This window comes from Halostagnicola bangensis, assembly GCF_054653435.1.
Genome location: NZ_BAAIGG010000002.1, coordinates 1,236,324 through 1,462,108 on the forward strand (window position 1 = coordinate 1,236,324; position 225,785 = coordinate 1,462,108).

Genomic DNA, 225,785 nt, shown 5'->3' on the forward strand with positions numbered 1-225,785 from the left:
TCGATGGCAGGATTGGCGTACCGTATCGTGCTGTCGACCGTGATCGTGATAATCCCATCACGAGCACGTTGTGCGATCGTCTCGAAGTGCAGTTCGGGATCTGGAATCGGCGGTGGCACTACTGGGGATCCAACAGCGAGACGTTTGTGTGTTTCCCGGCAATACGAGGAATCCTCCTTGAAAACGGGCGGGTGAGGCGAGTGTCAGCAAATGTATCACGTATCATAGAGTCAGTTGTAAGTCATTTCCGGTTATTCGCCAGATCGGGGTGGCGAATGACCGGTAAACAGTTACAACCGACCCCATCAGCGCTCAAGCGAGCGTCCCGTCTTCAGCGCTCGAGCGAATCGAGGTACCGACTTTCGGCGGGACGCCGAGAACCGGCGAGTCGGTGCAGCCATCGGTAGCAGTCGTCGGCGACGAGCCACCACTGTCGGCTCTGGTATCGTTTCCGGATCGATTCCCCGATCCCCACGTCCGGGCCGCGAAAGCAGACGATCAGCGACCACATCGTACAGGCTGCAAACGCGCCGAACGCCGAGAACGTCATATCGAGGGTCAGGAACGTTAGCGAGTAGACACCGCCGATCACCATCGACGGCACGCTCGTCGCTCGCGGAACGCGTGCGGCCGCGTCCCGAAGTGTCGGAGCCAGAAAGACGACAGACAGGAGACTCCCGGCGAGAAAGACGAAGTCTTGCCAGGCCATTATTCGTCCACCTCAGTGGAAATCGTGGTGTCATCTGTGTCAGCCATACAGATGACTAGAACGGCCGGAAGAAAACGTTCGAATCGGCTATGACGTTAGGTCCGTCCACAGCTGCTGGTGCTAGATTGATACAGCCGCACCGAACCAGTCCGGCTTCGATAGAGTCGCGAATCGACGACCGTTCGGCCGGGGGTAGAGGTATGAGAGCGATTCGTGAGACGAAATACCAGACATCGTGTATGACCACGAAGCTTATATATGTCTCCCAAAATCTTCCCGGTATGTCTACACAATCGGACGGACTGCTCGAGAACGTTCCAGTGGTACAGGGCGGGATTTACGGAGCGGTTGCGTTCGCCGTCGGCTACCTCGTTTCCTTTCTCCTCCTCGAGACGGACCTCGAGTTCGACTCCGACGGAATTGCCGAGCTTGCCTCGGAGAACGCGTTCGAGGCCGCCGGGATGTTGTTCTTCAACACCCACTTCGTCGATATCGAAGTGAACGTCATCGGACTGGACACCACGACGACGATGTTCGCGCAGGCAGAAACGGGACTTCCCGAATTCGTCTATCATATCGTCCCCATCCTGGTTCTCATCGTGGCAGGCTATCTCGTCGGACGAGGGGCACTCGGAGCGGGCGCATCGATCGAGGACGGCGTCAAGGTCGGTGCGACGGTTGTCGTCGGATACCTGCCGCTCGCAGCGACGAGTGCGTACGTCTTCGCCGTCAACGGATCGTTCGGTAGCGCGGAGCCGGAGACGGCGACCGCAATCTTGCTCGCAGGATTGATCTTTCCGCTCGTGTTCGGCGCAATCGGCGGGATCATCTCCTCGCAGTGAGACGAGAGCAGGAATCGACAGCGAGCGGATAGCACGAAGATAGTTCAACAATTTTATACAGGTCTACTGACTTGCCAGTCGTATGTCAGTACAAGATGAGGTAGATGGATTACCGCTCAAACAGGGTGCAATCGTCGGTGCTGGAACCTTCGTCGTGGGATATATCGCGACGTTCGTGCTCGCGACGATCGATAGCGAGATCGAACTCGGCGAGGAAGAAAGCACGTTCGAGATGATCGGCCTGCTGTTCTACAACGCCCAGTTCGTCGATATGGAACTCTCAGGTCTCAACGGCACAGAGACGTTCAATATCCTCTCGGAAGAGTCGACGCAGATACCGGAACTCGTCTTCAATCTGGTTCCGATTGTACTTCTCGTCGCCGGCGGGTACGTTCTCGCGACGCGCGTCCTCGAGACCCGCCAGGCGAACGAAGGAGGGGCCAAACTCGGCGCATCGATCGTCGTCGGCTACCTTCCGCTCGCGTTCCTCGGAACGATCCTGTTCGAAGAAACCGCCGAGGGCGGACTGTTCGGCGGATCGGTTACGCTCGCACCCGAAACCCTGCCCGCAATCGTCCTCGCCGGGATACTCTTACCGCTGGCGTTCGGTGCAATCGGCGGCTATCTGGCACAACGGTAGCGGCGACGAAAGCGACGCCAAGAGCGAAAACCGGGAGAAATACGGGCTCTCGAGTCGAAAACTGTCCCAATGGATTCAGGGCGTGTCGTCTCGATCGGGACCGCAGCCGAACAGGGAGCCCCCATCGAGTCCCGCGAACGGGTCGAAGCGGTCGCGGACGCAGGGATAAGGGGAGACAGATACTTCGACGACGAGGGAACGTTCGGCGACCGCGACGGCAGCGACCTCACGCTCATCGAGCGGGAAGCGCTCGAGGCCGTCGAAGACGACTACGATATCGCGATCGAACAGGGTGCACATCGCCGGAACGTAACGACGACGGGCGTCGCCCTGAATCACCTCGTCAACGAGGAGTTTCGTATCGGCGATGTCGTTTGTCTGGGCGTCGAACTCTGCGAACCGTGTTCGTTCCTCGAGGGCCACCTCGAGAAACGAGGGGTTCGCGACGCGCTGGTTCACCGGGGCGGATTGCGGGCTCGAATACTCGAGGGCGGTACTATCGAAGTTGGAAGCGCCGTTGCTGTCGACCCGTAAGTGAGGACCGAAACGATTTACAGCAAGCCGATCGCCAGCGCTCCGACGGCGAGTACGACCACTACGACGAAAATCGTCCATTTCCACGCGAAGATGCGTTTCCAGATCGATGTCTCGGCATCGAGCTGTTCGGCTGTCTGGCGGATGTTTGTCGTTGAGCGGTCCGCCGTCGACGGCGCGCGTGCCCGCTTGAGATTCGGACAGGCGTGGTCTTCCGGCCGGCGATGGCTTGTACAAAACTCCCTGCCGCAGTACTTGCACGAATAGGGCATATTCATCCCGTCGCCACAGCGGGTGCAATCGGGCATGGGTCGATATAAACAGTACACCTATTTCGATCGTTCGGCTCGGCGGAAACGGGTAACATATCGTCTAAAAGAGTGAACACTCGAGTAGTACAAACGCCGAATCCTTCGGGAAAGAGAAAAACACATAGCGATTCGGTCTGTAGGTCGCGGATATGAACGAGTCCGGCGTAGAGGTGCTGATGGATCAGGAAACGATCGCCCAGCGCGTCGAGTCGGGAGCCGCTCCCGAGTGGGTCAACGCCCACTTCGAGAGCTTTACCGACGGCATTCTGGGCGATCGAAACGGGAGTCCGTTCCCCTGTTACTTCGGCGTCGAATCCGTCGAGAAGGGCCAGCCCCTCTACACCTGCGTCTCGTCGATGACCGACAGCGAGGCGCTCTTCTCACTGGGTAAAACCCTCCTCGAGTACTTCGAGGTGTACGAAGACCACAGCGAACAGGCCTCGCTCGTGACGTTCTTTCGACCGCCCGAACGAGAACTGACTGAGTCGGAGTACCACGACGCGCTGTGGCACGTTTTGCAGGTGCTCCACGCACACGACCCAGAGCCGTGGCCGGCGGACATCCCGACGGATCCCGACGGCGAATACTGGGAGTTCTGTTTCGGCGGCGAGCCGATGTTTCCCACCTGCCGCGCACCCTTCTACGACACCCGGAAGAGCCGCTACTGTCCAGTCGGGCTCGAGATCACGTTTCAGCCACGGTCGCTGTTCGACGGTATCACCGCCGACACCGAGGCCGGTCAGCGGGCGCGGGATGTTATCCAGGAGCGGATCGAGGACTACGACGGCGTCTGTCCCCACGCCGATCTGGGCGACTGGGGCGTCGAGGGCGACCGCGAGTGGCCCCAGTACATGCTCAGCTCGGACGACTCACAGGCACCCGACACCTGCCCGATGAACGTCTCTCGACAACACCCGAAAGGCCCCCTCGTCATCGGCGACTGAAGACCGCTTCTCCGCCATCGTGAGTCAGGGTAGCCCACCGCTACGCTTTCGGTGATACGCCCTCGAGTCAAGAGTAATGGCACGACTCGTGGAACTCGAGGCGAACGGCCCGCGAAAACTTGACGCAGACGACATCGACGAGGAAAAAGGCGACGTTGCGATCTGCCAGTGTGGGCTCTCGGACTCGTTTCCGTTCTGCGACGGAAGCCACCGGCAGACGGAAGACGAAGCCGCGGACGAGTGCTACGTCTACGACGACGACGGCTCTCGAAAGCTGGTCGAACGGGTCATCTGCGACAACGACCCAGCGTAGGAACCGGTCGAAGAGCATCCCGACCGGCGACGAACCCGAATCTCGAAAATCGGTACGCTATGACTGGGAACGGGTAGCTATCGGAGAATATCAGAACACTTTCTCACCCTCGGTGAGGATGATGCCGTTGTGAGTCTCTCTGCTGGTGAATCTCCCGATGGCCGTCGAAGCTGGATCGTGGCGTTCACCGGCGCGATAGCGATGATATTCACGTTCGGAACGGCGTTTTCCTACGGCGTGTTCTTGACGCCGTTCAGCGAGACGTTCGGCATCGACCCGGTGGCGCTCTCGACCGTTTTCGCGATCATGCTCTTTACGTTCTACATCGGTGCCGGGGTCGTCGGCGTCTTCGCCGCACACGTTCCGTCCCGCACGATACTGCTCGTCTGTGCCGTAATTTCGGGACTGGTCGCTCCATCACTGTACGTCGTCGACGGCTACGCTGGACTGGTCATCGTCTTCGGCCTGGTGGGTCTCTCGCTCGGAACGGTGTTCGTCGTGCTCGCGTCGATCATTCCTCGCTGGTTCGAGTCATACCGCGGCGCTGCGACGGGTCTCATTTTCACCGGCAACGGGCTCGGGCTGTTCATCCTGCCTCCCGCCTGGCAGTACGCAATCGATTACGGAGGCCCTCGAGAGGGGTTTCTCCTCATCATGTCGATCACCGCGGCCGCGTTCTTCGTCGCTGGCCTCACGTGTCGACGGCCCGAGTGGGCCGACCGATCGACCGCCTCGGCCGGAGAGATCCTCGAGTGGCTGGGCGAATTGGCCAAAACCCGAGCGTTTCGACTGTTGTTCGTCGGAATGGGGCTTTCCTTCGCGTGGTACCAACTACTCACGGCCTACGCGATCGATCTGTTCACGCATCGCGGGCTGTCCGCTGCCGGTGCCTCGCTCGCGTTCGGGTTCGTGGGCGGATTCAGCATCATCTCGCGGATCGGGGGCGGGTTCGTCGCCGACAAAGCGGGATTCAGACGGACGTTCCTCGCGTCGCTGGCCAGCGCAGCGATCGGTGCGGCGCTGTTGCTCGTCCCCGAGTCCGCGGCCATGGTGGTGGCGATTTTCTTCCTCGGAATCGGCCTTGGCGGCTCCGCGACGCTTTACATTCCCGTGTTGATGCAGACGTACAGTCGAACCAAAGACACCGCAGTCATCGGAATCTTTAACGTGGGGATCGGGACGTTCTCGCTCGCGGTTCCGCCGATCGGAACCGCGACCGTCGCCTACACCGGCTCCTACACGATAGTCGTCCTGCTCACCGTCGTCGCGCTGATCGGGGCGATCTGGGCCGTCGCCGTCGGATCCCAGGCTTCCTGAGCGGGGGGAGGATCCGACGCACGAATGAACTGAACTCTCTAGAGATAGATAGATTCTCGAGAACGGTCGACTACCAGGTCTCGATCCGCCCGGAACGAACGTCCTCTACACAGCCTTCACAGTCCGGATGGTCCGCATCGAAACACGCAGGGCGATACTCGTCGTCTAGCTTCGCCGCCCGCTGTTCGGCGTAGCGCCGACAGACGATTTTCGCCCGACCGGCCTCGTCGGTCGGCAGTTCGCGGGCGTGTTTGGCCCCCTCGTAGGCCTTGCGAGCCTCCTCGAGTTGCTCGTCGGTCGATCGGCGCAACCCTTCGTACTGCTCACCCGCCTGCTGGAGTGTCGTGCGAACGAATCGCTCGAGGCGTCGCCTGTCTGGCATGGCTTCGATGATGGTTCGAGAGCCGGCCACATAGGTTCGTCGCCGGAGGATGGTTGGAACGGGGACGGCCAATAGGCGGGTCGATAGGTCTATCCCGCGGATACGAGCGTGGACGGTGAGTGCTCTCCCAGGTGGGCGACTAAACGCCGCTTGGACGCCGGTCAACCCTCAGTGATCACTTTCGCTCCGGTGGCGGCAGTTTAAATAGTATTGGGCACGAACTGCGGTATGCCTCCCATTGATACACAGGAGGAGGCGAGAAACCATGAGCGACCTACGACAACACGCCGAAGACATACACGACCAGTTTTCAGACCATCTCGACGTCACGGTCGACGACGTCGAGGAGCGCCTGACGACCCTCGTCGACGAGTACAAAGTCCCGATCGACGAAGGCCGTCGGAGCGTCACGAACCACTACCTCGAGGAGGCGGGCCTCGAGCGCGAAGATATCTCCAGTGGCGGCAGTGAGGCCGTCAACGTCGAGGACATCGACGAAGAAGAGCAGTGGGTCGACATCACCGCAAAGGTCATCGAGCTCTGGGACCCCCGAAGCGACTCCGTCGCCCAGGTGGGCCTGCTCGGCGATCCGACGGGAACGATCAAGTTCACCAAGTGGGCGAAATCCGACCTCCCGGCACTCGAGGAAGGCGGCGTCTACGAACTCAGAAACGTCGTCACCGACGAGTACCAGGGCCGGTACTCGGTCAAACTCAACAGCACGACCGTCGTCGAGGAACTCGAGGACGACATCGAGGTCGGCGACGATACCTCCGAAATCGAAGGCGCGCTCGTCGACATGCAAAGCGGCAGTGGCCTAATCAAGCGCTGTCCGAAAGAAGACTGTACGCGGGTCCTCCAGAACGGCCGCTGTAACGAACACGGCGAGGTCGAAGGCGAGTTCGACCTCCGCATCAAAGGCGTCGTCGACGACGGCATCGACGCCCACGAGGTCATTTTCGACGCCGAGGCGACCGAATCGCTGACCGGGATCAGCCTCGAGGAGGGCAAGGAGATGGCGATGGACGCCCTCGACACGACGGTGGTCGCCGACGAAATCCGCGAGAAGATCATCGGGACGTACTACCGCATCGAGGGGCCGACCTTCGGCCGATACGTTCTTGCGGACGATGTCGAGGAACTCGACGGACCGGTCGATGCCGAACAGCTGCTGATCAAAGCGAGGTCGATGTAACATGTCTCAGGCAGAACTCACCCGCGAAGTCGCGCGTCGCGTCTTCGCCTCCGAATTCAACGACTCGACGTACACCTTCAAAGAAAGCGATGACGAACGCGCGCCCAACTACGCGTTGCTCCCGACGGGAGACCGCGCGAACCGCGCGTTCATCGTCGGCACGCTCACCGAAACCGAAGACGTCGGCGACGAGAGCGAGTACTGGCGCGGCCGCGTCGTTGATCCGACGGGGACCTTTTTCGTCTACGCCGGCCAGTACCAGCCAGAAGCCGCCGCGGTCCTCCGGGACACGGAGCCGCCGGCCTACGTGGCGATCGTCGGCAAGCCCCGAACGTACGAGACCGAAGACGGGAGCGTCAACGTCTCCGTTCGGCCCGAATCGATCTCGATCGTCGACGACGCGATCCGCAACCGCTGGGTCGTCGAAACCGCCGAACGGACCGTCGAGCGAATCGAGGCCTTCGAGGAGTGGGAAGCCGAACAGGAGGCCCCCGAGAGCGGTTCGACGGCGCCCGGCAACGAGTACGCCCAGATGGCCCGCGAACGGTATGACTCGCCGGTCGAGAACTATCGACGGGACGTGATCCAGGCCCTAGAGAGTCTCGAGGATCTCGAGACGCCGGCCTGAATCGGCCGCTACCGACACGGTTACACATATTTTTGTGCGTTCTCCACCGAGAGGAGCTCTACCCACCTATAACTGGCAGTTACCACGCCGAGCGTGTCTGACAAATCGTTAAGTGAATCGAAGACAGAAACGGTACCAATGGGCAACAAGAACAAGACGATCTCGTTCCGGGTGAACGAGGACGCGTTCAAAGCGCTACAGGATATCGCCGAAGAGCGCGACATCTCGTTGTCCGCCGTGTTTCGCGATTACGTCGATTTGCTGGTCGAACACGACGGACAGGTCGAGGTCGTTCCCGAGTCGGAACTCGCCAGCCGGAAGAGCGACGACGGCGACGAACCGACCTATCCGCCGACCGTCGAGGTTCCCAAGAGCTTCGTCCGCGAACACGAACGCTTAGAGCTCGAGGCCGAACACCTCCGGGAGCAACTCGAGGAGCACAAATCGTACGTCTCCGAGCTTCGGAGTCGCCTCGAAGGGGAAGAAGACGAGGTGTTGTTGCTCGACGACCTCGACGAGGACGACGAGCAGTATCCGCTGCGGTAACCGCCTCTCTCGTCAGTTGTCGAACCAGTTTATCGCGCCAGATCGTCTTTGACTCGCCGAATCTCGTCTCGTTTTTCGCCGTGGCCGTCAACTCGAGCGAGTCCTTCGGCGGCCTCGAGCGTTCGGATCCCGTTGTCGAGAAAGGAGAGGACGTCGCCGGAGTAGGCATAGACCATGTAGTCGTCGCTCATCACGTCGACGATGGCGTCGGGGCCCAGTCCCTGCGCGCGCAATTCGAGCAGGTATCGGATGAACTTCCGCTCCGGACAGCCACAGTATGGGTTGTTGTCGCAGTTACAGTCCAGAAAGTCGCCCGCGAAATCGAGCACCCGCTCTCTCGTCGCGTCGTCTAGCTTCTCGAGGCCTTTTCCCTGAAAGAGCATGTCGAGTGTCGCTCCCTTGAACGCTCCTTTCGGGATGTTCGTCTCGAGCTGGGAGCTCAACTGGCGGTGATTCTTGACGTAGATTTTGTCGGTGATGGCCACGCGTTGGTCGACGATACGCGAGCGAGCGCCAAAAACGGCTCGGAAGCGGGTTCGCTCGAGAGGGCGCTACTCACTGACACGGCGTCCCCTAGAGCGTAACGTATTTCAGGTACTCCGCGATTACATAGAAGTGCACGCGTGTCCGGGTTGGGGTAGTGGACTATCCTTCAGCCTTGTGGAGGCTGAGACGCGGGTTCAATTCTCGCACCTGGACCTTTTCGCGACGACAATACGGAGGAGCGGAACGGCTGATCGAGAATTGAATCAGGGAGTGAAACGACCGTGGTTCAATTCTCGCACCTGGACCTTTTCGCGACGACAATACGGAGGAGCGGAACGGCTGATCGAGAATTGAATCAGGGAGTGAAACGACCGTGGTTCAATTCTCGCACCTGGACCTTTTCGCGACGACAATACGGAGGAGTGAAAACGCCGAAACTCGTGCAGTTCTCAAGACTCTCGATCGAGTTCCGTCTCGAGCAATTGCAATAAAAGGTGGACTGAGAGCGAAGGTGACGACTATCAGTCGTCGGCGGGAACGGGCGTTCTCGAGCCTACGGTGGTCGATCGCGTCCGGTAGAGCATGCTGGCGAGGCCGATGCCAGCGACACCGAGGATGAGGTAGATGACGAATCCGGTCGCATAGCCCGAGACGCCCTGTACGTCGACGAAGAGGCCGAGTATCGGCGGGACGACGAACCCGCCGAAACCGCCGATGCCGCCGACGAGTCCGGACGCGCCGCCGACCGCTTCGGGAACATACTTCGGCAGGAGCTGGTAGATCGCGGCGCTGGCGATTCCGAGGCCCGCGCCGAGTACGATCGTAGCGATGATCGCGGTGATCGGGTCGCGAGTGACGACGAGGACGAGCGTCGAGAGCGAGATGACGCCGAAACTCGCGATGGTGGTTTCTTCACCGCCGCACCTATCGCTGAGAGCACCGCCACCGGCGCGAAAGAGCGCCGAGAGGAGCGTGAAGGTGAGCGCGGTAATGACTCCCGCCGTCTGGACGTCGAACCCGTGGAGGTTCGCCCAGTAGGAGGGGTACCAGACCGTCAGCGCGAGGTAGCCGCCGAACGAGACGAAAAACAGCGACGTGAGCATCCACGACCGGCGGATGGTCGCCGCTTTGCGGATCGACGCCATCGCGTCGCCGCTGGGAAACAGTTCCTGTCCGGCCTCCTCGGCGCGCGACTTCGCTTCGTCCTCGTCGAGCCCCTGCTTACGGTACTGGAAGTACGGCGCGTCGACGGCGAAGATCACGAAGACGATCGTGCCGACGAGGAGGAAAGCGAACCACGCGGCGTAGGTTCCCGTCAGCCCGAACGCGAGCAGGGCGAACGGAGAAACGATGGTGAACAGACCCGGTGAAGTGGTTCCGAGTCCCGCGAATACCGCGAGCATCGTCCCGCGGCGATCAGCCTTGTACCAGTAGGAGGTGTCGACGATCCCGACGGAGAACGCCGCGATTCCACAGCCGCTCAACGACCCGAAGAAGAAAATAAGCGGATAGTGCATCATTGTCAGGCCGTCCGGATACGCCGTCAGGAGAATCACCAGCAATCCGCCCATTCCAATGACGGACAACCCAAGAAGGATGGCGAACGGCTTCTTCGCACCGACGTCCTCGACCCACGCGCCGAAGGGGATTCGAAGCAGCGAACCGGTTAACTGCGGTGCGGCGACGAGCAATCCGAGCAACAGTCCCGAAAGTCCGAGCACTTCCTCGAACTCGGTTGCGACCGGCCCGTAGACGACGACGCCGGCGAATCCGACGAAATACCCGAACGTCGAAACCGCGACCGCCTGTCGAGGACTACCGCGAATGTCCGAACCGCCGACAGTCGACTCCTGCTGTACTTGCTCGCTCATTCGTCGTCAGTAGGTGCGACGGAACGTTCACGTCGATCCGATCGATGTGGTCCTCGGTTCGACGCCGCTCGAGAGAACGCCGTTGCGAGAGCCACGGTCACAGAGCACCACCAGTTTCGACGGTTCGGTTCAAACCTACGTACTGATTCATGGAAACGGAAAACACACGAAAGTACTAAACGATGATCGTTTACATTTTACAAACTTTTTCCGTGCACAGAAGTGGTTCCGCCAGTCTGAAAATGGATGGTGACAATATAAGGTTGTAATAGTTCTGTGAGAGGTGTTTGATCGGACGAGTGTCCACAGTCATCCGTGCTATTTGGTACCGATAATGAAAATTCGAACGCCCAATCCCTAAACAGCGGTTGCGAACGCCAGCAGGCCCCTGACCAGTCTTCCGGTCGAACTTCGAGAAGAGATCCTCACCGATCGGGACATCACTATGTCACTCGAAATTACGAATTCCACGAGCGACGCGATAGACTGGCAGCAGCCGAAGCGGACCGGGACGTACTCGTTACGCTTACCGTCCCGCCCGACGGATCGATCGGCGAAGCACGACAGTCCATCGAAACCGACTACGCCGAAGCGACACAACTCGACGAGCGGTCGTTTCCGAAACCGCTCGTCGAAGCTCTCGAGGAAGCCAAACGATTGCTCAACGAGTACGACGAACTACCGGAAAACGGACTCGCCGTCTACCGGCAGGCGGCTCGGGACGCGCTCGAGTCGTTTTTCGACGAGATTCGAGCGGACGGGGACGGCGTCGCCTACGGGGTCGACGAGGTCGACGACACCCTCGAGTACGACGCGGTCGAAATGGTACTCCTTTCGACGGCGGTGGACGGACAGCGACTCCAGACGTTCGGCGACCGAGCGGTGGATCAGGGCGGCGAAACCGTGGTCATCCTCGACGACTTCCCGGCGGAGAGCGGTTCGCCGACGCGTTCGACGGCGTCGGAGCGCTCCTGCGATTTCCGATCGAGTGAGTTCAATCCGAAACCGGCGATTGTGGCGAGCGGTTCACTTCGCCGCTTTTCTGGACGATGTCCAGTGCGGTCATCATATCGGTTCTCGAGATGAGTCCGACGAGGTCGCCGTCTTCGTCAATCTCGTCGGTTCTCGCCTCGTCGAGAACGGTATCGTCGAACCCGTCGTCATCGTAGACGCTCTCCTCGTGGATCGAATCTTCCGGTCGATTCATCGATCGAGATTCTCGTCCTTCGACGACGAGCAAGCGGCCGATTCGTTCCGACTGCATCCGCTCGAGTGCGGTCATCGCGTCGGAGTCGGCCGTGATCGTCTGGAGGTCGGTCGTCATCACGTCCGAAACGGTAAACGCGTCGCGTTCGACGGGCTTGACCTCCTGTGCGTCCGAAAGGGTGACGAGGCCGACGAGATAGCCGTTATCGAGCACCGGATATCCCGTGTGACGTTCGGAAAACATCCGCTGAATGAGCTCCTCGACGCTGGTATCGGGATCGACCGTGTGAAGGTCTCGAGCGGGCGTCATAATGTCGCTAACCGTGACGTCCTGAAACGCGGCTTTCATCGTTACCTGCTGGGATTCGCCCGAGGCGGCGATGTAGATGAAAAACGCAACACCGATGAGAATCGGGTTAAACGGCGGAATCAGTCCGAAGAGCCCCATCATAAGCGCGAAGAATTTTCCGACCGTCGCAGCCTGCTGAGTCGCTTTCGCGTACGGTTTGCTCCGGGCGAGCAGGGCCCGAAGAACTCGACCGCCGTCCATCGGAAACGCCGGGAGCATATTGAATGCGGCGAGCGCGATGTTGAGGACCGCGAGGTACCCGAAGACGAACCGAGCGCCGTCCAGGGTCTCCGGTGTGAGGAGAAAGAGGGCGTAGGACCCGACACCGACCAGAATAGAGACGATGGGGCCCGCGATAGCGATGTTGAGTTCCTGTTTCCAATCTTCGGGCATTTCCGAGAGGGCGGCGATCCCACCCAACAACCAGAGCGTAATCGAATCGATGGGAAATCCGTACCGCTGTGCGGTAAGCGAGTGCCCGAGTTCGTGCAAGACGACACCGACGAATAGCCCGATGGCCGCTGCGAAACCGAGTATCCACGGCATCATCCCGCTCGTTATCGTCGCAGTATCGATTCCCGCGCCGAGCATATCGTTCAGGAGATCTGCGACCAGTTCGATCTGGAACCCGATTAGATACGCAAACAGGGGAAGGACCAACAAAAACGTCAGATCGAGCTTGATAGGAATGCCAAACAGCGATCCGATCCGGAAACTCTTCCACATACCCTCTTATATCGGTGGAAGACCCTTAAACACGCCGACGGTTGACGGGTTTGTGGTTCATCGTCGATACGAAACTCCTCGACATATACTCGAAGGTTACGTGTTGAAATAAAGTGTGTAGATTTCTATATAGTTCTACGGGTTTTTGCGATACCGATCGAGTAATCGCATGCAGAACGAAGCACATTGCCAGGGGAGTTTCTTTGAGTTTATACCATGTTCCATTCAGTACCTCGAGGCCACGGCAAACGAGAGAGGCTTACAGACGAGTAGTAAATACGTACGGAGAACGTCCAGTACACGAGTATTACTCACTTCCTCCCGAGAATGTCTTCGTTCTGTATCTATGTCATTTCCCACCAATACATATAACCACATCATTATTTATTATCCAGTATATATCCACACCACCATAGATTTATACCAGAGTTCGTGGATGATGTTTCCATACTGATGAAAGCCCAGCTCACCACCACGACGAACGCCGACCGAACCCCGCTCCCAACCGAACTCAACTCGTCGCAGGCAAAGCTCGTGTACCTGTACCTCGAAACGACCGGCGGCGCGACGGTCGGAGAACTCAGTGAAACGCTGTCCATGAAGAAAATGGCGACGCTGAGCGTGATGAACTCCCTTTCGACTCAGGGACTGGTCGAAAAAGTCGACGACGAATACATCCCCAGCAACTGAGTCTCGCTTCGTCTCGAGTCAAGACCTTCCCCGACGAGTAGAGCCGTTTTCCAGGTTCCATAACCAGACTCACCGACTCGAGCACACCGTAATTCGAGTATGCTCGAAGAAGACACTCGGAGCTCTATCGACCGACACAGTTTGTGCGAAACCGTTCGGCGACGGGAAGTTGGGGCGTCTAACAATGTGAACAGCCCACACTGCGACGGCGACGGCTTCGAAGCCTTTATCCGCACGGTAGCACTCCGTTTTTGTAAGTAACTACAGCCATGTCAGAGAAACCCGCCTCTATGTACCGGGAGATCAGTAAACCGGCCTACACGCGCCGGGAGTATATTACTGGTATTCCGGGTTCGAAGGTCGCACAGCACAAGATGGGAGACGTCGCAGCCGATCCCGAAGAGTATCCGGTTCAGATCAGCCTGATCACCGAAGAGGAGTGCCAGATCCGCCACGGATCGCTCGAGGCCTCTCGACTGTCGGCGAACCGCCACATGCTGAAAAGCGCCGGCGAGCACCAGTACAAGATGATTCTGCGCAAGTTCCCCCACCACGTCATCCGGGAGAACAAGCAGGCAACCGGTGCCGGTGCAGACCGTGTTTCCGACGGAATGCGCCAGTCGTTCGGCAAAATCGTCGGAACGGCAGCCCGAATCCAGCAGGGCGAACGCATCTTCACGATCTGGTGTGACGTCGAGGACGCCGAGTTCGCAAAGGACGCGCTTCGACGCTCCTACAACAAGATCTCGCCACCATGTCGCGTCGTCGTCGAGCGTGGCGAGGAAGAACTGATCGCGTAACGCCCGAATTTTCGCGTTTCGACTCGACAACGGAGAGCGACGGCTCCAGTTTCCGTGTGTCGGCCAGGCGGGACCCGGTGTTCGTCGGCCCACTCCGAACGACGACGACAAATACTCTACTGTTTTTTGTCTCGCCGCCTCATACCCGAGTATGATCGACCTCGCGGTCGCGAACAATCAGGAGACGTTCCAGCGGATGGGTGATCCGCTCGAGGAACGGGGAATTCGAGCGCACCACGTGCCCGTCCGCGAGCGGACGGTACCGATCGGAGCCGACGCCCCGTGGTCTGCAGACGAGTACGACGTGGGGTTCGTCTATCCCGGCCGACTGATGGAAGGCGGCGTCGCGGATGCGCTGTTGGAGATCCCGTGGCTAAACGACCACTCGAGCGTGTTGACATCGCGAAACAAAGGGGAGGTATTGGCCAGGCTCGAGCGAGCCGATATCCCCGTTCCGGATTCGGTGTACGTCTCGAACGAAGTCGGCGAGTCAGAACTCGCGTCGGTCTTCGAGCGATTCGAACCGCCGGTGGTCGTCAAGCCGAACTCGACGACGCGGGGGGCCGGCGTCGCAAAAGCTCACGACCTCGATTCGTTTCTCGGAATCTGCGATTACCTCTCGCTGGTCCACGATTATCGAGCAACCGGCGACCAGTCGTTTCTCGTCCAGGAGTATCTTCCCGAAGCGGTCGACTACCGGGTCATGATTCTCGAGGGCGAGTGCGTCGGGGCGGTCGAGCGGACGCTCCCCGAGAACGCCATTGCACACGGTCAGTGGAAGCACAACGTCCATCGCGGAGCGACGGCGACCGGCGTCGATCTCCCGGAGTCGCTTCGGGAACTCGCCGAGTCGGTCGCCCGAACGCTCGAGATTCCGTTTCTCGGTGTCGACCTGCTCGCAAGCGGTGACCGCGTCGTCGTCAACGAAACGAACGCGCGCCCGACGATCGACGACGAAACAAAATACGAAGCGGGATTTTACGATCGACTCGCCGAGGCGATACGCTCGCGGGCGAGCAACAATACGGAAAAGCTCTAAACGAGAGTCCGGCGACTGGTTCGACGGCGAGCGAAATCGATCCGAACGGAACGCGAGGGTGATCGGCTTCGTGACGGTGGTTATTCGAGGCTAATATCCGATGACTTCTCGGCCGATTCGAAGACGACCTCGAGGATACCGTTGTTGTACGTCGCCTCGGCGGTGTGTTCGTTGACGGGCTGTGAAAGCGAGACGCGTTCGTCGTACTGTCGGTGCTGGCTCTGTGCGGATATCGTGAGTGACTTGCCGTCACACTCGAGATCGATGTTTTCCTTTTCGACACCCGGGAGGTCGGCGATAACGCGGAGTTCGTCGTCGGTTTCGTGAATGTCGACGTGGGTATCCGATCCAAAGCCGTTGTCGACGGAACTAGAGGATTCGAAATCGACATCCGCACCGTTCATCATTTCGTTCATCATTCGCTCAATCTCACGAAAGAGGTCATCGAAGGGTTCGTCGCGATCATCTCGGCGCATGGAACACTCTAGTAGGGCACGTGGCAAAAACTTTCTGTCGGTCCGAATCGTTCCGAACGCTTGAGATCGAGTTAGAAACCGATACCCATCTGCTCGTTCGTCGTCGCGATGCTGTCCTCGGCGTCGCTCGCGCCGAGTACCGCACGGATCGCGTCGACGTTTTCGGGGACGACGTCCGATTCCTGGTGAATTCCCTGGAAGAGGTAGCAATCTCGGCCGACAGTCGAGATGGATTCCTCCCAGATGCAGTTCTCCCAGAGGTCTCCGCGCGGTCGCCCGACGTCGTGTGCGTACTCTTTTAACTTGCCGCTGCCGTCGATCGACATCGTCTCGGGAATGAGAAACAGGCGTGATTCGTCGGCGAGCAGTTCGCGGACCTCGGCCGCCTCGACGTCCGACTCGAGCGTGAGGTTCAAACTGTGCATGTGCATCAGCGTCGCCGGGACCTTCATGCCGAGCGTGTCGATGTCGAGATCCGGAAAGATCGTCTCGACATCGGGTCCGTGGTGGGACGGAATCGTGACCGGGTTCGGGAGGATATCGTTGATCGGGCCTCGAGTTGTCTGGCCGGGATCGCCGCCGCGTCTGACCAGCGTTGCGCGGACCTTCTCGACGCCGTAGGCCTCTCGAAGCGGAGCGATGACTCGCGAAAGTCCCGTCGTGTTACAGGAGACGACTCGGACGTGGTCCGCGTCGACGGCGTTGGAAAAGTTCGAGCGCGCATTGAAGCTTACATCTGCGATTTCGGCATCCTCACCGCCCTGATAGAGCGCGGGCGTGTCGTACTCCTCGTAGAGCGCCTTGTTTTCGGCACCGATCCCCGACGGCGTCGCATCGACGACGACGTCCGCTTTCTCGACGAGGTTCTCGACCGGGCCGGCGATCTCGAGTCCTGCCTCGGCGAACTGGTCGGCCCGTTCCTCGATCGCGGCGTAGAGCGGGTAGCCCTTCTCGAGCGCGGTCTCGGCCTCGAAGTTCGGGCGCGTCTTGGCGACGCCGAGTACCTCCATGTCGGGCTGTTCCCGAACGGCGTCCGCGACGCGTTTGCCGATCGTCCCGTAGCCGTTGATCGCGACCTGTATCATGTACCCGACTCCACTGCCGAATCGGATAACCGTTTCGAGCCTTCTCCGCCGGTTTTTACTCGGGAGAGAGTTTTTACTCGAGCTATCACGTTCCCGTATCGCGCTCGAATCGGCGCTACCAGTATTCGAATGTCCACCGCCGCGAACGCCGAGAGAGCAAGACCTTTCGGCGTACTGGTCCCACCCACGGGTATGTCCGATCTTCGAGGACCCGCGGAAACGGCGATTCGACAATGTCTCGACGTGCAGGCCGAAGAGTCCTGTGCGATCGTTACCGACGAAAAGCGCGAGCCGATCGGGAACGCGCTCTATGAGGCCGCACGTGAGCGGACCGACGACGTGGCGGTCGTCCGGTACCCGCCGGGAGACACCCACGGATCGGAACCGCCCGAGCCCGTTTCGGCAGCGATGGCGGCGGCAGATGTCGTGTTGGCCCCGACGACGAAGAGTCTGAGCCACACCCGAGCGCGCACCGACGCGAACGATGCCGGCGCTCGAGTCGCGACGCTACCGGGGATCACCGAGGACGTGTTCACGGTCGGTCTGGACGCCGACTACGACTCCATCGCCGATCACTGCGAAGCCGTCCGCGAGCAGGTCGACGACGCCGAGGAGGTTCGAGTGACGACCGACGCCGGAACCGACATTACGTTCGGAATTGGCGACCGGGAGTTCCTCTCGGACACCGGCATCGTCCACGAACCGGGCGAAATGTCAAACTTACCCGCCGGCGAAGTGTTCGTCAGCCCCGAAACGGCCGACGGCACGTTCGTCGTCGACGGCACGATGATGCCCCACGGACTGCTCGAGGATGGAGAGACGCTCACGTTCGAGGTCGAAGACGGCCTCGTGACGGAGATTTCTGACGACGAGATACGGGACACGGTCGAAACCGCCGCCGAGGAAGTCGGAGACGCGGCGTACAACCTGGCGGAACTCGGCATCGGAACGAACGTCGCCGTCACCGAACTGGTCGGCTCCGTGTTGCTCGACGAGAAGGCCGGCGGCACGGTCCACATCGCCATCGGCGACGATGCGGGCATCGGTGGCGACGTCGACGCGCCGATTCATCTGGACGGCATCCTCCGCGAGCCGACGGTGTACGCCGACGGTGAGGAGGTCACGCTTCCCACGGGCGGATCACGCTAGCGAAGAGCCACGATCAGGTTCACGCACCTTTTAGGTCGCTGGCCCTTACACCGGGCTATGAGCGATATTCCCGATCGACTCCCGACGGCCTGCCCCTCGTGTTCTCCGGAACTCGAGACGGTCCACGAGGTCCTCTCGCCGGGCGGTGGCAGCATCACCGTCCGCTGTGGAGAGTGTGGCCACGTTCACAAGATCCAGCCCGAACCGGAACGCGAAGTCACCCTCGACGTCGTCGTCTCGCAGGACGGCGAGTCCTTCACCGCGAACGTCACGACCCCCGAGGACGAGACCATCGAGACCGGCGACGAGTTCATCCTCGAGACCGAGGAGGTTCTCTCGACGGTTCGCGTGACGAGCATCGAAATCGGCGAGCAACGCCGCCGAGAAGCCGCGGATGCGAAAGACGTCGAAACCGTCTGGACGCGGGAGGTGGACAACGTTTCGGTCGATATAACGGTTCACCCGCAGGACGGCTCTCACGACGACAGTGAAAGCATCACCGTCCACGTCCCCGGCGATTACGAGTTCGAAGTCGGCGAAGTCGAGACGTTCGGCGACAACGAGTTCGAAATCGACGCCTTCGTCGTCCGGAGCGACGCCAGCGGCTACCAGCGCGACCGCAACGAACTCGACGGAGACATGGTCCTCGCGAAGGACGCAAAGCGCGTCTACGCCTACGACGAGACGACGACCGCCTGGTCCGCCTGGTAGGGTCGAGGAGGCCGTCCCACTGGCACGTGGGACTTCCAGCGTCCCGACGACTTTTGCTGTGTCGGTCAGGCGACTACGGAGCGGTTCGGTGAACACGGCCGGTACGAAAAGGTACTTTTCGAGTGGCGAAAGCGTTTGAGCGCCAGCAGAGTGCTCGAGCGGGAACGATCCTCGAGGAGCAAACGCCTTCTCGAGGGTTCAGAAGTAGCCAAATAGCGTCCCGCCTAACACCAGTACCCACATGGCGACGCCGGCGACGAGCAGATCGTTCAGCCACGATTCTCGAGTCGCGCGTTTGGCCGCGCCGCCCGCGATCAGTCCCAGCGCGACGACGACCAGCATTCGCTGGGCGACGACGTCGACGGGCAGCGAGTCGACGCTCATCAGCCCGTAATCGAGCCAGATCGCCAGGATCAACGATCCCGAGGCGGCGACCGCGGCGTCGAGTCGGCGAGTGAGTCCGTGTGCAACCAAGTACGTCACGACGGGGATGCCGACGGCGATGACGGGATAGAGCATTGCGGCGATCATGTGCATTGTGAGCGCGTCGATGGTTCGCTCTAAGGCGATGCCGCCGATCCGAACGCCGAGGAACATCGCGAGGATGCTCATCGAGAGGACGAGGTGACCGGCTTCGATCCGATCGTACGCGGCCGCGAGCCGGCGACGGTCGACGTCGGTCAGACGTTCGTCGATACGGTTGGGCGTCCGCTCGCGAACGCGTTGCTGACTGGCGAGGCCAAGGGCAAACGGAACGAGCACCATCCCGAACAGATCGACGACGGTCGTCCAGCCGTCGGCGTCCGACGGACCGGAGTTGTCGAGATTGATTCGCTGAACGTCCTCCTGACTATCGACGCCGGGTAGTTCCATGAACTCGGATTCGATCTCGAGTTGTGCGCGTTCGACGCCGTCGACGCGGTGGCGGAGCGTGAACCAGTCGAAGTGTTCGGTGTGGGCCTGCATGGCCACCCACTCGTCGTCGCTGTTGGGAGCCTCGTAGAGCCGAATGTGCATTCGCTCGCCGTAGTAATCGCCGTCGTCGAGCTGGAGCGTCTCGGTCGTCCAGTGTGGGTCTTCGCCCGGCCCGGGGTCGACCCAGGCGTAGCGAGTCGTCCCTACGGCCTCGCCCCACTCGGTCCCCGTGGCGTGGTGGTGATCGTTCTCGAGGAACGCATAGGGCTCGTCCTCGGCAGCCATCTCGTCTTCGTCTATCTCTTCCCAGTCGCCGTCGGACTCTTCGGTTAGCAACTGAACGACGTCCTCGCTGTCGCCGCGAACGATGATATTGAGCGGACTTCGTTTATCGTGGTGTTCTCTGGAACTCAAGTACGGCCAGATACCGCTGTCTGCGTCCTCGAAGGAGTGGACCTCGGGTCGCGGCTGGTCTTCCTCCTCGGGAGCGATATCGCTAGTCGAAGGAGAGAACAACAGCGACGGACCGCCGAGGAACAGAAACGCGACAGCGAGCAGTACGATTCCGATAACGAGCGAACGACGCATCTATCCTGCGTTTGGCGTCGGCACACATCAATGTACTCGTCGGTCGTGTCAGCAGACCGCCCAGATGTGATCAAACGGACAGATGGACCAGCAGTCAGACGTTCGGACCGACTGTCAGCACGGGGGTGGACGCCGACCGGACGACGCGCTGGGAGACGCTCCCGACGACGTTGTTCTCGTAGTCGTCGCCGCTGGTCCCCATCACGATGAGATCGGTATCGTGCTCGTCTGCGTACTCGAGAATGCACTCGGCGGGGTGGCCGGTTTCGAGAGCCGTTTCGGTCTCGAGACCGCGCTCGGTCGCCAGCGTCGCCGCTCGATCGATCGCCTCGAGCGCGTTCTCCTCGAGATCCGTGCGCACACCCTCGACCCGGTCGTCATCGAGGACCAGAAAGGCTCGATCGTCGACGACCGAGAAGACGTGAAGCGCGGCGTTGCGCGTTTGGGCGACGTCGACGGCGTGTTCGGCGACGGTCGCACTGTGAGCGCTTCCGTCGGTAGGAAAGAGGATCGTCTCGTACATCAGGTGACTCTCTAGGGCGGGAGGAAAAAGAACTTCTCCATCCGGTTTGCTGGGATGGGTTCCTCAGCCGGTTGGGACGATCGACGACAGGGTCGAAACGGTCGCCTCAGCGTTCCGGCTTCCAGCTGAGCTGAATGTCGACGGTCTCTCGCTGGCCGCGAATCATCGACGATTGTTCGACGACGTCGATCGAGACGGAGACGTCTTCGGGCGGATGAAGCGTGACCGTCTTGTTTCCGACGCTGACGGCGACGTCTTCGCTTCCCTGTTCGAACTCCTCGGCGAGTTTGGTAAGATACGCTCCAATTTCTTGCCGTGGCATCGTCTCGTCGGCTGTCGTTCGTTGAGCCATGTCCCGTCATCAGACGGAGCCTGCAAAAGTATGGACCGCGAACAGGCCACTAACAACTGATTACGATCTCGCAAAGTGTCCGACGTGACACACCGTCGCGTGTCCCGTACGTCGTCTGTGACTCGAGGCGGAACGAGTGGGTTTTTGACCACAGGGCGGATAGCCGGCTACAATGGAGGTCGAGGACGAAGTCGCGGTCGGGATCGTCGCCCAGCGAGACAACGACCGAGCGCAGTCACTCGCGGCGCAACTTGTGGAGGCCCTCGAGAGCGACGACGTCCGCGTCGTCGTCGACGACGAAACTGGACAGACGATCGGCGAAGACTGCGTGGCAGTCGCGGAGATGAACGCGTTCGATCTGGTCGTCAGCATCGGCGGCGACGGAACGCTCCTGTTCGTCGCCCGCGAGGCCAGCGACGCGCCCATCGTCGGGGTCAACCTGGGCGAAGTCGGCTTTCTCAACGCCGTGCCCCCGGAGAACGCGGTCGAAGCGGTCACATCCCTCGTCGCCGAGCGCCGGAAGACGGGATCGGTCAGCGGCCGAGACGTGAAACGGCTCCGCGCCAGCGGCGAAGGGTGGACGCTCGAGCCGGCGCTCAACGAAGTGGTGGTTCACGGCCCGAAACGAGGGAGCGGCGGCGGGGCGACGATCGATATTCGCGTCGACGGCCAGCAGTACGCCCGAAGCCACGCCGACGGCGTCCTCGTCGCGACCCCGACGGGATCGACGGCGTACAACCTGAGCGAGGGTGGGCCGCTGGTTCGGCCGTCGGTCGGCGCCCTCGTCGTCACCCAGATGGCCGCAACCGAACCGATGCCGCCGCTGGTGATCGACAACACGAGCGAACTCACGCTCACCGTTCGCGACGCCGAGACGGCCTACGCGATCAGCGACGGCCGCAACAGACAACGACTCGAGCCGCCGACAACGGTTACGGTGACCACCGCCGACGATCCGGTGACGCTCGCGGGCCCGCCCGTGAACTTCTTCGAAGCCCTCGAGAAGCTTGGATAGCAGGGGGCATCGGGAATCTGAAAGGATAGCTACGTTTCTTCGACGAGCTGGGCGAGGTGCTCGGGCGACAATGCACCGCTCGCCGCGTTTCCGTCGGCGACGAACGTCGGCACGCCGGTGATCCGTTGTCGTGACGCTTGATCGAACCGATCCTCGAGTTCTGCCCGTAGCTCATCGTCGTCGACCGCGGCACGAATTTCGTCGGGAGGGAGGTCGACATCTTCTGCAAGGTCCGCGAGAACGGTTACGTCGCCGATGTCGCGTTCGTGCTTCCAGAGCGCGTCGAAGACGGCCCGATCGAACGCCTCCCACTGCTCGGGATACTCGTCCTGGACGTACCACGACGCCATCTGTGCCGGCAACGAGTCGACTTCGATTGCGAGTTCCTGTGCCATCTCGACGTCGTACTCGTCCTGCAGTCGCCGAACGTTCTGTTTGGCCTGTTCGAAGTAGGCGTCGTCTTTCCCGTCGTCGGCCGAGCGATCGATCGAGCCGTTGGGGTTGCGTTTGCCCCGGCGGAGGTCGAACGGATGCCACTGGATCTCGAGTGGGTCCTCGCGGCGCTCGCGATACCGCTCGAGCGAGGCCTTCCCGAGGTAACAGAACGGGCAGACGTAATCAGAGTAGACGGTCAATCGATCCGCGGTGTCGGACATACCCGTGGTAACGGCCCGCCACGGAAAAGTCGATAGCTCCCGGAACCCGCTTCGGTTGTGAGGGCGTGCTCTCTCGAGCGGGAGAACAACTCAATGGTCTGTCGGCCAGGAACGACCACACAAATCCACCAGAAGCGATCAACGCCCTATCCTTTAGAATCGGGGAGGAAAACGCGTCAATTCTCGGTCGAATCGGGACCAGCCGAATCGGGGAGACTCGAATCACTGTCGTTCGATCCATCAGCCATCGATTCAACCGATTCCTCGTCGGAATCTGCAGTCGCCTCGGGCAAGTTCGGGTCCCGCCACGGGTTTCGGCCGTACGCCGGGAGTTCGTCCTCGAGTTGGCCTTTGAGAACGCGTCGAAGCCGATTGAGGGAGGTCGTATCGAGGCCGTGCTCGGCGGCGAGGCGCTCGAACGTCGGTTCGTCCGTAATATCGTGAGCGCGGTATTGGCCGAAGAGTTCCTCCATCCGCTCGGCCGATAGCTCCGAGGCGTCGATGTCGTCCAGTCCGAAGTACGCCTGCCGGTCGAGGTCGACGACGTGGCGGATCACGACCAGCGCGACCTTCGGGATAGCGCGCTGGCTGCCGAACTCCGTCAGGTCGATTTCGTCCATCACGCCGAGCGCGAGATCTCGTTGCCACGGCGTCACCTCGAGGGCGTTACACAGCGCCTGGGTCGTCCGCAGTCGATCGAGGCGGTGGGCGCGTTCGCTGTATCCGGGCGTCGCGCCGTGTTGTTCGTCGTGGAGTCGACGAACGCGATCCGAGAGCTCCGCCTCGGGAGACTCCGCTCGACCGATAACGGTCGCACTCGGCGTGACGACGCCCCACTGGCGCACCGACGCGTCACGCTGGAGGGCCGCTCGAGAGACCGATCCCGCACCGGCGCGGCTCTCGAGGTCGCGTTGCGGGGCGTGCTCGACGGTTCCGGGTCGCTGGAGGCGCGTTCCGGAGTCGCCTTCGTGCATCTCGTTCGTGGCTCACACGTAGAGAGGGAAAAACCCTCGCTCGAATCGGCGAAAACATCACTCGAATTATACTACCGATTGACTAGTGTACGAAGCCAGGCAAACGGCTCTGCAACGCAACTGCTCGAGGAGTAACGGTCGCGAAAAGCTCTTCGTATCTTCACCTTGTGACGAGAAGCACTTAAAGGATCCGCGCTCGCTCGAGGGTAACCGGGGGCGTTCTATTGAGTGGAAGCGACACCGGGAGAGCTGGAACGGACCAGTTGCGACGAGAGCAGGGATCTCGTCGGGCCAGCAGTGCCACCCCTTCTCTCCGCGATCAATTCTCGAGTCGAACCGACACCGCCTAACCGACCACCGCGTATTTGTTCGGCGACCGAGTCCTCCCGGTATGACGCGATTCGATCCCGTCGACCCGGAGGAGCTTTCGGCCGAGAAGCGCTCGCTACTCGAGACGTTCTCGAATTCGGACGCCGAAGCCGACCACTCGCTTTCGGGGGGCACGCTGAACGTCTACCGAACGCTGGGGCGAAACGTCGACCTCCTCGAGGGATTCCGCGAGTACCTCTCGACCGTCTGGCACCAGAGCGGGCTCACCCCCCACGAGCGTGAACTCGTTATTCTGACGACGGCAGTACAGACCGAATCCGCCTACGAGTGGCACCAGCACGTCCGAGTCGCTCTTGACGAAGGAATGTCGCCCGAAACGGTACTCGCCGTTTCGCGCGGGCGCCACGACGCGCTCGAGGACGAACACGCCGCGATCGTCGAGTACGTCGAACAGTTCGTCGACAGGCAGGTCGACGACCCGACCCACGGGCGGGTCGCCACCCACTACGCCGACGAGGTGATCCTGGGCATTGGAGTGCTCGCAGGGAATTACCTTGGGCTCGCGCACGTGCTCGAGGCGCTCGAGGTCGAAACCGAACAGGAGTTCGTCGGCTGGGATCTCGAGAATTTGTAGTATTTTGTTCGATCCCCAATACGGTCCGAGTACGGGTTCCAAAGTGGTTTGGGAACACCGATATGAGTGCCGGGTTAGTATACGAAGATACGGCAGGAAGCCACATCATCATCATCGCAGTATGCACAAAGCATCTTCCTGCCTGCGTATCCCCATCTTCTGGACGACAGACTACCTCGAGACGAGCGACTGGTCGCTGACCAACTTGTAGAGCGTCTGTCTCCAAACTAACCGACTCAAGTAGAACGTTGTAGTGAAAGCTAGCCCGATACCAGATTACAGGTCGGTAGAACGTCTGGCTTTGAGAGCGGACGTCTCCTATGACTCGGTCTGTCCATCGGAGTCGGTCCCCTCCCTATTCCGTTCAACCGCCGCAATCGTCCGTCGCTGGGATTCGTCGTAGGAGTCACCGAGTGCAATCAAGAATCCGACGATGGCCGTTACGAGTGCAACTGCCCCGACTGCGACGACGGCGACCGAAAGGATCGTTCCCGAAAGGACCTGTGCCGAGGTCAGGAGCGAAACTGCGGTTACGGCCGCGATAAGCGCTAAAAGCCGGCCGATGCGACCGGAATCGAGTCCTTCGTTGGATTCGTTGTCGCTGACATCGAGTAGCTCGTTGATGATCCCGTTGTACTCGTCGTCGGTCGTGACGTTACCGAGCGAGTGGATCGAGTGAGCGACCCATAGTCCGGCAGTGAAATTGAGCAGCGCAACGAACGAGACGAGGCCCACTTGCCCAGTGATGAATAGGCCGGCAAGAATCGCATTGACGAACGCGATCGCCATGATTCCGTGAATCGCCACTGAACGAGTTCCGAAGTCTTCGAAGAACCGGAGGTGTGCAACTTTCATTAGTGGCACCTGGCATTGAATGGGGATACTACTGACTCCTTACTATGTTAACGTTCACCGAATTGTGATCGAACGGGCCATCCTACTGAACTCGATTCCTGAGATTCGTTTATCGTGTCAGTCAATCGTTATTGAGCGAACCGTCGATTGGGAATCTAGACCAGTCTGGGATCACAGTTTGAGATCACTTTGGAGCGTCGACATCGGTTGGAGATCGTTTCCAGCCAGGAACCGTGAGCCATTCCAGTGGTTAGTAGTCGGGTTGTGCCACCAGACCGATTCTGGTCTCGAAACTCAATCGACTACTCCTGCAATCGGGTTGGTAGCATTGATAGCCGCAATTGGGCGTAATTGAGACGTTCATACGAAATAGCACGTACAGGAACATCATTCTCGAGGGCTTGGACTGTTGCAATATCCAGAACAATGTGTGTCTCTCGATAATTGACACGGAGCAAATGAGGAACAGCGTTTGACGAACGGAAAGCGACTTATCTGACAGATAGTTACAGTCCGCTCTCTCTTTGGAGGGGGTGTACACCCGCTGGCAGTCAGTACAGTTACTCGCAGGTGTACACAACCGAGACCAACAAAATGGCAAACATATCAACACGTGCGATCGCGATCACGATGACACTGATGATGGCGCTGGCAGTGGTAAGCGGTGCCGGCGTTATTGCAACGGACACGAACGAAGACTTCGATGAGGACGGCGAAACCATCGAAGATGGCGAAGAAGTAGACGAAGAAGAAGCAAACGAAAGCGACGATGACGGTGTCGAGGATACGTCCGACAACGTGACGGACAGTGACGATGCGGACGCTGACGACGCCTCCGACGAGGACGACACCAACGACGCGACTGACATCGTCTTCGACAGCGACGAGTACATGAACGAAGATTGTCCTGAAGAAAGGGACATCCTCGGCGATGACGACAACGCTACCGACGATGACAGCTCCGACTCCGGCATCGAATTCGACGATGGCGATGACAGCGCCGACAACGTGACGGACAGCGACGATGCGGACGCTGACAACGCCTCTGAAGATGATGAGGGCGTTGACGATGTCACCGATAGCGACGACGAAGCTGACAACGTCTCCGAGGACGACGACGCTACCGACAACGTCACTGATAGCGACGACGCGACTGACGACGCCTCGGACAGTGACGAATACGCTGACGAAGACAGTCCTGAAGACGAGGACGATGCGAGCGATGACGATGCCACCGACTTCGACGATGACGCAACCGAAGACGATGACGCAACCGAAGACGACAGCGACGACGCGACCGCTGACGACGGTGATGTCAGCGACACCGACGAGGACGACGAAGACTGCTAGCGGCACCTGACTCCGTTTACACGGACTCCTATCGACTTTTTCGCACTACAACACCGTCTCCGCTGGGCGTCAATCACCATCTTCACTGGGCGTGAGTGACAATCGCGTAGTTGAGGGGGTGCTCGTTCTGAGTGATAATCGCGTTACCTAATGGTCAGTCTCAAGTAAGCCCTGAAGAACAACCACCTTGCATCCGTCAGAGGTGATCGGTTCGACGCGGTGTCCGAACCACTCATGAGGAGGGTACGAGTGGAGGGAGCCTGACGCTTGGTCAAGACAACCTATATTGAAAATCGACTGTATAGATTCCAGTAATTACATCGACATGTGGAAAACTATTAAGATTACGATCGGCCTACGGATCGTATGGGAGACAAAACCATAGACATCGACCGCCGCGGAGTACTCCGTGGTGTTGGTGGCGGAGCTGTCGTACTGGTTGGACTAGGAAGCGTTGGCGGAGCGAGTGCACAGGAAGCGATTACGGTGACCGCCGTCTGGACCGACGACGAGGAAGAAGACTTTCTCACCGTTGTCGACTACGTCGAGGAGGAAACCGGACTCGACATCACGTACGAGCCGCGAGACACCGAGACCATCCTGACGGAGACGTTGATAGACTACGAGACGGGGATCGCGCCGGCGGACATCGTCGTGTTGCCGACCGAAGGACGGGTTCGAAGAGACGGAGAAGCGGGCCACCTCGAGCCACTGGGCGACCTGTGGGACGAAGAAGATTTCACCACCGACCACGCGACGGTGGCGGTCGACGACGAAGTCTACGCCGCTCCGTTCGGCGGAGATATCAAACCCGGATTCTGGTATCGACCGTCGTTCTTCGACGAACACGGCCTCGAGGAGCCGGACGACTACGACGCGTTCCTCGGTCTGCTCGACGAAATAGACGGCATCGAGGGCGTTGAAGCGCCGCTTGCCTCGGGCAACGGCGACGGCTGGCCCTTGAGCGACGTGGCGGAAGCGTTCATCCTCCGACAGGACGACGGGGCTCAGCTTCAACAGGACCTCATCGAGGGCGACGCCGAGTTCACCGACGACCGCGTCGTCACCGCCTTCGAGGAACTGCAGGACCTCCTTCAACAGGGATACTTCAGCGAGGTACGGGACTTCGGCGTCCAGTACGAGTTCTTCTGGGAGAACGAGACGCCGCTTTACTTCATGGGATCGTGGACGCCGGCGTTCGGCGCGATCGAGGACCCCGAGGACCTGGATTACTTCATGCTCCCCGGCTCTGAGGCGATGGTGACGAGCATCAACTGGTTTACCGTTCCCACGTACGCGTCGAACATCGATGCGGCGAGAGAGGCCGTCGAAGCCACCATCTCGCCCGACGGTCAACAGGTCTGGACCGAACGCGGGGGCTTCGTCCCCACGGCCCTCGATGTTCCGGATGACGCCTTCGACCTCGAGGTTATGCAGGAACTTTCGGAGGAAACGGACGAGGTCGAACTTGTTCCCGACTTGGACGACGCGTTAGGCGACCCGTTCCAGGCGGAGTTCTGGTCGCAACTGCTCGGACTCTGGGCGGAACCGGACCAGGACATCGAGCCGGTCGTGGAATCACTCAATAGCGTGTTACAGGAGACTGTCGGGGATCAATAGTAACGTGGCTGCAGTTAGCGACGATGATGACGGCGACGGAAGTGGTGGCCTCGGTAGCGACGACGCTGGAAACGGCGGCGACAGCGACGGTGTGCTCGAGTCAGTCATCGTCGTCGGTCAGGAGATGCAACGAAGTAGTGCCAACGCCGTCGCCGTTGACGTTCTGTACGTATTCACGACGGCGTTTTTCGCCACGCTCGCGATTCGGGGTTTCTGGCCGGCGCTCATCGCCGCACTACCCATCGCAGTCCTGCTGTCGTTCGCCTGGATGTCATCGCGGCTGTTCTTTCTCGCAAACGTGCTCGTGATCGTCGTGACCATTGGCGCGACACGAGCAGGGTATGTGCCGTTGTAATAGTCGATTGTAACACGGTTTTAGTATTCAGCATTCGCCGTGCGATCCACGTTCAGTACAGGCGGAGGCGTTACCGCTGCGGTCGCGTCGCAAGCGCAGCACCCGCAAGCCACCATCGGGAGTGAGCGGCCTTTTTAGCGTAGGTTTTTGCGCCGAGCGGTTCCGAGCGCAGCGAGGAATCCCGAGGCGGAAAAAGGTACTTGCGCAAGCCCGACTGGACGAATGCTACAACTCACTAGCTTTGAATATTTTCCGGGGAACATACTCTCCAAACAGGAGTTTGAACATCAAAAGCGCCCAAGCTGTATAAAACACGCCAACCCGAACGACTCTTCCAGGAGTTTGCGGACTGAAGTTACTAAACGGAAGAATGATCATTGCAAGAGCGGTGATTACGATTGCTCCAACTAGCGCTAAAACAATCTTAGCCATTATTAACGCACCCTCTCTGGGATGTCTCCAACGCACAGACCTTTCGTGAGTTGTGTTCCACCAGAAGCCACCGAAACCGAAGACGGCCTGGGTGACTGCGATAGCGGCTATCAGGGCCTCTCCTTGGTAGATAGCCCCGATTGTTACCCCCGTGAAGAGCAGGCCGTATCCCAAGAGGAGCCAACGATTGTTCATATAATTAATACAACGAGCAACTCTATTATTGTTTCGACGGTAGTATGTTCGCATCCATCGGTACCGAATTGCGAGGGTCAGCTTCAGGCTCATTCTGAGCGCAGATAACGGTATTATCGACAGGTAGCGGTGAATTGCGGTTCGAAGCCGAAAAAAGGGATCAATCCGCGACGGCAGCGACCATTCCGCGCTTGTAGTACCGCTCTAGCAACAGGAATAGAATCACCGGCACGGCCATCGTCATGATCGATCCGGCGGCGATGATACCCCACTCGACCTGCACACGCCCGCGCATCAATGGGAGAGCCTGCGGTGCGAGGTAGAGTTCGGGCGAGCGCATGAACACCAGCGGGAAGAAAAAGGCGTTCCAGACCCACGTAAACTGGATGACCGCCACCGAAACGAGCGCGGGCGTTGAGAGCGGGAGAATAATCGTCCTGAAGATCTGGTATCGCGAAGCGCCGTCGATGCGTGCGGCCTCCTCGAGTTCTTCCGGGATGCCGAGCAAGTAGTTTCGCAGGAACAACACGACCCAACCGAGTCCCCAGCCGATGTGGATCAGTATCAACCCCATGTACGTGTCGAACAGACCGAACCGCTGGAGGGCGTTGTAGTTGCCCATCGCGACGAGCTCCGGTGGTGCAGCCATGATTAGCAAGATCAGGAAGAACAGCGTCGTCTTCAGCGGGAACTCGAATCGGGCAAAGGGATACGCCGCCATCACCCCGAGTAACATTACGACCAGCACAGCCGGGATCGTCACGATGAACGTGTTGCGAAGCGCCACACTCATCGGTGCGGTGGAGTGATTCCACGCCTGATAATAGTTCTCAAACGTGATGGTCATTCCTTCGATATGCCACCAGCCGCCGATAATCTCCGAGAGCGGGCGGATTGACGCCATGAACAGCCCGATGAAGGGGACGATCCAGAGGAGAGCGATGGTGATCGCGACGACATACTTGAGACCACGACGTTTCGAAGGAACGACGTTGGCGATCCGCTCTTGCCACGTGAGGTCGGCCGTTGGCGCCGTTTCCGGTATCTCCTCGAGCAACAGGTACCGTCCGCCGTCGGGTTTCGCTTCAGTGTCCGCGTCACGATCAGTCCGGGAATTAGGGGAGTTGTCTTCAACCATATGTGATCAGTTCATTCGAGCGATGTACAGCGCGAGCGGGGCAACGATGAACAGTTGAATTAACGCTACCACCATCGCCATCCCGTAGTCAATCTCCGGCCGGAACGCGGCCCGATACACCTCGATCCCCAGCACCGAGTACGCGTGGTTCGGCCCACCTGCGGCGCCTCCGGCGGCGTAGACGATGTCGAACATTCGCATCACCCAGATGATTCCCATGATGACGACCACGGCGGTCACTGGCTTGACCAGCGGCCAGATGATGTCCCAGAACCGTCGCCACGGGCCGGCACCGTCGACTTTGGCCGACTCGATCAGGGACGGATCGATAGCAGAAAGCGCCGAACTGTACAACAACATGCTGAATCCGGTATGGACCCAGATTCCGCCCGCGATGAGTGCGTAGATCGCCACCTGCGGCGACTGCGTCCAGTTGCGGACCCACTGCCCCTGATCGAGCACCCGGAGCAACTCGTTGAAGACCCCAGCCTGGGGATCGTAGATGAACATGAGGACCAGCCCGATGACTATCGGCGGGACGGTAAAGCCCGCAAAAACCATCGAACGGAGGATTCGACGCCCTTTCAAATCGGCGAACAGCAATGCCAGTGCGAGACCGAAGAACGTACTCGCAGGCACGTGCACGACGACCCAGAGGAGATTGTGGGTAAGCGCACCCATCGGATACTGAAACTCCCGTATGTTGGACCAGTGGATGATGAGTGGATCGGTAAGTGAGCGGATCCAGTTGTCCAATCCGACGAAGTCCTGCATCGTGAACGTCTCCCAAGAGTAGAAGCTCCCGATGGCCGAGTAGACGATCGGACCGACGGAGAAGATCATGAAGAGTGTCAACCCGGGAACGAGAAATACCGCGAGGGCAATCGCCTTCTCGCGGTCGATATCCAACTCTCCGACCAACTCGTGATCGTCAGTGAAGCCATCGATGTGATCTCGTAAGCTCATGATTGCGTGGCCTGTGACCTCATTTCAGCCCACCAACTCGCCGTTGTCGTCGTACAGGTAGGCGTCGTCGTCGTCGAACGTCAGGTAAACCCGGTCATCCGTCGAAACGGTCCACTCCGACACCTTTGCGTTCACGATCTGGTCGTTGACGGAAATGTTGACGAGGATGTACTCCCCCATCGGCTCGATAGTGTCTACCGTCCCTTCGATCACGTTTCCCGACGACGGTTGCGTAGTCGAAAGGGCCAGGTCCTCCGGTCGAATGCCGACTGCGACATCGCCTTGGGCGCTGTTCGCGAGCATGCTGGATGCACTCGCATCGTCCTGACCACTCGTTTCCACAACGGCTTCATCGGCGTCCATCATACCGTCCAGTTCGACGGTGCCCGCCTCGCCAAGGTCGATCGATCCGTTACGGCGGATCCCCTGGAACAGGTTCATCGGCGGCGATCCGATAAATCGAGCAACCCACGCCGTTCGGGGTCGTTTGTATAACTCCTGAGGCGGTGCAATCTGCTGAATCGTTCCCTGATTCATGACCACGACCGTATCGGCCATGCTCATCGCCTCCTCCTGATTGTGGGTCACGTAGATAGTCGTGATGTCGAGCTCGTTCTGAAGACGCTTCAACTCGATGCGCATCTCCTGGCGGAGCTTGGCGTCTAAGTTCGACAGCGGCTCGTCTAAGAGAAATACCGACGGCTCCCTGACGATAGCGCGCGCGAGCGCCACTCGTTGTCGTTGCCCACCGCTCAACGCCCCCGGTTTCTTATCGACCTGATCTTCGATGTGAAGCAGCTCCGTGATCTCCTCGACTTTCCGATCCCGATCGTCAGGCGGTATCCCGCGAACTTTCAACGGATAGCCGATGTTTTGTGCGACCGTCAAGTGTGGGTACAGTGCGTAATTCTGGAAGACCATCGCAACGTTTCGGTCGCTGGGTGACCGGCTGTTGACCCGCTCGTCACCGAAGTATATCGCGCCATCCGACGGCTGCTCGAGCCCCGCGATGAGTCGAAGTGCCGTCGTCTTGCCACAGCCCGAGGGCCCCAACATGACGAGGAACTCGCCGTCGGCAACATCCAGGTTGAGGCGATAGTTCGCGACGGTGTTTCCCCCATCGAAGTACTTGCTAACATCCTTCATGGAAACAGATGTCATGCAGTGCGAAATGACGTCGAATGACCCCATCAAACCCGCCCATACCGCCAGATTTGTTGATACGAATTTTGCCACCGGATCGAGTCAAAGAGAGATCGGTTTCGCTTCACCAATCCGACGTCGAAACGACGCCGTTCTCCGACCGCGTCGTCGACCAGTGGCAGAGAACCCGAGACGATTCGAAGCGTAGAACGGGCTCCGAAACACCATAGAATACACTGCGACTCGAATACTCGTGAGGATATCCACCTCGGATCGCGTCGTTTCGACTCCGACCGTTATTCATCTCTCAATACCTACCCCGGGGCGATACTCTATCCCGGTGATAAGGTGCCTGTCAGAAACAAGGGGCGTGAAACGTTCGAGTGCGGACTCGAGAGAAACTGTTTCCAGCGTTTCCGGAACTCGAACGTTCCATCCGTTTCGTTGAATTGAACGGCAACGGTTTGGTTTTCACTCGAGTGGAGCAGGGTTCCGGCGAAAGTCGCGTCGGATCGGGATGTCGACTCTTAGGAAAGCATACGTGCGGCTCGCGGATTTGCTCGCCGTAAAAATATGCCGCCTCCCGGATTGTGAACTCCGCCTGAGGACCTGCTCGCTCGCGGGAACGGGGACAGCTCGATCATCAGTCGAGTGCGTAACGCTCTCAAATAGAAATCGTGTAGAAACCGAATGTCGCCTCCCGGATTTGAACCACGGTCGGAGCAAAGCTCCTCCCTGATTCAAATCCGGTCGGTTGCACTTTTGTTTCTCACGGACGGTTCGCTCCGCTCACCGTCTTGTTCGTCACAAAAGTGCCGCCTCCCGGATTTGAACCGGGGACAGCTCGATCTTCAGTCGAGTGCTCTCCCAGTCTGAGCTAAGGCGGCTCGACTCACACTCCGTCGATGGTACAAAAAAGGATTTCGAATCCCGTCTGCCGTGTTACGGTTCGACATTCGATCCCATCGAGTGGTATTTCAACCCGTTAGTAGTCATTGATTGAACGCCCTCGAGAAACAGTCAATCAAGTCGCCGTCTGTCGGATTTTTAGATATTCAAGACACCCTTTTCCGGACTGGGTGGTAATATCTTGTTATGGAGGGGCTTACCACGAACCTGGAAGACGACGACCTGTCCGCAGACACAATTCTGGAGCTGTTGGCAAACCGCCGGCGTCGGTATCTTCTCTACGCACTCCGTGGGCAGGAGGACCCAATCGAACTCTCCAGGCTCGCCGAACAGGTCGCCGGCTGGGAACACAACCTCCCGCCGGACGAGGTCGCCAAAAATCAGTACAAGAGCGTCTACGTCTCGTCCGTGCAGTGCCACGTTCCGAAACTCGACGACGCGGGCGTCGTCGATCACGACGAGAGCAACCACACGGTCGTCCTCGACGATACCTTCGAGCAACTCGAGCCGTACCTTCGACTCGTGGTCAAAGACGAACCGGAAAACTCGACCCTCAACGCGGCGCTCCAGGCCGAGGCGGAAGATGGACTCATTACCCAGATTCGAGAGAACGTCGCCAAACTCAAGCACTGACTACTCACGCTACGGTCACGCTACATGTCTTTTATTTTATCATATTTGTCGCGCCATTCGCCGGAATTTGCAGATCCACCGGCCGCAAACTCCAGAGCGCTCCATCTTCAAACCTGAACTCGAACAGTTGCCACATCGAGCCCCTCCAACTGACGACGTTTTCGAGTTCGTCGGTATCCAATCCCTGCTCGAGACGACGTTGGATCGCGACCAGAGACGGCCCGTTCGGTGATCAAGCGCACGCTCAGCGACGCCGTGTGTGCCCGATCCTGGCGTATTTTCTTGGAAGGTTAGTGTCGTATAACTGATTTTATCAACCATGGAGAGAATAGACATTCTTGAATATGTTATACAGGGAGTAAATAACAGCAAGGTTGATTAGAATAATCCCTACAAATATCAGCAACTCGACTCCTATGAACGCTTGGAATGCCATGATCATAATGTTACCTCAGTATCACATAAGCGGTTCTAATTGTTCTTGATTATCCTGAACACAGTGTCCAGCGCCGTTTATTCACTCTATATAGAACGCATAGTTAGGTTACTTTTCCGACCATTGGTCTTTAGCAAAGCCTCAGCAGTCGGTTGGATAGGGGTAACGAGCCTCTCTTGGAGAATCGATCGTTGCTTATGGATTTTCTGAGCATCTTCGATCAGACGCTCTAGCAGTGGTGGCGGTGAGTAGCCAAGATGCTCTCCCAGTTCGCGGAGGATAAGCTGGGCGTACGACCGGAAGGTCTGTTCCGTCCCAAAGCCGTCTAGAGGTCGCCTCTGGTAGCCTCAACTGATACCTCCATTGTGATGGCTGTATTCGATGAGGACTCGAGCGGGTTCGAACCATGCCGAGACGTTCCTGCTCGCTACGCTGCGCGGGCTGCGGCTCGTCGGGATCGCAAATCCTTCGGATTTGCTCACCACCGACCTCGGGTTACACGGCCATCCATCCCTGCGGCTACACCCAGATGGGGGATCTCCACCCAACTGTCGGGGCACTCACTAACGTGAGCTATGACCGACCTCGAACCCATTACCGCGGAAGAAGCAGTGGAATTGTACCTCCAATCAGCAGAGGGCGAAAAGGCAGCCAGCACCGTTCAATCTCATGGGTACCGTCTTCAGCACTTCGTACGTTGGTGTGAGAAGGAGGGCCGTGAGAACCTCAACGAGTTGAGCGGACGCGACCTGCAAGCGTACCGTGTTTGGCGACGACAGGACGGTGATCTAACGACGGTATCGCTTCGCGGTCAACTTGCTACTATCCGCGCCTTTCTGAAGTTCTGTGAACGCATCGACGCAGTTCCACAGGGTCTTCACGAGAAGGTAGAACTCCCCGACGCAGGTGATGGGGATCATCGCGACACTATCCTAGATGCGGAACGTGCGGAAAAGATCCTCAAGCATCTGCGCCAGTTCCAGTATGCAAGCCGTGAGCATGCGCTCTTTCTCCTCCTCTGGCGAACGGGGATTCGTGTCGGTGCAGCCCGTGGACTCGATGTGAGCGATCTTCACCGTGAACGGGAGCGTATTGAGTTGGTCCATCGACCTGAAACCGAGACCCCGCTGAAAAACGCTCAACACGGTGAGCGGTACGTCGCACTATCCACCAACACAGTGGAGGTGCTAGGGGACTATATTGATCACACTCGTGACGAGGTGACTGATGACTACGGACGGGACCCCTTGTTCACGACTACGCAGGGACGACCCACCCTCAGTACCCTTCGTCGCACGGTCTATCGGGTGACACCCCGTCAGGGTGATTTAGGGTACCTACTTCAGATCTAATCTTGATGGGAGGGGGTGATCGTGCATCGACTCACAGAGATTCCACCCACCCGTATTGCTCGAGTGCTAGATCAGTCACGTGAGTCCAAACGGCGGAACAGACTCTCGTAATAATATTACTTGGGCGAGCGGCGACTGACAGGTATCGTTCTTCTAAGCCACGATAGACTCACTTTACTGAGTTCTCCATCCTATTTTGTCTTTTTGTACCCCCCTACATTGTCATTGTAAGTGGCAGGGGGATGAGGGCGAGACGAGGATGATCGACGTACCAGGGACCAGCAATGAGGTAACACCGTATAACTGGAGTGGGGTAGAAGAAACGATGTTTGGAGTAACAGTGGGGTGGATGGCCGAACTATCGTTGGAACAGTTAGGACCCTGGGTCAGGAAGTGTATTTGCCTGTATCCGAACGACACCTCCCTGGTGGACTGAGTAATAGCACATATTTTCACCCTACTGGTTGGTGGACCCTACAAGAACGTCCAGTCCAAGGGGAAACACCAAAGGTAGTGTAATATCCAATAAGAGTTGATCATGACTATCGAGGATCTTCTCACCCCTCGTGACGAAATTATTGAGGGGCGGTTCCAGGGTGTTCTACAAGCGCACAAGGTGGGTGACACGGCTGATCGCCTAGAGAACGATGCTGACCGTCTCTTCTCGATGACGTATCCATCAAACGCTCTCCAGATGGCGTTTGATCACGTCGATAACAAGCTCAAGGGACGAGACAGCCAAGGTGGGATTACTCTGTCTGGTCCCTATGGGGCTGGTAAATCTCACGGGCTGCTCGTGTTGTACCACATGTTCAATAGCCCCGAAATCGCTCAGAAGTGGCTTGACGAGTGGGGCATCTCCCTCGATCTTCCCGAGACTGCTCAGGCATCTGTGCTCTCTACCAGTGAGACCGACGCTGACCTCATCTGGGAGCCTATCTTTAGAGATCTGGGTCGTGAAGAGATTCTCGACGACATCAAGCGATATCCGACTACTGAACACCTCGAGCGTCTTACCGACGATGAACCAGTCGCTATCTTCTTCGACGAGATCGAGACGTGGTGGGAGTCCTTCAACGAGAGTGAGAACGAAGACCTCCTCGAACGGAACGAGTTTTTCCTCCAGAACCTCTTCGAAGTGGCGAACGACCCGCAAGAGGATCTCTTCACGTTCGTTACGCTGCTAGACAAAAGCCGTGATATCAAGCGTATCCTCGAGCGAACAGACCCATACTCGGTCGATATGAACGACACTGGAGACCGAGAGCAGATCATCCTTCATCGCCTCTTCGAGACACGGCAAGACGACATCAACAAGAAAGCGGTTCGCGATGTCATCAACGACTACATCGATCATTACGACTATCCTATCGAGATTGATGAGTCGAAGCGATACGAAAATCGGATGGTCGAGACGTATCCGTTCCATCCTGAACTTCTCGATCTCCTTGACAATATCTACGAAGCAGGACGTGAGCGGCAGAGCGTTCGGGGGGTAATGAACGTCCTTGCTGAAACGGTTCGGAGAGAGTACGAAGAGACCGACCTCATCGTCACCTGTGACATCGAACCAGGTGCGTTCCGCGGGATCAACCAGACGTTGTTCAACCGCTACGTCTCTGACAAAGAGGCTGTCGAAGATATCGACTTCGGGGACGATTTACTGCGGACGATCCTCCTCTACACGCTCGAAGAACGTGAGCAGAGAGCGTCCGTGACAGAGTGTCTACTTGGAACGTTCAAACCCGACAAAACGACTGTCGATAAGCTTCACATGTCCTTGGAGAATCTCTATGGGGTTGCTCACTACCTTGACCGAGACTCCCAGAAGGAGCACTACTACCTGACGGAGGACCCGAAGCTTACGGCTCTCGTCACTCGGGAACAAGAGCGGGCACTGGAAGACGATCGTGAGAGTATCGAAGAGACGCTCGTTGATGTCGTTCGCAACGATGTGTGGGGTGATAATGTGTATGTCTACCCCGACGAGAGCGTTCCCGACTCTAAGGAACTCACCACTGTTGTGATGCTCGATTATCTCTCCAACGGAGCACTCCGCGAGAAACTCAACGACTTCTTTGAGCCTCGGACGTACCAGAATACGGTTCTCTTCGTTACCCCAAAGAAAGCGGTTCGAGAAGAGGACGACATCATTAGCAAGGCCGCTCGCATCCTTGGAGCAGAGAACCTCCGTGGTAACGTCGACGACGGGGGTGAACTCGAGTCGATCATCCGTGACGAACGCCGAGAACTACGGAACGAACTGGAAGATCGGTACGGAAAGTGGGTCAAATGGAGCGAAGACCCGAGTGGTGACGGCGTACGGATGCGTCGGATCGACGTGGCTGCGGACACCAGCGACGTGAAGGACAAAGTCGGGCGGGACAAGACCTACGTCGGTGAAAAGATCCGCGAAGAAGTCGCTGACGCAGAGAACGGTATTCCTATCGCCTCGATGCTAAACGACTTCAGACAGTTCCGTCGCATGCCCGTTCTGCTTTCGGAGGGAGTATTCTACTCCGCTGTTCGACAGTTATTCCGTGACGAGAAAATCGTACTCGAGGGGGATCGGGCGAACTTCTACGTCCCCCACAAGGGTGATGCCCTTCCCGATCTCAACGATGATTTGACTATCCACCATCCCGATAACCTTGACGACTCGATCTTCGAAGAGGAAGAAACTGAACCTGAGTCAACACCTACTCTTACTGGTGGTGGAGTGAGCAGTGTAAGTACGGATAATAGCGGAGACAGTAGTTCCGAGGAACAGATTTTACCAGCGGGAGCCGAAGGTGAAGACGAGCCTTCGCCCGTTTCAGTTACCACTGAGACCATCAGCCTGGAAGGAAACAGTGCTCGCGTACTCAAGAGTATGGCAGAGTCGCGAGTCAACGGGGATACCGACACAGCGACCCGAGTCGATCTGAGCTACGAACTTGACGGGCTCTCGAAAGAGGACCTCATCGAGTTCCTCGAACAGCTCCCGAGTGGAGAGCACATCGACGCAACTGTGGTGGTCGAACGTGAGAACTGAGCGACTCACGAAGCTAGTCGAGGAAGACGATCCAGTTCCCGCAGTATGGGATGCGCTTTGGGATATCTGGTATCCCCCTGCGGATAGCGTCGACGATCACTACAGTCGGGAGATAGATGCAGTGAACTATGAGCGGCTGCTGTTGGACGTTTATCGGGAGTTCTTCGACGAAGTACTCCCAGACAGGTGTGTCAACAAAGCCTCGCTCAGTGTTCCTGACGGTGGCACGTTCGTCCTTATGGACGCGATGAGCGTCCGCGAGGCGGCGATGTTCGTCGACATGCTCGAGGGTGACGGATACGAACCTGAGACCCACTACTCGTTCTCGTCTGCCCCATCGGAAACGAAGTTCTACCGCGACCGAGTTGACTACTCTTCGCTCAAAAGAGACCACAAGTCCACCAGCGTCAAGAGTCAGGATCCGTCTCTCGACGGCGACGAGGAAGTCATATGGTGTCGGTATCCCGATGCACTCCTCGAGAACATACAGGAGGGCAAGACGAAGCTTTCCTCCATCGAAGAGATGTATGAGAAGACGGAGACGGCACTTCGCTCGATCCTCGATCAATTAGATACAGAACGTGTGGTGATCGGTTCGGATCACGGCTATGCACGCCTCGACGCGGGCCATACGTTCCAAATCAGCGACACGGAGAAGGCAGCCCTCCAAGAGACGTTCAGTGGGCGGTTCGAGAGTGTCGGTGACGTAACTGCGGATCAACTTATCGAGAACGGTCTCGTAGTTGAGGCAGATGGCTACTACATGCCTATCGGAAGATACACGTGGCCCGCTCGAGGCAAGTACAGTACCTTCCAGCACGGCGGTCTCAGCCTGCTGGAGTGCATCACGCCCCGTATCGAGGTGACGTTGTAACTATGAGCCAGGATCAGCAGCCCCGTCGACGACCGATCGAGATTTCATTTCCAATCGAAAAGGTAAACGAGATTGCGGAAAAGGAAGCCCATGCCAAGCGGTACTACCGTCCCGTTTATACCATGCACAAGTGGTGGGCGCGGCGACTTGGCTCTGTTTTCCGTACGATGCTCCTCTATGCACTCGCTGACGAGGAGATGGCCATCGATGGCGAGCGACAGTCGACGCTCGAGGGTGATGATGAACCACCAGAAGTTGACTGGGAGAATCCCGATGCGCTCTGGGAATACTATCTGGAAGATGTTGACTTCGACGATAAGACGGTGTTAGATCCGTTCATGGGTGGTGGAACGAGCATCGTGGAGTCACTGCGCCTGGGGTGTAATGCGATTGGCAGCGAACTGAATCCTGTTGCGTGGTTCGTTGTCAAGAAAGAAGTCGAGCCCGTCGGTTTGGACGAACTTGACGCGGCTTTTGAGGAAATTGAGAATAGCGTCGGCCAAGAGATACAGGAGTACTACCGCACGGAGTGTCCTCATTGTGAGGAGAACCATGCCGACGCGATGTACTACTTCTGGGTTGACGAACTACCGTGTCGGAACTGCGAAGAAGATGTTCCACTCTTCAAGGATTACCGACTCTCAAACGCTCGCTCCTCGAAGGACGATCACTACAACGTCGTTTGCCCCGATTGTTGGCACGTCTTCGAGACGGACGACTACCGAACAGACACTACTTGTCCCGAGTGTTCACACGAGTACGTTCCCAAGGACGCAGGCAATGTCTCTCGAGGTAATTACTCTTGTCCGCACTGTGAGCAATCTGGGATGTCGATTATCGAGAGCGTAGATCGATTTGGGAAAGCCGAAGAGTCCCTCTACGCAGTCGAGTACTACTGTCCTGAAACAGACGAGAAGGGATACAAGGCTGCGACTGAATTTGACCGTGAACTGTTTGCTGAGGCAGAAGACGAGCTAGCTGAGAAGCGTGAAAACCTCCCAATCCCGACCACTGAACGCTATCGGGGTAGTTCAGATCGTGCACGGAACCATGGTTACGAGCGATATGACCAGATGTTCAACGCACGACAGTTACTCGCCCTTTCAAAATTGTTGGAGGAGATTGATGATATTGATAATCAAAACCTCAAGGAGTTCCTCTTACTAGCTTTCTCAAGCTCACTCGCATATAATAATGAATTTTGTGAATACGATAAGCCCTACAACAAACTGACAGGGATCTACAAACGTCATACAATTACTGCCCGACATACACCTGTCGAGAACAACGTTTGGGGAACAAAATACGGACGTGGTACGTTCTCGGGTGAATTTGACAAGATGCGAGCGGGTAAAGAGTTTTGCCAAAACCCCTACGAGAAGTACGTCGAAGACGGTGAAACGAAGCAGCAAGACGGCGTCGGAAAGATCGAGGGGCACGTAACAGACGATCCTGACGAACTCGGCGATCCCGTGGAAGGGGAGGAGGATGCGACTTACAACGTTCATCTCCGCTGTGGTACGTCAGAGTACCTCCCGATCGAAGATGATAGCGTTGATGCCGTCATTACGGATCCTCCGTACTTTGACAACGTGATGTACTCCGAGACGGCGGATTTCTACTATGTATGGCTGAAGCAAGTGCTCGAGGACGAGTACGATCACTTCACAGCCGAACTCACGCCCAAGGCCAGCGAGGTGGTAAGCGATCCCGCTGGTGAGGATAGCGTCGATACGTATCGTGACGAGGAACACTTCGTTACGGGGCTGACGAACGTTTTCGACCAAGCGAACCAGAAGCTCAAGGACGACGGGATCATGGCCTTCACCTTCCACCACAAGGAGACTGAGGGGTGGAGTACGGTCCTAAAGTCCGTTCTCGATGCTGGATTCTACGTTACGGCTCTGTATCCCATCCGTGGGGAGATGCGAGGTTCTACACACATCCATGATAAGGCCAACATCGAGTACGACATGATCGTCGTCTGTCGGGACCGCGATGAAGATCCCGAAACCGTCAGTTGGCGCTCACTGGAGGACGAGATCTACTTCCGTGCCGAAGAGGAAATCAACCGACTTGAGGAAAGCGGTTCACGACTCACGCAAGGAGACATCTTCGCGGTAACGATGGGCAAATGCCTAGAAGTGTACTCGCGTCACTTCCCGAACGTCACCCACGAGGGAGAGTCAATGTCCGTCGACGAAGCGGTGGAGACAATCCGTGACATCGTAGATGAACAACTCATGGAAGAACGGGTACAGACGCTCGGCGACGAGATGGACGCACTTAGTGCCGTCTACCTCACCTACGTGCTCGGACGCGGTAATGAGATCGCCTATAACGTGCTAAACAAGGATCTCCGTCAACGCGGGGTTGACGTTTCCGAACTCGTCCACGAAGGACTTCTCGAACAAGAGGGGAACCAACTGAACGTTCGTGGTCCGATCAACCGTGCTAACAATATTGAGTCAAAACGGGATTATCTCGCGGTCGATAAGGCCCATTATCTCCGCTATCTCTATGAAAATGATCAGTTGGCACAGCAGTTCGGGAAGTGGGCCGACGAGGGCTCTATCGCTGCACTGCACCGCTTAGCCGAGATCGAGAACGACGACGAGTACACCGACATCGCGGACTACGTCGAAGAACGGACTGATACGCAACTGGACCTCGAAGATTTCGCCTAACGGTGGGACCATAGTACAGTCTATTGTACTGAACTTTATACCTGAAGAAGACACCAGATTGAGGTAAGCAAATGAGTCTCAATATCGGATTTCACGTTCACTCCGTAGATGCGGTAGAACGACATGGAACGTTCGACAATCAGATGAGCATCGTCGAGTTTCTCCGACACGTCAAACGCATGGAGAGCCTTCCGTATGACATTACAGTCCATGGGCTGGATGAGTTCCTCCGCGGTGTAGACGATCCGTGTGAAGCCTGTGAATACGTCCATGGCATCCTCCGCGACCGTGTCAATTTTCTCCTAACAGAAAATCCTCGTGTTCAGTTCGTAGTCGAGGGTCTGGAATATTGGGACGAGCCTGTCCTTCGTGATGCAGACGAAGAGATCCCCCTCAAGAGGATATTTCATGGAATTGAACAAGAAGGATCGGGATGGTACTATAGTAACATCAACGTTCAGTCGTAATCGCGCACGCGCGAGGCATGGCCGTATCAAATTATAGTTAGATGTTGAATGGGCTGTCACTTCGTCTGTAGAGTACGACCGCCCATTGCTTCTGACTATTGAATTACTGATAGTAATAAATAAATCGATATTATTACTAATCTTCAGACTGTAGTATCTGTCACGGGAATTAATTCCCATCCTCGTATCCGTCGGTCTGGAAAGGTTCTCTCCCCTCCGATGGTGCGTGGTATAAGTCATAGCTCGGTTCACAGATCATAAATACCTGAGTTGCGCATGCAGCAGTTCGTACTACCATGTCAACATGCATCAATAACACCTTCGAAACAACGGCGGAATATGACTCGACAATCAATGTTACAAAACCCTATAGATGGACACCAGACGGCACATATACGTCTCCATCCGCTTATGAAAGGGATAGGCCATCGGAACAAAAAATCGACTGTGAGGAGTGTACTGGCACGCTTACGAGCAACGACTTCGAATCATACTGTAGACAATGTGGTCTGATTCATAACCGTCGTACCTTCTGGCATACGTCTCTAAACATTGAAGCGAAACGCCGACAGTTCGACCACAATAGTGAGAAAGGAAGCGGGACATTACAAGACAAGCATGCCACTGCCGTTGAAGACTCTGTTGCAGCCACTAACTTCGATGGGGGGCAGTTGGACTCCTGGGTATATTCTCTCGATCAGTACAATGATGGTCGGGATGGACATCGCGGACGAGAAAATGACGTACAGAAACTTGATCGCGAACGTCGGTTTCTCAAGAGCCGTGCAGAAGCCTGTGCCACGTCAGTTGGCTTAACAGATAGCCAAGTTCGTGAGGTAGTTCACCTAGTTACTTCCATCAACTCGGGTGCCTTCACCTCCTACGGACCTGCACGGAAAGGGGGTGGACAAGACGCCCACATCGCTGCAGCCATCGCCTTCGTCGGTAACAAGTACATCATTGACCTTGATGATCGTGTTGAGACCCGTAACGAGTTTCAATCTCTTGTGGCCGATATGGGGCTGGTGTGTGCCAATGTTAGTGGTGCAGTTTCCCAACTGCGTAAGCAACTGAAAGGATAGTGGGCTGATCTCCTCACGCCTCTTCCAACTACAAGGACATGGGAAGGGGGTACATAAATCACATCTACAGATTTGCCACCTATCTTACGTCTCAAATACCAGTTTGTCATTTAAATACGTCACTTGTGAGTACACTATAACTGAGGCGGTGGCCCAGAGTGGGATACAGTCTACCCCACTCGATCGATGAAAACGTCTCGTCATCAGCCAACTATTAGCTGTGATTAGTTTTCTTCCATATGCCATCCCTCAATATTGATTAGAAAATGGAACTATGACCCGAGCAAATAGAGTCAGGCTTTCTGATGAAGAGTTGGCGGTGGTAAAGCAAGTACGAGGTGTGGTTTATGATGATCACTCTGTACCGATGGGTATCGTTATTAGACGAGCGTGTGAAACGTTCCTGAGCGTAGAAACTAGTAGTGAGGTGGGTTTTAAATGTCAGTGAGCACAGAAGCAACTACTGACGTTGCCACTGATATTGAAGAAAAGATTGCCGATCTTGAGTATCCATGGCAGGATATTGAAGTTCTCAAGACGCTCTACTGGGAGCAGGAAATGTCAACGCGTGATGTATCTGATAAATTGGGGACCTCACATGTGACAATCCGTGAGTGGCTCAACCGACATGACCTTGGGACGAGACAGCGAGGTGAGGCTATTGGTATGGCTCGTCAGCAGGAAGGTGTAACCCTTTACACCGACGATAAGGGGTACAAACGGTGGATTGTAACTGACCCTGACAAGCAACGGTCAGTTCGCGTCCACCAACTTCTCGCTATCAGCCACGGAGCAGAGCCTGAAAAGGTCTTTTCTGGCGGTGAGTACCATTGCCACCACAAAAATCATATGAAATGTGATAACACCCCTTCTAATATTGAACTTGTGACGGCAGAGGAACATGCTCAACTTCACTTAGCCACATCATTATAATTCGATAAGGTTGGTAAGATGCAGGCGGAATCGACTCACACGGCGGGAATTTCCCTCATAGCTCGTCTGATAGATGGTCTCTATGCTCCTTGATGGTCTCAAGGAAGTCATCCGCATCCTCCTCACTGAAATCAAACTCCCGTTCATCTACGTCGCCACGGGGATCTACGTAACTAGCAGAAAATCGATATTTCCCTTTGAGTTGATTGAATACATTGTATAGATCTTTATTCCCCATGTCCATCTGAATAAGATCAGAATATCGGGCTTGAACATCCCCGTGACGTTCAGCCTTCCACCCAATGAAAATCACGTCAATCTTCATCATCCGCTCCGCCGAATGGAACGCATTTTCCACGAATGCTCGCCATAATTTGTTCTCCTTAGCGTATTCTGCTGTCTCAATAAATTGGTCTGTCGCCTCCAGTAGCGGCTCGTAGTACGAACGGTTTTTTCTGAAGTTGAAGCTGATTATCCACCCAAACGCATCGTTCCTTGCAACTGTTACATGTCCATAATCTTCCTGCTCTTCGTCTAAAGCGACTCCCTCAAAACCCTTGATTTGATTTGCATAGATTTGGTCTCCTGCTTCTACTGATTCACCCTCTTTCAGTTGGGCCATCATCTTGACCTCTGCATCATCGTTCACCCGAACCTCAACGTCTGAATCCTCGGAACTCAGATCCTCAAATTGTGAGAGTGCAAAGGGGCTTGTCAGAAACACTTGTCCTTTCCTGAAATCCGCACGTTCAAGATCCTTCTCCTCAAGCGCATCATCAAACCAGAGTTCAAACACGTGATTTAGAAAGTTCTCAACAAACTCGTCTGAGAACTCAGGAGCATCTGACATAGTGGTTGATACATACTTCATTTTCATATCACTTTCGCCAGTCAGCAGACGTGAGAAATATGCTTAGCAGACGATGCAAGTTCGTTGAAAAGGGGAAAGAACTAGGTTGCTGGAACGCGAACATGGCTATGAGTGCTAGACAGCGAGGTGGCGCGTGCACAGCGTGGTTCGGTCATACGACGATACCCCCTGGGCAAGGGTGGTAAAATCGACTGCCGTACTGCGAATCAAGCGCGTGAAGAGGAGTAGTGGGCTCGGGCGGGTTCGAACCACCGACCTCGGCCTTGTAAAGGCCGCGTCATAACCAGCTAGACCACGAGCCCGTACGTACCCGAAACCGGCCCATGCGAATAACCTTTACTTTCTCGTCGCGCAAAGGACAGTGATGGATACGGATCGTGCGTCGAGACTCCTTCTGGTGGTCGCGCTCGCACTCGTCGTCGCCTTCGTCCTCGTTCAGGTCGGAATCCTCGCCGTTCCCTGGGCGAGCGATCACGCGACGGTGACGATCACCGACGAGAGTGGCGAGCCGCGAGCGACCGTCGACACCGAAGTTGCAGACACCTGGGAGGAGCGCTACACCGGACTCAGCGACCACGATTCGCTCGAGGGCGACGAGGGAATGTTGTTCGTCCACGAACGCGAGAGCGAGCAGACCTACGTGATGCGGGAGATGGATTTCGATATCGACATCCTCTTCGTCGACAGCGACGGGGAGATCACGACGATCCACGAAGCTCAATCGCCGGCAGGCAACGAGGACGGCGAAGACCTCGAGTATTCGGGCCAGGCGCAGTGGGTCCTCGAAGTTCGGAGCGGCTACGCCGACGAACACGGAATCGGCGTCGGCGACGATATCGACATCGAATACGAATAATCTCGAGAACGATTGAGTCCGGGTAGTTGGAGCGTTTCACGAACTGATGTTTCGATTCGTAGGTAACGCTTATTGCCGGCGGACCATTCAGCGAATTCAATGAGCAGTGTCGACTGGGAGGACGACGATCCCTTCGAGGAACAACGGGAGCAAGCCGACAGTCCCATGCGACGGTTGCTCTTTGACTTCGGCCGCCCGTACTGGTTCTCGATGACGGTCGGGCTCATCTCGAGCGTGTTCGCACGAGCGCTCGATCTGCTTCCAGCCTTGCTTCTTGCGGTCGCGATAGACTCGATCTTCGGCGAGCAGGCGTTTCACGAACAGATCCCGCTCGTCGTCCTGCCGGAGGGGTGGCTTCCGACGGGGGAGTACGAACAGTTCGTGTTCGTCGTCGCCGTAATCGCCGGCTCGTTCGCACTAGGGGCGATTTTCCACTGGCTTCGAAACTGGGGATTCAACTCCTTCTCGCAGGACGTCCAACACGACGTGCGAACCGCGACCTACGACAAAATGCAACGGCTGGATATGGAGTTCTTCGCGAACAAGCAAACCGGCGAGATGATGTCGGTCCTCTCGAACGACGTCAACCAGCTCGAGCGGTTTCTGAACGAGGGCATGAACTCGGCCACTCGGCTGATCGTGATGGTCGTCGGAATCACGTTCTTGCTGTTCTGGCTCAACCCGCAACTGGCGCTGGTCTCGTTAGCACCCGTCCCGTTGATCGCCGTCTTCACCTACGTCTTCGTCAAGAAGATCCAGCCGAAGTACGCCGCCGTCCGTTCGTCGGTCGGGAAGGTAAACTCCCGACTCGAGAACAACCTCGGCGGCATCAACGTGATCAAATCTTCGAACACGGAAGGGTACGAATCCGACCGCGTCAACGACGTTTCGCGAAAGTACTACGACACCAACTGGGGAGCCATTTGGCTGCGGATCAAGTTCTTCCCCGGACTGCAACTCATCTCGGGTATCGGGTTCGTCCTCACGTTCGTGGTCGGCGGCTACTGGGTGTTCATGGGCAGCGCACCCGGGCCGTTCACGGGGACTCTCGAGATCGGGACGTTCGTCGTGTTCATCATGTACACCCAGCAACTCGTCTGGCCGATGGCCCAGTTCGGGCAGGTCATCAACATGTACCAGCGCGCCGAGGCCTCGAGCGAGCGCATCTTCGGGCTGATGGACGAGCAGGGTCGGATCGAACGCGACGACGACGCGACCGAACTCGACGTCAGTGAGGGACGCGTCGAGTACGACCGCGTCAGCTTCAGTTACGAGGACGCCCCGGAGCAAACCGAGTCGAGCGAACGGGTTGAACAGGCCGAAGAAACCGATCGGACGCCGGACGGAGAACGTATCATCGACGACATCTCCTTCGAGGTTCCGGGCGGCGAAACGGTCGCGCTCGTCGGTCCAACGGGGGCCGGGAAATCTACCGTTCTGAAGTTGTTGCTTCGGCTCTACGATGTCGACGAGGGAGAGATTCGAATCGACGGACAGGACGTCCGCGAAGCGTCGCTCGCGAGCCTTCGCCAGTCCATGGGATACGTCGGTCAGGAGTCGTTCCTCTTCTACGGCACCGTCGAGGAGAACATCACCTACGGCACCTTCGACGCCGACCGGGAGGAGATCGTCGAGGCCGCGAAAGCCGCGGAGGCCCACGAGTTCATCCAGAACTTGCCCGAGGGCTACGACACGATGGTCGGCGAACGCGGCGTCAAACTCTCCGGCGGTCAGCGCCAACGAGTCGCCATCGCCCGCGCGGTGCTGAAAGATCCGGATATCCTCATTCTGGACGAGGCGACGAGCGACGTCGACACCGAGACGGAGATGTTGATCCAGCGATCGATCGACGAACTCACCGAAGACCGAACCACGTTCGCCATCGCACACCGCCTCTCGACGATCAAAGACGCCGACAAGATCGTCGTTCTCGAGGGCGGACAGATCATCGAACGCGGTACCCACGGGGAACTGCTCGAGAACGATGGACTGTACGCTCACCTCTGGGGCGTTCAGGCCGGCGAGATCGACGAACTCCCACAGGAGTTCATCGAACGCGCCCAGCGTCGGACCGCTCGAACGCAAGCGCAGAATACCGACGATTGAGTCCGAAGCACGAGAAGGAACTGAATCGGGCGGCAAAAACACGTTTTCGCGACGACCTCACGGAGGTCACGGCCAGCGCTGACGACTCTTATAGGCCACGACGACCCTCGAAAGCGGAAGCGGAATTCAGAACGATTCCTGTCCTTGCTGGCCCTCCTGATCCGGGCCGCCCTCGTCCTGTCGATCCTCACCCGGCGCGGGCGGCGTTCGGTCGCTGTAGTTCTTGCGCCCGATCGCTTCGTCGCCGACCATGTTCATGATCGCCTGCTCGACCTCGCCGGCGGATTCGTACTCGTCTTCGTTGAGCGGCTCGAGAATCTCTTCTAACGTCGTGGTCTCCTCGCCCATATCGAGTTCCGCGTCGCCGTGCTCTTCGAGAAGGTCGTCCTGGCTGACCGGGTACTCGCGGTCCTCGAGCTGATCGCCGAGATCGCCCAGTTCGACGCCGAGTTCGCGGTTATCGTCAGTCATACTTCGAAAATACGCCATTCATCCGGAAACCGTTTTGGCCTGCCATCGCGAACAGGAACTGACCGATCATCGCCAGTTTTGGGGAGGCGCTATACGGACGAACCGGGCGGTGCATACAAGGGCTAACCCGCCCTCGAGACGAGCATGGAACTCAGGTCGGCCACCTGGACGGACCTCACCGGCTGCGAGACGGACCTCGCGATCATCCCGGTCGGGAGCACGGAACAGCACGGCCCGCACGCACCGCTGGGAACCGATTTCATCACGGCCGAATCGGTCGCAAAGGAAGGGGTCGAGCGCTTCGACGGAGAGGTCGCCATCGCCCCGCCGATTCCGGTTGGAATCGCGGAAGAACACCGCCATTTTTCGGGAACGATGTGGGTCTCGCCGGACACGTTCCGAGCCTACGTTCGCGAGTCGACGATGAGTCTAGCGTCGCACGGCTTCGATCGAATCGTGTTCGTCAACGGCCACGGCGGCAACGTCGATGCGCTCCGGGAAGTCGCAAGCGACATCTCGCGATCCGAGGACGCCTACGCCGTTTCGTTCACCTGGTTCGAGGCCGTCGGCGAGTACGCGAGCGAGATGGGCCACGGCGGCCCCCTCGAGACGGCGTTACTATCACACATCGCACCCGAACTCGTCCGGACGGATCGACTCGAGGCGGCTCGAGCCGAAGCCGCCGAATCCTGGGGCGAATGGGTGAGCCACACAAATCTGGCTCACGACTCCGCGGAGTTCAGCGAAAACGGCGTCGTCGGCGACCCAACCCAGGGTGAGGAAAGGCTGGGTGAAGAACTGCTCGAACTCGCGGGAACGAGCCTCGCACGCCTGCTCGAGGCGATCGACGGGCGAGACGTAACGCATCCCGAACGCCGAACATCGCCATCGAGTGAGTGATCGGCACAGAGCAGATGTGAGTAATTGGTCCGGAGCGGAGAGTCAGACACTTCGATAGAGGATTAGCTCGGTTTTCGAGCGTCGGAATCGCCCGTCTCGAACAGTACTGTTACTCGTCAGTTTCGTCTTCCGCATCCTCGCCAGCGCTCTCGAGACTACCCCGGAGTGCCGGAATCGTCGACGTGAGTTCCCCGACCTGATCGCTCGCTTCGGACATATCCTCGATCGTGGACTCGACATCCGCGATTTCTTCCTCGAGATCGCCGGCGTCGTCGAAGGCGTCGGCGCGTTGGCCCATCGTGAACCATTTTTTGGCGTCACGGAGGTGGTCCTCGGCGTCACCGGCATTGAGCGCGGATTTGAGTCCGTTGAGCGCGCCGAGGACGTTGTCGGCGTCGCTCTCCCAGACGTCGTCGGCGTCGGGGAGGGCGTCCCAGGCGTCCTCGAGGGAGGCTTCGACATCGTCGCGCATTTCGGTCGCGGCTTCGCCGAACAGTTCGTCGTCGTCGAGCGAGGCTTGGCTCATGTCACCACGTTTGCGGGCCCCGGGGTTAAAAGGTAGCCCGAAAGTGAAAGTGAAAATCGGGGGAAGAAATACGGTACTGTCGAAATAGCGAGCTGGTTTCGAAACTAACGTCGTCTCCGTCGAGCGAGTTGATTTTCCGAACGGTCCCCGAACGCTCAGTGTTTGCGAACCGACTCGAGGGCCATCAGCGGATAGCCGTCTTCCATCTCCATGCGGGTCACGACCGTACAGTCCTCGTAGTCGATGACGATTTCGACCTCGAGAAATCTCCCCGTCAGTTCGGTGTAGTCCGCCGTCGACTCGGCGAGTTCGGCCTCGAGGACCTCGGTTTGAACGTCGACGGTGACGTCCCGGCAGTGCGGTTGATTTTCGATCGATTCTTCCATCGCTCGTGCGAGACTCGGTGCGCTATCGGGCGATATCGGCGTTCCGGCGAACTGATGGTAGAGTGTGCCAAACTTGATCCCGGCTTCGAAGCAGGCTTCCTCAGCGATCGTCGGTTTCGTATCGGTCGACATGTGCGAGTACTCGCACGTGGTCGGGAAGGAAATTCCGATTGGGGAAGAATGTGGCCTGATAAGGGGATTTCGACCGGTGACTCGAGCAGGCGGGTTCGTCAATAGGTGGAATTGGTTCCTGCCCACGCCGACGCAGAACCGCATGGTACTTATCGACGCTGTGTTTCACACCAAACGAATGGCACAGTCCGTCCTGCTAACGGGGGCGTCGGGGCGTGTCGGGAAGGCGGTCCTCGGCGACCTCGCCGAAGCCTACGAGTGGCGCTTGCTCGATCGTGACCCGCCGACCGACGATCTCCCGGGCGAGTTCGTCGTCGCCGATATCACCGACGACGACGCAGTTCGCGAGGCAATGGAGGGTATCGACGTCGTCGTCCACCTGGCCGGCGATCCGCGTCCGGAAGCGCCGTGGAACAGCGTCCTGACGAACAACATCGACGGAACGCGGACGGTCTACGAGGCCGCGGTCGAGACGGACGTCGAAAAGGTCGTCTTCGCCTCCTCGAACCACGCCGTCGGCGCGTACGAAACCGACGAGCGGACGCCCGATATGTACCGCCCGGACGACGAATTCCTGCTCGACGGCACGGAACTCCCCCGTCCGACCAACCTCTACGGGGTTTCGAAAGCCGCCGGCGAAACCCTCGGTCGATACTACCACGACGAACACGACCTCTCCGTCATCTCGGTTCGCATCGGCAACCTCACCCAAGGCCACCCGCCGATCGACTACGAGCGCGGCCAGGCGATGTGGCTCTCCTATCGCGACTGCGCCCACCTCTTCGATCGGTGCATTCAGGCCGACTACGACTACGAAATCGTCTACGGCATCTCGGATAACGATCGGAAGTACTACTCACTAGAGCGGGCTCGAGAGGTCCTCGACTACGAGCCACAGGACAACTCCGCCCATCACGATTAGACGGACTTGAGAAGGAAGGTGCTGACAAACGGCTAGTTTCGAACGGGAGAGCGACTCGAGAAAGAGGGCTGCTCGACGCTCAGAGCGACGATTATCTCCGACCCCGACGCAGTTTCGGTCGCGGTTTTCAGTACGTACGATCGACGCATACAGCTATGTCTCGAGAACACGAATCGACGACCATGAGCGACGACGGCGATTCCACGGACTCGTTCGATCTGTCGAATCCCGGTCGCGTACAGTTTGGCGTCACACGCGGCGAATACGACCTCGAGATCGGCGGACCCCGCGAACACCCCGATCGCGCCGACATCGCGGTCCGGCCGGCTGAGAACGGCCACTTGCTGGTTACGGTCGACGCGATGGCGGGCGACCACGCCACGGGCCACGCGGACGTCGAACTCACACTCGAGGATGCCCGGGCGTTGCAGGAGATGCTCGAGGGGACGATCCGATGGATGAGCGAGGAAGTCAAGACAGAAGAGTAGTCGACGACTCCAGACGCACTCAACCAACAGCGCAAGACGGATTCGAGCTCAGAACAGCCCTTCAACGTCGGATTCTTTCGCCGCCCTGCGCTCGACGTGGCCGGAGAGTCGGCTGTAGATGATCCCCCTGTTCTCGGCTTCGCGGGCGAAATCGTACAACAGCGAGATGAATCGACTGTCGTCGCGCCCTCGCTCGAGATCACGTACTACGTACGAACTCGCCTGCTCGAGAACCGCCTCGTCGTACCCCCACTCTTCGGCCAGCACAGGTGCCGCGATAGCGAGTGCTTCGGGTTCGAGGTCGGCCACTCGAGGAACGGATCCTTCGTGAACGAGATCGATCGGTGGTCGTCGCTCGAGGAGTTCCGGATCCGCGGCGAGGTCGGCGAGAAACGGTCGAAATTCCTCGATAGCGACGCCACGATATTGCTCTGGGAGCTCCTCGAGGTACTCGCTAGCACTTCGGGCCAGTCCGGTACATCCCTCCCAGTTCCCATTATGGGCGTGATAGACCGACGCAGTGAACTGGATCAATCCGTGGAGCAGTTGCTCGTCGTCGGTCCCGGCCTCGAGGTCGAGCCAGTGTGCTTCCCAGGCGTCGTGTGCGGCGTGGAACTCGCCGTCGTTGTAGATGGCGATCCCGGCGCGGAGTGACTCTCGCATAGTCGTCCCTGTCCGTCATTGGTTCCAGACACCGAAAACGGTACGGGACTCGAAATCCGACGACTGGCGGCCACAGACAGCGGAGAGGGGGCGTCGTCCTCGCCGGTAGGTTCACTCGAGGACGGTCGCTACGTTCGAACGAGAGCGATATGCCCGAACGGGAGCGACACGCCCGAACGAGAGAGATCACTCAGCGTCGATCTTAGAGACGATCCACAGAAGGGGGGGTACTGCCGGATATGTACCGCCTCCGGCAAGGCGGGCAGACAACTGTCGAACGCGGGAAGAGACGGTACGGCCGTCCCACCGGTTACTGGCCGCCACCGGTCAGGCGGTATTCCGTGAGAAGAGACGGTTGGGTATTACTATGAAGTCGTTTCTCGGACCGTTCGGAGAGTTCACTACGGCTAAATTCAGTTAAGCCACCATTGACGCCCTCCACACGACTACAGTCGTGGGTTTTCTCCTGTACTTCGTGTAAGAGCAGATTAGCGACACAACTCGGTTGGAAGCCTACCAACGAGGGTACGGTAGTAGAAGGCTAATCGACGCTACACCAGAACACGGGGCCAAAATCGGACACCACAGACTCCGTCTACCCGAAAAGAGCGTCACCCGGAGAAGCCGTCTTCCCACCGGAACAACCCGTTTCGCTGGATAACCTCTCCGTCGACCTCGAGCCTGGATTCCTCGCTGACGTCGGTGATCAAGTCGACGTGGACCGCGGACTCGTTGCCGGAGGCTCCCCCCGGAAGACAGGCGTCGTAGGCGCGTCCGACCGCGAGGTGGACGGTCTCGCCCATCTTTTCGTCGAAGAGAATGTTATCCGTATACCGATCGATACCGCGATTCATTCCGATTCCGAGTTCGCCAAGTCTGCGAGCTCCGTCGTCCGTCTCAAGGATATCACCGAGAACTGCTTCACCCTGCTCGGCGTCGTAATCGTCGACTTCACCCTCTGTAAACTCGAGGCGAACGTTTCGAACCGTTTCTCCCTGAAGCGTCATCGGAACGTCGAACGTCACCTCCCCCGCAGTGGCGTAGGGTGCCGTAAACACCTCTCCGCTGGGAAGGTTGTGCGAATCGTACGCGACCGACGCCGCGCTGTTGACCGCCGTTCGGTCGTCGATTCGCATCGTGAGATCAGTGCCACTCGAGACGAGTCGAACGACCTCCCCCTCATCGAGTATCGTCTTCAGGTTGCTCATCTTCTCGGCCAGGGACTCCCAGTCGCGACAGATCGCGTCGTAGGCGAACGCCCGATACTCCTCGTAGGACATGTTCGCCTGCTGTGCAAGCGACCGCGTCGGATGGACCGTCGACACCCAGCGAGTATCGAACCGTGCCTCGCGAACGTCCTGTCGTGCCTGCCTGTGGGCCTGACGCGTTTCGCCAGGCACGTCCGCAGTCGCGCTCGTGTTTCGGCCACCGCCAAGCGAGAGATAGACATCGGCGTTCTCGAACAGGGCCAGTTCATGGGCCGAATCCTCGTCGAAATCGCCGTCGTGAGCGCGGAGGTACGCACGGTCTATCTCACCTGAGCTATAGGTCGCACACAGGTTCGCGCCGCGTTCTCCCAGCTTTTCCGCGACCGCGACGGCTAGCTCGTGAGCTTCGGGGCCGACCGAAACGATGACGTCGTCCCCGGCCTCGACTCGAGCGCTCCAGTCGACCAGCACTTCGGCGTGGTCGCGTACACGTTCGTCCATACCCGTGGGTTGGCCGGGGCTCACTAAATCGTACGGATCGACTCGAGACGAATCACCGACAGAATTCGGCTGGACCGCAAAGAAGGCGATGAGCTACGCCGAAGCTGGTTCCTCGACGCCATCACCGTCGCGCGAGCGAACGATCGCGACGATAGCGTACACGAACGGCGTATCGACGACGGCGATTGCCAGTTTGAGCAGGTACTGACCGATCATCAGACCAAGCACGGCCTCGAGAGGAATAGCAACCCCCACGCCGAACAGCCGCGGTGCAATCGCGAACGCGACGGAGACGAAGATGACGGTATCGATCGCCTGACTGCTGGCCGTAGAGCCGATGTTCCGAAGCCAGAGTCGCTCGCCGTCGGTGTACTCGCGGATCCGATGGAAAACGATAACGTCCCAGTTTTGACTCACGAGATACGCGAGCAGACTTCCCGCGACGATATTCGCTGCGGGACCGAGAACGGCGGCGAACTCGCCGGCGGCGACGGGTGAGGTTTCCGACGCCGGAGCGATGATCGTCGACCAGACCAACAGGAGAACGACGAAGTTCATCGCGAACGCAACGTTGACAACGATTTGGGCCGCTTTCCGTCCATACAGTTCAGCGTAACAATCGCTCGCGAGAAACGTTAGCGCGTAGGCGAGTGCCGCGCCAGGAAGCAGGAGTTCCGCACCCGTGATCGGAATTGCAAACGGGAGTTCGAACGCGAGGATTTTCGACGCTGTCAACTGGGCCGTCACGAGCGCGGTGACGAAAAGTCCGATCAGTGCCACCTGCGCAATCGACGGGGTGGCTCGAGTCGTTGTCATGCTCGTCGGCTATCCGGTCGAGTTACCTAAACGATACTATTCAAAACGCCCGTGAGGATGCGTTCGTTCCTATCACGGTATTACCAAGGTATGAAACGGCAGCGAACAAAGAGCAGGTCGAGGGAGGGCAGAGATCATATTTCTGCTTTCTGAGCTACGTAATATCACAATATAAATAATAGACGAACATGAGATGATGCGAGCTATTTTCGAGGGTTCTCGACCTTCGAAGAACAATCATCTCCGATTCGAAAGGAATCCTATAACGTAACTGTTATACGGGTCGTGTGGTTTGGTATAATCGTAATGGCGCAAGGCAACGTTGATTTCTTCAACGACACAGGCGGCTACGGTTTCATCGAGACAGACGACGCGGACGACGACGTGTTCTTCCACATGGAAGACGTTGGCGGCCCGGACCTCGAAGAAGGCACAGACATCGAATTCGACATCGAACAAGCACCGAAAGGTCCCCGCGCAACCAACGTCACCCGCTTGTAAACGGGTCCGCGTTCAGTAGCCGGATTTTCAACTTTCATAACCCTTCTACCGTTGGGTTTATTTTTGACCGCTCGAGGAACAACGAACTCAGCAACTGGTACGGTACTCTCGAGTAACTCAATTTGAGAGACGCTACTCGAGGAACCGTTCGTTCGACTAATATCAATATTCTATATTAATCCCGGAAAGATTATTTAGTATAGGTGATTTCAGAGAAACATGATGGACGGTCGATCGACGCAGACCCGCCGTCGCTTGCTGGCGACCTGTGCCGGTGCGACGGCTGGAGTAGCTGGCCTTGCGGGTTGTACGGCTGATGATGAGAACGACGATGGCGAGAATGGAGACGATGGGAGCGGTGACGGCCCCGGTGAGTTTGACGAGGAGAACGCGGAGTACGGTGTCTGGCCGATGGCCCACTACGATGCGGCTAATACCGCAGTTGCACCGAACAGCGGCCCCGAGGGTGAACCAGAAGAAAAGTGGTCAGTGGAAGTTGATAGCAGTCCTACAGTCCCCGTGGTAGCAAACAGGACTGTTTTTGTTGGTGAGCGTGGGGGGAAATACCATGGAATAGATCTCGTAGATGGAGAGACGTTGTGGGAGCATGAGCCAAATGAGTGGGGAGATCTTCGTGGAGAAGAGAATACAATCTTTACACCTGCGGTCTCGAATACTGCAGTTTACGTATCCGGTGATGGTGTTGAAGCGTTAGAACACAGTGGGGAAAAACTCTGGACGAGTGATCACGACACACTATTTAATTTGCGAATCTACGAAGAAACAATCTACGGTCGAACAGATGAATATCTATACGGAATCGATGAAGAGACAGGAGAAGAGGTTCTCGAAATCCAAGCCTCTGATGAAATTGAAACGTTAGCTATTGATGGCGAACGAATTATTGTAGCGACTCGTAAAGGGGACGAAGATTTTCTACTCGAGGGTTATGAAAGGAGTTCAGGAGATAACCTATGGAACCAAGCGATTAACGATGTTCGTGGCGCAGAGCCGGATATTCGTATTGTTGACGGTACAATTTATACAGTGAAGGATATGGAAGTTATCTCAATTGAAATAGAATCTGGTGATGTGGAGAGCCTATATGACTTCTCAGAATCGAACACTAGACCTGCTCAACCCACAGTTTATGATGGTAGAGTATATGTACCTACAGAACTTCCCGAAGTGCCAGTTTTAAACAGTGAAACTGGAGAGCGGGTTTCTGAATGGGAGAATAGAAGATTGAAAGGAAGAACAAGCTGGAGAATGCCAATTTCTAGTGAGACACTCTACGTCTGGACACCAGGAACGGTAAATTCACCTGGTATTATTAATGCTCTGAATCCAGAAACTGGTGAGAAAAATTGGGAAATGGAATCAACGTTGACGGGACTTCCAACCGGCCCAATAGTTCTTGAAGATTCATTACTTTATGCAGATAATTCTGATAACACAATTGTGCTGTATAGATAGATGCCAATATAGTTATTTATAATATATATATATAATATTAGATATATCATCTTACTTTATACGCATATAACTATTCTGGATGGCACTCTAACTCAGTAACGCTACTTGAATTGTAATCTGGGCCAACAAAACCCCATGTTGGTGAACAATGTTCGATCCCATCATCTATAGATTCACCAGGATCCGCCACACTCGGAACCCCACCACTCCCCATCACACCACCAGGCATCATCACGATAACTTCAATCGTACTCTCGAAATCAACGGGATTGTTCGCTCCAACGGTGATTTTCTCGCCATCCTCGAGTTCCAGTTCGATCGGTCGGTGTTCACGGACGAACGACAGACGGTCGCCACTCGAGGCGTCGCCGACGGTCGCGCTCACCTCGAATCGGGCGTATTCGCCGCGTACCTCGACGTTCCAGCTGTTGAGCTGTGCGAGGTATAGCGCCGGTGGGTACGGGATAAGCGGTACGCCGGGCCATCCGACACGATTGTCCGTGTGTATCGCCATCGGGGCGTGTTCGGTTTCGCCACCTACGTCGGTGATCGTATCGTCTTCCGGACGTACCGCCGGATCCCTGTCCTCGCTGATGTTTTCTGCGGTCAAATACGTCGGCGACCCAGCGGCTTCGAACTGGGCATCCTTGAGCACCGGCGATCCCTCGATATCGTCCGGGTCGTAGTCCACGTCGGCGTTTAATGCATCCTGAGTGAATCCGAGCACGTCATCGAGTGCGTCCATGCCGCTCCCACCAGCGTCGTCAACGTGTTCGCCCATCTCGTCTAACCCGTCTTCGTAGGGCTCTGCGACGAGTTCGAGCCAGTAATAGAGTCGATCGAAGTACGCCTTTCGCACCTGGGCAATGGTCTCCGCCGCCGGCGTTTCGTAAGTTTCGCCCTCGAGTTCGTCATAGACGAAGTCGTCTTCGTATTCGTTCTTCACGTGTTCGATCGCTCGTTCGGGTGGCGTCGGCGTCTCCATCATCTCGGTTCGTTCGACCTCGAAGGGGTGTTCGTCGATGACCTCGAGGAATCCGTGGTGGGTCTCCTCGAGGTCGGATCGAACCTCCTTGATGAGAGTATCTTCTGAATCCGGTTTGAGGTCGTCCAACTCGACCGTCTCCGACGAACCGCCGTCTAGCAGTATCGCTTCCGTGTCGTCTTCGAGTGTCTCTGTCGAGGAAATCGTCTCGCCCTCGAGCGACTCGAGGCCATCGGCAAAGTCGGCGCGTACCGAACCGTTGGTCTCCGCCGTGGTCAACGCCGTGATTCCGGATTTGAATCCTTCCTCGAAATTATCTCGCCAGCCGTCATTGTCGGTGTACCCCGACTCGTAGTCGCTCTCTATCGGACGGTCCTCGACCGGGAACTCATCACGGTCGTAGTACTCGCCTTGCCGATCGAACCCGTACTCGCCATCGACGACGATATCCGCGCTGAGAGACACCGTTCGGTCGGTAGTGAACGTCTTCGTCCGTGGTGTCACGTTCTCCGTGTCGTCGGATTCCCACGTTTGAGAGCGCTCGAGATCGAGTTCGGCCGCCGCGCTAACTTCGTGAAGGGTTCGATCGCTCGAGTCGCCGTCTTCGAACGTGTCGTGATCGACGTGAATGTCCGAAACGGAATCGACGACGGTCGTGTCGTCGGATTCGGTGTAGTTGGCTCGATCATCGGGAGAATCGGCATCTGGCATGCCACCCGAAACGTGGACTGATTCGGTTTCACGCTCGAGGTCGACCTGATAGAGTTCCTCGACGATGTCCCGGACGCTCCGATCGTACTCGTCGTCTCCGGCCGGGAGGTCCCCGTCGTCGATGTCGGTTTCGGGCGCGATATTCCCCTCAGCCACCTCATCGCTCGTCCGGTCTTCCATCCACCCGACGATGTCTTGGGCTTCTTCGACGGAGTACTCCATGTACGCTGCCTGAGCGACATCCTCGAGTGGCACCTCCTCCGTTCCGTCCATCACGTCCATTTCACCGAGCCCGTCGACGAGGAGGTCGGACAGATCCGGCATATCAGGGAGCTCACCGGTTGCTTCGTCTCCGAACAGCCACTCCTGTACTTCGCCGCCGTCACAGAGCTGTTCTTCGACATCGTCAATTACCGTCCCATCTTCGACCTCCTCAGCATCGGTGCCGATGTCGGCCTCGGCCTGATCGACGAGCTGTTCGGTTCCGTCGGAACTATCGCCACCCGCGAGATCGGTGCCGATCTGCGTAGCCAGACAGATGAATCCGGGTCGCATCGTTCGGTCCGCATACGGGTCTTGCGTTCCGAAGACGTCGTTCTGGACGTCGAATATCGCGTGATTTGCCAGAACTTCAGTGTGCTTGACGTCGATTACCTCCTCAAAATCGTGCTGATCGGGTCCTCGAGTCGGTTGCATCCGATCCCAACCGGCTTTGAAGTAGGCGAACGGGTAGAGGCGAGCGCCCAGATGCTGGCCAAGACCATCCATACTCGAGCCGATCGATTCGTCGAAGAACCCGCTGTTCAGTTGGGTTTCGTACTCGGTGAGCCGGTCATTTAGCTCGAAAACTGGCGTCCCGACACTTACTGTAACTGGACGACTCTGTTCGACCTCCGTGCCTCCGTTTCGGGAAACGCGGAATTCGACCGCGTCGACCGTCGCCGCGACGGTTCCTGTCTCGACATCAGCATCGAAATGGCCGATCTCGAGATCGACCCGATCGATCGCTTCGTCCGGATCGATCGACTCGTCATCTCCGGATGATGTGACAGCGGGGATCGACACGTTCGCCGTGACATCCGACCGAACGTCGCCACCTGCGTTCGATAGTGTGTCCGTCGCTTCCAGATAAACGAGCAGTTTAACGTAGCTCTCGAACCGTTCGTCTTGGTCGTCGGCATCGGCGATCGCATCGACTTCGCTCTCTGCAGAGGAGTTGATCGGTGCCATTCCAGCCCGATAACTCGCCTCGAGAACCGCGGTCCGAAGCTCTCCCTGGGCTTGCGCCACGGCTCGATCCATCGCAATCTCCGTGTCTCGATCGGTAGTCGGGTCGGGCCGAGTCTCGAGCGTTGCAACGATCATCACGCTCGAGAGCAAGAGCAACACGGCGATTAGCGCGAAGGGAACTCGCCCGCGATCATCGAGATCTATCGAAACTGATCCGCGAGTTCGTCTACGCCCACTCATGGATCCCACGCCTGAACCGTCACGTCGATCGTCTCCGGCGAAGTGACTTCCTCGAACGTCTCCTCGAGCCGTTCGACGACGTTGTCCGCAGTTGAGTCGTTCCAGGTATGGATAATCTGCTCGCCGACTGGTCCGTTTCGCATATCTGTCGCGATCCAATCGCCAAGTCCATTGTCGGCGTCGATATCCCCCACGAGCGTTTCGTTTGCTGTCGCCGTATCAGGCGAGGTCCCGCTAATGTGGTCGTCGACAGTCACGTCCACCGAATCTGCCAGTTGTTTGTAGTTGTAGACCGTTACCGAACGTTCGGTGAGTGAAGACTCGAGGGAATATTGGGTGTTTTCGAACGGGAAATAGCCCTCGACGATCGACTCGGCGACGACGGTTGCAACGGCGTCGAACCCATCGGTGTCGGCATCGTCGATGAACGGTGTCCCAACGTCGCTCGTTTCTTCGCGTTCGAACTCACGCGCCAGTTCTTCGGGGCCGAGTTCCGGAACGCCGCTCGTAACCGTTGTGCTCGCGCTCGAGACGTCACCGGTGGAGGGTGGCTGTCGGCCAGCCGTCGCAGTTCCGTTGAGCGATGAGCCGTCGTAGGGAGCCCACGTCGCTACTGCGTAGAAGTGATGCTCGCCGCCGACGTGTGTTCCCCGAATCGAGTGATCGACGGCGTCTTCGTAGGCATCTCCGTAGGTGAAGCGCTGGCTCCCGTCGATCCGAAGATTCGCGAGTGCCGCGTCCGCGAGAAGGCCGATAGAAGAGCCATACGTTGTAACTTCGTAGACCGATTCGCGTTCCGCCGAATCGAGGTCCCCGGGAGGCTCGAAGTTCTCGCTCTCGAGCGTCGAAACGCCTGCCCCGTTCTCCTCGGTGATATCGTACAGGACGGAGCTGGTCGTCGCACTCAAACTCTGGAGAACCTGATCGGCGCGATCATCCGGTACGGGTTCATCGGAGCTGTCGAGATGAAACCCGATCAACAGCACGCTCGCACTAATCAAGAGTAACGCGAGTGTGATATCCACGACGGTACTCACGCCACGATTTGACGCACCCCTCATCAAGACCACACCTCGACTCGGAGCGTTCCAGCTCGAACTGCCGCCTGGCGATCCACCGTTACCGGAACCAACCGCTCAGCGACGCCGGCGTCCTGGGGCGGTTCGTCGGCGTTCTCGAGCGAACGTGCGTCTCCGTCGGCATCGAACTGCGCCTCGGCAATCCGCTTTGGCCCCCCGTCTGTGTGTACCTCGACGGAAACGGCCATGTTCTCCCCGTTCGGGATCGATGTCGGTTCGATTTCGCTCGCAACGTTTTGGGATTCGTCGTGAGCGTAGAACGTGGCGCTTTCCTCGAGGTCAGCCCAAACTCGATCGATGGCTGTCTCTTCCTGCGTTCGATCGCTCGTCCCCGGCAGCGTGTCGGTGACGTACACGCCGTAAATTCCGATTCCGACGATGAACGCGGAGACGGCAACGAGGGCAGCGAGTGGCTCAGTTTGGCCCCTATTCGATCGACGGAATAACATAGCCACCTCTCAGGAGAGTGTTTCGGTCACGGAGAGCGGGAGTAGCAGTGTCGTCGACGCCGTTTGTTGTCGCGCTCTTGGATAGAAACGAGCTATCGGCAACTGCTCGGGTTCGCGAGCGACTCGAAAAGCACGTCAGTAAAAGGAACCTGGCTACGGCGGTTACCAGCGAGCCACCGTTTACAGCATTATCGACGTCGCGATTCATACCGGCGTTGGTTCCGGTTTGGTACTTAAACTATAGCGCCGATCGAGATTGGCACGATCGCCGTGTCTCAGTTCAGTTCTCCGGGAATACGTGACTTGCACGCGGACTATCCCCACCGTGTGGCGTTTCTCGCGACCGTATCCGCGCGGCGTGGGTGGTCTCAGTTGCGTCGTCGATCACGATGACTTCCCCCGGATCTTCGGGCATCCGCTCCTCGAGCGTGGCGTTTACGTACGTCGGCTGAGCGCGTTCGAGCGCCTCAAGGTCGGTCCGGGACGTAAGTCGGTGAGAGACGATGATGTCGGACTGAGAGATGCCGACATCGGGGACGGAACTCGGTCGCTGGGTCGCCGAAACGAGGCTCACGCCCGGTGCTCGACCGCGCGTCAGTATCGTCTCGAGTGCCGGGGCGGCGACACCGTCGAAAAACGTGTGCGCTTCGTCGATCAGGAGCCACGGTAACCGGTCGATCGAATCGGTCACTCGAGCGCTGTACAGCGCCTCTGCAACTGCTCGACAGATCGCGTTCATCGGTGCGGAATCGATGCCAGAGACGTCGATAACAGTTACTTCGGGTCCGGCGAGGTCCGCCGGCGTGATACCATCAGTATCGAAAATACCCCAGGACGATGCGAGGCCGAGATGATTGTTCGCCGCTCGCACATCGGAACGTGGGGCATCGGCTTGCTCGATGTGATCGTGCATTTCGTCGATCGTTTCGGTTTCCTGTGCGCCACGCCAGAGTAGCCCGCCAGCGCCGCTTTCGGGACTCAGGCCAAGCAACGTACACCACGATTTTGGATCGAGCACGCCCGGATCGACGGTCGGGCTCTCGAGGACGGTTGCAGAGACAGTGTCTCTCTCAGTTGGTGCCTCAAGCGTCTCGAAAACGCCCATCGGATCGATGAGGACTGGTGAGACACCGGGTGCTCGGGAGAGTGCTTCCGCGACGACACCGAGCGTGAACGACTTTCCGTACCCGCGTTTTCCGACGATTAACATCGCGTGAGGGCCATCCAGATCGAGGTGGAGATCAGCGCCAGTACTGCCATCGAGGGCACGATAACTCCCGAGGTGGCCGACGGGGCCGTCCTCGAGGTCCGCACCTCGGCCGATTACGAAGCTCATACCGAGCGTTGACGATTTCTCCGTTATGAACTGTCGCTCTCGTGGTGCTCCGATAGCTTTTCCAGAATTCTACGAGTTTAAGTAGGAAAACGCATCCACAGACTGCATGAACCAGACCGAGCGAATCGGTCGCCGGGACTGATACGACATGATCAGGTACGTTCTCGCGGTGATTCTCGCCGTTGCGTTACTCGTGCTATCGGTTCCGGCAATCGATCTCGTTGCTGGCGTCCAAACCGAGCGACAACTCGAGGGTGACGTAAGCGATCTCGAGGACGCAACGGTTTCGCTCTTCGAGAACGAAGAGGTTTCCCACGACGGTGCGCTCGCTCCGCAGCGGACGGTCACACTCGCGTTTCCGGATGACTCGTTGACAACAGTTCCTGCTGACTATGTCCGTATCGATCGCGTTCACAACGAGACGAGCATCGTCTCCTACAGCGTCGATGGACGGAGCGAACGCCAGCAAACGATCGACGCACCGATCGTCTCCGAAGACTCAACGCAAAACGAAACGGTCGAGCTCGGCGGCAGCGGCGAGGAAACGACAGTCGTCCTCCGACTCGAGACCGATGCGGCAGGCGATCCCGTTGTTACCCTCGGTTATCCGTGACAACGGAGATCCACCGAGAGTTTAAAACCGAAGCCGAAGGAGACCGGCTCATGTCGAAGAACGCCTCACCGCCTTCCGTGCGATCTCTTTGCCCCCAGTGGGTCGCAGGCGCGTTCGGGTTGTCCGAAATCTTCTCTCGCTCGGCAGACGATTCGAGTGTCTGCTGTTGTGACGTTGAGTTCGACGAACGGACGTTACTCGTCGATGCGAACAACTGTTCGGGTGAACTCGCCAAATCGAGCGCCTGCAGACGAACCGTTATCGAAGCGCTCGAGGACCGCGAGGCGACGTCCATCCTCGTTCGCTCGAACGGACTCGAGTATCGGTATCCCGATCGTGGCGTCGCAGTGCTCGCCGCAGCGGGCCGATTCATCGAACTTGTGGGTGAACGTGACGAGCGATTGGCCGATACAGCGACCGAAGATCCGCTCGACGTAGCCGTCGAACTCGAAGGACGCATCGGCGAAATTGCCGACATCGGCGTCGAATCGGGCCTACTCGAGAGTTCGATGGGGATCGAAAACTACGACGATATCCTGACGCCGCTGGGCGGGCCGTCGATCGCACACTACTTCGTCGATCCGTCGGTAAGCGACTCCGCACAACTTCGGGACATCCGAACGCTCGAGACAGGTACTACGGCACGGATCTATTCGAGGGACGACAGCGTCCCGCTGTACGAACTCGAAGTCGTCGACCTTTCGTTAGGCGAGCAGACGAGGATCCTTCTGGAGGGGTACGAAGCGATCGCGGACGGTAACGTCGATGGCGACCGCGCTCCGTCGCGGGCTATCGAATCGGTGAGCGACGAACCGGTCGATCCGCTGTTAACCAGCGTTCTCAGAAAACACACGAGCGGTTACGGGATTCTCGAGGATCTGTTTGCGGATCCGCGAATCACCGATGTCTACGCCACGTCGCCGGTCTCGCAGAATCCAATTCGGGTCGTCGTCGACGGTGAATCGATGGCGACGAACATCTATCTGACCTCCGGCGGGTCGAAAGCGCTCGCGTCCCGCGTTCGCCGAACCAGCGGGCGTCCGTTTTCTCGCGCGGCGCCGACGGTCGATGCGACGGCTGATCTCGAGAACGGAACGGGCGTCCGCATCGCGGGCGTCACCGACCCGGTTGCGGACGGGATCGCGTTTGCCTTCCGGGAACAGGCCGACGAGACGTTCACGCTGCCGGCGCTCGTCGAAAACGGAACGATGTCCGCATCGGTGGCGGCGTTTCTCTCGGTCGCGATCGAACGCAACGCGGCAACGCTTATCGCGGGAACTCGCGGGGCCGGAAAGACGACGCTCCTCGGAACGTTGCTCTACGAACTGACGCCGGATACGAGGACAGTTGTCATCGAGGATACACCCGAACTGCCCGTCGATCCGCTCCAGTCCGTCGGTCGCGACGTGCAAGCGCTTCGAACGGGTCTGGGGGACGGGCCCGAGATATCGCCTGCTGAGGCGCTTCGAACCGCGCTTCGACTCGGCGACGGTGCACTCGTCGTCGGCGAAATCCGAGGCGAAGAAGCTCGCGTCCTGTACGAGGCGATGCGCGTCGGCGCGAACGCCAACGCGGTCCTCGGGACGATTCACGGAGACGGTGCCGCTGACGTCTACGAACGCGTCGTTTCCGACCTGAAGGTCGAACCATCCTCATTCGGTGCAACCGACCTCGTCGTAACTGTACAGAGCTATCGGACCGGTGAGGGGAAAAAGCGGCGTCTCGCCAGGATCGAGGAGGTGATCGGAAGCGGCGACGACATCCGATTCGAACCGCTGTACGCGCTCGAGGGAGAGCAGGCGACCTCGACCGGTCGGATCGGCCGCGGAGAGAGCCGACTCGTCGATCGACTAGCCGGCCCAACAGCAGCGTATGCAGACGTTCGAGCAGCGATCGAATCGCGAACGAATCTTATTTCGTCGCTGGCCAAAGACGGGAGAACGGATCCCCAGGAGGTGGCTGCGGCCTACGCGAGCCGTCATATCGCGTAGTTCAATGATGACTATTGCTACTCTCTTTGAATCGGTCGCGAAAGCGTACCCCTGGGATGTCGAGGCGAGCGACGAGCTCGCCGATTCGCTCTCGTTTATCGACTCGTCACTTCGTGCGGAGACGGTCGTCCGGGCGGGATACGGTGCTGGCCTCTGCTCGATAGGACTCCTAATTCCGCTGTTCGCTTTTCCGGTTCCGCTCCCCATTGTGGTGTTTTTCGTACTCGCAACGCCGGTGGTTGCCGTCCACGCCGTCCACTCGACTCCCCGTCTCCTCGCGGCGTTTCGCCGAACCGAAGCCCTGGGCGACACGCCGAATCTGATCGGACGTGCGGTTCTACGAATGCAAGTCCAACCGGCTCTCGAGAGTGCAGTTCGGTTTGCTGCCTCGACGGGTCGTGGTCCACTCTCGGAGAACCTGTCGGCACACATCGATCGGTCGATGGGAACGCCACGAACGGGGCTCCTGTCGTTCGCCGACGAGTGGGCCGAGTGGTTTCCGGCCCTTCGACGGTCGGCTCACCTGCTCGCGACTGCACAGGAAGCACCCGAAGCCGAACGGACCAGAACGCTCGATCGGGCGCTGTCAGCGATTCTCAACGGCACTCGCAACCAGATGGCGGATTTTACGGCCGCGATTCGCGGGCCGACAACCGGACTCTTCGCGTTCGGCATCATGCTTCCGCTCGCACTCGTCGCGCTCGTCCCGTCGGTTCCGATGGTTGGAATCCCCGTCAATATCTGGATGGTTGTCCTCCTCTACAATATCGTCTTACCGGCCGCTCTCGTGGCCGCCAGTCTCTGGTTGCTCGTCCGACGGCCGGTCGCGTTTCCGCCGCCGCGAATCGATCGCACGCACCCGGATGTCCCCGATCGGTTGTGGACTCGAGCGCTGTGTGGCGTCGGCATCGGGGCAGGGGTTTACGTCGGAACGAGCACAGTGGGCTACGCCGCACTCGCACCGATTGCTGGCCTCGGTCTCGGGACCGGGATCGGCTTGCTCGCGGTCTACGGACCCATCCTGCGTGTCCGAAACTACGTTCGAGATGTCGAAGCGTACCTTACCGATGCTCTCTATCTCGTCGGTCGGCAAGTTGCGGAAGGTGAGTCCGTCGAATCGGCGATCGCGCTCGCCGGAAAACGCGTTCCCGCCGAAACCGGCGAGGTCTTCGCACGGGCGGCCGGGCTCCAGCGACGACTACACCTCAGCGTCGAGGAAGCCTTTCTCGGCGAGTACGGCGCGCTCGAGTCGATTCCGAGCCCTCGAGCACACGGTACTGCAGCCCTGCTCGCCATCGCCAGTGACGAAGGACGACCCGCCGGGCGCGCGATCGTTTCGATGGCCGACCATCTCGAGGAACTCGAAGAACTCGAGGGCGAAACTAAACGCAACCTCGAGGAGGTGACGGGGACCCTCGATAGCACGGCCGCGTATTTCGGGCCCCTCGTCGCCGGGGCAACTGTTGGTCTGGCGAATATGATGGCCGAGATGGATCTCTCGTCGCTCGACGGTGCAACTGCATTTCCGACCGAGCAGTTGGCACTGTCGGTCGGCGTGTTCGTGCTCACGCTGTGTTTCATCTTGATCCCGCTTTCGCTGGCGCTTCGACACGGACTCGATCGCGCGCTCATCGGCTATCACGTCGGCCGAGCGCTCACAGCAGCGACGGTTGTCTACGTCTTCGCAGTCGTCGCGATCGACATCGTGTTTTGACCCGTTCGTCTTCCTCGAGAGCGAGCAACCAAATCTCGACGGCGAGTTTTGACTCCCCCTCACGTGCCGTATCGCTGGAAACTGACCGGCTGTGAGTTTAAATACGAGCAGGCGGCCACAGCCAGCATGGATCTGGAGGCACCCGCAGACGCGTGGTACGTCTGGTTCGCAGTCAGCATCGTCAGTATCGCGATGGTCGGCATCGCCCTCGGCCTTCCGACTGGACCGCCCCCAGACGCCAACGAAGCCGCGAATACCATCGAGCGAACGACCGGGGGTGCCTACGAAACGAGTTCGGCCTACGAACACGACGCCAATGAGATGAAAATCGACGGACCGACGATTTCGCTCCGGAACGAGCACGGAACTGCCCACTCGAGTCTCTCGTACGGAGCCGTCGTTCCCGTAACGGGGAACGAACGACTCGAGAACATTACGTCCGGAACGTCGTTCGAAACGGAGTACGCCGAGGAAATCTCGGATCCGAGTATCGGGGCGACCGAGGCGTTCTTCGACGACATCGAGAACGTCCGAGCGGACAATACGGGGGAGTGGATTTCAGCACCCGGGGAGATGCAGGTTCAGGCGGTCAGCACAGTCTCTCCGTCGGTCGATGTCTCGGTCGAGCCGGAGGAATGGGGACGTGGGGACACGACTCGAAGCCTGGAATTCTCCTATGAGGCGAACACGAAAACGCAAGTGCAAATCGAGACGACAGGCGTCTTCTGGGCAGAAGACGAGCCTCGTACTGAGATGCAGCTCATGGAGGCCGACGAATCCTCGAGCACGTCACGGTATGACATCTACGAGGGAGATAGCGCTCAGAATCAACTTCACTACCCGTTCGATATCGATGTCACGGTCGAGGGCAAGCACGTCTGTCAGGAGACGATTACGGAAGCAGACCACGGCGAACAGGTCGCGGTCTGCGGCGAGAACGAAGGGGATATTGACGCGACCGAAGGGATAGACTGGGTCCAGCTCGACGACGAGACGGGCAAATACCGAGTGACGCTCGTCGATTCGTGATCTAAAAAACTGATTCCTTGGGACCACGGTTTCACCGAAGTCGACTCCCGGTTATCAACTCAATCCATCAGTGAGTTCGCTATCCGCTCGAGTAGGAACCTGTTACCGGCGAATACTACGTTCTGTATCTGTGATGGGAAACGGAGTGTTCCGGCCGGCTGAACTGACTGAGCACCTATCGGGGGATCACGGTACTGAATACTCCCCGCGTTTTCGTTCGATGAGAGCCGTTCGGTTCGACGAGGGATTAGCAGCTTCATACCGCATGGTAACGCCTGCATATCTACAACGGGGTTTGTCGAGTGACTTGTCATGGTCAATCCCTCACTACCGAGGAATATCCAGAATACCTACCCATGATCAGGTTACCGTTCACTACCCCCGATCGAAACACGGTACAGATTGCGACAGTGAGTGTTATCGTGGCTGGCTGCATCGTCGCAGTCGTCGCGTTAGCAGGTGCTGGCGTGACAGCCACCGAGATGCCCAACTCACAGCAGTACGCGGCGACACCGCCGACAGAAAACGTCTCGGAGGAGGCGTACGAAGAACCGGCACCGGAGCCGGACGACCAGTACTTCGAGGCGGCTCACCCCGACGGAGACTGGGTGAGTTACGTTAACCCGCGCGATAAGTACCGAAGCCCGTACCTGGGCGACGGGTCCGGAAAAATCTGCGTCACACTGGTCAACGAAGAGGGCGAGTTCGTCGAAGGCCAGAGCATCCCCGATACGACAGTCGAAGTCCCGACTGGGGACTCCCTCGAGTGGCATACGTACGCCGATCCGTTCACGGTCGAGTACCCGCTGACCGAGAACTACGAGCGACCGCTCGACGCTGACCAGTTCGGTACATCCCCCGATCTCGCACAGGGCGACGGCTACATGGATAGCCACTGTATGGAAATTCACGGAATGCCCGAGGATGGAACGATCGAGTACGGCGAAGCCTCTCTCAGCGGCGAACACGCTGACGACGTCGAGGTTGTCGGCTACATCCAACAAGCAAACGAGGGCTGGGATACGGACGTCGACCCGATAGAAGACGCTGAATCGTACGAAGAAGCCGGCGGTGGCTGGACGTACTACCCCGACGGTTCGCACGGACAGGTCGTCGTCGTGTTGCAACTCGACGGAGCCGACGGTGGCGCGGACGAGAACGGTGGTTCGGATGCGAACGACGGCTCGGAGAACAGTTCGGACGATAGCAGTGGCGGAAACGGAAGCGATGACGCTGCTGCCGAAACGATTCCTGGACTCGGGATCCTGACCGCACTCGCCGCCCTTCTCGCCGTTTCGCTCCTGCGACTCCGGCGGTAAGTTGTTCGGCCAGTGTTTACTCGAGTGACGCGAATCTGTTTTCGAAGGCGGGAACTCGAGAGCCAAGAGTAAGCGTTAACTTCACCCCCTGTCATCGGTGACACGAGGGCCCTTAGCTCAGTCTGGTTAGAGCGCTCGGCTCATAACAAACACCGGTGGATCGCCGGGTTTGGGGGATACCGAGTGGTCGATGGTTCGAATCCGTCAGGGCCCATGAATTCTGCGACGAACGGACGTGAGGAGCGAATTCTTACTCCCTGCGGATTCGAACTAGACGACGGCGAGCGACGCGAGCCGTCGGCGTAGTTACGAATCCGTCAGGGCCCATGGAGCGAGGCAAGCAGACTGCTCGGCGGAGTCAGCACGAACACACTTGTCGTTCTACGCCGACCTTGGTATCGTTATTCGGCATGAGGGGCGACCAGTCAGGTACGAGCGCAACGACGACTACTTCGAGTGGCGTCGAGTGAACGAGTTAGCGCGGGAGAATATCGTCGACGAGTTGCAGGCCCGCGTCTCGGAGCTGACCGATCAAATTGAGGAGTATCGCAACGAATACGGCGTCGATTCACCCGCCGAGGTCGACGTCCTCGAGTTCGACGCGGAGCGGATTGACGATGTGTACGTGGAACTCAGTGATTGGGCCACCGCTATTGAGGAGCGTCGTCATCACGAACGCGCCCGGAGAAAGGCCGCCAGTTCAACGGCCCCGTCCCACAGCTGACATGGTACCGGTGAATGACGGTCGGAGCCCTGCACCGATCGACCGATCAGTGTTAGAGCGACTTCGATCCCAATTTCTCGGCAGCCGTATGTTTCAATCGGCAGAAATCGTTACAGCTGGAAAGCTACACCTTCGTGTCGACCTGTCCGACGAGTACTACCCGAACGAAGTGTCCGCTCGCCTCGAGATTCGTTGGTACCGCAACGACGATTTTAACGTTCACTATCAGGAGGAACGACAAGATAGTGCGTGGAAGTGTCGATGGGATCGGCATCCAAACGCGCACAAGTCGAGAGATCACTTCCATCTGCCGCCGGCTGCGAGTCGCAGTGACGCACAAAACGAGCAATGGCCAGCTGACCATCGCGACGTGAGTCATCTCGTCCTTGACCGCATCGAGGAGCGAATCGAAGTACTGTGGGAGCAACAATAGGAAGCGAGAGAAGACTCTGTTGAATCCCTCTTTGGCGTCGCCAACGAATGTACCGTCGCATATCTGTTGATGCCCAGCACTTCTGTTACCTGATCGAGGAAATACCCGTTGAGGGTTCTGTTGAAATCCTTAGTCGGTGATTGGTTTTAGGAGTCGTGCTGAATACATAGCGCGAATCTTGCCTTTTGGAGTGAGGAAAGAGGTCCAGGGGAGGATTTTGAGTCGCAATTATTTAACTATAAATGAGTTCGAAGTGATATATGAGATATGGGTATAGTAAAGGATTTTGCTGACATAATATACGACATTTCAAAAGCAGGTTACAGATACGCTCGGGGGAAAGTAGTGGAGCCTACGCTGGAGGTAAGGAACACTCGTGCTAATCAGATGTGGAATGACAACCGTGACATCAACACCGTAGTTTATCAGGTCTTAGTTGAGAATATTGGCCAAGAAACAGCACACAATTGTATTCCAAAGATCTACTTCTACGGTACTCGCAGGAACGCTGAGGGAGAGGTGGATTCTGAGATCACCGTAGATACCAACGTATGCTGGTCTAGAGCGGGTAATCCTTCATCTATCTCGCTTCATGGAGGTGAATCAGAATGGGTCGATGTCTTTCGACTGATTGAGGACTATACTCAGGGGGAAAATTTTGACATCCACAAGGACAGACACGTCCAATTCCCCACGGCGAAGGGTTGGGAAGAAAATGCCCCAATCCAACTTCAGCGCATAGATATTGAAACCTCAAATACTTCCAGAGAATGGACCCGTCGAGCGGTTTGGCAAACCTACTGGGAGGAAGCCACCCTCGCAGTAAGGTGTGAAGAAGCGAGTCTTCAGCAAAAACTCGACTTTGAAGATATGAATGCGAAAATGGATAATAGCCCGCTGTTTTCGGAGGATTCGTTTAGCGATTCTTTGGAATAGTGTGATTATAAATTAATAAATAAAATGCGCGAATATATACATCAAATAACTATATCAGACTGCTTTCCGTTTGCTCCGGATATGGCCATTCCTGGCGAGATGCAGAAAGAAGTCTTCGATAGAGACGAATACCGATGTCAACGGTGTGGAACCAAAAATACCCCATCTAATCTCAACGTCCATCATATCCAACCAGTAAAGGATGGAGGAGAAACTGAGCCAGAAAATCTGGTAACTCTGTGTGAAGATTGCCACGAGAGATCTCACCGGTACAACGAGGAGATGTTGGAAGAGATGCCGGATCGGAGTATAGCCGCGTTCACCTTCCGTAACGCCTCCCTCAACGACTATGTTTCTGATTTAGACAAGCATCTCAATGAGAGCGAAATCTGTATCCCTGTTCATATCCGAGAACCCCTCTACGCTGTAATTTCGGTCGAGGGCGAAGAGATGTCTCAGGCAGTGAATTGTTGGCACGTGGACTTACAGCCAGAGCAGAGAAGACGTTCGGGTATGCGACTGTCCTTCCAGCGATGTATGCCGGCACCTTGCTGAGGCACACCTGGTTAACCACAACTGGCGATTGATCAAGTGGCTTCTCGTTGGCTCTCACCTGTATGATTCGTAACCAAATCAGCAGCCGAGGGGGTCAACATGGGAGAAGTAGATAGGGAGACGACTAGAACTGGGCCGTCTGAGACCAATCTGGTCGACGAAATCTCTGGAAAGCAGTTTCGAGACTGGTATCAGGAGCGGAAATTCCGGAAAAACATCGAAAACGGAAAGCCGTATTTCAACGGGCCACCGTCGGTTCCGTCACCCCGAAAACATAGTCCAAGCCAGATACTGCAGTGCCACCGAAAAATCGCATACCGTCAACACAATGCGCCGGCAGAAAAACCAAATCCAACAGGGATCTTTTGGTTTGGGTCACGGTTCGAGGAAGATCTCGTGGTGAAATTTCTCAAAGAGACTGTTGTCAACGACCAGGAATATGTCACGAACTCGCTGTGGGTTGATTTTACTGCCCAGACGGATATCGGCGACATTCAGATCAAAGGAGAAACGGATCCAGTAATCGTGGATACAGATGGAGAACCGTTGCTTCTCACGGAAATCAAGACCAAGCAATCGGTAGAAAACGTCCGGTCGCCCAACAAGCACCATCGAGCTCAAGCGCATGCGTACATGAAAGGATTGTCCGAGAAATACGATCGGACAGTGTCGGAGGCCGTCATCCTGTACGGAAGCCGAAAAACGTTCAACGCCAAAGCGTTCCATATCGAATTCGACCCATGGTTTTGGCGCAACACGGTTCTAAATTGGGTGGAGACACACACGACGTACCGTCTCAACGAAGACCTGCCACCAGCAGCCCCGGAGTACAGTTGGGAATGTAGCTCTTGCTCTTATAGAGAGCGATGCGGACGAGGTAGTGCAAGTTACGAGGACGTAGATGCTACCGGATTGCTACCTCTGCATGAGTACCCTAAAGAGGTAGCTAAAGAGTATTTAGAGGGTCAGGAGGATGCAAAGCTCACACCAACGCTCTCAGAGCGGTATCCAGAATTAGCAGACAGATTTGGGGTACACGATTGGCGATGTGAGCGTTGCGATGAAACCTATCCAGATGATTCACTTGACTGGACTGGGAATATCTCGGAACCACCTCTTTGCCCGTCTTGCTGTGACGATGGTGTACCAGCTACGCTGAGAGGAGACTCCATCGACACTCAGAAAACAAGAGGTGATCACCTTGTCACGGAATAGTTGGCTACATCTCGACGACCTTCGGGAGAGTTGGCTGTTCCTCATCGCTGGCGAAACCGAACAATCCGGTCAGCCAGAAGATTCGCAGAGTTCTATTGGAGAGATTGAGTACTGGGAAATTGGCGTCGGGAACCCAGAGAAATTGGTCGAAACAGCGGCATTGAGTTTGGCTGGAAAACATGTCCACTCCCAAGATGACCTTCTCACTGAACTCCATAACGAACTGAGAGCATATCGCTATCAGGACACGCTGCTCGTCACACTGGATCAAGAGGTAATGCAGCGTCTTCGAACGGAGTTTGTAACATCGGAGATCAAGATGCCATCTCTTCGGGGATTCACACATGTTGATATCGAGTCACAACTGCAGACACAATTTGGACAGTCACTCGCTGACTATGGGCTCACTGAAGAGGAACGACGTCGACCGCGTGTAACGGATGACACAAAACAACAGGTCGTGAGTAACGGAACAGTAGAACGTGTATGGGAGGTATGGACGCGCATATATCGGTTAGTTCCGAGCACTGAACTCGAGGGAACACCGCTATGATCGCAGTTAACAGCCTCTCAACTACGGTATTCCTGAGTACCGTACTCGGTGAGTGGGAATGAACGAAGCAGATCCGACGTTCGTTCGCCGGAAGTTCACCATTACGGAAAGACTTGACCAAACATTACAGGAAATGGCTGCACGTCACTATCAGGGGAATGTGAGTCTCTGCCTGCGCGCAGCGATTGAAAGTCATCGGGAAACTCTCGAGGGAGATGGACAATTTGCAGCTCGTCAGGTCGCGCGACAGTTAGATACACTCCAACAGGGAATGCAGGAGCTCCGAGCTGATGTCGATAATGCCAGCGTGGAGAGGGATGAAGGTCAGAAAACAGAGCTACGCTCAGCTGTATGGGGCGTCGAGTTGACGGGGGAAATGCAAACTATAATTGATTCCTTGGACAGTTCTGGGTCGCCGTTACGGATGGGGGATCTCCTCGAGCAGACTGAACTGAATCCACCACAGCTTCAGGAAAATCTAGCACGGCTGGTTGATCTGGGGTTCGTCGTCGAGACAACTGATGGAAAGCAACGATACAGACATGCGGGCCAGGTCAATTCTCCAAAAGATCGAGAAGGATTACAATGACACAAGATATTGATATCGGCTGCCCTCGAGTACCGGATAAATACGCGAAAGAGTATCTGCAGCACGCAGCAGGGCTAAAGTTGGTATCCAGTTCCGCGAAGACGTACGAATCACATCTCAAAGGATACGTTACATTTCTTCACGACGATAATACCTCTGTCCTCGAGGCGACGTTCACAGATGTATTAGAGTTCGTCGAGAGGTGCGTCCGACTTGGAAATCGTCGATCGACGATTGAGGGAAAAGTAACGACGGTTAATGAACTGTACAAGTACATTCGACTCCGAACGGAGGAAGGTGATGATCTACAATTAGAACCCTTACGGGTAGAAAATATCGATGTAAGCCGCTACCAAACCCCAGAGCCGATTGAGCGAGAAGCACTCTCTCGGGAAGAGTTACGGCGGTTGTTCGATGCCTTTGATTCCTATCGAAATCGGCTCATGGCAGTGGTTGCAGTTGAGACTGGCCTTCGAAACTCAGATTTGCGAGAACTCAAAATCACAAATCTAAATTTTGACTCTTTACAAATTCACGTATCTGATCCGAAGGGATCGAAACCTTACGATGTCCCGATAAGCGACGAGTTGGCGTACGAGTTGAAGTTCTGGCTTCGACATCATCGAACTGGCTATGCGAGTTCAGATGCGAGTCCATATGTATTTCCGAGTCAACATGGTCTGAAATTGGAAACGAATGGTAGCTTTAATCAGATAGTTCGTGATGCAGCCGAGCAGGCTGGATTACAAGAGGTAGTCGGTGAATCACAGATTCAGCGGAATGACGGATCGATGCTGGAAAGAGATATACGACAATGGCATCGAGTGACGCCTCATACGCTCCGCCATTCGTTTATCACTCTTCTCGCGGATTCAGGTGTGGAAATATCATATAGGAAACTAGTGGCTAACCATGCGAGTGCAGAAACGACGCGCGAGTACACCCATCTAACTGAAGATCGTTTTTCGACGGTTCGGGATAGATTCGTACCTCCAAGGTAGGACTGGGAACCCTTTACAGAATTTACCGAACATCCAATTGTTTATCTCGGGTTTAGAATTTAAAGAGTTGTGAAACATCTTAAAGGCATTTCAATCAACAATTTGCAGTTTATGTATACAATATTATTTGCCCTAAATCTATGAATGAAACCCTCTTGTGCTCTATTTGCACACATATGTTGGATAGTCACGGGAGTAATGGAACTTCTAAATCTTCTAATCAAGATAATCCAACAAAATTAAGGGCTATGGCAGTGAACAGGGTTATGTCGCATAGCGAAAACTCTGTGCGACCATGCTCCAACCACCCATCTCCCTTACCAATAGCCACAGGTGTGGTCTACTTGCTGGGAGAGGCCGGGGCGCTACTACGCCCCGGAAGTGGAGTCTACGATCATGAGAATCGAAAACCCCGATAAAGACTTTCAGTTGAACGGAAATAAGCCCTACGGGCTGTATAGAATTAGCTGTGCAGAACGCCAGATTTCTGCACAAAGAGTCACCGAATACCCCTGTAAAACACCGCTAAAAGTGGGTGGGCTGTGTTGACTCGAGATTTCTCACCAACGGTTGGTAGTTCTTCAGGAGACCAAACAGAGAGTACCTCTTCCAATGTTGTCCGCCCGAGTGTGACGATTCTGGAACGGCATATCCAACTGCTTGATAAGATGGCAACCGAGAGATACGCTGGAAATCGAAGTGCATGCCTACGAGCGGCCATAGAGGATCATGCGAGATCTCTGGAGGGAGAGAACGAATTTGAGGTTAAGCAGCTTATAGCAACAGTGCAAGACCTGGAGAAGAAAGTAGACGATCTAAAGATTGCATCACAAGAAAATTTAGAAGAAAAATCAGCTGCTGAGAACTCCAGGCAAAATCACCAGCACCAAAGCAAAGATTCGGGAAGGCAGCACCAAATATATGAACTCATTCCTACCCAAGGATCGATCTCACTCAATCAGATCGCATCGCAAGTTGATGGGCCACTGGTAGAACTCGAGAGTACACTCCAGACCTTGTGTGACCGAGATATAGTCAATGAAACTAGGTCGTCGGGGCGCATCGAATACAAAATCAATATGTCTGGGGTTTCAAACAATGAGTAGGAGAAACAGCGACACCGGAGATGAGTTAGAACTAAACACAGGATCAGAACTAGCCACTGAATATCTGTATTCTGAGTGCGGGGCAACAATATGTAGAAACTCTGCAAAAACCTATCAGTCGTATTTAAGAGGATATATTGAATATTTAGATGAAATTTCGGTAGAAGTGCTCAGTGCAAAATCCCAGAATGTACGGTCGTACTTGAAAAAGCGAACTCGACAAGGTAAGCGAGAAGGAGCACTTAGGCTAGATCTGACGGTAATCAAAGGGTTGTATAAATGGATTCGATTAGAAACAGAAAAAGAAGCTCAAGTCGATTATCTTGCTCTTGAAAACATTGATATCGGACGGTTTCGGACGACTCCACCGATTGAACGGGAACCCCTAACCAAAGACGAGTTAGAGGCTCTGTATGAGGAATTGGATACTTTTCGGGATCGGCTTCTGGTCACAATTGGAGCAGAACTGGGACCACGTAATATCGATCTCCGAAAGATCAGAATTGAAGATATAGATTTCGAAAGCAAGACAATCGATCTATCAGACACAAAGACACGTGATAGATACACCCTGCCAATTAGTGATAGCTTGGCAGTAGAACTCAAACACTGGTTGACTGTGCACCGATCAACGTATCCGTATTCTGAAGATCATGATTACGTGTTCCCCTCAAGACAGGGCGGACACCTCTCCAGAACTCATCTATTGGGGATTGTTAAGAAAGCAGCTCGGAACGCAGGAATACAGGAGACTCTTGGAAAGTCACGGATGTCTGAGCGACAGAAAGATGCCCTCGGCACTGATGCAGATGTCCGAGAATGGAAAAAAGTAACAGTCCATGCACTTCGTCATACTTTCAGTCATCTAATGGAAGAAGCAGGGCTTCCGCCTGAAGTCCGACGTGACGCTCTGAATCATAACTCTACAGAAACGACTGAAAAGTATTATTCAAGTGGCGGAACAGAGTACAAAGACCTGATAAGAGAGTTGCTGCACGAGGAACAGAACAACGAAGACAGCTAATCCTCGTTCACTTTTATACTCTTTTTGCGACTTATTATCGAGTCACGGAACTTAAACACCATCTGCGGATGGGTCAGAGAACGTCTTAAAACCTCATCCGATGAATATTGGATTTAGTCGAATATAAAGAAACGAACCAGTGGGTTATTCAATTGCCCTTGGGGTAGAAATTAAACCGGCTGCAGTGCTGAGGTCAGTAGGTACAGCGCCTGTGATGACTTCTGTACTATCGCCTACTGTCTGTATATTTGTTTTTCAAGACGTATTTTGGCAGTACCCACTGAGTGACCACTACACCCCTACAAACACTCCTTCTTGGAACCGGAGTGGTCACTCAGTGACCACTCATTAGAGACCTCCCTGAAATGGCATAATTTCAGCTGGAGGCTCTATCTTAGTCGAATAATTCTGGAGGTAATACAATGACCTGCTTTGAGCAGGTTGAGGGAACGAGTGACTCTTTTGAGTCTCTCGACAGTGCAACTGAATCTTATCTGAGTGAATTGTCAAGCAGTGTTCCTGACTCTACGTTTTGGTCTCATCAAACTGCAATTATTAAGCTCGGAGAATGGGCCCAAGAATCCAATTTTTCTGCGGTTTGGTTAGAAGACCATCAGTTATGCCGATTCATTGAAGACTTGATAGAGAGCACTACTCAGGATATTACTACAATCTGTGGATATATAAATTCCTTAATAAATTTCCAGTCGCACATTCACCAAGAAGATCCCACCATTCTCAAAGCAAGATTGCTATCGAGGATGAAATCATCAGATGTAATAGGGGACAGTGAGATCGATGAACGCATTCTCGGCATCTCTACAGATGCTGACAGCCAGAATCTATCCGACCTGATTTCATCGTTGGTAACCTACCTCCGTGAGCGTCAATATGGTACTCGAGTTCACGCATATGTCGAACTCATACTTGACACATGTAGCCAACCAGGGTGTGTACGAGATCTCGAGCTTGAAGACATCAATTCGGATAACGATACAGTCGTAATCTCGATCCCAGAAACGCACCTTGTAAGCAAGGCTGGTCTTGTAACAGAGAGAGTTGCAAATATTTCTCCAGAAACTTCTGAAGTTCTTGAAGAGTTCATAGCCTATGAACGGAAAGTGCCTACAGAATTCTCTGATAGCCCATTACTGACAACCTCCCATGGGAGAGCGAGTGAATCCACGCTTCGACGGGAAGTGAAACAAGCCAGTGAGAGTGCAGAAGAATATCCTGGTGTAGCGTCACCTCTCACACGACACCAAACTAGTTGTGTCGTCCCCAGTAAAATCTGGCAGTATTCAATTTTGCAGTTCCTGGAGGGACAATGAACGAGAATATTGTCCGTCTGCTGTCGGAGATCGATGATCCTGAGACCATCGAAAAAGTGCTGAAGCAAATGGATGTGAACGATACGTCTCAAGAGAATTCTACTCGAAATAGCTTTGCTCGAGCCACCCTCTCTGATCTCTACAAGCGATTTCTCTCGCGCAGGCAGAATCGAAGCCCGTCAACGCGGGCCCAATACAAGCGAACGATTCCTCGATTCGTTGAATTCGCGGAAGACAACGACATTACGTACCCAGTAGAGATCTCTTCACCGTTGGTTGATGCGTACGTCGACTACTTACAGTCGGAATATGACTCTGACTCAACGATCCTTACGTATACAAAGAACGCACGCACATGGCTTCGGTGGCTCAGCCAACGGGAACTATGCGACGAATCAATTTACAGGATCCTCGATAAGGAGGAACTCGGTTTAACTCCAAGAGCTCGTGACGAGGTGATTCCGAAATCTGAAGCCACAGGTCTCCTTCATCGACTCCGGCGACGTCGACGAGGTTCAGATATGCATGCTCTCACAGAACTTCTCTGGAACGGTGGACCACGTATTGGTGGCGTACACTCTCTTGATGTCCCCGATTTTGATCCAGAGGGGAAAGAACTCCGCTTCCGTCATAGACCGGAAGCAGGGACGAGGCTAAAGAATGGTAACAAAAACTCGAACACGGCTGGTGATGGTGAGCGAAACATCGTGATAAAAGACGAGGTCATAAGCGCAATTCAATTGTATATCGAGACAGAACGGCCAGACGTTACTGACGAGTACGGCCGAGAACCGCTATTTGCGACAGAATACGGACGGGCATCTCGGTCGACACTTCGACGATGGCTGTACGAAGCTACGAGCTGCCGCTGGAGTCCAAGAGATGCGGATGATTGCTCGTGCGATGGTAGCTGTAATCCTGATTCGAACGTATGCCCTGAGTCATATTACCCACACGCGATCCGTCGTGGATCGATCGTCAGCCATCTCAGCGGTGGCCTCCGGCGAGAACGAGCAAGCGAGCGATTTGATGTCTCTGTGAAGGTGATCAAGAAGCACTACGACCCTCGTACAGAACAAGACCGTCTCAACGATCGACGTGAAGCAGTCAAGCAGTCATGGAATTAACTTCGAAGATGTTGTCGAAACAGATAGTATCAGTCTTATCGCATTTATAAACGGAAGGAGAGATTGTAATAAACTATTTAAAACCCGAGTCATCTCATGGCACATGAGCCATCAGACGGAAAATTTCACGTTCATTGTCTATACTGGTGAATTATTATCACCCTCCCAGAGACGTGGCGATATTCAGAAGACCTTGATTTCGGTGTCGAGCCAGTGGAGTTTGGAACTTTGTAGCCCTCTCGACTCGAACTCTCCCGTCCATCTAGTGCGGTGAACTCGAAGCGTCCAACATTGGATACACCGAAAGACACAGTATTCTGTGTTCCCATAGGTTTCTGTATGCCCAGTATCACGGTCAACGTGGACAACGACCTCAAAGCGCGAATGGAAAAGCACCCGGAGATCAACTGGAGTGAGGTCACGCGGCAGGCCATTCAGGAGAAGATCGAGGCGCTCGAAATGATGGACGAGCTCACCAGCGAGAGCGAACTCACTGAGCGAGACGTTCAGGAAATCGCCGATGAAATCAACGAACGTGGACGCAAGCGCGTCGAAGAAGAATCGGAGTAGACTCGACGAATGAAGCTGGTCATCGACGCCAACGTCGTTATCTCTGCACTCATCGCTGATTCGAAGACGCGGGAGCTCATCGTTACACTCGAACCAGATCTTTTGACGCCCGCGTTTGTCCACGACGAAGTTGAGAACTACGAAGACCTGATTGTGGAGAAGTCCGGAATGGAGCCGGACCGAGTGGCACAGTTCATCAACCTCCTGTTTCAGTACATTGAGGTCGTTCCTGCCGACGACTTCTATCCGGCTATCGAGAGGGCAGACGAAGCAATCGGAGACACCGACCCCGACGACGTGCTGTACCTCGCGTGTGCGATTGCCAGCGACGCTGCCATTTGGAGCGACGATTCTGATTTCGACGAACAGAACCTTGTCGAAACATACTCGACGGGTGACGTAATCAACTCGTTTGACACGCTATAATTGGTAGATCTGCCTCTCGGTTCGATGAGCGTGCCATCAAACTCGAAGGACAGCATTCCGCTGTACCCGACATCTGCTTATTCGCAAGATCGTGTTGCGGTGGCTCTCAAGACCCGGATAGTGGACACGAGCGACCCGATTGTGGCTTTCGAGGAACCAGGTAACTGCCATCGCGTTCTTCTCGTGATATTCCATCCGCGCGGGCAGTGTCTTGATGCCTCGCGCAACGAGGTAGCAGTCGAACGGCGAAAGCATATTCCCAAGCCCAACCCGCTGCGCGAACGCTAATTGCTCGAAAATTCGATCGTCATCGATGATAATGGCACCGCCGATAGAGTCGGAGTGCCCGTTGAGATACTTGGTGGTGCTGTGAGCGACAATGTCAGCACCCAGTTCGAGTGGGGCTTGGTAGTATGGACTCGCAAAGGTACTGTCCACGCCGAACAGAGCATCACGGCCATCGGCGATGTCGGCTATCGTTTCAATATCACACAACCTAACCAAGGGGTTCGACGGCGCTTCTGCCCAGATTAAGTCAGTGTCCGCGTGACTGCGTCGGCGACGTTGTCGGGTTCACGGGTGTCAACAAAGTCGATGTCAAAGGCGAGATGTCCTCTGAGTCCGTCTTTTCCGAGAGCACAGATTCCAGTTCGAATTTCGTGTAAGGACCTATCAGGTAGGTAGTAAAAACGAGTACGACGGCTTAGTAAGCCGATTAAGAAGTACATCGCACATCGGCATGCCATTGTAATCTCGTATAAAAGTCACTACTGATGAGAAATTGAAAACCTACCCGTTCGCTCTACATCCGATTCCCACCACTCACAGTCTGACTCATAAAAGGTAACAGTCGATACTTCCTTGTGGAGCGATCCCGTACCGGCTCATATGGCAGGTGAACAGACGGGGGGCGACGCGGACAACAATGCGGACGCGCAGCCGGTCGCTGACGTCACAGCCGAGTTATTCGAGGAGGGTGACCCACATGAACTCGGCGATTACACCGACCGATTCAAGGCTGTGGCCCACCCACTCCGGTTCGCCATCCTCTACCGATTACGTGATGTCGATGGGATGAGTGCGAAAGAGCTCTCTACACTTACCGGTCGGAGTGGGAACGCCCTCCACACGCATCTCGACTCGCTCGTGGACGCCAACCTCGTGACGAATTGGAAGCAGACCGATCCCAACAAGCATCAACCCTACTCCTATTATGCGATCAGCGGTCTCGGGGCACAACTCATCGACCTCGCAGTTGAGTCGCTCAGGCACGAACGGGATGCCCCCGAGACCTATCAGTAATAGTAACTGAAAACACACCGATTCTATTTAACTCGCTAGTAGGACCGCCTCGGATATCGGAACATAGGGATGCGCAACGAACTTTTGCTCTGCGGGCGCGACGGAGTCGCGCCCTCGGCAAAACTTCGATGAAAAGCACTTCGTCACCCCCTCAGCCGCGCCGTTGGCGCGGCTTCGAGGGGTTCCTTGGCCCGCTCGCTCACTCCGTTCGCTCGCGGTGGGTGCACACTGCTTGTCCTGTACTTACCGTTCGTTGGATAATCGTGGAGGGGGTATACGACCTGTTCGATAACACTCTCTTCCACATTAGTGGGAAATGAGACTACCCATGGGAATTCTTATTTCCCACCTCGAGACGATAATAGCGATCGGAGAGAACCATTATCTCAAAAGCTGCCTGAGGTCCATTGCAATAATCGAAACTGCTATATTATGCGGAATTACAACCAGTAGCGATTGCCAGTGGCGACCCATAGACCGCTTTGCGACGCCACCTATTTTTTAAGGATTAGGATATCTTGATGTACCATAGATGGTACGAACGAGAACGGATATCCATAGACGTGGAGGTCCTTTGATGGATCATACCAGACCAGATCCGCCTTTAACGTGTATCCTGCTTCTTCAAGCCGCTGTGCAAGCTCCGCTGAGAGCATGTTGTATGACTGATCACGATACATATCGCCAATAAAGACTGCAATGTATCCGTCGTCTTTGAGGACTCGACGGAAATTCGTGAAATAGGTCTCCATTTGCTCCAGCCATTCATCTTTACTTTGGAACTTGTCTTCCCCGAAGTTATCGAGTTTGCTCTCACGAATCTTGTCTTTGTTTCGAGTCTGCTCAACTTCGTCCATATTCCAATAAGGAACGTCAGTGAGGAGAAGATCAACAAACCCATCGTCAATCTCATCAATTAAGTCATTACAATCCCCTTGGCGGAGCGTCTGTTCAGCGAGTGGTGGCTTGCCAGCTGCTGCCCGTTCTTTATTCTCCTCTGAGAGTACTTCGTCGTAGATGTCAATCCACCGGTCGTTGATTTCGAACCCGATCGCCTCACGGAGTCCAGTCCCCTCAAAAGCGGCGAGGCTCGCACCTAATAACGTCCCTCCAACACCAGCGAACGGATCTAAGACAGTATCGCCAGCCTTGCTGAAACGCTGAATTATCTCGAGACATAGTCGTGGTGGTTTTTGTCCGCCATGTTCACTTCGAAGCTCGTGTTGAAGAGCTGGAGGATACTGTTCTGGAATTACAGACTTTGTCGCGTACTTCCACTCTCGGCCAGTAAGATCATTAACTCGATTCCGTTCGTCATAGATACCTTTGCCTTCAATGTAGGTCTGATGATCCGCTAACTCATCCGTATCGACGATGTCACCATCTTCGATCGGTAAGGCGTTCTCCTTTGATTGATCTTCATCAAACTCACCATCATCAGTTGTTAGTAAACGACTTTGCTTGTGTTCAGAACCCTCATCGGACATAGTATAGATTCAGCTTCTCCGCTGTTATAAGGTTGGGTCATGTGATAGAGTTTATAATCAGACAGACATTTATGCGATTATTTCTAATAGAGTATCAGATCATGCCTCACCTCTTTGTTTACTCTGACAATATCTTAGAAGGGGTCCGATTCATTGACAATCTTGATGAACATAGTGATTACTTGAATTTGATTGGAGAAGATCTCTCCGATCCGTCACAGCCAAAGTTTATTTTGGCTGATTCTGGTGGCAATGAGATTTCGCTGACCGTTCGCGGCGAATACGAGTGTTGGGAACTTCCACCACATGTTGATACTGCAGTCTCCTTTATTGGGCGTCCAGACGTAGTCGTTGTTGACCGGGAGGGAGAGCAGGTTATTGGCGGTGAGTTCACTGATGCAGCCCCAATTGGTAATATGATTCTACAGCGGGAAGGGCGTCAGGTGGGGTTACTTCGTGCAGGATTTCCATTAGTATACGATACGGCGTACACAGCAACGGATCGATCTGGGGGCACTGTTGATCCACGGTTCCCGATGGCGATGATTGTGTTGACGCGGCTAGCGTATTGTATGAAATACCGCCGACCTGCTTTCATCACTTTTTATAAGGAACCAGACGGAGAGCGGGCTGCATCGCAAAAGTACGACGATTATCCACCAATCCGTGAGCATGATGAAGGTAAGCGCTATTTACATAATTATTTGAGTACACAGCTCCTGCAGCATGCTCATGGAGAATACCAGCGGAAGGTGGAAGATTCTCAGCGGGATATTCTATATCAAATGACGGAGTACGTTCTGGAGAAGCCAGTAGTGAGAGGTAAGGACCGAGATCGGATTGAAAAAGACGCCGAGGGAATCGCAAACACGAGCGTACTACTCCATCAGCGTGAGGCGTTCATTGATCACATAATTGAAGTCATAAACGGACGAGAAACGCCGAATCCAGACTTTGATCTGACTCAGTTTGACTCTGAGAGTGCGTATAACTGGAATAGTTCGCCCCACAAAAGTAAGCCGTTCAACAAAGCGATCTTAGATGCCGGACTTACCCCACAAACATTTAGTTCACGTCAGAACCCATATGTGATCGATACAGACGAGATGATTGATGCTGTTACCCATCGATATCCGGCTCTTTCATCGTCATTGAACTCACTTGATCGATCCATAGAAACGGTAGTAATTACGCCGAAGTTCTTCCAAGAATCCGGATCTTCCTGTATTACCAAAGTGGATCCATACTCTGGCGTGATTGCCTCCTTTGCGGAGTGGTTAGGCCGTGATCTCAATAATAAAAAGACGCGGAACGTTGTCGCATACAGTCACTCAAAGTGTCAGAAAGATATTAGCGATGATAGTAAGCTGAGGCGCTCAATTGATGAAATGACGGACATCTCGATCGTGTCTGTTGGCGAAGACAACATTGCTGAAGAGTGGACAATCCTATGAACTCAAACGACCTTACCAGCGCAGAATACAGTGCACCAACTATCTACAGCGACGAAGCGACGCTGATCGACCTTTATCGGCGATTTGTCCGTGATCATGACTGCCATGAAGACTATTTGGCTCCATCCGGTGCGCCGTGGCCGAGTATCCGAATCTGGAACGGAGAAGCATACGATAAGGGCTATGTAAATAAAAATGATGCACGAGTCAACCTGATTATACAATCTCCGGTACCCCCGTTCAAGCTAATTATGGGGTACAGTGTTGGCCAAGAGTTTGGCCAAATGGAGACAGATTATCGAATTAAAAATCGCATCAATAAGGCCTTCTCAACAACGGAAGAAACACTCGAAGAGATCTCTGATGTCTTTGATAAGGAACGTATTGATCACTATCGTGTCTTGATGCTATCAGTTGACGAGTTCGACGATATCAAGACAAGAGCCAACAAGTTGCAACAGTCGATTAATAACTCGTTGGACCAACCCAATCGTACATTCGGCTATTTGACTTCGCCAGATGGTGATGGCAGTATCAATCGAGAACTTCGGTTCCATCAGGACTTTCCGGCTGATGAACGGACTTGGTTCAGTACACGAGTAGAATGACATCAGAAGAAACCCAAAAAAACGATGAGATTACGCCGAACAAAAAACAGGAAAAAGCAATCAAATCCTCCAGTGATCGGTTACGACTCGTAGCGGGTCCGGGGACAGGAAAAACTGAAACACTGACTCGTCGGATTGCCTATCTTATAGAAGATCGAGATGTGCCACCAGAGTCAATCATCGCGTTCACATTTACCGAGAAGGCAGCAAGTGAACTGCTCATGAGAGTTGAGCGGCAGGTGGGCTCACTAGAGACCCGGCCTTGGGTAGGTACAATTCATGCCTTTTGTCTCGAGTTGCTTGAAGAGTACAGAGAAGAGATTTTTGATGGGGACCACACTGTGCTTGCTGAAGAGGGACAACTCGTGTTCCTCTATACGAACTACAATGAACTCGGGCTTGACGATGTTCACTTCCCATTGTCAGTCGTTGCAGGACACTTTTCTAAGGCGATGGATCTTGGAGTCGAACCGACGACGTACCGTCGGTATGCAGAGAATTTCTTGGCCAAAACCCGTTCACTTCCAGAACACCGACCGGATCGCAGGACTAAGCTGGAAAACGCTGAAGATCGGGTTGCTGTTGCAACAGCCTACGAGCAGTATCATGAGCTGATGGCGGAGCGAGACACTCTTGATTATGCGACGATGATTGAGCGAGCTCTTGAACTCGTTAGTTCTCACGATCAAGTCAAGAGTGACCTAGAAACACAGTACACTCATTTATTGGTAGATGAATACCAAGATACTAACCGAACACAAGAGGCGTTGATAAAAGAGATTGTAAAATGTGAGACCGAATTATGTGTCGTTGGTGACGATGATCAGTCGATTTATCGATTCCGTGGTGCGACCGTCGATAACCTACTGGAGTTTGATTCGAGATTTGATGCGAGCGAGACGATTAAAATCGAACGCAACTATCGTTCGGATAAACGAATTATCGCCGCGAGTCAGGAACTAATCAAGAATAACGACCGTCGACTGAAAAAGGAAATTGAGCCAGATAGCGACGATTCTGGCGAAATCGGGATTATCTGTAAATCAACCCCGACGGCAGAAGTAGCAGCTGTTGTCGACCAAATCGAGACCATAATCGCTGATGGGACTGAACCGCAAGAGATCGCAATATTATTCCGAAGTGTTACACGCGATGCCGCCCCGTATAGCGATGCTCTTCGGAATCGCGGGATTCCCGTTGAGGTGACGGGAGTTGCGGACATCTTTGATGACAACTTTGTTACTGAGATACTCACCGTGATCGATTATTTGCTTAACGATGTGTCCGCGGCTGACCTGAGTGATCTGGATCTTTTGGCATTATGTGATGAAACAACCGACACATTCGCAACAGGTGAAGATCCTTCTTGTAAGCACGCTGGGTGTCATACTACAGTCGCTGCTGTGCGGGAGTTGGACTCTGAGTATAGTGCGGACTCGTTTGTTGATCCTAAACAGATCTTCTATGAGTTACTCGAGTGCTTCCCAAGTGTTCGAAATCTGATTTCCGAGTATACAGAGCGGGACGCTTCTGAACAACTCCGATATTTGGCGGGACTTTCTGATGTTCTTGACCAGATTAGCACTATCTCCGAACACACTACACTGAATTATTTGAGAAAAATCCTCTCTCTTGTTGAAGACCAAGGTGTTGAGCCCGACCTGCCGGACCGTGAGGGGGATGTCAATATCATGACCGTACATCAGGCGAAAGGATTAGAATTTGGCACTGTTGTAATACCTCGCCTTACGGAGGGTACCTTTCCGTCAACTGGGCGACCGGATCCACTCCAAATTCCTTCACAATTACGGGACGAACCAGAATATAAGGAAAGTGATGGACCGATAGCAGACGAACGTCGCCTGTTTTATGTTGCACTCACAAGAGCAGAGTCAAAAGTGATCCTTGCCACAAATAAACAGAACGACCCTTCCCGGTTCCTCCAAGAGTTACCGACCCCTGAACTCACAGAGTTAGATCCAAAGCCGGCGCTTGCTGAAGAGGACGTTCGATATACGCTTGCCCGCCGTGACAATCTTGAGTCGACAAGCTTTACACAAATATCGTATTTTGCCCAGTGCCCACTCCGGTTCGGATTGCTCTTTGATTATGGGTTCGAACGCACTGACCAGCCACAGTTTTTCTACGGAATCAGTGTACATCGGGCTCTGGAACGGTTTTTCAATGAGATTGCTGGTGAGACTACTCCAGCAAAAGACCACCTATTAGAAGCCTTGGATATAGAGTGGATTTCACGCGGTTATCAAGGAGAGACACAAGAGGGACGGTTTCGGCAAAACGCTGAAGAGATCTTGACAGCATACGTAGATGCCCACACAGAGAACTTTTCGCAGATTGAGTATGTTGAACACCCGTTCAGCATGCTGCATGATGGCATTCAAGTTGAAGGGGAAATGGATAGAGTTGATCGGTTGCCATCCGGTGAGCTTCAAATAACGGACTTCAAAGTCGGTGAGGCATCAGATCCGGGACCTTGGGAGAGATTCCAGTTACAGCTTTATGCCCTAGCCTGCGAGCAAACTCTTGATGAAACTGTCTCTGGATGTCAATTTCACTTTCTTGCTAATAACACGCAAGTTCCCGTTGAATTTGATGACGAAGTTCGTCAAGAAACAATCGACCGCTTGTCTACTGTGTTGGAGAAAATGAGAAGACGCGACTACCCGGCAAACACGGGAGATCACTGTAGCCGTTGTGATTTTAATGGCATATGCCCAGCAGTGAATAATCAATAATCGAACTATAATTGGCAATCAACAGAGAGCCCAATACTGTATCTAATATGGCCTCACTACACTATACGGATTTCATTTCACGCTTTAGTGTATTCAACATGGTTTCACTACACTTCCCATGTGATTTTTCCAGTCTCACTGCTGCTGTTCTGTTATTGTCTGCTCAGATCTTTTCCCATGTGCGATATATAATCAAGAGAGCTGATTACAATCCGAACAGTTCCACGGTCTCGTTTACCAGGTTCAGAATCCCAAGTCCGCCGCACTGATCTTCCGCTCACTCTGTACTGACGCGAACAGCACTGAAACCGTCCACGAACATCTTAAGGTCGTCTTTGATAGTCAAGACCGTCTTCAATAAGCTCCGTTACATCTAGATTCCAGTTGGAGAGTATCCTGAGATTGCGTCTAGAACATTGTCCGTAGTGCCGATCTCGGACGAAATCTTATATCCATGAACACGGAATCGAGTACACGCACCTCAACCTCACTCGTTTCCTTAAGACATGGTGTATTCATCAAAAAATACCGTTTTGATTCGCGAAAATACAGTTATTAGGGCATCAAAACTATGGATTAGCAGATAAGTGAGTCAGCCGATAGAAACTCTGAAGGGTTAGTAAGAAAAATACTAAGCCCTGATACTCGACCGGATAACGGGGGGAACACAATCACCTCAGATCAACACGGAATGAAGAACTGGGCAAAGTGGTTGCTATTCTTTAGTTCCTATGTCCCGCTGTATGTCATCATCGCGGTCGGAACCCGCACAACCAGCTTTGACTTCGTACTCTTTCAGACTCCAGTCTACAATGTTTGGGGCTACCAATTGTCTATAGTTGCCCTATTGTCACTAGTCTTCGGGGTGTTTGTTTTCGCCTTCCTCCTCATCGTGCTCCGCTTCAAGAGAAGAGAAAACGGCCAGCCAAAGAAGGTCGGGAAACCTACGGAGCGGAATGAGTTGATGATGACCTACATCCTTGTTCATGTCGTCCCCTTCGCTTTCATTGACTATACGAGCACGCTCAATCTCCTAGCCTTCATGTTCCTCTTCCTATCAATCGGGGTTATTCAAGTACGGTCGTCACATCTCCACGTAAACCCGATATTGTCGGCTCTAAAATACGACCTCTACGAAATAGAGGATGCTGATACCCGCGGTCAGTTGTTACTGGCCAAAACGTACGAAGACACAGACTTAGAACAGGCAACAATCATAGCAGTAGAAATAAGTAATAATGTCTATGTTACCACTAGTTAATGGATGTTCAGGCCAAGTTGGGCGAGGTCGTTGACCTAATTGAGGGCATCGACGACTGGGACGGCTCCTGCCATCTCATTGTCGCACGTGAAGAAGGGGACGATGAGGATAATGGTTCAACCGAGTACGTCTTCAAGCGGGCGAAGACGAAGGACGGTCTACACAATCAGTTGGGTGAGTTCGCCGAAGAGCGTATCAAGAACAAACGGGATGCACTAGAAGGAGATTCCAAAGAGGCTGTCGACTACGCTGCATCTAATATCTCTGATCAGAAAGAACTCGTTCAACACGTCTCTTCTGACGACGTACCTAAGTTCGAGCAGTATGAAAACCTCGTCGAAACGGATGATTTCACGGCAACAAACTATATTTCCGAGGACGGTGACGAACCCGAATTTCAAGTCATTGTCCTCCGAGATGGAACCGACGAACGAGTGCTAGTCTTCCAAGACATTACGAGGCGAGAAATCCTCGGAAAGGATGGGAACATCCGATTCTGGGAGCATGATGAATACTACGAAGAAGTCGAGGAAACCATCATGGAGGTTCCGAACCGGGTAGATGCGGTCTACTATGACGAGGAAATCTTCATCTTCGACCAGCGCCGCTTCGAGAAAATTTTCGACTACATGGATGAGTTTCACTCAGCTGCCGAAGACACCGTGGAGACCATCATGGACAGCGATGTCCCCGTCCACACAGGAGATGTGTTCCTTGAAGCGGTCAAATCCTATCCAAACGCCTCTCGTATGTTTTATGCGGTTCAGGAACGTGCGTTGTGGGAGCACGACGAGGTCGACATGGACATGTTCTACTACATCATCGATGAATACGACCTCTCTGTAGACATCGAGGAGCGAGATGGGGAACGAGGGCTTGTTTTGCAGGACAAACGGAACGTCTGGGAGATCATCCACCTGTATAACGACGACCACTTGAGTTCCCCGATAACCGAGGTCGCTTATCAAGTCAAAAACAAGGATCCACGTTCCGATGGGGACGGGGATGGCGACTAAAAAGTCGGAGTTTTTGTATGAGCCACCCTTGGAATTGACTCAATAGAACAACTCTCATTGTCCCACCACCGACTCTCTCCCGCGATCACCTTTGATGACGAGTTGTGATCCCGCTCTGCGTGCCCCATCGACTTCAACCAGTACTCGTAGTCATCAGACTGGTAGATGTAGTGATACTCAGCAGTAACCGATTCGCGCCTTGTATCCTGCACAAGGCTACGTATATTATCGATAGCTGGTAGGAATTCCAGCGGTCAGTCCGTATCTTTAGTGAGCGTATGTTTTACAGCAAAATACTGTCCAGAAATAGAAGTTCAAGAAGGTCAAATAAAGCTGGTTATTCGTCCAAAGATCATCTTGATACTATTCGTCTGGAAGGTATCGGCGGCGTTGTTCGAGTTTTTCTCGAGCAGACCGTTGATCGTAATGTCGCTCCAATACGTCCATCCCAACGTCCATCCGATCACTCACAATGCGTTCAGGGGTATCTGACTGGAGATGATGCGTGATGGACCCCCGACGAACGGGATGCGGGCTCAGTGCTGACGGACACTTGTGAGCATACTCTGTCGGGTGTGCTTCGCACTTGCCGATATTCCGGTCGTGTGGACACTTGTTCTCGTATACACACGGGCGCGTATACTGGTACGCGATCGTTCGTCCGCGATTGCGGCTGAGGCGACTACGCTTCGTCGCAAATAGCGGAGTTCGACCGTAGTCATCGACTACCCCTGGATGGTTGACCTCAAGCCAGTCGTCCAGGACCAGACAGACACGATCGTTCAACGCAACTAGTCGCTCGCTTTTCGAGCCGTTCTTGAGAGAGGTTCCCTCGTCTGGTCTGTGAACTAATGCCAAGTATTGATCGTCGGATCTGTAGTCCTCAACATCGATTCCGGTCGCAGCACCGATGCGAAGCCCAGTGTGCCAGAGTACTTCGAGCAGCGCGTGCTCGAGTCTTGCATAGCGATATCGCTCGAGATGGTTCAGGATCTTCTGAGCGCGATCCCTGCTGAGTAACTCGTCGCGTGCGTCATCAGCTGTGGTCGTTGGCAAGATGATTTTCTCATCGAGTCCCGCTTGTACTGCGTCGATACTCGCACAGAACCGGAGGAAGACACGCAAGGTCGCCAATTGTCCCTTCATCGACGCAGTGGCGAGTTCGTCTTCGTTCCGTCGTTTGACGCGGAACCGGTGGATATCGCGTGCGGAGAACTCGTTCAGGTTGTCAATCTCCTCGTTTTCACACCACTGTACGAACTGCCTGAGCCGATAGTCGTGCGATTGTAGTGTTGCATCCGCGAGTTTGTGTTGCCGTTCATCAAGGTACATCTGCTTGGCCGTCTCCGGGCCAAGCGGTTCGAGTTCGGTTGTCATGTCGTCTCACTCACGAAGGCAGAAGACAGCAATCTCTGAACGAGCGTGTTAGCGCTTGTCTGCTCGCCTAACAGCTAGCTGATGGCCCCGAAGATTCTGGATAATCCCCGTCAGGGCCCATGAATTCTGCGACGAACGGACGTGAGGAGCGAATTCTTACTCCCTGCGGATTCGAACTAGACGACGGCGAGCGACGCGAGCCGTCGGCGTAGTTACGAATCCGTCAGGGCCCATGGAGCGAGGCAAGCAGACTGCTCGGCGGAGTCAGCACGAACACACTTGTCGTTCTACGCCGACCTTGGTATCGTTATTCGGCATGAGGGGCGACCAGTCAGGTACGAGCGCAACGACGACTACTTCGAGTGGCGTCGAGTGAACGAGTTAGCGCGGGAGAATATCGTCGACGAGTTGCAGGCCCGCGTCTCGGAGCTGACCGATCAAATTGAGGAGTATCGCAACGAATACGGCGTCGATTCACCCGCCGAGGTCGACGTCCTCGAGTTCGACGCGGAGCGGATTGACGATGTGTACGTGGAACTCAGTGATTGGGCCACCGCTATTGAGGAGCGTCGTCATCACGAACGCGCCCGAAGAAAGGCCGCCAGTTCAACGGCTCCGTCCCACAGCTGACATGGTACCGATGAATGACGGTCGGAGCCCTGCGCCGATCGACCGATCGGTGTTAGAGCGCCTTCGATCCAAATTTATCGGCAGTCAAATGTTTCAATCGGCGGAAATCAGTACGACTGGGAAGCTACACCTCCGTGTCGACCTGTCCGACGAGTACTACCCGAACGAGGTGTCCGCTCGTCTCGAGATCCGCTGGTACCGCAACGACGATTTCAAGATCCAATATCAAGAGGAACGCCAAGTTAGTGCGTGGAAGTGCCGATGGGATCGGCATCCAAACGCGCACAACTCGAGAGATCATTGCTGACCGTTGATTCGGATCACCGTCTCGTCAAGTGCGACGTGATCCGGACTCGCATCACTGGCGGGTTGTAGATCAGCCTTCTACACCCAGTCGTGAACGGCTTTCCGTGACCGTCCGACATCGAACTTCTATAATTCAGAGACGGTATTCGAAAGTGATAATCCGGACAAATGGAGTCGAATACCTAACTCCATCAGTTCGCTCGGTATCCGCTCTCGCTCCACAAAACCCAAGTCTATCCAATCGCTACGACCGCTGAGACGAGCAATTTCAGCCATTGACCAGCCGAAATTCGCTTCGCCTCACTTTTCAGTCTTAACTAAACACGACCCCCTGTTATCGACCACAGAGCTATCCGGCTGGAGAGCCAAAATTATAGGATGGCAGACGATAAGCGCGGCCGAGACAAGCAAGCACACGACGCTGAAAGACGCCAACAAAAGCGTGAGATCGCCACAGAACTGGAGCGCGGGGACGAAATAGAGCCACCGGTGGAAGCGGAGGAACTCGCCAGTTTCGAGGCAGAACTCGAAGAGCTGACCTTCCCGGCCACGGGGACCGAGGTCGTCGCGGCGATCGGCGATCGTGAGATCGAATCGGTCGAGGGGAGCTACAGTATCGAGGAACTAGTACCGGAGACAGACGAGGAGACGTTCGACTCTTCAGCTGCCGTCCGGGTGCAGGTACAGCGGCCGACAGTTGCCGAGGCCATGAAACGGGTCGTGGAAGCCAGCAAAACGCTTCGGAATACGGATTTCAGTTGGGCACAGCGCAAGGCGTACGAGAAGACCTTCCAGGAACTCAAAGCGATCGATGTCGATGACGACGATGAAGGGATCCAGGCCATCAGCGACTGGATCATCGAGCGAATCCGCGAGAAAGAAACGCTCCCGACGTCCCGGGCGGTACGCCGAGAAGCGGCGAAGTTCTGTCGGACGAACGGATATCAGGTCCGAAACGACGAGTGGCTCGGGATATAAACCGACGACCACGAGCAATCGTTGCAATGACTGCTGTCACGCCCCAAGCGTGACCGATACGCGCCCTCGATCCAGTAACAGGATTTCTCTTGTGAGAGGCGTCTCATTCCGTCTCGGTTGGAACTGCTATGGGCTTTATTGTGTTACCAGTGAAACCACTAGCATGGCGCTCGATATAGAGGTCCCGGAACCACCAGACCTCTCGAACCGAGGAATGCCGCGCGAGTTCGAGTGGCAAGAAGAGACGCTCGGATCAGAGGATTTCTACCGCGAGGACATCGAAGACCTGCTCCAGGAAGGTGCCTGGAAGGAGGGATTCAACGAGTGGACCGAGTACACGAGTCTCGATGAAGAGCACGTTCGAATTGTCAGCGACCTCGGCCTATTCCAAGCGTTCGACTTCTACTGGGACCCAACCGAAGACCGCCTTCGCTTCGACGCCCCAATGATTTCGGACGACTGGCGGGAGCGAAACACGACCGAGTCGCTCGATTCGAGCACGGTTTCAATGATTGACAGTGAGTTAGACGATCTCGGCCGAGCGGTACACGAGGTGCTTGAGAACTACCTCGAACGGAACGACGAAGCGTCTGATTATGGTTGGGGTGAGGAAACGTACGGTAAACGCGAGGAGTGATTCCAGTCACTACAGCCTGCTCGACGGCGTCCGAGATGCAGATTTCTCTATAGTGAGCAGACTCGAGCCGAAGAACTCGCGAACAAATTCCTCGGAACAGGCTAAAGATGACAGATATTGTATCATACCCGATATAGTAGTGACTGAATCGGCAGAAAGATTTGTTCGATTTCAGATAAGATACAGATCATATAATAGAAAATATGTCTTTGGGGTTGAAAGGGAATGGCGATAGTGACGCTACTATTTGAGAGAATACGACTCGTTTACGAAATGTGAACGCCACGGCCAGGAAGACCAGTACGCTGGGAGGGTCTACAGAGTATCGCACTGACCGGCCAACGCGGGGAAGTACTGATTGAAGATCTGAAGTAGACGATAAAGTTGTCGTCGAAATCAGTGACGAGAAATCCGATGGAACGCTCGTCCACAAAATAGTTGTTAGAGTCGTTCTGCTCCGCCGAGAGGGGAAGTTCCACGATACGGATCAAATTCGAGAAGCGTTCGTAGAGAAGAGAGACGGACAAACACAACTTGTAGAAAATGGGGCCGTAGTCGTACGAATTCGGTATTGAGTGATCAGTTCGAGTCAGTTCAGGTTTCCTCGGTCGCGAGTGCTTCAGATTTTGTTACGTTGCTGATCGTGGAATCGGTTTGAAAACGTTCGATCTACTGACTCCACATCACAAATATATCTGTATAAATAATAGTATCTTATAATGGTAAGAGTGCGATTTGACTGGCCTTAATTCCAGTTACTATAATAGACAAAAGAACGATATCTCACCTACTATAGAAAATTCAGCTCCGCATGGTATTTTAACTGGTATGAAAGAACAGTCATTCCATATGTTTGGTTTGAACCTACAGCACTAGTAAGCGATCGAATTCTGACGACCAAATAGATTGTTTCTTGTGGGAATTTGTGTATACAACAGGAAGCATAAGATTCGACTGGTCACATTGCAACTCGGATCGAGTTCGGGCTCCACAACGGGTACATGTCAATAATTCCAGGCGGAGCGCATGTTTAATATGGCTTCATTACCATTGTGTATACATGTCGATTCCGATAATTGACCCGCACATGCACATGGTTTCGCGGTCGATCAACGATTACGAACGCGCCCGACTGGCCGGCATCGAATGTTGCATCGAACCGGCGTTCTGGAGCGGAACGGACAAACAACACGCCGAATCGTTTTTCGATTACTTCGAGCGGCTCATCGGCTTCGAAACCAACCGCGCCGAGCGCGCCGCCGGTATCGACCACTACGCCACCATCGGCCTCGAGCCGAAGGAAGCGAACTACCCGGAGATGGCCCAGCGGGTCCTCGACGAACTTCCGGAGTACCTCGAGCGCGAGGATGTCGTCGGCCTGGGCGAGATCGGCTTCGACCAGGGGACCGACGAGGAAGAATACGCCTTCAGAGAGCAACTCCAGATGGCCGAAGAACGCGAACTCCCGGTTATCGTTCATACGCCACACACGAACAAACCCGAAGGAACCGAACGACTCGTCGAGATCATCCGAGACGAAGGCGTCACGCAGGAACGAATCATCCTCGATCACAACACCGAAAACACCATCGACATCTCGGCTCAAACCGACTGTTGGATCGGCTTTACCCTCTACCCCGGGAAGATCACCGACGAAACCGCGATCGATATCATAGAGGAGTACGGCACCGACAAGATGTTGCTCAACAGCGCAGCCGACTGGGATCCGTCCGATCCCCTCGCCGTGCCCAAAGCCAGAGACAAGATGCTCGATCGAGGCTGGGATCGTGAGGCGGTCAAGAAGGTCGTCTTCGACAACCCCTACGAGTTTTTCGACCAGTCGCCGAACTTCACCTACGAGGCCTAATCCATGGACTTTGGCTTCTCACTCAACGCCTTCCGCCAGTACGAGTTAGACGAATCGATCGAAATCCTCGCCGAAATCGGCTACGACGGAATCGAAATCCTGCTCGACGAACCCCACCTGTTCCCGGCGAACGCCGACGACAGCGACATCGAGCACGTCCGGAACGTCCTCGCGGACAACGACGTCGCCGTCAGTAACTGCAACGCGTTCATGCTCAGCGCACTCGAGCGCTCCGAAAAGAGCAAAGCCGCCGAGTACGACCGCGAGATACAGGGCTTCCAGCACCCCTCGTTTATCGAACCCGATCCGGCTGATCGCCGCGAACGCATCGAACACACGAAAAACGCCCTCGAAACGGCCGACGCCCTGGGGGCCGACCACATCTCGATCACGCCGGGCGGACCGGTCCCGAACGGAACCTCGAGAGAAGACGCCCTGGATATGTTCGTCGAGGGGATTCGAGACGTGACAGACACCGCAGAAGACGTCGGCGTCGATGTGCTGGTCGAACCCGAACCCGATCTGTTGATCGAATCGTCCGACCAGTTTCTCGAGTTCGTCGAACGGATCGACTCGCCGCGAGTGGGCTGTAACTTCGACGCGGGACACTTCTACTGCGTCGACGAAGATCCCGTCGACCTGATCGACAAACTGGCCCCGTATTCGAACCACTACCATCTCGAAGATATCCCCGCCGACGGCACCCACGAACACACCCAACTCGGAGACGGCGGGATGGACATCGACGGCTTCCTGCAAGCCATCGAGGACAGCGAGTACGACGGATTCGTCACGATCGAACTCTACCCCTACGAAGAAACCGCACAGGAAACCGCCAGCGAGGCGATGGACTACCTCCACGAACACGGGTGGACCTGATCGAATAGTTGCGTAGCGAAACGAGAGAACCATTATTTTTCACGTGTGCTCGGCGTGAGAATTCAGTTTAAAGTATTGGTCAGCACCGGTAGATACGGATACGGATACAAGAGTTTATAATCCATAAGAGATTGTCTTTATCATGTGAGAAAGCAATATATTTTCACTTACAAAGGTACTGATGTAAATAAATGGGGTGTGTTCTAGGAGATGCGAGAAAATCAAATGCGGTTTCACGACGTGGATCGAACGATGTTTTCCAACCGAATATCTCGAGAAATGGATCTACTCGAGACGGACGACGACGACGATGTCGATTTGGCGCGATCGATTCCTCTGTTCCCATGTCACGAGTACGGAACGCAGTAACGCCAGAGTCGTCTGTTTGCAGACTGATACTGTCCTAGAGAGGGCACGAAGCGAACAGAACAATGCGCCCGACCGGTTTCAACGCGTTGTTGACGACCCCGACTAATCCAACCGTTAGAAAGCCAAACGCCGAGCCAAACGGTAGGTTATTCGTTTCGAACGGGTACTTCTCCGGCCGGAACGATCTCACAGTCAGGCATTTCGGCTAAGAGCTCTTCGGGACCGGGCGGTGAATAGACGGCCAGTAATTGGAGTGTTTCCCAGCCGGTGTTTTCGGTCCCATGTTCGACACCCTTCGGAATGTGAATCATGTCTCCCGGGCCCACATCCTGTTTGTCGCCGTCGACGGTTTGTTCACCGTTCCCGTTTATGACGTAGAGGGTTTCTTCGCTGTCCGGATGCGTGTGGAGATCGTGTCCGTTTCCCGGCTCGAGTTGAACGACGCCTGCGCTGAACCGCTCCGAGTCGTTCACTTCGGGTGTTGCCATCCACTTGAGCGTTCCCCAGTCGAATACCTGTGTCGAGACATCCTCACTGCTGATGAACGAATTGTCTGCCATTTACACACACATATGTGCCGTGCAACATCTTAATTGTATCCCACCGGTAGCGTCTGAGGAGTCCGTCAGCAAACGGGTTCTGGCGCTACATCGGTGGAACAGCCACTGATTCGGCGCGGACTCTCACTCTTCGTGGTCATCTAATCCCGTCCTGACGACAGGATGGGGCGCGTTCAAAATCACCTCCCAGACTACGTGCCGAGCGCAACTTGTTTTCAATCTCGGCTATCCGTTCCGTTGTACGTTCGAACACGATTCATAAGCTAACCCAAACATTGAATACTGTTCCCATGATTCATAGAGATGAATTATGGCGTTCACTCGAGAAAAATCCATTTCGCGACTACGGGCAACGATCGCTGATAACGAGCCGATAATCGGTGCAGGTGCCGGTACCGGTATTTCGGCAAAGTTCGCTGAGCGTGGCGGTGTCGACCTCCTGATCATCTACAACTCCGGTCGCTATCGGATGAACGGACGGGGATCACTAGCCGGGTTACTTCCCTACGGCGATGCGAACGAAATTGTCCTCGAGATGGGTCACGAAGTCATTCCGGTCGTCGAGGATACCCCGGTATTGGCCGGCGTCAACGGGACTGATCCGTTCCGCCAGATGGACGTCTTTATCGAGGATCTCAAGCGTCGGGGCTTTTCCGGAGTACAGAATTTTCCGACCGTTGGACTCTTCGAGGAAGAGAGTCGGTTCCGTCAGAACATCGAAGAAACCGGCATGGGATACGATAAGGAGGTCGACATGATTCGGGAGGCCGCAAGCCAGGGAATGCTGACGTGCCCGTACGTATTCACGACGGAACAGGCCCGCCAAATGGCCGAGGCTGGTGCCGATGTCATCGTTTCGCATATGGGACTAACGACCTCCGGTGACATCGGAGCCGAGACCTCGCTCGACCTCGACGAAGCTGCCGACCGCGTTCAGGACCACCACGACGCGGCCAGGGATATCAACGAAGACATCATCGTCATCTGCCACGGTGGCCCGATCGCCTGGCCGGACGACGCCCAATACGTGCTGGACAACACCGAAGGAGTCGCCGGCTTTTTCGGCGCCTCGAGTATCGAACGGCTCGCGACGGAGGAAGCGATTCAGGAACAGACCCGCGAATTCAAGGATATCGAGATATAGCATGGCAGTGGTCATCGTCGGAACGTTGGACACGAAAGGCGAGGAGATTGGGTTCGCTAGAAACGTCATCGAATCCCGAGGCGTCAGCGTTCACGTGATTGACGCTGGCGTAATGGGGTCCCCACAAATCGAACCGGACACGCCGGCTAGCGAAGTCGCCGACGCAGCTGGCACTACTCTCGAGCATCTTCGAGACGATGTCAACCGCGGCGAGGCGATGGAGACGATGGGCGAGGGTGCTGTCGCCGTTGTGCAGCGCCTGTACGAGGACGGTGTTCTCGACGGCGTATTCGGTCTCGGTGGATCGGGGAACACGTCGATCGGGACGACGGCAATGCGGTCGTTACCCGTCGGCGTTCCCAAACTGATGGTCTCGACGATGGCTTCGGGTGATATCGAACCCTACGTCGGTGCGACGGACGTGATGATGATGTACTCCGTTGCGGACATCGAGGGCCTCAATCAACTCTCACAGCAGGTCATCGCCAACGCGGCACTCGCGATGGTCGGGATGGTCGCGAACGACCCGGACATCGAAATCGAGGACAGGCTCACGATCGGCATCACGATGTTTGGCGTTACGACCGCCTGTGCCCAGGCCGCGCGAAAGTACCTCGAGGAAAGGGGATACGAGACGATCGTCTTCCACGCGACGGGTACCGGTGGCCGAGCGATGGAGAACCTCGTTCGCCAAGGCATAATCGACGGGGTCTTGGACATTACGACCACGGAGTGGGCAGACGAACTGGTCGGCGGCGTACTGAGCGCCGGCTCAGATCGACTCGATGCCGCAGCCCAAGCGGGCATCCCCCAGGTGGTCTCGACGGGTGCGCTCGATATGGTTAACTTCGGTCCGCGTGAGACGGTTCCCGAGGAGTTCGAGGGGCGTCAATTCGTTGCTCACAACCCGCAGGTGACGCTGATGCGAACGACGTCGGAGGAAAACGCCGAGTTGGGCGCGATTATCGGAGAGAAGCTCCGGAAATCGACGGCACCAACGGCCCTGTATCTTCCGCTCGAGGGCGTTTCGGCGATCGACATCGGCGGTGAGGAGTTCCACGATCCAGCCGCGGACGAGGCGCTGTTCGACTCGCTCCGAGATACCGCGGGCGAGGCGATCGAGGTCGTCGAGCGCGAAACCGACATCAACGACGAAGATTTTGCACTAGCCATGGCGAAGAAACTCGACGAGTATTTGACCGAGACGGAAGAATCGGCAGCCGACTAACGAACGGGGAACAAAGCGGTGAGTCATAGGGTCGGTTGTCAGTCATTTCCGGCCATTCGCCACCCCGCTCTGGCGACGAACCGGTAAACAGGGACAACCGACCCTATCAAACGTGGTACTTGTTTAGTTCTATTACGTTTGCCGTGTTACAGAGTTGGTCGACGAACTCGTTTGTCTCCCAGTTGTCGTCGATTCGCGCTGTCGGTGCCGAAATACTGACTGCACCGATAACGTCCGAGTTGAATCTGATCGGTGCCGCAATACATCGGAGACCCGCAATTCGCTCCTCATCGTCGACCGCAAAGCCACGCTTTCGTGTTCGATCTAATTCGTCGAGGAGTTCGTCTTTCGTCGTTATCGTTTGTTGTGTTGCTAGCGGGAGACCGTGCTGATCGATGATCTCATCGACACGCTCCGACGGTAACTGCGCTAAAATCGCTTTGCCGAAGGCAGAGTTGTGCATGTGGTGGTTACAGCCGACATACGTGTCGAGATCGACGGCCTGCTCGCCTTTTGATCGGGCCAGGTAGACACCCTTTCCACCTTCTTCGACTGCCAAATGCACTAGCTCTCCGGACGTGTCGGCTAACTCCCGTACTTTTGGCTCGGCAACTTTGTAGATGGGAGTTCTATTGCGTATTTGCCCGCCAATATCTAAAAACTTGAGACTGAGAACATACGTCTTTGACTCTTGGACGACATATCCGTGCTCTTCGAGCGTGCTTAAATGATTGTGGGCTGCACTCTTTCCCATATCGAGTTCGTTCGCTAACTCCGTGACTCGGGCGCCTCCTAGTCGGTTGAGCGCTTCTATAACCTCCAGTGATTTGGCAGTAGTACGCACGGGGTGTTTGGCTCTTTTTCCCATATGCCATACACTCTCTCCCAAGAACATTAAACCTTATTCTATAATAGAAAACAATACGCCCCGAACTCGAGTAATATTTCACCGTACTCGGGGTATTTCCTAATGCATTCATATATAGAATAATATATGTTGGAGAAGATCAGTCAATCATCTCAAACGGCATTCGTCAACGGTTTGAGAAGGGATTGTGTACTCAATTAGGTGTGCTATATAAGTCACCGAATACTATTGGTTCTCCTCACAGTTCACCAGTCGGTTTTCTATTTCACAACAAGAATCCATTACGGAGGTTCATCGGATGAAATACACCAGCAACTGGAACGGACCATATCTCTACGAAGACCGACTAACACGCCGGTTGGGAAACTCCCGTATCGAGTACGCGCGCGATATTTCGGATGGAGTCCGTGATTTTCGGGTCGGCCACGGAAACACGACAAGCCGTCCGTTCGACGGACGCTACCTTCTCGTTTTTCGGCCCCATCGAAATAGAGAACACCAGTATCCAATAACGATAGTTCGATGGCTCTCGACGAAGGGAGACTGTAACGAGTCGTCCCTTGACACCCATATGTATGTAAGACTTAAGGGTGCGAACAGTCAGCAATATTCTCGTGGTCAACTTTCAGATCGTTCTAACATAGAGAATATATTCCTAAGAAGGGGACCCCTAAAACAGAGTGCATATCGAACGAACGCGCCGTTGCGCCCATGGTCGTGCGTGTCAAGAGAAGACTCGTTAGGGGTATCGAGAGTGCGTTATCTGGAGATCTGAAGTGTCCGACTAGATACTTCGTCGAACCGATGAACGAGCCAGCTAGTGAGGTGCAGATAAGAGAACGAACGACAGCCGTTGTTTACGTGTCTGTGTATGGACGACGCTGATCGAGATGGCGATTCGTCCGGGGCAAAGCCGAGCACTCCGGCTTTTCGAAGCCGACCGGCAAACAATTATACGAGAAGATCGACTCGAGCGACGGGGCCCGGTCGCTCCCGGTGGATCGTGTCGAAGTCAGATCGGAGAACGAGGCGGTCGAGCGGAGAACACACCCCGTCCGATCGAGAACATGAACGACGTATTGATCGCTCGCCGGTCGGAGTTGATCCCGCTTTCGTCGGTGACGACGCCCAGGTGGGTGAGGGGTGGGTGAAAGCCGGTCTGCTGTGTCGTACCGTTGCAGTTGGCCCGCTGGCGTGATCAGACGGCCAGATACCGAAGACGAACGTCGTCGTCTGCAACGAGTTCTTCGGAGCTCCCCTGATACACGATCGACCCGTCGTCGAGGATATAACACCGATCGGCTACCTTGAGAGCGGCGGTCGAGTTCTGTTCGACCAGCAAAATCGTCGTTCCCGTCTCCGCGATCCGTTCGATCGAATCGAGGACGGACTCGACGATCTGCGGAGCGAGCCCTTCCGTCGGTTCGTCCATCAGTAACAGGTCGACGTTCGGGAGTTTCAGCGTTCGGGCGATAGAGAGCATCTGCTGTTCTCCACCGGAGAGCGTTCCCGCGTACTGTTCGCGTCGTTCTTCGAGTCGCGGGAAGAGTTCGTAAATTTCCTCGTCGTTCATCCCTGATTCGTCCTCAACCGGCATATCGCGAAGGATCGTGTTCCAATCCTGTCGGGAGATGTCCGGCATCCGCAAGTTTTCTTCGACGGTAAAATCGCCGAATACTCGCCGTTCCTCAGGAACGATAGCGATCCCGTTCATCACGATGTCTTCCGGGGAATTTCCGACGATATCTTCCCCTCCAAAGGCGATACGACCAGCCGACACTTCCGGAGGGGTCGCGCCGATAATACTTCGCAACGTCGTCGTTTTCCCCGCTCCGTTTCGGCCCAGGAGCGTTACGACCTCGCCTCGCTCGACCGTCAACGAGACACCCCGGAGGATGTGACTGGGGCCGTAGTGTGAATGGACATCGTCCAGTTCGAGCAAGCTCATTGTTTCACCCCGCCGAGGTACGCTTCCTGTACTTCCGGGTGTTCCCGTATCTCGCCTGGCGTCCCTTTGGCGATTATTTCTCCCCTGTTTAACACGACGATTCGGTCAGCGAGGTCGAAGACGAGGTCCATATCGTGTTCGATCATCACGGCACCCATCGTTCGTTCCTCCTGAATGGACTTGATCAACTCCGTCGTCGCCTGCGTCTCTTCAGGAGACATACCCGCCGTCGGTTCATCCATGAATATCAACCGCGGATCGTTAGCCATGGCGACAGCTAACTCCAGTCGGCGTTTGTCTCCGTAAGAGAGCGATCCCGTGTCCATGTTCCGGTCGGCAACGAGGTTGAACCGCTCGAGCAACGCTTGCGCTCGCTCGGTTACCGCTGGATAGCCATCGAGACGTCGAAAGAAATTCACCCGGAACGATCCTTGTTCAGCCGCGAGCGCGGCGACTTTCACGTTCTCTTCGACTGTCAGGTTGGTGAATAACGACGCCGTCTGAAAGGAGCGACTGATGCCGGCCTGGGTTATCTCGTGTGGATCACTGCCGGTTACGTCGGTCCCCTCGAAGAGGACTTCGCCCGAGGTCGGCTCGAGCATACCGGTAACGAGGTTCACGAAGGTCGTTTTCCCCGCTCCGTTCGGTCCGATAACACAGACCAGTTCTCCTTCGCGTATCGAGACGGATACGTTGTCGACTGCAGTTAATCCGTTGAACGATTTCGTCAGCTCTCTCGTTTCGAAGAATGTCATGAGTCGTTCCACCTGCGAGTTAGTCCGCGGAGTGATTGACCGATCTTTCCGACAATTCCCCACAGACCCTGTGGAAAGGCCCAGACGACGACGGTAAACAGGGTCGTGAGTATCAGGAACCAGTACGGTCCGACGATCGGGAATCCGTCGACGACCCCGCGGACGTACACGTAGAGGATCGCTCCGAGGATCGGTCCGAACACGGATCCCAATCCGCCCAGGACGGTCATAATAACGACCTCGCCGCTGATGAGCCAATAAAGCGATTCGACGGAGACAAACACCGTGTGAATCGTATACAGGCTTCCGGCGACCCCGGCGAACACGGCAGAGAGGATGAAGGCCATGAACTTGTACCGCCAGACGTTGATGCCGATGAACGCCGCTCGCTGTTCGTTTTCACGAAGCGACCGAAATACGAGCCCGTACGGAGATTTCACGATTCGCGTTGCGAGAACGACGGCGAAGACGAAGAACACCGCGACGAAGAGGTAGAGATGGTCGTACCACAACGTCCCGAGTACTCCGGGGAGCGGTTGATTGAGATTGATGAACCCCGCTACCGGTTCGACCTGAACGTAGATGAACCCGTTGTAGCCGCCGGTGATCTCCTGTAGTGGGGACACGGCGAGGAAGTACACGAACTGGCCGATCGCGAGCGTCAGAATCGCAAAGTAAACCGCGTGGCGTCGAAGCGCGATGTATCCGACGACCGCCGCGAGGACGAGCGCGAAGACGATGCCGGCGATGACCACCAAGAGTGGGTCGCCCGTCACGTAGTAGCTGAACAGACCGGCGGCGTACGCACCGCCTCCCCAGAACACGGCGTGTCCGAACGACAACAGCCCGGTCTGGCCCAGAAGCAAGTCGAACCCGATCGCGAATATCCCCCAGATGAGGACGGTGACGGCCAGCGACTGGTAGCCGCCGACTGCGCTCGTAATCGGGGCACGAGCGAAGAGCCACGACCAGAGCAGCACGAATACGGTCGCCGCGACGAAGACGAACGACTCCGTCCCTTTGATTTCGTCCCAGTACTCCCAGCTCAGGGTCGGTCGTTCGATATCGAGACGACCGGTTACGTCTCGCAGACTCATACTTCCACCCCTGTCGAGCCGAATAGCCCCTCCGGCCGAAGCATGATTATCACGATTGCGGTCAGGTATATGCTGGCTTCCATTCCCTGCGGATAGACGGAGTTTGCGGTCGCCCACGCTAACCCGAAGAGCGTGCCCGCCACGATCGTTCCTTTGATACTTCCCATCCCGCCAGCGACAACGACGAGAAGCGCGGGAATGAGAATATCGATACCGATTTCGTGGTTGATCGTGAATATCGTTCCGCCCAGCAGTCCGGCGATTCCTGCGTACGCGGCGCCTATTCCAAAGACGAACGCGTACGGGCGTTTGACCTTGATACCGAGCAGTTGCACCATTTGGGAGTCCTGCGTCGCTCCTCGGACGACGAGTCCGAAGTCCGTCTTTTTATAGAACAACAGCAAGCCGATCATCAGGACGGCCGTAATGAGTATTACGTAAAACCGCCACCGCGAAACGGTTCCGATACCCGGTAAGGCCAACGGTCCGCTAGCCCAGCCGGGTCTCGAGATGGTTTGGCCCCCGGTGCCAAAGAGGATCGCCATCAACTCTTGAGCCATAAAGAGGAGGCCGAACGTGATCAGTATCTGATCGACGACATCGCGATCGGAAAGCGGTCGGACCACGTACTTCTCGAGTACTAGTCCGATTCCGAAGACGATGATCGGCGTCAGTATCATCGCTGGAATGAGCCCCCAGCCGAGGCCGAACGTGGAGAACCCGACAGATTCGAGTACCCCTCCGACATCCGGTTCACCAATGATGACGAGAGCGATGTACGCTCCGAAAAGGTACAGCGCTGCGTGTGTCATATTCGCAAAATCGAGCGTCCCCATCGTGATCGAGAGGCCTGTCGCGACCAGTATGTACACCGCCGCGACGCTCAACATCATAAATAGGAACGTGAGTGCTGATTCGATCATGGCCTTAGTAACGTTAGTAGAGAGAGCGAGCGAGTATCATTAGTCACCGTGATCCCCCAGATCGACATCCGCAGCCGGACCTTCGTCACAGCCATACGTGGTAACGTCTTGGGGAGCCTCCTCGACGAGTTCTACGTACAGGCCAGTTTCTTCCTGTTCTTCCTCGGAGAGACCACGTACCACCGGAACCATCCGATGGGCCTGGTGATCACACTCTCGAAGATGAGCATCTCCGACTCCCGTATGGTCGTACTCGTAGTCCTCCAATTCGCGAATGACCTCCGGTGGATTGAACGTATCGGCTCGTTCGACCGCCTCCGCGTACAGAAGGACGTTCTCGTACACCAACTTGGCGGCGAATCCGGGCGTCTCGTCGAATCGATCTTCGTACTCCTCGACGAACGCCTGTGAGTACTCATCATCCCGTTCGGCGTTCCAGTCGGTGGTGCCGTACACCCCCTCGATGTGGGCGCTCGCCGGCTCGAGCGAGAAGTTGCTCATCGTCGTAACGACGATCTCCATCTCGTCTTTTAGCCCCATATCCGAGGCCTGTGACAGCGCGTTTGTCAGTGCATCCCCGAACGTCGATAAGATGACGACGTCCGCATCCGAATCCATCGCGCTGTTGAGGTGTGCGTTGTAATCAGTCTCACCCTCCGGAATCGACTGTGCACCGACTTCCGTCCATCCCGCATCCTCGAGGTTTTCTAACATCGACTCCCTGCCGGTGATGCCGAACGAATAGTCGAGATAGATCTGGTAAAAGTCCAGATCATCGCCCAGTTCGTCGGGGAGAACGTCTGCCACACCCGCACCAAGCATATAGGTTGGCGCAGCCGTCCGAAAACTGTATCGAGTAGCGTGTTCTCCGGTAATCAGGTTCGACGTGGAGAGGTTGACCATGTACGGAACGCGCTCTTGTTGGGCGACCTCTTGGAGCGTCTCTGCAACCCCGCTCGAGACGCCGCCGGTCCACATCTGGATGTTGTCTTGTTCGATCATCCGTTGAATGTTTTCTCTGGACGCTTCACCATCGCCAGCGCTATCAGCCGTCGTTCCCTCGACTTCGTAGTCCAGGACCCCATCGCCGGAGAGACCGTCCCACATATCGACCCAGCCACCACCCTCGTTGAGATGGTCGAGCGCCATCTCGAACGCATCGAACTGGACGACGCCGTCGGGGGCGAGAATCCCACTCTGTGGCGCGTTCAAACCGAACGTAACGGTGTCTCCTTCCGGCGGATAATTTCCAAGCGATGGATCTTCGTCCCCCAAACAGCCGGCCATCCCGACGATGCCAGCCGTGCCGACAGCACCGGTCTTTCGTAGAATATCTCGTCTACTCGAGTCTGTGTTCTCATTCCGCATACCAATGATAAGGGAACCATCAAATATAATTGTATGGGTGGGTATCGTAGTTCCTGTTTTAAATTAAGTACATTCTGAGATAACATATAATTGGGCGGCTGATGTGGGTTTTGAAACGTAAGGGGACGAAGTAATCACTGGGAACAAATTCAAGAGATATCGACCGAGTCGGCGGTTCAGGGTACGACATGTGAATAGTGGTGCAGAGTACGACATGTGAGTCAGTGATGGTTCCCACTACTCGGTCGCTCGACGGATTGACGGTCGCACTCCAACGCGTTCGAGTCCATCCCAAAAAACGGAAAATTCGAACGTGGTTGCTCGCTTTCCTACTCGCCACTTTCCACGACGACGTCTCCCGACATCGTATCGGGATGTGGTTCACAGAGATACTCGGTCATCTCCTCGCTTGCGACGAATTCGACCGTTTCCATCTCGCCCTCGTCAGTTGTCCCGCCGGTCGAGACGAGCGATTCTCTCTCGTCGTCGAGCACTGCGAAGTTGTGGAATACCCCGTCGGTGTTGGTCCATTCGACGGTGTACTCTTCGTCCGCTGCCAGTGTGAGAGTCGGGTTCTCCTCGCCGTCGATTTCCTCCGGGGCGACGCCGACCCAGTGGTCGAACTCGCCCTCGAGTTCGATCACCTCGTCCGGATCGATAACGTCCGCCGGAACGTCCGCTTCGCCATCCTCGTCTTCCAGTTCGAGGTGTTGAACGATGCGATCGTAGACCAACTCGAGCCCGCCCTCCGCGGCATCGCCGGACTGGACGAGCGACACGTCGTCGAACCAGGCGGTTCCGGTCGATTCGCCCCACCCACCGAACAGAGCGTTAATGGTCAATTCATCGTTGCCACCGCTATTGAACGTTCCCTCGACTTCCGTCCAATCGGTATCGCCGTCGACCGAGTCGGTCAACGAACCTTGGCCGATTTCGTGAGCGTTGAACTGCGCACCGTACCCCGTCCCTGCATCGAGGTCTTCGGTTCTAATCCATCCGCTGAGGGTGTACTCGGTGTTTGGCTCGACGGAAACCGTTTGACTCCACGAGATATCGGCACCGTCGTCGGAATCGATTCGGGCGCTGTAATCACCGCTGTTGGCCGTCGAATCGTCGTGTGAGAACTCACCGCTTCCACCCCAGGTGCTCGTTTCCCAGTCGTCGGGACTATCGTTGTCAGCATCCTCGAAGGACGGGTTGCTGAGCAGGTTCGGCATATCGTCCTCGTCGTCTTCATCGTCGTCATCGTCGTCACCAATCTCCGCTTCGTACGTGGTAACGAACCCATCAGCGTGCTGGGAACCGCCGGACGACGCCGCATCAACCAGCAGGGTATCTTCGGCGTTGTCCCCCGTGTTGATCACGTCGAAGATCCGCTCACCGACCTCGAACGACTCGGGCACCTCTGCGAGTTTGAGAAGCGCCCACATCTGCACGCGTTGGTCGTCGTCGTTCAACACGTCGTTCTCGAGGATAGCTTCGCGCGTCGCTTCCGAACCCGGCAAGACCCGGACCGCGTTCAGGCGGACCCCGTCCGACGGATGGGTCAGGGCATCCTCCGCGGCGGCCAGCGCCTCGGCATCCGTCTCTTCGGCCAGGAGACCGAGCCCGTGAAGCGTCCAGAGCGCGTGAATTGCGCCCGGGTTGAGCCCTAGCTCGTCCTGACCGTCGTCAGCAATCAGGTCGATAAGGTCGTCAACGACGTCGTCCTCACCGCGTTCGACCAGGAGCCGCTGGGCGGTGAGTCGCCAGAACATGTTGTCGTCCGTCAGCGCATCGACCAGTTCGTCCGAGTCGGCGTCGCTCAAATCCTGCGGTTGAGTTTCGTTGTCCTCGCCGTGGGTGACGCGGTAGAGCCGAGAGTGGGAATGGTCGCGCAGATCGGTTTCGTACGCGTTGCCGTCGCCCGTCTCGTACCCGTCCGGTGTGGGGTTGTGTTGGAAGACGTAATTGTACCAGTCGATGTACCACACCATTCCGTCGGGACCAACGTTTGCGTACGTCGGGGAAACCCACTCGTCGTTACTGCTGACGAGGTTGTTGTGGTTGACAGCCGTGTACCCCGCGCCGTCCTGTTCCAGGAAGAACGTTGCCAACAGTTGACCGGTCCCTTCGCCGACGAAGCCGGTCTGGTTCCAGTACCGTTCGGGATACTCCCGTGCGGTGTATATTTCGTGGTCCGTCGCCGCCGTGAATCCGCCCTGCTGGTCGACCTGCCGTATTCGGTCGTGAATCGGCAGAATTCGATTGTCGTCGTCGGTTCTGCTATAGTTTTCGCCGAGGATACTCGGGATGTCATTAGCCGAAAACCCGTTGACCAGGTCGTAGTACCGGTCCGGAATGGCCGAGTACGCGGTCGGGTGCGTCCCGCTGGTCGCGGCGGAGACGAAGAGGAGCCCTTCCTCGCTGAAATCGAGCCCGGCCGTGTTCGTCGGCAAGTCACCGATGTGCTCGAGTTCGGAGCCGTCGGGTCTGAATCGGAAGATCGACTGACCGAAGGAATGGTCTTCGTCGCCGACGGTACCGTCGAATCCCGCGTAGCCGACGGCGCCGTACACCCAGTTGTCGATGCCGTAGACGATCTGGTTGAGCGAAGCGTGGGTGTCCCAGGTTCCGAATCCGGAAAACAGCGTCTCCTCGACGTCAGCAACGCCGTCTCCGTCCGTGTCCCCGAAGTAGACCACTCGGCCCTCGTCGTGGTTCTCCTCTATCTCCGAGACGATCACGCCGTCTTCGTACGGTGTCAGACTCAGGGGGATAGAGAGGCCGTCCTTGAAAACGGTGAATTCGTTGGGCTCACCGTCGCCGTCCGTATCGTCACAGACCAGGATTTTGTCTTCCCCGTTACCCGCATCGTTCGGATAATCGGCGGTAAGGGAGATCCAACAGCGTCCTCGAGCGTCGAACGCCATATCCAGGATGTTGCCTTCCAGATCGCCGGGGAGCGTTTCTTCGCTCACGTAGTGGTCGATATCGAACTCGGCGTTCGTGATCGTATGAGAGAGTGACTCCGAAACGTCGAGCGGATGTTGCATCCGAGACCACGAATCGTTCTCGAGGACTTCTTCCGGCGGCTCGCCGGGTCCGTAGAACGGAACGTCCGCCTCGACGAACTCCAGTTCGTCCAGCACGCGGGTGTCGTCGGCGATCGTGTCCTCGTTGCCCGACGTCCAACGAATCGCATTTTCTATCTTCTGCTTGAAGCCGTTCGTCTCCCAGACGCCCTCGTCGTGGCCCCAGGCGGTGTAGAAGACCCGACCGTCTCCCTGCTCGCGAACCCAGGTAAAGGGTTCTTCCTCGTCGTCCTCGTAGTCTCCGCCGGCACCGTGGGCGAGGACCTCGATATCGTCGTTCAAGTTCATATGCCTGTACGTTTCCTCGACAGCTTCGATTTCCTCGACGCCGTCAAAGACCGGATGGTCCGGCTGGATGCGATCCGTTGTCATCTCTTCGAGTCCGTGCCACTCGAACTGTCCGCCGACGAGTTCGATGAAGCGGTCCGACCCGGTGAAGGAGGCGGAGGCGCTGTGTACGGGAACGAAGCCGCCTCCGTCTTCGACGAAGTCGATGACGGCATCCTCTTGTTCGTCGGTCATCCCGAGGCGGTTTCCGTATAGCATCAGTGCGTCGTAATTGCTGAGCGTCTCCGGATTGAGGTCGTCCTGTCGTTCGGTATAGGCGACTTTGATCCCTCGGTTCAGCAAGTACGGCGTGAGCTCGACGACGAGGTCTTCCGAAAAGTGGGCGGCCCCGTCCTCGACGCCACCGAGGTAGAGGACCTGAATCCAATCGTCGGGGATCGGATCTTCGGGTTCGCCGATCTCTATGGATCCTCGCATCTCGTCGGGGTGAGAGCCACAGTGATATTCGACCATCTCCTCGGTCGCCGTGAACTCGACGGTCTCCGTTTCGCCCGCTTCGGCGGTCCCTTCGGACGCGAGAAGCTCGCATCCCTCGTCGTCGATAATCGTGAAATTGTGGTGGGACCCGTCGGTATTCGTCCACTCGAGGGTGTACGTTTCGCCCGCAACCAACGAAAGGGTTGGATTTTCCTCACCTTCTATCTCAACCGGCGAGACGCCGATCCACCTATAGGTGTACTCTTCACCTGTTGGCGGGCCAGCATGGTCCGGTGGTCCTCCGCCATTTGCGTGGTCTGGTGGTCCGGCGTGGTCCGGCGGTCCTCCGCCATTTGCGTGGTCTGGCGGGCCAGCATGGTCCGGCGGCCCGGCGTGATCCGGCGGACCGCCGGCGTAACCGTCGTCCTTTTTTATCGCCTCGAGTTCGATTTCGTGTCCACTCTGTGCACCAACCTGTCCGGTGATGCCGGTGAGCCCAGCGAGACCAAGGCCGCCCGTCGCCCGCATGAACAGCCGCCTGTTGAGGCTAACCGGTAATTCGCCGCTATCTCTGTCTGTCATGTCAACACACACCACTCCAATCCAGACAGGAATATAAATAATTACCGAAAGTTAGTGGATGGTGTAGATCTCCTTGCACTTTCGGACGAGTCGAGCGAACGAAACGCCTCCCGAGCGCGGATCCAAACCACCCACTCGAGAGCATTTCCCGGGTAGTACCGGGAGAAACAGTTGCCGGGAGGACGGGAGCCGGACAGCGGTACTCGCTAAACCAGACGAGCCGAAATATCGAGAAAGAGTAGAGAGGGATAATTAGCACAGATACCGAAAGAATACTCCACGTTCCTAACAATCTCATCGCGAATATCTCATATAAGTATTCATACGTCTGCTTTATTCCGTTCACAGAAGATGTTCACGATTTTTGAAATAGAAAACGACTCGCGGATCGCCGGCGATCGATCGACCGTGTCGATCCGCAGAAGGCGTTTCGCCAGCGTCAGAACGAATCAGCGCTCGACGGCTGGAAGCGTAACGGCCGACCCGTGACTCTCCGTTCTCGCGCTTCGGTCGAGTTCGATTCGAATCGGTCGATTTCCGCCGAAATGATCGTCGAGGCATCGAACGCCTCTTCTTCGGACCTCCCGCAGTCAGCGTCGTCGACGAGTTCTCTCGTTCCACATGTTTGTAACGAACGCCCCATAGATTACACGAATACATTTGTAATAATCCGTGCGAAATTCGATGTGGCGTTCTGAGATAGGGAACAGAGAGTATCCGGGGATAATTCCGATTGTCCGGACCGACGGGCATCCCCTCGGTTCCTTTCGCCGGTGATGTTGGAGTACGTATTACTACTTGTTCTCCAGATCAGAACGCCACCGACGAGTCGAATTCGGTCGCAGTAACACGAGTTCAGCAGGTCCATCGATCCGTCCAACGGTTCTCCGTGAAAATCCTCGTCCACCGTATCGGATCGTGAGACGCGATAGCGCGACGACGTTACGCGGAGCGTTTGCGTTGGTTCTCGGTTACGCCCAGTACACTTCGTCGGGACTCGTTTCGAAGACGGCACGATCGAGGACGTCGATCGCTTTCTCGAGTCCTTCGCGCGAAGACGTGAGCGAGTCCTCGTGTTCGATAGAGAGCGCGCCGTCGTACCCAACCATGCGAAGCGTCGAGACGACAGCTTTCCAGAATTCCTCGCCGTGGCCGTACCCGATCGATCGGAAGAGCCACGATCGGTCGATCTCCTCGGTGTACGGGGTCGTATCGAGAATCCCTTTTTCGCGGACATTGTCGTCGTACACTTTGGTATCTTTGGCGTGGAAGTGATGGATTGCGTCCTCCCGTCCGAGCTTTCGAATCGCGGACTCGATATCTATGCCCTGCCAGAGCAGGTGTGACGGATCGACGTTCGCGCCGATCCGATCGTTCGTTCGTTCGCGAAGTTCGAGCAACCCGTGCGGTTCGTAAATGAGCATATTTGGATGCATTTCGAGGCCGACGTCGACGCCGTGATCGTCGGCGTACGCCGCGATGTCGCTCCAATAGGAGTCGGCCACTTCCCACTGATACTCGAGCGCTTCGAGGTGTTCGTCCGGCCACGGAGCCGTGATCCAGTTCGGAACCGAATCTTCCGGCCCGCCGGCGGGCAACCCCGAGAACGTCGTGACGGTGTCGACGTCGAGTTGATCGGCCAATCGGATCGCGCTTCGGAGTTCTTCGTCAGCCTCTCGTGTACGGTCTTCGTCCGGGTGCAACGGATTGTTGTGGGTGGCCAGTGCGGACACGTACAGGTCGTGTTCCTCGAGGCGCGCGCGCAGAGTGGCTTGTGCGTCCGAGTCGTCGAGATACTCCTGAGCGGGGAGGTGATCGTCGCCGACGAAACCGCCGCATCCGAGTTCGACGGCACCGACGTCGCGGTCGGAGAGGTACGCCAGGCAGTCTTCGAGCGATTCATCAGCGAGTGCAACCGTCAGGACACCTACATCCATGAACAAAAAATGACCGCAAACGTATAAAAAGATTCGTACCGGAATCGTTTAACGTCTGACTCAGTGTGCGATAATCGGTGCGTTCGGGTCTCGAGCGTGTAAACCACGAAACCGCGCTCCGACGGCGGCTTCGAGTCGGTTCCCCGAACGTTTCGACCAGCCAACTTATATACGAAGGTCCGTCTTAGTTTCCAACGGCCGATGAAAAAGACAGCTAGTAATCCGGAAACCGGCGATTGGGCCGAACACGACGTCGCATATTCGGACGGTGTCGCGATCGAAACGCCCACCCACACGCGTGTGCTCGTTTCGGGGATTATCTCGAGCGAACCCGGTCTTGAAGCACAGACCAGGGACGTCTTGGACAACATAGCGGAGATCGTCGCAGAGTTCGGCGGGAGCATGAAGGATGTCGTTCGCGTTCGGGTATACATCAAAGAACCGTATATGAACGAAGAAGCTCTGGAAACGGTTCACGACGTCCGTCACGAGTTTTTTGCCCGGGAACACTACCCTGCGAGTACGCTCGTCGAAGTCAACGCGCTGGTAGACGAGACATCCGTGATCGAGATCGACGCGGATGCGATCATCCCCGACGCCGAGTGGGAGACCGAAGCGATATAGGGGCCAGTGCTCGTGCCCGGATCGACTGATACTGCCGGCTGTACCTCTATGAAGATTTTCGCACCATCGGAGCGACGAGAATTGTGAACGACGTACGGCCGGCAGTATGAGAAACAGTTTCGTCGTTCCGAGACCCCAAAACGACGGCCTGGATGGGCGTTCGAACCGTCAAACCGACGATCTGTATGAGGCGTTCGAACCGACATACCGATGATATAATAGCGCGTATAGTCAGAGACACCGTCCCCATCGAAACCGCCAGAAACGGAAGAGCACAGCGTGTGCCCCCTGTTCACCGGTCAGACTGTGCACAAGATTTAATGGGACCGGGGTTGACCCACTGTTTAGAGATGTTTACAATTACCATGCCATTCGTAGACAATTGGTGGTGGTGAAATGGCTATCGAGGCGTATTATCGCCCCGAAACGCTCGAGGAGGCGCTCGATCTATCAGCGGAGTACCGATCGTCCCTCGACATCATTTCTGGGGGTACCATCGCCATGCCTGCGATCAACGAGGGCAAGACGTTTCCGGACCGCGTGATGGACATTCGAGACTTGGATCTCGATTTCGTGGAATCGTCGAACGGAGAACGAACGCTCGGTGCAACGCTCACCCTGACAGGGGTTCTCGAGAAAATCGACGAGCCGTTTCTACGGGACGCCGCACGCCACACCGGCGGCTGGTCGATTCGAAACATGGGAACCGTCGGCGGGAATCTCTTTTCTCCGCCGCCGCTCGGTGATTTTGCCGTCGCTCTGCTGGCTCTCGATGCCGAGATCGAGGTCCAACAGCGGGACGAACAGCGGTGGATTTCCCTGTCGGAGTTCTACGCGGGTCCAAAATCGACCGCGATCGAGGCCGACGAGTTAGTCACGGCGGTTCGCCTTCCGCCGATCGATGGAGACACGACGTACACGAAGTACACCCGTAGCCAGGAGCCGGCTCAAGCGATAGTGACGGTCGCGGTCAATCTCGAGCGACAAGACGGCGTCGTCGAAACGGCCCGTATCGCGCTGAACGGTGCCGGACCGCACCCCGTACGGATGCACGAAGCGGAGGACATCCTCGAGGGAAAACGTCTCGAACGCGACGCGATCGAACGGGCCGCCGAGGCGGCTGCCGAGGAAGCTGATCCGCCCGAGGATGCCATAGCGAGCGCCTGGTATCGTCGAAAGATGATTCGCCATCACCTCTCGAACGCGCTGTGTGAACTTCGAAACCAGGAAGAAACAAAATGAGTGGAAAAATCGTTGAGTTAACGGTAAACGGGCGAACAGTCGAAGAGATCGTCGATCCGATGGAGCCGCTTCAGTCCGTTCTCAGAAACAAGCTCGGTAACACGGCAACCAAAACCGGCTGCAAACAGGGCGGCTGCGGGAGTTGTACAGTCCTCGTGGACGGCGAACCGATCGTTTCCTGTCTGCTCCCGGCCGAAGCCGCGGTCGGAAAAGAGATTACCACGCTCGAAGGGGTGACCCCGGACGAGGGGGTAGGACCGATTCAGGAAGCGTTCCACGAGAATTTCGCCATGCAGTGTGGGTACTGTACACCCGGAATGATCATGACGGCCACAGCGCTCTTAGAACGGAATCCAGACCCGTCTCGAGCGCAGATCGAAGACGCAATTTCGGGAAACATCTGTCGATGCACGGGATACGACCCGATCGTCGATGCCATCGAGGCCGCTTCGCAGACGATGACCGGTCGAGGAGATGGTGATGCATGAAGGAACTGAACGCCGTCGGAACGTCGGTCCGTCGTCGGGACGGCGACGGACACGTCACCGGCCAGACCGAATTCGTCGACGATCGGTCGTTCCCGGATCTGAAGCACCTGCACGTCGTCCGTAGTCCGGTTCCACACGCCGAAATCGAAGCAGTGGACGTCTCCGGAGCTGAGGAGGTCTCCGGATTCGTCAGCGCGCTCACCCACGAGGACGTTCCGAACAACGTCTACACCATTTTGCGACTGATCGGCATCGGCCCGAACGAGGAGCCGCTCCTCGCCGAGGACAGCGTTCGATACAAGGGAGAACCCATCGCCGCGATAGTGGCTGACACCAAACGCGCCGCGATGGAAGCCGCGTCGAAGGTCGAGGTGGACCTGACGGAACTGCCGGCCGTGTTCGATGTCGAGGAAGCCCTAGAGCCCGACGCGCCGATCTTGAAGGAGTGGGGAACGAACCACTTCGAGTACGACGGACACGAGTGTCGACGGGTTCGGTACGGTGACGTCGATAAGGGGTTCGAGGAGGCAGACCACATCATCGAAGAGCGCTACCAGACCAGCCCAATCGAGCAAGCACCCACCGAAACGACGGCAGCCATCGCCAAACCCGAGCCGAACGGGCGATTTACGGTATTTACTAACACACAGGCCCTCTATTTCTCACTGGACAACACGGCGATGATCGTCGACGTTCCGTTCAGTAAACTCCAGTTCGTCGGCGGAACGGTCGGCGGTGGGTTCGGCGGCAAAGTCGACGTGATCGTCGAGCCGCTGGCGACGCTGGCCGCCAAGAAAACCGGGTACCCGGTGCAGTATAAGTTCACGAGAGAAGAGGAGATGCAGGTATCTTCGCCGCGCGGCGCCTGGCGAATGTACTACAAGGACGGAGTCACCGACGACGGCGAGATCGTTGCCCGGCAAGTCACCAGCTACGCCGACGCCGGAGCGTACAATCGTCACACCCCTTACGCCGTAACGAAACACGCCGCGAACGTCGGCGGCCCGTATAATATTCCGAACGCCAAGTTCGACTGTTACTGCGTGTACACGACCAAACAGCCGAGCAGCGCGATGCGAGGATTCGGAGTGACCCCCGCATCGTTCGCCGTAGAGGGACAGATGGATGCGATCGCCGACGAACTCGGATTGGGCCGGTGGGAAGTTCGCTTCAAGAACGCCTATCAGAATGGTGATGTCACACCCCACCGGAAGGAAGTGGAGGATGCAACACTCATCGAAACGATGCAATCTGCAGCAGCGATGGCGGGCCACGACCTGCCCCCGGAGTTCGAGAATATGAGTTCTTTCGAAGAACGAGAGGAGGAGAATCATGTCTAAACGTCGAGGAACGGGGATTGCCACCGTCAACTACCCGACTGGCATGAACCTGGGAGGCGACCCGACGCAAGCGCTGATCCACAGCACTACCACGGGAAACTTCGTGGTTACCCTCTCGAGCACCGATCTGGGTCAAGGATTGAAAACGGCCGTAGCCCAAATCGCCGCGGACGCGATGGGCGTTCCCGTCGACAACATTATCATCGATACCGGGGATACGGATACCGGTCCACACTGTATGGGAACGTTTGCGAGTCGCGGGACGCACCGAGCGGGAAATGCCGTCATTGACGCCGCGGACGAGGCTCGAGAGGTCCTCATGGAGGTCGCAGCCGAGGAGTTAGAAGCGCCACCGAACGATCTTGAAACGGACAGCGACGGGAACATACACGTAGTGGGTGCGCCAGATCGCTCGATCAGCGTTATGGATGCCGCCATGGCCGCTCACTTCGAGCAGGGTCGGACGATTTCGGGACGAGGTATCGGGTTCAAGCCAAAGAGCGATGTCGACCCCGAGACCGGCGAGATGGATCCTGACTCGACCGAAGCGCACGCGACCGTGGTCACGGAAGTCGAGGTGGATACCGAGACCGGGGAGGTGGACGTCCTCACGATGAAGGCCGTCTACGAAATCGGTCAAATGGTTAACCCGGCGCTGGTCGACGGACAGATCGTCGGCGGTGCCTGGATGGGCATGGCACATGCCCTGTACGAAACCACTGACCCTTACTACCCCGATATCGATCACAAGCCGGGAAGCTTCGGGGAGTACAGCCTTCCGGGGCCCGCGGAAGTTCCCGAAATCGAGTACGAGGTGTTAGAAATCCCATCACGAACCGGTCCGTACGGCGTGAAAGGAATCGGTGAGATGTCCGCAACGCCACCCATCCCGGCGATCGTCAACGCGATCAAAGACGCGATCGGCGTACGGATCACCGAAATACCGGTGACTCCTGAAGTGATACTCCGAGCGCTAGAAGAGAAAGAAGATTCTCCGGAGGAATCTCCCGTCGCGGAGAACCAGGACGGAGGTGCCGAATCGTGACGAGAATCGTCGATCTGACGGTCCCTATCGGAGAAGAGACGCTGAGCCCGCCGTCCGTAGACAAAAACCTCGAGTTGACAACGCACACGAAAGGGCCCGGGCATTGGCAGAGTAGCGAAGTTGATATGCTCCTTCACACGGGATCACATGTCGATTTCGAGCGACACACGGTAAAAGGTGGAGAGACGTCGGCGGACGCTCCGCTGGACCGAGTCTGTGGCGACGCCTTCGTCGTCGACCTGAGCGAGGCCGGTCCGAACTACGAAATTACGAAGGCCGACGTGATGGAGCGGGCGGCCGACGTTCGTGACGGCGACATCGTGCTGATTCGAACCGATTGGACGGACGAAGCGTGGGGTGACTATCCGACCTATTACGACGACTCCCCGTACTGCGCGCCGGAGGCGGCCGAGTGGCTCGTCGACAACGGCGCGAAAGCCGTCGGATTCGATTGCTTCAGCGAGTATCCGGCTCGCCTTCCGGACTTCGACTCGGAGGATTTCCAGGTCCACAAGAATATCCTCGAGAACGGTGCGATACTCATGCAACACCTCACGAATCTGTCCGAACTTCCCGCGGACGCTCGAGTTCCGTTTTACGGGCCGTTCATCAAGGTCGAAGGCGGGGAAGGCTCGCCCGCCCGGTTTTTCGCCGTGCTCGAATCGTGAGCGCTTGGCTTCGGTAACCGGGTTACCGTCGTGAGATTCACCGTCGTGAGGGCTACGGGTTGGAACGACCGCCGTTACACCGCCATCTTTAATATCTGTCTTGTTATATAATAACAAGCACAACATGAAGTATCAACCGAGGGTACTCGTTTCCCAAGTGATTCCAGGGTCGACGGAAGACGTCTGGGAGACGGTCCGCGATTTCGGTAGTATCGATGAGTGGCATCCGGTCATCACCGACTGCACGCTCGAGGAAGACGGTCCGGGCGACCGTGTCGGGTCGGTCCGGAATTTCCAGGCGGGAGAGAAGACCGTTCGCGAACGCCTCGTCGCGCATTCGGATGTGGATCGATTCTATCAGTACACCATTCTCGAGGGCGGCGGGGCCAAGACCAACTATCACAGCGAGTTGCGGCTGATCCCGATCACCGAAACCGATCGGACGCTCGCGAAGTGGGTCGGGTACTTCGACGTCGAAGACGGCACCATGGACGACGCGAAGGAAAATCTCATCCCCGTCTTCACGGGAGGGTTGAATAATCTTCAGGAGCGCTTTTCCTGATCGAACGCGTTCGCTGAGAACCGCAGCGACGAAAGGAGAAAATTCGCAACTGACCGGCTGACAAGCGGTCGCGGAAGACCGAAAGATCCCCGTGATGGGGGGAGATTCCCCTCCGAGAGAGACGACTTCTCAGAGGGACGTCAACAGGCGAGCGATCGGATCGGTTCGATTGGAGTCTCACCAGTCAGAGTATTTTTGATGGTCGGGATCGATACTACGGAAAATGGGTTCTCACGATCGGTCGTCGGCGTTTACCGACCTCACGGAGCAGGATCTTCGAACGGTTCTCGACGAGACGGATTACGTCGTAGAAGACGATGTCGTGACGACGCTTTTGCTCACGCTTCGTCTCGGGAAACCCCTTCTCGTCGAAGGCGAGCCGGGGGGCGGCAAGACGGAACTGGGAAAGGTGCTCGCGGAAGGGTTCGACACAGAACTCATCAGGCTCCAATGTTACGAGGGGTTGACAGCCGAGAACGCGCTCTTCGAGTGGAACTACACGAAGCAGCTCCTCTCCGTTCAGGCCGACGAGCGCGGTGTGACCGACGGCGAGACGGTCTTCGACGAAGCGTATTTACTGGAACGGCCGCTGTTGTGCGCGATCAACCAGGACGGAGAAACGCCGCCGGTGTTGCTCATCGACGAGGTCGACCGAGCCGACGAGGAGTTCGAAGCGCTCCTTTTAGAATTCCTGTCGGACTTTCAGCTGTCGATCCCCGAGTACGGGACGGTACGGGCCGAGACACCGCCGGTGGTGATCATCACGTCGAACAGAACTCGAGGGCTCAGCGACGCATTGAAGCGACGGTGTCTGTTTCTCCACATCGGAACGCCGAACTTCGAGAAGGAACGGGAGATCGTCCAGCGCAAGGTCCCGGAGCTCGACGGTGACACGGTCGCCGAACTCGTCGGCGTCACCCAGCGATTGCGCGATGAGACGCTCCTCAAGCAACCGGGTATCGCCGAAACGCTCGACTGGGCGCGCGCGATCGCTGAACTTCGAGAAGGCGACGATGGCGGGCTCTCTCGGTCCGACATCGAACACACCCTCGGACTCTTGCTCAAGGAGGTCGAGGACACGAATCGCGTCGACGACGAGTTCGTCGAAACACTCCTATCGGCGGGCGAAAACGCACGAACCGCCGGTGAGGAGCTGTGAACGACAGACGGACCGAACGTCCCGATCCGGATTTAGACGTTGACACGGCTCGAGATCGCATCCTATCGCACGTTACGACCTTCGTTCGAGACCTGCGACGCGCCGGCGCGGACGTCCCAGCGAACGCGGGGATCGACGCGATGCGGGCGCTCACGGTCGTCGGGTTCGGAGACCGGCAACGCGTTCGAGTCGCACTACGCACAATGCTCGTCTCTCGACGGACCGACACGGACGTTTTCGACGAGCTCTTCCCGCCGTTCTGGGAGCGGTTGACGAATCTGGCCGGTTCGGGGATCAGCGAACGTGAGCGCTCTCGAGGCGAGTCCGGACGGACAGCCACGTCGGCGGCGGAGAGCCCGCACCGATCCGACGACGTGTGCGACTCCGGGTCGCTCGGTTCGGATCCCGCAACCGACCGGACGGAGGATACAGGGGTGGAAAACTGGGGCGACGAATCCAACGAGACTGAGGGCCGATCCGAACAGTCGTCGCACTCGAGTGATTCCCGCCGCTGTATCGATGCTGAAAACAGCGAGGACGACTCCGTTCGATCGACTGTATCGTCGTACAGTCGAACCGGCACCCCCGAACTGGTCGACGAGGCGGCTGTAGCCGACGCCGAACGGCTAGACGAGGCGGTACGAAAAATGACGCGTGCAATCGCGACACTTCGGGGCAGACAATGGGACCGCACGACCGGCGGCAACAGGGTCGACATGCGACGAGCGCTTCGGCGAAGCTTCGCCACGGGCGGAACCGTTGCCGATATTCCCCGCCACACTCGCCGGACGACGGGAGTGCGATGTTTGCTACTGGTCGATGTCAGTCGATCCGTCCTCGATATGATCGATCGAGAATTCCTCCTTCGATTTCTGCGATCGGTGTCCGACGCGTGGCGAAGCGTCCGGATATTCTTTTTCGACACCAGCGTTCGGGAAGTCACCGCGCAGTTCCAGGCACAATCAACTGCCAACGCCGCCCGCGCACTACGGCGTGTGGAAACGGAGTGGGGCGGTGGGACCCGAATCGGTCACGCGATCGAATCGGTGCGACGAACTCACCCGTACGCGGTCGACCGAACGACGACGGTCTTCGTGATCAGCGACGGCCTGGAGGTCGACGAAATCGACCGGCTCGAGGCGGGGGTCGCACGGCTCGCGCGCCTGTCGTCTGCCCTCCTGTGGTTGAACCCGTTGGCTGCATCCCCCATGTACGAACCGACTGCAGGGGGAATGGCCGTGTCTCTTCCGTACCTGGACGGACTGTTCGCTTTCACGGGTACCGAAGACATTGCGGAGATCGCTCGCCAATTGCGGCTCCACGGTCTCAGCACGAACGTGGGGTACCAGCACGATCAGCGGACTCGAGATTGTTGACTGTGGGGAGCGCTGCTTGTTGACGGTTCGAAGGCGAAGGTAGTATCGACATCGATGCCGAACTATCACGAACTCACCTTCGTCTCACCACCTTCCTTATTGTCACCGATAGATGCAGAAATCCCATATGACCGTCTAATTGGGTGTTGATATCAACTGGCAATCCATCGCAGATTACAGGTCAATCCACACAACAGTAGCTACCGGCGTCCGGACGAGGCGGAGTGTAATCTCTGGCTAACTCGGCTACTGAGAGTCGGTATCCGATTCCAACCAAATTAGGTATATATACGTCGTTCTCCCAGATTTCGTTTACTACCGTTATTTTTCGGAAAGGATCTTTCGGAGTCATGCTTTCCAGAGAAATCATTAGAATTAACTGCCCACACGAGTACGACACACTAATGGAACATCTGAACGAGCTTTCTCTCGAAGACCTGCAGGAAGCGCTCGAGGAGGTCGAGGGGAAGAAGCCGACGATGCGGCTGCTAGCGGCAATCGCGTACAAAAACGGGGTGACGCAGACTGAACTCGCTGAGTGGTACGACGTCGAACGCCGGACGATCTACAGTTGGCTCAAGCGCCTGGAGTCCGAGTCGCTTACCCAGGCCGTCATCGATGCGGATCGGTCCGGACGACCTCGAAAGCTGACCGAAGAGCAACGCGAGCGGTTCGAACAAGCGCTCCACGAGACGCCGACAGCAGTTGGGTACGACGCGTCGGCCTGGACGCCCGAACTGACACAACGGTATCTCGAGGAAACGTACGATATCGAGTATTCGATCCCGAGCTGTCGGCGGCTGATGAAGGAAGCGGGACTGCGCTACGAGCCGGCACGGAAAACGAGTTCACAGTCCCACGGTGAGGACGGCCGCTCGAGACGCGGTGGCAGATGGACGCCATCGTAGGGTCCCGAAAGCGCTCGGAGCGAGCGAGAAGGGGGAGAACGCCCAGATTTCGAATTGATCGAGCCACCGTCCAAATCGATAGCAGGAACGGACGTACTACTCGAGTAACTAGTTCTGAAGAAGCTAAATACGAGTCCAAAGCATCACGTCGGTTGAGAAACTGTAGACGAACGAATTCGGGGACGAGTCCGCGGTCAGCGGTGTGACTCTCTCCGGTAGTCACAGTCGGGAATCCACACGCTCGTTCTATCGATGATAGTAATATGTGCTAAACACAATATTGATACTGATACATCCGGAGAGCGGAACCGTTCAGTGTGTTTGATCCGAATGTATAGTTCTTTCCTGATGTTTTTCGGGTGGTCGAGCCGGCGGCCGACAGACAGAACGTGGAGCAACGACTCTCAAACAGATAGTATCCCGGTTTGAGACGGGAGCACTCGTACGATAGTCGAAAACGGCGACGGACTGTTCCGGCTGCGAACATCCTCCGTCGTTCGATCTGCGAAGATTTGTTAGTCGGAACGCTCGCCCCGCTCGCCGCTCGTGTCGATGCGTTCGCCGTCCTCCCAGACGTAGAACCCCTCGCCGGACTTCTTTCCGAGGTTGCCCGCCCGGACCTTCCGACGCAACGTCTGTGGCGGCTTGAACCGCTCGCCGAGTTCTTCACGGAGGTGTTCGGCGATGTGCAGTCGAACGTCGAGGCCGACGTGATCGGTCAGCTCGAGCGGGCCCATCGGGTAGCCGTAGCCGATCTTCATGGCCTCGTCGATATCCGCCGGGCTGGCGACGCCCTCCTCGACCATCCGGATCGCCTCGAGGCCCGTCGCGACGCCGAGTCTCGAGGAGGCAAAGCCGGCGCTGTCGCGGACGACCACGTCCTCTTTGTCGATATCGTGAACGTAGTCCACGGCGAAGGCTTCGGTACGATCGTCGGTCTGCTCGGCGACAACGATCTCGACGAGGTCCATGATGTGGGGCGGGTTGAAAAAGTGCAGTCCGACGGCTCGTTCCGGATGCTCGAGCGCGCTGGCCATCTCCGTCACCGACAGCGAGGAGGTGTTCGACGCGATAACGGCGTCCTCGCTCGCGACGTCCTCGACATCCGAGAAGACGTTCTTCTTCAAGTCCATCTCTTCGGGAACGGCTTCGACGACGAGATCGGCGTCTGCGACTGCCGCCTCGAGGTCGGTCGTTCCGTCGATCCGCTCGAGGGTCGCTTCCATCTCCTCGGCAGACACCTTCCCGCGGTCGACCCCGCCCTGAAGATTATCGCGGATTCCCTCGAGGCCGTCCTCGACGAACTCCGGTTTAATGTCCCGGAGAACGACCTCGTGGCCCGCCATCGCCGAGACCTGTGCGATTCCGTGGCCCATACTCCCGGCTCCGAGCACAGCGATTTTCATGTGGACGTGGACTCGGAGCACGATCAAAAACGTTCTCCTTCTCGAGTTGAGAGGTCAGTGGTCTCGGCCTGTTCTTACCCAGCAATCGCTACATTCACTCGGCCATCCACTCGCTCGCCTGCGGTTCCCGCGGGTTGGTCGGAATCTCGACGAGCGTCGGTTCGTCCGCGTTGACGGACTCGCCGACCGCCGTTCGAATCTCCGTTGGCGTTTCTGCGCGGCGAGCGGTCATGCCGAAACTGTTTGCCAACGAGACGAAATCGATCGGCGCGTCGGGCCAGGCGTACGCGTCGTCCTCGAGTTCGTACGACCGGCCGGCTTCCTCGCTGATTATCGCGTAATCCTCGTTTCTGAACACGACCACAGTGATCGGGAGTTCCTCGGCGACGGCAGTGTGGAGTTCGTGAACACACATCATGAGGCCGCCGTCGCCGATCAACACCACGACATCCCCATCGGGGTTCGAGAGCTGTGCACCGATCCCCGACGGGAGGGCAACTCCCATCGACGCCCACGAGCCGGGGTTGACGTACGATCGAGGGCCGTACGCCTCGAACACGGTAAGAGCCCAGACGCGAGAACCGCCGGCGTCGGCCGTCACGACGGCCTCCCGCGGAACGGCGCTCCTGACTGCCTCGAGTGCGCTCACCGACGTCAGCGGCGGCGTCGATCCGCGAAGGTCGTCGATCCGATCGCTCGTTGCCTCTCGAACCGCGGTTGCGCGTTCCGCGCCGCTTTGGCTCGCATCCGCCCTCGAGTTTGCGGATTCGCTCCCCTCGAGAGCCCCGGCGAGGTCCGAGAGCGCGGCAGTCGCGTCGGCGACGATTCCCACCGTCGGTTCGTACCCGTTGCCCAGATCGCCGGGATCAAGCGTGACGTGGACGAGGGTATCAGGGAGTTCAACGCTCCATCCGCGAGTCGCGTGGGCGTCGAGGTCCGTTCCGACCGCGAGCGCCGCGTCGGCCGTCGCGAGACACTCGAGTAATTCGGGGGATGCACTCCCCGAAAGCGTTCCCGCAAAAAATTCCCAGTCCTCCGGGACGACGCCCTTTCCTTTGTAGGTGGTGACGACCGGCGCATCGAGGATCTCCGCGACGCGCTCGAGTTCCGGACTCGCGTTCGCCGTCCGAACGCCGCCGCCAGCGAGGATCACCGGCGACTGGCTCTCCGCGAGCGCGTTCCGTGCGACCTCGAGGTCAGGTTCGAAAGCGCCCTCGAGATGCTCGCGGCTGTACTCTCCGGGCGTCGCGACCGGAACGTCCTTCGGGAGAAACGGTTTCGGGATACCGACTCGAACGGGGCCGTACGGCGGTGTCAACGCGGTCGCGATGGCTTCCTCGACAACGACCGCCGTACTCTCCGGCTGGTCGACTAAGACGTTCGCTTTGACGACGTTGTCGTAGGTGTCCGGCGGCGTCTCGTGGATTCCATCGCCTCCTCGCAGTTCGGGACCCGTCTCGACGGCGAAGTGGATTAGGGGCGTACAATCGTTGAACGCGTTTTTCAGCCCGTTCGTGGCGTTCATGTCGCCCGGCCCGGGGACGACAACGGTCGCGGCGAGGTCGCCGCCCGCCTCCGCGTACCCCCACGCCTGGTGGGTAACCGCGGTCTCGTGTCGGGCCATCACGAAGCGAATATCGTCCCGGTCGTCGATCGTCTCGTTCAGGGGGAGCGTCTGCTTTCCCGGGATACCGAAGACGGTATCGACCCCGTTTGCAACCAGGCGATCGACGACGGCTCGACTGACGTTCATACGTTCACCCTTGTGAACGAACCACTTAGCGTCTCTGCCGAGCGCCGAATCGACCGTCCTCGTGGAACCGAAAACCGAGGGTCGAACCAAATGGCTGAGAGAACTTCGAAAGATAGCAGTGACCGCAACGCCTATCACCTTGTTTATCTGTTATCACGTATGCTGGATTTCGTCACCCTCGAGGAAGACCTCGATCAGGAAGAACGGATGATCCGGGATACGGCCCGGGAGTTCGTCGAGGAACACGTCAAGCCCGAAATCGGCGAGCACTTCGAAGCCGGCACGTTTCCGAAAGAGCTGATCCCGAAGATGGGAGAGATGGGCTTTTACGCCCCCAACCTCGAGGGGTACGGCTCGCCGAACGTTTCCGAAACGGCCTACGGGCTGTTGATGCAGGAACTCGAGGCCGGAGACTCGGGGCTTCGATCGATGGCCTCGGTGCAGGGGGCCTTGGTCATGTATCCCATCCACGCCTACGGGAGCGAGACGCAGAAAGACGAGTGGCTCCCGAAACTCGGCAGGGGCGAGGCGGTCGGCTGTTTCGGGCTCACCGAACCCGAACACGGCTCGAATCCGACGGCGATGGAAACGTTCGCCGAGCGGACGGACGACGGCTTCCGACTCACCGGTTCGAAAACGTGGATCACGAACTCCCCCATCGCCGACATCGCCGTCGTCTGGGCGCGGGACCGCTCGAGCGAGGGCGATCCGGTGCGCGGCTTCCTCGTCGAAACCAACTGGGATGGCGTCAGCACCAACAAGATCACCGAGAAGCTCTCGCTTCGGGCTTCGATCACCGGCGAAATCGGACTGAACGACGTCTTCGTTCCGGAAGCGAACGTTCTCCCCGGCGTCGAGGGGATGAAGGGGCCGCTCTCCTGTCTGACCCAGGCTCGCTACGGCATCGCCTGGGGAGCCGTCGGCGCGGCGCGGGACTGCTTCGAGGTCGCACGGCAGTACGCGACCGACCGCGAGCAGTTCGGCGGCCCGATCGCTCAGTTCCAGCTCCAGCAACGAAAGCTCGCGGAAATGGCGACTCAGATCACGCTCGCGCAACTCCTTGCCCATCGACTCGCGGAGCTGAAAGAACGCGGCGACATGCGTCCGGCCCACGTTTCGATGGCCAAGCGAAACAACGTCCGCGCGGCTCGCGATCAGTCCAGAGTCGCCCGCGAGATGCTCGGCGGGAACGGCATCACCACCGATTACTCCCCGATGCGTCACATGGCTAACCTCGAGACGGTCTACACCTACGAAGGAACCCACGACATTCACACGCTCGTCCTCGGCGAAGAGTTGACCGGGATTTCGGCCTACCAGTGAGCGACGGGGTCGCGGAATCGTTCGTCGTTCGTCTCCTCTCAGCGTTTCACTCTCCGGAACGGTGATTGACAGTACGAACCAATGGAGACGAACGGGAGTTCTGTCGAGTGAAACGCGTTCGTTCCGTAGACGGCGTAATAGTTCCGTCAACGGCGGAGGTGTCTTGGGGAAGACACGGCTGTTTTGAGAACACTCGCATAATCCACACGTGCGATTCCGAGGGCGCCGAGCGCGATATTGGCGCTTCGGCGAGGGCGGTATTGGTGGGTTACCGAGCGCGATATTGGCGCTTCGGCGAGGGCGGTATTGGTGGGTTGCCGGGGGCGGTATTGGCGATTCGGCGGAACGATAGATCCTCGAGTTCCGAGCAGAAACGCCGCCGAAAAATTGATCCATCCGGTTCGTTTCGCCCAGCGGAACGAATCAGTCGCGAGCGGATTCGAACTCGTCCACGAGCGGAAACGTGCCGAGTTGGGCCGCCGAAAGCAACACGCGATCCTTTTCGTACCCGTGGGCAATCGACTCGACCATGCCGTCGGCATCGGTCAACGGAACGGATCGGACGGTCGTCCCACGCTCGTCGATCTCGAGGAGCAACAACGCGTGCGGAAACGACGAGACGGCGGGAACCGTGAGCTCTCGAACGCCGTCCGTCTCTTCGATCGCTGGGAAGTGAAGGTGGCCGGTTACCACGAGTGCCACGTCGCGGGACGCGAGTAATGCGACCAGCGGTTCCGGGTTCGAAAAACCGGGCACTGATCCACCGACCGGCAGTTCGGCTCGGTAGCGCTCGTACAGGTCACCCGTCGCAGGCAGATTGTGATGAACCGTGACGAGCGTCGAATCGATGTCGACGTCGGAAAGCGTCTCGTCGAGCCACATCAACTGCTCGGCGCTGATGCGTCCGTCCCACGTCTCTGCGGGAGCGGCCGGTCTGGCGGCGTGGCTGTTGAGGCCGATTACCTCAAGATCGCCGAATCGGGTTCGAAACGGCAATTCACCCGGCGTGTATCGGCGTTCGAACGCTTCGATCGACGCCGATTCGTGGTCGTCGAACGTCGTCGGTAAATCATGATTGCCGGGGACCGCAACCATCGGCGGCTCGAAATCTGCGAGTTCGTCGAACCGGTCGAGCTGTGCAGGCGTTCCGTCGCGCGAGAGATCCCCCGCGACGACGACGCCGTCGATCGCCCGGTCGTTTACGCACTCGACGGCGGCCCGAAGGTGGCGCTCCGTTCGATGAAGCACTTTCCACGTTCCGGAGGCGTCCGTCGCGAGGTGAACGTCCGAAAGAACCGCGAGCGTCGTGGGCTCGGTCGTCGTCGGTCGCTCGAGGCGTGCGAGCAGTTGGCCGGCGTGCGGTCGATGCATCTTCGAGCCGATTGACGGTCTCGAGCGGTGTAAAGTTCCCCCGTCCGCCCAGCAACACGATATAGCGGTCGCTCCGAACCGGAAACTCGTCGGGTACGGAACCGATCAATTCTGTAGAGCGGCGTTTTAAACGGTTTGTCGTGGACAACCGACTATGAAACAGCCACGAGCGACACGGCGAACGGTTATGGAACTGGTCGGTGGAACGATCGCCGCCGGGAGTTTCGCTAGCCTGAGCGGTGCCGCTCAAGACGACAGCGGCGACGATGACTCGACTGAGGGAGATGAACTCGAGGAGAGCGAGTACGCGACGCTCTACGAGGAGGCGATCGACGGCGTGGTTCTCGTTCAGACCTCGGGAACCGATCACGAGGAGGGCATCGGATCGGGGTTCGTCTACGAGGACGAGTACATCATTACGAACGAGCACGTCGTCAGCACTGTCGACGAGCTCGATATCCAGTTCGTCGAGGAAGACTGGCAGTCGGCAACGGTCGTCGGAACCGATCCCTACAGCGACCTCGCGGTTCTCGAGGCGGACGAGTTGCCCGACTACGTCGAATCGTTGCCCGTCGCCGAAGCGACACCGGATATCGGACAAGAAGTCGTCGCACTGGGCAATCCGCTCGGACTCGATGCGTCGGCGTCGCAGGGGATCGTGAGCGGCATCAACCGCTCGCTGCCCAGTCCGACCGGATTCAACATTCCGGCGGCGATTCAGACCGACGCCCCGGTGAATCCGGGAAACAGCGGCGGTCCGCTCGTCACGCTCGAGGGAGACGTCGTCGGGGTCGTCTTCGCGGGTGCCGGACCGGGGCTAAATATCGGTTTTGCGATCTCGACACCGCTCGCCGAGCGGGTCGTTCCGTCACTGATCGAGGACGGCACCTACGACCATCCGTATCTGGGCGTCAGCGTCGTCCCGCTAACGCCGCGTATCGCACAAGCGAATACCATCGACGAACCGGGCGGCGTTCTGGTCGCCGAAATCGCCCCCGGCTCTCCCGCCGACGGCGTGTTCGAAGCGGCCGACCAAACGGCGCTCGTCGAAGACGAACTCGTTCCCGTCGGTGGCGACGTGATCGTCGAACTCGCCGACGGGGAGATACCGAACCAGGACTTTCTGTCTACACAGCTCGCACTCGAGACGTCGCCCGACGAAACGATCAGCATCGGAGTTATTCGTGACGGCGAACGAACGGAGCTCGAGGTGACGCTCGGCGCTCGAGACGAACTGTGAAATCGACCTTGTGTATGTACGGTCAGAAGCGATAACTGTTACGAATATATGAGTGTAATGGACACGAGTGCGAACAAGAACGAGATGAGCGTACACGGTGGTCGCCCGAAATGTATCAGTCAGGGACTTCGAAACGGACGATATGACGATACTGACGCTCGATACGTCTCCGCAGCATGACGATACTTACAAGCGTGTGCCGCCTCCGTTCGAATATGACACGGGCCAGCTCGCTTCCGTCCGGCACGCAGATCGGACGAGTCTCGCTTCTCGCGTCCGACCGTTCGGAACTGGTCGAGTTCTATCGAGACGTCGTCGGACTCAAGGTGTGCTCCCAGAGTTCCGGAGAAACGACACTCGGTGCCGGTGGACGGACATTGCTCGTGATAGGCGAGGATCAGAACGCCGCTCCGCGCGACCGGGCGAAAGCGGGGCTCTATCACACGGCGTTCAGAGTCCCCTCCCGAGCCGCGCTTAGCGATGCGCTAAGGCGGATCCGAGCGCAGTGGGAACTCGAGAGTGCGTCGGACCACGACGTCAGCGAAGCGCTCTATCTCACCGATCCAGCGGGCAACGGAGTGGAGATCTATCGCGACCGACCGCGCGACCGGTGGTCGACGAGCGGCGGACATGTCGAAATGGGATCGAATCCCCTCGATCTCGAGTCGCTACTGGCCGCCTCGAGCGATCAGCCAGAGGGAGAACGTATCGTGGTCGAGGACGTAATCGATCCGGAAACGACGGTGGGTCACGTACACCTCGAGGTGAGCGCTATCGACGACGCTCGCGCGTTCTACGAGGATGGAATCGGCTTCGATATCGCAGTCGAGCCGGCTCCCTCGGTGCTATTTTTCGCCGCGGGCGGCTATCACCACCACGTCGCCGTAAACACCTGGAACCGACGGTCAGCTCCCGCCTCGGGGCAAGGGGTCGCCTGGTTCGAAATCACCGTTCCAGACGGATCGGCGTTGACAGCGGTTTGTGACCGCGTGCGAGCTACCGGCGGCACCCTCTCCGAGCACGACGACGGGTTCGACGTCACCGATCCCGACGGAATCGAGGTTCGGGTTCGACTCGAGAACGGGACCTGATCCTCGGAGACGAGAACTCTCGCGATCGATCCGCGATCAATCCAGACAGACGTACGTTCTCGTCGTCCCGACTCCCTCGCGAGGGCGGATTTCCACACTAACGAGGCGGAGCAACGATTGGACGTCGGGCCCCTCGAGTTCGAGGATCACGTCGAATTCGCCGACAACGACGTGCGCTCCGTCGACACCGTCGACCGCCGAGAGCTCCCGACAAACCCGTTCAGAGGTTCCAGCAGCGCACGTGAGGAGTGTGTATGTCCGTACCATTATCTCCCGGAACGTGCTCGACTCCATTAATCTCGAGGGGTCGTCCCATCCACGCGGTTGACCCGTCTACGCAGTTGGCCAGTCCCATCTACCCACTCAGCCCGTCGGTAGACTAATTTGACCGTCGCACCGGCGCAGTCCTCGATGCAGACGGTGGTTCCTACTGCGACGGTGTCAGGAACTGTCTCAGTTGCCTGAGAACTGGTTCACCGACCACGTTGCCGGCGCGAGCAAGGATCACCGTCTGGTCGGTCCGCCGGACGACCGCCCGCGGGATCGAACCCACGAATCGACGGTGAAGCGCGCTTTGGCGAGTCGCACCGAACACGAGAATGTCGTGCTCGGGAACGTTCTCGACGATCGCATCAGCGACATTCGCTCCCCGTTCGATCCTGGCATCGATTCGAACCGTCGGATCGGCCGCCGTCTCGAGGGCGATTTCTGCGTCGGTGACGTATCCGTGTGCGGCCTCCGAATTGCCATCGGGAGGGGCGATCGAGAGAACGGAGACGGCGGCGTCATTGCTGGCGGCGATCGCCGTTGCCACTCTCGCCGCAGGGCCGACGTGGGGTCCGCCGGCGACCGGCAGGAGAATCGAATCGACGCCGTTGGCCTCGTGGCCGATCCGCTCGACGTAGAGGTCACACGGAACGCGCTCGATCAACTGGTCGACGGTCGTTCCCAGGACGGCGTTCGTCCGACCCTGGCGCTCCCGCCATCCGACGACGAGTGCGCGCGCCTGTGAGTCCGTCACCGCCGTCATGATTCCGTCGACGACCGATCGGGCGACGATCACCTCGCTTTCGACCGTCACGTCTTCGGGTGCCACTTCGATCGCTCGCTCGAGGATCTCGCGGCTGTTTCCGGGGTACTCCTCGATGATCGTCTCGTCCGTGTACAGCGAAAACGGAGAACTATGTGGCTTGACGGCGATCGAAACGATTCGGACGACGCCGTCCTCGAGTCTGGCGAGGTCGCCAGCCGTTCGGACCAGTTGTTCGACGTGAGACGGAGAACCAACCGCGACGAGGACCGGCTGGTTCGCTGATGGCTGGGACATACTCGAGACCACAACGTGTAGTACTGAATAGGTTTGGTTCGTATTACCAGTCATGGTACCCGATGCGAAGATGGAATGCAAAGCTATATTGAAACGTTATAGAAATTTATTCGAATTAAAAATAGCGCTCGGTCGGATCTAATCAAGAGAAACATCGAAGACGTGATCTCGTAAGTAATTCCGCTTCACCGGGTTCGACACAGGATCTATCCAACGGGGAAATCGCCGCAATAACCGTGTTGGGCTCCTCTCCAACGCAATCGAATTGAGGAGAGGCTGACGGTGAGACAACCGAAATAAGTACTGACAAAGAATATATTTCACCCAATATAAAAATCATACATGGATCTATAGTCGAATATAGTTCATACTCATCGGATGAATTTGGATATAGTATTTGTATTCAAATAATATCTGTTCAAATAGAGTAAGGAAATAGGTGTGACCGTTTCTCGGTGATTCTGCGATCACGAAACTGGTGAATATACCGATACCGGAATAAATGATTTGACCGTTCTATCATTTAGATTGTGAATAGTCGCTGACTGACTTCACCCTGATCACTGGACGGACGCGGCTGGTACACAAACGATGAACAATGAAACCTACACTTCTCGAGGCGGTGCTCGTTCGGTTGCCGGCAGAGTCAGGGGCAGCTGCGAGTTCGATTCCTACCAGAAAACCCATCAGCAATTGGTCTCGACGAACGTCACAATGCACGACAGAAGATGCGATCGCCGTCGCTCGTCGAAAGGGACGATCACGGTGAAGCACCGATGTGAACGTCCTCGACAGGGTGCGGTGCTCGATCCGACGGATAGTTCGATACTTCGGCGGTGTTTTCTCCGCCGCGTTTTGCGAAGATCCGTGTCTAGAAGTCGCCGTCGGCCCCCCTTGTTTCGCGTCGGACTCTCAAATCGTGAGAGATCTCGAAACATAACCGTGGCTATTAATCGAACAACCAATTCCGTATACAGCCCTACCGGTCTGGAGGGATACTACCGCCTCATAGAAGAGCGAAAGTATGACCGCACCCTCGGAAGAATCATCCGGAAATGAGCGATCCAACCGGTTCGGGAGATTCCCGGTGAGCACCAAATGAGCTTACTAATTGTGGTCGCAACGTGGTTGCTCCTCACCCTTTTCTATCTCTGCTTTTTATTCGGGGCCGGAGACACAGACTGCTGACCGGACGTGGTTGGAACTTCGATTCCAGTCGTTCACTATTCCGTCGATAGTCGTCCCCCGTTCTCGGCTCTCGCCGATTGCGACGGTCGCGAGCGCTGATCCCACCAGAGCGATCCTGTTGCGATTATGGATCCCTCTCATCGCGAACGGTGGACCACTCTCTCGACAACGGAGAAATCAAAGATGCTCACATTACAGTCGATCGCGTCGACGATGGGGAGGTCGCTTCCGATCGCGTACTCGAGATTCTCTTTTTCAGGATGGTTCTTGCCCTCGAGCACATCGCCTGCGATTCCTGACCTTCGCGCGTGTTCGTTCGGGTCCCGCTTCGTTCCGATAGTCGTCGCTCAAACGTTCACTCGCGACAGAAGCGGATGGGATTACCGAATGAGAGCTTCATTGCTCTTTGCCCTACACAAGCATGGGGGGTGCTCTATCCAGTCAAAATACTGTGTGTCCGTGTCGGTCATTCCTTGCGACCATCGCCTCACGATCGTTTCTGTTCGAATATCACAACAAAACCACCAGAGGAAACGGCTTCGGTTGAGACTTCAGCCGTGCACCTATGTGACCGGGCTTATATCATGGTAGCAGATATTTCCACATATGAGACGACGAGACTGCCTCGCTACGTTCGGTATAGGGACGGTAGCGGCCCTTGCTGGATGTACGTCAGATACTGATAACGGCGACGAGAATGGGGACAACGACTCACCAAACAACTCGAGCAATGAAAGCAGTGAGGAAGGTGCGAGCCTCCCAGAACAGCCGACCATCACAACTGAAGATACCAACCCAGACCGTGCAACAACCACGCTCGAGATAGAATGGAACGCTACCGTGTTCGACACCTACCAAAGTGATCCTGAGACAGACCAGTTCCACAGACCTCCAGAGGGAGAACAACACCTGGTTATTCAAAAAGAGATAACGAACACAGGCGAGGAAACAGCCAACTTCGTCCCCCGTCAAATGAACGTTGCTGTCGGTGGGACCGAAGCGGATTGGACTGTTATTGACGATGTAAGTAAGTTAGATGTCGATCTCGAACCAGAGGAGAGCGTGAACGAGTGGACAGCATTTGCGGTTCCAGAGAATCCAAGCGAGGTAGCGATAACGATCCAAGAAGTAGTGAGTGTCGACTATGCAGCTACGTTCACCCACGACGAGAATCTCGAGGTCGAAGTAGTTCCTGCGGAATAAGCCCGGCTCGCGTAACGTTACAGCCACCTACTTCCTCCGTTTTCGGTGTGATTACCGTTCGTATCTCTCGAGCCAATTCGGCCCGCTGTAGGCGTCGACGCAGAACCTCGGACTACTGCAAATCCGGCAATCATTACGCATTTGTCACTCGTAGATTTGCTTGCGACAGAAGTGAGTGGGATCGCGCGGATTTGAACCAACGGAAGACATTCCTGCTCGCTCGTTACACTCGCTGTGCGGGCTATGACTTCCGAGATTCAAATCCGCGCGATGTAACGAATTTGCGCCTCACGAACTTGTTCGGCGCAAAATTAGTGGGATCGCCCGGATTTGAACCGGGGTCACGGGCACCCAAGGCCCGAAGTATACCAAGCTAACCCACGATCCCGTACCTACATCTTAGGGTAGATAGGTTAAAGGGTTTCGTTATGCGATCGAACGATTTACCCTTCTCGTGACGAACCATCTACTATGGTAACTGGACTCGAGATTCTCCTTCTCGTACTGGTACTCGCGGTGATCGTCGGCGCATCGCAGGTCATCCAGGCCGTCAAACCGTTTATCCTCAACGCAGTCGTCGGCTTGCTCGTCCTCTTTCTCGCACAGGCTCTGTTCAACTTGTCCGTGGCCATCACGCCGATTGCGCTCCTGATCGTGGCCATCGGCGGCGTCCCGGGCTCGATTCTCGTGATCTTGCTTTCGGTGCTCGAGATCGCGTTCGTCTGAGCGTCGAACCAAACGTATCCTCAGCACGTAGAAAAGCCGCTCCTCACAGCTCCGTATCGCGAAGTTCGATCTCCGCAACCAGTTCGTACGGATGGGCCTCTTTTCTGATCCCGTCGAGCATCGAGAACGCCTGCCCGGGATCGAGGAAGTGCTCGGTGACGACCCGACCCAACGGCGTCGGCTCGAAGCCGTCGATGAAGTCGAACTCGAGGAGCTTTCCGAGTGCGTGTTTGGTCGGCACCTCGCCGAGCATCCGATCGTTGAGTCGCTTGGCCGCACGCCCGCCGACCGTGACGTTCGCCAGCGTCTCCTCGATGGCCGCCGCCTCGTCGTAGTGGGTCATCACTGACTCCATTTCGCCCTTGAGGAGTTTGAACGCGACCTCGTCTTCGGTCATCTCCATCGAGTTGTGGTAGGCACAGTCGGGTTCGACGAGGACGTACACCTTCCCAGTGTCGTGATAGTCCGGCCGTCCCGCCCGGCCGAGCATCTGGTGGAACTCCTGGACCGAGAGCCACTCGATCCCCATCGCCAGCGAGTCGAAGACGACCTGCGAGGCCGGGAAGTCGACGCCGGCGGCGAGCGCGGCCGTCGTCACGACCGCCGAGAGATCCTGATCAGCGAACTGGCGCTCAACGCTCTTCCGTCGGCCATAATCCAGTCCCGCGTGGTACGGCGCCGCCGAATACTCGAGTTTCCGCGAAATCTCGTGACACCGTCGCCGGGAGTTTGTGAAGATGATCGTCTGGCCGCGATACCCCTTCGAGGATTCCGTGTCGAACTCGCGTTTGACCAGTTTGTTCTCCACGTTTACCTTCTCCTGGCCGTCGGCGAAGGTGACGTGACGTTCGATGGGAATCGGGCGCTCCTCGAACTCGATGAGTTTCGCCTCGAGCGCGCGGCCGAGTTCCTTGGGATTGCCGACCGTAGCGGAAAGATACACCCACTGGGTACCGTCGTACGACTCGCGCTTTTTCGCACGTTGTTCGCACGTATATTTCAGCCGCGAGATGAGCCCGTCGAGTCGGTGGCCGCGACCTTCCTCTTTGAGCGTGTGGACCTCGTCGATGACGACGGTCCCGATGTCGCCCATGTTCTTCCCGGTCCGCAGGGCGTGGTCGATCCCCTCGTAGGTACCGACGATGACGTCCGCGTTCGGATCGAACTGGTTGCCGGAGTCGGCGACGCGACTCGCCCCGACGCGGATGCTCACGTCGACGAGATCGCCGTACTCGTCTTTGAAGTCCTCGTACTTCTGGTTCGCGAGGGCGACGAGGGGAACCAGAAACAGCATCTTCCCCTTGCCGTTGAGCACGCGGTCGATTCCCGTCATCTCGCCGACGAGCGTCTTCCCGGTCGCCGTCGCCGAAACCACGAGCTGGTCGTCGCCCTCGAGCAATCCGTGGTCGGTCGACAGGCTCTGAACCGGCAGCAACGTCTCGAATCGATCCTCGAGCAGCTGTTGGAGGTCGGGATGGAGATCGAGCGTCTCGACGCGGGCGAGATCGACCTCGTCGGTGGTCGAGGAAATCGTATCAAACTGCGTCAGATCGGGATCGAGCTGTCCCTTGAGCAGGTTGACGATCCGCTCTAAATCCTGTACGTCGTGCATGAGTTCCTCGAGGCGCTCTTTGGCCGCGCCCGTCACGTTCCCGACGTGAGAAAGCTGGCGCTCGAGTTCCTGGCTGGCACAGTCGGTACAAATCCAGTCTCGATCGTCCTTGATCGCCGTATCTGTCGTGATCGGGGAGTAGCGGCCGGCCGAGGCGCAGTACCGACAGGTTCGGACCGTTTTCGCGTCTAACTGATAGCCCTCGAGCATCTCCCGAAGCTCCTTTCGGCCCTGCGGAGAGGTTTGCTCGGAGATGCGGATCCGTTTGGCTCGCCGAGCGAGTTCGACGAACTCGTCGGGTTGGCGAGGCTCTTCGGTCGAGCCCTGTTTGAGCCTGAATTTGGCGGGTCTCGGCCCCGCATCCGTCTCCGAGAGCCCCAACTTTGCACGAAACAACCGCTTTCCGTCTCGGCTGACCACGACGAGATACTCCGATCCCACCTCGTGGCAAAATATCGTTTCGACGTCCTGAACCTGCTTCGACACGACCGCTGATAGGACCGTGGCCTACTTGAGCGATTCGGACTCGAATACTCGGTTCGTTGCGCTGGGTTTCGTATTAGGACGTTGCCAAACCCACTGAACGGCTCGCTACAGGAGTTCGACTAACGGGACGATGCCGAACCAGATGATGTAAGCGAGCGACGTCGCCATCAACACGTTGATCTGACCGGGTGTCGACTGGTTTTGCCCCCATAACCGGTCACGAAGCAACCAGAGGAGGAGCAAGGCGTGCGGAATGCTCAGATAGATAGCCGGTCCGTACGCGCCGGGAACCGCGTCCAGAACCCAAAAAAGTACGGCCGTTATCGTGGCCGCCAGCGTTGCAGCCGCCGCGACGAGTGCGGCACCGTCGATTCCGAACCGGACGGCGACCGTCTGTTTACCGACGGCGCGGTCGGCGTCGTAGTCGGGGACCCCAGCCAGCGTGATCGACGGGATGACGGCCAGGAAAAACGGCAGACCGAGAAGCCACGGGAGCGGATCGCGCCACGAGCCGCCCAGGACGAGAAATCCCAACAACAGAACGCCGATGCTGTGGGTTGTGGCTACGTCCAGCTCTCCGAGCGTTCGATACGCCAACTTCAGTGGCGGTATCGTGTATCCGATCGCCAGCGTCACCAACACCGCCGCTACGGCTATTGTCGCGAGAACCGAACCGGCTCCGAGAGTCACCACTGCCAGTCCGAATACCGCCGTGAACACTCCCGTGATGCCGATACCCCGCCGGAGCTCGTCGAACGACAGTTCGCCGTCGACCAAAACGCGAGATCCACCGGTGAACGGCCCGGCGAACGTATTCTTTCGGTCAGTGTCGTAATCGACGTATTCGTTGCTCAACACCGTAGTCGCTTCCAGAAAAAACAGGAACCCGAAGCCAGCCCAGTAAGCCGTAGTCGAGAAGACACTACTCGAGCCAGCCGCGGCCAGCGCGCCGATCGAGTACGCTACCCACGCCATCGGATAGAACTGCAACCGAAGGGCTTTCAGCCACGTCGTCAGCGTCCGTTTCGCTCGCGTCGACCGCGACTCCGGGCCGGTAGCCAGACTCCGGCCTAATTCCGTCACTTCCTCTAGCCACGCCTCTCGCTGCTCGAGTGTCGAGTCTTCGACCGAGCCGAGGTTCGTCACCCGCGTGGTTCGAATCCCGGCGAATCCGAGCGTGGAGCGCTTAACTGCGTTGTTTCCGGGTTGGCGATAGACCCACCGGTACACCCACGCGGGCATGTCCATCGTGACGATCAGCTCGGCCGTCTTCCCGCTCAACAACGCTTCGTGACCCGCCCCTTCGTCCTCGTCGTAAAACGAGAACGCGAACCCGGACGTGAACACCCGATCGAAGAATCCCTTGAGCCGTGCGGGCATGGTCCCCCACCAGTTCGGGTAGAAAAGGACGAGATGGTCCGCCCACTCGATCTGACGCTGGGCGTCGATTAGATCTTCCTCGAGCGGCTGTTCGCTCGGCTCTTCGGTGTGAACGTCGGGATCGAACTCGAGGTCGGCGATGGAAATCTCTCGTATGTCGACGCCCGCGTCGCTCGCACCCGCTCGGTACGCTCGAGCGAGAGCGCCGCAAAAACTGTCGGTCCGTGGGTGTCCCAAGATGAGCAAGACGTTCACGTTTCGGTGTCGGTATTGTACGGACCGAACCAAATAGCTGTTTGATACCCGCTACGTTCGACGACTCTCGGGTCGCCGTTACGAGTGTCGTCTTCGCGATGTTCGACCTCGTTCGTGTGCTTGGGGGCCCCGGCCTCGAGGGTGAACCGGCCCATCGCGAAGTTCGGTGCGCCGTGTTCCTCGCCGATCAGGACGCCCGTCTCAGGGCCGTTCGCGGCATCGACCGCCTCGTAGTCGACATCGTCACTGCGGCAGAGAACGGGTTCGGATTCGGAGCTTTCGCTAGATTCGGATTCCGCGGTAGAGTCGCCCATACTAGCAGATGGGAGCCGTCGCTACGTAACGCTGGGCCCGATACAACGCGCCTTCAGTTTCAGTTTGTCGACCACGATACCGACTGCCGGCGCTCGTCAGTGTGTGAAATACGATTTTGAAATGCCGATACCTCAGCGAATTCGCCTTACAGGCGCTCGACGTTCGTCGCGCGCGGGCCTTTTGGGGCCTGCTCGATGTCGAACTCGAGGTCCTGTCCTTCTTCGAGATCCGGGCCGCCGATGTCTTCCATGTGGAAGAACACGTCGTCGTCCGCGTCCTCAGTTTCGATGAATCCGTAACCGCCTGTGTCGTTGAAGAAATCAACCGTTCCTTTCGCCATTGCCTTTGAACGTAGGTGATAAAGACTCATAACTGTTCCGGAAATCCGTTTTCTGCGGAAAACATCGTCGTAAAGGGGCCATACCGAATAATTAGCCGTTTCAGTACTAGACGTCCTCGAGATCCTCGAGTCGGTGAATCGCGATCGAGACGAAAAAGACGAGCATGAAAAAACCGAATCCGACGAGGAGTCCGAACAGTCCCTGACTACCGAGACGGATCGAGTTCAACGTGGTAACTGCGGCGATCGAGAGGATGAAGACGGCGATAGTCAACACTCCGACCGCGTAGTAGAACTTCGTGTCGGACTCGAGGACGCTCCGCATACGCTCGTTTTCCGGTTCGAATTGCAAAACTGTATCGACGGGTGCACGCGAACCGGAGTTCACCTCGACAAACGTTCGGAGTGTGATAGCTGATCATACGTTCGAGAGCCAGAAAGCGCACTCGACAGCAGCGACCGTCGTCGTCAGTAGAGGAGGCTTCGCGTCGCTGACTCGAACTCGTCCGGAATCGACGCGGCGATCCGGTCTGGCTCTGTCTCGCCGTCGAGGTTGACGAGGTAGGCCCGTCCTTTTTCGTCGCCGTAGACCGCCTGAAAGTCGTAGACGAAACCGTAGACGGTGACTGAATCGGGGATCTCTGCGGATTCTCGAAGGAACTGCGTCTGGTAGTCGACGTTGTACTCGACGAGTTGATTGATGACGCGTTCGTCCGGCCCGTCGGCATCGATGAGATCGCTCTCGAGGCCTTCTTCAACGACGGGGACAAGCTGGGAAACCCACTTATCGACGCCGAGCGGTCCCGGCGGCTCGGCTCCCATCGCGACCTCGTATGCGGCCGTGACTGCGCCACAACCCGTGTGACCGACGACGGCGACCGCCTCGGTTCCGGCGTGGTGGATCGGGTACAACACGCCACCGTCGACGATCCGCTCGCCCTCGTGGTCATCCCAGGTCTGATTGCCGATATTGCTCGGCGTGAAGACCGCGCCCGGATCCGCGACGTTCCACATGCGCTCTTGGGGAACTCGAGAGTCCGAACAGCAGATCGATACCACCTTCGGTTCCTGGCCGTTTTGCACGTCGGAGAAGTAACCGCCTGGGAGTCCTTCCGTGTGGACGGCGTTTCCAGTGAGTAGTTCGACCAGTAGCTCGTCGTCGCCATCGCTCATACTGGTACGTGCACAGATCAGCCCCAAAACGGTTTCTTCTTTTCTCGGATACGTGTCGAATCCCGCACCGAGCTCACAATCGATCGGTATCGGGGTTCTCAGTTGATCTCGAGCGTCCAGTCCCCGTCGGCTTCGACGTTGAACCACGTCGCGTTACCGACGCTGTAGGATCTCGAGCCGTTGAACTCGCCGACGACGTTGACGATCTGTTCTCTGCTTCCGCTCGAGTCGTAACCGTCGACGAGGAACTCGCGGTTTCCGTCGTGAGTGACGTCGAGGCTGATATCGTCCTCGCTCGCGAGCGGCCCGACGAACGACGAGCCAGTTCCCGATTCCTCGACCGGCAGTTCCGTAAGATCCGCCTCAGTGACTTCGGGCTGGTCGATTTCGATCGACCATTCCCCGTCGGCTTCGACCTCGAGTTGGTACGTTCCCTCCTCCACAAACGTGATCGATCCGCCCGGTCCGGACCCGGCCGTGCTCACGAGCAGGTCGTTCGCGAGGTCGCCGTCGGCGGTCGACGCTTCGACGACGAACTCGCCGTTGCCTTCGTGGACAAAACTACACTCGAGACCGCCCTCAGCGAGTTCGAACTCGTCGGTCCGGTGGTTCCCGTCGCCGCCGAACGTGTGTGCGTTCCCTGCCTCGAGGATCGGGCCATCGTCGGTCTCTTCGGGTGCGTCGTCACCGTCGCGTTCCATCGTCCCGTCGACCAGATCCGAGGGCGTGACCACGTCGACGCCGCGGTGCTCGAGGTGGTTGAGCAAATGTTCGAAGTCCTCGAGCGGCATGTTGTTCGCCGTCACGTCGGCCTCGTCCTCGACAATTCCCGGAATCCGGAGGACGGTGAGCTGATTGTACTGATCCGAGAGGTTGATCGCGCGGCGAACGCCGCCGTGGAGGTCCGGCCCCCAGATGAGCGAGTTCATGTGAATCCCAGTCGGCGCAGAAGAATTCGGGCTGGCACCGAACAGGAAGCCGGATTCGTGAAGGTCGCGAACGATTTCGTGGGTCGTCTCGTCCATCCGGTCTTCCGGCGCGAAGAAGTGACGCGAGCCGTCCTCGAACCCGTGCTCGTGGAGCGAATCTCGCGCGTGCTCGAGGACGTCTCGCTGGCGATCCTCCGGCATCTCCGGAAGCGCACCTTCACCTTCCGGATACGAACAGACATCCCAGCCCCCATCCCGAAGTTCCTGAAGCTGATTGCGATCCATTCGCCCCCCTTCTCCGATCCGGCCGGGATCGATCGGAATCGCTCCCGCCCACCCTCGTTCCTCGAGTTGCTCGGCCGCGATATCGTAGTGCGAATCGAGACCGCCGTAGAATGCGAGGATCGCCTTCCCGTGACCGACGACCGATTCCGTCTTTCGGAGGTCGTCGACGACGACTCGAGTCGGTCCGCCCTCCGGTCCGGTCGCGACGATGTTGAACTGTGTCACGTTCGAGAGATCCGGATCGCCGCGTTTCATGATGTAGCCGAAGTCAACGCGAAGCCACCCTTCGTACTCGTCGGGGAAATGCCGGATGCTCGTCAAGTGGTGGTCGCGGTTCGGGGCGAGAACCTCGAGTGCGATCTGGGTGGCAGAATCCACCTTGACTGCCAGCGACGCGTCCTGGTTCTCGAGGTCGACCCCGCCGACGACCTCCAGTCCGGAAGCGGCGGTGGCTTCGTCGCTTTCGATGACCATCGCCTGATCGCCAGTCACCGCTTCGTCGGGTGCTGGCTCGATATCACCGGTTCGGGCCACCCAGTGGTCGTCCTCTCCGAAGTCGGAGATCAGTTCACCCGAGTCAGAGCCAGGCCAGGATGCACCGCCGCTTCCGCCGCCGCCGTCACCGTTCCCGCCATCGCCGTCCCCACCGTCGCCGTCGTCGCCAGAAAAGAAGTCGAGACATCCTGCGAGTGAAGCCGAACCCACACCGACTGCAGCTAACATTCGACGCCGCGAGGAATCGAAATCCATACCGGAAAGCTCCCATCCGGAGTACTTTCTAATGGAGCTGTTAACGCGAATTGCGCTGAGCCAACTAACCGACAGGGTCCGAAGAGAAACACACTGGAGCCGATTCTCGTCAGAGTCCCCGCTCGAGCCGATTTATACAGTCGATAACCGCCTTTGGAGAGAGACGAGAACGGCAGGTGATCGATCGGTCGGTTCCGGGAGGCGAATATTGATCTTCTGTCAGCGAGATGTACGGACATGGCAACCACCAGACAATGGCATCTCGCGAGCCGTCCAGTTGGCGAACCGACCGCCGAGAACTTCGAGTTGGTCACCGTCGACCGTCCGGAACCCGACGACGGCGAAGTGCTCGTCGAGACGCGTTACCAGTCGGTAGATCCGTACATGCGCGGGCGGATGCGCGACGCCGAATCATACGCCGAACCGTGGGACGTCGGGGAGCCGATGAAAGCCGGCGTCGTCGGCGAGGTTCTCGAGTCCAACGACGAGGGACTCGAGGCAGGCGATATCGTCACGGGCGACCTGCTCTGGGCTGAACATGCGGTCGCTTCCGGTGACGAACTCCGGCGAGTGAATCCGAAGCTGGCACCCGTTTCGACGGCACTCGGTGTCCTCGGGATGCCGGGCGTGACGGCCTACTTCGGTCTGCTCGACGTCGGCGAGCCGAAACCCGGCGACACCGTCGTCGTCTCCGCGGGTGCCGGCGCGGTCGGCTCGGTCGTCGGACAACTCGCACGGATCGCCGGGGCGCGCGTCGTCGGCACCGCGGGAAGCGACGAGAAAGTAAACTGGCTCACCGACGATCTCGACTTCGACGCGGCGATCAACTACAAGGAAACGGACGATCTCGGCGGCGCGCTCGAGGATGCCTGTCCCGGCGGAATCGACGTCTACTTCGACAACGTCGGCGGCCCGATTACCGACGCCGTCTGGCCACGGCTGAACGTCCGCGCCCGAGTAGCCGTCTGCGGACAGATCTCGCAGTACAACGCGACCGAAGTCCCCACCGGACCGCGGAAACTCGCGACGCTCATCGAAAAGCGCGCCCGCGTCGAGGGTCTCCTCGTTAGCGATTACGAGGACCGCTGGGGCGAAGCACTCGAGCGCCTCGCCGGGTTCATCGACTCGGGTGAACTCGAATATCGCGAGGAAGTCGTCGATGGCTTCGAGAATGCGCCCGACGCGTTCCTCGGGCTCTTCGAGGGCGAGAATATCGGAAAGCAGTTGGTCAAGGTTGCGGACGGATCGGCGTAAGAAATCGGTTCGAAATCGGTTCAATCGGCGTAAGAAATCGGTTCGATCGGCGAGATCAGTCGGTCAGTCCATATCCAATCTTAAAGAGGTAGATATCGAGCAGGACCACGAGCGTCGTCACACCGATCAGTGCGGCCAGAGAGGCCAGCGGAACGTAGTCGGCGTAGGCGGATGGTCCGATCGCGGCGAGATCCGAGTAGCCGAGCAGTCCGTACCTGACGCCGTCAACCATCAACACCATCGGATTCAGCAGGGAGACCTGCTGCCAGATCGGGTCGAGCATCTCGAGGGAGTAAAACACCGCCCCGAAAAAGACCAGCGGGCGCAGGATGAACTGGTTCATGACGGTGAGGTCGTCGAAGTCTCGAGCGACGAGGCCGCCGATGATTCCGAATCCGGCGAACAACACGGAGATCGTCGCCATGATCGTGACGAGGTAGAGCCCGTTCTCGAGACTGATCGGAACGAACAGTCGTCCGACGATGGCGATGATGACGCCGACGATGATCCCGCGGACTGCGCTGGCCGCAACGTAGGCAACGACCATCTCCGCGTAGGAAAGTGGCGACGTCAGCGTCTCGTGGATGTACTCGTTCCAGCGGCCGTGGAAGATCGAGAACGAGGCGTTCTCGAAGGCGTTCGAGATGGTTCCGAGAACGACCAGTCCCGGGAGGATAAAGAGGATGTAATCGAAGCCGGCGATCTGGTCGATACGACCGCCCAGAATAACGCCGAAGACGGCGAAGTAGAGCACGTTCGTGATCGCCGGTGGCATGAACGTGTTCTTTGGCCGCCGAACGAATCGCAGGATCTCGCGCTGAAAGAGCGCTCGAGAGCCAACCGACCACATCAGACGACACCCCCCTGATCCTGCTCGAGGAAGTCTTTCTCGCGCTCAGGGCCCGTCTCGTCGTCGGCGTTGCCTCCCGAAGAACCGTCCTTCCCGTTGATCCCGTCCGCGTCACCGGCTCCGGATCGGGTTACCGACCTGTCTTCGCGCTCGGTGAGGTCGACGAACACCTCCTCGAGGGAGGTTCGAGTGATCTCGAGGTCGACGATGTCGTATCCCTCGGCCTCGAGGTCGGAGAGCAACTGCGGCGCGGTCGACCCGCCGTCGTCGACGCGGACCTCGAGCGCGTCGCCGGTAACCCACGCGTCCTGCGCGTAGGGTCCGAGCGACGGTGGAGCGGCCGGCGGGGACTCGAGCGTGACCGAAATCGTGTCGGTCCCCTCCTTTTTGAGTTCGTCCGGCGTCGCAACGGTTACCTTCCGTCCCTCGTTCAAGATTGCGACGCGATCGCAGAGGCGTTCGGCCTCCTCGATGTAGTGGGTCGTCAAGAGCACCGTTGTCCCCTCCTCGTTGAGTTCGGTGACGAGGTCCCAGAGATCGTGGCGCAGTTGGACGTCGACCCCTGCGGTCGGCTCGTCGAGGATCAACAGATCGGGATCGGTAACGAGCGCTCGAGCGAGCAACAGTCTGCGTTTCATCCCGCCGGAGAGCCAGTCGAAGCGCTCGTCGCGCTTGTCGTAGATCCCGACGCGTTTGAGTACCTCGTCGGCTCGCTTCCCGGCTTCTTCCTCGGAAATTCCGTGGTAGCCAGCCTTGTGCATCAACACCTCTCGAATGGGGAAGAACCGATCTACGTTGAACTCCTGGGGAGCGAGCCCGATCGCGTCTCGAGCCTGCTGGTACTCCGCTTCGACGTCGTGGCCGAAGACGCGCACGTCCCCGCCGCTCTTGCGAACGAGGCCGACGAGCGTGTTGATGAACGTCGTCTTCCCCGCGCCGTTCGGGCCGAGCAGTCCGAAGAACTCACCCTCCTCGACGGTCAGCGACAGGCCCTGTAACGCCCGTAGCTCGCCGTACTCTTTGATAAGGTCCTGCGTCTCAATCGCCGGTGGCATCACTCGAGCGGTGGCCACGACGGCGGTTAAGGGTGTTGTCCCCGGCATCCCAGTGGGCCATCCATTCCTGTCACTCACAATCATTCGTTTCTGTTATTCACAACCAGCCGCTCCTGTTCACTCACAAACACCATCATCTATTATTATGGGCGTGTCGTTACTCCGACTATGGCCTCGGAGTACACCCCCACAGCGATGATGGACCGCGAATCGCGGTCGAACCGGTACTACAGAAACGCGGTCGAACGACACTGGGATCCCAGCGAGATCGACCTCTCGAGGGATCGAAAAAACCTCCTCGAGGTCGCCGAGACGACCGACGGATTCGATCGGCTGGCCCTCGACGGAATGGTAAACGGGATCGCGAAGTTCGGCGCAGGTGAGGACGCCGTCACCGAAGACCTCGCACCGCTGGCGACGGTCCTCGAGGATATCGACGACCAACTGTTTCTGACGACACAGCTCTACGAGGAAGCCAAACACGCAGATTTCTTCGATCGGTACTGGCGCGAGGTGGTCTGGGCCGTCGAGGACGAACTCGGCTGGGACCGATCGAACCCCCGCGACGAAAAGTGGTTCAACGACCCCTATATCGAACTGTTCGACCGAAACAGGCAGGCGCAGTACCGCCTCCTCGAGGAGGACACCCTCGAGAACCGCGCCGGCGCGTACTGTCACTATCACCTCGTAGTCGAAGGAATTCTCGCACAGACGGGCTACTACGGGATGCAACGCTCCTTCGGTGGCGAGTTCGACGAGCTACCGCACCTGCCCGGCCTCGTCGAGGGATTTACGAGCATCCGCAGTGACGAAGGCCGCCACGTCGGGTTCGGGATGAACCAGCTCAAGAAACTCATCGCCGACGGCGTCGAACCCGCACTCATCGAAGACACCGTAAACGAACTCCTCCCACTCGTCCAGGGGATCACCGAAGACGACCGGTTCCAGCCCGAGGACGGCGAACCCGCAGGTCTCGAGGAGGGGGTACTCGCGAGCTACGCGGTCAAAAAACACACCGACCGCATGCAACAGATTACCGATGCCGCCGCCGACATTCCCGAGGTCGACGAACTCGTGCAACTCGAGGTCGACGACTGAGTTCCGCGGTCGGTCGGATGGGTGGTAAGTTTGGCCGTCGAGTAGGTAGGGCCGTCGAGTAGGTTGGGCGGCTCGTCGAATAGGCAGGGCCGTCGGTCGAATCCGTCGAATTACGCCTCGCCGTTGCTTCGCTACAGCGGCGCGCCGACAAGAACGAGCTTCGCGGCTTCGTCACTCTCGTTGTGGATCTGTCGCTCCACTTCGGTCTCGATCCGGAGCGCTTCGTCGGCCTCGAGCGTCACCGACTCGTCGTCGAGATCGACCGTCACCGTCCCTTCGACGACGTAGTACACCTCCTCCTGGCCGGTGTGGGTTTCGTCGTGGGCCTTCCCGCTAACGCCGGGCTCGAACTCGAGCACTGAAAGTCCGATCTCGTCGGTCTCGAGTTCCTCCTTAAGAAACTACAGACCGCCGCTTTCTTCGGGAATGATCGATTCAGGATCAGTCTTGTGAGCCTTCTCGTAGGACATGTTCAAGAATTGTATCGTATGCCATATAGGTTGGACGAAAGCGGAAGGCTTCGAACGAGTTCCGTCGCAGGCGGCTCCGCTCCCTCGAGCAGGAGTCCCAAGAGCCCGGGACGGTCGCTCGATGAGGTCAACTCAAACTGCGGCGCTCGAGAAACCAACAGGTTACGTGTGAGTTCCGGACGACATCCGCGCCCGAACTGGCGTTGTGGCGGCGGACCGTCTTGTATCGGCAAAACTGTCGTTCGTGCGCACAAGAGACACTTCGAGAAGTTCCGGGTCGCCGTTCGTATCTTCACCTTGTGACGAGAAGCACTTAAAGGAACGCGCGGAGCGACCCACTTCGAGTGGCGACACTCCCTCGAGCCGAACCGTCACGCCTCGTCAACAATGTCCCTTCCGAAAGGTTGAATCGCACGCTGTCCTGAATACAGGCAATGAGTCAACAGCTTCCCGACGTGCAGGCGACGGCCCCCGACGTCACCGTCGGCCTGAACCAGGTCGGCGTTACCGGCGTCGAGAAACTCGTCAAGATCGCTCGCAACGGCAAACGACCGCTCGTCCTCACCGCCGAGTTCGAGGTCTTCGTCGACCTCCCCTCCTGGCGCAAAGGAGCGGACATGAGCCGCAACATGGAGGTCATCGACGAAATCCTCGAGGAGGCGACCCGCGAAGAGGCCTACCGCGTCGAGGACGTCTGTGGCGACGCCGCCGAACGGCTCCTCGAGCGACACGACTACACGTCCAAAGCCGAGGTTTCGATGGAAGCGGAGTTCATGCGCCGCGAGCAGACGCCCGCCTCGGATCGGGAAACCCAACACACCGTCGACATCATCGCGTCCGCGACCGCCACCGAGGACGGCACCCGCGAGGAAATCGGCGCACACGTCGTCGGGATGACCGTCTGTCCGTGCTCGCAAGGAATGTCAGTCGCGCGTGCGAAACAGAAACTCGAGGACCTCGAGATTCCCGAGGAGAAGATCACCGAATTCTTGGACGACGTTCCACAGCCGGGCCACTCCCAGCGCGGACACGCAACGGTCACGGTCGAAGCCGACGGCGATCCGGAAGTCGACTTAAACGAGATCATCGACATCGCTCGAGAGTCCATGAGCGCCAAGATCTACAACCTCGCGAAACGCCCCGACGAGGATCACATGACGTTCGAGGCTCACTCCGACGCCAAATTCGTCGAGGACTGCGTTCGGGCGATGGCCGAAGGCGTGGTCGCCGAGTTCGACCATCTTGAGGACGACGCGGTGATCACGATGTCCCAATCGAACGACGAATCGATCCACCAGCACAACGCCCACGCCGAACGCATCGTCGAGATGGAAACCCTTCGCGAAGAAGTCAACGGCGACCTCGAGCGATAGCCCGCCCCCGAAAACGATCCTTTTCGTCTCGATCGCTTTTCTTTTCGGATCGGTCGCCACGGGGCTTGCGGTGTGAGACGCTCGGTGGGAGAGACCCTTCTCGGGCCGTCCTTGAGAAATCAGACCGTCAGAACTCGAGGGGCTCTGCCTGTTCCCAGCTCGGGTAGAACTCCTCGTGTACGTCGGCGGCGAACTCGGGGTCTTTCAGGTCGATCATGCCGAAGACCTCTTGAGAGTTGAGCGGGTTCGGCACCTGAATACAGACTTCGACATCGTCGATGAGGTTGAACGAGCCCGTAACGTCGTCGTTGATCCGCACCGAGAAATCATCGCGCTCCTGAAGCGTTTCCTGATACCGCCTTCCGACGTTTTCGGAAAGCGACGCGACGAGTTCGCGGGTCATGAGGACGTCGACCGAGACGCCTCGATCCAGTGCGTCCTCGAGATGTGCGAGAACCTCGTCGCCGACGGTTCGGATGTCCATCTGTGGTGCGGGATCCGCAGAGACCATCACGATATCGTCGTCAGCCGCGGTGAGTCGTTCTAAGAGGAGATCGATGGTCTCCTCGGGGCCGACGGAAGCAGTCCAGAACTGCTCTTCGACGGGTTCGGCCGCATCGAGCTCGTCGGAAAGGTCGTCGACGATCGACTCGTACTGTTCGGCCTTCTCGTCGAGTTCGCGTTTTTTGTCGTCCAGCAGTCGATCAAGCGCGGTTGCAGGTTCGACGGCGACGTACTTCTTGGGACGACTCGCGGTCTGACTACGAACGAGATTGTACTGTTCGATACTGTTGAGAACATCGTAAATCCGGCCCATCGGCACGTCACTGGCCCGGGAGAGTTCTTTGGCCGTCGTCGGACCGGTGCTCAACAGCGATCGGTACGCTCGAGCCTCGTACTCCGAAAGCCCGAGATCCCTGAGACTGGCCATATGGATACGCAACCAACTCGAAGGCCATAAACGCTACGATAGTTTGATCAGATATCGATTCAGCGGCGTTCGTTCGCTGTATCACTCGAGTAGGCTTCGAACCTGCTCGCTCAACTTCTCTGGAGTTTCAGCGGGTTCCGAGACCTGTTCGCCCCGTTCGACTCGAGCCGTTCCCCGGTCGACCCCGTCCGCGGCGTTCGGAACGACGACTTTTTCGTGGTCCGCAACGCGGAACGCGGCTCGGTGGAGATCGGAGCCCGCTTGCGTTCCGACGCGAACGACGAGCGGATCGTCGAGCATTCGTGCGGCGGCGGAGCCGTACTTCGCGATCTGGACGCCGAACCGATCGCTCGCGCCAGCGAAGTCCTCGAGGGTCTCTCGTGCGACGGTTCGATACCGCTCCTCGCCGGTCAGTACTGCGAGATCGACGAGCGCGTCCGCGAACGCGACGTTCGCGTCGAGCGGCCGAAGCGACCGGTCGAGCAGACCCGTTCCTCGGGCTGGCGCATCGACGAACGAGTCGCCGTCCCGAAGCCGATCGATCGTGACGTCGGCGACGGCGCGCGCATCATCGAGTGTTTCCGCGCCGAGAACGCTCGCACCCGCGAGCGCGGCCCGGAGCGTTCGAGCCTGCGTCAACAACAGCGGCGTCCGCTCGAGCGATTCCGCGCTTTCGTCGGCTTCGGGGAGTCTGTGCGTCGCGACGCCGTCCTCGAGGAGGTCGGTCCGGAGCGTCTCGAGCGCGCGTTCGGCGTATCGACGGGCGCGCTCGTCGTCCGTATACGAATAGTAGGTGAGCAGGGCCTCGACCGCCAACCCGTTCGGACCGGCGAAGACACCTGGATCGACCGGCGGAGCGTCGGCTCCCTCCCGGTCGCTCGCCTCGAGCGTGTAGGAGCCGCCCTCGCCGGGGGCCTGACTGTTCGCGAAGGCATCGGCGTCGTCGTTCCAGAGCGTCGTCGTGAGGTACTCGATCGTTCGGGATGCCGGTTTCTGATACTCCTCGCGACCCGTCGAGAGGTAGGCGTTCGAAAACGCGCGAACGAGCGCGGCGTTCGAGTCGAGTAGCTTCTCGTGTTGAATCCCGCCCCAGTCTGCTTCAGCTCCGAATCGGTAGAATCCGCCCTCATACTCGTCGAGCAAGTTCGCGCTGACCGCGTCGAACGAGCGAAGCGCCATCTCGCGGTCGCGTTTGAGCGCGAACTCGAGAGCGTCCGGAAGCGGGAACTTCGGCTCGGTTCCCCAGCCGCCGGCGACCTCGTCGTAGTTCTCCGTAAGCTGTCCGAGCATCGACTCCTCGATACCGCTCGAGAGCGTTCCGGCCGGCGGCTCGTCCTCCCGAAGCGGTCGGGGGATTCGGCTCGCTCCCTCGCCTTTGGTCTCCCACATCGTCCCGACGCTATCGAGAACCTGGCGCATGCCGTCGGGTCCGAGATAGCCCGCTCCCGTCAACAGCGCGCCGTCGGGGGCGAGAAAGACCGTCGAGGGAAAGCCGCCCATATTGTATCGGTCGCGTACTCGAGGTCGCCGATCCGCGTCGACCCGAATCGGTACGAATCGATCGTTGATGTTCGCGGCGATCCGCGGCTCCGCGTACGTTTGCTCGTCCATCTCGTGGCAGTGATCACACCACGTCGCGGTGAGCGAAAGCAGTACGGGGATATCTGACTCCGCCGCCTCGTCGAAGGCCGCTTGTCCCCATTCGCGCCACTCGACTCGCGTAACGTCGTCCATACCCGCTTGGACGTGAGTCCCGTGCGTAAGGCCTTCGTTCGAGCCCGGTCCCGAATTCGATGCGAGCGTATCTCCAACGCTGAGAGTAAAGGGTTTTGACCCTCCACACCCTAGAACGAGGCATGCTCCGGTGGCTCTCTGCGCTGTTGCTCATCCCGTTTCTGGACGCGGTCCTCCTCGCGTTCGTCTTCAGTCGAACCGACTTCGGTTGGGCCGCGATGGTGTTACTGGTCGTTCTGACCGGGCTGATTGGGATGTTACTCGTTCGCGCGGAAGGACGACGCACCCTGGGGAAGATGCAACGGTCGCTCGCGGAGGGAAAGCCGCCGACGAACCAGTTGCTCGACGGCGGCCTGTTGATCGCCGCCGGTGCCTTCCTGCTCACGCCGGGACTGGTCACCGACCTGATCGGCTTTCTCCTCGTCGTTCCGATCACCCGGATCCCGATTCGAACGGGACTCAAACGGTTCGTGATCGTCCCCTACGCGGACAAAAAGACGGGCGGCTTCGCCACCGGTGGCGTCTACACGTTCGGATTCCCCAACGGCGAAAACGCAGGAGGCCAGCAGGCAAAAACAGCGAACACGAACGGTACGGCGGGTGCGAGCGACGCGACAGGCGGCACCTATGACCTCGACGAAGACGCCTACACCGTCGAATCGGATGTCGGGGACGAGGAGTACACCATCGAGTTCGGTGACGAGGAGTCTCGAGACGACGAAACGGACAGCGATCCTTTCGCTCGGTAGCGGTTCGCACGGGTACTGAAGAAAGAAACGCTTAAACGTACCAGCCCGCAACTCATTGATGCGAAGCGGGCCAATAGCTCAATTAGGTCGAGCGCCACTCTGATAAGGTGGAGGTTCTCGGTTCAAATCCGAGTTGGCCCATACTTTTGCGGCGAGCAAACCCGCGAGCCGCAACTATGAAATCCAACTCGAATTTGAAGTAGACCGAGGTTCTGCACAACGCGCAGGTTCTCGGGCGTGGTTAAAATTCGAGCTGGCTCACTTCTTGCGATGAGCAATTCCTCGAGCCCCGATCATAGTATCTAACTCGAATGTGGGGAGGTCGGGTGTCTGTCCAAGAGATGGTCGTTTTACAAAAATCAGGACCAAAGTAATTGGGGACGGAGGATACTGGCGCGGCTGGCCGAGACGAACGCTGTCCAGAGTGGATCACTCGAGCACCGCGTTACTTGGATTCGAACGAACCCGTATCGCCGCGGCGGTATCGATCGATCCGTTGGTATCCCAGCACGACGGCGTCCTCGTCGAGTTCGATCTCGTATCGACCGAGGACGTCCTGCGTATCGGGAACCGACGCCCGTTCGACGACTTCGGCGACCGCACGCCAGCCCTCGTCGGTCGGCGTGATCTCGCTCACGCCGTCGAACCGGTAGCCGATCAGTTCACCCGCCGTCGACTGAACGGTCCGACGGACCGCGAGCACGCCTTCGATCTTGCTCTCATCGACGTCGTCCATCTCGAGGTCCGAGTCCTCGAGCGAACTCGTATCGACGTCTTCCGGGTCGGTCGTTTCCTCTCCAGCCATCGAGGCCGTTTGCGAACTGTCAGAGTCCGCCGATTCCTGGTCTTGTTCTTGGGCCTGTTCTTGCTGTTCTGTTGTTTGACTGTTGCTCACGGTTGAATCACTCTCATCGTGTTGGTAGCAAAACCCGTCGTCCTGGGCCGGCCGTGAACACCGCTCACCGTCGTCGGTGAGTGCCTGACATCGTTCGGTCGTGTCCGTGCCGGCTTCGGCCATAGGGGGTTACGTTCGTCTCGGAAGTGTTGGTTTCGGGTGGGCTCTACACTGTGTCTGCGATTCGGTCGCTGAGTTCGGCTACGTTGCTTTCGTCGCGTCCGCCAGCGACTTTCGGCGCGAGCACGTCGGTGAAAACGTCGGCGAGCAGGTCGTCGTCGATGGTTTCGCTGCCGTTGAACACCGACAGTCCTTTGGCCGTCGTGATCGCGGCTCGAGTGCCGACGACGATATCGAGTTCGTCGCGGAGTTGCTGGGTCGCCTCGACGACCAGTTCGATCTGATCGGACGGCAACTCGACGTGGGCGGCGACGATCTCGCGCTCGGTTTCGGCGTCGTAGTAGTCGATGTGGACGCCGACGACGCGATCGAGAAGGGCATCCTGTTGCTGGTGGACGCCCGCGTACTCGACGTCGTTCGAGGTGAGCACCGCACGAAATTCGGGGTGAACATCGATCGTTCGATCCTCGCCGCGCTTGCCCGGTCGCTCCAGGACGCCCTCCTCGAACACCGACAACAGGACGTTGTGCGCGACCGGGTCGCTCCTGGAGAACTCGTTGTACACCAGCGTCGCTCCCTCCCGAACGGCGACCGAGAGGGGGTTGTCGACCCATCGCTCGCGGACGATCTGGGTCCGTTTGTCGACGCCGCTGACGAACTGATCACGTTCCTCGTAGCGTTCGCCGCCTGCGTGGTCGCCGACGAGGGCTGCCGTATCGACCGCCTCGTCTCCGTTGAGCCAGACGACCGGCCGTCCGCGTTCCGCGGCGGCCGAAAGCGCCAACGACGTTTTTCCGCAACCGGTCGGACCGATCAGGTGGACCGGCTGTTCGGCCTCGAGCCAGCCCTGAATCCGCCCGCGAATCGAATCGATTTCGTCGGTTTCGACGAACGGCTCCGGAGCAACGTCTTCGGGGGACGACAGCGGTGTGTCGCCGTTTCGTTCGCCGGCGGCCGCCGCCTTTCGGCGGAGCTCTTTTTTCGCTCTCCGGCCTTTCTTCTGTTCGCGATCGGTCCGGATTTTCTTCCCGCGGACCTTCCGCTTTCGCGATGACGAATCGTCCGCCATCGAGGTTATTGTGAGGCCGACTGTGGTGACGACTCGGGGCGTTGTTCGACCTCGAGCTCCTCGAGGTCTTCCAGATCGCCTTCGGCCGTCGCTTGCTCAAGTTTTGCGATCTCCTCCGCGTAGTGCAGGAAGGTGTCCACCGACGCGACGACGACTCGCGCTTCGATGGTGAGCAGTTCGATGCCGACAACCGAAATTCGTGCCCAGATGTCGATGACGACGCCCTTGTCGAGGACGCGGTCGAGTACCTCTGCGAGACTCGAGGAATCTGGTCTTCGTTGTGGTGATGCCATTCCATGTTGGATTCCATCGTGAATGGGTTTGACGACTGGCACTGCGCCTGCAAGCCAGAAGAGGGGGCTCTCGAGTCAATGACAAACGCTCGCCTATGAGGTTTCGTCGGGATTGTAGCTACAGACGAAGTGGCGGTCTCGGTTATCCGCAATGTATTCGTAGATGCGTTCGCCGACCATCCTGACCGGCGGGAGGACCATCAACAGGGTAATCGGGAAGAAGATCCGGAACTGCTTGAACAGGTGACGAAAGGCGTCGTAGCCCCCGTAGGCTTCGCCGTCGCGAAAGAGGTACATCTCCTTCTCGAGGTCGACATCGTCGCGTGCGACCAGTTCCGATGGGGCGTCCGACTGCGTGTAGAACTGCACCGAGTCGTTGATGTCGAGGTGTTTGAAGAGATAGAGAGCTCTTGCACAGAAATAACAGCGTTCGTCGTACACCAACTGAACAGCGTTCGTCTGATCCGCAGCGATTTTTCGGTAGCCGACATCCCAGGCGGCGTACAGTGAGAGAACGACGATCATATCGACGAAGTAGATCCCAAGCGTCAGGATCACGCCGACGTGGAAGCCGATCAAACCGAGAATAAACGGCGTAACCGTCACGCCGAGAACGATTGCAACGATGAACAGCGACTGAACGAACGCAGTTCCGACGAAGCCGAGCCAGGCCAGTATCTCGTGTTGGACGACGAAGTCACCGATCGGACGGTACATTCCCGTCGCGACCTGGTTGTAGACGATGTCGCGCTGAAGGTCGGTACCGGAGAGATAGATATCGAACCCGCCGTTGAGCAACTTGCCCCACGCGGCACCGAGATACATCAGTCCGAGAATAACGAGTCCCCACTTGAACGGCCGCATCCGGTAGGACTGGTTCGATCCCTCCTTCAGGAACCAGTTTAGCTGATCGATGGATTTCTCTTTCGTTCGAATCACCGCGTCCGCCGACAGCGCGTCGTCGTCGTGGAAAAACGCGAACAGGAGGATGAAATACGCGCACACGAACATCGACTCGACGGTTCCCGACATGTAGATCGTCGACTTGACCGACAGCATCTGCATCAACAGCAGACTCGCGAGTCCGCCGGTCCACTTTATTTTGTACCCGACGATGAACAACGCGAGCAGTCCGGCGACGAGCCACTGCTGATAGGGCAACAGCGAGAACAACAGGTCGTTGTACAGGAAGTTGATTCCGGGATTGAAATCCCGAGGCCACTCCTGGTAGAACCCCCAATCGAGGAAGACAACGCGCCAGAGAACGTACGCGCCGAGCACGACTCGAGCGGCCGCGAGGTTGATCGGTGACGAACGAGCGTCGTCGGCGAAGTAGTTGATGAACGCACTCATGTGTTTTCGTGTTCGGTGATAGTTTGATTGTCCACGTGGACCGTAAGTCGGGGGTCGCGCTCGTGGGATTCGATCTCGGTGTTATCGTCAGTAACCGTCAGCGTCCGCTCGTAGATCCGGATGGCTTCGAACGCTTCGAGCCCCTCGAGTTCTTCGGCGGACCACTGCTTATCATCGGTGTAGCGCGGTGGCGCTAGTGGCTCCGTGGGAGGCGGATAGTCACCCGATTCGACGTCCGAACGGTACTCTTGAGCGTTAGAGAGATAGAACTCAGCGATCTCTATCCGGTCTTCATCCGGATACTCCTCGACCATGTGCCCAGCGATCGTCGACGACCGACTGCCGGTCGTTGGGGGTGCCGCACGGTAATCGTAGTACAGTTCGTTTCCGTCAGCATCGACGACCACGAACTCGTGGGCCGTGTTCTGTTCGTCGTTCGGCTGTGAAAACTTGTGCATCTCGACGACGGGCATAAGCGGCGTCCCGACGACGGTGACAGCGAGGAGGACGAGTATAAATCCGCCGACCCAGACCGATCTCGCGACCTCGCGGTCCGAAAGCGCAAGCAGGACGAGCGTTCCGAGGAAAAACCCGACGTAAAATACGGGGAAGATTATCCCCCGAAATTCGGAAAGAAGCTCTAGCATTCTATCATCTCCATCCATATCCAATCCGAAATGTCACTATAGTAGTTCCGTACGTTCATTACGTTCATTACCAATAGATATCTATCTAACAGGTCACTAAATAATTTCCCGAAAACAGTGCAATAGCGGCTACCGGACGCGTTTACGCTTCTAACAGGTTGTTAAACGAGTCTTGGAAACAGCCACCAGAGAGTATCCACGCTACCGCTAGCTGTGAACGCGCTGGATTGCCGACCGAAGATCCCAGAGAACGCAAAATAGTGCGAACTCGACAAGACGACCGCCCCATCGACCAAAAGAAATTGGCCCGAGATACATAACGGACGACGTAGTACCAGAAAACGGCTACCGACGAGTGGCCACGGGAAGACAGGGAGTCGGCGTGTCGAATCTTCTATCGACCGCTCGAGGATCACCCGGAACCCAAATCCGTTCTTGTAAGTGATAACCCAAATACGAGGGAGTCGGCGAGCGACGGTACGGATCACTCATCCGAATATTCTCGAGGACTAGTTTCACTCGAGTTTGCGACCATTTATACGCAATGGCGACCCAACAACAGGTCAATGGCGCAAGCGGGAAACTCCGAACTCGTCGACGCATTCGAGCAGTTCTTCCGGAACTACTACGACAACGAGGTGAAACAGCTTGCCCAGCAGTATCCGAACGAACAGCGCTCGCTGTTTATCGACTGGCAAGACCTCTACCGGTACGATCCCGACCTCGCGGACGACTATCTGAACCAGCCCGAACAACTCCAACGCTACGCGGAGGAGGCGCTTCGACTGTACGACCTCCCGATCGACGTCAGTCTCGGGCAGGCACACGTCCGAATCCGGAACCTTCCCGACACCGAGTCCCCCGAAATTCGGGACATCCGTGCCCAGAACATGAACAAGCTCGTGCAGGTTCGGGGAATCGTCCGCAAGGCAACGGACGTTCGGCCGAAGATCGAAGAAGCCGCCTTCGAGTGCCAGCTCTGTGGCACGCTCAATCGAATTCCACAGTCTACCGGCGACTTTCAGGAACCCCACGAGTGCCAGGGCTGTGAACGACAGGGGCCGTTCCAGGTTAATTTCGACCAGTCGGAGTTCATCGACGCCCAGAAACTCCGGATCCAGGAAAGCCCGGAGGGGCTACGTGGCGGCGAAACGCCGCAGGCGCTCGACGTGAACGTCGAAGACGATATCACGGGACAGGTGACGCCCGGCGACCACGTTTCGGCCGTCGGCGTCCTCCGCCTCGAGCAACAGGGCAACCAGCAGGAGAAATCCCCCATCTTCGATTTCTACATGGAGGGGATATCAGTCGATATCGACGAAGAGCAGTTCGAGGACATGGACATCACCGAGGAGGACAAAAAGGAAATCGTCCGCCTCTCGACGGAAGACGACATCTACGAGAAGATGGTCGCCTCCATCGCGCCGTCGATCTACGGCTACGACCAGGAGAAACTCGCGATGATGCTCCAACTGTTCTCGGGCGTTACCAAACAGTTACCCGATGGCTCGAGGATTCGCGGAGACCTGCACATGCTGCTGATCGGAGATCCTGGTACAGGTAAATGTGTCACAGGCGACACCCGAGTAACACTTGCGGATGGGCGTGACGTTCCTATACGCGACCTCGTCGAAACAAACCTTGAGGATCCAAAGCCCGTTGACGACGGTTGGTGGGACGACATCGATCTTGAAGTCCCGTCACTACAACAGGACGGGACTATGGCCACACAGCAGGCAACGAAGGTCTGGAAGCGAGAAGCGCCCGACCGGATGCTTCGAATACAAACTTCGAGTGGCCGCGAACTCGAGGTAACGCCGTCACATCCATTATTCGTTCAACGTGACGGGAAGACTGACCCAGTTGTTGCTGAGGAATTGGATGAAGGCGCATTTATCGCCGTCCCACGTTCGTTACCAACCAGAGGAGATGATAGTCTCGATGTATTCCACCGTAGATCAAAATCAAGAAACGCTGTTCAACTCAATCTCCCTGACAAATGGACACCATCACTTGCGAGGCTACTCGGATACATTGTAGCGGAAGGCTATGTCGAACATCGTTCAGATAACACTGGATATGTCACGATCACAAATAACGATCAAGAAGTTCTATCAGACATAGAAGGAGCCCTCAAAGAACTTGGACTGAACACAACGAAGCGAAAACCACATGAAGGAAAACCAGCTCATGAAATTATTTGTTCGTCTGGAGAGTTTACGAGTTTTCTACAAAATCTCGATCCCACCTTACTTGAAGGGTCAGATTGTCAGCAGGTTCCCGAGAAATTAGCTCAAGCCTCGAAGTCAATTAGAAATGAATTCATCAAAGCGTTCATCGAAGGAGAAGGTCATGTATCTGGAACTCAACGCGAAATAACAGTTGCATCAACAAGTAGCAAATTACTCGAAGGAGTTCGAACATTGCTCCTCTCCACTGGAATTCGTTCACAGATACACGAGCGAAAGAACAAAAGTAGCAGACTCCGAATCAGTGGCAAAGAATTCGGGAGATATCTCTCCAAAATAGGGTTCGTGACAGATCGGAAGCAAAGCGCTGCAGAGCAGTACACTTCCGTGAACGGTAATACGAATACAGATGTGATCCCAGAAGTTGGACCTGAATTATGTCGAGTTCGTGATTCAATTGGGCTTACCCAGGCAGAATGTGGGATCCCCCGGAGTACGTATCAGCACTATGAACGAGGAACACGAAATCCAGGGCGGAAGAACCTCCGGGAGGTCGTCGCCACATTCGAGCGGAGACTTCAGACAGTGTCTATGTCAGAATCAGGTGCAATTGAGACAGATGGTGGATCAATCTCAACCACTATAAACAAACTGCGTCAATTGGTCGATGGAGATACCGGGTGGGATTGTATAGAGTCAATCGAGCCTGTTGACCCTGATGATAAATGGGTGTACGATCTTGAGGTCAAGGAAACCCACAATTACGTCTCTAATGGAGTTATTTCTCACAACTCCCAGATGCTCGGATATATCAGAAATATCGCACCACGATCCGTCTACACCTCCGGCAAAGGTTCGTCTTCAGCGGGTCTCACGGCCGCGGCTGTGCGAGACGACTTCGGCGATGGCCAGCAGTGGACGCTCGAGGCTGGCGCGTTAGTGCTCGCCGATCAGGGAATCGCGGCAGTGGACGAGCTCGACAAGATGCGGTCAGAAGATCGCAGTGCCATGCACGAGGCCCTCGAGCAACAGCAAATTTCGGTTTCCAAGGCAGGGATCAACGCGACGCTTAAGTCCCGCTGTTCGCTCCTTGGTGCGGCAAACCCCAAGTACGGTCGCTTCGACCAGTACGAGCCGATCGCCGAGCAGATCGACCTCGAGCCCGCGCTGATCTCGCGGTTCGATCTCATCTTTACAGTGACGGACAACCCCGACGAGGAGAAAGACCGAAATCTCGCCGAGCACATCCTGACGACGAACTACGCAGGGGAGCTGACGACCCAGCAAGAGGAGATGACCTCCCTCGAGGTGAGCACCGACGAAATCGAGGAGATGACCGAGCAGGTCGATCCCGAGATCGACGCGGAGCTCCTGCGCAAGTACATCGCCTACGCAAAGCAAAACTGTCATCCGCGGATGACCGAGGAGGCGAGGAACACGATTCGAGATTTCTACGTCGATCTCCGATTGAAGGGGACCGACGACGACGCACCGATCCCCGTCACCGCACGAAAACTTGAGGCACTGGTGCGACTCGCCGAAGCGAGTGCGCGGATTCGCCTCTCCGATACGGTCGAAGTCGGCGACGCAGAACGGGTCGTCGAGATCGTCCGTTCGACGCTCCAGGACATCGGCGTCGACCCCGAGACGGGCGAGTTCGACGCGGATATCGTCGAGGCCGGAACCACGAAGTCTCAGCGCGACCGGATCAAGAACATCAAACAGTTGATCAGCGATATCGAAGCGGAGTACGACGACGGCGCACCGATGGATATCGTCCTCGAGCGAGCCGACGAGATCGGAATGGATCAGTCGAAAGCCGAACACGAGATTGACAAACTCAAACAGAAAGGCGAGGTCTACGAGCCGAGTACGGATAACCTCCGGACGACGTAATCCGAAAACGGCAACCGTCGCGCGAGAGACAGTGAACGGCGTGTTTTTCGGACAGAAATCATCGTATCGGCGGGACACGGTCACGACCGCCGACCGGGTACTCGAGTTTATATGCGGAAACGAGACCAATAGCGGCATGGTCGACATCTCGACGCGTATCGATCGCCGCGACGGCGTGACGTTTGTCAGCGCCACGGTAACGAACGATCGAACGACACCGCAGTTGGTCCGGTTCCAGAGCACAATCGAGCCAGTCTGGCCGCCGCGACGAAACGGCGTCGTCGCTCCGGAGTGGGACGGGCCGCGCTGGGAGGGGCGACTCGAGCCGGAAAGCCAACGGGGTGTGGGCTTTGCGAGTCCGGAGACAGTGATCGACGAGCCGCTCGAATCCGTCGAATCGAGGCGTGCTGACGGTCGGACGGAACTGAAGACACGAGAAGTTCTCTCGAGTCTCAGTCGATCGAAGCCACCGAAAGGGGTCCTCAGCCGACGATGATCGTCGCCGTCAGCGGGGGAAAAGGGGGTGTCGGAAAGTCGACGATGGCGTTGAATCTCGGGGCCGAACTCGATGCGGTCGTCGTCGACGGGGATCTCGCGATGGCGGACCTCCCTCGCGGACGGGGACCGGATCTTCACGATGTCCTCGCAGAACGGGCGGACCCGATCGAAGCAGTGACGGCCGTGGGAACGGTCCAGGTGCTTCCCTGTGGCAGGTCGTTAGCCGGCGCTCGAGCAGCCGATCTGACCAGGTTCGAAGACGTACTCGACGCCGTCGAACGAGAGTTCGGTCGCGTCGTTATCGATTGTCCGGCAGGGCTCGCAAGTGATGTCGGCGTACAGTTACACGCCTCGGATCTGGTCGTTCTCGTGACGGCCGATACGGACGAAGCGATAGCCGATGCACTTCGGACGAAACAGCTCGCGCTCGAGGTGGGTACGCCGATCGGTGCGATCATCCTCAATCGTTCGGACGCCAGCACCGAGCGAAAGACCGCGATCGAACGCGCGCTCGGCGCAACCGTAACGGCCGTTCCCAGCTCAGAAGTCGTCCACGAAACACGGGCACAAGGAGTACCGGTTCGAGAAGCTGAACCCGATTGTCTTCCAGCGACGCGTATTGAGAGGGTCGCAAAAACGGTCTCACGCTGTAAAGAGGATCAACACTCTTCGAGTTGGTGAACCGTCGAACGGATCGTTACGGGATTGACGTCGGCGACGTCGCCCGCGGATGCTTGCGTAATACTGTCGCAATCGGGACAATCGTTCGCTGCGACGTACAAACACGCCGCCGCGACCCCGCTCGGGTTTCTGCCCCCGATTGCACAGTTGTCGAGAAGCGTTTCGACGTGCTCTCGAGCGCACTGTTCGATGTCGGTGTCGAGATCCAGCTTCGACGCGTATCGGGGGAGATACTGCGTCGGATCGATCGGACCCGTTGGAAGACCGAGCTCTCGATTCAGCGCATCGTATGCCGCTTTGAGTTCGGATTCGTCGGCTCGAGAGACGGCGACGATTTCCGAGAGCGTTCGAGCCATCGACAGGGTTCGACAGATCGCATACACCGTCGCGGCCGCAAAGCCCTCGAGCGATCGGCCGCGAAGGAGATCCTCGGATTGTGCGGATTTAAAGAGCGTACACGCCTGGTCGCGAGCAGAGTCGGGAAGGGAGAGCTCGGTTATCAGTCGTTTGATCTCCGTGAATCCGTACACTTGATTTCGCTCGACTTTCGACGAGATACGCGCTCGATTGTGTTCCCGGCGCATTCTGGCGAGCTGTCGACGCTTTCGACCCGTCAGCCGGGAGCCGGAACCGTATCCGATTTCCGTCGAGAGACCCCTGTCGTGACGAGAGCGGGTCAGCGGCGCACCCGTTCGCCGTCGGTCGGTCTCGTCGTCCTCGAACGACCGCCACTCCGGTCCGTGATCGATCGCGTTCTCGTCTGAAACGAGGCCACACTCCTCACAGACCGTCTCGGTGCCGTTACTTCGAAGTTGTCCATCGCATTCTGTACAAGTCGAGTTCGTATTGCCGTCATCCATTCGCAATGTCCCCTAGTGATAATATACTAATACCAATGGTATTTAAAATATACTAATTAGTTAGAGTTCCAACATTGTAGAGAGAGACATCTTAGTTCAAACAGGGAGATCAAAAAACGACACGTATCGACCTGGTCACTCGAAAAGACGCCGAATACGACGGACGAGTCCGTCGTCATCCGTCGTCGATTCGACAGAATCGGATTCGCGGTTCTGAAGCACGAACTCGTACCGGTCAATGATCTCCTGTCGTTCGGTTTCGCTCGCCTCGAGTTCGCGCTCGAGTGCGGTGACTCGAAGCCGTAGTTGGGTTCGTTCGATTCTCGCCGGGAGGGGGTCACGAACTCGAGTGGTACGGTTAGAACGTTCGGGCGATCTCGGCTCGTCCCGAGTGGTACCGTCTGCGTTCGTTTGCTGCACGCACACTCGGGCGGGGGTGTCGGTGTGTCGGTGCTCGACGGACATGGAATAGCATATAGCTTTTCTGGCCGCAAAAGCTTCAGTCAGTCGACCGTCTGACGCGTCAGACAGAGCGCATGCGGATGAAAGACGGGAGGAAGTATCTCGATCGACCGGATCCGGTCACGTAACCTGTAAACGACCACGGATCAGGTGATCCGTGGAACTCGCACTGTACCCCTTAGAGTGTCACTCGTGAAGGTGCTCGAGCACGCCTTCGATATCGTTCGGTACCGGTTGTGGATCGCTTCCGGCGGCGGCCGCCGCGTCGGGGTCCTTGAGCAAATGGCCCGTCGTGAGGCAGGCGACGCGTTCGTCGTCGGAAACGGTGCCATCGGCGCGAAGTTTTCGAAGCCCCGCAATCGAGGCGGCGGAGGCGGGTTCGACGCCGATCCCTTCCTCCGCGAGGTCGCGCTGTGCGTCCGTAATTTCTTCGTCGGAGACGTCAACGGCGGTGCCGTCAGTCTCGCGGATTCCCGGGAGCGCTTTCGGGGCGTTGACAGGGTTCCCGATACGGATCGCCGTCGCGCGCGTCTCGACGTCGTCCCAACGCCGGACTTCGTCGGCATCGTTCTCGATCGCTTCGACCATCGGCGCGGCACCCTCCGCCTGGACGCCGGTGAGTTTCGGCACCTCCTCGAGTGGTAGGTCCCCAACCTGAACCAGTTCTCTGAATGCCTTGTACAGCGCCGAGGTGTTGCCGGCGTTTCCGACCGGGAGGACGATACGATCGGGGAACGCACCGTAGTCGTCGCGGAACGCCTCGAGGATTTCGAGGCCGATCGTCTTCTGGCCCTCGAGGCGGAACGGGTTCAGCGAGTTCAGGAGGTAGGCCTCGCCGCGGGCGGCTAGCTCTTGAACGATGTCGAGACAGGAATCGAAGTTGCCGTCGACCTCGAGAATTCTCGCGCCGTGGAGGCTCGCCTGCGCGATCTTTCCGGCGGCGACCTTTCCGGCCGGGAGGAGCACGAGCGTCTCCATCCCGCCACGGGAGCCGTAGGCTGCGAGTGCCGCACTCGTGTTTCCGGTCGACGCGCAGGCGAGTCGATCGACACCGAGTTCTTTGGCGACGGCGACGCCGACCGTCATCCCGCGATCCTTGAACGAACCCGTCGGGTTCATCCCCTCGTGTTTGATTCGCAGCGCTTCGACGCCGATGTCGTCTTCGAGCCGTGGCACCTCGTACAGCGGCGTCGCACCCTCCTGAGTCGTGACGCCCGAATCGAGCGGGAGCGCGTCCGCGTATCGCCAGACGCCTCGTCCTTCGAACTCGTCCAGAGTAGGAAGGTCAGTGTAGCGAACCTCGAGCAGTCCATCACATTCGTCGCAGGTGTAGCGAATATCCTCGAGCGGCGCGAACGTTTCGCCACACTCGATGCACTCGAGCCAGGCACCGTCGTCGGCTTCGGGCGGGTGTTCCGGCTGATCCGCTGAAAGACTCAGACTCATTATCGGCGAGAAGAGCGGGACGGGCAAAAAGTGAGTGGATTCGGCCGTCTCGTCGGTCGACCCGAAACCGTTGGAGTAGCTACTCGAAACCGTCGGAGTGACTACTCGAGCAGCCAACTCAATAACGCCTTCTGTGCGTGCAGGCGGTTTTCTGCCTGGTCGAACACGATCGAGCGGTCGCTTTCGATAGCGCCGTCGGTGATCTCCTCGCCGCGATGGGCAGGAAGACAATGCATCACCGACGCGTCGGGCGCAGACTCGAGTAGCTCGCCGTTGACCTGAAAGCCCTCGAAGTTGTCCATCCGGACGTCGCGCTCATCTTCCTGACCCATGCTAGTCCAGACATCGGTGTAGACGATATCGGAATCAGAAACGGCCTCGACAGGATCCGTCGTGGTGGAGAGGGTGCCGCCGAGGTCGTCTACTCGAGTGACGACTTCGTCGTCGATTTCGTAGCCCTTCGGCGTCGCGACGGTCAGGTCGATTCCCGCCAGCGCGGCGCCGATCGCGAACGACTGGGCGACGTTGTTGCCGTCGCCAACCCAGGCCGCCGATACCCCCTCGAGTCCACCCTGCTGTTCGCGGATCGTCAGCAGATCGGCGAGCGTCTGGCACGGGTGGGCGTCGTCGGTGAGCCCGTTGACGATCGGCACCGAGGAGTACTCCGCGAGCACCTCGATGTTCTCGTGTTTGAACACGCGAGCCATCACCGCATCGACGTACCGCGAGAGCGTTCTCGCGGTGTCCTTGAGTGGTTCACCGCGGCCGAGTTGGATGTCGTCCGCACCGAGGAACACGGCGTGGCCGCCGAGTTGTGTCATCCCCGTCTCGAAAGAGACTCGAGTTCGAGTGCTCGGCTTCTGAAATATCATCCCCAGCGTCTGGCCCGGGAGGTCTTCGTGGTCCTCGCCTCGTTGCTGTGCTCGTTTGTATCTCTGCGCACGCTCGAGGATCGTCTCGAGTTCCGACGCGGAGAGGTCGTCGATATTGAGTAAGTGTCGTGTCGTCATTGCGTATCACCGCTGAGATCGGCTGCGACGGTCTCGAGGACGGAAACGGCACAATCGAACTCGGCCAGCGAGAGCCGTTCGTTCGGCGCGTGATCGAGATCCGAGTTCCCGGGGCCGTAAGTCACCATCGGACACTCCCAGCTGCCGGCGTAGATGTTCATGTCGCTGGTTCCAGTTTTTCGAAGCAATCGGGGATCGGCGTCCTGTTTTCGGATCGCCGCGCGGAACGCCCGCGCGACTTCGGTCCGCGGGCTCTCCATGACCGGCGGGATCGGCTCCGCCCAAGAGACGGTTCCGATCTCGAGTTCGGCCTCCGCCGTCTCCCGAACTGCTTCGGCGGTAAGCGAGGGTGGAACGCGAAGTTGTACGTCCAGCGTCGTTTCGACCGAGAGGCCGTCCTCGCTCGAGCCGCCGTCGATGTCGACGGGCTTTGCCGTGACGCGCTCGAAGACGGGATGGTACTCGTCGTCCGCGAACGCGTCCTCGACGGCCGTCCACCAGTCGACCGCGTGCTGGATCGCGTTCGGTTCGGGTCGGGAGGTGTGACCGGACTCGCTCGTCGCGACGTAGGTACCCGCGAGAAACCCTCGATACCCGAGCGTGATCCCCGTCGCGCCGCTGGGCTCGCCGTTGACGACGGCGTCAGGTTCCTCGCGGTCGACGGCCAGGTGGCGCGCGCCGCGGGAGTTGGTCTCCTCGCCGACGACGCCGACGAAAGACACACCAGCACGAACGGCGGCGACAGCCATCGCGGCGAGCGGGCCGGTGGCGTCGACGCTGCCCCGACCCCAGAGGATATCCTCACCCTTCTCGCGAGCGACTTCGGCCTCAAGGTCGTCCGCGTCGGCCGCCCGAACTTCGACGGGAATCTCACCGGGGACTGTATCGACGTGAGAAGTCAGCAAGACCGCGTCGTCGGCCGGCGCGCGGACGTTGCCGACCTCGTCGATCCAGGCCTCGCGGCCGTTGGCCGTGAAGAACTCGACGAGGCGTTCGGCCGCCTGACGTTCCTCGCCACTGGGAGAGGGGATCGAAACGAGATCGACCAGCAGGTTCCGCGCGTTCTCGGGCGAGACGTCGGTCGGTTCGGGTTTGCTCGCGTTCATAGTTAGGACTCGGAGACGACGACTTCGGTCAGCGCGTCGACGAGTTGGTCCGCTTCCTCCTCGTCGATGACGAGTGGCGGCAGCAGGCGCAGGACGGTTCGTCCCGCCGGCAGTGCCAACACCTGCTGGTTCATCGCCAGATCGCGAGCGACGCGGTTCGCGCCGCGTTTCAACTCGATTCCGATGAGTAGCCCCTCGCCGCGAATTTCGCGTACGTCGTCGTCAAGGGCTGTCTCGAGTTCGGAGACGAGATAGTCGCCCATCTCGGCGGCGTGGGCGGGCCACTCTTTTTCGACCAACGTCGAGATCGTCGCGTGGACCGCCGCGGAGACAACGGGTCCGCCGCTGAAGGTGGCGTTGTGCGAGGCCGCGCCGTCGGCGATCCAGTCCCGAACCGCAATCGCGCCGACGGGCAGGCCGTTGCCGAGCCCCTTGGCCGTCGTCAGTACGTCGGGCGTGACGCCCGCGTTCTGGCAGGCCCACATCGATCCCGTCCGACCCATGCCGGTCTGGACCTCGTCGAAGACGAGCGCCGCGCCGGCCGCGTCGGTGAGTTCTCGGGCAGTCTCGAGGTAACCCGCGGGCGGGACGTTAATTCCGCCCTCACCCTGGATCGGCTCGAGGATGACCGCCGCGGTCTCGTCGTCGACGGCGGCTGCGAGTTCCTCGCTATCGCCGTAGGGGACGAACTCCACGTCGCCGGCCAGGGGCTCGTAGGGCTCCTTGTACTTGTCCTTCCAGGTGGCCGCGAGCGCTCCCATCGTCCGGCCGTGGAACGAACGAGTCGCGGCGACGATTTTCGAGTCGCCGGTCGCCGAACGGGCGAATTTCAGCGCGGCCTCGTTGGCCTCGGTCCCGGAGTTACAGAACCAGGCCTGCTCGAGTGCGCCGGGGGTCGACGCGACGAACGCGGCGTAGGCGTCCTCGCGCGACTGAACGGGGTAAGAGGAGTCAACGAAGGTCAGTTCGCCGACCTGTTCTTGTACCGCGTCGACGACCGCCGGGTGACTGTGCCCGAGCGGCGTGCAGGCGAAACTCGCACCCGCGTCGATATACTCCGTGCCGTCCGTGCTGTAGAGAAACGGTCCCTCGCCGCTGTCGATCCCGATGGGTTTGCCACCGGAGACGAAATCGTGGTCGCTCATTCTGTGGCCTCCGTTCGTGCTTTCTCATCGTCTGCGAGCGCGCCGGGCGTCAGGGTCGTTCCCTCACCCTCGAGTGCGTTCGTGATCGGCTCGTCCGCGTTCGCGTCCGCGACGACGACCGAGGCCGCACCGCCGTCGAGAGCCTCCTCGGCCGCCATCACCTTCTTCGTCATGAATCCTTCCGCGGCGGATTTGACCGACTCGAACGCTTCGGGCGTCGCCGCCTCGTCGATCTTCGTCGACTCGTCGTCGGGGTCCTCGTAGATCCCCGAGACATCGGTTAGGAGCACGAGGTCGGCATCGAGCGCGCCCGCAACCGCGGCGGCCGCACGATCCGCGTCGGCGTTGACGGCGGTGTAACCACCGTCTTTCTCCCTCCCGAGTACCGGGACGGAGACGACGGGCGTGTACGAACTCGAGAGCAACGTCTCGAGCAACTCCGCGTTGACCGACTCGATCGTTCCCGAGTGGTCGCCGCGCTTGATTTTCTTCTTGCCGTCTTCTTTGACCCGGACCGCGGACTTGCGTTTCCCTTCGAGCAACTTTCCGTCGGTGCCGGTGAGCCCGACCGCGTCGACGCCCTCGTTCTGGAGAGCCTCGACGAGGTCCGTGTTGAGCTTGCCGGGCATCACCATCTTGAAGACGTCCATCGTGCGTTCGTCGGTGAATCGGCCGACGACGCCACCGGGCGTCTCGACGTAGGTCGGCTCCTCGCCGAGCTCCTCGAGCGTCTCGTCGACAGCTGTCGAGCCACCGTGGACGACGACCACGTCTTCGCCGGCTTCGGCGAGCTGTGCAACGTCGCCGAGTGCCCCTTCGGGGTCGACGGCGCGTGCGCCGCCGATTTTGACGACAGTAGTCATTCTAGGGTGCCCCCACGGGGTGGAGTCCCGCGAACTCGAGGCCGGCCGTCTCCTCTAAGCCGAGCGCGATGTTCGCGGCGTGGACGGCCTGGCCGGCCGACCCCTTCATCATGTTGTCGATGGCCGAAAAGACCACGATGCGTTTGTTCGATGGGTCGAGTTCGAAGCCGACCTCCGCGAGGTTCGTCCCGGCGATTGCCTTCGGTTCGGGGTAACGATAGACGCCCGAGCCGCCAGCGGCCATGCGAACGAACGGTTCGTCTTCGTACTCGCCGCGGTAGGCCTGCCAGAGGTCGCCCTTCGAGACCGGCCCCGACGGGAAAACGTGACTCGTCGCGCTCGCGCCGCGAATCATGTCCACGGCGTGGCAGGTAAACGAGACCGACGTGCCGAGGAACTGCTCGATCTCGGCCTCGTGTCGGTGGCCGGTCGGCGCGTACGGGCGCACGACGCCCGAGCGTTCGGGGTGGCTCGAGGCCTCGCCGCCGCCGGCTCCGCCTTCGGAGGAGCCGACCTTGACGTCGACGACGATCTGTTCTCCTCCCTCGAGGATATCGTGCTCGAACAGCGGATACAGGCCGAGGATCGTCGCCGTGGCGTTACAGCCGCCGCCGGCGATGAGCTCCGCACCCTCGAGGTTCTCGCGGTTGATTTCGGGGAGCGCGTACTCCGATTTCTCGAGGTACTCCGGCGCGTCGTGGCCGTCGTACCACTCGTCGTACTGGGACTCGCTCTCGAGACGAAAGTCCGCCGAGAGGTCGATGACGGTGTCCGCAACGTCGAAAAAGTCGTCAATCTGGCCCATCGAGACGCCGTGAGGCGTTGCGGTAAAGAGGACGTCGACCGACTCGAGGTCCTCGGGTTCGGTAAAGCGCAGATCAGTTCCGCGAAGCGGCGGATGGACCGAGCCGACACTCTTGCCCGCTTTCGATCGACTGGTGACTTCGGCGAGTTCGATGGAGGGGTGGCCCGCGAGCAGACGAAGGAGTTCCCCGCCCGTAAAGCCGCTGCCGCCGATGATGCTGGCCGTGACGGACGCGGCGTCCGAACTATTGCCCGCAGACATCAGGCGGTCACCTCGAGCGAGGAATCGGCGTCCCCGGCTTTCCGTTCGATCCAGTCGACGACGGTGCCAGCGATGTCGGTCTCGACGGCCGAATCGAGCGCCTTGAACTCGACGGTGTGGTTGACCTCGTGGACCGTATAGCTGTCGCCAGTTTCCATGAGATCGACGCCGAGCAGTCCGCCGCCGACGGCGTCGCTCGCGTCCTGGACGAGGGCTTTCGCTTCGTCATCGAGTTCGAAGACGTCAGTTTCGGCACCCTTGGCGGCGTTCGTGAGCCAGTGGTCCGAGGAGCGAGCCATCGCCGCGACGGGCTCGCCGTCGATGGCGAGCACGCGGATGTCACGACCCGGTTTCTCGACGAACTCCTGGACGTAGAACACCTTGTGCTCGTAGTGGCCGAGCGTGGCCTTGTGCTCGAGAATCGCTTCCGCGGCGTCTCGAGTGTCAATTTTGGCCATCAGGCGACCCCACGAACCGACGACCGGCTTGAGGACGCAGGGGTAGCCAAAGTTCTCGATTGCCTCGAGCGCGCTGTCTTTCGTAAATGCGACGGTCGTCTCGGGCGTCGGCACGCCCGCAGCCTCGAGCGCGAGGCTGTTTTTGACCTTGTCAGCGCAGATATCCGCGGTCGTGTTCGAGTTGATGATCGGGATATCGTACGCCTCGAAGAACTTCGTCGCGTACAGGCTGCGACTCGTCGCGAGACAGCGATCGATCACGATGTCGAGATCGGCGAACGAATCCGGCGCGCCCGAGATATCGAACGTCTGCTTGCGCACGTCGATCTTTTCGACCTCGTGGTCGCGGTCGCGAAGCTCCGAGAGGAGCAGCTTCTCGTCCTTGCGGATTCGTGAGTAGAGTAATCCTATTTGCAAGGTTACTCACCCCAGTCCTCTTCGAGCTCCGGGGCCCGTTCGAGGACTGGCGGCGCGGTGTCGACGACTTCCAGCTCTGCTCCACAGGTTGTACAGTCAACGATCTCTCCAACTTCCAGATCGTCGTGAAGGGCGACGTCCGCCCCGCACTCGACGCATTCGGTCATTGTATTCCCAACTGGGAGGTGATTACCCTTAAACCTGTCGAACCTAACAGCACAATTACAATACTGCACACCACACTAACGGTGTGTACGTGTCTTTTTCAGGAATATTCAGACCGATATATCACTATTTAGGTATAGTTCGCCCCCGCGGGGGCGGCCGGAGTGAGGGGGCCGTAAAGCCAGTTGCGGAGGAATGATCCGGACGGCGTGTCGAAATCGCGTCACACATACTCACTCACCTCTTCGCGGAGCGATGCATGTGCGCTCGCGAGGTGGTCTTCGAGCCCGTCTAACTCCTCCTGGTCCGCCTCGAGCGTGCCCCGGCCGGACTCGAGTTGGGCTCGGACCGCCGTCGGTGCGGGGCCGCCCTGGGAATCTCGGCTAGCCACGCTCTCGGTCGGATCGAGCGCCGCTTCGACGGCATCGAGAGCGACGTAGCTCTCGAGCGGTTCGCCCAAGACGTCCGCCGCGGCGGTTTCGACCGCCTCGAGTTCGTCCGACGCATCCGACTCGGCCGCGTGCGCGACGACTTCATGGGCGGTTCTGAACGGCAGCCCGTTCGCCGCCAACAGATCCGCGACCCCGGTCGCCGTCGAAAAGCCGGCACCCGCCTCCTCGGCGAGTGCGTTGTCGTTCCAGTCGGCCGTTGCAACCGCACCTGCCGCAACTTCCGCTGCCTCGGTAACGGCGTCGACCGTCTCCCAGGCGTGGGGCGTGGCGCGTTGTAAGTCGCGGTTGTACGCACGCGGCAGTCCTTTCAGCGTCGTCGTTAACCCCTGTACTTCGCCGGCGGCGTCTCCCGCGACCGCGCGAACCAACTCGAGCGTGTCCGGGTTTTTCTTCTGGGGCATGATCGACGACGTCGAGGAGTAGTCGTCGGAAAGGGAAACGAAGCCGCGGTTCGCGAAGATGATCACGTCCTCGGCGAGTCCCGACAGCGTCGTCGCGAGCGTCGACAGCGCCTGGGTGATCTCGAGCAGGAAATCCCGGCTCGAGGAGGCGTCCATCGAGTTCTCGAGGACGGCCTCGAACCCGAGCAGGTCGGCCGTCCGTTCGCGGTCGATGTCGAACGTGGTTCCTGCAAAGGCCGCGCCGCCGAGGGGAGACTGATTGATTCGACCGTACGCATCCACCAGCCGAGCAGTATCGCGGCGGATCGCGTTCTCGTAAGAGAGCGCCCAGTGGCCCACCGTGATCGGCTGGGCCGGCTGAAGGTGCGTATAGCCCGGCATTGTGGTCTCCGCGTGCTCGTCGGCCACCTCGAGGAGCGCCTCACGGAGCCCGAGCGTCGTCTCGAGTGCCGAAAGCACGTCCTCGCGGAGGCGGTATCTGATGCAGGTCGCCACTTCGTCGTTGCGCGAGCGGGCGGTGTGCATCTTGCCGCCGTCGGAGCCGATCTGTTCGATGACGGCAGTTTCGATCGCCTCGTGGACGTCCTCGCCGTCGGGGAGGCTCTCGTGGCCTTCGACTTCGATCGCGTCGAGTGCGGTGAGGATTTCGCCCGCGATGTCCGATTCGATGATACCGCATTCGGCAAGCATCACGACGTGTGCGCGATCGACCTCGAGGTCAGCTTCGAAGATGCGTTCGTCCGCCTCGAGCGAGGAGAGAAAGCTCCGTGCGGGGCCGCCGCTGAACCGGTCCCGGCGGACGACGCTGTCGTCCCCGGCTGATTCGTCTGCGGTGGCCGTCTCGGTCGCCTCGACCGTGTCGGCTATCTCGTCCGTAGCACTCCCGTTACCGCCGTTGGGTGCCCCGTCGTCAGCGTTCTCTCCTGTCATAGTTACTCCTCGGTCGAATCGTCGTCTTCACCGCCGTCGGTCGTGAGGGAGACGGCGTCGCCGCCGATATCTTCAATTGCAGCGTTGGCGAGACGGCGCTGGAAGCCGTGGTACTTGGCGACGCCCGTCGCGTCTTCCTGCTTGATCTTGCCGACCGTTTCGGTGTCGAAAGAGGCGTGGGCCGCCGAGTACGCGGCGTACTCGCTGTCACGGGCGACCGGGCGAGCCTTCCCACCTTCGAATCTGATAGTTACCGTTCCGGTAACGCGTTTTTGGGTTTCGGCGATGAACGCCTCGAGAGCGTCGACGAGCGGCGCGTCGATCAGACCCTCGTAGCCCTTCTGGGACCACTGTTGGTCGATCTGCTGTTTGAACTGGCGCTCTTCCTGCGTGAGGACCAGGCCCTCGAGCGCCTCGTGAGCGTTGAGAAGCGTCGTCGCGGCGGGGTGCTCGTAGTTCTCGCGAACCTTGAGTCCGAGCATGCGGTCTTCCATCGAATCCGTGCGACCGACGCCGTAGGAGCCGGCGAGTTCGTTGAGCGTCTCGATCAGGTCGATGGCGTCGTACTCCTCGCCATCGATCCCGACGGGGTACCCCTGTTCGAAGGAGATTTCGATCTCCTCGGTCTCCCCGGTCGGATTCTCGGTCCACTCGTAGATTTCCGTCGGCGGAACGTAGCTCGGGTCCTCGAGTTCGTCGCCTTCGACCGAGCGACTCCAGAGGTTGGTGTCGATCGACCAGTCGCCGCCGCTACCGCCCTCGACGGGCAGGTCCTTCTCGTCGGCGTACTCCTGTTCCCACTCGCGGGTGAGGCCGAGTTCACGCACGGGCGCGATGACTTCGAGATCCGAGTCGCGCCAGATCGCTTCGAAGCGGAGCTGATCGTTTCCTTTGCCCGTACAGCCGTGGGCGATGCCGGTACAGTCGTTTTCCTCTGCGACCTCGAGAATCGCCTCGGCGATCACCGGGCGCGCGAGAGCGGTTCCGAGCGGGTATCCCTGATAGGTCGCGTTCGCGCGAACGCTATCGAGACAGAGGTCGGCGAATTCTTCCTTCGCGTCGACAACGTAGTGCTCGAGGCCGAGCGCTTCGGCCGTCTCTTCGGCCTCGTCGAACTCGGAGGCCGGCTGACCGACGTCGACGGTGACGCCGATAACATCATCGTATCCGTACTCTTCCTCGAGCAGCGGGACACAGACAGTCGTGTCCAGTCCGCCCGAAAACGCAAGTGCCACACGTGTCATATCGTACTCGAGTGAAACGGAAGGGGAGACTTAAGTTCGTTGGTTTAGTCTCCGTAAAATTACGTTAGAGCGTCTGCTAACTATGAAATCGAGAGTTCGAAGGTGTGGAAAGCATCGGGACTTGGGGAAGGAAATAGTACGGGCTCAAAGGGCCCGCCGCGGCCGCCGCCGAGGGACGAACCTGTCGGTCTCAGAAACGATGCCCTGAATACCGACGAGGTTTCTCATTGTTCGAACTAACACACTCGAGTCCCTTAAATCCTCCTTGCCGGGCAAATGTTACACATCCGAGTCACAGACGCGACAGCGGCAACGAAAAAACGAGGTCACTCTCGTGACCGAACGCACGTGTGGACTATTCAGTTGCTTCGGTTGCGGAGTCGTTGTCTTCTCCCGCTTCGGGCAACGTTAGCACGTTCTCGCGGCCGATTCTGAAGACGTCGACTTCACCGTCTTCTCGGAGTCCGCTGACGACCTGACTGGTCTTGGCCTCCGTCCACTCGAGTTCCGAAACCACCTGTTGCTGTTTGAGTCGGCCGCCGCGTTCCTCGAGCAAGCGCAGAACGCGCTCTTCGTTGCTCAACAGTTCCGGTGGCGGCATCGTCACCTGTCCGGAGCCCGCAACGGCCGAATCCGTCGACTCCGGCGGCTCGTCCGGATCCACTGCCGGAGCATCACCGTCGCGTCTGAATAGCCACCCTGCAACGGCGGCAACCGCTGCGACGGTAACAAGGACGAGTGTGGCGACGAGACCATCGACCGGAAGGACACCCGTCGTGCCGTCGTCCGGTGTGGGCTCGTTCGTCGCGGCCCCCTCTTCGATCAGTTCGACCTGTGGCGGATGGCTGTCCGATCCCGCACTGTCACCGTCCCACAGCACCCAGTTATCGTTGAGCGTATCCGGTTCCGGGTCAACTGCAGTTGCGTTGTGCGTCTCGGGCCAGGACATCTGCAGTTCGGTATCGTCGTCGAACATGAACCCAGCCAGGGCGTCACCCGCCTCGATGCGGTTTAGCTCGACGTAGGCGAACGATTCCCACTCGAAGGTAAACTTAATGTGCCCGTACTCCCGCGGAGTCGTACTTTCATCCGTTTCAACAGTGAACGACGAGAGATTCATCTCTCGATTCGTTTCGTTCTCTCCCTCCTCGAGCGTGTCCTGCCAGCGGTCGGATTCCTCTCCGATGTACGTCTCAGCGTTCTCGTCGACATCAGCTGACAACGTGTCCCACTGCTGTTCGGTCTCGGTATTGTTCCCGATCAGATACCGGTAATCGACGGACACGGTGGCGTTACCGTTCGGCTGAAGTTGCATTTCGATATTGATCGTATCAGCATCATCAAGTGTCAGTTCTTCGTTGCCCTCTTCCTGTATCGTCGGTGACTGGGCCGTTGTAGCATCCGGCGTCGCAACTGCTGACGGGCCCACCACGAGCAGGAAACCTGTTACCACGAGCACACAAGCCAGGGCTCGAAGCCCCTTCCCGACCATTGTACGGTGATGGTATGGCCGCCTAAATAGGTCTTTCCGACTCAGACGACACAGTGCTTATGAGACTGTCATCCCAAAGTGAACGTATGATCGATACCAGAGGGAACATCGAAGTCGAAACCTTGCTGAAGATCGTCCTCGGATTGCTCGCCATCTGGCTCATCCTCTCGATCCTCAGCATGGTCGTAAGCTGGATTCAGGCGCTCCTGCCGGTTCTCTTGTTGGGAACTATCGTCCTGATTATCCTCTGGCTCCTCGACATGATCTGAGACGAGAATCACGTACGCGAAACCCAAACCCGAGCAGACACGAACCGAGATCGGGAACGAACCCGAACTGACGCTGCGGAACGGATGCGAACCGCCCCACCAAAACAAACTCGAACCGAACACTAATACGGCACCAAATCGAACCGCAGGCAAGTGTACAGCGTCAACGTCCCGGTTCCCGGTCAGGTTCGAAAGCTCGCATCCGATCTCTATCCTTCGTTGCAGGCCTTCGAGACGACTCGCGAGGACCACTCGATGGTACTCAAGCGACTCGGCGACGCCGACCACATCTCGCAGTTGCAACACCGCTTCAACCGTGCACTCGAGGGCACACCAGCCGTCGAGGCCCGGATTACCGGGATCGACTACTTCGCAGACCCGCCACTGGGAACCGCCCCGGTCGTCTACCTGGCCGTCGAGAGTTCCGGTCTCGAGTCGATACACCACGAGTTGACCAGCGCTTTCGAACCCGTTGACGACCTCGAGGGAGCGGACTACGTCCCACACATCACGCTCGCCCGCGGCGGCGACCTCGAGGACGCAAAGCGCCTCGCCTCGCGAGAACTCGAGCCGATCACGTGGACGGTCGACGGCCTCGAATTCTGGGACGGCACGTACAAGTTACCGGTGAGTCGCGTCTCGTTACCGGCCTGAACGGATTCCTGATTGGTTTGATCGAGTCAGAAAACAGCCAGAAAGTATTACACGCCGGTGTTAAAATCACATCACATGAACAGACGAACGTTTCTAGCGATCGCAGCGGTCACTCCATTAGCCGGCTGTGGCGGCGTGTTAGGCGGCGGTGGCGTCGATACCACGCTGGATGACGAAGAACGGGCGGAGTTCGAAGCGGACGAAGGAGCCGAACTAGCCGTCACCGTCGAGGTCGAAGAGATCGAAGAACCAGGAGAAGACGGGAACATCGAGGCAGAACGGGACTCACTTGGATTCCAGATCCAACACGAGGACAACGGCCCCATCGACACGTGGAGTATCGAAGACGAGGAGACGTTCGAGGTGACCATCGAGAACGGCGGCACGCATTATGCGGTCGTCACCAGCGGAACTGCAGACGTCACTATCGAATAAGGAGACGACAAACGGCGCAAACCGCGTTTCTCACGGTGCAGGCGCCTCGCCGTCGTACCGATCGTGGTCCGCGTAGAAGTTCAACATCGCGAACTTGAGTTTCTCCGGATCGATATCGATCAGCTCGTCGCGCTCCTCGAGCGGGAACGTGCTGTTGACACTGTACTTGCCGAGATCCGACTTCGCTCGAGAGGAGTAGCGCCGATCGAGGAGGGCTCGCACGCCGACGTCTTCGGGCGAACGAATCACCCGGCCGAGCGCCTGTCTGGTCTTTCGCACGGTCGGAATCTCGACGGCGTATCGCCAGCCAGTGTTCGTGCCATCGAACGCCGCGTCGTAGGCCTCTTGAACCGCTTCGGCTCGGTCGTCGAGGTGCGGGTAGGGGACGCCGACGACGAGCACCGTCGTGGCGTCGTCGCCGTCGAAACTCACTCCCTCCGCGAGGGTCCCCCACAGCGACGTGCACAGGACGGCGTCGTCGTCTGCGATGAATTTCTGGCGCAGTTCTTCGACAGACACGCCCGGCTCGTCCTTGTAGATGGATGCGGCGGGGGCCCGCTGCTCGAGTCGGTCCGCGTACCGCGTCGCCTCGTTGTAGTTCGGGAAGAAGACGAGCGTGTTGCCGGGAGTGAGTCGAACCGCGTTGTGGATCGTCTCTGTAACGGTTTCCTGAACCCCAGGATCGTCCCGATCCGAAGAGAAGAGCGGCGGCGTCTCGACGGCGTACGTTCGTCGGTTCTCCTCGGGGAACTGCAGACCGTAGGCCATCGTCACCGGTTCGGAGAGCCCAAGCACGTCCTTGGTCACATCGAAGGGCTGGAGCGTCGCGCTCATCAACACCGTCGAGTGCACTTCCTCGAACAGTTCGCCCGTCACCTGTCGCGGGAGACAGCTGTACAGTTCGGCGCGGCCGTAGACCTCGCCGGTTCCCGCGTCTCGTCGAACCGAAACGACCGGATACAGACCCTGGTCCGTCCCCTCGTCCATCCACGCGCTGACGAACGCCGCGGCCTGTAACGTCTGACACTCCGTTCGCGTCGCGGTCTCTCCCTCGCGGTACTGCTCCTCGTACTTCTCATCGAGTCGTTTTCCGAGTTTCAGCGCCGCCTCGAGGTCCGAACCGATGCCCTGCCCGGAGTATCGCTGCAGGAAGGCGATCGTCAGGTCGTCTCGACCGTCCTCGTTGCTGATAGGGACGTCCTCCCAGTTCTCGTCGATCTGTTCTCGCTTTCCGAAGCCGAACGACTCCTCGTAGGTGTCGACGAGAGCGGTTCCGAACGCGCTGATAACGTTGGCCGCGTCTTCGGCGAGCGGGTCGTCGGTATCCGCGAGTTCGTCCAGCGCGGACTCGAAGGTTCGTTCCGTACAGGTTCGGGTCGCGTGTTCGCGGGCGGCGTCCTCGACGTTGTGGGCCTCGTCGAAGACGGCAATCACGTCCGAGGGATCCCGCCCGAGCCACCGGAAGAACTGCTCGCGAATGCCCGAATCGAGGAGGTGATGATAGTTACAGACGACGAGATCGACGCCCTCGATCCCCTCCTTGAGGAGTTCGTAGCCACAGAGTTTGCGCTCGTCGGCGTACTCGTAGATCTGGTCGGGCGTTCGGACGTCCTCGAAGAGCCAGCCGAAAAAGTCCTCAGTATTCTCGGTGAGGTTGTTGTGGTAGTACTCGCAGACGTTCTGGTCGTCGATGTCGTCGATATCGTCCTCGAGTTCCTCGAGTTCGTCCATCACCGCGCTTCGGGCTTCAGCCGCGCTCGAATCGCCCTCCCGGCTCTCAGCCAGGAGTTCTTGCTGGCGTTGCTCGAGTTGTTCGCGATCCCGTTCGGTCTCGACGAGCGATCGGGTGTTGTCACGGAGCGCCTGACACTCCTCGTACTCGACGTCTATGTGACACATCGAGGATTTTCCTTTAAATACGATTGTCCGGATCGACTCTTCGTCGGAAATCGCTCGAGCCTCGGCAACGAACTGGCGCATCTGCTGGTGAACGTTCGTCGTGATGACGACCGTCTTGTCCTGCTCGCGGGCGACCTCGAGCGCCGGCACGATCGAAGACAGCGTCTTGCCCGTTCCGCAGGCACCCTCGAAGAGGACGTTTTGCCCGCGCACGAGCGAGTTGTACATCCGCTCCATCGCCTCCCGCTGGTTTTCGTACGGCTCTTCGTAGGGGAAAAAGCGCATGTACCCGTCAGTCTCGGCCACGATGAGTGATACGTCCCTACTCCGATAAAAGGATTCGTCTCGGTTCGATGCCCGTTCAGCCGACGAAGACCGCTGTGTGACGGAGAGATGACTTCTTCCGGGTGATTCAGAACGAAACGTCTCGCTGGGAGGACATCGAAACCCGGCGTACGCACGCATCAATCATACTACCCCGCCACGCTGACGGCAAACCATGGCAATTCCCGGATATGATTCGACCGACGTGCACGAGATCGCCCTCGAGTATCAGGCTGACGACCCGACGGCTCTCGATTCGATAGAGCGCGAGGATAACACTGCTGAAAGGGGAGCCGGCGAGGGGGAGGACGCCGCCGTTCGCGAACGTGCACGCGCCGCAATCGTCGCCGACGCGGTTCCCGATTCGATTCGTATTCGCGAGAGCGATCGCGAAGCACCCGACGGTGCGCTTACTGAACCGGTCGAGATCGTCGGCCTCGGGGGAGTTGACGGGCTCGAGGCGATTCAACTTACGCTCGAGTACGATCCCGCGGGGCTCCCGCCCGGAGCGAGTCCGACGGACGTCGCAGTCGGCCTCGAGACGCCGACAGGGTACGACCAACTTCCCTCCGAGGTGGACCTCGAGAAGACGACCGTCACCGCTATTCTGCCGGAACCACCGTCGGGTGAAACGGTCGTCGCAATGTACGAGAAGAACGACGAGAAGCTGGTAAGCCGGGTCGAGTAATTGGGTTCGAAAGCGAACGGCCTCCCGAGCGAACGAAACATTCGTCGTCCCTGACACAGTAGCACCCCTATGATCGCGATTTTCTCCGACACGCACAGCACCGGTGGCCACCAACTCGAGGGAGCACCCCTTGAGGCGACTCGCGATGCTGACGTCGTCCTCCACGCGGGCGATTTCACGAGCGCAACGGCTCTCGAGGCGTTCCAGTCCGAATGCGACCTGTTGTACGCGGTTCACGGAAACGCCGACTCGGTCGCGGTCCGGGATCGACTGCCGACCGCACGAACCGTCGAATACAATGGACTCCGAATCGCCATGACGCATCATCGAGACGGCGGCGAAACGGGTCTCGCGATGTTCGGCCGGTCGCGGGACGCCGACATCGTCATTTCCGGACACACCCATCGACCCGTCGTCGTCGAAACGGCGGACAGCATCCTTCTGAATCCGGGTAGTCACGCCGATCCCCGCGGGAACAGAGCCGGATTCGCCACGATCGAATCCGGACCGGACGGGTTCGAAGGGCGCTTGTTCGAGACCGACGGAACGGTGCTCGAGACCTTCAGCGGCGAAAAAACGACTGACTGATCGACCGAATCCTCTGTCCGGGCTGGACGAAGTGAGACAGCAGGACAGCAATTCGGAAGCGTCAACGGGGACCAGCAGAACGGGGGAACTCAGCTCGGTTGTCCGAGGCAAAGAGAGTCCAGGTGGACTCCGAGTAGGGGGTGGTCGAATGGGTCGGACCGGCTGTGGTCGGTCCGACGGAGGCAGGGACCGCGGACAGGAGCCCCGGTCATGGGGGAACAGCCAAAGGCTGTAGAGGGGTTCGACCGGGACAGATACGACTACGTTCTCGACTGAAAAATACCCGCGGTAAGCTGAAATCCCAGTTTTAGCTAGCGGAATCGTCGTCGAGAACGCCAGATTGTCCGATCGGGAGCACGAAATACGTCACATGACTGACCTTCGAACGAGGTCGAAACGATTTTGCGCCGCCGCGCTGTAGACCCGGCTATGCTGGGATTCCTCCCCGACGACCCGGTCATCATCGTGGTGGTCCTGATACTGCTGTCGCTGATCTTCTTTTCGTATCTGCTGGTCCGTCGAACCATCCTCGAGTTTCGAGACGGGATGGACGGCGGCCGTTGAGAGGAATCTCTCGGACGATACACCACACGCGGGTCCGTGTGGCCGCAGACGACCGCTCGTCTCTCGATGATCGGTCGTCTCTCAGGCGAGCGCTTGCGTTACACGTCCGACCGCACGCTCGATATCATCGCGGGTAACGGACCGATGCGTACAAAACCGTATCGTCGTCGGACCGAAGGGCGTCGCACCGATCTCGTTTTCGCGTAATCGGTCGACAACCGACTCGACATCGCTAGCCAACTCCGAGACATCGGCAATAACGATGTTCGTCTCGGGTTCGGCGACCTCGAGACCCCCAATACCGTCGAGTCCGTCGGCCAGCACGCGTGCGTTCTCGTGATCCACTTCGAGATCGGACACGTTCTCGAGGGCACAGAGTCCAGGGTTCGCGATGATCCCGGCCTGGCGCATACCGCCGCCGAAGAGCTTGCGAACCCGCCTCGCCCGCTCAACGAACTCCGCACTGCCGGCCAGCATCGATCCGACCGGCGCACCGAGGCCCTTCGAGAGACAAAACATGACGGAGTCGGCGTGATCGGTGATCGCTGTTGTGGGAACCTCGAGCGCGGTCGCCGCGTTGAACACTCGCGCCCCGTCGAGATGGACGGCTACGTCGCGTTCGCGAGCGGCTTCCGCGGCCCGCTCAATGCGTTCGGGCGAAATTGCAAGGCCGCCCCGGGCGTTGTGGGTGTTTTCGAGACAGAGCAGGCCGGTTCCCGGCCGGTGGAGATCCTCCTCGACGCATGCCGACGCGACCCGCTCTGCGGTCGGGACGCCACGCGGCCCCGCGTCGAGCATTCGAACCTGCAGATCCGCGTGCTGGGCGAATCCGCCGAGTTCGTACTTGACGACGTGGCTCTTACGATCAGCCAGCACCTCCTGACCGCGCTCCGTGTGGACGCGAGCGGCGATCTGGTTCCCCATCGTCCCCGATGGAACGTACAGGGCGGCCTCCTTGTCCACCAACTCCGCAGCGCGGTCCTCGAGTTCGTTGACCGTCGGATCCTCGCCGTACACGTCGTCGCCGACATCGGCGTTCCGGGCGGCTTCGCGCATCTCCTCGTCGGGGGTCGTTACGGTATCCGAGCGGAGGTCGATCATACCGGATACTATGTCGGCTCCTCCCTAACCGTATCGGAGACCAGACGACGAGCCGGGACGAGGAAAGTGGGCCGAGAATGCTCCGATTTGGGGATGAGACACCGATAGTTTCAATTCGGTATCACGTCTGGACTCGAGACGAATGGTTCCCGATCCAGACGACGACAGTGGTGATGACGACGGTTGGAACGGCGATACTGACAAATGGGATACGCACAATGACGGAACGGGCAGCGGCGAAGACGGTGGCGATGAACGCAGTAGCGATCCCGACGACAGCGATACGAACCGTGACAGGGACAATACGACCCACGACGACCGCGACACCGGCAGCGGTGACGGGCCGAATTCGTTCGGGTGGCACGTTAGTCGGATTACCGATCGGTTCGGTGAGCTTCTGGTATTCGCGTTGATACCGCTCCTGACGACGCTTCTCGACACACAGAGCGTCCGTCAGGCCCTCCGCCAGAATCGCGGCGACTTCTCGATCACGTTCGAGTTCGTGCTGCCGTCGCCGCTTCTCGATCTCTGGTCGTTCGCCGACCCACCGGAGCCGGCCGATCCCCAGTTTCCGGACGGTGGCTACGGCGCATCGGCGATCGAACCGTCGGGCGGGACGGCAGGCGGAGACTCAGGCGTGGGGTCCATCGGTCGGACCACCTCGAGCGGCACCGATCTGACGGTCGAGAGCCACCTCGAGATCATGACGGCTCCGTTCGAGGCGCTGGGGCTCACGCTCGTTCCGATTCTCGTTCTCAGCGTGCTCGCGTACGCCGCTGTGTTCGCCGTGCTCGAGGCAATCTACGTGGGTGGAATCGATCGGCGGCTGGAAAATCGGCGGAGCGAGCCGATCAAATGTATCCGACGTTATACTCCGAAACTCTTCGCGTACACCCTGCTCGTGCTCGGAGCGACCCTGTTTTTGATCCCCGTTCTGCTCGTCGCGCCCCTCCTGTTCCTCCTTGCGCTTCCGGCCGCGCTCGTGCTCGGCTATCTCTTCTACGCCGTCCCATTCCTGTTCGTCGTCGACGACGCCGCATTCCTCGAGGCGTTCGAACGATCCCTCGAGTTCGCCCTCGAGGGCGGGGTATACTTCTGGTTCGCTGTCAAACACGTCGTGATTACGGTCGGAGCGTCGGTCGTACTCTCGATACTGGTGAGCGTCGGTGGTCCGATCGGGTTCGTGCTCGCGGTCACGCTCACAATCCCGCTCGCGCTCGTCCTGACCGCGGCGACGACGTCGTTCCTCCGAGAGCTGGTCGAACTCGCGGATCGGGATACGCCAGATTGGGGGGCCTCATAACGGTTTCCGGGACACTGGGACAGGTCGATACTTCCAGAAGGAATCGATGCCCGGATCACAAACCGTTTTTCACGACCGGGTCCGATATCCGGGTATGGACCCACGCATCCGCGAACACGCCGAAATCATCGCGAACCACTCCGTCGACATGGCGGAAGGCGATAACGTCGTTATCGACGCTCACCCCGTCGCCGAAGACCTCGTCGTCGCCCTTCACGAAGTGATCGGCGACAAGGGAGCCAACCCCCTCACGACGAGCCAGCGAACCGGAACCCGAAACCGACGTGCCTACCTGAAAGCCGCGGGAGCCGACCTCGAGGACGACGAGTTCGAAACCCCCGAACACGAGCAGGCGTTAATCGAGAACACGGACGTCTACATCGCGATCCGTGCGAGCGACAACGTCACCCAGACGAGCGACGTCGATCCCGAGGTCAGCGCCGCGTACCGACAGGCCCAACGCCCGATCCTCGAGGAGCGACTCTCGAAGCGGTGGTGTCTCACGCAGTATCCAGCTCCGGCGAACGCACAACTCGCCGAGATGAGCACCGATGCCTACGAGAACTACGTCTGGGACGCCGTCAACAAGGACTGGGAGGAGGTCCGGGAACACCAACAACAGATGGTCGAGATTCTCGACCCCGCCGACGAGGTTCGGATCGTCAGCGGCGAGACGACCGACGTGACGCTGTCGGTTGCGGGCAACCCGACGATCAACGACTACGGCGAGAACAACCTTCCCGGCGGCGAGGTATTCACCGCCCCCGTCCCCGACAGCGTCGAAGGCGAGGTACTCTTCGACATGCCGCTGTACCACCAGGGTCGGGAAATTACGGACGCGTACCTCGAGTTCGAGGGCGGCGAAGTCGTCTCCCACTCCGCGGAGAAAAACGAGGAGACGCTCACCGAGGTGCTCGAGACCGACGATGGGGCCCGACGCCTCGGCGAACTGGGTATCGGAATGAACCGGGATATCGACCAGTTCACCTACAACATGCTGTTCGACGAGAAGATGGGCGATACCGTCCACATGGCCGTCGGGCGAGCCTACGACGACACGGTCGGCGAGGAAAACGAAGCCAACGAGTCGGCCGTCCACGTCGATATGATCGTGGATATGAGCGAAGATTCGTTCATCGAGGTCGACGGCGAGGTCGTCCAGCGGAACGGTACCTTCCAGTTTGAGGAAAGCGAGGTCTGAGTCTACGAAGACTTCGAATCGGAACGGCGAGCACGCGAGCCGTGGAGACAGGTTCTAACGTGCTCGAGGAGGAGCACCGCGACGAACGACAGTGAGTCGGGCTTTTTCATCGAAGTTTTTGCGCGAGCGGTCGCGAAGCGACCCGAGCGGAAAAAGTTCGGAACGACTCGTTCATCGAGGTCGACGGCGAGGTCGTCCAGCGGAACGGTACCTTCCAGTTTGAGGAAAGCGAGGTCTGAGTCTACGAAGACCTCGAATCGGAACGGCGAGCACGCGAGCCGTGGAGACAGGTTCTAACGTGCTCGAGGAGGGGCACCGCGACGAACGATAGTGAGTCGCGCTTTTTCACCAGACTACTGCGTGTTCGTCATCCCGCCGTCTACCACGAGCGACTCGCCGTTGACGTACCCCGAGAGGTCGCTCGCGAGGTACAACGCGGCGTCGGCGACATCCTCGGGTTGGCCGGCGCGGCGCGAGGGGATCCCCTGAACGAACCCCTCTTCGGCTTCGGTTCCCATGATCTCGACGTCCTCGGTCGTCATCATCGTCTCAATTAATCCGGGGTGGATGACGTTCACGCGGATCCCCTCCGGACCGAGGTTCGCGGCCATCGCGTACGTCAAGAGTCGAACCGCCCCCTTCGTACCGCAGTAGGTGACGAAGTCGGCCGATCCCTCGAGTCCCGCCACCGACGAGAGGTTGATGATCGAGCCGCCGTCCGATTCGACCATCCGTTTGGCCGCGGCTTGCGCGCCGAAGTAGGTCCCCTTGACGTTAATGTCCATCATCCGATCGTACGTCTCCTCGTCAACCTCGAGAAACTCGTCCCCGTGGAAGATGCCCGCGTTGTTGACCATCACGTCCACGCCGCCGAACTCCTCGGCCGTGTCGACGGCCTCCTCGAGATCCGACTGACTCGAGACGTCACAGTCGACGTACGTCGCGCTGGCGTCCGTCTCCGAGTCGATTAGTTCGTGGGTCGGTTCGCCGCCCTCTCGAGGTTCCTCCTGGATATCCGCGATCACGATGTCGGCACCTTCCTCGGCGAATCGCCGAGCGATCGCTCGGCCGTTCCCGCTCGATGCACCGGTGATCACTGCAACGCGATCTGAGAGCATTGGTGACATTGCAATGGGACGAATCACGAGCGAGCTAATAAACTCGAGAGGGGTATTCAGTAGCTGATCGTATCAACACTCGAGCTAGGCGCCACCGCCGTACTCGAACCGATCCATAGGTGTGCTTGCGTCACCGGTGTCCCAGACGAGCTGAATCGTACCACCGTCGTCGTCGAGCCCGGCATCCGAATCCTCGGCGAGCGTGAACGAATCGCCGGTCGACGTCGAATTGCCCCAGGTCGTCGCATCGACGCCCCCGCTGGAACTGTTCGCCGTCGCACGCAGTTCACCAGTCATCCCGTCTCCGGTTATCCGCACGCCCGCCGCGTCGAAGTCGTCGCCGCCAGCGTGGGCGATCGTCACGGTCTCGTCCTGCTCGTGAAACTCGAGATTGACGGTCGGCTGTGGCGGTTCGTCGGGGATCATTCCCATTACGAACCCCGCGATTATGGCCGCCATGATGACCGTGATTCCGACCATCAGCACGATTCCGATGACGGGGCTCACTGCGCGTTCGTCCGACGATGCCGCTCGCTCGAGTGAAGGGGCGTTCAGATCCATTGGTGGAAACACCTGCGGACGGACGGGAGTGGCTCAAGCGGAACGCCAAGACGCGGACGGTCTCGAGAGCCGTGTTCGGAAAGTCATTACGTGACCCGTCCGACCCGCAGTGCTGGGCAACCCTCCCTCGTTATCCGTTAAAAACGGTCGGCTGATCGGAGCGCACGCCACAAATTGCGGGCGAGACGCCCTTTGGCTACTGCCGTCGATAGATATCGATGCCGAGCACCATCGCCCACAGGTACAACACCGGCAGCATGAGCGTCGCCGCGTCGAAGATGAAATGTCCCTCCGACCCACCGCCGTAGGCGGCGACGAGCGGGTACGTTGCCAACGCCACGGTAAGCGCGCCGAGAACGACGCCGACCGGTCCGACGTATCGGTGCGTGATCCGGGTCCGGCGGAGCGCCCACCCCAGCAACGCCATCGCGCTCCCCAGAAGAATGCAGTACATCAGGAGGTGGCCGGCACCGAACGGAACGATAATCGCATCGACCACCAGTTCGTGTTCGCCCTCTCGAGCGGCCCGAACATCTACGTAGGCCCAGGTGACCCACTGCAGGCCATGAAGCACACCCAGACCGAGGATTCCGACGGAGAGAAAGCCCGCGAGACCCCGTCTGAGTGGCTCGACCCACCGTAACAAAATAGTGACAGCCAGCGCTAGAATCGCGACTGCGAACGCCCACAGCGCGTGACTGAGCATTCCCAGCGTCGGCGACAACGACGGCGGCGTATCGGTCTGGATGACCAGCAGTCCGCCGATGAAAAACGGGATTCCGGCGGCCATCAAAGCAATGCTCGCTCGAGTGAGTTCGCGTGGATGGCTGCTCGTTCTCGAGTCGGCTGACACGGCGGTTTCCCCAGACATACTGGTTCTACGAACACGAGAGGAGGAGAAAAGGTTGGTGGGAGAGACACAGTTCTCGAGGCGTACTGCTCGAGCAAACTGTGTCTCGTGGTGAACCGGATCGGGACGTGAATAGAGAGTACTCGAGTGGATACGAGAGAGACCGCTCGAGTGAGGTATAGCGAGAAGGAGAGGGCAAGGGATTCGAACCACGGCTGAGAACCTGCGCGAAGCGCAGAACCTCAGCCTGATTCGAATCCCATCTCGGTGAGTGATTCGCTCCTCACGTCCGTTCGTCGCAGAATCACGGGCACGATGGGATTCGAACCCACGACCGTCGGATTAGAAGTCCGACGCTCTATCCAGACTGAGCTACGTGCCCTCGAGTACGTTTCGCCCCCCAAAGGCCATAAGCAGTTGGGATTTCCCTCAGCCGTGGAACCGATAGAGCGACGTGACGAACGGCAGGCGGTTAGCCAACCAAATCGCAACCGGTAGTCCGATGATCGTAATCGCGAAGATGACAGCGACGTTTGCCCAGAGGAAGCTCAACCACCAGCCCACGAAGACGAAATATAGCGCCCGGACGAGCAGCGAGTGCTGACCGCGAGCGAGATCCGGTTCGGTGAACGAACGGGACTCCTGGAGGGTCAACACGGTTGGAACGAGGTTGATGAGTTTGATCCCGATCGGTGCGAGGACGACGGTAACGTTCAGGAACCAGGCCAGATTGACCACGATCGGCGTGAGCCACCAGCCAATGAAGACGAACCAGAGCGCCCGGACGAAAAACGAATGCTGGGACATGGGATAACAGAAGCTCTTCCTCCGAAATAACTTCGTTGGTCGATCCGTTCTCTGTGGGGCACTCTCGAGTTACTCGAGACGGACAATGGGTGACTACTCGAGACAGGAGAGACGACTGCTCGATGCAGATCCCGAGTCTAGCCGCCCCCGAATCGCGGGCGAGACACAGCCCTTATGCAGTCCTCGCCTGTACTCTTTCCCGATGCACGTCATCGGAACGGTGGGATTGCCCGGCAGCGGCAAGGGCGAGGTCGCCACCGTCGCACGCGAAGCGGGGATTCCGGTCGTGACGATGGGCGACGTCGTCCGTCAGGAGACCGCCGATCGCGGGCTCGACCCCGCGAAAGATCACGGAACAGTCGCACAGGCACTTCGCGAGGAGAACGGCCCGGCGGCGATCGCCGAACGGTCGCTGCCGATGGTCGAGGACCGTCTTGAGGATCACGACGCCGTTCTCGTCGACGGCCTTCGCTCCGGCGTGGAGGTCGACGCCTTCGAGGAGCGCTTCGGCGCGGACTTTACGCTCGTGAGCATCGAAGCGCCGTTCGACCTTCGCGCGGAGCGAATCGACGCTCGCGGGCGCGACGCGAGCGAGGACGACGGCGGCGAAAGCCTCGAGACCCGCGACGAACGCGAGCGCGGCTTCGGGATGGACGACGCGATGGCGCGAGCGGATGCCGTCGTCGAAAATACCGAGACGCTCGAGGCGTTTCACGATCGGATCCGAACCATCATTCGAGACGGCGAGCAACAGATGCAAAATTCATGAGTCAGAGTCAAACCGAAATCTACCGCGTCGACGTCGAAATTACGGCACCGGTGTACGACACGGAGGTAACCTCCCGCGTCGCCGACGCTGTGTCGAACATCTTTCCGAACGCCGAACTCGAGGAGAGCCTCGGAGAGATCAGAGGAGAGACACACTCGCTCGAGCAGTTCTCGGAGCTCTTGCACCGGCAGGAAATCCTCGACACCGCTCGCGGCGAGTTCTTTTCGAACCGAGAGGGACAGACCTTCAGCTTCGCGCTGAAAAAACAGGCGGCGTTCGAAAACCGGATAAACTTCTCCGTCGGCGAACCCGACGAACTCGGCGAAATCTCGGTCCGGGTCCGAGTCGAGGAACCGAGTCTGGAGGAGTACGTCGATCACGTCGCCCCGCCGACTGAGGACGGTCGACCGATCGATTCCTGAGTTAACAGTTTTCGGCCTTTTCGAGCGCATCCTCGCCGTTGCTCTGATGTCGTTGGGTAGCGAGGACGTCACCGCCGTCAGCGGCGGACGCACCTTCTTCGAACTCCGTCGCGGCCGTCTCGAGGTGGCCGCTCTGACAGGTGGCGGTGTCGAAGTACCCCTCGAGACTGTCCGGAGCATCCGATTCACCATCAGAAAACGTCTCCGCCGCGTCACCGAACGAACTCGCCGCGTTCTCGAAGGCCGACTCCGCGCGTTCGTACTCGCCCGCGTCGAAGCGTTCCTCGCCTTCGTCGAGCCCTTCGTGTCCGGAAAGCATCGACTCGTATCCAGAAATCAGCGATTCAAAGGATCCGAGCACCTCTCCCAGCGTTTCGGCTCCCGACTCGACGCGATCGACCTCGACGATCGAGTGGTCCTCAAGAGAGTCTCGATCGAGCGCCCCGAGAATGTCCATCGCCTCGTCGTGGCTCGTTCGAGCGTCATCCGTCTCCTCACTGCGAGTCTCGAGCGTTTCGGTTGCCGACGCCGTGTCACCGCCGTCCATTTCGGCGGAAACGGTCTCGATATCCTCCTCGAGCGTCTCGTCGGTGAGCGTCTCGAGAACGTCGACCATTCCTTCAAGAACGGTCGAATAATTCCGTAGCTCGTCACCGATATCCGAGTTGTCGACAGCCTCGAGTTCGGTTCGTGCGGTGTCGATAAACGATCGCGGCTCCGACAGCGAAAAATCGACGTCGTCCGGGTTCTCGAGGCCGCTTTCGGCCCCGTCGATGGAGACAGCCGCTTTGTTCAAATTGCCGACGGCGCGGTTGATACTGCGCTCGTCGGCGCGGTGGTCGTCCGGAAGCGGCTCTCCCTCCTCGGAGTCCATGATTCCGCCCAGACAGCCGGCGAGAGATGAGACGACAGCTAAACTGCCCACGGTCGAGAGATACTGGCGACGATTCATACTGACGAACGCAGTTACGAGGGCAAGAAACTGATGGCCGAATCGGCTCGAGAAGGTGTTAGGCGGCCATCATCAACAAACGACGAAAGGGTTTGGGTTATCCGAACGGACCCATGCCGCCCATTCCGCCGCCGCCTCCGCCGCCACCGCCCTGTTGCATCTGTTGCATCATCCGTTGCATCTCCTTTTCGGAGCCCATACCCTGGAACTGCTTGATCGTCCGTTCCATCATCTTGTACTGCTCGAGCAGTTCTCGGACCTTATCTTCGTCCGTGCCGGAGCCGCGAGCGATCCGCTCGACCTGGCTCGCACCGATCGCTTTCGGGTACTCCTTCTCGGCGTCGGTCATCGAGTCCATGATAACGCTGAAGGTGCGCATCCGGTCCTGGGTGACGTCCATCGCGTCGTCGGGGAGCTGATCTTTGATCCCGCCGCCGAAGCCGGGGATCATATCCATAACCTGATCGAGCGGCCCCATGTTGTTCATCGCCTCCATCTGCTTTTGCATGTCGTTCAGGGTGAACGAGCCCTGCAACATGTCTTCGGGATCCCAGTCTTCCTCTTCGACATCGGTTTGTTGCATCGCTCTCTCGACTCGCTCTGCAAGCTGGCCGAGGTCGCCCATCCCGAGCAGTCGCGAGATGAAGCCGTCCGGCTCGAAGCGTTCGACGTCCTCGACCTCCTCGCCGGTCCCGAGGAACGCGATCGACGAATCCGTCTGGTCGACCGCCGTCAGCGCGCCACCACCCTTTGCGGTCCCGTCGAGTTTCGTGATGACGACGCCGTCGATGCCGATCGACTCGTCGAACTGCTGGGCCTGTTCCTTTGCGCCCTGACCGATCGCCGCGTCGAGGACGAGCAGGGATCGATCCGGTTCGACGACGCCTTCGATCTGTTCGATTTCGTCGATCAGGTCGTCCTCGAGCGCGTGTCGACCCGCCGTGTCCACGATGTGCACGTCGGCGTCGCTGGTCGCCTCGAGGCCCTCGCGGGCGATCTGGACGGGGTCCTCGCCATCGGGGTCGCCGTAGAAGTCGACCTCCGCACGTTCGCTCATCTGCTCGGCCTGATCGTACGCGCCGGGTCGGAACGTGTCCGTCTGGATAACGGCGGGGCGGAGACCCTTCGTCGAGAACCACCACGCCATCTTGGCCGCGGAGGTCGTTTTACCGGATCCCTGCAGACCCGCAAGGAGGATCGTCTGCTCCTCGAGGGGCAGGTCCGTCGACTCGCCGATGAGTTCGACCAGTTCTTCGTAGACGATGCGGAGGACGAAATCGCGTGCCGGAGTCCCGGCGGGGGGCTCTTCCTCGAGCGCCCGCCGTTCGATGTTGTCCGACAGCTCCATGACGAGCGAGACGTCGACGTCGGCGGAGAGCAGCGATCGCTGGATCTCCTTGACGATCTCCTCGACGTCCTCTTCGCTGATCCGTGACTTCCCGCGGAGTTTATCGAGGGTGCCCCGAAGGGAACTCCCGAGATCGTCGAGTACCATTTGCTCGGTGTACGAGACGGCGGCGTTAAAGCCTTTTTCTGTGATGGCCGACAGCGACTCGAGCGATCACGACGCCAGTACGATCACAACCCCAGTAACGCGTCCAGTACCATCTGTCCGGGGATGGCGCCGACGAAGACACAGAGAACGAGCGCGGTAACCGTCTTTTGGACTCGTTTTTCGTACTCGTCGAGGCCGGTATTATCGACGTTCGCGATCTGGAGGGCGCGAATAGGACGCTTGTAAAGCGGCGTCTCGCGATAGCCCGGCGACTGATTCTGCAAGTAGCGTTTTCGCAGTCGTCGCTGTTTCCAGAACGACCACACAGTGTACCCAACCATCGAAACCGCAGTTCCGGTGAGCGACAAGAGCCACATCCACCCGCTGATCGGATCCTCGAGGTGGGGCTGATCGACGAACGGCTCGTCGGACTCGACGAGCAAGACCGCGACCAACGCGAGCAGGGAGAGTATCGTCAGCAGAAAGAACGCGAACGCGAGCCGAGCGAACAGCCCACCCAGATCGGGCGGGATCATGATCGCACGGATCCACGACTGGTCGTCGCCCTCGCCGTCTTCGTCCTCACCGGCTTCGCCCCACCTCGCGTTTTCGGCGTCGGTTTCCGACCACCCGCTTTCGTCGTCGTCATCGTCGCCCGACCCGATCCGAATTCGCATGACCATGCTGGTCAGTTACTCGGTCGCGACTACTGAAAGATTTCGACAGTGTGTGGTCATTACAGGTTTGACCAGTAAAAATTTGATAGCGATCAGAGGACTAGAAGAGTTCGTCGAGAGGCCGGTCTGCTCCGTCTTTGGTCTCGACGTTCTCATCCGGCTCAATAGGAGGAGCATCGAAGAGCCGGCCGCCACCACGTTCTCGGGCAGCGAGTGCGTTATCGATAATCGCCTCTGTTTCGTCGTCGATTTCTGGGATTTTGAGGGAGTCACTGACGGCTTCTGGCAGTTCTGGTCGCGGCGCATCCTGATGTCTCTCGATTTTCTCGGTAAGATAGAGATTTTCCTGTAGGGCGCGCAGAACCGGGACGTACCGGAGGTAGCTGTACTCATCTAAGAGGGAGATTCCGTAGCTGGTGAACCCCCAAAACTCCCGTGGGTCGTTATGCTCGGCCTCATTTCCACGGTATTTGTACTTCGCCATCACCCGTTTCTCTGCAAGTCGGTCGAGATGCTCCCGGATGGTGGAGCGATTCTTGGGCACTAGGTATTCGAGTTCGTCGAGTGTCGCCAGGTACTTCGGATGCCCAAGCACGGCTTGGATGATGTGGTAGCGGGTTTCTTGAGTGAGGAATTGGTGTGCCCGTCGCTGTTTCTCGATCGGCATGACGTCGTCACCGCCAAATGGGTCTGCCTCGCCGCCGCCCGAACTTCGTGGACTCCCCGCACTGTTGCTCATACGTGTCTGTTTCGTCTTCACTCCAGTAACTGTTCGGGATAGATAGGTTGGGATTATAGTGTATTTACAACCCAAGTATGAACGTTAAAGTCGAACACGTTTGTAGTCAAAAATATGAACGTTCCACGGGTTCCGCGCAATTCGTACGCCATCTACCGGGCTGTCGACCGAATTTTTGAGGGGATTAGCTCCTCACCACAGGGAGACTACCACGAAGTCGTCCGGTATATGAACGAAGAACTCCCCCGGTTCGAGCAAGCCGATAGTAGCTACCTGATTCTTGGTAGCTACCGCAGCGCGTACGGACGACGCCTTCGAGAGTTCGCTAACTGCCTCAACATGCCAACAAACGCTGAATCAATCGTTCTCGGGGATACAATCGACTTGGATACCGAGGTTGTCCCCGAATTCGACATCAAGATCAACCTCCTCGGTGAGGCAACAGATTATATCGCTGGCGTCTATGAGAAGGAAAGCGGTGGGGAGAGTCCGGAACTTGGGGTTGTCAGAGCACTCTTCGTGAACAAGACATTCGTGTTGCCGCGCGACTATACTGGCCTCACCCGCGATAGCCTGGAGACGCGAGAAAACGTCATCCAAGCTGCTCTGGCGGTCTACTACGCTGACTTCGATCATATCGATAGTAAGCAGAGAGTCGCCGAGAAAAAGAAAGCGGAAATCGCATCACTGCTGACAGCAGCGCGAGAGGAAGGCGTCGACATCACCGAGCGAGAACTTACCGACATCATCAAAGAGCGTCAAAGCGACATTGATGAGCCGCCCGCCGAATATAGCTGGGTCCGCCTAAGCTTCTTCAAACGGTTTGAGGCGATGGACCAGTGCCACCCCTGGACGACGATGGCCGAGCTGCGAGATCTCGTCGATGAGATGCCGGGGCCAGAACGCCCACGATGGGAAACTGAATTTACCGTAGGGACGTTCCACGACGAATAGCGACACGCACAAACACACCGTACCGTTCACTAACTCCTGTTCTCTCCGATCGTCGGGTATTCAGAGAGCAAAACGACTCGAGAAACCGTTCACTCGACGTCCATCGTCGCACCGCAATCGGGACAGACGAGTTCCGACTCGGTTCCCGACGAGATTCGCATGTGTCCAAGTCCGCACTCGGGACACCCGATGTCCCGCTCGCCCAGCGTCGGAATCCGGGAGATTCGTACGTCGTCGCTGTCTTTCGGCGCGCCCAGCGCGAACGCGACGACCGTCTCGTCGGAGTCGTTTTTCCCGGACTGGAATTCGCCCGGAGCGAACCGGATCGCTTCGCTAGCGTCGACGGTGATTTCGTTTCCGTTACTCGAGTGGCCGTCCTTCTCGCTCGAGGAGTAGTCCTCGCCACTCGAAGGGGCGTTCCAGTCACCCGAGCAGTCGTCCCCATCCTCTCCGTTCGAACTCCGGCAGGACCGCGCGAGCTCGAACGTCACTGTTCCCTCGAGGACGAGAAACACTTCCTCCTGATCCATGTGCGTGTGGACCGAGCCGCTGACGCGTTCTCTGGGCTCGAGAACGTATCGAGTGATCGCGACATCGGTCGTTCCCAGCGGGTCGGCTAACGCCCTCCTGTCCGAGTGGCAGTCGTCGTCGGGAGTGGGCTTGACCTCGTCGATGGAAACGCGCTCCATGCTCGAGACAGGGACACGAAGTGGCAAAATAACTGTGGCGCGAGCCGAAAGTGGTTTCGTCCTGCTTGGAGCAATCCACACTCGGCTGGGAACCCGTTGTCAGCAGATATTTGACGCGCCCAGCGATAGCATCGGGTATGACAGGCGACGCGCGAAACGCGAGCGATCTCGCGGATGACGAGTCGATCACCGTGAGAATCGAGAACGAACTCTATATCGCAGAGGACGAGGAAACGGGCATCTCGAGTCAGGGACAAAACGAGGAGGCGGCCCTCGAAAACCTCGCCGCGGCGCTCGAGACCTACCGGGAGGGAAGCGCGGAGCCGGACGACGACGGCTGGCTGTAGCCGGATCGCCTCCTCGAGCAGGTCGGGCCACTTTCGACCCGGATGGCGGGCTCCACTTATTTGCGCCTGCTCGTGGTCGAGAGCCACGCATGGAAGCATACGACATCGTCGTCCTCGGCGGTGGCTCTGGCTCGCAAGTCGCGACGGCGGCGGCTGATGAGGGTCTCGAGGCGGCCGTCCTCGAACCCGGCCCGCTCGGCGGAGCCTGTATCACCAGAGGCTGTATTCCCTCGAAGGCTCTCATTCACCGAGCGGAGATCCTTGAGGAGATCCATCGCGCGGATCGCTTCGGGATCGACGCCGAAGTCCACGACGTCGCTTACGAGGAGATCACCGATGCGATCCACGAAGCCGTTTTCGGAAAGGCGGATCGACAACGCGAGAGCCTCGAGGCGAACGAACACGTTACCCTCTACGAATCGGCGGGGCGGTTCGTCGACGATCGAACGGTCGAGCTCGTCGATCCCGAACGCGAGGAAAGCGGCGCTGATGCCGAAGGACGACGGATCCGCGGGGAAAACGTCGTCATCGCCGTTGGCTCGAGACCGACGGAACCACCGATAGACGGCCTCGAGAACCTCGAGTACCTGACGAGCGACAACGCACTCTACCTCGACGAACAACCCGAGCGCCTCGTCATCGTCGGCGGCGGCTACATCGCAGCAGAACTCGGTTACTTCTTCGCCGCGCTCGGCACCGAAGTCTCGATTGTGGGGCGAAGCGACCGACTTGTGCCTCGAGAAGACGAGGCGATCGGCGAGGTCGTGACCGACTCGCTCGAGCGCTATTGCAACCTCTACACCGGGTTCGAGGCGACTGCCGTCTCGAGTCGAAACGGTGGCGTCTCCGTCACTGTCGAATCGACCGACGGCGGAGACGGCGAGGGCGCAACGGAGGAACTCGAGGCCGACGAGCTCCTCGTCGCCGCCGGCCGGCGACCCAACACGGATACGCTCGATCTGGAAGAAACTGGCCTCGAGACGGCCGAGGACGGATCGATCCCGGTCAACGAGGGGCTCGAGACCGACGCGGACGGAATCTGGGCACTCGGAGACGTGCTCGGCGAGTTCCCGTTCAAGCACGTCGCGGACTACGAGAGCGAAATCGTCGCAGCGAACGTGCTCGCCGACGAGGCGCGTGCGGTCGACTACACGGGCGTTCCCCACGCCGTTTTCACGTCGCCACAGGTCGCGAGTCTGGGGAAGACGGAGTCGGAACTCGAGGACGAGAATCGAGAGTACGACTCGGCGACGACACCGTACGGCACCGCACCTATGGGGTTGATCCTCGGGGCCGACGACGGCCTCGTGAAGGTGCTTGCGGGACCCGACGGTGAGATTCTGGGTTGTCACATCGTCGGTCCGCAGGCCTCGACCCTGATCCACGAAGTCGCCATCGTCGTCCAGCGCGGCGACGGAACGGTGTCGGAAATCGCCGAGACGGTCCACGTCCACCCGGCGTTGAACGAGGTCGTGGTTTCGGCGTTCGACGAGGTTGCCTCGAAGCCGTACTCGACGACGCCGGACTGGCGAGACGTGAGCGAGATGTAGCGCAATCCCAGAGGTCACGTCGTTTCGGTTTCCCAGAGCTCACCGAGACAAGCGACGACATCCCTACAAATTCGCCCCACCACAACGAAGAAATCGGTAGGAAACGACGCGTCGACCGCATCCTCCATCCCGGCGAGTGGCGGCTGGTGGTGATGATCTCGAGCGGTGTGGGGGTTTTCGTGTCGGGCCCCATCTTGTCATTTCGCTTGAGCGCGACGATGGGCAACAGCCTCGTGAGAAATTACGAAGTTGGCCGAACGCACTTAGCGGAATCGACGATACGCGCGGAGCAGGATCGACGCCGCAGTTCCGAGACCGGGAACGCGCGAAGAGAGGGCCGCAGCACCGAGTAGTACGAGACCCTCGACTCGCCGCCCCTTCGCGAATTCGGCTATCGCATCGATCACGGTCGTGACGGTACTCGCTTTCTTGAGCGTGTCCGCTCGGTTACCAGTTGTGGACATCGGTTCGAGTGAACTAACGGGGTTTGCGAGAAAAACACAGTTGGCCTGCAGATGCAGGCTATGTGCCGTGTGCAGACATCTACACCCGATATCCAAACCCAAATCAACGCGACTCGGTCTCGGTCTCGAGCGCACCGTCCGCCGCGATCCACTCCGTAAGACTCCCTTCGTAGAACGCGATGTCGTCGTAGCCCAGTGCCCGGAGGACAACGTAGGTGTGGCTGATCCGTCTGGCCGTGTTGCAGTAGAGGACGATCTCTCGATCGGGCGTAATGCTGTGGTCGATCAGTAGCTCCTCGAGTTCGTCTTCGGGCTTTAGCCGCCGCGTCTCGTCGTCGACGACTTCCCGCCAGTCGAACCGAACCGCGCCGGGGAGGTGGGCCTCCGCGAACTCCTCGCGCTCGCGCGTATCGACGAATACGGCGTCGCGCTCGAGCGCGGCTTCGACCCCCTCGAGGTCGATCAGCGGGCTCTCCTCAGCGGTCAGCGGATCGGGCGCGTAGCTCGAGGACTCGATTTCGGGATCGTCGCTCGTCGTCTCGTGTTCGCGACTCCAGGCGCTGAAGTCGCCGTCGAGGAGTCGAACATCATTGTGGCCGTAGACGATTGCGGTCAGGACGAAGCGAGCGGCGAACACGCCGTGCATGTCGTCGTAGGCGACGAGCGTATCCCCGGGTTCGATTCCGGACTCCTCAAGCAGGTCGGCGAAGGCGTCCGCGCCGGGAAGCGTTCCGGGTTCGTCGTTCGACGCGTCGCGGTAGGCGTCGAAGGGAACGTTCACTGCACCCGAAACGTGGCCGATGCCGTCGAACTCCCAGGCGTCCCGCACGTCGACGGGACGGACCGTCGGATCCTCGAGGTGTTCCGCGAGCCACTCCGGCGAAACGACGAGCGAATCATCCATTGGCGCTACCATGTCGTCGGAGCCTCGAGAGGGCACCGGTTCCGGCACCGCTCTCGTAGGTGCCGAGGTGGTGGCAAATATTTCCGCCATCCGTTGCAAACGATCAGAGATTCCACGGAAAAAACAATCAAACCGACGATAGCAACGCTATACGCACGGTTTACGCTCCGACGGATCCAACACTTTTGAGATTAAGAGGCAACGCTATCCGCCAAAATGAAGCTATGACCGCATTGTCCGGTTAGAAGGGGTTCTTTGTGGTTCTCGGTCCAAGTGGAATGTATGGCAACAGACTACGCCAACGACGTACTCGTAACGGCTGATTGGGTCGAAGAACGACTCGAGGAGTTCGAGAGCGACGATCCGGAGCTTCGGCTGGTCGAGGTCGACGTCGATACGGAAGCCTACGACGAGGCCCACGCACCCGGCGCAATCGGGTTTAACTGGGAGACCCAACTGCAGGACCAGACGCGACGGGATATCCTCGAGAAAGAGGACTTCGAGGACCTCCTCGGCAGCCACGGCATCACCGAGGATTCGACGGTCGTCCTCTACGGCGACAACTCGAACTGGTTCGCCGCCTACACCTACTGGCAGTTCAAGTACTACGGTCACGACGAGGTCTACCTGCTCGACGGCGGTCGAGAGTACTGGCTCGAGAACGATTATCCAACGACCGACGAGGAGCCTGACTTCTCCGGAGTCGAGTACGACGCCGCCGGGCCGCGCGAGAGCATCCGCGCCTACCGCGAAGACGTCGAAAACGCGATCGAACGAGGCGTTCCGCTCGTCGACGTTCGTTCGCCCGAGGAGTTCCGCGGCGAGATTCTCGCACCCCCAGGGCTCCAGGAGACGGCCCAGCGCGGCGGTCACGTCCCCGGTGCCCAGAACATCTCCTGGGCGGCGGTCACGGACGACGACGGCCTGTTCAAAAGTCCCGAGGAACTCGAGGAGCTCTACGCTGAGAAGGGAATCGACGGCGACGAGACGACCGTCGCGTACTGCCGAATCGGGGAGCGCTCCTCGGTTGCGTGGTTCGCACTGCACGAACTGCTCGGCTACGAGGACACCGTCAACTACGACGGGTCCTGGACCGAGTGGGGTAATCTTGTGAATGCGCCGGTAGAGACGGGCGAGGCGGACGACTGAACGGAGGGAAGGAGTTCGCCTCGAGGCGAAGCGGGGAGCGCCAGCGACCCGCGGAGCGGGCGAGGCGGACGACTGACGCGAGGACGACCGCATGGAGTCCTCGCGCAAGAACGACCGACAGGGAGAGAAAATTGGGCATCACTGCCGAACCAGCCCTCGAGGCGGAGCGTGACAAACAGGGAACCTCGAACGCTCGGTCGACAGCAAACCGCGCTGTGGTTCGGTCTCGATCGCCGTTTTCTCTCGAGACGCGCCAGACGCCGACTTCCTCGCTTCCCGAATCTGCTACTTGATTTAGGTCTCTAAAGCACGTACTCTTCTTCGACGTCACCGGGGAGAACGACCTCAAGCTCCCCGTCGGCTTCCATCTCGCTCAGGTCGGCCATCGTCTCCTCGAACGAGTCGAGCAGATCGTCCTCGAGTTCGTGGTAATAAAGCGTCGTGAGGCCCTTCATCTCCGCGGTCCACTCGAGCAGTTTCCTGGCGTCGTCCGGATCCGGGTCACCGACGCGCGGACAGAGTGTGGTGTTGGTGATCTGGCCGCCCGCACCGTAGCCGCTCGCAAAACAGAGGTCGTGGTGATCGCCGGCGGCTTCGACTGCGGCTTCGTCGAAGTTTCCGAGCGGGTACGCGAAGTAGCCCGCGCCGTCCTCGAAGCCGTTGTCCTCGAGCCACTCGACGGCCGATTCGATCTGTGCGGACGGATCGTCCGTGTCAGTCAGGTCGCCGTTGTTCGCCGACTGACTGGCGATCGTCCACCCGGCGCCGTGCAGTTCCTCGAGTTTGCTCTGGCTCATTCGAGAGTCGCCACCGACGAAATCGGTGTTGACGAACGCCGTCGCGGGAATGTCGTACTCCTCGAGAACCGGGAACCCTTCGGAGTAGGTCGTCTCATAGCCGTAGTCGAACTGGACCATCACCGTGCCCGTCTCGGGACGCGGCGTGAAGTACAGATCGTCACACCAGAATTCCTTTTCCTTTTCGTCGCCGGTCCAGGCCGCGATCTGGATCGAGGAAATCGCAGAGAGGTCCGGATCGCCGTCGATCGAACCGACGCCGAAGTTGTACCGCATGAGCGACATATCCGCGGCGGACCGGCCGCGAAAATCGACCCGGTCGCCGTTTTCGTCGGTGAGCTGGATGATCGGATTCTGCAGGTCGTCGGAGGCGACTGCCAGCCCAGGGACCTCGTCGGAGAAATCCTGTGGCGAATCGAACTCGCGTCGGATCATGACGCCGCTGTCGGATTCCGATGCCTCGAGTAGCGCGGATTGAGAGCCGACGAGCGATCGATCTTCGTCGGCTGTGAGCGAGCCTTCAACCTCCGTCCACGCGTCAAGATCCTCGAAATCGTCGAACGTTCCGTCGTCGTCGGTTTCGACGTTATCTCCGTTCGGATCGCCGCCTTCGTTCGGGTCGTCGTCACCGTTTTCGTCATCTTCGGGATCGTCTCCCGAGCCCGCACAGCCAGCGAGTCCTACGACGCCTGCTGTCGTTACGAGGTACGTTCGTCGTTTCATTGTTCACTCGAAGACGTTCCACGTTCGGAGATTGTTATGACTTCGTTACCGTCAGTTCAACCGGTAGAAGGGACCGAATACCGCCGAGTAACGACCGCCAAACCGCCGTTTTACCCGGCACAAAAAGGTCGGTTGAGGGTGAATAGGATCCACTTCGGCGCTATCACGACACAACTAACTCGATTCCGATCGTAGGCCGATCCATGACCAATGGCGAGACGTTTCTCGACCGCGTTCGTGAGACGAACCAGACACCGCTCTCCCGACTCGGGTCGTCAAAGTCGCTGTACGCCGCCACGGACGGCGATATCGACACCGAACCGGTCCTCGAGGCGACCGCCGACGCCGAGTACGCCGCATGGCAAACGTTCGACGAGTGGGCCGAAGACGAATCGAACGACCGAGCGCGCGAAGCGTTCGAGACGACCGCCGAAGAAGAACGGGAGCACTACGAAACCGTCTCCGAGCAACTCGAGGCGTACGACCCCGAGGCCGTTCCCGCGCTCCACGAGTATCTCCGCGGGCTCGAGTCGACTGTTCCTCGAGTCGGCGCGTTCGCCGGACGGATCCTCGCGAGCAAGCACTCGAAAGAGCAGGTCGTCGGCTACTTCGTCGGGAACGCAGATCCCCAGAGTGCACAGTTGTTCCGCGAGTTCGGCGAGGATTTAGACGAGCAACTCGATCGGGTTACTGACCTCCTCGAGGCAGTCTGTAACGGTGAGGACGACTGGGATCGAGCCAAAGAGGCCGCAACGGGAGCCATCGAATCCGCCTACGACGAGTACGTCGAGAATCTCGAGACGATGGGGGCGAATCCGAAACCAGTCTGTTGATTCGACGCACCTGGTGGCCGGCGCCTCCGGGAGATCAGACGCCCTCGAGCGTTTCTCGGAACTCGTGAATCGAGTCAAGTGCGTCGTCGGCGTGATCGGCGACGTCACCGCCCTCCTCGTCGGCGATCTCGGTGATGATGTGTTCGTGACGGGCGAGTCGACCGTGATCGGGGCCGCGGTCGGCTGTCGCGAGCTGGTCGAGCTGGTTCGATTGTTTCTCCAGTCGTTCGCGCGCTTCGTCGTTGCCGGCCGCGTCGGCCGCATCCGTCAGCGATTCGGCCGCGTGCTCGAGTTCAGTTCGTGACATTGGTGTCGGTTCGAGGTTCACGCTCGAGTACAATAGCTGTTGGACACGTCGATGTCGAGAAACTGCAAGCGGTGATCGCGAGAGAGTGCAGATCGGTTACTCGAGCGGAGTTACTCGTCCCTCGGGATCCAGTTCGTCGACGACCTCCGCGGAGAGTCCGGCGACGGAATCAAGGAAGTTCGTCCGATAGCTCGCCGGGCCGTTGTACTCGAGGTGCGTCGCCCGCTCGCCGGCGATTCCGAACGTGAGCGTTCCCCGAACCGCCGCGGCTCGGTCGTCCTCGAGCGCGCCACAGAACGCGGCGACGGTGGCTCCGAGCATGCAACCGGTGCCGACGACCTCGCCCATCATCTCGTGGCCGGCCGAAACGGAAACCGCGTTCTCGGCGTCCGCGACAATATCCTCGACGCCGGAGGCGACGACGGTCGCACCGGTCGAATCCGCGAGCGATCGAGCTGTTTCGTCGATCTCGTCGTAGTCGCCGATCGATTCGACGCCCTTGACGTCCGCTTCGACGCCCGAAAGCGCGCTGATCTCGCCGTAGTTACCCTTGATCACGGCGAAATCGACCTCCGAGAGGAGGCTCTCGGCGACCGCCTCCCGCGACGGCGTCGAACCGACGCCGACGGGGTCGAGAACGACTGGAATTCCACGATCGTTGGCCATCCGGCCGGCCTCGTGCATCGCTTCGACGTTGTCGTCCGCGATCTGGCCAGCGTTGATGAGGATCGCGCCCGCGATTTCGGCCATCTCGCCGGCGTCGCCGAACGAATCCGCCATCACCGGCAATGCGCCCCAGTGGAGGATGATGTTCGCCACATCGTTCATTGTCACCTGATTCGTCAGCGCCTGCACGAGCGGTTTCGACTCCTCGAGCGCGTCGAGTGTCGTCTCGAGTTCCTGCGCTGTTACCGCTTCGAAGTCGGTCATTGTACCACCCCTCCGTCGTCGACGGTCTTTCCGGTTTCCCCGGCCGCATCGGCGTCTTCGTTCGGTGCGGTCTCGCCCGCACGTCCCGCCTCGACCGCGGAAGCGAGCGATTCGGTCGCCGCTTTCGGGTCGTCGGCGGCCGTAATCTCGCTGATGACCGCGACGCCGATTGCACCCGCCTCGACGGCGGGAGCCGCGTTTTCGGCTGTTATCCCTCCGATCCCGACGACCGGAATCGAGACGGTGTCGACGATTTCGCGGATCCGATCGTGGCCGATTCCGTCTTTGGATTCCTCGACGTTCTTCGAGGACGTACCGTACACCGCGCCGACGCCGAGGTAATCCGCGCCGTCGGCTTCGGCCTGCGTAGCCTCCTCGAGCGTCGAGGCCGAACAGCCGATGATCGCGTCGGGCCCGAGAAAATCTCGAGCGACCGCGACCGGGAGATCCGACTGCCCGAGGTGGACACCGTCAGCGTCGATCGCCTGCGCGAGGTCGACCCGATCGTTGACGATCAGGTCGACGTCTGCCGCCTCGGTGAGTTTTCTGCACTCGAGGCCGATCTCGTATCGCTCGCGCGTCTCGAGGCCCTTGTCCCGCAACTGGACGACGTCGATGCCGCCGTCGATCGCGGCACGGACAATATCCGGTGTCGATCGACCGGCTGAAATCGACGACTGAGTGACGAGATAGGTCTGCCACGTCGATGGATTCATGAGAGATACCATGTGGTGGTTCGATAAATCGCTTTGGTCCGAGGTGGTTCGTCGGTTGCGCCGACGGAATCGGCGGGTTCCTCAAAACAACTCGAGACGCGATTCGCCGGCAGTCACCAGTTCGTCCAAATCGGCTGATTCGAAAACCTCGGGGAACGGATCTGGACGGTTGGGATTTTCGGGCTTATCCGCGAGTTCCCGCCGCCACCACCGCACGTCGTGCCACTCGCCCTGCGTGTAGCCGACCCGCGGAAAGTCCGCGAAGCGATCGAACCCGAGCCGCTCGTGAAATCGAACCGTTTCGGGGTTCGGAACCGTCGTCACGGCGTAGACGTCGCAAACGCCCTGCCGCTCGAGGACGGCAAACAACGACTCGTACAGTGCTCGACCGACGCCCGATCGGCGGGCGTCCTCGGCAACGTAGACCGACAGTTCGACGACCCATTCGTAGGCCCGTCGTTTCCGAAGTTTGCTCGCGTACGCGTAGCCGACAACGTCGCCGTCGCGCTCGCAAACGAGCCACGGGTAGGTCTCGAGCGTCTCCTCGATTCGGTCGACCATTTCGGATTCGTCGGGAACGCTTTCTTCGAACGTCACCGCCGAGTCCTCGCAGAAGGGGGCATAGATACGTCGAACCTCGCCGGCGTCCGCCGGCGTCGCAACTCGAATACCGGATTCCATGGCCGCACTTCCGGCCGTTCGCCAATAAGTCCGCTGAACGAGGAAAGGGAGAAGTTCCGACGCTGACGCTCGAGAGCCGATAAATGCAAAAAACGGAACGAAAACGAGATCAATCGAAACCGCAGCGGTGGCCGTTAGTGACCGTAATCGTGCGGGTTCAGCTCAGTGCCGTAGTTCTCGGCGTGGTCCGTGTAGTCGATGAACCGGGGTGCGTCGGGATCGAACGGTCGCTCGAGGCTCTCGAAGGCCTTCTTCTTGTCCCAGCCCTGGAGCTTGCCGACCGCGGACTTGTCCTCAAGGTCGTGGTAGTCCAGATCGGGTTCGGTGATCTCCCAGGCTTTCATGCCCTGTTCGGTTCGGACGATGACGCTCGAGTACTCGTCGGACGAACCGACCGAGCCGACGGTGAGGTCGGCACAGAAGCCGGTGAAGTCGGCACATTCGTCGCAGCCTTTGAGCGCGGCGTCGTGGAAGTTCTCGATGTCTTCGTCGAGAATCATCTCGCCGTCGTGGTCGTAGACCATCAGCTTGCCGTGGAGAACGTCCATCTTGCCGATCTCGTCGGGCGAGATACCGCGCTGGTCCTCTAACTGCTCGCCCATGAGACTGTAGTAGTTGAAGTTCTTCGTACACATCAACGCGATCGTGTAATCGACCGCACGAATGCCCTCGTTCTGTTCCTGGTAGTCCCACTCAAAGTCCTGCAGGGCGCGGATGCCCTCGATCTCACACGGCGTGCCGACGAGCGCGAGGCTGAGTTCGTCGAACGGTTTGTCGGGGAGCTTGTGCTCCCACTGATCGAGGTTCAGGTTGCCGAGTGCAAGCGTCTGGTTATAGATCGTCCCGGCGTTTTCGATCAGATCCTCGTGACTGGTCGCGAGGTAGCTTTCTGCCTTCCAGGCTTCGTCCTCGCTCTCGGTCGCGATGAGCGCGCCGTCGATCTCGCCCGCCTCGAGGAGGTGCGAGAGAACTGTCGTGACGACACCGCCGTCCTGTGCACCTTTCGTCCAGCTCTCGTCGACCCGCGCGGAGAACTCCGTGATCGGGTCGCCGGCACCTTTGACGTTGTCGTCGCCGCCAGTGATCTTCCACTGGCGTTCATAGCGCAGGCCGCCGCGGGGACAGAAGTCCCAACAGAGCGAACAGCCGGTACACATCTTGACCAGCTCCGGCAAGTCGTCCTCGCCGACGCCGATCGAATCGGACGGACAGGCGGCGACACAGGTCCCACACTGGATACAACGGCCGTCGTCGATGACGGCCTCGTCCAGCTCCATGAACCAGGTCTTCTCGTCCGGCGTCTCGATGTCGTTCATCTCCGAGCGAATCGAGTACGTCGGCGTCTCGAGGTCGACGCCGTCTGGAACGCCAACGCGCGTATCGGGAGCGTCGTCGTAGACGTCCTGGCTCGCGTTCTCAGCAGGCTCTGTGAACTCGAGGTCGCCGAGGTTGCCCTGTTCGTCGACATTTGCAACCCCTGCTCCATCGGTTGCCACGGTTTTCTCTGTGGTCTGCTCGCCGCAGGTGCAGGTGTTCGATGAGCAACTCTCGCCGGCGTCGGCGTCACCGCTTGCACCGCTTCCTGCGGGCTGGACGGCTCCTTCTCGAGCGTGATCGATTCCTTCTCGAGACCGCGGCGCTCGGCCGCTGGTCTCGGGGACGATAACATCCTCGGCATCGTCGCCGCTGGATTCGGGAACGCCCGGGAACGGCTGCTCGTCGCCGCGGCTCGCGGTTTCACCGCTCGCTCGCTCCGAGGACTCGCTTTCTCGCGGGTCACTTCGCTCCCCGCTCGATCCGTTCGAGGCCTCCCGTCGGTTGGCCTCGCCCCGTTCGGCCTCGCGGCTCGCGTGTCGCTTCGCTCCCGCTTGCGTCTCCGAGGCCTCACTACGTTCGGCCTCGCCGTCAATCCCCATGGGCAACACCTCCTGCAACCGGCGCGTCGGCCTGTTGCATGATCGAGCGAAGGCGCTCGTTGTCGACGCGGCGACACCAGGCGTAGAACTGCTCGTTGTCGTGTTTCTCCTCGGCGTAGGCGTCAAACAGTCGCTCGAGGGCCGGAATTACGGAGTCGGCCGGAACGGCGTGTTCGATCCAATCGAGGAACTCGTTGTCGGTGCCGAGCGAGCCGCCGAGACCGAAGTCCATTCCTTCGACGAGGTTGTCTCCTTCCTCGTTCGGACTGTCTTCGTCCTCGAGTTTGACGGTCTCGCCACGGAAACCGATGTCCGCGATCTGTGGCTGTGCACAGGAGGCCGAGCAGCCGGACATATGCATCCGAACGACGTCGAGGTCGTCTGGCGTGTTGATGCGCTCGTCAAGCTCTCGAGCCCAGCGCTTGGTGCGCTTTTTGGTCTCGATGATGGCGTAGTTACAGAACTCGTTGCCCGTACAGCCGACCGCACCGCGGGAGAATGGCCCCGGATTGGGCTGATAGTCCTCGGCGAACGGTTCGGCCAGAAGGTCCTCGACGTTCTCTTCGGGAATGTGCGTGATGAGGAAGTTCTGGTCGGTCGCGAGCCGAACGGAGGCATCCTCGGTGCCGTACTTTTCGGCCGCTCGAGCGGCCTCGGCGAACTCGTCGCCGCCCATACGGCCGGCGATCACGTTGAAGCCGACGTACTGGAGCCCGTCCTGTTTCTGGTCGTGAACGCCGACGTGGTCGCCCTTGTAGCCGACGGTCAGGTTCTCGCCGCCGTCGGGCAGGTCGACGGTACAGCGGTCGCGGATGGCTTCCTCGAACTTCTCGGGACCGAGCTGTTCGACGAGATAGCGCATGCGGCAGACGCCGCGGTTGTTTCGGTCGCCGATCTCCTTGAACGTCTGGGCGACGGCACGACAGAACTCGACGGCGTCTTCGGGTCGGATGAACGCGTCCAGCTCGGAGCCCATCCGCGGCCCGTCCGAGAGGCCGCCGCCGACGCGGGCGTGAAAGCCGTAGAGATGTTCCCCGTCGATCTCCTTTTTAGCGGGAACGAGCCCGATATCGTTGATCTGGGATTGTCCGCAGTCGTGAGCGCAGCCGGTGATTGTGAGTTTGAACTTGCGGGGCAAGTTAGCGTACTCGCGGTTGCCGGTGAAGAAGTCCGAGACGGCGTCGATAACCGGTTGTGCGTTGAAACACTCGTGGTCATCGAGTCCGGCGGCCGGGCAACCGAGGACGTTCCGGGCGGAATCACCACAGCCCTGGACCGTCGTCAGACCGACTTCGTCGTAGCGGTCCCACATTTCGGGGACGTCCTCGACGCGGATCCAGTGTTTCTGGATGTCCTGTCGGGTCGTGATGTCGAGGTAGGCGTCTCCCCAGAGTTCGTTTTGCTCTTCGCCGCCGTACTCCTCGGGAGCGACTGCGAGGTCGTCGGTAACTTCGCCGATGACCTCGGCCTGTTCAGGCGTGAGTTTCCCGCCGGGGACCTTCGTCCGGATCATGAAGTAGCCCTCCTGTTTCTGGGCGTACATGCCAGCCCACTTCAGGCGCTCCCACTCACCGTCGCCAGCTCGCTCTTCGATCTCCTCGAAGGTGAGCCCGTCCTCGGCGTACTCGTAGACATCGTCGAGGACGTCGAGGGGATGCTTGTTCTGTTTGTACTGTTCAGTCGTGTTCACGCAGACCACCGCCGTGTCAAAAGGCGACCAGCTGGTAGCGTACTCGAGATAGCTGTCTCGCTCATCGGTTACCGGATCCTAGCACCCTGCCACTATACCCTTCAGTAATCAGGCGAACCATGACGGGGCTAGGATAATCCGGTCAATATTACCACGAACCGAACTGGCCCGAGCGAGAAGAGACTTCGAAACGAACTGAACGGGTTCGGTCATCACTGGCACCGAAGCGGCCGTCGCGTATTCGCGGAAATTGTTTCCGGTAGGTGCTACGGGGCCGAATATCGATTCGAGAGACAAATTTCTTTACTATCATATTTCAGCCAATTGCGAGTCTCGTGCCGGCCCAATTGGCGTTCCAATCCGGACGGCTCGCCGGACCGAACGGCCAGCAATTGGAACGTCACCCGTTAGTCACGCCACTCCCGCTCGAGATACGTCTCGAGGCGGTTGAACGGGATCTCGTACTCGGCCCGAAGTTCGTCGATCGGTGATTCGTAGCCCGATTCGTTGAACCACTCGAACATCACGGCGTACTCCTCGCCCTGGCTCTCCTCGACGTCGTCTATCGAGAGATGCTGGGCGCGAACGGGCGTCTCGAGCACGTCGGCGAAGCGAACGGCCATCGCACGAAGCGAGAGTTCGTCGCTCGCGAGTTCGGAAGATTCCCCCTCGTGAACCTCGGGATCGGCGAACACTTCCGCGACGAACGCGCCCAGATCCTCGACATCGAGGACCTGCAACGGGTTCGACGGCTCGAGTCCCATCGCGAGCGTCCCGTCCTCGATCGACTCGCGAAAGCCCTCGAGATTCTGGGCGAAGAAGACCGGACGGACGACCGTCGCCGGGAGTTCGCGGTCGTCGATCATCGTTTCGATCTCCCACTTCGACTCGAAGTGGGGAATGCCGCTGTCGCGTTCGGCTCCGCCGACCGAGGAGAAAACGAAGTGATCGACTCCCACGTCGTCGACCAGTTCGATCACGTTCCGTCCCTGTTCGACCTCGTCGTCGTAGCCGTGCTCCCAGTAGTTAGTCATCAAGAAGACGCCGTCGGCAGCTTCGACGAGCGGTTCGATGCTGTTTTTCTCTTCGAGGCTCCCCTCGACGATCTCGGCCCCTCGCTCGGCGAGTTGGTGTGACTCGTGTTTGTCTTTGTCTCGAGTCAGCGCAAGCACCTCGAAATCCCGCTCGAGGAGATGCCGGGCGACGGCCCCGCCTTGCGTACCCGTCGAACCGACCACGAGAACTGTGTCGATAGCCATGGCAAGCCGGTTACAATAGCGGAGACTAAGAAATTGATCCGGGCGCTTGCAACCACCGAACATCGCACAAATACGAGAAACGTCGCATCGGACTCGAGCCGAATCTACCCTCGACAACGACTACTCGTCCTCGAGCAGTCGATCCGCCATCTCCTCGGGATCGAACCGCTCGAGATCGTCGTACTCCTGGCCGACGCCAAGGAAGAGGATCGGTTTCCCGGTAACGTGAGCCACCGAAATCGCCGCGCCGCCGTTCGAGTCGGCGTCCGCCTTCGTCAGAATCGCCCCGTCGATCTCGGCGGCCTCGTCGAACTCTCGAGCGCGGTTCACCGCGTCCTGTCCGGCGACGGCCTCGTCGACGAACAGGGTCATATCGGGGCCGACGACGCGACCGATCTTCTCGAGTTGATCCATCAACCCTTCGTCGGTGTGGAGCCGACCCGCCGTATCGCCGAGGACGACGTCGATATCGTTCGCTTCAGCGTACTCGACGGCGTCGTACAACACTGCAGCGGGGTCCCCGCCCTGATCGTGGGCGATGAGCTTGCTGTCCCGCGCCTCGGCGTGTTCGCGGATCTGCTCGTTGGCACCCGCCCGATACGTGTCGCCGTTGGCCATCACGCTCGAGTAGCCGCGTTCCTCGAAGTACCGGTCGAGTTTCGCGATCGAGGTCGTCTTCCCGACGCCGTTGACGCCGGTAAAGATGATGACGATCGGCTTGTCTTCGATCGCGATGCGCTCGTCGAAGTCGAACTGGCCAACGCTGATGACGTCGTAAATCGCATCGCGTAAGGCCTCTTCGACGACGTCGCCCGTCGAAGTCGTAAACGTCCGCGTCTCGCCGATCAGTTCGTCGCGGATGTTGTCGAGGACCTCCTCCGCGACGCCCATCTCGACGTCGCTCGAGAGCAACGCGAACTCGAGTTCCTGAAGCGGCCCCTCGAGGTCCTCTTCCTCGATGACGAACTTCCCGCGAACGAGGGATTTGGCCTTGCGACCGAAGCCGGTCGAGCCGTTGTCGTCGCGTTCGTCGTCCGCATCCGCTTCGTCAGCACTCGATTCGGCGGCATCTGCGGCCGCTTCGGCGTCAGTCGCGTCCGCCTCCGACGGCACCGGTTCGTCGGCGGCGGTCCCCGCCGTCACGCCACCGGTTCCCGACGGAGACGAACTATCGACTGCCGACGACGGATCGTTCGAAACGTCGTCGACCGAAGCGGTGTCGACATCGGTTGCGGCCGCGGAGCCATCTGCCATGTTGGCCGCGGATCCGTCCGCCACATCGGCCGCGGAGACACTGTCTTCGAGTTCCGGGTCGGGCGAAGAACCGTCCTGCGCCGCATCGACGGTATCTGTTCGTGGTTCCTCGGACGCGTCCGGGCTCGTCGCCGCGTCGGCGGTCTCGCTACCAGCGTCGTTTTCGGCGAGTTCGCCATCCGCGGCGGCTTCGTCGTCCTCGAGATCTGACGCCGTATCCACATCGTCGTCGACCTCCTCGGCGTTCTCTTCGGCGGCCGCTTCGGCGTCTTTCCGGAAGCTCCCGAGTTTCTCCTTCAGGTTATCGAACATGGGTCGTAATCGACTTATTCGTCAGGACCTTGACCCTGCTGGCCCTGCATCTGCTGCATCTGCTGTTGCATCGCTTGCTGTTGCATCTGCTGAGCCTGCTGCTCGAGTTGCGAACTCTCTGCTTCGAGTTCGGAGATCTGTGCGTTGACCTCGTCGATCTCGTCGTCGAGGTTCTCCTTTTTGTTCTCGAGCGTGTCGACTGCGCCCTCTCGCTCGAACTCTGCTGCGTAATCGGCACCGAGTTCGACGATCACTTCGTCGATATCTTCGACGGTTGCACGAACGTACGCGCCGCCACCGAGGGGAACCTGCACGACCGAGTCCGACTCGAGGGTTTCGACGGCTTCGATTGCCTCGTCGACTTCGGTCTGCTCTTGCTGGATCGCTTCGACGTTCCCTTCGAGCGCTTCGATCTGCTCGTCGAGCTCTTGAATCTGCTGAGAGAGCTGCTGGAGTTCCTGCTGACTACTCATTGCTGGGATACCTCCTCGAGTTCGATTCCGGTCCGTTTGACGCCGTGTCGACTCCCAATCTGGGAAAGCACGTGCTCGCGAGCGACGTTCTCGTTCTCGGCTTCGATCGTCGTCTCGAACGGTGCGTAACCATCTCGGTTTTTGAATCGACCGCTAACGTTGAATTCACTCATGCCCATTGCTCCGTCGGGGAGCCGGAAGAACCTTGCCTTCCCATCCGGTGTCGTGTCCGAACGACGACCCCAGTTCCCATATTATTTTCAGACTGGTTACTCCGTAATTGACTCCAAACCGAACGGTAAAAGACACCACGTGAACTGTGCCGGGGCATGGAGGTCGTCTGGCGACTGCTTGCGCTTCTCGTGTTGTTACTCGTCGGTACCGGATTGCGGGCCAGCGGGATACTCGATACGAGCAGAACTGCGCGGCTAAACGATGTCGCCTATTACGTCGCGCTCCCGGCGCTCATCTTCATCTCCACGTACGATCAAGCGGTCGAGGAACTGCTTTCTCCCGCGCTGTTTGTGGGGCTACTCTTCGTGTTGTTTTCGACGGCAGGACTCGCCTGGATCGTCCACCGAAATCGGTCCTCGAGACCGCTCCAGAGCGTCGCAATCGTCCAATCGTATCACTCGAACCTCGGCTATCTCGGATTTCCGCTCGTCGCGGCGACGTTCGGTGCCGAGGTGACCGCAATTGCGGGTGTGATCCTTGGTATTATTTCACTGATTCAGTTGCCGATGACGGTGCTCATCCTCGTCTTCGTCAACGAAGCGGACACGAAGATCCGACGGGAGCTCAAAGGCCTGTTCAAGAACCCCGTTCTCATCGCGCTTCTTGCGGGGCTCGGTATCGGTTCCAGTTCATCCGTTACGGTTCCCGCGCTCGTCGCGAGCGGACTCGATATCGTCGGGGCGTTTGCCCTCCCGCTCGCGTTGCTCTGTGTCGGGGCGTCACTACAAGTCGATCTACCAGCGGTCGATTTCGGCGCATCCGGATCGGTGATTGCACTCAAAATCGTCTGCATGCCGGTGCTCGCCTGGATCGTCTTCTCGCTGCTGACCGTCGACGAGGCGACGTTCACCGCGAGCGTCGTCATGCTCGGAACGCCGACGGCCGTCTCGACGTTCGTGTTCGCGAACGAACTCGGCGGCGACGAAGAGTTCGCGTCGTTGAACGTCTTCGCGACGACGCTGGTTTCTATTGCGACGCTGTTCGTTCTCATCACGCTCGTGAGTTGACTCGAGAGGCGGAGAAAACGACTGATACCGACTCGAGCAGCTGAACAGTTTTCCTCCTGGCGAGCGAACTCGAGCTATGAGCGAGATCGAACCAGGCGAACTCCTGCCGAGCGAACGAATGCGCGAACAGGCTCTCGGAGGCGAGGTCACACAGATCCACCGCGGCAATCAGTACGCCGACCCGGGCGATACGTTCGCCATCGACGGGACGACGTTCGAAGTCACCGAGATCACGGAGCGCACGCTGGGAGACCTGACCGACGAAGACGCACGGGCCGAAGGCCTCGAGGATCTCGAGGCGTACAGAGCCATGCTCGAACACGCTCACGACCACTTCGAGTGGGACGACGAGAGCGATATCGTTCGGCACAAATTCGAGAAACGGTGATTATCGCCACTGAAACAATCCGGTGAGAGTACCCGCAAGACTCACTCCACCAGCGGCTCGGGTGAGGGCTAATACGGGCCTAAAGTCGAATACAGGATTAAAGGACAAAACCGTAAGAAAACACGTCTACGGAATCAATAAACCGGTCTCGGCAACTCAGTCGATCCAGTCGACGACTCAGTCGATGTAGCCGAGCGCGTCTTCGATCCGACCGAGTTCGGGCCCCGTCGTATTCTCGCCGACGGCGTAGCCCGACTCGTTCGCGAGCAACCCGGAGCCCACGAGCGGAGCGCCGTAGTTGATCGTTCCGACATCGGCCCGGACGTCGAGTGCCTCCTCGAGCAAGTCGAGTTCCGCGTCGGTCGCCTTTGGATGGCAGAGGACGCCCGTGTTGTTCGCGACGGCGGCTGTCCCGACCGTCCGAACGCCCGCGAGGTTGCCGCGTTCGACCGGCACCTCGAGGGTGTCTTTAACGATTTTGATCGCTTCGCGCGGCAGATCGGGGTGGACGTACGCGCCGTAATCGTTGGCCAGCACGACGTTTCCGGCGGCGTTGATACTTCCCGGAAGCTCCGCGACGGGAACGCCGACGGCGTCTTCGATCTCCTCGCGCTCGATATCGAGGACGCGAGTGCTGACGAGCAAGCCGTTTTCGTTGCCCGTCGCGAGCGCGCCGACCGTCGAGGAGCCACCGACTGTCGTCCGTACCGGATCGACACTGAGTTCCTCGGCGAGCCCGTCGACGGTGTCGTCGTCGGCATCGGGCCGGACGAGCAGACACGAATCGGTCGCACGGGCGAAGACGCCAATATAGGACGATCCGGTGAAGGAGGCACGTAGCAAGTTAGTCGGCGACCTCGGCCTCGACGATGACCTCGCCGTCTTCGTCGAATCGCGCGGCGCGAACGCGAAGCTTTCGCGGCGGGTTCGATCGGCCTTCCGACCAGACGGTCTCGTTGATCGAGGGGTCGAGTCGGACGGCGTCTTCGTCGACCGCGAAGTGTTTTGCGAGGTGTTCGCGGATGATTGTCATTGCACGACCTGCGGCTTCGTGGTTTGCACCCTTCTTCACATCGCGCAGTGGGACGGTAACAACACGTTCTTCGAAATCAGTTGCACTCATAGATATCCTTACTCGTCGGTGTCGCTACGACGCCAGTTGCGTCGCTTCGGGTTTCGCTGGACGTTCATGTCGGTCTTGAGCATAACCCAGGACGGAACGCGGCTGTTCTGGTTCTCGAGCTTAGCGAGACGTTTTTTCTTGCCCTTCGATTTTTTACCCATAGTGGGCTGGTCTAGCCCACGCTGGCTTAAAATCCTGTCCATCCGTCGCCAGTCGTCCACCCGATTGAAATACCTCATCCGAAGCGACGAGAGCCCGATATCCGGTCGTCAGAGTCCCTTCTCGTTAGGTTTAACAGGGTACTGTGTGAGTCACAGATATGAGTGTCCGCGGTGACGTCTGGTCGATCTACCGTGAAGCGATCCCCATCCTGTTCATCGCGCTTGGCGGCGGCCTCTTCGCCGGATTAGTACTCGAGGGAATGGTCGAAAGCGTCGAACGATTTCCCGGCTTACTCGTGATGGTCCCCGTCTTTCTGGCCACGCGAGGAAACGTCTACGGCGCGCTCGGCGGACGCATCTCGAGCGGACTCCACCAGGGACTGATCGAACCGCGATTCGACTGGAACGAGCGACTCGTCAACGCGGTCGTGGCGTCGTTTATCAACGGCATCGGCATCTCGGTCGTGATCGGCGTCGTAACGTGGCTCGCACTCCAGATCATCGGCTGGGAGTCCGCCGCACTCTACGAGTTCATTGGGATCATGCTCATCGCGGGCGTACTAACCTCGTTCGTGTTGATATTCGGACTGCTGGCGTTGATCTTCGCCGGCTACAAGTACGGGTACGACCCGGACAACCTCGTCGGCCCGATCGTCACCACGCTCGGTGACATCTTCGGCATGCTGTTCTTGCTGTTCGCCATCGGCATCGTCGAGGTGATCGTCTGATGGTCGTTCCGCAGGGCTCGCTCGGGACGTGGGACGTCCGGAGCATCGTCGGCAACATGTTCCCGCTGTTGATCGTTCTCACCGTAATCGTGCTGATCGCGGGGATCACGCTCGAGGACGCAGAGGAAATGCTCACCGAGTACGGGTTGCTCGCCGTCATGGTCCCGACGATGGTCGACATGGGCGGAAACCTCGGCGCGATATTGAGCTCGAGGCTCTCGACGCGGCTTCACCTGGGGACGACGGATTTCGATCCGCGCGATCGAGAGCTGTGGGCAAACGTCCTCGCCGTCCTCGCCCTCGGCGCGACGATATTCACCGCACTCGCGGTCGGCGCGTGGCTCATCGGGCAGGTCATCGGCGCCGCGCTCCCGCTGTCGGTGCTGCTGACGATTTCGCTGATCAGCGGGATGTCGGTCGCGGTGATTGCGGTCATCTTCAGCTTCGCCGCGACGTACGCCTCGTTCCGGCTCGGGATCGACCCCGACGACACGACGATCCCGATCGTCACGAACGTCGTCGACGTCTTCGGGATGGTTATTTTCATCGGCGTTTCGGCGCTCGTGCTCGGTTTCTGATCGGCACCGGGAAGGGACGAGCGTGGACTCAACGAACGGTCTCAAGAAACGCTTATTCACGGTCGTAGACATGCATCAACTATGAGTGACAACGGAACGCTACAGACGACGCTCTCGATCGTGCTCGGAATCGTCCTCGTCGCGCTCGGCGTCGGGGCCTACGTACTCTCTGACTTCGCGAGTGTCACGGCGCTAATCCCGGCCGTCTTCGGCGTGGTGATCACCGCCCTGGGTGCCGTCGGCCGGGAAACGAATCGAGAACGGCTGAGCATCTACGGGGTCGGAATCCTGGCGCTCTTGGGAGTCATGGGATCCCTCCGGGGAATCCCGGACATCATCGCACTGGTCACCGGAGAAAGCGTCGACTCGAGCGTCGCCGCGATTTCCCAGGGGGCGATGATACTGATCAGTCTCGTCCTCGTTCTCGCCGTCGGAAAATACGTCCTCGACGAGCGGTAACGATCGCCGCGAACGGCCGATGCCCCGCGAGTCAGGCCCGCGCTAATTTTTCGAATTCGTCGGCCGCCGTTCGCGTCCCTTTCGAAATGAGAACATCCCCGCCGCGGAGTGTCGCGCCGGCTTCGCCGACGAGCAGCCATCCCTCCTCGGGGCGACGGATCGCGATAACGGACATCGTCGCATCGACGTCGGGAACGCCGGCGGTCACGGACGTGCCGTCGAGTTCGCTTCCCTCCTCGAGTTCGACGCGAGTGAGGATCTCGTCGCTCTCTTGGACCGCGAGGTGGACGACCGGGTGAACGTCGATATCCCTGAGAACGCCCTCGCTGATGTCGACTGCGGCGTCGCTGATGACCTCCGTACTGCTCCCGAGGTGAATCAGTCCCCGAAGCGCGACCGGGTCTTCGGCGTCGGCGGCCGCTCGCAGCGTCCAGGCTTCGAAGCGCGACTCCATGGCGTCGACTTCGACCTCGAGGTTTCGAACTTCCTCGGCGAGTTCCTCGCTGTCGAAGAGAATAGAGCTGTAAGCCAGATCGACAGCCAGCTCCGAGAGGTTCTTCATGTGCACGATCGTGTCGACGGCGCGCTCTAAGTCGTCGATCGCCGGCGCATCTGTTGCCGGCGGGTCGTAGGGCTTGCCTGTGAGTTGTTCGAACACGTCGCCGATCGACGACTCGGGGCCGCGAAGAAACGCGACGTCATCGGCCTCGATACGGGTCGTCGGACCAGGATTGAGCAACCACTCCTCACCCCGGCGAAGTGCGATAACCCGCACGCCGGTTTTAGATTCGAGGTCGATATCCTCGAGCGTCCGGCCCTCGTACTCGGAATCGCCGTCGACAACGCCGCGGACGAGCATCTCGACCGCCTCGGGGAGCGCCGCGCGCATCGCCTCGGGAAGTCTGATATCCTCGAGGACGATCTTCGCGATATCGCCGGCGGCGTCGCTGATCAGTCCCGCCGCGGCGACGATACCGAGCACTGGCGCGAGCTGTTCTGCTTCGTCCGGACTGCGCGCGGCCATCATCAGGCTCATTCGCGCGCGAAGCTCGAGGACGTCCATGCGCTCTTCCAATCGGAGGACTTCCGTCGCGAGCTCCTCGTTACGGTGTAATACCGCAGAGTAAGAGAGGTCAATCAACAGCTCGGCAGTGTCTTTCATCTCGACCAGAACGTCTTTGACGCTGACGGGCTCGTACTCGACGGGCCGCGACGACGCCTCACCCTCGAACGGATCCATAGCGGAGAACTGCGCTCCCGGCAAAAAAGCGTTTCCCGCGAACTTCGGCTTCGAAGCGGACAGTGACGATATGAGTCATCCCAAGACGGATTACGACCACTCGTTCCGGATCGGGTGGTCTCGTTGCGATTTGATTCGCGCGAAACGTCGTCTTCCGACACGGTTTTGCCGAGCGACAAAGAATCACCGTTCAATGCTCGATCGGACCTATCTACGCGAGAACCCTGACGCGGTACGCGACGCTCTCGAGAATCGAGGGACCGACGTCGATTTCGACGAGATCCTCGACCTCGACGAACGCTGGCGCGAACTGAAAGCACGCGGCGACGAGCTTCGTCACGAGCGCAACGAGATTAGCTCTCAGATCGGCGAACTGAAACAGGAGGGCAAAGACGGCGAGGCCGAGGAAGCCATCGAGCGATCGCAGTCGCTCAAAGCCGACATTGAGGACGTCGAATCCGAGGCTTCGGAACTCGAGGACGAACTCGAAGCGCGGATGCTCGAAATCCCACAGGTCCCCGACGAGAGCGTCCCCGTCGGCGAGGACGAGGCCGACAACGTCGAACACCGCCGCTGGGGCTTCGACGGCGAGCACGACCTGCCCGAGGAGGTCGTCCCCCACTACGATTTGGGCGAGGAACTCGATATCATCGACGAGGCTCGCGGCGCGAAGACGACCGGCTCCGGCTTCTACTTCCTGAAAGGCGACGGTGCCCGCCTCGAGCACGCGCTGATCCAGTTTATGCTCGACGTCCACCGTGAGCAGGACTACGTCGATATCTTCCCGCCCGTGCCGGTCAACAGCCAGTCGATGCGCGGAACCGGCCAGCTCCCGAAGTTCGCCGACGACGCCTACCGTCTCAGCGGGGATAACGAGGAAGCGTACGACGACGACGATCTCTGGCTCTGTCCGACCGCGGAGGTCTCGGTCACCAACATGTACGCCGACGAGATCCTGCTTTCCGACGACCTCCCGCTCAAGCATCAGGCCTACTCGCCGAACTTCCGACGCGAAGCCGGCGAGCACGGGACCGAGACGCGGGGCATCGTCCGCGTCCACCAGTTCAACAAGGTCGAACTGGTCAACTTCGTCGACCCCGAAGACAGCGAGGAACGCCTCGAGTCGTTGCTCGGGGAAGCAGAAGAAGTCCTGCGTAAACTCGAGCTTCCCTACCGAATCCTCGAGCTCTGTACCGGCGACCTGACCTTCGCCTCGGCCAAGACCTACGACATCGAAGTCTGGTCGCCTGGCGACGACATGGAAGACGGCCCTGAGGAAGGCGGGCGGTGGCTCGAGGTCTCCTCGGCCTCGAATTTCAAGGAGTTCCAGGCCCGTCGCGCCGGGCTTCGATACCGACCCGAACGACACGAATCGGCCGAGTACCTGCACACGCTGAATGCCTCCGGGCTCGCGCTTCCTCGAGTGATGGTGGCGGTCCTCGAGTATCATCAGAACGACGACGGAACCGTGACGATTCCCGAGGCGCTTCGGCCGTACATGGGCGGTCAGGAGGTTATCGAGGGCCACGAGAAAGTCGGCGAGAGTGCGCTCGGAGCGGGCGAGCGCGAATAACGAGACGCACGGCCAGTTGCTTACTCGAGACATTCGGCCTGTTCAGCCTGTAGACCTGCTACGTTAACTGTTTCAACGAAGCGCCAACTACCGGCACAACTTGGTGCTCAGAAGTTGCGTTTCGTTAATAAGAGTAACTAAGGCCAGCAACTGCAGCCGATTCAATAATCGCATACGGAACGAAGAAGCGGCTCTCAACCGAAGGGACGATCGAAAAGGCGATATCCGCAAAACGGGATCCGCAGAAGGGCCTTAGATATACTCGATAGCTGGCGGCAGTTCGAGTTTCATGCCCTTGCGCTCTCGGATCTCCATAACCTTCTCACGCTGGAGCGAGTCGGACATGACCTCGAACCCTGCGTTCTCCGTGTTCCAGGAGGCGCGACCCTCGGTCGCGGAGCGAATGTCGCTCGCGAATCCGATCATCTCGTCGACGGGCGCGATACCCTCGACGACCATGAGGTCTCCTTCCTGGTACATGTCGTCGACGCGGCCACGACGACCCTGGATCTCGCCGGAGGCGGCACCCATGTGGTCGTTCGGCACGTCGATACGGCAGTCCTGCATCGGCTCGAGCATCTTGATCTGGCCGTCGATCAGCGACTTGTGGACGGCGTTTCGCGTTGCCGGGATAACCTGTGCAGGGCCACGGTGGATGGTGTCCTCGTGGAGTCGTGCGTCGTGAAGTCGGATGAGCGTTCCCTGGACCGGCTCGTTCGCGAGCGGACCGTTGTCGAGGGCGTCCTCGAGTCCCTCGATGAACAGCTCCATCGTCTCGTTCAAGTGCTGGATACCTTTCGTCTGGTCCAGCAGGATGTTCGAGCCGTGAATGTGCTCGACGTCCTGGGAGTCATCTTTGTCCATGCCGGATTCCTGCAGGGCTTCGCGGCGTTCCTGCTCGGGCATGTCCATGGACGCCTCGCCCATCTTGATCGTGTCGACGAGCTCCTCCGAGAGCGGCTCGACGGAGATGTAGAAACGGTTGTGGCGGTTCGGCGAGATCCCCTCGACCTGATCGCTGGCCTGCTGGATCGCCTCGCGGTAGACAACGATCGGTTCACCGGTGTTGACCGGAATCCCCTGGTTCTTCTCGATACGCTGGGTGATAACCTCGAGGTGGAGCTCACCCTGACCGGAGATCAGGTGTTCGCCCGTATCCTCGTTGATCGTAATCTGGATCGTCGGATCCTCCTTGGAGACCTGTCGGAGCGTTTCGATCAGCTTCGGCAGGTCGTCCATGGTCTGTGCCTCGACGCTCTTGGTGATGACCGGTTCCGAGATGTGCTCGATCGATTCGAACGGCGTCATCTCCGTGCTCGAGACGGTCGAACCGGCGATCGCATCCCGAAGACCGGTGACGGCGGCGATGTTCCCCGCCGGAACGTTGTCCACTTCCTCGCGTTCGCCACCCATGTAGATACCGACGGACTGAACGCGGTTCTTGCCCGCAGTCCCGGAGACATAGAGTTCCTGGCCCTTCTCGAGTGTTCCTGAGAAGACACGACCGCTGGCGATTTCGCCGGCGTGTGGGTCCATCGAGATATCGGTGACCATCAGGACGACTTCGCCGGATTCGTCGACGAGGCGCATCTGCTCTGCGAGTTCGGATTCGGCGTCGCCACGCCAGACCCGCGGAATACGACGCGGCTGTGCGTTGACTGGGTTCGGGAAGTGCTCACAGACCATGTCGAGTACGACGTCCGACAGCGGCGTCTTCTCGTGGAGCTCCTGGCGACTGTCCGAGCGCTCGAGTTCCATGATCTCGGCGAAGTCCATGCCGGTCCGTTGCATCGACGGCATCGAGACACCCCACTTGTAGAGTGCGGAACCGAAGCCGACGGTACCGTCTTCGACGGAAACCGTCCAGTCCTCGATGTCGTCCATATCCTGGGTCATTCCCCGGATCAATTCGTTGACATCGTTGATGACCGAGACGAGACGCTGTTGCATCTCCTCGGGACCCTCCTGCAGTTCGGAAATCAGGCGGTCGACCTTGTTGATGAACAGGGTCGGTTTGACGCCTTCGCGAAGCGCCTGCCGGAGGACCGTTTCGGTCTGTGGCATGGCACCCTCGACGGCGTCGACGACGACGAGCGCACCGTCAACGGCACGCATCGCACGGGTTACGTCGCCACCGAAGTCGACGTGGCCCGGCGTGTCGATGAGGTTGATGAGGTGGTTCGTGTCCTCGTACTCGTGGGTCATCGAAACGTTCGCCGCGTCGATGGTGATCCCACGTTCCTGCTCGTCTTCTTCCGTGTCCATCGCGAGCTGTTCACCGGCAGTGTCGTCGGAGATCATGCCGGCACCGGCCAGCAGATTGTCCGAAAGCGTCGTTTTACCGTGATCAACGTGAGCGGCGATAGCGATGTTCCGGATGTTCTCCGGTTCGTCCATCAACCGTTCACACTCCTGTACGATCTTCTTGCGTCGGCCCATATATCCACCTTTACCGGCAGTGGGGTCAAAAGGGTAGTGTTTCGCTGGCGTCGGAAATCGAGACAATAACCCGCTGGATGACGTGAATCTCCCGTTTCCGTGAGTGAATGCCACGCAAGATCGAACCGACAGAACGGAACCTTCAGCGGATCTCATCGCAACCGAAACCCCCACCGGCTCGAGCAACAGTGCTCGACGCCGACGAACGGGCGAAAAAGACATACACGACCAGCCCTTGCTACTGATAACCATGGATCTCCGCGTGCACGGATCGGGCCCCGCCGCCCCCTTTCTCAGCGCCCGTGACCGCTTCGAAACCGAACACGACCTCTCGCTCCCCGTTACCGTTCGTCTCAGAGACGACCCCGACGAACGGACCTGGGCCGCCCACTACGATGACTACCACGTGCTGAACATCTCGAGACAGGTCGCCTCGAGCGCGATGGCCAGCGAACTCGCCCTCCACGAGTTCGCCCACATGGCCCGCCACGAGGAGGCCCACCCCTCCCACACCCAGTCCATCGACGAAGTACTCTACCTCTCGCTCGCGGGCAAGCGCGTCGAGCGCCGAAAACTCGCCCACTGCTACCAGATCGCCAATCACATGAAAGACATCTACGCCGACGACATCACCCTCTCGGTGGGCCCCGGCGAGAAACTACTTGCCTTCCTCGAGTCCTCGCTCGCGGCGGCGGTCGCGGATCGACCGAACCCGCCTTCGAGACCCGGCCTCGAGCGAATCTCGCCGAGCGCCGACCCCGAAATCACCGCAGTCAACGCCGCGTTTGCGCTGGCGCTGGCCGAACGTCACGACCTCCTCGAGGACGACCACCGACTGTACGACCTCGCCCACGCGGCCGCGATGGACGCCCCCGGAATCGATTTCGAGGGATTCAGGGAACGGTTTCGAGAGTTGGCCGAGGAACCGGACTCGAGTTCCTACAAGCAAGTGCTCGTGGACGCGACGCGATCCTACGTCAGCGACGACACCGTAGCGGCGGACTGAAGCCGAGGCAACCGTGCTCGAGAGAACGAACGACTCCGTCCCAGATGAGAGCTACGGCCCGGACAAGCGTGTGCGAGTTGGTTTCTGAACCATCACCGCGTGATCTCTGACGACATCCTCTGTCAATTCCTCCCACGGGAGCCTCGTTCACTCACTACTGCCGAAACTATTATGGGACAATATATAGATTTCTTACACAATCGCCCCGAGCACATAAATGAATAAGACGCCTACCCTCTCGAGCCCCGTTCGATTCGCCGTCGATACAATCGCTCTCACAGTCGCCTCCGTCGTGTTGTTGTTCGGGGGAACCCAACCCGGAATCGTGACGCCGACGTTCACGTGGGTTACGGGGGCGCTCGTGTTTGCAGGCCTTGGTGCCGGAGTCATCGTCTGGAACTATTCGGCCACAAATGGAGTGGGATTAGCACGGCCCCAGTTTTCTCGGTACCCGCTCGTACTGGCCCTAGCCGGAACTGTTCTCTTTGGACTCCTCTGGGTCGCGTTCGTCCCTCCCGCCTACGGCGCCGATCTGGTATACGGCGTGACGACGCTTCTCTGGACGACGTATATCCTCTCGTGTGCTGAACAGTTCTAGTTCGGCCGCTCCTGGGAACGATTCGGAGAGAACGGTTCCAGCGCGAAACCGTCGATTGCTCGAGGGCCGTCACGAAGATGGCTGTGCTCTCGAGTGCCGTGGCGACAAATCGCCGTAGTATATCGAGCGAACGGAACACGTTTAGCGTGGCTTACGGCCTTCACCCTCGGGGTCAAGCCCCGAGGCACTCGGCCTGCTCCGCCTGTAGAGATCCGAAACCACTCAAAACCGCCTACCGTGAAAACGAGAGCTATCGCTCTCGAGGGGCTGAAAACAAAAGTGAAAAACGCGTTAGCGTGCGGCGGCCGCGACGCGCTCTTTTTCTTCTTTCTGACTGATCGCGTACGTCTGGACGTCGTAGTCCGCGGCACCGATCAGCTGACTCGCGATCGCCTCCTCGGCGGGCGTCGGCGTCTTGAAAGAATTGTTCTGGACGCCGTCGGCGATGAACTTCAGCGACTGGTCGACACGTCGCTGTGGGGCAACGTCAACCGCCTTCGGAACGGAGATGCCACCGTATTTCAGGCGGACGGTCTCCTCTCGAGGTGCGGCGTTTTCGACGGCCGAAACGAGCACCTGCACGGGGTTTTCCTCCGTGCGTTCGTGGATGATGTCGAAGGCCTCACGGACGAGGTTCAGCGTCTGCTGTTTCTTGCCCGTGTTCTCTTCGGTCTGCATCAGCCGGTTGATAAAGCGCTCGACGATCGAGATCTGGGACTTCTGGAACTGCTTGCTCGCGTGTCGGCCCGCGGTGTGAGCAACGGGCGTCGCGTTGATGTATCGCTCCGTCGAGGGGTCGCCGTACTCGATTTCGCCGATATCCCACTTGCCGAACAGCTGCGCCGAAACGTCAGCATCGCCGGCGGGTGCATCTGGGTCTGGTTGGTCTTCTGCCGCCATGATTATCGCACCGGTTTTTCCGCGTTTCCGCGAACGAGTTCTTTGAGTGCGACACCGTTGACCTTGTC

216 protein-coding genes, 7 tRNA genes and 9 pseudogenes (2 of these 232 cut by a window edge) are annotated in these 225,785 nt (G+C 58.2%); 118 read left to right on the forward strand and 114 right to left on the reverse strand.

The genetic code is table 11. From position 1 onward, the window contains the following. Positions 1 to 119, reverse strand: the 5' portion of a protein-coding gene (locus ACYQ14_RS07805; protein ID WP_459886757.1) for a bacterio-opsin activator domain-containing protein. The gene continues 2,149 nt to the left of window position 1, outside the view; 119 of the gene's 2,268 nt are visible here — the first part of the coding sequence; it begins with the start codon at positions 117 to 119; its stop codon lies beyond the left edge, outside the window. 212 nt (positions 120 to 331) lie between these two features. Further along, the gene (locus tag ACYQ14_RS07810) at positions 332 to 709 is read right to left on the reverse strand and encodes a hypothetical protein (protein WP_283834871.1); all 378 of its coding nucleotides are present in this window, start codon (positions 707 to 709) and stop codon (positions 332 to 334) included. A gap of 281 nt (positions 710 to 990) precedes the next feature. Here ACYQ14_RS07810 and ACYQ14_RS07815 point away from each other — a divergent pair, with 281 nt between their 5' ends. From ACYQ14_RS07815 to ACYQ14_RS07825, 3 genes are all read left to right on the forward strand, one after another. Then, positions 991 to 1,551 carry a DUF7978 family protein gene (locus ACYQ14_RS07815; protein ID WP_459886760.1) on the forward strand — a complete coding sequence of 187 codons (561 nt, stop codon included), beginning with the start codon at positions 991 to 993 and terminating at the stop codon, positions 1,549 to 1,551. Positions 1,552 to 1,633: 82 nt separating this feature from the next. After that, on the forward strand, positions 1,634 to 2,191 hold the full coding sequence (locus tag ACYQ14_RS07820) for a DUF7978 family protein (protein WP_459886763.1): 558 nt from the start codon (positions 1,634 to 1,636) through the stop codon (positions 2,189 to 2,191). A 69-nt stretch (positions 2,192 to 2,260) separates the two neighbouring features. Continuing rightward, positions 2,261 to 2,725, forward strand: coding sequence for an MOSC domain-containing protein (locus ACYQ14_RS07825; RefSeq protein WP_459886766.1), 465 nt, complete (start codon positions 2,261 to 2,263; stop codon positions 2,723 to 2,725). A gap of 17 nt (positions 2,726 to 2,742) precedes the next feature. On the opposite strand, the gene ACYQ14_RS07830 is transcribed toward ACYQ14_RS07825, so the two are convergent. Continuing rightward, positions 2,743 to 3,033, reverse strand: a complete 291-nt coding sequence (locus tag ACYQ14_RS07830) for an AN1-type zinc finger domain-containing protein (protein WP_459886769.1) — start codon at positions 3,031 to 3,033, stop codon at positions 2,743 to 2,745. Positions 3,034 to 3,185: 152 nt separating this feature from the next. Here ACYQ14_RS07830 and ACYQ14_RS07835 point away from each other — a divergent pair, with 152 nt between their 5' ends. From ACYQ14_RS07835 to ACYQ14_RS07845, 3 genes are all read left to right on the forward strand, one after another. After that, complete coding sequence (locus tag ACYQ14_RS07835) at positions 3,186 to 3,980, forward strand: YqcI/YcgG family protein (protein WP_459886772.1); 795 nt, start codon at positions 3,186 to 3,188, stop codon at positions 3,978 to 3,980. Between the two features lie 76 nt (positions 3,981 to 4,056). Further along, positions 4,057 to 4,293: a CDGSH iron-sulfur domain-containing protein gene (locus ACYQ14_RS07840; RefSeq protein WP_459886775.1), complete on the forward strand. Its 237-nt coding sequence runs from the start codon at positions 4,057 to 4,059 to the stop codon at positions 4,291 to 4,293. A 129-nt stretch (positions 4,294 to 4,422) separates the two neighbouring features. Next, positions 4,423 to 5,610: an MFS transporter gene (locus tag ACYQ14_RS07845; protein ID WP_459886778.1), complete on the forward strand. Its 1,188-nt coding sequence runs from the start codon at positions 4,423 to 4,425 to the stop codon at positions 5,608 to 5,610. Positions 5,611 to 5,680: 70 nt separating this feature from the next. Here the strand turns inward: ACYQ14_RS07845 and ACYQ14_RS07850 are convergent, their stop codons facing one another. Then, complete coding sequence (locus ACYQ14_RS07850; protein ID WP_459886780.1) at positions 5,681 to 5,992, reverse strand: DUF7091 family protein; 312 nt, start codon at positions 5,990 to 5,992, stop codon at positions 5,681 to 5,683. A 265-nt stretch (positions 5,993 to 6,257) separates the two neighbouring features. On the opposite strand from ACYQ14_RS07850, the gene ACYQ14_RS07855 reads away from it, so the two are divergent. The 3 genes from ACYQ14_RS07855 (at position 6,258) to ACYQ14_RS07865 (ending at position 8,361) form a co-directional block, all read left to right on the forward strand. After that, positions 6,258 to 7,187 carry a replication factor A gene (locus tag ACYQ14_RS07855; RefSeq protein ID WP_459886783.1) on the forward strand — a complete coding sequence of 310 codons (930 nt, stop codon included), beginning with the start codon at positions 6,258 to 6,260 and terminating at the stop codon, positions 7,185 to 7,187. Between the two features lies 1 nt (position 7,188). Further along, positions 7,189 to 7,815: an RPA family protein gene (locus ACYQ14_RS07860; protein WP_459886786.1), complete on the forward strand. Its 627-nt coding sequence runs from the start codon at positions 7,189 to 7,191 to the stop codon at positions 7,813 to 7,815. A gap of 138 nt (positions 7,816 to 7,953) precedes the next feature. After that, complete coding sequence (locus ACYQ14_RS07865; protein ID WP_459886789.1) at positions 7,954 to 8,361, forward strand: DUF8146 domain-containing protein; 408 nt, start codon at positions 7,954 to 7,956, stop codon at positions 8,359 to 8,361. Between the two features lie 29 nt (positions 8,362 to 8,390). On the opposite strand, the gene ACYQ14_RS07870 is transcribed toward ACYQ14_RS07865, so the two are convergent. Continuing rightward, the gene (locus tag ACYQ14_RS07870) at positions 8,391 to 8,846 is read right to left on the reverse strand and encodes a DUF5814 domain-containing protein (RefSeq protein WP_459886792.1); all 456 of its coding nucleotides are present in this window, start codon (positions 8,844 to 8,846) and stop codon (positions 8,391 to 8,393) included. Positions 8,847 to 8,987: 141 nt separating this feature from the next. Here ACYQ14_RS07870 and ACYQ14_RS07875 point away from each other — a divergent pair. Further along, positions 8,988 to 9,060, forward strand: a tRNA-His gene (locus tag ACYQ14_RS07875). A 308-nt stretch (positions 9,061 to 9,368) separates the two neighbouring features. Here the strand turns inward: ACYQ14_RS07875 and ACYQ14_RS07880 are convergent. After that, the gene (locus ACYQ14_RS07880; RefSeq protein WP_459886795.1) at positions 9,369 to 10,718 is read right to left on the reverse strand and encodes an MFS transporter; all 1,350 of its coding nucleotides are present in this window, start codon (positions 10,716 to 10,718) and stop codon (positions 9,369 to 9,371) included. 315 nt (positions 10,719 to 11,033) lie between these two features. Between ACYQ14_RS07880 and ACYQ14_RS07885 the strand changes: the two genes are divergently transcribed. After that, positions 11,034 to 11,804: a hypothetical protein gene (locus ACYQ14_RS07885; protein ID WP_459886800.1), complete on the forward strand. Its 771-nt coding sequence runs from the start codon at positions 11,034 to 11,036 to the stop codon at positions 11,802 to 11,804. Here the strand turns inward: ACYQ14_RS07885 and ACYQ14_RS07890 are convergent. Then, positions 11,713 to 12,999 (reverse strand): site-2 protease family protein, encoded by a 1,287-nt coding sequence (locus tag ACYQ14_RS07890; RefSeq protein WP_459886802.1) that lies wholly within the window; start codon positions 12,997 to 12,999, stop codon positions 11,713 to 11,715. The genes ACYQ14_RS07885 and ACYQ14_RS07890 overlap by 92 nt on opposite strands. A 453-nt stretch (positions 13,000 to 13,452) precedes the next feature. Here ACYQ14_RS07890 and ACYQ14_RS07895 point away from each other — a divergent pair, with 453 nt between their 5' ends. From ACYQ14_RS07895 to ACYQ14_RS07905, 3 genes are all read left to right on the forward strand, one after another. Further along, positions 13,453 to 13,689: a MarR family transcriptional regulator gene (locus ACYQ14_RS07895; protein WP_283834887.1), complete on the forward strand. Its 237-nt coding sequence runs from the start codon at positions 13,453 to 13,455 to the stop codon at positions 13,687 to 13,689. Between the two features lie 269 nt (positions 13,690 to 13,958). Further along, the gene (locus ACYQ14_RS07900) at positions 13,959 to 14,489 is read left to right on the forward strand and encodes a 50S ribosomal protein L16 (RefSeq protein WP_283834888.1); all 531 of its coding nucleotides are present in this window, start codon (positions 13,959 to 13,961) and stop codon (positions 14,487 to 14,489) included. Positions 14,490 to 14,640: 151 nt separating this feature from the next. Beyond that, positions 14,641 to 15,528 carry an ATP-grasp domain-containing protein gene (locus tag ACYQ14_RS07905; protein ID WP_459886807.1) on the forward strand — a complete coding sequence of 296 codons (888 nt, stop codon included), beginning with the start codon at positions 14,641 to 14,643 and terminating at the stop codon, positions 15,526 to 15,528. Positions 15,529 to 15,608: 80 nt separating this feature from the next. Here ACYQ14_RS07905 and ACYQ14_RS07910 read toward each other — a convergent pair whose 3' ends face one another. Together ACYQ14_RS07910 and ACYQ14_RS07915 are read right to left on the reverse strand one after the other, a co-directional pair. Continuing rightward, positions 15,609 to 16,004 (reverse strand): Hsp20/alpha crystallin family protein, encoded by a 396-nt coding sequence (locus ACYQ14_RS07910; protein ID WP_283834890.1) that lies wholly within the window; start codon positions 16,002 to 16,004, stop codon positions 15,609 to 15,611. A gap of 71 nt (positions 16,005 to 16,075) precedes the next feature. Beyond that, positions 16,076 to 17,089 carry a type II glyceraldehyde-3-phosphate dehydrogenase gene (locus ACYQ14_RS07915; protein ID WP_283834891.1) on the reverse strand — a complete coding sequence of 338 codons (1,014 nt, stop codon included), beginning with the start codon at positions 17,087 to 17,089 and terminating at the stop codon, positions 16,076 to 16,078. Positions 17,090 to 17,281: 192 nt separating this feature from the next. On the opposite strand from ACYQ14_RS07915, the gene ACYQ14_RS07920 reads away from it, so the two are divergent. Then, entirely contained in the window at positions 17,282 to 18,238 is a 957-nt protein-coding gene (locus tag ACYQ14_RS07920; protein WP_459886810.1) for an aminopeptidase, read from the forward strand. Positions 18,239 to 18,295: 57 nt separating this feature from the next. Then, complete coding sequence (locus ACYQ14_RS07925) at positions 18,296 to 18,949, forward strand: HVO_0476 family zinc finger protein (RefSeq protein ID WP_459886813.1); 654 nt, start codon at positions 18,296 to 18,298, stop codon at positions 18,947 to 18,949. A 198-nt stretch (positions 18,950 to 19,147) separates the two neighbouring features. Here ACYQ14_RS07925 and ACYQ14_RS07930 read toward each other — a convergent pair whose 3' ends face one another. The 3 genes from ACYQ14_RS07930 to ACYQ14_RS07940 form a co-directional block, all read right to left on the reverse strand. After that, a complete protein-coding gene (locus ACYQ14_RS07930) occupies positions 19,148 to 20,452 on the reverse strand; it encodes a YrzE family protein (protein WP_459886816.1) in 1,305 nt (434 codons plus the stop codon). A gap of 94 nt (positions 20,453 to 20,546) precedes the next feature. Continuing rightward, positions 20,547 to 20,975 (reverse strand): universal stress protein, encoded by a 429-nt coding sequence (locus ACYQ14_RS07935; RefSeq protein ID WP_459886819.1) that lies wholly within the window; start codon positions 20,973 to 20,975, stop codon positions 20,547 to 20,549. 106 nt (positions 20,976 to 21,081) lie between these two features. Further along, complete coding sequence (locus tag ACYQ14_RS07940) at positions 21,082 to 21,327, reverse strand: amphi-Trp domain-containing protein (protein WP_283834896.1); 246 nt, start codon at positions 21,325 to 21,327, stop codon at positions 21,082 to 21,084. A gap of 172 nt (positions 21,328 to 21,499) precedes the next feature. Between ACYQ14_RS07940 and ACYQ14_RS07945 the strand changes: the two genes are divergently transcribed. Beyond that, positions 21,500 to 22,342 (forward strand): NAD(+)/NADH kinase, encoded by an 843-nt coding sequence (locus ACYQ14_RS07945; protein WP_459886822.1) that lies wholly within the window; start codon positions 21,500 to 21,502, stop codon positions 22,340 to 22,342. Between the two features lie 29 nt (positions 22,343 to 22,371). Here ACYQ14_RS07945 and ACYQ14_RS07950 read toward each other — a convergent pair whose 3' ends face one another. Together ACYQ14_RS07950 and ACYQ14_RS07955 are read right to left on the reverse strand one after the other, a co-directional pair. Then, positions 22,372 to 22,998 carry a DsbA family oxidoreductase gene (locus ACYQ14_RS07950; protein ID WP_459886824.1) on the reverse strand — a complete coding sequence of 209 codons (627 nt, stop codon included), beginning with the start codon at positions 22,996 to 22,998 and terminating at the stop codon, positions 22,372 to 22,374. 176 nt (positions 22,999 to 23,174) lie between these two features. Then, positions 23,175 to 23,972 carry a DNA-directed RNA polymerase subunit epsilon gene (locus ACYQ14_RS07955; protein WP_459886826.1) on the reverse strand — a complete coding sequence of 266 codons (798 nt, stop codon included), beginning with the start codon at positions 23,970 to 23,972 and terminating at the stop codon, positions 23,175 to 23,177. 391 nt (positions 23,973 to 24,363) lie between these two features. On the opposite strand from ACYQ14_RS07955, the gene ACYQ14_RS07960 reads away from it, so the two are divergent. Beyond that, a complete protein-coding gene (locus ACYQ14_RS07960) occupies positions 24,364 to 24,936 on the forward strand; it encodes a carboxymuconolactone decarboxylase family protein (RefSeq protein ID WP_459886828.1) in 573 nt (190 codons plus the stop codon). A 318-nt stretch (positions 24,937 to 25,254) separates the two neighbouring features. On the opposite strand, the gene ACYQ14_RS07965 is transcribed toward ACYQ14_RS07960, so the two are convergent. Next, positions 25,255 to 25,791, reverse strand: a complete 537-nt coding sequence (locus tag ACYQ14_RS07965) for a hypothetical protein (protein WP_459886831.1) — start codon at positions 25,789 to 25,791, stop codon at positions 25,255 to 25,257. A gap of 594 nt (positions 25,792 to 26,385) precedes the next feature. On the opposite strand from ACYQ14_RS07965, the gene ACYQ14_RS07970 reads away from it, so the two are divergent. The 3 genes from ACYQ14_RS07970 (at position 26,386) to ACYQ14_RS07980 (ending at position 29,116) form a co-directional block, all read left to right on the forward strand. Then, on the forward strand, positions 26,386 to 27,141 hold the full coding sequence (locus ACYQ14_RS07970; protein ID WP_459886834.1) for a hypothetical protein: 756 nt from the start codon (positions 26,386 to 26,388) through the stop codon (positions 27,139 to 27,141). Positions 27,142 to 27,507: 366 nt separating this feature from the next. Next, positions 27,508 to 28,761, forward strand: a complete 1,254-nt coding sequence (locus ACYQ14_RS07975) for an ABC transporter substrate-binding protein (RefSeq protein ID WP_459886836.1) — start codon at positions 27,508 to 27,510, stop codon at positions 28,759 to 28,761. A gap of 4 nt (positions 28,762 to 28,765) precedes the next feature. Continuing rightward, entirely contained in the window at positions 28,766 to 29,116 is a 351-nt protein-coding gene (locus ACYQ14_RS07980) for a hypothetical protein (protein WP_283834906.1), read from the forward strand. Between the two features lie 225 nt (positions 29,117 to 29,341). Here ACYQ14_RS07980 and ACYQ14_RS07985 read toward each other — a convergent pair whose 3' ends face one another. From ACYQ14_RS07985 to ACYQ14_RS08005, 5 genes are all read right to left on the reverse strand, one after another. Then, positions 29,342 to 29,743: a hypothetical protein gene (locus tag ACYQ14_RS07985; protein WP_459886839.1), complete on the reverse strand. Its 402-nt coding sequence runs from the start codon at positions 29,741 to 29,743 to the stop codon at positions 29,342 to 29,344. A 160-nt stretch (positions 29,744 to 29,903) separates the two neighbouring features. Continuing rightward, positions 29,904 to 30,881 (reverse strand): carbohydrate ABC transporter permease, encoded by a 978-nt coding sequence (locus tag ACYQ14_RS07990; RefSeq protein ID WP_459886842.1) that lies wholly within the window; start codon positions 30,879 to 30,881, stop codon positions 29,904 to 29,906. A gap of 6 nt (positions 30,882 to 30,887) precedes the next feature. Beyond that, a complete protein-coding gene (locus ACYQ14_RS07995; protein ID WP_459886845.1) occupies positions 30,888 to 31,847 on the reverse strand; it encodes a carbohydrate ABC transporter permease in 960 nt (319 codons plus the stop codon). 24 nt (positions 31,848 to 31,871) lie between these two features. After that, positions 31,872 to 32,993 (reverse strand): ABC transporter ATP-binding protein, encoded by a 1,122-nt coding sequence (locus ACYQ14_RS08000; RefSeq protein ID WP_459886848.1) that lies wholly within the window; start codon positions 32,991 to 32,993, stop codon positions 31,872 to 31,874. Positions 32,994 to 33,803: 810 nt separating this feature from the next. Further along, positions 33,804 to 33,877: transfer RNA gene (locus ACYQ14_RS08005), tRNA-Phe, on the reverse strand. A gap of 208 nt (positions 33,878 to 34,085) precedes the next feature. Between ACYQ14_RS08005 and ACYQ14_RS08010 the strand changes: the two genes are divergently transcribed. Next, the gene (locus tag ACYQ14_RS08010; protein WP_459886850.1) at positions 34,086 to 34,532 is read left to right on the forward strand and encodes a DUF7344 domain-containing protein; all 447 of its coding nucleotides are present in this window, start codon (positions 34,086 to 34,088) and stop codon (positions 34,530 to 34,532) included. 522 nt (positions 34,533 to 35,054) lie between these two features. Here ACYQ14_RS08010 and ACYQ14_RS08015 read toward each other — a convergent pair. Continuing rightward, positions 35,055 to 35,273: pseudogene (locus tag ACYQ14_RS08015) on the reverse strand (hypothetical protein); the annotation flags it as partial. A gap of 270 nt (positions 35,274 to 35,543) precedes the next feature. Between ACYQ14_RS08015 and ACYQ14_RS08020 the strand changes: the two are divergent. The 7 genes from ACYQ14_RS08020 to ACYQ14_RS08050 all read left to right on the forward strand — a co-directional run bounded on the left by ACYQ14_RS08020 (position 35,544) and on the right by ACYQ14_RS08050 (position 45,397). Continuing rightward, positions 35,544 to 36,320 carry a tyrosine-type recombinase/integrase gene (locus ACYQ14_RS08020; RefSeq protein WP_459886853.1) on the forward strand — a complete coding sequence of 259 codons (777 nt, stop codon included), beginning with the start codon at positions 35,544 to 35,546 and terminating at the stop codon, positions 36,318 to 36,320. A 538-nt stretch (positions 36,321 to 36,858) separates the two neighbouring features. After that, the gene (locus ACYQ14_RS08025; RefSeq protein WP_459886856.1) at positions 36,859 to 39,354 is read left to right on the forward strand and encodes a DUF499 family protein; all 2,496 of its coding nucleotides are present in this window, start codon (positions 36,859 to 36,861) and stop codon (positions 39,352 to 39,354) included. After that, on the forward strand, positions 39,344 to 40,228 hold the full coding sequence (locus tag ACYQ14_RS08030) for an alkaline phosphatase (RefSeq protein ID WP_459886859.1): 885 nt from the start codon (positions 39,344 to 39,346) through the stop codon (positions 40,226 to 40,228). Before ACYQ14_RS08025 ends, ACYQ14_RS08030 begins: the two co-directional genes overlap by 11 nt. Positions 40,229 to 40,230: 2 nt before the next feature. Then, positions 40,231 to 42,915 (forward strand): DUF1156 domain-containing protein, encoded by a 2,685-nt coding sequence (locus tag ACYQ14_RS08035; RefSeq protein ID WP_459886861.1) that lies wholly within the window; start codon positions 40,231 to 40,233, stop codon positions 42,913 to 42,915. Positions 42,916 to 42,986: 71 nt separating this feature from the next. Then, positions 42,987 to 43,382, forward strand: coding sequence for a DUF8076 family protein (locus ACYQ14_RS08040; protein WP_459886864.1), 396 nt, complete (start codon positions 42,987 to 42,989; stop codon positions 43,380 to 43,382). Positions 43,383 to 43,678: 296 nt separating this feature from the next. Further along, positions 43,679 to 44,464 carry a hypothetical protein gene (locus ACYQ14_RS08045; protein ID WP_459886867.1) on the forward strand — a complete coding sequence of 262 codons (786 nt, stop codon included), beginning with the start codon at positions 43,679 to 43,681 and terminating at the stop codon, positions 44,462 to 44,464. Between the two features lie 438 nt (positions 44,465 to 44,902). Further along, complete coding sequence (locus tag ACYQ14_RS08050) at positions 44,903 to 45,397, forward strand: HNH endonuclease family protein (protein WP_459886869.1); 495 nt, start codon at positions 44,903 to 44,905, stop codon at positions 45,395 to 45,397. A 55-nt stretch (positions 45,398 to 45,452) separates the two neighbouring features. On the opposite strand, the gene ACYQ14_RS08055 is transcribed toward ACYQ14_RS08050, so the two are convergent. Together ACYQ14_RS08055 and ACYQ14_RS08060 are read right to left on the reverse strand one after the other, a co-directional pair. Beyond that, complete coding sequence (locus ACYQ14_RS08055) at positions 45,453 to 46,247, reverse strand: hypothetical protein (RefSeq protein WP_459886872.1); 795 nt, start codon at positions 46,245 to 46,247, stop codon at positions 45,453 to 45,455. Between the two features lie 249 nt (positions 46,248 to 46,496). Next, a tRNA-Val gene (locus tag ACYQ14_RS08060) sits at positions 46,497 to 46,570 on the reverse strand. 62 nt (positions 46,571 to 46,632) lie between these two features. Between ACYQ14_RS08060 and ACYQ14_RS08065 the strand changes: the two genes are divergently transcribed. Continuing rightward, complete coding sequence (locus tag ACYQ14_RS08065; RefSeq protein ID WP_459886875.1) at positions 46,633 to 47,124, forward strand: DUF192 domain-containing protein; 492 nt, start codon at positions 46,633 to 46,635, stop codon at positions 47,122 to 47,124. Between the two features lie 99 nt (positions 47,125 to 47,223). Further along, on the forward strand, positions 47,224 to 49,230 hold the full coding sequence (locus tag ACYQ14_RS08070; protein WP_459886877.1) for an ABC transporter ATP-binding protein: 2,007 nt from the start codon (positions 47,224 to 47,226) through the stop codon (positions 49,228 to 49,230). A 126-nt stretch (positions 49,231 to 49,356) separates the two neighbouring features. Here the strand turns inward: ACYQ14_RS08070 and ACYQ14_RS08075 are convergent, their stop codons facing one another. Beyond that, on the reverse strand, positions 49,357 to 49,701 hold the full coding sequence (locus tag ACYQ14_RS08075) for a DUF5789 family protein (RefSeq protein ID WP_459886880.1): 345 nt from the start codon (positions 49,699 to 49,701) through the stop codon (positions 49,357 to 49,359). Positions 49,702 to 49,845: 144 nt separating this feature from the next. Here ACYQ14_RS08075 and ACYQ14_RS08080 point away from each other — a divergent pair, with 144 nt between their 5' ends. Continuing rightward, complete coding sequence (locus ACYQ14_RS08080) at positions 49,846 to 50,601, forward strand: creatininase family protein (protein ID WP_459886883.1); 756 nt, start codon at positions 49,846 to 49,848, stop codon at positions 50,599 to 50,601. Between the two features lie 109 nt (positions 50,602 to 50,710). On the opposite strand, the gene ACYQ14_RS08085 is transcribed toward ACYQ14_RS08080, so the two are convergent. Further along, a complete protein-coding gene (locus ACYQ14_RS08085) occupies positions 50,711 to 51,127 on the reverse strand; it encodes a DUF5790 family protein (RefSeq protein WP_459886885.1) in 417 nt (138 codons plus the stop codon). 155 nt (positions 51,128 to 51,282) lie between these two features. Next, positions 51,283 to 51,645, reverse strand: a complete 363-nt coding sequence (locus tag ACYQ14_RS08090) for a dihydroneopterin aldolase family protein (protein WP_459886888.1) — start codon at positions 51,643 to 51,645, stop codon at positions 51,283 to 51,285. A gap of 178 nt (positions 51,646 to 51,823) precedes the next feature. On the opposite strand from ACYQ14_RS08090, the gene azf reads away from it, so the two are divergent. Together azf and ACYQ14_RS08100 are read left to right on the forward strand one after the other, a co-directional pair. Further along, complete coding sequence (azf, locus tag ACYQ14_RS08095) at positions 51,824 to 52,567, forward strand: NAD-dependent glucose-6-phosphate dehydrogenase Azf (RefSeq protein WP_459886891.1); 744 nt, start codon at positions 51,824 to 51,826, stop codon at positions 52,565 to 52,567. 182 nt (positions 52,568 to 52,749) lie between these two features. Further along, positions 52,750 to 53,055 carry a hypothetical protein gene (locus ACYQ14_RS08100; RefSeq protein WP_459886894.1) on the forward strand — a complete coding sequence of 102 codons (306 nt, stop codon included), beginning with the start codon at positions 52,750 to 52,752 and terminating at the stop codon, positions 53,053 to 53,055. A 48-nt stretch (positions 53,056 to 53,103) separates the two neighbouring features. Here the strand turns inward: ACYQ14_RS08100 and ACYQ14_RS08105 are convergent, their stop codons facing one another. From ACYQ14_RS08105 to ACYQ14_RS08115, 3 genes are all read right to left on the reverse strand, one after another. Further along, complete coding sequence (locus ACYQ14_RS08105; protein ID WP_459886896.1) at positions 53,104 to 53,718, reverse strand: DUF309 domain-containing protein; 615 nt, start codon at positions 53,716 to 53,718, stop codon at positions 53,104 to 53,106. Positions 53,719 to 54,329: 611 nt separating this feature from the next. After that, on the reverse strand, positions 54,330 to 55,427 hold the full coding sequence (locus ACYQ14_RS08110) for an aminopeptidase (protein WP_459886898.1): 1,098 nt from the start codon (positions 55,425 to 55,427) through the stop codon (positions 54,330 to 54,332). Positions 55,428 to 55,520: 93 nt separating this feature from the next. After that, complete coding sequence (locus tag ACYQ14_RS08115; RefSeq protein WP_459886901.1) at positions 55,521 to 56,243, reverse strand: queuosine precursor transporter; 723 nt, start codon at positions 56,241 to 56,243, stop codon at positions 55,521 to 55,523. Between the two features lie 306 nt (positions 56,244 to 56,549). Here ACYQ14_RS08115 and ACYQ14_RS08120 point away from each other — a divergent pair, with 306 nt between their 5' ends. Together ACYQ14_RS08120 and ACYQ14_RS08125 are read left to right on the forward strand one after the other, a co-directional pair. Then, positions 56,550 to 56,744, forward strand: a complete 195-nt coding sequence (locus tag ACYQ14_RS08120) for a cold-shock protein (protein ID WP_283834922.1) — start codon at positions 56,550 to 56,552, stop codon at positions 56,742 to 56,744. 219 nt (positions 56,745 to 56,963) lie between these two features. Then, entirely contained in the window at positions 56,964 to 58,220 is a 1,257-nt protein-coding gene (locus ACYQ14_RS08125) for an outer membrane protein assembly factor BamB family protein (protein WP_459886904.1), read from the forward strand. A 70-nt stretch (positions 58,221 to 58,290) separates the two neighbouring features. Here the strand turns inward: ACYQ14_RS08125 and ACYQ14_RS08130 are convergent, their stop codons facing one another. From ACYQ14_RS08130 to ACYQ14_RS08145, 4 genes are all read right to left on the reverse strand, one after another. Next, complete coding sequence (locus tag ACYQ14_RS08130) at positions 58,291 to 61,386, reverse strand: DUF7286 family protein (RefSeq protein WP_459886907.1); 3,096 nt, start codon at positions 61,384 to 61,386, stop codon at positions 58,291 to 58,293. Then, on the reverse strand, positions 61,383 to 62,447 hold the full coding sequence (locus ACYQ14_RS08135) for a DUF7284 family protein (protein WP_459886910.1): 1,065 nt from the start codon (positions 62,445 to 62,447) through the stop codon (positions 61,383 to 61,385). The genes ACYQ14_RS08130 and ACYQ14_RS08135 overlap by 4 nt, the downstream gene beginning before the upstream one ends. Then, complete coding sequence (locus tag ACYQ14_RS08140; RefSeq protein WP_459886913.1) at positions 62,447 to 62,914, reverse strand: DUF7285 family protein; 468 nt, start codon at positions 62,912 to 62,914, stop codon at positions 62,447 to 62,449. Before ACYQ14_RS08140 ends, ACYQ14_RS08135 begins: the two co-directional genes overlap by 1 nt. 280 nt (positions 62,915 to 63,194) lie before the next feature. Continuing rightward, positions 63,195 to 64,250, reverse strand: coding sequence for an ATP-binding protein (locus ACYQ14_RS08145; protein ID WP_459886916.1), 1,056 nt, complete (start codon positions 64,248 to 64,250; stop codon positions 63,195 to 63,197). 148 nt (positions 64,251 to 64,398) lie between these two features. Between ACYQ14_RS08145 and ACYQ14_RS08150 the strand changes: the two genes are divergently transcribed. The 19 genes and pseudogenes from ACYQ14_RS08150 (at position 64,399) to ACYQ14_RS08240 (ending at position 82,506) form a co-directional block, all read left to right on the forward strand. Further along, a complete protein-coding gene (locus ACYQ14_RS08150; RefSeq protein WP_459886919.1) occupies positions 64,399 to 64,863 on the forward strand; it encodes a DUF7311 family protein in 465 nt (154 codons plus the stop codon). Positions 64,864 to 64,913: 50 nt separating this feature from the next. Then, on the forward strand, positions 64,914 to 66,854 hold the full coding sequence (locus ACYQ14_RS08155) for an ATPase, T2SS/T4P/T4SS family (protein ID WP_459886922.1): 1,941 nt from the start codon (positions 64,914 to 64,916) through the stop codon (positions 66,852 to 66,854). Between the two features lie 4 nt (positions 66,855 to 66,858). Next, positions 66,859 to 68,568 carry a secretion system protein gene (locus tag ACYQ14_RS08160; RefSeq protein WP_459886924.1) on the forward strand — a complete coding sequence of 570 codons (1,710 nt, stop codon included), beginning with the start codon at positions 66,859 to 66,861 and terminating at the stop codon, positions 68,566 to 68,568. Between the two features lie 126 nt (positions 68,569 to 68,694). Beyond that, a complete protein-coding gene (locus ACYQ14_RS08165) occupies positions 68,695 to 69,597 on the forward strand; it encodes a DUF7283 family protein (protein ID WP_459886927.1) in 903 nt (300 codons plus the stop codon). Between the two features lie 422 nt (positions 69,598 to 70,019). Next, positions 70,020 to 70,916, forward strand: a complete 897-nt coding sequence (locus ACYQ14_RS08170) for a PGF-CTERM sorting domain-containing protein (RefSeq protein WP_459886930.1) — start codon at positions 70,020 to 70,022, stop codon at positions 70,914 to 70,916. Positions 70,917 to 71,022: 106 nt separating this feature from the next. Further along, positions 71,023 to 71,130: transfer RNA gene (locus tag ACYQ14_RS08175), tRNA-Ile, on the forward strand. A gap of 117 nt (positions 71,131 to 71,247) precedes the next feature. After that, positions 71,248 to 71,640 (forward strand): annotated as a pseudogene (locus ACYQ14_RS08180) (DUF7342 family protein); the annotation flags it as partial. An 88-nt stretch (positions 71,641 to 71,728) separates the two neighbouring features. Beyond that, positions 71,729 to 72,073, forward strand: a complete 345-nt coding sequence (locus ACYQ14_RS08185; protein WP_459886933.1) for a toxin-antitoxin system TumE family protein — start codon at positions 71,729 to 71,731, stop codon at positions 72,071 to 72,073. A 267-nt stretch (positions 72,074 to 72,340) separates the two neighbouring features. Next, the gene (locus ACYQ14_RS08190; protein WP_459886935.1) at positions 72,341 to 73,009 is read left to right on the forward strand and encodes a hypothetical protein; all 669 of its coding nucleotides are present in this window, start codon (positions 72,341 to 72,343) and stop codon (positions 73,007 to 73,009) included. Positions 73,010 to 73,108: 99 nt separating this feature from the next. Beyond that, positions 73,109 to 73,564 carry an HNH endonuclease gene (locus tag ACYQ14_RS08195; protein WP_459890020.1) on the forward strand — a complete coding sequence of 152 codons (456 nt, stop codon included), beginning with the start codon at positions 73,109 to 73,111 and terminating at the stop codon, positions 73,562 to 73,564. Positions 73,565 to 73,663: 99 nt separating this feature from the next. Further along, on the forward strand, positions 73,664 to 74,779 hold the full coding sequence (locus tag ACYQ14_RS08200; RefSeq protein ID WP_459886938.1) for a CRISPR-associated protein Cas4: 1,116 nt from the start codon (positions 73,664 to 73,666) through the stop codon (positions 74,777 to 74,779). 611 nt (positions 74,780 to 75,390) lie between these two features. Further along, positions 75,391 to 75,921 carry a helix-turn-helix domain-containing protein gene (locus ACYQ14_RS08205; RefSeq protein ID WP_459886941.1) on the forward strand — a complete coding sequence of 177 codons (531 nt, stop codon included), beginning with the start codon at positions 75,391 to 75,393 and terminating at the stop codon, positions 75,919 to 75,921. Then, entirely contained in the window at positions 75,918 to 76,922 is a 1,005-nt protein-coding gene (locus ACYQ14_RS08210) for a tyrosine-type recombinase/integrase (protein WP_459886943.1), read from the forward strand. Before ACYQ14_RS08205 ends, ACYQ14_RS08210 begins: the two co-directional genes overlap by 4 nt. A gap of 668 nt (positions 76,923 to 77,590) precedes the next feature. Continuing rightward, positions 77,591 to 78,028 carry a hypothetical protein gene (locus ACYQ14_RS08215; RefSeq protein ID WP_459886946.1) on the forward strand — a complete coding sequence of 146 codons (438 nt, stop codon included), beginning with the start codon at positions 77,591 to 77,593 and terminating at the stop codon, positions 78,026 to 78,028. Beyond that, positions 78,021 to 79,052, forward strand: coding sequence for a tyrosine-type recombinase/integrase (locus tag ACYQ14_RS08220; RefSeq protein ID WP_459886949.1), 1,032 nt, complete (start codon positions 78,021 to 78,023; stop codon positions 79,050 to 79,052). The genes ACYQ14_RS08215 and ACYQ14_RS08220 overlap by 8 nt, the downstream gene beginning before the upstream one ends. 422 nt (positions 79,053 to 79,474) lie before the next feature. Next, positions 79,475 to 80,383, forward strand: coding sequence for a hypothetical protein (locus tag ACYQ14_RS08225; protein WP_459886951.1), 909 nt, complete (start codon positions 79,475 to 79,477; stop codon positions 80,381 to 80,383). After that, positions 80,380 to 81,510, forward strand: a complete 1,131-nt coding sequence (locus ACYQ14_RS08230; RefSeq protein WP_459886954.1) for a tyrosine-type recombinase/integrase — start codon at positions 80,380 to 80,382, stop codon at positions 81,508 to 81,510. Before ACYQ14_RS08225 ends, ACYQ14_RS08230 begins: the two co-directional genes overlap by 4 nt. Before the next feature lie 339 nt (positions 81,511 to 81,849). Next, entirely contained in the window at positions 81,850 to 82,080 is a 231-nt protein-coding gene (locus ACYQ14_RS08235) for a hypothetical protein (protein WP_459886957.1), read from the forward strand. A 9-nt stretch (positions 82,081 to 82,089) separates the two neighbouring features. Continuing rightward, positions 82,090 to 82,506, forward strand: coding sequence for a PIN domain-containing protein (locus ACYQ14_RS08240; RefSeq protein WP_459886960.1), 417 nt, complete (start codon positions 82,090 to 82,092; stop codon positions 82,504 to 82,506). Between the two features lie 20 nt (positions 82,507 to 82,526). Here ACYQ14_RS08240 and ACYQ14_RS08245 read toward each other — a convergent pair. Further along, positions 82,527 to 83,114, reverse strand: a pseudogene (locus ACYQ14_RS08245) (trans-sulfuration enzyme family protein); the annotation flags it as partial. Positions 83,115 to 83,394: 280 nt separating this feature from the next. Between ACYQ14_RS08245 and ACYQ14_RS08250 the strand changes: the two are divergent. After that, complete coding sequence (locus ACYQ14_RS08250; RefSeq protein ID WP_459886963.1) at positions 83,395 to 83,808, forward strand: helix-turn-helix domain-containing protein; 414 nt, start codon at positions 83,395 to 83,397, stop codon at positions 83,806 to 83,808. A 494-nt stretch (positions 83,809 to 84,302) separates the two neighbouring features. On the opposite strand, the gene ACYQ14_RS08255 is transcribed toward ACYQ14_RS08250, so the two are convergent. After that, positions 84,303 to 85,295: a DNA methyltransferase gene (locus ACYQ14_RS08255; protein WP_459886966.1), complete on the reverse strand. Its 993-nt coding sequence runs from the start codon at positions 85,293 to 85,295 to the stop codon at positions 84,303 to 84,305. Positions 85,296 to 85,396: 101 nt separating this feature from the next. Between ACYQ14_RS08255 and ACYQ14_RS08260 the strand changes: the two genes are divergently transcribed. The 6 genes and pseudogenes from ACYQ14_RS08260 (at position 85,397) to ACYQ14_RS08285 (ending at position 92,390) form a co-directional block, all read left to right on the forward strand. After that, positions 85,397 to 86,749 carry a hypothetical protein gene (locus tag ACYQ14_RS08260; protein ID WP_459886969.1) on the forward strand — a complete coding sequence of 451 codons (1,353 nt, stop codon included), beginning with the start codon at positions 85,397 to 85,399 and terminating at the stop codon, positions 86,747 to 86,749. Further along, on the forward strand, positions 86,746 to 87,357 hold the full coding sequence (locus ACYQ14_RS08265) for a hypothetical protein (RefSeq protein ID WP_459886972.1): 612 nt from the start codon (positions 86,746 to 86,748) through the stop codon (positions 87,355 to 87,357). The genes ACYQ14_RS08260 and ACYQ14_RS08265 overlap by 4 nt, the downstream gene beginning before the upstream one ends. Further along, positions 87,354 to 90,113 (forward strand): ATP-dependent helicase, encoded by a 2,760-nt coding sequence (locus ACYQ14_RS08270; protein ID WP_459886975.1) that lies wholly within the window; start codon positions 87,354 to 87,356, stop codon positions 90,111 to 90,113. Before ACYQ14_RS08265 ends, ACYQ14_RS08270 begins: the two co-directional genes overlap by 4 nt. A 214-nt stretch (positions 90,114 to 90,327) precedes the next feature. Continuing rightward, positions 90,328 to 90,471: pseudogene (locus ACYQ14_RS08275) on the forward strand (TATA-box-binding protein); the annotation flags it as partial. Between the two features lie 333 nt (positions 90,472 to 90,804). After that, complete coding sequence (locus tag ACYQ14_RS08280) at positions 90,805 to 91,374, forward strand: hypothetical protein (RefSeq protein WP_459886977.1); 570 nt, start codon at positions 90,805 to 90,807, stop codon at positions 91,372 to 91,374. Further along, positions 91,374 to 92,390, forward strand: coding sequence for a Kiwa anti-phage protein KwaB-like domain-containing protein (locus tag ACYQ14_RS08285; protein ID WP_459886980.1), 1,017 nt, complete (start codon positions 91,374 to 91,376; stop codon positions 92,388 to 92,390). Before ACYQ14_RS08280 ends, ACYQ14_RS08285 begins: the two co-directional genes overlap by 1 nt. 363 nt (positions 92,391 to 92,753) lie before the next feature. Here ACYQ14_RS08285 and ACYQ14_RS08290 read toward each other — a convergent pair whose 3' ends face one another. Beyond that, a complete protein-coding gene (locus ACYQ14_RS08290) occupies positions 92,754 to 93,767 on the reverse strand; it encodes a tyrosine-type recombinase/integrase (protein WP_459886983.1) in 1,014 nt (337 codons plus the stop codon). Positions 93,768 to 94,004: 237 nt separating this feature from the next. Between ACYQ14_RS08290 and ACYQ14_RS08295 the strand changes: the two are divergent. Next, positions 94,005 to 94,397: pseudogene (locus ACYQ14_RS08295) on the forward strand (DUF7342 family protein); the annotation flags it as partial. 88 nt (positions 94,398 to 94,485) lie between these two features. Then, positions 94,486 to 94,698, forward strand: a pseudogene (locus ACYQ14_RS08300) (toxin-antitoxin system TumE family protein); the annotation flags it as partial. Here ACYQ14_RS08300 and ACYQ14_RS08305 read toward each other — a convergent pair. After that, a pseudogene (locus ACYQ14_RS08305) lies at positions 94,698 to 94,979 on the reverse strand (transposase domain-containing protein); the annotation flags it as partial. The pseudogenes ACYQ14_RS08300 and ACYQ14_RS08305 overlap by 1 nt on opposite strands. A 102-nt stretch (positions 94,980 to 95,081) precedes the next feature. Between ACYQ14_RS08305 and ACYQ14_RS08310 the strand changes: the two are divergent. From ACYQ14_RS08310 to ACYQ14_RS08330, 5 genes are all read left to right on the forward strand, one after another. Then, complete coding sequence (locus ACYQ14_RS08310) at positions 95,082 to 95,681, forward strand: DUF5789 family protein (RefSeq protein ID WP_459886986.1); 600 nt, start codon at positions 95,082 to 95,084, stop codon at positions 95,679 to 95,681. A gap of 163 nt (positions 95,682 to 95,844) precedes the next feature. Continuing rightward, positions 95,845 to 96,318, forward strand: coding sequence for a DUF7992 family protein (locus ACYQ14_RS08315; RefSeq protein ID WP_488193325.1), 474 nt, complete (start codon positions 95,845 to 95,847; stop codon positions 96,316 to 96,318). Between the two features lie 1,087 nt (positions 96,319 to 97,405). After that, the gene (locus tag ACYQ14_RS08320; protein WP_459884184.1) at positions 97,406 to 98,185 is read left to right on the forward strand and encodes a TatD family hydrolase; all 780 of its coding nucleotides are present in this window, start codon (positions 97,406 to 97,408) and stop codon (positions 98,183 to 98,185) included. A gap of 3 nt (positions 98,186 to 98,188) precedes the next feature. Continuing rightward, positions 98,189 to 99,064 (forward strand): sugar phosphate isomerase/epimerase family protein, encoded by an 876-nt coding sequence (locus tag ACYQ14_RS08325; RefSeq protein ID WP_459886988.1) that lies wholly within the window; start codon positions 98,189 to 98,191, stop codon positions 99,062 to 99,064. A gap of 225 nt (positions 99,065 to 99,289) precedes the next feature. Further along, entirely contained in the window at positions 99,290 to 99,433 is a 144-nt protein-coding gene (locus tag ACYQ14_RS08330) for a hypothetical protein (protein WP_459886991.1), read from the forward strand. Positions 99,434 to 99,579: 146 nt separating this feature from the next. Here the strand turns inward: ACYQ14_RS08330 and ACYQ14_RS08335 are convergent, their stop codons facing one another. Continuing rightward, positions 99,580 to 99,993, reverse strand: coding sequence for a cupin domain-containing protein (locus ACYQ14_RS08335; RefSeq protein WP_459886993.1), 414 nt, complete (start codon positions 99,991 to 99,993; stop codon positions 99,580 to 99,582). Between the two features lie 310 nt (positions 99,994 to 100,303). Between ACYQ14_RS08335 and ACYQ14_RS08340 the strand changes: the two genes are divergently transcribed. Both ACYQ14_RS08340 and ACYQ14_RS08345 read left to right on the forward strand, forming a co-directional pair. Beyond that, positions 100,304 to 101,137 (forward strand): phosphoenolpyruvate hydrolase family protein, encoded by an 834-nt coding sequence (locus ACYQ14_RS08340; RefSeq protein WP_459886996.1) that lies wholly within the window; start codon positions 100,304 to 100,306, stop codon positions 101,135 to 101,137. 1 nt (position 101,138) lies between these two features. Then, entirely contained in the window at positions 101,139 to 102,365 is a 1,227-nt protein-coding gene (locus ACYQ14_RS08345) for a Tm-1-like ATP-binding domain-containing protein (RefSeq protein WP_459886999.1), read from the forward strand. 106 nt (positions 102,366 to 102,471) lie between these two features. On the opposite strand, the gene ACYQ14_RS08350 is transcribed toward ACYQ14_RS08345, so the two are convergent. The 8 genes from ACYQ14_RS08350 to ACYQ14_RS08385 all read right to left on the reverse strand — a co-directional run bounded on the left by ACYQ14_RS08350 (position 102,472) and on the right by ACYQ14_RS08385 (position 115,682). Next, entirely contained in the window at positions 102,472 to 103,233 is a 762-nt protein-coding gene (locus tag ACYQ14_RS08350; protein WP_459890024.1) for an IclR family transcriptional regulator, read from the reverse strand. Between the two features lie 1,198 nt (positions 103,234 to 104,431). After that, entirely contained in the window at positions 104,432 to 105,181 is a 750-nt protein-coding gene (locus tag ACYQ14_RS08355) for an ABC transporter ATP-binding protein (RefSeq protein ID WP_283839026.1), read from the reverse strand. Continuing rightward, positions 105,178 to 105,936 carry an ABC transporter ATP-binding protein gene (locus ACYQ14_RS08360; RefSeq protein ID WP_459887003.1) on the reverse strand — a complete coding sequence of 253 codons (759 nt, stop codon included), beginning with the start codon at positions 105,934 to 105,936 and terminating at the stop codon, positions 105,178 to 105,180. The genes ACYQ14_RS08355 and ACYQ14_RS08360 overlap by 4 nt, the downstream gene beginning before the upstream one ends. Continuing rightward, positions 105,933 to 107,033, reverse strand: a complete 1,101-nt coding sequence (locus tag ACYQ14_RS08365) for a branched-chain amino acid ABC transporter permease (protein WP_459887006.1) — start codon at positions 107,031 to 107,033, stop codon at positions 105,933 to 105,935. The genes ACYQ14_RS08360 and ACYQ14_RS08365 overlap by 4 nt, the downstream gene beginning before the upstream one ends. Beyond that, positions 107,030 to 107,956 (reverse strand): branched-chain amino acid ABC transporter permease, encoded by a 927-nt coding sequence (locus ACYQ14_RS08370; RefSeq protein WP_459887009.1) that lies wholly within the window; start codon positions 107,954 to 107,956, stop codon positions 107,030 to 107,032. The genes ACYQ14_RS08365 and ACYQ14_RS08370 overlap by 4 nt, the downstream gene beginning before the upstream one ends. Positions 107,957 to 107,995: 39 nt before the next feature. Further along, positions 107,996 to 109,324 (reverse strand): ABC transporter substrate-binding protein, encoded by a 1,329-nt coding sequence (locus tag ACYQ14_RS08375; protein ID WP_459887011.1) that lies wholly within the window; start codon positions 109,322 to 109,324, stop codon positions 107,996 to 107,998. 329 nt (positions 109,325 to 109,653) lie between these two features. Then, positions 109,654 to 113,745, reverse strand: coding sequence for a PVC-type heme-binding CxxCH protein (locus ACYQ14_RS08380; protein WP_459887014.1), 4,092 nt, complete (start codon positions 113,743 to 113,745; stop codon positions 109,654 to 109,656). Between the two features lie 971 nt (positions 113,746 to 114,716). After that, positions 114,717 to 115,682 (reverse strand): sugar phosphate isomerase/epimerase family protein, encoded by a 966-nt coding sequence (locus ACYQ14_RS08385; RefSeq protein WP_459887016.1) that lies wholly within the window; start codon positions 115,680 to 115,682, stop codon positions 114,717 to 114,719. A 201-nt stretch (positions 115,683 to 115,883) separates the two neighbouring features. On the opposite strand from ACYQ14_RS08385, the gene ACYQ14_RS08390 reads away from it, so the two are divergent. From ACYQ14_RS08390 to ACYQ14_RS08435, 10 genes and pseudogenes are all read left to right on the forward strand, one after another. Continuing rightward, the gene (locus ACYQ14_RS08390; RefSeq protein ID WP_459887019.1) at positions 115,884 to 116,306 is read left to right on the forward strand and encodes a RidA family protein; all 423 of its coding nucleotides are present in this window, start codon (positions 115,884 to 115,886) and stop codon (positions 116,304 to 116,306) included. A gap of 396 nt (positions 116,307 to 116,702) precedes the next feature. Further along, on the forward strand, positions 116,703 to 117,548 hold the full coding sequence (locus ACYQ14_RS08395) for an FAD binding domain-containing protein (protein ID WP_459887022.1): 846 nt from the start codon (positions 116,703 to 116,705) through the stop codon (positions 117,546 to 117,548). Then, a complete protein-coding gene (locus ACYQ14_RS08400; protein ID WP_459887025.1) occupies positions 117,545 to 118,036 on the forward strand; it encodes a (2Fe-2S)-binding protein in 492 nt (163 codons plus the stop codon). The genes ACYQ14_RS08395 and ACYQ14_RS08400 overlap by 4 nt, the downstream gene beginning before the upstream one ends. Beyond that, positions 118,033 to 119,376: a xanthine dehydrogenase family protein molybdopterin-binding subunit gene (locus tag ACYQ14_RS08405; protein WP_459887027.1), complete on the forward strand. Its 1,344-nt coding sequence runs from the start codon at positions 118,033 to 118,035 to the stop codon at positions 119,374 to 119,376. Before ACYQ14_RS08400 ends, ACYQ14_RS08405 begins: the two co-directional genes overlap by 4 nt. Continuing rightward, positions 119,369 to 120,421: a xanthine dehydrogenase family protein molybdopterin-binding subunit gene (locus ACYQ14_RS08410; RefSeq protein ID WP_459887030.1), complete on the forward strand. Its 1,053-nt coding sequence runs from the start codon at positions 119,369 to 119,371 to the stop codon at positions 120,419 to 120,421. The genes ACYQ14_RS08405 and ACYQ14_RS08410 overlap by 8 nt, the downstream gene beginning before the upstream one ends. After that, the gene (locus tag ACYQ14_RS08415; RefSeq protein WP_459887033.1) at positions 120,418 to 121,089 is read left to right on the forward strand and encodes a cyclase family protein; all 672 of its coding nucleotides are present in this window, start codon (positions 120,418 to 120,420) and stop codon (positions 121,087 to 121,089) included. The genes ACYQ14_RS08410 and ACYQ14_RS08415 overlap by 4 nt, the downstream gene beginning before the upstream one ends. A 124-nt stretch (positions 121,090 to 121,213) precedes the next feature. Continuing rightward, positions 121,214 to 121,651 (forward strand): SRPBCC family protein, encoded by a 438-nt coding sequence (locus ACYQ14_RS08420; protein WP_459887036.1) that lies wholly within the window; start codon positions 121,214 to 121,216, stop codon positions 121,649 to 121,651. Positions 121,652 to 121,874: 223 nt separating this feature from the next. Continuing rightward, positions 121,875 to 122,810: an AAA family ATPase gene (locus ACYQ14_RS08425; RefSeq protein ID WP_459887038.1), complete on the forward strand. Its 936-nt coding sequence runs from the start codon at positions 121,875 to 121,877 to the stop codon at positions 122,808 to 122,810. Next, positions 122,807 to 124,186, forward strand: a complete 1,380-nt coding sequence (locus ACYQ14_RS08430; protein ID WP_459887041.1) for a VWA domain-containing protein — start codon at positions 122,807 to 122,809, stop codon at positions 124,184 to 124,186. The genes ACYQ14_RS08425 and ACYQ14_RS08430 overlap by 4 nt, the downstream gene beginning before the upstream one ends. A gap of 404 nt (positions 124,187 to 124,590) precedes the next feature. Next, positions 124,591 to 125,055 (forward strand): annotated as a pseudogene (locus tag ACYQ14_RS08435) (helix-turn-helix domain-containing protein); the annotation flags it as partial. Positions 125,056 to 125,609: 554 nt separating this feature from the next. Here the strand turns inward: ACYQ14_RS08435 and ACYQ14_RS08440 are convergent. Together ACYQ14_RS08440 and ACYQ14_RS08445 are read right to left on the reverse strand one after the other, a co-directional pair. Next, the gene (locus ACYQ14_RS08440; RefSeq protein WP_459887043.1) at positions 125,610 to 126,500 is read right to left on the reverse strand and encodes a 3-hydroxyacyl-CoA dehydrogenase family protein; all 891 of its coding nucleotides are present in this window, start codon (positions 126,498 to 126,500) and stop codon (positions 125,610 to 125,612) included. 94 nt (positions 126,501 to 126,594) lie between these two features. Further along, positions 126,595 to 128,253, reverse strand: coding sequence for a thiamine pyrophosphate-binding protein (locus tag ACYQ14_RS08445; protein WP_459887045.1), 1,659 nt, complete (start codon positions 128,251 to 128,253; stop codon positions 126,595 to 126,597). 159 nt (positions 128,254 to 128,412) lie between these two features. On the opposite strand from ACYQ14_RS08445, the gene ACYQ14_RS08450 reads away from it, so the two are divergent. Further along, positions 128,413 to 129,576: an acyl-CoA dehydrogenase family protein gene (locus tag ACYQ14_RS08450; RefSeq protein ID WP_459887047.1), complete on the forward strand. Its 1,164-nt coding sequence runs from the start codon at positions 128,413 to 128,415 to the stop codon at positions 129,574 to 129,576. Between the two features lie 423 nt (positions 129,577 to 129,999). On the opposite strand, the gene ACYQ14_RS08455 is transcribed toward ACYQ14_RS08450, so the two are convergent. Further along, positions 130,000 to 130,947: a metallophosphoesterase family protein gene (locus ACYQ14_RS08455; RefSeq protein ID WP_459887050.1), complete on the reverse strand. Its 948-nt coding sequence runs from the start codon at positions 130,945 to 130,947 to the stop codon at positions 130,000 to 130,002. Positions 130,948 to 131,101: 154 nt separating this feature from the next. On the opposite strand from ACYQ14_RS08455, the gene ACYQ14_RS08460 reads away from it, so the two are divergent. Together ACYQ14_RS08460 and ACYQ14_RS08465 are read left to right on the forward strand one after the other, a co-directional pair. Next, positions 131,102 to 132,187, forward strand: coding sequence for a S1C family serine protease (locus tag ACYQ14_RS08460; protein WP_459887053.1), 1,086 nt, complete (start codon positions 131,102 to 131,104; stop codon positions 132,185 to 132,187). A gap of 215 nt (positions 132,188 to 132,402) precedes the next feature. Beyond that, positions 132,403 to 133,278 carry a VOC family protein gene (locus tag ACYQ14_RS08465; RefSeq protein ID WP_459887056.1) on the forward strand — a complete coding sequence of 292 codons (876 nt, stop codon included), beginning with the start codon at positions 132,403 to 132,405 and terminating at the stop codon, positions 133,276 to 133,278. Positions 133,279 to 133,314: 36 nt separating this feature from the next. On the opposite strand, the gene ACYQ14_RS08470 is transcribed toward ACYQ14_RS08465, so the two are convergent. Both ACYQ14_RS08470 and ACYQ14_RS08475 read right to left on the reverse strand, forming a co-directional pair. After that, the gene (locus tag ACYQ14_RS08470) at positions 133,315 to 133,545 is read right to left on the reverse strand and encodes an Lrp/AsnC ligand binding domain-containing protein (protein ID WP_283836939.1); all 231 of its coding nucleotides are present in this window, start codon (positions 133,543 to 133,545) and stop codon (positions 133,315 to 133,317) included. Positions 133,546 to 133,705: 160 nt separating this feature from the next. Beyond that, a complete protein-coding gene (locus ACYQ14_RS08475) occupies positions 133,706 to 134,605 on the reverse strand; it encodes a universal stress protein (protein ID WP_459887059.1) in 900 nt (299 codons plus the stop codon). Positions 134,606 to 135,942: 1,337 nt separating this feature from the next. Between ACYQ14_RS08475 and ACYQ14_RS08480 the strand changes: the two genes are divergently transcribed. Both ACYQ14_RS08480 and ACYQ14_RS08485 read left to right on the forward strand, forming a co-directional pair. Further along, a complete protein-coding gene (locus ACYQ14_RS08480) occupies positions 135,943 to 136,092 on the forward strand; it encodes a hypothetical protein (RefSeq protein WP_459887062.1) in 150 nt (49 codons plus the stop codon). A 307-nt stretch (positions 136,093 to 136,399) separates the two neighbouring features. Then, the gene (locus tag ACYQ14_RS08485; protein ID WP_459887065.1) at positions 136,400 to 136,996 is read left to right on the forward strand and encodes a hypothetical protein; all 597 of its coding nucleotides are present in this window, start codon (positions 136,400 to 136,402) and stop codon (positions 136,994 to 136,996) included. A gap of 315 nt (positions 136,997 to 137,311) precedes the next feature. Here ACYQ14_RS08485 and ACYQ14_RS08490 read toward each other — a convergent pair. Then, positions 137,312 to 137,384 (reverse strand) — tRNA-Pro (locus ACYQ14_RS08490). Positions 137,385 to 137,467: 83 nt separating this feature from the next. Between ACYQ14_RS08490 and ACYQ14_RS08495 the strand changes: the two genes are divergently transcribed. After that, positions 137,468 to 137,722, forward strand: a complete 255-nt coding sequence (locus tag ACYQ14_RS08495) for a pro-sigmaK processing inhibitor BofA family protein (RefSeq protein ID WP_283836915.1) — start codon at positions 137,468 to 137,470, stop codon at positions 137,720 to 137,722. A gap of 43 nt (positions 137,723 to 137,765) precedes the next feature. Here the strand turns inward: ACYQ14_RS08495 and ACYQ14_RS08500 are convergent, their stop codons facing one another. The 7 genes from ACYQ14_RS08500 to ACYQ14_RS08530 all read right to left on the reverse strand — a co-directional run bounded on the left by ACYQ14_RS08500 (position 137,766) and on the right by ACYQ14_RS08530 (position 145,247). After that, positions 137,766 to 139,820: a DEAD/DEAH box helicase gene (locus ACYQ14_RS08500; RefSeq protein ID WP_459887068.1), complete on the reverse strand. Its 2,055-nt coding sequence runs from the start codon at positions 139,818 to 139,820 to the stop codon at positions 137,766 to 137,768. Between the two features lie 105 nt (positions 139,821 to 139,925). Further along, positions 139,926 to 141,455, reverse strand: coding sequence for an NAD(P)H-dependent oxidoreductase (locus tag ACYQ14_RS08505; RefSeq protein WP_459887071.1), 1,530 nt, complete (start codon positions 141,453 to 141,455; stop codon positions 139,926 to 139,928). Beyond that, positions 141,452 to 141,769, reverse strand: a complete 318-nt coding sequence (locus ACYQ14_RS08510; protein WP_459887074.1) for a cupin domain-containing protein — start codon at positions 141,767 to 141,769, stop codon at positions 141,452 to 141,454. Before ACYQ14_RS08510 ends, ACYQ14_RS08505 begins: the two co-directional genes overlap by 4 nt. A 146-nt stretch (positions 141,770 to 141,915) precedes the next feature. Further along, the gene (locus tag ACYQ14_RS08515) at positions 141,916 to 142,110 is read right to left on the reverse strand and encodes a cold-shock protein (protein WP_049951623.1); all 195 of its coding nucleotides are present in this window, start codon (positions 142,108 to 142,110) and stop codon (positions 141,916 to 141,918) included. 106 nt (positions 142,111 to 142,216) lie between these two features. After that, positions 142,217 to 142,435, reverse strand: a complete 219-nt coding sequence (locus ACYQ14_RS08520; protein WP_459887079.1) for a hypothetical protein — start codon at positions 142,433 to 142,435, stop codon at positions 142,217 to 142,219. Between the two features lie 143 nt (positions 142,436 to 142,578). Then, positions 142,579 to 143,283 carry a carbonic anhydrase gene (locus tag ACYQ14_RS08525; RefSeq protein ID WP_459887082.1) on the reverse strand — a complete coding sequence of 235 codons (705 nt, stop codon included), beginning with the start codon at positions 143,281 to 143,283 and terminating at the stop codon, positions 142,579 to 142,581. 98 nt (positions 143,284 to 143,381) lie between these two features. After that, complete coding sequence (locus ACYQ14_RS08530) at positions 143,382 to 145,247, reverse strand: polysaccharide deacetylase family protein (protein ID WP_459887085.1); 1,866 nt, start codon at positions 145,245 to 145,247, stop codon at positions 143,382 to 143,384. 237 nt (positions 145,248 to 145,484) lie between these two features. Between ACYQ14_RS08530 and ACYQ14_RS08535 the strand changes: the two genes are divergently transcribed. After that, a complete protein-coding gene (locus ACYQ14_RS08535) occupies positions 145,485 to 146,501 on the forward strand; it encodes an NADP-dependent oxidoreductase (protein WP_459887088.1) in 1,017 nt (338 codons plus the stop codon). 55 nt (positions 146,502 to 146,556) lie between these two features. Here ACYQ14_RS08535 and ACYQ14_RS08540 read toward each other — a convergent pair whose 3' ends face one another. Beyond that, complete coding sequence (locus ACYQ14_RS08540) at positions 146,557 to 147,351, reverse strand: ABC transporter permease (RefSeq protein WP_283836906.1); 795 nt, start codon at positions 147,349 to 147,351, stop codon at positions 146,557 to 146,559. Continuing rightward, entirely contained in the window at positions 147,351 to 148,406 is a 1,056-nt protein-coding gene (locus ACYQ14_RS08545; RefSeq protein ID WP_459887091.1) for an ABC transporter ATP-binding protein, read from the reverse strand. Before ACYQ14_RS08545 ends, ACYQ14_RS08540 begins: the two co-directional genes overlap by 1 nt. A 168-nt stretch (positions 148,407 to 148,574) precedes the next feature. Between ACYQ14_RS08545 and ACYQ14_RS08550 the strand changes: the two genes are divergently transcribed. Beyond that, on the forward strand, positions 148,575 to 149,504 hold the full coding sequence (locus tag ACYQ14_RS08550; RefSeq protein ID WP_459887094.1) for a ferritin family protein: 930 nt from the start codon (positions 148,575 to 148,577) through the stop codon (positions 149,502 to 149,504). A gap of 131 nt (positions 149,505 to 149,635) precedes the next feature. Here the strand turns inward: ACYQ14_RS08550 and ACYQ14_RS08555 are convergent. Continuing rightward, positions 149,636 to 149,974, reverse strand: a pseudogene (locus ACYQ14_RS08555) (cupin domain-containing protein). Positions 149,975 to 150,408: 434 nt separating this feature from the next. On the opposite strand from ACYQ14_RS08555, the gene mptA reads away from it, so the two are divergent. Then, positions 150,409 to 151,347: a GTP cyclohydrolase MptA gene (mptA, locus tag ACYQ14_RS08560; RefSeq protein ID WP_459887097.1), complete on the forward strand. Its 939-nt coding sequence runs from the start codon at positions 150,409 to 150,411 to the stop codon at positions 151,345 to 151,347. A 127-nt stretch (positions 151,348 to 151,474) separates the two neighbouring features. Here the strand turns inward: mptA and ACYQ14_RS08565 are convergent, their stop codons facing one another. Then, the gene (locus ACYQ14_RS08565) at positions 151,475 to 152,278 is read right to left on the reverse strand and encodes a TrmB family transcriptional regulator (protein WP_459887100.1); all 804 of its coding nucleotides are present in this window, start codon (positions 152,276 to 152,278) and stop codon (positions 151,475 to 151,477) included. Positions 152,279 to 152,359: 81 nt separating this feature from the next. Continuing rightward, a complete protein-coding gene (locus ACYQ14_RS08570) occupies positions 152,360 to 154,012 on the reverse strand; it encodes a DUF255 domain-containing protein (RefSeq protein ID WP_459887102.1) in 1,653 nt (550 codons plus the stop codon). Positions 154,013 to 154,134: 122 nt separating this feature from the next. Here ACYQ14_RS08570 and ACYQ14_RS08575 point away from each other — a divergent pair, with 122 nt between their 5' ends. After that, the gene (locus ACYQ14_RS08575; RefSeq protein WP_459887105.1) at positions 154,135 to 154,761 is read left to right on the forward strand and encodes an FxsA family protein; all 627 of its coding nucleotides are present in this window, start codon (positions 154,135 to 154,137) and stop codon (positions 154,759 to 154,761) included. Positions 154,762 to 154,828: 67 nt separating this feature from the next. Continuing rightward, positions 154,829 to 154,902, forward strand: a tRNA-Ile gene (locus ACYQ14_RS08580). Between the two features lie 304 nt (positions 154,903 to 155,206). On the opposite strand, the gene gvpO is transcribed toward ACYQ14_RS08580, so the two are convergent. The 5 genes from gvpO to ACYQ14_RS08605 form a co-directional block, all read right to left on the reverse strand. Then, positions 155,207 to 155,779 (reverse strand): gas vesicle protein GvpO, halophile-type, encoded by a 573-nt coding sequence (gvpO, locus tag ACYQ14_RS08585; protein WP_459887108.1) that lies wholly within the window; start codon positions 155,777 to 155,779, stop codon positions 155,207 to 155,209. Positions 155,780 to 155,822: 43 nt separating this feature from the next. Beyond that, positions 155,823 to 156,845, reverse strand: a complete 1,023-nt coding sequence (gene gvpN, locus ACYQ14_RS08590) for a gas vesicle protein GvpN (protein WP_459887111.1) — start codon at positions 156,843 to 156,845, stop codon at positions 155,823 to 155,825. A 5-nt stretch (positions 156,846 to 156,850) separates the two neighbouring features. Continuing rightward, the gene (gene gvpA / locus ACYQ14_RS08595) at positions 156,851 to 157,138 is read right to left on the reverse strand and encodes a gas vesicle protein GvpA (protein WP_459887114.1); all 288 of its coding nucleotides are present in this window, start codon (positions 157,136 to 157,138) and stop codon (positions 156,851 to 156,853) included. Positions 157,139 to 157,231: 93 nt separating this feature from the next. Then, positions 157,232 to 158,491 (reverse strand): thiol-disulfide oxidoreductase DCC family protein, encoded by a 1,260-nt coding sequence (locus tag ACYQ14_RS08600; RefSeq protein WP_459887117.1) that lies wholly within the window; start codon positions 158,489 to 158,491, stop codon positions 157,232 to 157,234. Continuing rightward, on the reverse strand, positions 158,488 to 159,138 hold the full coding sequence (locus ACYQ14_RS08605) for a hypothetical protein (RefSeq protein ID WP_459887120.1): 651 nt from the start codon (positions 159,136 to 159,138) through the stop codon (positions 158,488 to 158,490). The genes ACYQ14_RS08600 and ACYQ14_RS08605 overlap by 4 nt, the downstream gene beginning before the upstream one ends. Positions 159,139 to 159,704: 566 nt before the next feature. Between ACYQ14_RS08605 and ACYQ14_RS08610 the strand changes: the two genes are divergently transcribed. From ACYQ14_RS08610 to ACYQ14_RS08620, 3 genes are all read left to right on the forward strand, one after another. Then, the gene (locus ACYQ14_RS08610; protein ID WP_459887123.1) at positions 159,705 to 163,223 is read left to right on the forward strand and encodes an LAGLIDADG family homing endonuclease; all 3,519 of its coding nucleotides are present in this window, start codon (positions 159,705 to 159,707) and stop codon (positions 163,221 to 163,223) included. 136 nt (positions 163,224 to 163,359) lie between these two features. Next, the gene (locus tag ACYQ14_RS08615; protein ID WP_459887126.1) at positions 163,360 to 163,719 is read left to right on the forward strand and encodes a DUF7857 domain-containing protein; all 360 of its coding nucleotides are present in this window, start codon (positions 163,360 to 163,362) and stop codon (positions 163,717 to 163,719) included. After that, positions 163,716 to 164,402 (forward strand): MinD/ParA family ATP-binding protein, encoded by a 687-nt coding sequence (locus ACYQ14_RS08620; RefSeq protein ID WP_459887129.1) that lies wholly within the window; start codon positions 163,716 to 163,718, stop codon positions 164,400 to 164,402. Before ACYQ14_RS08615 ends, ACYQ14_RS08620 begins: the two co-directional genes overlap by 4 nt. Here ACYQ14_RS08620 and ACYQ14_RS08625 read toward each other — a convergent pair. From ACYQ14_RS08625 to ACYQ14_RS08685, 13 genes are all read right to left on the reverse strand, one after another. Beyond that, the gene (locus tag ACYQ14_RS08625; protein WP_283836885.1) at positions 164,381 to 165,262 is read right to left on the reverse strand and encodes a transcription initiation factor IIB; all 882 of its coding nucleotides are present in this window, start codon (positions 165,260 to 165,262) and stop codon (positions 164,381 to 164,383) included. The two genes, ACYQ14_RS08620 and ACYQ14_RS08625, sit on opposite strands and share 22 nt — an antisense overlap. 135 nt (positions 165,263 to 165,397) lie before the next feature. Next, a complete protein-coding gene (locus tag ACYQ14_RS08630) occupies positions 165,398 to 165,727 on the reverse strand; it encodes a hypothetical protein (protein ID WP_459887132.1) in 330 nt (109 codons plus the stop codon). A gap of 183 nt (positions 165,728 to 165,910) precedes the next feature. Continuing rightward, positions 165,911 to 167,170 (reverse strand): threonine synthase, encoded by a 1,260-nt coding sequence (gene thrC / locus ACYQ14_RS08635; protein ID WP_459887135.1) that lies wholly within the window; start codon positions 167,168 to 167,170, stop codon positions 165,911 to 165,913. A gap of 101 nt (positions 167,171 to 167,271) precedes the next feature. Then, the gene (gene argF, locus ACYQ14_RS08640) at positions 167,272 to 168,180 is read right to left on the reverse strand and encodes an ornithine carbamoyltransferase (RefSeq protein WP_459887137.1); all 909 of its coding nucleotides are present in this window, start codon (positions 168,178 to 168,180) and stop codon (positions 167,272 to 167,274) included. Further along, positions 168,177 to 169,286 carry a [LysW]-lysine hydrolase gene (locus ACYQ14_RS08645; protein WP_459887140.1) on the reverse strand — a complete coding sequence of 370 codons (1,110 nt, stop codon included), beginning with the start codon at positions 169,284 to 169,286 and terminating at the stop codon, positions 168,177 to 168,179. The genes argF and ACYQ14_RS08645 overlap by 4 nt, the downstream gene beginning before the upstream one ends. A 2-nt stretch (positions 169,287 to 169,288) precedes the next feature. Continuing rightward, on the reverse strand, positions 169,289 to 170,431 hold the full coding sequence (locus ACYQ14_RS08650; protein ID WP_459887143.1) for an aspartate aminotransferase family protein: 1,143 nt from the start codon (positions 170,429 to 170,431) through the stop codon (positions 169,289 to 169,291). After that, entirely contained in the window at positions 170,428 to 171,294 is an 867-nt protein-coding gene (locus ACYQ14_RS08655; protein ID WP_459887146.1) for an acetylglutamate/acetylaminoadipate kinase, read from the reverse strand. The genes ACYQ14_RS08650 and ACYQ14_RS08655 overlap by 4 nt, the downstream gene beginning before the upstream one ends. 1 nt (position 171,295) lies before the next feature. Further along, positions 171,296 to 172,360 (reverse strand): N-acetyl-gamma-glutamyl-phosphate reductase, encoded by a 1,065-nt coding sequence (gene argC / locus ACYQ14_RS08660; RefSeq protein ID WP_459887149.1) that lies wholly within the window; start codon positions 172,358 to 172,360, stop codon positions 171,296 to 171,298. After that, a complete protein-coding gene (lysX, locus tag ACYQ14_RS08665) occupies positions 172,360 to 173,235 on the reverse strand; it encodes a lysine biosynthesis protein LysX (RefSeq protein ID WP_459887152.1) in 876 nt (291 codons plus the stop codon). Before lysX ends, argC begins: the two co-directional genes overlap by 1 nt. Before the next feature lie 2 nt (positions 173,236 to 173,237). Continuing rightward, complete coding sequence (gene lysW / locus ACYQ14_RS08670; RefSeq protein WP_049951598.1) at positions 173,238 to 173,402, reverse strand: lysine biosynthesis protein LysW; 165 nt, start codon at positions 173,400 to 173,402, stop codon at positions 173,238 to 173,240. A 221-nt stretch (positions 173,403 to 173,623) separates the two neighbouring features. Next, entirely contained in the window at positions 173,624 to 175,183 is a 1,560-nt protein-coding gene (gene argH / locus ACYQ14_RS08675) for an argininosuccinate lyase (protein ID WP_459887155.1), read from the reverse strand. A gap of 2 nt (positions 175,184 to 175,185) precedes the next feature. Next, positions 175,186 to 176,427, reverse strand: a complete 1,242-nt coding sequence (locus ACYQ14_RS08680; RefSeq protein WP_283836866.1) for an argininosuccinate synthase — start codon at positions 176,425 to 176,427, stop codon at positions 175,186 to 175,188. A 355-nt stretch (positions 176,428 to 176,782) separates the two neighbouring features. After that, a complete protein-coding gene (locus tag ACYQ14_RS08685) occupies positions 176,783 to 177,919 on the reverse strand; it encodes a helix-turn-helix transcriptional regulator (protein WP_459887159.1) in 1,137 nt (378 codons plus the stop codon). 86 nt (positions 177,920 to 178,005) lie between these two features. Here ACYQ14_RS08685 and ACYQ14_RS08690 point away from each other — a divergent pair, with 86 nt between their 5' ends. The 3 genes from ACYQ14_RS08690 (at position 178,006) to ACYQ14_RS08700 (ending at position 179,277) form a co-directional block, all read left to right on the forward strand. Continuing rightward, positions 178,006 to 178,188: a DUF7554 family protein gene (locus tag ACYQ14_RS08690; RefSeq protein ID WP_459887162.1), complete on the forward strand. Its 183-nt coding sequence runs from the start codon at positions 178,006 to 178,008 to the stop codon at positions 178,186 to 178,188. A 153-nt stretch (positions 178,189 to 178,341) separates the two neighbouring features. Beyond that, positions 178,342 to 178,842: a 2'-5' RNA ligase family protein gene (locus ACYQ14_RS08695; protein WP_459887165.1), complete on the forward strand. Its 501-nt coding sequence runs from the start codon at positions 178,342 to 178,344 to the stop codon at positions 178,840 to 178,842. A gap of 75 nt (positions 178,843 to 178,917) precedes the next feature. After that, positions 178,918 to 179,277, forward strand: coding sequence for a hypothetical protein (locus ACYQ14_RS08700; protein WP_459887168.1), 360 nt, complete (start codon positions 178,918 to 178,920; stop codon positions 179,275 to 179,277). A 30-nt stretch (positions 179,278 to 179,307) separates the two neighbouring features. Here ACYQ14_RS08700 and ACYQ14_RS08705 read toward each other — a convergent pair whose 3' ends face one another. Continuing rightward, a complete protein-coding gene (locus ACYQ14_RS08705; protein WP_459887171.1) occupies positions 179,308 to 181,482 on the reverse strand; it encodes an ATP-dependent DNA helicase in 2,175 nt (724 codons plus the stop codon). A gap of 193 nt (positions 181,483 to 181,675) precedes the next feature. Here ACYQ14_RS08705 and ACYQ14_RS08710 point away from each other — a divergent pair, with 193 nt between their 5' ends. The 3 genes from ACYQ14_RS08710 (at position 181,676) to ACYQ14_RS08720 (ending at position 183,340) form a co-directional block, all read left to right on the forward strand. Then, on the forward strand, positions 181,676 to 182,188 hold the full coding sequence (locus ACYQ14_RS08710) for a hypothetical protein (RefSeq protein WP_459887174.1): 513 nt from the start codon (positions 181,676 to 181,678) through the stop codon (positions 182,186 to 182,188). Positions 182,189 to 182,257: 69 nt separating this feature from the next. Beyond that, a complete protein-coding gene (locus ACYQ14_RS08715; protein WP_459887177.1) occupies positions 182,258 to 182,776 on the forward strand; it encodes a metallophosphoesterase in 519 nt (172 codons plus the stop codon). A 429-nt stretch (positions 182,777 to 183,205) separates the two neighbouring features. Continuing rightward, positions 183,206 to 183,340, forward strand: a complete 135-nt coding sequence (locus ACYQ14_RS08720; RefSeq protein ID WP_283836856.1) for a DUF7859 family protein — start codon at positions 183,206 to 183,208, stop codon at positions 183,338 to 183,340. An 81-nt stretch (positions 183,341 to 183,421) separates the two neighbouring features. Here the strand turns inward: ACYQ14_RS08720 and ACYQ14_RS08725 are convergent, their stop codons facing one another. Then, positions 183,422 to 184,441 (reverse strand): threonine aldolase family protein, encoded by a 1,020-nt coding sequence (locus ACYQ14_RS08725; protein ID WP_459887180.1) that lies wholly within the window; start codon positions 184,439 to 184,441, stop codon positions 183,422 to 183,424. A gap of 142 nt (positions 184,442 to 184,583) precedes the next feature. Here ACYQ14_RS08725 and ACYQ14_RS08730 point away from each other — a divergent pair, with 142 nt between their 5' ends. Next, positions 184,584 to 185,744: a hypothetical protein gene (locus tag ACYQ14_RS08730; protein ID WP_459887183.1), complete on the forward strand. Its 1,161-nt coding sequence runs from the start codon at positions 184,584 to 184,586 to the stop codon at positions 185,742 to 185,744. 94 nt (positions 185,745 to 185,838) lie between these two features. After that, positions 185,839 to 186,945: an aminopeptidase gene (locus ACYQ14_RS08735; RefSeq protein ID WP_459887186.1), complete on the forward strand. Its 1,107-nt coding sequence runs from the start codon at positions 185,839 to 185,841 to the stop codon at positions 186,943 to 186,945. Between the two features lie 353 nt (positions 186,946 to 187,298). Here ACYQ14_RS08735 and ACYQ14_RS08740 read toward each other — a convergent pair whose 3' ends face one another. The 5 genes from ACYQ14_RS08740 to ACYQ14_RS08760 all read right to left on the reverse strand — a co-directional run bounded on the left by ACYQ14_RS08740 (position 187,299) and on the right by ACYQ14_RS08760 (position 190,281). After that, a complete protein-coding gene (locus ACYQ14_RS08740) occupies positions 187,299 to 188,072 on the reverse strand; it encodes an SDR family oxidoreductase (protein ID WP_459887188.1) in 774 nt (257 codons plus the stop codon). Positions 188,073 to 188,147: 75 nt separating this feature from the next. Then, complete coding sequence (locus ACYQ14_RS08745) at positions 188,148 to 188,624, reverse strand: type IV pilin domain-containing protein (protein ID WP_459887189.1); 477 nt, start codon at positions 188,622 to 188,624, stop codon at positions 188,148 to 188,150. Between the two features lie 196 nt (positions 188,625 to 188,820). Then, positions 188,821 to 189,495, reverse strand: coding sequence for a hypothetical protein (locus ACYQ14_RS08750; RefSeq protein WP_459887191.1), 675 nt, complete (start codon positions 189,493 to 189,495; stop codon positions 188,821 to 188,823). 286 nt (positions 189,496 to 189,781) lie between these two features. Further along, positions 189,782 to 189,856, reverse strand: a tRNA-Arg gene (locus ACYQ14_RS08755). A 47-nt stretch (positions 189,857 to 189,903) separates the two neighbouring features. Continuing rightward, positions 189,904 to 190,281: a YccF domain-containing protein gene (locus tag ACYQ14_RS08760; RefSeq protein ID WP_283836846.1), complete on the reverse strand. Its 378-nt coding sequence runs from the start codon at positions 190,279 to 190,281 to the stop codon at positions 189,904 to 189,906. A gap of 202 nt (positions 190,282 to 190,483) precedes the next feature. On the opposite strand from ACYQ14_RS08760, the gene ACYQ14_RS08765 reads away from it, so the two are divergent. Together ACYQ14_RS08765 and ACYQ14_RS08770 are read left to right on the forward strand one after the other, a co-directional pair. After that, positions 190,484 to 191,050: an AAA family ATPase gene (locus ACYQ14_RS08765; protein WP_459887193.1), complete on the forward strand. Its 567-nt coding sequence runs from the start codon at positions 190,484 to 190,486 to the stop codon at positions 191,048 to 191,050. Then, complete coding sequence (locus ACYQ14_RS08770) at positions 191,047 to 191,472, forward strand: RNA-binding domain-containing protein (protein ID WP_459887195.1); 426 nt, start codon at positions 191,047 to 191,049, stop codon at positions 191,470 to 191,472. The genes ACYQ14_RS08765 and ACYQ14_RS08770 overlap by 4 nt, the downstream gene beginning before the upstream one ends. Position 191,473: 1 nt before the next feature. On the opposite strand, the gene ACYQ14_RS08775 is transcribed toward ACYQ14_RS08770, so the two are convergent. The 4 genes from ACYQ14_RS08775 to ACYQ14_RS08790 all read right to left on the reverse strand — a co-directional run bounded on the left by ACYQ14_RS08775 (position 191,474) and on the right by ACYQ14_RS08790 (position 195,335). Then, entirely contained in the window at positions 191,474 to 192,424 is a 951-nt protein-coding gene (locus tag ACYQ14_RS08775) for a hypothetical protein (protein WP_459887197.1), read from the reverse strand. Between the two features lie 97 nt (positions 192,425 to 192,521). After that, positions 192,522 to 193,919, reverse strand: a complete 1,398-nt coding sequence (locus tag ACYQ14_RS08780; protein WP_459887199.1) for a signal recognition particle protein Srp54 — start codon at positions 193,917 to 193,919, stop codon at positions 192,522 to 192,524. Positions 193,920 to 194,002: 83 nt separating this feature from the next. Further along, entirely contained in the window at positions 194,003 to 194,602 is a 600-nt protein-coding gene (locus ACYQ14_RS08785) for a hypothetical protein (protein WP_459887200.1), read from the reverse strand. A gap of 94 nt (positions 194,603 to 194,696) precedes the next feature. Beyond that, positions 194,697 to 195,335: a hypothetical protein gene (locus tag ACYQ14_RS08790; RefSeq protein ID WP_459887202.1), complete on the reverse strand. Its 639-nt coding sequence runs from the start codon at positions 195,333 to 195,335 to the stop codon at positions 194,697 to 194,699. 114 nt (positions 195,336 to 195,449) lie between these two features. On the opposite strand from ACYQ14_RS08790, the gene ACYQ14_RS08795 reads away from it, so the two are divergent. Next, a complete protein-coding gene (locus ACYQ14_RS08795) occupies positions 195,450 to 196,289 on the forward strand; it encodes a DUF8170 family protein (protein ID WP_488193326.1) in 840 nt (279 codons plus the stop codon). A gap of 89 nt (positions 196,290 to 196,378) precedes the next feature. Here the strand turns inward: ACYQ14_RS08795 and ACYQ14_RS08800 are convergent, their stop codons facing one another. Beyond that, positions 196,379 to 196,978, reverse strand: coding sequence for a cupin domain-containing protein (locus ACYQ14_RS08800; RefSeq protein WP_459887204.1), 600 nt, complete (start codon positions 196,976 to 196,978; stop codon positions 196,379 to 196,381). A 137-nt stretch (positions 196,979 to 197,115) separates the two neighbouring features. On the opposite strand from ACYQ14_RS08800, the gene ACYQ14_RS08805 reads away from it, so the two are divergent. Continuing rightward, positions 197,116 to 197,325 (forward strand): type II toxin-antitoxin system HicB family antitoxin, encoded by a 210-nt coding sequence (locus ACYQ14_RS08805; protein ID WP_459887206.1) that lies wholly within the window; start codon positions 197,116 to 197,118, stop codon positions 197,323 to 197,325. 89 nt (positions 197,326 to 197,414) lie between these two features. Further along, positions 197,415 to 198,875: a dihydrolipoyl dehydrogenase gene (locus tag ACYQ14_RS08810; protein WP_459887208.1), complete on the forward strand. Its 1,461-nt coding sequence runs from the start codon at positions 197,415 to 197,417 to the stop codon at positions 198,873 to 198,875. Positions 198,876 to 199,138: 263 nt separating this feature from the next. Here ACYQ14_RS08810 and ACYQ14_RS08815 read toward each other — a convergent pair whose 3' ends face one another. Both ACYQ14_RS08815 and ACYQ14_RS08820 read right to left on the reverse strand, forming a co-directional pair. Continuing rightward, complete coding sequence (locus tag ACYQ14_RS08815; protein ID WP_459887210.1) at positions 199,139 to 199,339, reverse strand: hypothetical protein; 201 nt, start codon at positions 199,337 to 199,339, stop codon at positions 199,139 to 199,141. A 103-nt stretch (positions 199,340 to 199,442) separates the two neighbouring features. Then, the gene (locus tag ACYQ14_RS08820; RefSeq protein WP_459890026.1) at positions 199,443 to 200,243 is read right to left on the reverse strand and encodes a sulfurtransferase; all 801 of its coding nucleotides are present in this window, start codon (positions 200,241 to 200,243) and stop codon (positions 199,443 to 199,445) included. A 282-nt stretch (positions 200,244 to 200,525) separates the two neighbouring features. On the opposite strand from ACYQ14_RS08820, the gene ACYQ14_RS08825 reads away from it, so the two are divergent. Beyond that, on the forward strand, positions 200,526 to 201,392 hold the full coding sequence (locus ACYQ14_RS08825; protein ID WP_459887211.1) for a sulfurtransferase: 867 nt from the start codon (positions 200,526 to 200,528) through the stop codon (positions 201,390 to 201,392). 302 nt (positions 201,393 to 201,694) lie between these two features. Here the strand turns inward: ACYQ14_RS08825 and ACYQ14_RS08830 are convergent, their stop codons facing one another. Next, positions 201,695 to 202,912 (reverse strand): polysaccharide deacetylase family protein, encoded by a 1,218-nt coding sequence (locus ACYQ14_RS08830; protein WP_459887212.1) that lies wholly within the window; start codon positions 202,910 to 202,912, stop codon positions 201,695 to 201,697. Between the two features lie 203 nt (positions 202,913 to 203,115). Between ACYQ14_RS08830 and ACYQ14_RS08835 the strand changes: the two genes are divergently transcribed. Continuing rightward, positions 203,116 to 203,745: a rubrerythrin family protein gene (locus ACYQ14_RS08835; RefSeq protein WP_459887214.1), complete on the forward strand. Its 630-nt coding sequence runs from the start codon at positions 203,116 to 203,118 to the stop codon at positions 203,743 to 203,745. A 34-nt stretch (positions 203,746 to 203,779) separates the two neighbouring features. On the opposite strand, the gene ACYQ14_RS08840 is transcribed toward ACYQ14_RS08835, so the two are convergent. From ACYQ14_RS08840 to rpl18a, 10 genes are all read right to left on the reverse strand, one after another. Then, on the reverse strand, positions 203,780 to 204,052 hold the full coding sequence (locus tag ACYQ14_RS08840) for a DUF7553 family protein (protein WP_459887216.1): 273 nt from the start codon (positions 204,050 to 204,052) through the stop codon (positions 203,780 to 203,782). 96 nt (positions 204,053 to 204,148) lie between these two features. Continuing rightward, positions 204,149 to 204,982, reverse strand: a complete 834-nt coding sequence (thiM, locus tag ACYQ14_RS08845; protein ID WP_459887218.1) for a hydroxyethylthiazole kinase — start codon at positions 204,980 to 204,982, stop codon at positions 204,149 to 204,151. Then, complete coding sequence (thiE, locus tag ACYQ14_RS08850) at positions 204,979 to 205,698, reverse strand: thiamine phosphate synthase (protein WP_459887220.1); 720 nt, start codon at positions 205,696 to 205,698, stop codon at positions 204,979 to 204,981. Before thiE ends, thiM begins: the two co-directional genes overlap by 4 nt. 81 nt (positions 205,699 to 205,779) lie before the next feature. Next, positions 205,780 to 206,379: a GNAT family N-acetyltransferase gene (locus ACYQ14_RS08855; protein WP_459887222.1), complete on the reverse strand. Its 600-nt coding sequence runs from the start codon at positions 206,377 to 206,379 to the stop codon at positions 205,780 to 205,782. 134 nt (positions 206,380 to 206,513) lie between these two features. Then, complete coding sequence (locus tag ACYQ14_RS08860) at positions 206,514 to 208,295, reverse strand: Coenzyme F420 hydrogenase/dehydrogenase, beta subunit C-terminal domain (protein ID WP_459887224.1); 1,782 nt, start codon at positions 208,293 to 208,295, stop codon at positions 206,514 to 206,516. Continuing rightward, the gene (locus ACYQ14_RS08865; protein ID WP_459887226.1) at positions 208,285 to 209,985 is read right to left on the reverse strand and encodes a nitrite/sulfite reductase; all 1,701 of its coding nucleotides are present in this window, start codon (positions 209,983 to 209,985) and stop codon (positions 208,285 to 208,287) included. The genes ACYQ14_RS08860 and ACYQ14_RS08865 overlap by 11 nt, the downstream gene beginning before the upstream one ends. Before the next feature lie 407 nt (positions 209,986 to 210,392). Continuing rightward, positions 210,393 to 211,244: an NmrA/HSCARG family protein gene (locus tag ACYQ14_RS08870; protein ID WP_459887228.1), complete on the reverse strand. Its 852-nt coding sequence runs from the start codon at positions 211,242 to 211,244 to the stop codon at positions 210,393 to 210,395. Positions 211,245 to 211,364: 120 nt separating this feature from the next. Further along, complete coding sequence (gene ftsY, locus ACYQ14_RS08875; RefSeq protein ID WP_459887230.1) at positions 211,365 to 212,810, reverse strand: signal recognition particle-docking protein FtsY; 1,446 nt, start codon at positions 212,808 to 212,810, stop codon at positions 211,365 to 211,367. Between the two features lie 14 nt (positions 212,811 to 212,824). Continuing rightward, positions 212,825 to 213,283 carry a prefoldin subunit alpha gene (pfdA, locus tag ACYQ14_RS08880; RefSeq protein ID WP_283836819.1) on the reverse strand — a complete coding sequence of 153 codons (459 nt, stop codon included), beginning with the start codon at positions 213,281 to 213,283 and terminating at the stop codon, positions 212,825 to 212,827. After that, positions 213,280 to 213,456, reverse strand: coding sequence for a 50S ribosomal protein L18Ae (gene rpl18a / locus ACYQ14_RS08885; protein WP_283836818.1), 177 nt, complete (start codon positions 213,454 to 213,456; stop codon positions 213,280 to 213,282). The genes pfdA and rpl18a overlap by 4 nt, the downstream gene beginning before the upstream one ends. Before the next feature lie 156 nt (positions 213,457 to 213,612). On the opposite strand from rpl18a, the gene ACYQ14_RS08890 reads away from it, so the two are divergent. Together ACYQ14_RS08890 and ACYQ14_RS08895 are read left to right on the forward strand one after the other, a co-directional pair. After that, on the forward strand, positions 213,613 to 214,524 hold the full coding sequence (locus ACYQ14_RS08890; protein WP_459887232.1) for an AEC family transporter: 912 nt from the start codon (positions 213,613 to 213,615) through the stop codon (positions 214,522 to 214,524). Between the two features lie 76 nt (positions 214,525 to 214,600). Continuing rightward, positions 214,601 to 214,912 carry an ASCH domain-containing protein gene (locus tag ACYQ14_RS08895; RefSeq protein WP_459887234.1) on the forward strand — a complete coding sequence of 104 codons (312 nt, stop codon included), beginning with the start codon at positions 214,601 to 214,603 and terminating at the stop codon, positions 214,910 to 214,912. A gap of 177 nt (positions 214,913 to 215,089) precedes the next feature. Here ACYQ14_RS08895 and ACYQ14_RS08900 read toward each other — a convergent pair whose 3' ends face one another. From ACYQ14_RS08900 to ACYQ14_RS08910, 3 genes are read right to left on the reverse strand one after another with little or no spacing between them, the layout of a single operon-like run. Beyond that, positions 215,090 to 215,755 (reverse strand): translation initiation factor IF-6, encoded by a 666-nt coding sequence (locus ACYQ14_RS08900; protein WP_459887236.1) that lies wholly within the window; start codon positions 215,753 to 215,755, stop codon positions 215,090 to 215,092. 1 nt (position 215,756) lies between these two features. Then, entirely contained in the window at positions 215,757 to 216,035 is a 279-nt protein-coding gene (locus ACYQ14_RS08905) for a 50S ribosomal protein L31e (RefSeq protein WP_283836812.1), read from the reverse strand. Between the two features lie 8 nt (positions 216,036 to 216,043). Then, positions 216,044 to 216,196: a 50S ribosomal protein L39e gene (locus ACYQ14_RS08910; protein ID WP_049951558.1), complete on the reverse strand. Its 153-nt coding sequence runs from the start codon at positions 216,194 to 216,196 to the stop codon at positions 216,044 to 216,046. Between the two features lie 158 nt (positions 216,197 to 216,354). On the opposite strand from ACYQ14_RS08910, the gene ACYQ14_RS08915 reads away from it, so the two are divergent. From ACYQ14_RS08915 to ACYQ14_RS08925, 3 genes are all read left to right on the forward strand, one after another. After that, a complete protein-coding gene (locus ACYQ14_RS08915; protein ID WP_459887238.1) occupies positions 216,355 to 216,924 on the forward strand; it encodes a magnesium transporter in 570 nt (189 codons plus the stop codon). Then, positions 216,924 to 217,502, forward strand: coding sequence for a magnesium transporter (locus ACYQ14_RS08920; RefSeq protein ID WP_459887240.1), 579 nt, complete (start codon positions 216,924 to 216,926; stop codon positions 217,500 to 217,502). The genes ACYQ14_RS08915 and ACYQ14_RS08920 overlap by 1 nt, the downstream gene beginning before the upstream one ends. 81 nt (positions 217,503 to 217,583) lie before the next feature. Then, complete coding sequence (locus ACYQ14_RS08925; RefSeq protein WP_459887241.1) at positions 217,584 to 217,961, forward strand: hypothetical protein; 378 nt, start codon at positions 217,584 to 217,586, stop codon at positions 217,959 to 217,961. Between the two features lie 31 nt (positions 217,962 to 217,992). On the opposite strand, the gene ACYQ14_RS08930 is transcribed toward ACYQ14_RS08925, so the two are convergent. Continuing rightward, a complete protein-coding gene (locus ACYQ14_RS08930) occupies positions 217,993 to 219,201 on the reverse strand; it encodes a potassium channel family protein (RefSeq protein WP_459887243.1) in 1,209 nt (402 codons plus the stop codon). 193 nt (positions 219,202 to 219,394) lie between these two features. Between ACYQ14_RS08930 and serS the strand changes: the two genes are divergently transcribed. Next, complete coding sequence (gene serS, locus ACYQ14_RS08935; RefSeq protein WP_459887245.1) at positions 219,395 to 220,774, forward strand: serine--tRNA ligase; 1,380 nt, start codon at positions 219,395 to 219,397, stop codon at positions 220,772 to 220,774. Between the two features lie 252 nt (positions 220,775 to 221,026). Here serS and ACYQ14_RS08940 read toward each other — a convergent pair whose 3' ends face one another. Then, complete coding sequence (locus tag ACYQ14_RS08940; RefSeq protein WP_459887247.1) at positions 221,027 to 223,213, reverse strand: elongation factor EF-2; 2,187 nt, start codon at positions 223,211 to 223,213, stop codon at positions 221,027 to 221,029. A 250-nt stretch (positions 223,214 to 223,463) separates the two neighbouring features. On the opposite strand from ACYQ14_RS08940, the gene ACYQ14_RS08945 reads away from it, so the two are divergent. Together ACYQ14_RS08945 and ACYQ14_RS08950 are read left to right on the forward strand one after the other, a co-directional pair. Further along, a complete protein-coding gene (locus ACYQ14_RS08945; RefSeq protein WP_459887248.1) occupies positions 223,464 to 224,219 on the forward strand; it encodes a DUF5781 family protein in 756 nt (251 codons plus the stop codon). Positions 224,220 to 224,436: 217 nt separating this feature from the next. Further along, the gene (locus tag ACYQ14_RS08950; RefSeq protein ID WP_459887250.1) at positions 224,437 to 224,817 is read left to right on the forward strand and encodes a hypothetical protein; all 381 of its coding nucleotides are present in this window, start codon (positions 224,437 to 224,439) and stop codon (positions 224,815 to 224,817) included. 291 nt (positions 224,818 to 225,108) lie between these two features. Here ACYQ14_RS08950 and ACYQ14_RS08955 read toward each other — a convergent pair whose 3' ends face one another. Then, positions 225,109 to 225,717, reverse strand: coding sequence for a 30S ribosomal protein S7 (locus tag ACYQ14_RS08955; protein ID WP_459887251.1), 609 nt, complete (start codon positions 225,715 to 225,717; stop codon positions 225,109 to 225,111). Positions 225,718 to 225,719: 2 nt separating this feature from the next. Beyond that, a protein-coding gene (locus ACYQ14_RS08960; RefSeq protein WP_004267302.1) for a 30S ribosomal protein S12 crosses the window boundary here: on the reverse strand, positions 225,720 to 225,785 show its end. 363 nt of this gene lie beyond the right edge of the window; 66 of the gene's 429 nt are visible here — the last part of the coding sequence; its start codon lies beyond the right edge, outside the window; its stop codon occupies positions 225,720 to 225,722.

Excerpts from the sequence above, each read along its gene's own strand:
- ACYQ14_RS08050 (WP_459886869.1), top strand. The coding sequence starts at position 44,903 with ATGTCAGTGAGCACAGAAGCAACTACTGACGTTGCCACTGATATTGAA.
- argF (WP_459887137.1), bottom strand. The coding sequence starts at position 168,180 with ATGACGACACGACACTTACTCAATATCGACGACCTCTCCGCGTCGGAA.
- ACYQ14_RS08270 (WP_459886975.1), top strand. The coding sequence starts at position 87,354 with ATGACATCAGAAGAAACCCAAAAAAACGATGAGATTACGCCGAACAAA.
- ACYQ14_RS08725 (WP_459887180.1), bottom strand. The coding sequence starts at position 184,441 with ATGATCGACCTCCGCTCGGATACCGTAACGACCCCCGACGAGGAGATG.
- ACYQ14_RS08440 (WP_459887043.1), bottom strand. The coding sequence starts at position 126,500 with ATGAAAATCGCTGTGCTCGGAGCCGGGAGTATGGGCCACGGAATCGCA.
- ACYQ14_RS08840 (WP_459887216.1), bottom strand. The coding sequence starts at position 204,052 with ATGTCACGAACTGAACTCGAGCACGCGGCCGAATCGCTGACGGATGCG.
- ACYQ14_RS07835 (WP_459886772.1), top strand. The coding sequence starts at position 3,186 with ATGAACGAGTCCGGCGTAGAGGTGCTGATGGATCAGGAAACGATCGCC.
- ACYQ14_RS08795 (WP_488193326.1), top strand. The coding sequence starts at position 195,450 with ATGAACGTTCCACGGGTTCCGCGCAATTCGTACGCCATCTACCGGGCT.
- ACYQ14_RS08690 (WP_459887162.1), top strand. The coding sequence starts at position 178,006 with ATGATCGATACCAGAGGGAACATCGAAGTCGAAACCTTGCTGAAGATC.
- ACYQ14_RS08815 (WP_459887210.1), bottom strand. The coding sequence starts at position 199,339 with ATGTCCACAACTGGTAACCGAGCGGACACGCTCAAGAAAGCGAGTACC.
- ACYQ14_RS08085 (WP_459886885.1), bottom strand. The coding sequence starts at position 51,127 with ATGAGCCAAGCCTCGCTCGACGACGACGAACTGTTCGGCGAAGCCGCG.
- ACYQ14_RS08035 (WP_459886861.1), top strand. The coding sequence starts at position 40,231 with ATGAGCCAGGATCAGCAGCCCCGTCGACGACCGATCGAGATTTCATTT.
- ACYQ14_RS08020 (WP_459886853.1), top strand. The coding sequence starts at position 35,544 with ATGACCGACCTCGAACCCATTACCGCGGAAGAAGCAGTGGAATTGTAC.
- ACYQ14_RS08040 (WP_459886864.1), top strand. The coding sequence starts at position 42,987 with ATGAGTCTCAATATCGGATTTCACGTTCACTCCGTAGATGCGGTAGAA.
- ACYQ14_RS08740 (WP_459887188.1), bottom strand. The coding sequence starts at position 188,072 with ATGTCACCAATGCTCTCAGATCGCGTTGCAGTGATCACCGGTGCATCG.
- ACYQ14_RS08365 (WP_459887006.1), bottom strand. The coding sequence starts at position 107,033 with ATGAGTCTGCGAGACGTAACCGGTCGTCTCGATATCGAACGACCGACC.
- ACYQ14_RS07925 (WP_459886813.1), top strand. The coding sequence starts at position 18,296 with ATGAGCGATATTCCCGATCGACTCCCGACGGCCTGCCCCTCGTGTTCT.
- ACYQ14_RS08070 (WP_459886877.1), top strand. The coding sequence starts at position 47,224 with ATGAGCAGTGTCGACTGGGAGGACGACGATCCCTTCGAGGAACAACGG.
- ACYQ14_RS08445 (WP_459887045.1), bottom strand. The coding sequence starts at position 128,253 with ATGAACGTCAGTCGAGCCGTCGTCGATCGCCTGGTTGCAAACGGGGTC.
- ACYQ14_RS08810 (WP_459887208.1), top strand. The coding sequence starts at position 197,415 with ATGGAAGCATACGACATCGTCGTCCTCGGCGGTGGCTCTGGCTCGCAA.
- ACYQ14_RS07915 (WP_283834891.1), bottom strand. The coding sequence starts at position 17,089 with ATGATACAGGTCGCGATCAACGGCTACGGGACGATCGGCAAACGCGTC.
- ACYQ14_RS08860 (WP_459887224.1), bottom strand. The coding sequence starts at position 208,295 with ATGGGGATTGACGGCGAGGCCGAACGTAGTGAGGCCTCGGAGACGCAA.
- ACYQ14_RS08890 (WP_459887232.1), top strand. The coding sequence starts at position 213,613 with ATGGAGGTCGTCTGGCGACTGCTTGCGCTTCTCGTGTTGTTACTCGTC.
- ACYQ14_RS07950 (WP_459886824.1), bottom strand. The coding sequence starts at position 22,998 with ATGTCCGACACCGCGGATCGATTGACCGTCTACTCTGATTACGTCTGC.
- ACYQ14_RS08100 (WP_459886894.1), top strand. The coding sequence starts at position 52,750 with ATGAGCGACGACGGCGATTCCACGGACTCGTTCGATCTGTCGAATCCC.
- ACYQ14_RS08750 (WP_459887191.1), bottom strand. The coding sequence starts at position 189,495 with ATGTCTGGGGAAACCGCCGTGTCAGCCGACTCGAGAACGAGCAGCCAT.
- ACYQ14_RS08930 (WP_459887243.1), bottom strand. The coding sequence starts at position 219,201 with ATGGATCCGTTCGAGGGTGAGGCGTCGTCGCGGCCCGTCGAGTACGAG.
- ACYQ14_RS08205 (WP_459886941.1), top strand. The coding sequence starts at position 75,391 with ATGAACGAAGCAGATCCGACGTTCGTTCGCCGGAAGTTCACCATTACG.
- gvpN (WP_459887111.1), bottom strand. The coding sequence starts at position 156,845 with ATGGCGGACGATTCGTCATCGCGAAAGCGGAAGGTCCGCGGGAAGAAA.
- ACYQ14_RS07955 (WP_459886826.1), bottom strand. The coding sequence starts at position 23,972 with ATGCACGAAGGCGACTCCGGAACGCGCCTCCAGCGACCCGGAACCGTC.
- ACYQ14_RS08835 (WP_459887214.1), top strand. The coding sequence starts at position 203,116 with ATGACCAATGGCGAGACGTTTCTCGACCGCGTTCGTGAGACGAACCAG.
- ACYQ14_RS08010 (WP_459886850.1), top strand. The coding sequence starts at position 34,086 with ATGGAGGGGCTTACCACGAACCTGGAAGACGACGACCTGTCCGCAGAC.
- ACYQ14_RS08940 (WP_459887247.1), bottom strand. The coding sequence starts at position 223,213 with ATGGGCCGACGCAAGAAGATCGTACAGGAGTGTGAACGGTTGATGGAC.
- ACYQ14_RS08760 (WP_283836846.1), bottom strand. The coding sequence starts at position 190,281 with ATGTCCCAGCATTCGTTTTTCGTCCGGGCGCTCTGGTTCGTCTTCATT.
- ACYQ14_RS08610 (WP_459887123.1), top strand. The coding sequence starts at position 159,705 with ATGGCGCAAGCGGGAAACTCCGAACTCGTCGACGCATTCGAGCAGTTC.
- ACYQ14_RS08320 (WP_459884184.1), top strand. The coding sequence starts at position 97,406 with ATGCACATGGTTTCGCGGTCGATCAACGATTACGAACGCGCCCGACTG.
- ACYQ14_RS08420 (WP_459887036.1), top strand. The coding sequence starts at position 121,214 with ATGAAGTATCAACCGAGGGTACTCGTTTCCCAAGTGATTCCAGGGTCG.
- ACYQ14_RS08625 (WP_283836885.1), bottom strand. The coding sequence starts at position 165,262 with ATGGATGACGGCAATACGAACTCGACTTGTACAGAATGCGATGGACAA.
- ACYQ14_RS08605 (WP_459887120.1), bottom strand. The coding sequence starts at position 159,138 with ATGCTAGAGCTTCTTTCCGAATTTCGGGGGATAATCTTCCCCGTATTT.
- ACYQ14_RS08520 (WP_459887079.1), bottom strand. The coding sequence starts at position 142,435 with ATGCGGAGCGTCCTCGAGTCCGACACGAAGTTCTACTACGCGGTCGGA.
- ACYQ14_RS08385 (WP_459887016.1), bottom strand. The coding sequence starts at position 115,682 with ATGGATGTAGGTGTCCTGACGGTTGCACTCGCTGATGAATCGCTCGAA.
- ACYQ14_RS08155 (WP_459886922.1), top strand. The coding sequence starts at position 64,914 with ATGTCGAAGAACGCCTCACCGCCTTCCGTGCGATCTCTTTGCCCCCAG.
- ACYQ14_RS08915 (WP_459887238.1), top strand. The coding sequence starts at position 216,355 with ATGAGTGTCCGCGGTGACGTCTGGTCGATCTACCGTGAAGCGATCCCC.
- ACYQ14_RS08655 (WP_459887146.1), bottom strand. The coding sequence starts at position 171,294 with ATGACTACTGTCGTCAAAATCGGCGGCGCACGCGCCGTCGACCCCGAA.
- ACYQ14_RS07940 (WP_283834896.1), bottom strand. The coding sequence starts at position 21,327 with ATGGCTCAACGAACGACAGCCGACGAGACGATGCCACGGCAAGAAATT.
- ACYQ14_RS07825 (WP_459886766.1), top strand. The coding sequence starts at position 2,261 with ATGGATTCAGGGCGTGTCGTCTCGATCGGGACCGCAGCCGAACAGGGA.
- ACYQ14_RS08565 (WP_459887100.1), bottom strand. The coding sequence starts at position 152,278 with ATGGCCAGTCTCAGGGATCTCGGGCTTTCGGAGTACGAGGCTCGAGCG.
- ACYQ14_RS08410 (WP_459887030.1), top strand. The coding sequence starts at position 119,369 with ATGTCTAAACGTCGAGGAACGGGGATTGCCACCGTCAACTACCCGACT.
- ACYQ14_RS08830 (WP_459887212.1), bottom strand. The coding sequence starts at position 202,912 with ATGAAACGACGAACGTACCTCGTAACGACAGCAGGCGTCGTAGGACTC.
- ACYQ14_RS08600 (WP_459887117.1), bottom strand. The coding sequence starts at position 158,491 with ATGAGTGCGTTCATCAACTACTTCGCCGACGACGCTCGTTCGTCACCG.
- ACYQ14_RS08805 (WP_459887206.1), top strand. The coding sequence starts at position 197,116 with ATGACAGGCGACGCGCGAAACGCGAGCGATCTCGCGGATGACGAGTCG.
- serS (WP_459887245.1), top strand. The coding sequence starts at position 219,395 with ATGCTCGATCGGACCTATCTACGCGAGAACCCTGACGCGGTACGCGAC.
- ACYQ14_RS08185 (WP_459886933.1), top strand. The coding sequence starts at position 71,729 with ATGTTTCAATCGGCAGAAATCGTTACAGCTGGAAAGCTACACCTTCGT.
- ACYQ14_RS08645 (WP_459887140.1), bottom strand. The coding sequence starts at position 169,286 with ATGAACGCGAGCAAACCCGAACCGACCGACGTCTCGCCCGAGAACGCG.
- ACYQ14_RS08135 (WP_459886910.1), bottom strand. The coding sequence starts at position 62,447 with ATGAGGGGTGCGTCAAATCGTGGCGTGAGTACCGTCGTGGATATCACA.
- ACYQ14_RS08285 (WP_459886980.1), top strand. The coding sequence starts at position 91,374 with ATGGATGTTCAGGCCAAGTTGGGCGAGGTCGTTGACCTAATTGAGGGC.
- ACYQ14_RS08475 (WP_459887059.1), bottom strand. The coding sequence starts at position 134,605 with ATGTCCCAGCCATCAGCGAACCAGCCGGTCCTCGTCGCGGTTGGTTCT.
- pfdA (WP_283836819.1), bottom strand. The coding sequence starts at position 213,283 with ATGAGTAGTCAGCAGGAACTCCAGCAGCTCTCTCAGCAGATTCAAGAG.
- gvpA (WP_459887114.1), bottom strand. The coding sequence starts at position 157,138 with ATGGCATCACCACAACGAAGACCAGATTCCTCGAGTCTCGCAGAGGTA.
- ACYQ14_RS07965 (WP_459886831.1), bottom strand. The coding sequence starts at position 25,791 with ATGAAAGTTGCACACCTCCGGTTCTTCGAAGACTTCGGAACTCGTTCA.
- ACYQ14_RS08345 (WP_459886999.1), top strand. The coding sequence starts at position 101,139 with ATGGCAGTGGTCATCGTCGGAACGTTGGACACGAAAGGCGAGGAGATT.
- ACYQ14_RS07850 (WP_459886780.1), bottom strand. The coding sequence starts at position 5,992 with ATGCCAGACAGGCGACGCCTCGAGCGATTCGTTCGCACGACACTCCAG.
- ACYQ14_RS07855 (WP_459886783.1), top strand. The coding sequence starts at position 6,258 with ATGAGCGACCTACGACAACACGCCGAAGACATACACGACCAGTTTTCA.
- ACYQ14_RS08260 (WP_459886969.1), top strand. The coding sequence starts at position 85,397 with ATGCCTCACCTCTTTGTTTACTCTGACAATATCTTAGAAGGGGTCCGA.
- ACYQ14_RS08630 (WP_459887132.1), bottom strand. The coding sequence starts at position 165,727 with ATGTCCGTCGAGCACCGACACACCGACACCCCCGCCCGAGTGTGCGTG.
- mptA (WP_459887097.1), top strand. The coding sequence starts at position 150,409 with ATGAGTCAACAGCTTCCCGACGTGCAGGCGACGGCCCCCGACGTCACC.
- ACYQ14_RS08510 (WP_459887074.1), bottom strand. The coding sequence starts at position 141,769 with ATGGGCGACTCTACCGCGGAATCCGAATCTAGCGAAAGCTCCGAATCC.
- ACYQ14_RS08455 (WP_459887050.1), bottom strand. The coding sequence starts at position 130,947 with ATGCATCGACCGCACGCCGGCCAACTGCTCGCACGCCTCGAGCGACCG.
- ACYQ14_RS08220 (WP_459886949.1), top strand. The coding sequence starts at position 78,021 with ATGAGTAGGAGAAACAGCGACACCGGAGATGAGTTAGAACTAAACACA.
- ACYQ14_RS08080 (WP_459886883.1), top strand. The coding sequence starts at position 49,846 with ATGGAACTCAGGTCGGCCACCTGGACGGACCTCACCGGCTGCGAGACG.
- ACYQ14_RS08280 (WP_459886977.1), top strand. The coding sequence starts at position 90,805 with ATGAAGAACTGGGCAAAGTGGTTGCTATTCTTTAGTTCCTATGTCCCG.
- ACYQ14_RS08785 (WP_459887200.1), bottom strand. The coding sequence starts at position 194,602 with ATGGTCATGCGAATTCGGATCGGGTCGGGCGACGATGACGACGACGAA.
- ftsY (WP_459887230.1), bottom strand. The coding sequence starts at position 212,810 with ATGTTCGATAACCTGAAGGAGAAACTCGGGAGCTTCCGGAAAGACGCC.
- ACYQ14_RS08905 (WP_283836812.1), bottom strand. The coding sequence starts at position 216,035 with ATGAGTGCAACTGATTTCGAAGAACGTGTTGTTACCGTCCCACTGCGC.
- ACYQ14_RS08895 (WP_459887234.1), top strand. The coding sequence starts at position 214,601 with ATGAGCGAGATCGAACCAGGCGAACTCCTGCCGAGCGAACGAATGCGC.
- ACYQ14_RS08145 (WP_459886916.1), bottom strand. The coding sequence starts at position 64,250 with ATGAGCTTCGTAATCGGCCGAGGTGCGGACCTCGAGGACGGCCCCGTC.
- ACYQ14_RS08425 (WP_459887038.1), top strand. The coding sequence starts at position 121,875 with ATGGGTTCTCACGATCGGTCGTCGGCGTTTACCGACCTCACGGAGCAG.
- ACYQ14_RS08265 (WP_459886972.1), top strand. The coding sequence starts at position 86,746 with ATGAACTCAAACGACCTTACCAGCGCAGAATACAGTGCACCAACTATC.
- ACYQ14_RS08290 (WP_459886983.1), bottom strand. The coding sequence starts at position 93,767 with ATGACAACCGAACTCGAACCGCTTGGCCCGGAGACGGCCAAGCAGATG.
- ACYQ14_RS08950 (WP_459887250.1), top strand. The coding sequence starts at position 224,437 with ATGAATAAGACGCCTACCCTCTCGAGCCCCGTTCGATTCGCCGTCGAT.
- ACYQ14_RS08240 (WP_459886960.1), top strand. The coding sequence starts at position 82,090 with ATGAAGCTGGTCATCGACGCCAACGTCGTTATCTCTGCACTCATCGCT.
- ACYQ14_RS08055 (WP_459886872.1), bottom strand. The coding sequence starts at position 46,247 with ATGTCAGATGCTCCTGAGTTCTCAGACGAGTTTGTTGAGAACTTTCTA.
- ACYQ14_RS08620 (WP_459887129.1), top strand. The coding sequence starts at position 163,716 with ATGATCGTCGCCGTCAGCGGGGGAAAAGGGGGTGTCGGAAAGTCGACG.
- argC (WP_459887149.1), bottom strand. The coding sequence starts at position 172,360 with ATGTCTGCGGGCAATAGTTCGGACGCCGCGTCCGTCACGGCCAGCATC.
- ACYQ14_RS07975 (WP_459886836.1), top strand. The coding sequence starts at position 27,508 with ATGGGAGACAAAACCATAGACATCGACCGCCGCGGAGTACTCCGTGGT.
- ACYQ14_RS08770 (WP_459887195.1), top strand. The coding sequence starts at position 191,047 with ATGAGTCAGAGTCAAACCGAAATCTACCGCGTCGACGTCGAAATTACG.
- ACYQ14_RS08200 (WP_459886938.1), top strand. The coding sequence starts at position 73,664 with ATGGGAGAAGTAGATAGGGAGACGACTAGAACTGGGCCGTCTGAGACC.
- ACYQ14_RS07995 (WP_459886845.1), bottom strand. The coding sequence starts at position 31,847 with ATGAGCTTACGAGATCACATCGATGGCTTCACTGACGATCACGAGTTG.
- ACYQ14_RS08720 (WP_283836856.1), top strand. The coding sequence starts at position 183,206 with ATGCTGGGATTCCTCCCCGACGACCCGGTCATCATCGTGGTGGTCCTG.
- ACYQ14_RS08000 (WP_459886848.1), bottom strand. The coding sequence starts at position 32,993 with ATGAAGGATGTTAGCAAGTACTTCGATGGGGGAAACACCGTCGCGAAC.
- ACYQ14_RS08110 (WP_459886898.1), bottom strand. The coding sequence starts at position 55,427 with ATGGACGAACGTGTACGCGACCACGCCGAAGTGCTGGTCGACTGGAGC.
- thrC (WP_459887135.1), bottom strand. The coding sequence starts at position 167,170 with ATGAGTCTGAGTCTTTCAGCGGATCAGCCGGAACACCCGCCCGAAGCC.
- gvpO (WP_459887108.1), bottom strand. The coding sequence starts at position 155,779 with ATGGCCGAAGCCGGCACGGACACGACCGAACGATGTCAGGCACTCACC.
- ACYQ14_RS08530 (WP_459887085.1), bottom strand. The coding sequence starts at position 145,247 with ATGGATTTCGATTCCTCGCGGCGTCGAATGTTAGCTGCAGTCGGTGTG.
- ACYQ14_RS08465 (WP_459887056.1), top strand. The coding sequence starts at position 132,403 with ATGACACGGGCCAGCTCGCTTCCGTCCGGCACGCAGATCGGACGAGTC.
- ACYQ14_RS08765 (WP_459887193.1), top strand. The coding sequence starts at position 190,484 with ATGCACGTCATCGGAACGGTGGGATTGCCCGGCAGCGGCAAGGGCGAG.
- ACYQ14_RS08350 (WP_459890024.1), bottom strand. The coding sequence starts at position 103,233 with ATGGGAAAAAGAGCCAAACACCCCGTGCGTACTACTGCCAAATCACTG.
- ACYQ14_RS07890 (WP_459886802.1), bottom strand. The coding sequence starts at position 12,999 with ATGTGGAAGAGTTTCCGGATCGGATCGCTGTTTGGCATTCCTATCAAG.
- ACYQ14_RS08790 (WP_459887202.1), bottom strand. The coding sequence starts at position 195,335 with ATGAGCAACAGTGCGGGGAGTCCACGAAGTTCGGGCGGCGGCGAGGCA.
- ACYQ14_RS07935 (WP_459886819.1), bottom strand. The coding sequence starts at position 20,975 with ATGTACGAGACGATCCTCTTTCCTACCGACGGAAGCGCTCACAGTGCG.
- ACYQ14_RS08115 (WP_459886901.1), bottom strand. The coding sequence starts at position 56,243 with ATGACAACGACTCGAGCCACCCCGTCGATTGCGCAGGTGGCACTGATC.
- ACYQ14_RS08680 (WP_283836866.1), bottom strand. The coding sequence starts at position 176,427 with ATGACACGTGTGGCACTTGCGTTTTCGGGCGGACTGGACACGACTGTC.
- ACYQ14_RS08525 (WP_459887082.1), bottom strand. The coding sequence starts at position 143,283 with ATGAGCGATGGCGACGACGAGCTACTGGTCGAACTACTCACTGGAAAC.
- ACYQ14_RS08395 (WP_459887022.1), top strand. The coding sequence starts at position 116,703 with ATGGCTATCGAGGCGTATTATCGCCCCGAAACGCTCGAGGAGGCGCTC.
- ACYQ14_RS07985 (WP_459886839.1), bottom strand. The coding sequence starts at position 29,743 with ATGAACAATCGTTGGCTCCTCTTGGGATACGGCCTGCTCTTCACGGGG.
- ACYQ14_RS07905 (WP_459886807.1), top strand. The coding sequence starts at position 14,641 with ATGATCGACCTCGCGGTCGCGAACAATCAGGAGACGTTCCAGCGGATG.
- ACYQ14_RS07930 (WP_459886816.1), bottom strand. The coding sequence starts at position 20,452 with ATGCGTCGTTCGCTCGTTATCGGAATCGTACTGCTCGCTGTCGCGTTT.
- ACYQ14_RS07820 (WP_459886763.1), top strand. The coding sequence starts at position 1,634 with ATGTCAGTACAAGATGAGGTAGATGGATTACCGCTCAAACAGGGTGCA.
- thiE (WP_459887220.1), bottom strand. The coding sequence starts at position 205,698 with ATGAATCCATCGACGTGGCAGACCTATCTCGTCACTCAGTCGTCGATT.
- ACYQ14_RS08325 (WP_459886988.1), top strand. The coding sequence starts at position 98,189 with ATGGACTTTGGCTTCTCACTCAACGCCTTCCGCCAGTACGAGTTAGAC.
- ACYQ14_RS08335 (WP_459886993.1), bottom strand. The coding sequence starts at position 99,993 with ATGGCAGACAATTCGTTCATCAGCAGTGAGGATGTCTCGACACAGGTA.
- azf (WP_459886891.1), top strand. The coding sequence starts at position 51,824 with ATGGCACAGTCCGTCCTGCTAACGGGGGCGTCGGGGCGTGTCGGGAAG.
- ACYQ14_RS08400 (WP_459887025.1), top strand. The coding sequence starts at position 117,545 with ATGAGTGGAAAAATCGTTGAGTTAACGGTAAACGGGCGAACAGTCGAA.
- ACYQ14_RS08825 (WP_459887211.1), top strand. The coding sequence starts at position 200,526 with ATGGCAACAGACTACGCCAACGACGTACTCGTAACGGCTGATTGGGTC.
- ACYQ14_RS08615 (WP_459887126.1), top strand. The coding sequence starts at position 163,360 with ATGGTCGACATCTCGACGCGTATCGATCGCCGCGACGGCGTGACGTTT.
- ACYQ14_RS07895 (WP_283834887.1), top strand. The coding sequence starts at position 13,453 with ATGAAAGCCCAGCTCACCACCACGACGAACGCCGACCGAACCCCGCTC.
- ACYQ14_RS08140 (WP_459886913.1), bottom strand. The coding sequence starts at position 62,914 with ATGTTATTCCGTCGATCGAATAGGGGCCAAACTGAGCCACTCGCTGCC.
- ACYQ14_RS07810 (WP_283834871.1), bottom strand. The coding sequence starts at position 709 with ATGGCCTGGCAAGACTTCGTCTTTCTCGCCGGGAGTCTCCTGTCTGTC.
- ACYQ14_RS08945 (WP_459887248.1), top strand. The coding sequence starts at position 223,464 with ATGGATCTCCGCGTGCACGGATCGGGCCCCGCCGCCCCCTTTCTCAGC.
- ACYQ14_RS08855 (WP_459887222.1), bottom strand. The coding sequence starts at position 206,379 with ATGGAATCCGGTATTCGAGTTGCGACGCCGGCGGACGCCGGCGAGGTT.
- ACYQ14_RS08820 (WP_459890026.1), bottom strand. The coding sequence starts at position 200,243 with ATGGATGATTCGCTCGTCGTTTCGCCGGAGTGGCTCGCGGAACACCTC.
- ACYQ14_RS08210 (WP_459886943.1), top strand. The coding sequence starts at position 75,918 with ATGACACAAGATATTGATATCGGCTGCCCTCGAGTACCGGATAAATAC.
- ACYQ14_RS08535 (WP_459887088.1), top strand. The coding sequence starts at position 145,485 with ATGGCAACCACCAGACAATGGCATCTCGCGAGCCGTCCAGTTGGCGAA.
- ACYQ14_RS08195 (WP_459890020.1), top strand. The coding sequence starts at position 73,109 with ATGCAGAAAGAAGTCTTCGATAGAGACGAATACCGATGTCAACGGTGT.
- ACYQ14_RS07910 (WP_283834890.1), bottom strand. The coding sequence starts at position 16,004 with ATGCGCCGAGATGATCGCGACGAACCCTTCGATGACCTCTTTCGTGAG.
- ACYQ14_RS07960 (WP_459886828.1), top strand. The coding sequence starts at position 24,364 with ATGACGCGATTCGATCCCGTCGACCCGGAGGAGCTTTCGGCCGAGAAG.
- ACYQ14_RS08360 (WP_459887003.1), bottom strand. The coding sequence starts at position 105,936 with ATGACATTCTTCGAAACGAGAGAGCTGACGAAATCGTTCAACGGATTA.
- ACYQ14_RS08380 (WP_459887014.1), bottom strand. The coding sequence starts at position 113,745 with ATGACAGACAGAGATAGCGGCGAATTACCGGTTAGCCTCAACAGGCGG.
- ACYQ14_RS08450 (WP_459887047.1), top strand. The coding sequence starts at position 128,413 with ATGCTGGATTTCGTCACCCTCGAGGAAGACCTCGATCAGGAAGAACGG.
- ACYQ14_RS08375 (WP_459887011.1), bottom strand. The coding sequence starts at position 109,324 with ATGCGGAATGAGAACACAGACTCGAGTAGACGAGATATTCTACGAAAG.
- ACYQ14_RS08545 (WP_459887091.1), bottom strand. The coding sequence starts at position 148,406 with ATGCCACCGGCGATTGAGACGCAGGACCTTATCAAAGAGTACGGCGAG.
- ACYQ14_RS08150 (WP_459886919.1), top strand. The coding sequence starts at position 64,399 with ATGATCAGGTACGTTCTCGCGGTGATTCTCGCCGTTGCGTTACTCGTG.
- ACYQ14_RS08025 (WP_459886856.1), top strand. The coding sequence starts at position 36,859 with ATGACTATCGAGGATCTTCTCACCCCTCGTGACGAAATTATTGAGGGG.
- ACYQ14_RS07920 (WP_459886810.1), top strand. The coding sequence starts at position 17,282 with ATGTCCGATCTTCGAGGACCCGCGGAAACGGCGATTCGACAATGTCTC.
- ACYQ14_RS07900 (WP_283834888.1), top strand. The coding sequence starts at position 13,959 with ATGTCAGAGAAACCCGCCTCTATGTACCGGGAGATCAGTAAACCGGCC.
- ACYQ14_RS08235 (WP_459886957.1), top strand. The coding sequence starts at position 81,850 with ATGCCCAGTATCACGGTCAACGTGGACAACGACCTCAAAGCGCGAATG.
- ACYQ14_RS07865 (WP_459886789.1), top strand. The coding sequence starts at position 7,954 with ATGGGCAACAAGAACAAGACGATCTCGTTCCGGGTGAACGAGGACGCG.
- ACYQ14_RS08230 (WP_459886954.1), top strand. The coding sequence starts at position 80,380 with ATGAACGAGAATATTGTCCGTCTGCTGTCGGAGATCGATGATCCTGAG.
- ACYQ14_RS08315 (WP_488193325.1), top strand. The coding sequence starts at position 95,845 with ATGGCGCTCGATATAGAGGTCCCGGAACCACCAGACCTCTCGAACCGA.
- ACYQ14_RS08310 (WP_459886986.1), top strand. The coding sequence starts at position 95,082 with ATGGCAGACGATAAGCGCGGCCGAGACAAGCAAGCACACGACGCTGAA.
- ACYQ14_RS08250 (WP_459886963.1), top strand. The coding sequence starts at position 83,395 with ATGGCAGGTGAACAGACGGGGGGCGACGCGGACAACAATGCGGACGCG.
- ACYQ14_RS08075 (WP_459886880.1), bottom strand. The coding sequence starts at position 49,701 with ATGACTGACGATAACCGCGAACTCGGCGTCGAACTGGGCGATCTCGGC.
- ACYQ14_RS08730 (WP_459887183.1), top strand. The coding sequence starts at position 184,584 with ATGGTTCCCGATCCAGACGACGACAGTGGTGATGACGACGGTTGGAAC.
- ACYQ14_RS08715 (WP_459887177.1), top strand. The coding sequence starts at position 182,258 with ATGATCGCGATTTTCTCCGACACGCACAGCACCGGTGGCCACCAACTC.
- lysW (WP_049951598.1), bottom strand. The coding sequence starts at position 173,402 with ATGACCGAATGCGTCGAGTGCGGGGCGGACGTCGCCCTTCACGACGAT.
- ACYQ14_RS08120 (WP_283834922.1), top strand. The coding sequence starts at position 56,550 with ATGGCGCAAGGCAACGTTGATTTCTTCAACGACACAGGCGGCTACGGT.
- ACYQ14_RS08160 (WP_459886924.1), top strand. The coding sequence starts at position 66,859 with ATGATGACTATTGCTACTCTCTTTGAATCGGTCGCGAAAGCGTACCCC.
- ACYQ14_RS08925 (WP_459887241.1), top strand. The coding sequence starts at position 217,584 with ATGAGTGACAACGGAACGCTACAGACGACGCTCTCGATCGTGCTCGGA.
- ACYQ14_RS08125 (WP_459886904.1), top strand. The coding sequence starts at position 56,964 with ATGATGGACGGTCGATCGACGCAGACCCGCCGTCGCTTGCTGGCGACC.
- ACYQ14_RS08745 (WP_459887189.1), bottom strand. The coding sequence starts at position 188,624 with ATGGATCTGAACGCCCCTTCACTCGAGCGAGCGGCATCGTCGGACGAA.
- ACYQ14_RS08515 (WP_049951623.1), bottom strand. The coding sequence starts at position 142,110 with ATGGCGAAAGGAACGGTTGATTTCTTCAACGACACAGGCGGTTACGGA.
- ACYQ14_RS08130 (WP_459886907.1), bottom strand. The coding sequence starts at position 61,386 with ATGAGTGGGCGTAGACGAACTCGCGGATCAGTTTCGATAGATCTCGAT.
- ACYQ14_RS08495 (WP_283836915.1), top strand. The coding sequence starts at position 137,468 with ATGGTAACTGGACTCGAGATTCTCCTTCTCGTACTGGTACTCGCGGTG.
- ACYQ14_RS08780 (WP_459887199.1), bottom strand. The coding sequence starts at position 193,919 with ATGGTACTCGACGATCTCGGGAGTTCCCTTCGGGGCACCCTCGATAAA.
- ACYQ14_RS07990 (WP_459886842.1), bottom strand. The coding sequence starts at position 30,881 with ATGGTTGAAGACAACTCCCCTAATTCCCGGACTGATCGTGACGCGGAC.
- rpl18a (WP_283836818.1), bottom strand. The coding sequence starts at position 213,456 with ATGAGTGAATTCAACGTTAGCGGTCGATTCAAAAACCGAGATGGTTAC.
- argH (WP_459887155.1), bottom strand. The coding sequence starts at position 175,183 with ATGACAGGAGAGAACGCTGACGACGGGGCACCCAACGGCGGTAACGGG.
- ACYQ14_RS08460 (WP_459887053.1), top strand. The coding sequence starts at position 131,102 with ATGAAACAGCCACGAGCGACACGGCGAACGGTTATGGAACTGGTCGGT.
- ACYQ14_RS08355 (WP_283839026.1), bottom strand. The coding sequence starts at position 105,181 with ATGAGCTTGCTCGAACTGGACGATGTCCATTCACACTACGGCCCCAGT.
- ACYQ14_RS08405 (WP_459887027.1), top strand. The coding sequence starts at position 118,033 with ATGAAGGAACTGAACGCCGTCGGAACGTCGGTCCGTCGTCGGGACGGC.
- ACYQ14_RS08735 (WP_459887186.1), top strand. The coding sequence starts at position 185,839 with ATGGACCCACGCATCCGCGAACACGCCGAAATCATCGCGAACCACTCC.
- ACYQ14_RS08370 (WP_459887009.1), bottom strand. The coding sequence starts at position 107,956 with ATGATCGAATCAGCACTCACGTTCCTATTTATGATGTTGAGCGTCGCG.
- ACYQ14_RS08570 (WP_459887102.1), bottom strand. The coding sequence starts at position 154,012 with ATGGACGACGTTACGCGAGTCGAGTGGCGCGAATGGGGACAAGCGGCC.
- ACYQ14_RS08470 (WP_283836939.1), bottom strand. The coding sequence starts at position 133,545 with ATGGTACGGACATACACACTCCTCACGTGCGCTGCTGGAACCTCTGAA.
- ACYQ14_RS08105 (WP_459886896.1), bottom strand. The coding sequence starts at position 53,718 with ATGCGAGAGTCACTCCGCGCCGGGATCGCCATCTACAACGACGGCGAG.
- ACYQ14_RS08540 (WP_283836906.1), bottom strand. The coding sequence starts at position 147,351 with ATGTGGTCGGTTGGCTCTCGAGCGCTCTTTCAGCGCGAGATCCTGCGA.
- ACYQ14_RS08390 (WP_459887019.1), top strand. The coding sequence starts at position 115,884 with ATGAAAAAGACAGCTAGTAATCCGGAAACCGGCGATTGGGCCGAACAC.
- ACYQ14_RS08065 (WP_459886875.1), top strand. The coding sequence starts at position 46,633 with ATGGATACGGATCGTGCGTCGAGACTCCTTCTGGTGGTCGCGCTCGCA.
- thiM (WP_459887218.1), bottom strand. The coding sequence starts at position 204,982 with ATGACCGACTTCGAAGCGGTAACAGCGCAGGAACTCGAGACGACACTC.
- ACYQ14_RS08775 (WP_459887197.1), bottom strand. The coding sequence starts at position 192,424 with ATGAATCGTCGCCAGTATCTCTCGACCGTGGGCAGTTTAGCTGTCGTC.
- ACYQ14_RS07830 (WP_459886769.1), bottom strand. The coding sequence starts at position 3,033 with ATGCCCGATTGCACCCGCTGTGGCGACGGGATGAATATGCCCTATTCG.
- ACYQ14_RS08800 (WP_459887204.1), bottom strand. The coding sequence starts at position 196,978 with ATGGAGCGCGTTTCCATCGACGAGGTCAAGCCCACTCCCGACGACGAC.
- ACYQ14_RS08920 (WP_459887240.1), top strand. The coding sequence starts at position 216,924 with ATGGTCGTTCCGCAGGGCTCGCTCGGGACGTGGGACGTCCGGAGCATC.
- ACYQ14_RS08225 (WP_459886951.1), top strand. The coding sequence starts at position 79,475 with ATGACCTGCTTTGAGCAGGTTGAGGGAACGAGTGACTCTTTTGAGTCT.
- ACYQ14_RS08330 (WP_459886991.1), top strand. The coding sequence starts at position 99,290 with ATGCGGTTTCACGACGTGGATCGAACGATGTTTTCCAACCGAATATCT.
- ACYQ14_RS08255 (WP_459886966.1), bottom strand. The coding sequence starts at position 85,295 with ATGTCCGATGAGGGTTCTGAACACAAGCAAAGTCGTTTACTAACAACT.
- ACYQ14_RS08700 (WP_459887168.1), top strand. The coding sequence starts at position 178,918 with ATGAACAGACGAACGTTTCTAGCGATCGCAGCGGTCACTCCATTAGCC.
- ACYQ14_RS08215 (WP_459886946.1), top strand. The coding sequence starts at position 77,591 with ATGGCAACCGAGAGATACGCTGGAAATCGAAGTGCATGCCTACGAGCG.
- ACYQ14_RS08340 (WP_459886996.1), top strand. The coding sequence starts at position 100,304 with ATGGCGTTCACTCGAGAAAAATCCATTTCGCGACTACGGGCAACGATC.
- ACYQ14_RS08485 (WP_459887065.1), top strand. The coding sequence starts at position 136,400 with ATGAGACGACGAGACTGCCTCGCTACGTTCGGTATAGGGACGGTAGCG.
- ACYQ14_RS08870 (WP_459887228.1), bottom strand. The coding sequence starts at position 211,244 with ATGGCTATCGACACAGTTCTCGTGGTCGGTTCGACGGGTACGCAAGGC.
- ACYQ14_RS08190 (WP_459886935.1), top strand. The coding sequence starts at position 72,341 with ATGGGTATAGTAAAGGATTTTGCTGACATAATATACGACATTTCAAAA.
- ACYQ14_RS07970 (WP_459886834.1), top strand. The coding sequence starts at position 26,386 with ATGGCAAACATATCAACACGTGCGATCGCGATCACGATGACACTGATG.
- ACYQ14_RS08550 (WP_459887094.1), top strand. The coding sequence starts at position 148,575 with ATGGCCTCGGAGTACACCCCCACAGCGATGATGGACCGCGAATCGCGG.
- ACYQ14_RS08045 (WP_459886867.1), top strand. The coding sequence starts at position 43,679 with ATGTCAACATGCATCAATAACACCTTCGAAACAACGGCGGAATATGAC.
- ACYQ14_RS07840 (WP_459886775.1), top strand. The coding sequence starts at position 4,057 with ATGGCACGACTCGTGGAACTCGAGGCGAACGGCCCGCGAAAACTTGAC.
- ACYQ14_RS07860 (WP_459886786.1), top strand. The coding sequence starts at position 7,189 with ATGTCTCAGGCAGAACTCACCCGCGAAGTCGCGCGTCGCGTCTTCGCC.
- ACYQ14_RS08090 (WP_459886888.1), bottom strand. The coding sequence starts at position 51,645 with ATGTCGACCGATACGAAACCGACGATCGCTGAGGAAGCCTGCTTCGAA.
- ACYQ14_RS08575 (WP_459887105.1), top strand. The coding sequence starts at position 154,135 with ATGCTCCGGTGGCTCTCTGCGCTGTTGCTCATCCCGTTTCTGGACGCG.
- ACYQ14_RS08165 (WP_459886927.1), top strand. The coding sequence starts at position 68,695 with ATGGATCTGGAGGCACCCGCAGACGCGTGGTACGTCTGGTTCGCAGTC.
- ACYQ14_RS08955 (WP_459887251.1), bottom strand. The coding sequence starts at position 225,717 with ATGGCGGCAGAAGACCAACCAGACCCAGATGCACCCGCCGGCGATGCT.
- ACYQ14_RS08685 (WP_459887159.1), bottom strand. The coding sequence starts at position 177,919 with ATGGTCGGGAAGGGGCTTCGAGCCCTGGCTTGTGTGCTCGTGGTAACA.
- ACYQ14_RS07815 (WP_459886760.1), top strand. The coding sequence starts at position 991 with ATGTCTACACAATCGGACGGACTGCTCGAGAACGTTCCAGTGGTACAG.
- ACYQ14_RS08650 (WP_459887143.1), bottom strand. The coding sequence starts at position 170,431 with ATGAGCGACCACGATTTCGTCTCCGGTGGCAAACCCATCGGGATCGAC.
- ACYQ14_RS07945 (WP_459886822.1), top strand. The coding sequence starts at position 21,500 with ATGGAGGTCGAGGACGAAGTCGCGGTCGGGATCGTCGCCCAGCGAGAC.
- ACYQ14_RS08910 (WP_049951558.1), bottom strand. The coding sequence starts at position 216,196 with ATGGGTAAAAAATCGAAGGGCAAGAAAAAACGTCTCGCTAAGCTCGAG.
- ACYQ14_RS07880 (WP_459886795.1), bottom strand. The coding sequence starts at position 10,718 with ATGAGCGAGCAAGTACAGCAGGAGTCGACTGTCGGCGGTTCGGACATT.
- ACYQ14_RS08710 (WP_459887174.1), top strand. The coding sequence starts at position 181,676 with ATGGCAATTCCCGGATATGATTCGACCGACGTGCACGAGATCGCCCTC.